This is a genomic window from Bacillota bacterium, from assembly GCA_018333655.1.
Lineage (GTDB): Bacteria > Bacillota > UBA994 > UBA994 > UBA994 > BS524.
In genome coordinates this window covers 56,710-241,376 of record JAGXTJ010000055.1, presented here as the reverse complement: position 1 = coordinate 241,376, position 184,667 = coordinate 56,710, and the positions used below count along the sequence as shown (strand labels likewise).

Annotated in this window: 165 protein-coding genes, 1 CRISPR repeat array and 1 riboswitch (1 of these 167 running past the window's edge); of the genes, 125 read left to right on the top strand and 40 right to left on the bottom strand. The window is 52.7% G+C overall.

Annotated elements, in window-relative coordinates; all coding sequences use genetic code 11:
* Positions 1-4 precede the first annotated feature (4 nt).
* Positions 5-459: a CRISPR direct-repeat array (repeat unit 28 nt; unit sequence GTGCTCCCCGCAGGCGCGGGGGTGATCC).
* Between the two features lie 52 nt (positions 460-511).
* The gene (locus KGZ92_10935) at positions 512-697 is read right to left on the bottom strand and encodes a hypothetical protein (protein ID MBS3889783.1); all 186 of its coding nucleotides are present in this window, start codon (positions 695-697) and stop codon (positions 512-514) included.
* Between the two features lie 122 nt (positions 698-819).
* On the opposite strand from KGZ92_10935, the gene KGZ92_10930 reads away from it, so the two are divergent.
* The 3 genes from KGZ92_10930 (at position 820) to KGZ92_10920 (ending at position 1,747) form a co-directional block, all read left to right on the top strand.
* The gene (locus tag KGZ92_10930) at positions 820-1,068 is read left to right on the top strand and encodes a hypothetical protein (GenBank protein ID MBS3889782.1); all 249 of its coding nucleotides are present in this window, start codon (positions 820-822) and stop codon (positions 1,066-1,068) included.
* A gap of 109 nt (positions 1,069-1,177) precedes the next feature.
* Entirely contained in the window at positions 1,178-1,417 is a 240-nt protein-coding gene (locus KGZ92_10925; protein ID MBS3889781.1) for a hypothetical protein, read from the top strand.
* Between the two features lie 111 nt (positions 1,418-1,528).
* Positions 1,529-1,747 carry a hypothetical protein gene (locus KGZ92_10920; GenBank protein MBS3889780.1) on the top strand — a complete coding sequence of 73 codons (219 nt, stop codon included), beginning with the start codon at positions 1,529-1,531 and terminating at the stop codon, positions 1,745-1,747.
* Positions 1,748-1,918: 171 nt separating this feature from the next.
* Here KGZ92_10920 and KGZ92_10915 read toward each other — a convergent pair whose 3' ends face one another.
* The 3 genes from KGZ92_10915 to KGZ92_10905 all read right to left on the bottom strand — a co-directional run bounded on the left by KGZ92_10915 (position 1,919) and on the right by KGZ92_10905 (position 4,005).
* Positions 1,919-3,055 (bottom strand): metallophosphoesterase, encoded by a 1,137-nt coding sequence (locus KGZ92_10915; GenBank protein ID MBS3889779.1) that lies wholly within the window; start codon positions 3,053-3,055, stop codon positions 1,919-1,921.
* A 70-nt stretch (positions 3,056-3,125) separates the two neighbouring features.
* Positions 3,126-3,626: a hypothetical protein gene (locus tag KGZ92_10910; GenBank protein ID MBS3889778.1), complete on the bottom strand. Its 501-nt coding sequence runs from the start codon at positions 3,624-3,626 to the stop codon at positions 3,126-3,128.
* 16 nt (positions 3,627-3,642) lie between these two features.
* Positions 3,643-4,005, bottom strand: coding sequence for a CoA-binding protein (locus tag KGZ92_10905; GenBank protein MBS3889777.1), 363 nt, complete (start codon positions 4,003-4,005; stop codon positions 3,643-3,645).
* A gap of 143 nt (positions 4,006-4,148) precedes the next feature.
* On the opposite strand from KGZ92_10905, the gene KGZ92_10900 reads away from it, so the two are divergent.
* Positions 4,149-5,306 carry a YcaQ family DNA glycosylase gene (locus tag KGZ92_10900; protein ID MBS3889776.1) on the top strand — a complete coding sequence of 386 codons (1,158 nt, stop codon included), beginning with the start codon at positions 4,149-4,151 and terminating at the stop codon, positions 5,304-5,306.
* On the opposite strand, the gene KGZ92_10895 is transcribed toward KGZ92_10900, so the two are convergent.
* The gene (locus KGZ92_10895) at positions 5,283-6,773 is read right to left on the bottom strand and encodes a leucyl aminopeptidase (GenBank protein MBS3889775.1); all 1,491 of its coding nucleotides are present in this window, start codon (positions 6,771-6,773) and stop codon (positions 5,283-5,285) included. The two genes, KGZ92_10900 and KGZ92_10895, sit on opposite strands and share 24 nt — an antisense overlap.
* Before the next feature lie 180 nt (positions 6,774-6,953).
* On the opposite strand from KGZ92_10895, the gene KGZ92_10890 reads away from it, so the two are divergent.
* The 14 genes from KGZ92_10890 to KGZ92_10825 all read left to right on the top strand — a co-directional run bounded on the left by KGZ92_10890 (position 6,954) and on the right by KGZ92_10825 (position 19,903).
* Positions 6,954-7,613, top strand: a complete 660-nt coding sequence (locus KGZ92_10890; GenBank protein ID MBS3889774.1) for a GntR family transcriptional regulator — start codon at positions 6,954-6,956, stop codon at positions 7,611-7,613.
* Positions 7,614-7,820: 207 nt separating this feature from the next.
* Complete coding sequence (gene citD / locus KGZ92_10885; protein MBS3889773.1) at positions 7,821-8,099, top strand: citrate lyase acyl carrier protein; 279 nt, start codon at positions 7,821-7,823, stop codon at positions 8,097-8,099.
* Entirely contained in the window at positions 8,086-8,985 is a 900-nt protein-coding gene (locus KGZ92_10880; protein ID MBS3889772.1) for an HpcH/HpaI aldolase/citrate lyase family protein, read from the top strand. Before citD ends, KGZ92_10880 begins: the two co-directional genes overlap by 14 nt.
* Positions 8,986-8,987: 2 nt before the next feature.
* The gene (gene citF, locus KGZ92_10875; protein ID MBS3889771.1) at positions 8,988-10,532 is read left to right on the top strand and encodes a citrate lyase subunit alpha; all 1,545 of its coding nucleotides are present in this window, start codon (positions 8,988-8,990) and stop codon (positions 10,530-10,532) included.
* Between the two features lie 24 nt (positions 10,533-10,556).
* Positions 10,557-12,851, top strand: coding sequence for a hydratase (locus tag KGZ92_10870; GenBank protein MBS3889770.1), 2,295 nt, complete (start codon positions 10,557-10,559; stop codon positions 12,849-12,851).
* Positions 12,852-12,946: 95 nt separating this feature from the next.
* A complete protein-coding gene (locus tag KGZ92_10865; GenBank protein MBS3889769.1) occupies positions 12,947-13,939 on the top strand; it encodes a tripartite tricarboxylate transporter substrate binding protein in 993 nt (330 codons plus the stop codon).
* An 86-nt stretch (positions 13,940-14,025) separates the two neighbouring features.
* Positions 14,026-14,529, top strand: coding sequence for a tripartite tricarboxylate transporter TctB family protein (locus KGZ92_10860; GenBank protein MBS3889768.1), 504 nt, complete (start codon positions 14,026-14,028; stop codon positions 14,527-14,529).
* 15 nt (positions 14,530-14,544) lie between these two features.
* Positions 14,545-16,047, top strand: a complete 1,503-nt coding sequence (locus tag KGZ92_10855; GenBank protein ID MBS3889767.1) for a tripartite tricarboxylate transporter permease — start codon at positions 14,545-14,547, stop codon at positions 16,045-16,047.
* Between the two features lie 22 nt (positions 16,048-16,069).
* Positions 16,070-16,606 carry a citrate lyase holo-[acyl-carrier protein] synthase gene (locus KGZ92_10850; protein MBS3889766.1) on the top strand — a complete coding sequence of 179 codons (537 nt, stop codon included), beginning with the start codon at positions 16,070-16,072 and terminating at the stop codon, positions 16,604-16,606.
* Positions 16,590-17,495, top strand: a complete 906-nt coding sequence (locus KGZ92_10845) for a triphosphoribosyl-dephospho-CoA synthase (protein MBS3889765.1) — start codon at positions 16,590-16,592, stop codon at positions 17,493-17,495. Before KGZ92_10850 ends, KGZ92_10845 begins: the two co-directional genes overlap by 17 nt.
* A gap of 8 nt (positions 17,496-17,503) precedes the next feature.
* Positions 17,504-18,544 carry a [citrate (pro-3S)-lyase] ligase gene (gene citC, locus KGZ92_10840; GenBank protein MBS3889764.1) on the top strand — a complete coding sequence of 347 codons (1,041 nt, stop codon included), beginning with the start codon at positions 17,504-17,506 and terminating at the stop codon, positions 18,542-18,544.
* Positions 18,545-18,744: 200 nt separating this feature from the next.
* A complete protein-coding gene (locus tag KGZ92_10835) occupies positions 18,745-18,903 on the top strand; it encodes a hypothetical protein (protein ID MBS3889763.1) in 159 nt (52 codons plus the stop codon).
* 8 nt (positions 18,904-18,911) lie between these two features.
* Complete coding sequence (locus tag KGZ92_10830) at positions 18,912-19,169, top strand: FkbM family methyltransferase (GenBank protein ID MBS3889762.1); 258 nt, start codon at positions 18,912-18,914, stop codon at positions 19,167-19,169.
* Between the two features lie 317 nt (positions 19,170-19,486).
* A complete protein-coding gene (locus tag KGZ92_10825; protein MBS3889761.1) occupies positions 19,487-19,903 on the top strand; it encodes a glyoxalase/bleomycin resistance/extradiol dioxygenase family protein in 417 nt (138 codons plus the stop codon).
* Between the two features lie 78 nt (positions 19,904-19,981).
* Here KGZ92_10825 and KGZ92_10820 read toward each other — a convergent pair whose 3' ends face one another.
* A complete protein-coding gene (locus KGZ92_10820) occupies positions 19,982-20,572 on the bottom strand; it encodes a type IV toxin-antitoxin system AbiEi family antitoxin domain-containing protein (GenBank protein MBS3889760.1) in 591 nt (196 codons plus the stop codon).
* Positions 20,573-20,809: 237 nt separating this feature from the next.
* Here KGZ92_10820 and KGZ92_10815 point away from each other — a divergent pair, with 237 nt between their 5' ends.
* From KGZ92_10815 to KGZ92_10800, 4 genes are all read left to right on the top strand, one after another.
* Positions 20,810-21,028 (top strand): hypothetical protein, encoded by a 219-nt coding sequence (locus KGZ92_10815; GenBank protein MBS3889759.1) that lies wholly within the window; start codon positions 20,810-20,812, stop codon positions 21,026-21,028.
* 73 nt (positions 21,029-21,101) lie between these two features.
* Positions 21,102-21,434, top strand: coding sequence for a hypothetical protein (locus KGZ92_10810; GenBank protein MBS3889758.1), 333 nt, complete (start codon positions 21,102-21,104; stop codon positions 21,432-21,434).
* A gap of 286 nt (positions 21,435-21,720) precedes the next feature.
* The gene (locus tag KGZ92_10805; GenBank protein MBS3889757.1) at positions 21,721-22,470 is read left to right on the top strand and encodes a class I SAM-dependent methyltransferase; all 750 of its coding nucleotides are present in this window, start codon (positions 21,721-21,723) and stop codon (positions 22,468-22,470) included.
* Positions 22,471-22,522: 52 nt separating this feature from the next.
* Positions 22,523-23,506, top strand: a complete 984-nt coding sequence (locus KGZ92_10800) for a gamma-glutamylcyclotransferase (protein MBS3889756.1) — start codon at positions 22,523-22,525, stop codon at positions 23,504-23,506.
* Positions 23,507-24,631: 1,125 nt separating this feature from the next.
* Here KGZ92_10800 and KGZ92_10795 read toward each other — a convergent pair.
* Both KGZ92_10795 and KGZ92_10790 read right to left on the bottom strand, forming a co-directional pair.
* Positions 24,632-25,231, bottom strand: coding sequence for a GNAT family N-acetyltransferase (locus KGZ92_10795; protein ID MBS3889755.1), 600 nt, complete (start codon positions 25,229-25,231; stop codon positions 24,632-24,634).
* Between the two features lie 149 nt (positions 25,232-25,380).
* Positions 25,381-25,743: a hypothetical protein gene (locus KGZ92_10790; GenBank protein ID MBS3889754.1), complete on the bottom strand. Its 363-nt coding sequence runs from the start codon at positions 25,741-25,743 to the stop codon at positions 25,381-25,383.
* A gap of 260 nt (positions 25,744-26,003) precedes the next feature.
* Between KGZ92_10790 and KGZ92_10785 the strand changes: the two genes are divergently transcribed.
* The 11 genes from KGZ92_10785 to KGZ92_10735 all read left to right on the top strand — a co-directional run bounded on the left by KGZ92_10785 (position 26,004) and on the right by KGZ92_10735 (position 34,485).
* Positions 26,004-26,264, top strand: coding sequence for a hypothetical protein (locus KGZ92_10785; GenBank protein ID MBS3889753.1), 261 nt, complete (start codon positions 26,004-26,006; stop codon positions 26,262-26,264).
* Between the two features lie 328 nt (positions 26,265-26,592).
* On the top strand, positions 26,593-26,799 hold the full coding sequence (locus KGZ92_10780) for a hypothetical protein (GenBank protein MBS3889752.1): 207 nt from the start codon (positions 26,593-26,595) through the stop codon (positions 26,797-26,799).
* Between the two features lie 206 nt (positions 26,800-27,005).
* Positions 27,006-27,416: a DUF1801 domain-containing protein gene (locus KGZ92_10775; protein ID MBS3889751.1), complete on the top strand. Its 411-nt coding sequence runs from the start codon at positions 27,006-27,008 to the stop codon at positions 27,414-27,416.
* A 45-nt stretch (positions 27,417-27,461) separates the two neighbouring features.
* Entirely contained in the window at positions 27,462-28,229 is a 768-nt protein-coding gene (locus tag KGZ92_10770) for an EFR1 family ferrodoxin (protein MBS3889750.1), read from the top strand.
* 219 nt (positions 28,230-28,448) lie between these two features.
* On the top strand, positions 28,449-29,027 hold the full coding sequence (locus KGZ92_10765; protein ID MBS3889749.1) for a TetR/AcrR family transcriptional regulator: 579 nt from the start codon (positions 28,449-28,451) through the stop codon (positions 29,025-29,027).
* Between the two features lie 66 nt (positions 29,028-29,093).
* On the top strand, positions 29,094-30,857 hold the full coding sequence (locus KGZ92_10760; protein MBS3889748.1) for an ABC transporter ATP-binding protein: 1,764 nt from the start codon (positions 29,094-29,096) through the stop codon (positions 30,855-30,857).
* A gap of 52 nt (positions 30,858-30,909) precedes the next feature.
* Positions 30,910-32,703 (top strand): ABC transporter ATP-binding protein, encoded by a 1,794-nt coding sequence (locus tag KGZ92_10755; GenBank protein MBS3889747.1) that lies wholly within the window; start codon positions 30,910-30,912, stop codon positions 32,701-32,703.
* Between the two features lie 68 nt (positions 32,704-32,771).
* The gene (locus KGZ92_10750) at positions 32,772-32,945 is read left to right on the top strand and encodes a hypothetical protein (GenBank protein ID MBS3889746.1); all 174 of its coding nucleotides are present in this window, start codon (positions 32,772-32,774) and stop codon (positions 32,943-32,945) included.
* Entirely contained in the window at positions 32,946-33,122 is a 177-nt protein-coding gene (locus KGZ92_10745; GenBank protein MBS3889745.1) for a hypothetical protein, read from the top strand.
* Between the two features lie 51 nt (positions 33,123-33,173).
* Entirely contained in the window at positions 33,174-33,584 is a 411-nt protein-coding gene (locus KGZ92_10740) for an SMI1/KNR4 family protein (protein MBS3889744.1), read from the top strand.
* Between the two features lie 169 nt (positions 33,585-33,753).
* Positions 33,754-34,485 (top strand): hypothetical protein, encoded by a 732-nt coding sequence (locus KGZ92_10735; GenBank protein MBS3889743.1) that lies wholly within the window; start codon positions 33,754-33,756, stop codon positions 34,483-34,485.
* 13 nt (positions 34,486-34,498) lie between these two features.
* On the opposite strand, the gene KGZ92_10730 is transcribed toward KGZ92_10735, so the two are convergent.
* On the bottom strand, positions 34,499-35,695 hold the full coding sequence (locus tag KGZ92_10730; protein MBS3889742.1) for an FAD-dependent oxidoreductase: 1,197 nt from the start codon (positions 35,693-35,695) through the stop codon (positions 34,499-34,501).
* Between the two features lie 11 nt (positions 35,696-35,706).
* The gene (locus tag KGZ92_10725) at positions 35,707-36,702 is read right to left on the bottom strand and encodes a helix-turn-helix domain containing protein (protein MBS3889741.1); all 996 of its coding nucleotides are present in this window, start codon (positions 36,700-36,702) and stop codon (positions 35,707-35,709) included.
* A 264-nt stretch (positions 36,703-36,966) separates the two neighbouring features.
* Between KGZ92_10725 and hypB the strand changes: the two genes are divergently transcribed.
* The 15 genes from hypB to KGZ92_10650 all read left to right on the top strand — a co-directional run bounded on the left by hypB (position 36,967) and on the right by KGZ92_10650 (position 52,618).
* Positions 36,967-37,629: a hydrogenase nickel incorporation protein HypB gene (hypB, locus tag KGZ92_10720; protein MBS3889740.1), complete on the top strand. Its 663-nt coding sequence runs from the start codon at positions 36,967-36,969 to the stop codon at positions 37,627-37,629.
* Between the two features lie 3 nt (positions 37,630-37,632).
* Positions 37,633-40,407 (top strand): FAD-dependent oxidoreductase, encoded by a 2,775-nt coding sequence (locus KGZ92_10715; GenBank protein MBS3889739.1) that lies wholly within the window; start codon positions 37,633-37,635, stop codon positions 40,405-40,407.
* A 29-nt stretch (positions 40,408-40,436) separates the two neighbouring features.
* A complete protein-coding gene (locus tag KGZ92_10710; protein MBS3889738.1) occupies positions 40,437-40,778 on the top strand; it encodes a hydrogenase maturation nickel metallochaperone HypA in 342 nt (113 codons plus the stop codon).
* Between the two features lie 15 nt (positions 40,779-40,793).
* Positions 40,794-41,720: a hypothetical protein gene (locus tag KGZ92_10705; protein MBS3889737.1), complete on the top strand. Its 927-nt coding sequence runs from the start codon at positions 40,794-40,796 to the stop codon at positions 41,718-41,720.
* Between the two features lie 372 nt (positions 41,721-42,092).
* Positions 42,093-42,503 carry an SMI1/KNR4 family protein gene (locus KGZ92_10700; protein ID MBS3889736.1) on the top strand — a complete coding sequence of 137 codons (411 nt, stop codon included), beginning with the start codon at positions 42,093-42,095 and terminating at the stop codon, positions 42,501-42,503.
* Between the two features lie 137 nt (positions 42,504-42,640).
* On the top strand, positions 42,641-42,898 hold the full coding sequence (locus KGZ92_10695) for a hypothetical protein (GenBank protein MBS3889735.1): 258 nt from the start codon (positions 42,641-42,643) through the stop codon (positions 42,896-42,898).
* Positions 42,899-43,050: 152 nt separating this feature from the next.
* Entirely contained in the window at positions 43,051-44,205 is a 1,155-nt protein-coding gene (locus KGZ92_10690; protein ID MBS3889734.1) for an ImmA/IrrE family metallo-endopeptidase, read from the top strand.
* Positions 44,202-44,684, top strand: coding sequence for a DUF4411 family protein (locus tag KGZ92_10685; GenBank protein MBS3889733.1), 483 nt, complete (start codon positions 44,202-44,204; stop codon positions 44,682-44,684). The genes KGZ92_10690 and KGZ92_10685 overlap by 4 nt, the downstream gene beginning before the upstream one ends.
* A gap of 622 nt (positions 44,685-45,306) precedes the next feature.
* Positions 45,307-46,647 carry a sodium-dependent transporter gene (locus KGZ92_10680; GenBank protein ID MBS3889732.1) on the top strand — a complete coding sequence of 447 codons (1,341 nt, stop codon included), beginning with the start codon at positions 45,307-45,309 and terminating at the stop codon, positions 46,645-46,647.
* A 227-nt stretch (positions 46,648-46,874) separates the two neighbouring features.
* Positions 46,875-47,225 (top strand): DUF4269 domain-containing protein, encoded by a 351-nt coding sequence (locus tag KGZ92_10675; GenBank protein ID MBS3889731.1) that lies wholly within the window; start codon positions 46,875-46,877, stop codon positions 47,223-47,225.
* Between the two features lie 103 nt (positions 47,226-47,328).
* Positions 47,329-47,742, top strand: a complete 414-nt coding sequence (locus tag KGZ92_10670; GenBank protein MBS3889730.1) for an SMI1/KNR4 family protein — start codon at positions 47,329-47,331, stop codon at positions 47,740-47,742.
* A 313-nt stretch (positions 47,743-48,055) separates the two neighbouring features.
* Positions 48,056-48,568: a 6-carboxytetrahydropterin synthase gene (locus KGZ92_10665; GenBank protein ID MBS3889729.1), complete on the top strand. Its 513-nt coding sequence runs from the start codon at positions 48,056-48,058 to the stop codon at positions 48,566-48,568.
* A 174-nt stretch (positions 48,569-48,742) separates the two neighbouring features.
* A complete protein-coding gene (locus tag KGZ92_10660) occupies positions 48,743-49,015 on the top strand; it encodes a hypothetical protein (protein MBS3889728.1) in 273 nt (90 codons plus the stop codon).
* Positions 49,016-49,107: 92 nt separating this feature from the next.
* Complete coding sequence (locus KGZ92_10655; protein MBS3889727.1) at positions 49,108-49,800, top strand: hypothetical protein; 693 nt, start codon at positions 49,108-49,110, stop codon at positions 49,798-49,800.
* Positions 49,801-49,840: 40 nt separating this feature from the next.
* A complete protein-coding gene (locus tag KGZ92_10650; protein ID MBS3889726.1) occupies positions 49,841-52,618 on the top strand; it encodes an AAA family ATPase in 2,778 nt (925 codons plus the stop codon).
* Positions 52,619-52,640: 22 nt separating this feature from the next.
* On the opposite strand, the gene KGZ92_10645 is transcribed toward KGZ92_10650, so the two are convergent.
* From KGZ92_10645 to KGZ92_10605, 9 genes are all read right to left on the bottom strand, one after another.
* Positions 52,641-55,235 carry a DEAD/DEAH box helicase gene (locus KGZ92_10645; GenBank protein ID MBS3889725.1) on the bottom strand — a complete coding sequence of 865 codons (2,595 nt, stop codon included), beginning with the start codon at positions 55,233-55,235 and terminating at the stop codon, positions 52,641-52,643.
* A 15-nt stretch (positions 55,236-55,250) separates the two neighbouring features.
* Complete coding sequence (locus KGZ92_10640; GenBank protein ID MBS3889724.1) at positions 55,251-57,827, bottom strand: DEAD/DEAH box helicase; 2,577 nt, start codon at positions 57,825-57,827, stop codon at positions 55,251-55,253.
* Between the two features lie 66 nt (positions 57,828-57,893).
* A complete protein-coding gene (locus KGZ92_10635; protein MBS3889723.1) occupies positions 57,894-60,917 on the bottom strand; it encodes a DEAD/DEAH box helicase family protein in 3,024 nt (1,007 codons plus the stop codon).
* Positions 60,918-60,930: 13 nt separating this feature from the next.
* A complete protein-coding gene (locus KGZ92_10630) occupies positions 60,931-62,895 on the bottom strand; it encodes a site-specific DNA-methyltransferase (GenBank protein ID MBS3889722.1) in 1,965 nt (654 codons plus the stop codon).
* Positions 62,896-63,013: 118 nt separating this feature from the next.
* Positions 63,014-63,625 carry a DUF4391 domain-containing protein gene (locus KGZ92_10625; GenBank protein MBS3889721.1) on the bottom strand — a complete coding sequence of 204 codons (612 nt, stop codon included), beginning with the start codon at positions 63,623-63,625 and terminating at the stop codon, positions 63,014-63,016.
* Between the two features lie 4 nt (positions 63,626-63,629).
* On the bottom strand, positions 63,630-66,863 hold the full coding sequence (locus KGZ92_10620) for a DEAD/DEAH box helicase family protein (protein MBS3889720.1): 3,234 nt from the start codon (positions 66,861-66,863) through the stop codon (positions 63,630-63,632).
* Positions 66,864-67,009: 146 nt separating this feature from the next.
* Entirely contained in the window at positions 67,010-71,854 is a 4,845-nt protein-coding gene (locus KGZ92_10615; GenBank protein MBS3889719.1) for an AAA family ATPase, read from the bottom strand.
* Positions 71,855-71,869: 15 nt separating this feature from the next.
* Positions 71,870-72,088 carry a hypothetical protein gene (locus tag KGZ92_10610; GenBank protein ID MBS3889718.1) on the bottom strand — a complete coding sequence of 73 codons (219 nt, stop codon included), beginning with the start codon at positions 72,086-72,088 and terminating at the stop codon, positions 71,870-71,872.
* Positions 72,089-72,983: 895 nt separating this feature from the next.
* Positions 72,984-74,429, bottom strand: coding sequence for a YdiU family protein (locus KGZ92_10605; protein MBS3889717.1), 1,446 nt, complete (start codon positions 74,427-74,429; stop codon positions 72,984-72,986).
* Positions 74,430-74,818: 389 nt separating this feature from the next.
* Here KGZ92_10605 and KGZ92_10600 point away from each other — a divergent pair, with 389 nt between their 5' ends.
* The gene (locus tag KGZ92_10600) at positions 74,819-76,093 is read left to right on the top strand and encodes a DUF1576 domain-containing protein (GenBank protein ID MBS3889716.1); all 1,275 of its coding nucleotides are present in this window, start codon (positions 74,819-74,821) and stop codon (positions 76,091-76,093) included.
* A gap of 32 nt (positions 76,094-76,125) precedes the next feature.
* Complete coding sequence (locus KGZ92_10595) at positions 76,126-76,890, top strand: class I SAM-dependent methyltransferase (protein ID MBS3889715.1); 765 nt, start codon at positions 76,126-76,128, stop codon at positions 76,888-76,890.
* Between the two features lie 13 nt (positions 76,891-76,903).
* Here KGZ92_10595 and pepF read toward each other — a convergent pair whose 3' ends face one another.
* A complete protein-coding gene (gene pepF, locus KGZ92_10590; protein ID MBS3889714.1) occupies positions 76,904-78,697 on the bottom strand; it encodes an oligoendopeptidase F in 1,794 nt (597 codons plus the stop codon).
* Between the two features lie 148 nt (positions 78,698-78,845).
* Here pepF and KGZ92_10585 point away from each other — a divergent pair, with 148 nt between their 5' ends.
* The 3 genes from KGZ92_10585 (at position 78,846) to KGZ92_10575 (ending at position 83,231) form a co-directional block, all read left to right on the top strand.
* Positions 78,846-80,516, top strand: coding sequence for a hypothetical protein (locus tag KGZ92_10585; GenBank protein ID MBS3889713.1), 1,671 nt, complete (start codon positions 78,846-78,848; stop codon positions 80,514-80,516).
* A gap of 209 nt (positions 80,517-80,725) precedes the next feature.
* Complete coding sequence (locus KGZ92_10580) at positions 80,726-81,949, top strand: MFS transporter (protein MBS3889712.1); 1,224 nt, start codon at positions 80,726-80,728, stop codon at positions 81,947-81,949.
* A 10-nt stretch (positions 81,950-81,959) separates the two neighbouring features.
* On the top strand, positions 81,960-83,231 hold the full coding sequence (locus tag KGZ92_10575; protein MBS3889711.1) for an alkaline phosphatase family protein: 1,272 nt from the start codon (positions 81,960-81,962) through the stop codon (positions 83,229-83,231).
* Positions 83,232-83,293: 62 nt separating this feature from the next.
* Here the strand turns inward: KGZ92_10575 and KGZ92_10570 are convergent, their stop codons facing one another.
* Positions 83,294-84,748 (bottom strand): 4Fe-4S binding protein, encoded by a 1,455-nt coding sequence (locus KGZ92_10570; protein ID MBS3889710.1) that lies wholly within the window; start codon positions 84,746-84,748, stop codon positions 83,294-83,296.
* 98 nt (positions 84,749-84,846) lie between these two features.
* Here KGZ92_10570 and KGZ92_10565 point away from each other — a divergent pair, with 98 nt between their 5' ends.
* Entirely contained in the window at positions 84,847-86,097 is a 1,251-nt protein-coding gene (locus KGZ92_10565; protein MBS3889709.1) for an MFS transporter, read from the top strand.
* 51 nt (positions 86,098-86,148) lie between these two features.
* Here KGZ92_10565 and trxA read toward each other — a convergent pair whose 3' ends face one another.
* Positions 86,149-86,469, bottom strand: a complete 321-nt coding sequence (gene trxA / locus KGZ92_10560) for a thioredoxin (protein ID MBS3889708.1) — start codon at positions 86,467-86,469, stop codon at positions 86,149-86,151.
* Between the two features lie 140 nt (positions 86,470-86,609).
* Here trxA and KGZ92_10555 point away from each other — a divergent pair, with 140 nt between their 5' ends.
* From KGZ92_10555 to KGZ92_10505, 11 genes are all read left to right on the top strand, one after another.
* Positions 86,610-87,002, top strand: a complete 393-nt coding sequence (locus KGZ92_10555) for a (deoxy)nucleoside triphosphate pyrophosphohydrolase (GenBank protein MBS3889707.1) — start codon at positions 86,610-86,612, stop codon at positions 87,000-87,002.
* A 159-nt stretch (positions 87,003-87,161) separates the two neighbouring features.
* Positions 87,162-88,547 (top strand): sensor domain-containing diguanylate cyclase, encoded by a 1,386-nt coding sequence (locus KGZ92_10550; protein MBS3889706.1) that lies wholly within the window; start codon positions 87,162-87,164, stop codon positions 88,545-88,547.
* Between the two features lie 42 nt (positions 88,548-88,589).
* Positions 88,590-89,141: a hypothetical protein gene (locus KGZ92_10545; GenBank protein MBS3889705.1), complete on the top strand. Its 552-nt coding sequence runs from the start codon at positions 88,590-88,592 to the stop codon at positions 89,139-89,141.
* Between the two features lie 87 nt (positions 89,142-89,228).
* A complete protein-coding gene (locus tag KGZ92_10540; protein ID MBS3889704.1) occupies positions 89,229-90,779 on the top strand; it encodes a spore germination protein in 1,551 nt (516 codons plus the stop codon).
* A gap of 4 nt (positions 90,780-90,783) precedes the next feature.
* Entirely contained in the window at positions 90,784-91,878 is a 1,095-nt protein-coding gene (locus KGZ92_10535) for an endospore germination permease (GenBank protein MBS3889703.1), read from the top strand.
* On the top strand, positions 91,875-93,119 hold the full coding sequence (locus KGZ92_10530) for a hypothetical protein (GenBank protein MBS3889702.1): 1,245 nt from the start codon (positions 91,875-91,877) through the stop codon (positions 93,117-93,119). The genes KGZ92_10535 and KGZ92_10530 overlap by 4 nt, the downstream gene beginning before the upstream one ends.
* A gap of 78 nt (positions 93,120-93,197) precedes the next feature.
* Entirely contained in the window at positions 93,198-93,905 is a 708-nt protein-coding gene (gene deoD / locus KGZ92_10525) for a purine-nucleoside phosphorylase (protein ID MBS3889701.1), read from the top strand.
* 18 nt (positions 93,906-93,923) lie between these two features.
* Positions 93,924-94,487 (top strand): GNAT family N-acetyltransferase, encoded by a 564-nt coding sequence (locus tag KGZ92_10520; GenBank protein ID MBS3889700.1) that lies wholly within the window; start codon positions 93,924-93,926, stop codon positions 94,485-94,487.
* Positions 94,488-94,623: 136 nt separating this feature from the next.
* Entirely contained in the window at positions 94,624-96,213 is a 1,590-nt protein-coding gene (locus KGZ92_10515; protein MBS3889699.1) for an ATP-binding cassette domain-containing protein, read from the top strand.
* 138 nt (positions 96,214-96,351) lie between these two features.
* Positions 96,352-97,893: an acyl-CoA synthetase FdrA gene (gene fdrA, locus KGZ92_10510; protein ID MBS3889698.1), complete on the top strand. Its 1,542-nt coding sequence runs from the start codon at positions 96,352-96,354 to the stop codon at positions 97,891-97,893.
* Positions 97,894-99,309 (top strand): DUF1116 domain-containing protein, encoded by a 1,416-nt coding sequence (locus tag KGZ92_10505; protein ID MBS3889697.1) that lies wholly within the window; start codon positions 97,894-97,896, stop codon positions 99,307-99,309. It begins immediately after the preceding gene.
* A 15-nt stretch (positions 99,310-99,324) separates the two neighbouring features.
* On the opposite strand, the gene KGZ92_10500 is transcribed toward KGZ92_10505, so the two are convergent.
* Both KGZ92_10500 and KGZ92_10495 read right to left on the bottom strand, forming a co-directional pair.
* The gene (locus KGZ92_10500) at positions 99,325-100,764 is read right to left on the bottom strand and encodes a pseudouridine-5'-phosphate glycosidase (protein MBS3889696.1); all 1,440 of its coding nucleotides are present in this window, start codon (positions 100,762-100,764) and stop codon (positions 99,325-99,327) included.
* Positions 100,751-101,728, bottom strand: a complete 978-nt coding sequence (locus tag KGZ92_10495) for a carbohydrate kinase family protein (GenBank protein ID MBS3889695.1) — start codon at positions 101,726-101,728, stop codon at positions 100,751-100,753. The genes KGZ92_10500 and KGZ92_10495 overlap by 14 nt, the downstream gene beginning before the upstream one ends.
* A 183-nt stretch (positions 101,729-101,911) precedes the next feature.
* Between KGZ92_10495 and KGZ92_10490 the strand changes: the two genes are divergently transcribed.
* From KGZ92_10490 to KGZ92_10455, 8 genes are all read left to right on the top strand, one after another.
* Complete coding sequence (locus KGZ92_10490) at positions 101,912-102,877, top strand: ABC transporter ATP-binding protein (protein ID MBS3889694.1); 966 nt, start codon at positions 101,912-101,914, stop codon at positions 102,875-102,877.
* The gene (locus tag KGZ92_10485) at positions 102,859-103,638 is read left to right on the top strand and encodes an ABC transporter permease (protein MBS3889693.1); all 780 of its coding nucleotides are present in this window, start codon (positions 102,859-102,861) and stop codon (positions 103,636-103,638) included. The genes KGZ92_10490 and KGZ92_10485 overlap by 19 nt, the downstream gene beginning before the upstream one ends.
* Before the next feature lie 262 nt (positions 103,639-103,900).
* Positions 103,901-105,076 (top strand): GNAT family N-acetyltransferase, encoded by a 1,176-nt coding sequence (locus KGZ92_10480; protein ID MBS3889692.1) that lies wholly within the window; start codon positions 103,901-103,903, stop codon positions 105,074-105,076.
* A 160-nt stretch (positions 105,077-105,236) separates the two neighbouring features.
* A complete protein-coding gene (locus KGZ92_10475) occupies positions 105,237-106,421 on the top strand; it encodes a CoA transferase (GenBank protein MBS3889691.1) in 1,185 nt (394 codons plus the stop codon).
* The gene (locus KGZ92_10470; GenBank protein MBS3889690.1) at positions 106,418-107,278 is read left to right on the top strand and encodes an EF2563 family selenium-dependent molybdenum hydroxylase system protein; all 861 of its coding nucleotides are present in this window, start codon (positions 106,418-106,420) and stop codon (positions 107,276-107,278) included. The genes KGZ92_10475 and KGZ92_10470 overlap by 4 nt, the downstream gene beginning before the upstream one ends.
* On the top strand, positions 107,275-108,366 hold the full coding sequence (locus tag KGZ92_10465; GenBank protein ID MBS3889689.1) for an XdhC family protein: 1,092 nt from the start codon (positions 107,275-107,277) through the stop codon (positions 108,364-108,366). Before KGZ92_10470 ends, KGZ92_10465 begins: the two co-directional genes overlap by 4 nt.
* Positions 108,367-108,387: 21 nt before the next feature.
* Positions 108,388-109,770, top strand: coding sequence for a putative selenium-dependent hydroxylase accessory protein YqeC (gene yqeC, locus KGZ92_10460; protein ID MBS3889688.1), 1,383 nt, complete (start codon positions 108,388-108,390; stop codon positions 109,768-109,770).
* A 27-nt stretch (positions 109,771-109,797) separates the two neighbouring features.
* Positions 109,798-110,817, top strand: a complete 1,020-nt coding sequence (locus KGZ92_10455; GenBank protein ID MBS3889687.1) for a molybdopterin-binding protein — start codon at positions 109,798-109,800, stop codon at positions 110,815-110,817.
* 27 nt (positions 110,818-110,844) lie between these two features.
* Here the strand turns inward: KGZ92_10455 and KGZ92_10450 are convergent, their stop codons facing one another.
* On the bottom strand, positions 110,845-111,633 hold the full coding sequence (locus KGZ92_10450) for a cyclase family protein (GenBank protein MBS3889686.1): 789 nt from the start codon (positions 111,631-111,633) through the stop codon (positions 110,845-110,847).
* Between the two features lie 238 nt (positions 111,634-111,871).
* Between KGZ92_10450 and KGZ92_10445 the strand changes: the two genes are divergently transcribed.
* Genes KGZ92_10445 through KGZ92_10415 form a run of 7 tightly spaced genes read left to right on the top strand, consistent with a single transcriptional unit; the run spans position 111,872 to position 119,242 of the window.
* Positions 111,872-112,750, top strand: coding sequence for a carbon-nitrogen hydrolase family protein (locus KGZ92_10445; GenBank protein ID MBS3889685.1), 879 nt, complete (start codon positions 111,872-111,874; stop codon positions 112,748-112,750).
* Positions 112,751-112,754: 4 nt separating this feature from the next.
* Positions 112,755-113,648: a xanthine dehydrogenase family protein subunit M gene (locus tag KGZ92_10440; GenBank protein MBS3889684.1), complete on the top strand. Its 894-nt coding sequence runs from the start codon at positions 112,755-112,757 to the stop codon at positions 113,646-113,648.
* A 31-nt stretch (positions 113,649-113,679) separates the two neighbouring features.
* The gene (locus tag KGZ92_10435) at positions 113,680-114,099 is read left to right on the top strand and encodes a 2Fe-2S iron-sulfur cluster binding domain-containing protein (protein MBS3889683.1); all 420 of its coding nucleotides are present in this window, start codon (positions 113,680-113,682) and stop codon (positions 114,097-114,099) included.
* A 26-nt stretch (positions 114,100-114,125) separates the two neighbouring features.
* Complete coding sequence (locus KGZ92_10430) at positions 114,126-116,495, top strand: xanthine dehydrogenase family protein molybdopterin-binding subunit (GenBank protein MBS3889682.1); 2,370 nt, start codon at positions 114,126-114,128, stop codon at positions 116,493-116,495.
* 60 nt (positions 116,496-116,555) lie between these two features.
* On the top strand, positions 116,556-117,770 hold the full coding sequence (locus KGZ92_10425) for an NCS2 family nucleobase:cation symporter (GenBank protein MBS3889681.1): 1,215 nt from the start codon (positions 116,556-116,558) through the stop codon (positions 117,768-117,770).
* 43 nt (positions 117,771-117,813) lie between these two features.
* Positions 117,814-118,515 (top strand): ABC transporter permease, encoded by a 702-nt coding sequence (locus KGZ92_10420; GenBank protein ID MBS3889680.1) that lies wholly within the window; start codon positions 117,814-117,816, stop codon positions 118,513-118,515.
* Positions 118,508-119,242, top strand: a complete 735-nt coding sequence (locus tag KGZ92_10415) for an energy-coupling factor ABC transporter ATP-binding protein (protein ID MBS3889679.1) — start codon at positions 118,508-118,510, stop codon at positions 119,240-119,242. The genes KGZ92_10420 and KGZ92_10415 overlap by 8 nt, the downstream gene beginning before the upstream one ends.
* Before the next feature lie 11 nt (positions 119,243-119,253).
* On the opposite strand, the gene KGZ92_10410 is transcribed toward KGZ92_10415, so the two are convergent.
* Positions 119,254-121,278, bottom strand: coding sequence for a S9 family peptidase (locus tag KGZ92_10410; protein MBS3889678.1), 2,025 nt, complete (start codon positions 121,276-121,278; stop codon positions 119,254-119,256).
* Positions 121,279-121,409: 131 nt separating this feature from the next.
* On the opposite strand from KGZ92_10410, the gene KGZ92_10405 reads away from it, so the two are divergent.
* The 6 genes from KGZ92_10405 to KGZ92_10380 all read left to right on the top strand — a co-directional run bounded on the left by KGZ92_10405 (position 121,410) and on the right by KGZ92_10380 (position 128,434).
* On the top strand, positions 121,410-121,994 hold the full coding sequence (locus KGZ92_10405; GenBank protein MBS3889677.1) for a TetR/AcrR family transcriptional regulator: 585 nt from the start codon (positions 121,410-121,412) through the stop codon (positions 121,992-121,994).
* Positions 121,995-125,141 (top strand): efflux RND transporter permease subunit, encoded by a 3,147-nt coding sequence (locus KGZ92_10400; GenBank protein MBS3889676.1) that lies wholly within the window; start codon positions 121,995-121,997, stop codon positions 125,139-125,141.
* A 180-nt stretch (positions 125,142-125,321) separates the two neighbouring features.
* Positions 125,322-126,542, top strand: coding sequence for an MFS transporter (locus tag KGZ92_10395; GenBank protein MBS3889675.1), 1,221 nt, complete (start codon positions 125,322-125,324; stop codon positions 126,540-126,542).
* Complete coding sequence (locus KGZ92_10390) at positions 126,539-126,901, top strand: Smr/MutS family protein (protein ID MBS3889674.1); 363 nt, start codon at positions 126,539-126,541, stop codon at positions 126,899-126,901. Before KGZ92_10395 ends, KGZ92_10390 begins: the two co-directional genes overlap by 4 nt.
* 11 nt (positions 126,902-126,912) lie before the next feature.
* Complete coding sequence (locus KGZ92_10385; GenBank protein MBS3889673.1) at positions 126,913-127,587, top strand: (Fe-S)-binding protein; 675 nt, start codon at positions 126,913-126,915, stop codon at positions 127,585-127,587.
* Positions 127,588-127,603: 16 nt separating this feature from the next.
* Positions 127,604-128,434, top strand: coding sequence for a metallophosphoesterase (locus tag KGZ92_10380; GenBank protein ID MBS3889672.1), 831 nt, complete (start codon positions 127,604-127,606; stop codon positions 128,432-128,434).
* A 23-nt stretch (positions 128,435-128,457) separates the two neighbouring features.
* Here KGZ92_10380 and KGZ92_10375 read toward each other — a convergent pair whose 3' ends face one another.
* From KGZ92_10375 to KGZ92_10355, 5 genes are all read right to left on the bottom strand, one after another.
* Entirely contained in the window at positions 128,458-129,888 is a 1,431-nt protein-coding gene (locus KGZ92_10375; protein ID MBS3889671.1) for a DUF3048 domain-containing protein, read from the bottom strand.
* 18 nt (positions 129,889-129,906) lie between these two features.
* Complete coding sequence (gene ftsX, locus KGZ92_10370) at positions 129,907-130,791, bottom strand: permease-like cell division protein FtsX (protein MBS3889670.1); 885 nt, start codon at positions 130,789-130,791, stop codon at positions 129,907-129,909.
* The gene (ftsE, locus tag KGZ92_10365; protein MBS3889669.1) at positions 130,781-131,470 is read right to left on the bottom strand and encodes a cell division ATP-binding protein FtsE; all 690 of its coding nucleotides are present in this window, start codon (positions 131,468-131,470) and stop codon (positions 130,781-130,783) included. Before ftsE ends, ftsX begins: the two co-directional genes overlap by 11 nt.
* Positions 131,471-131,574: 104 nt before the next feature.
* On the bottom strand, positions 131,575-132,468 hold the full coding sequence (locus tag KGZ92_10360; protein ID MBS3889668.1) for an EamA family transporter: 894 nt from the start codon (positions 132,466-132,468) through the stop codon (positions 131,575-131,577).
* Between the two features lie 58 nt (positions 132,469-132,526).
* Complete coding sequence (locus tag KGZ92_10355) at positions 132,527-133,369, bottom strand: EamA family transporter (protein MBS3889667.1); 843 nt, start codon at positions 133,367-133,369, stop codon at positions 132,527-132,529.
* Positions 133,370-133,855: 486 nt separating this feature from the next.
* Here KGZ92_10355 and KGZ92_10350 point away from each other — a divergent pair, with 486 nt between their 5' ends.
* The 14 genes from KGZ92_10350 (at position 133,856) to KGZ92_10285 (ending at position 147,153) form a co-directional block, all read left to right on the top strand.
* Positions 133,856-134,263: a MaoC family dehydratase gene (locus tag KGZ92_10350; GenBank protein MBS3889666.1), complete on the top strand. Its 408-nt coding sequence runs from the start codon at positions 133,856-133,858 to the stop codon at positions 134,261-134,263.
* A 97-nt stretch (positions 134,264-134,360) separates the two neighbouring features.
* Entirely contained in the window at positions 134,361-135,500 is a 1,140-nt protein-coding gene (locus KGZ92_10345) for an acyl-CoA dehydrogenase (GenBank protein MBS3889665.1), read from the top strand.
* Positions 135,501-135,514: 14 nt separating this feature from the next.
* Positions 135,515-136,303, top strand: a complete 789-nt coding sequence (locus tag KGZ92_10340) for an electron transfer flavoprotein subunit beta/FixA family protein (GenBank protein ID MBS3889664.1) — start codon at positions 135,515-135,517, stop codon at positions 136,301-136,303.
* Between the two features lie 10 nt (positions 136,304-136,313).
* On the top strand, positions 136,314-137,519 hold the full coding sequence (locus KGZ92_10335; protein ID MBS3889663.1) for an electron transfer flavoprotein subunit alpha: 1,206 nt from the start codon (positions 136,314-136,316) through the stop codon (positions 137,517-137,519).
* Between the two features lie 173 nt (positions 137,520-137,692).
* The gene (locus tag KGZ92_10330) at positions 137,693-138,265 is read left to right on the top strand and encodes a TetR/AcrR family transcriptional regulator (protein ID MBS3889662.1); all 573 of its coding nucleotides are present in this window, start codon (positions 137,693-137,695) and stop codon (positions 138,263-138,265) included.
* Positions 138,266-138,399: 134 nt separating this feature from the next.
* The gene (locus KGZ92_10325; protein MBS3889661.1) at positions 138,400-139,623 is read left to right on the top strand and encodes a substrate-binding domain-containing protein; all 1,224 of its coding nucleotides are present in this window, start codon (positions 138,400-138,402) and stop codon (positions 139,621-139,623) included.
* 27 nt (positions 139,624-139,650) lie between these two features.
* On the top strand, positions 139,651-140,424 hold the full coding sequence (locus KGZ92_10320) for an ABC transporter ATP-binding protein (GenBank protein MBS3889660.1): 774 nt from the start codon (positions 139,651-139,653) through the stop codon (positions 140,422-140,424).
* The gene (locus KGZ92_10315) at positions 140,408-141,118 is read left to right on the top strand and encodes an ABC transporter ATP-binding protein (protein ID MBS3889659.1); all 711 of its coding nucleotides are present in this window, start codon (positions 140,408-140,410) and stop codon (positions 141,116-141,118) included. Before KGZ92_10320 ends, KGZ92_10315 begins: the two co-directional genes overlap by 17 nt.
* Before the next feature lie 30 nt (positions 141,119-141,148).
* The gene (locus KGZ92_10310; protein MBS3889658.1) at positions 141,149-142,018 is read left to right on the top strand and encodes a branched-chain amino acid ABC transporter permease; all 870 of its coding nucleotides are present in this window, start codon (positions 141,149-141,151) and stop codon (positions 142,016-142,018) included.
* Positions 142,015-143,034 carry a branched-chain amino acid ABC transporter permease gene (locus tag KGZ92_10305; protein MBS3889657.1) on the top strand — a complete coding sequence of 340 codons (1,020 nt, stop codon included), beginning with the start codon at positions 142,015-142,017 and terminating at the stop codon, positions 143,032-143,034. The genes KGZ92_10310 and KGZ92_10305 overlap by 4 nt, the downstream gene beginning before the upstream one ends.
* Before the next feature lie 32 nt (positions 143,035-143,066).
* Positions 143,067-144,089 carry a 3-oxoacyl-ACP synthase gene (locus tag KGZ92_10300; protein MBS3889656.1) on the top strand — a complete coding sequence of 341 codons (1,023 nt, stop codon included), beginning with the start codon at positions 143,067-143,069 and terminating at the stop codon, positions 144,087-144,089.
* A gap of 2 nt (positions 144,090-144,091) precedes the next feature.
* A complete protein-coding gene (locus KGZ92_10295; protein ID MBS3889655.1) occupies positions 144,092-144,985 on the top strand; it encodes an alpha/beta hydrolase in 894 nt (297 codons plus the stop codon).
* 21 nt (positions 144,986-145,006) lie between these two features.
* On the top strand, positions 145,007-146,326 hold the full coding sequence (locus KGZ92_10290; protein ID MBS3889654.1) for a 4-hydroxybutyrate--acetyl-CoA CoA transferase: 1,320 nt from the start codon (positions 145,007-145,009) through the stop codon (positions 146,324-146,326).
* 5 nt (positions 146,327-146,331) lie between these two features.
* Positions 146,332-147,153: an alpha/beta hydrolase gene (locus KGZ92_10285; protein MBS3889653.1), complete on the top strand. Its 822-nt coding sequence runs from the start codon at positions 146,332-146,334 to the stop codon at positions 147,151-147,153.
* Between the two features lie 64 nt (positions 147,154-147,217).
* Here the strand turns inward: KGZ92_10285 and KGZ92_10280 are convergent, their stop codons facing one another.
* Positions 147,218-149,665, bottom strand: a complete 2,448-nt coding sequence (locus tag KGZ92_10280; GenBank protein MBS3889652.1) for a chemotaxis protein — start codon at positions 149,663-149,665, stop codon at positions 147,218-147,220.
* A gap of 222 nt (positions 149,666-149,887) precedes the next feature.
* On the opposite strand from KGZ92_10280, the gene KGZ92_10275 reads away from it, so the two are divergent.
* Positions 149,888-150,358, top strand: a complete 471-nt coding sequence (locus KGZ92_10275; GenBank protein ID MBS3889651.1) for an NAD(P)H-dependent oxidoreductase — start codon at positions 149,888-149,890, stop codon at positions 150,356-150,358.
* A gap of 7 nt (positions 150,359-150,365) precedes the next feature.
* On the opposite strand, the gene KGZ92_10270 is transcribed toward KGZ92_10275, so the two are convergent.
* Positions 150,366-152,777, bottom strand: coding sequence for a PAS domain S-box protein (locus KGZ92_10270; protein ID MBS3889650.1), 2,412 nt, complete (start codon positions 152,775-152,777; stop codon positions 150,366-150,368).
* A 143-nt stretch (positions 152,778-152,920) separates the two neighbouring features.
* Between KGZ92_10270 and KGZ92_10265 the strand changes: the two genes are divergently transcribed.
* The 3 genes from KGZ92_10265 (at position 152,921) to KGZ92_10255 (ending at position 156,754) form a co-directional block, all read left to right on the top strand.
* Positions 152,921-154,537: an FAD-binding protein gene (locus tag KGZ92_10265; GenBank protein MBS3889649.1), complete on the top strand. Its 1,617-nt coding sequence runs from the start codon at positions 152,921-152,923 to the stop codon at positions 154,535-154,537.
* 61 nt (positions 154,538-154,598) lie between these two features.
* Complete coding sequence (locus KGZ92_10260; GenBank protein ID MBS3889648.1) at positions 154,599-156,209, top strand: transporter substrate-binding domain-containing protein; 1,611 nt, start codon at positions 154,599-154,601, stop codon at positions 156,207-156,209.
* A 20-nt stretch (positions 156,210-156,229) separates the two neighbouring features.
* Positions 156,230-156,754, top strand: coding sequence for a hypothetical protein (locus KGZ92_10255; GenBank protein MBS3889647.1), 525 nt, complete (start codon positions 156,230-156,232; stop codon positions 156,752-156,754).
* A 34-nt stretch (positions 156,755-156,788) separates the two neighbouring features.
* On the opposite strand, the gene KGZ92_10250 is transcribed toward KGZ92_10255, so the two are convergent.
* A complete protein-coding gene (locus KGZ92_10250) occupies positions 156,789-157,256 on the bottom strand; it encodes a C40 family peptidase (protein ID MBS3889646.1) in 468 nt (155 codons plus the stop codon).
* A 163-nt stretch (positions 157,257-157,419) separates the two neighbouring features.
* On the opposite strand from KGZ92_10250, the gene KGZ92_10245 reads away from it, so the two are divergent.
* The 12 genes from KGZ92_10245 (at position 157,420) to KGZ92_10190 (ending at position 170,604) form a co-directional block, all read left to right on the top strand.
* Positions 157,420-157,923 (top strand): GAF domain-containing protein, encoded by a 504-nt coding sequence (locus tag KGZ92_10245; GenBank protein ID MBS3889645.1) that lies wholly within the window; start codon positions 157,420-157,422, stop codon positions 157,921-157,923.
* Between the two features lie 107 nt (positions 157,924-158,030).
* Complete coding sequence (locus KGZ92_10240; GenBank protein MBS3889644.1) at positions 158,031-160,154, top strand: ribonucleoside triphosphate reductase; 2,124 nt, start codon at positions 158,031-158,033, stop codon at positions 160,152-160,154.
* Entirely contained in the window at positions 160,129-160,851 is a 723-nt protein-coding gene (locus KGZ92_10235; protein MBS3889643.1) for an anaerobic ribonucleoside-triphosphate reductase activating protein, read from the top strand. The genes KGZ92_10240 and KGZ92_10235 overlap by 26 nt, the downstream gene beginning before the upstream one ends.
* Before the next feature lie 87 nt (positions 160,852-160,938).
* A complete protein-coding gene (locus KGZ92_10230; GenBank protein MBS3889642.1) occupies positions 160,939-161,898 on the top strand; it encodes a polyprenyl synthetase family protein in 960 nt (319 codons plus the stop codon).
* Between the two features lie 160 nt (positions 161,899-162,058).
* Positions 162,059-163,153: a BMP family ABC transporter substrate-binding protein gene (locus KGZ92_10225; protein ID MBS3889641.1), complete on the top strand. Its 1,095-nt coding sequence runs from the start codon at positions 162,059-162,061 to the stop codon at positions 163,151-163,153.
* A 25-nt stretch (positions 163,154-163,178) separates the two neighbouring features.
* On the top strand, positions 163,179-164,729 hold the full coding sequence (locus KGZ92_10220; GenBank protein ID MBS3889640.1) for an ABC transporter ATP-binding protein: 1,551 nt from the start codon (positions 163,179-163,181) through the stop codon (positions 164,727-164,729).
* The gene (locus tag KGZ92_10215; protein MBS3889639.1) at positions 164,722-165,792 is read left to right on the top strand and encodes an ABC transporter permease; all 1,071 of its coding nucleotides are present in this window, start codon (positions 164,722-164,724) and stop codon (positions 165,790-165,792) included. The genes KGZ92_10220 and KGZ92_10215 overlap by 8 nt, the downstream gene beginning before the upstream one ends.
* A 1-nt stretch (position 165,793) precedes the next feature.
* Positions 165,794-166,666, top strand: coding sequence for an ABC transporter permease (locus KGZ92_10210; protein MBS3889638.1), 873 nt, complete (start codon positions 165,794-165,796; stop codon positions 166,664-166,666).
* A gap of 135 nt (positions 166,667-166,801) precedes the next feature.
* Positions 166,802-167,749, top strand: coding sequence for an undecaprenyl/decaprenyl-phosphate alpha-N-acetylglucosaminyl 1-phosphate transferase (locus KGZ92_10205; GenBank protein ID MBS3889637.1), 948 nt, complete (start codon positions 166,802-166,804; stop codon positions 167,747-167,749).
* On the top strand, positions 167,743-168,369 hold the full coding sequence (gene nth / locus KGZ92_10200) for an endonuclease III (GenBank protein MBS3889636.1): 627 nt from the start codon (positions 167,743-167,745) through the stop codon (positions 168,367-168,369). The genes KGZ92_10205 and nth overlap by 7 nt, the downstream gene beginning before the upstream one ends.
* An 18-nt stretch (positions 168,370-168,387) precedes the next feature.
* The gene (locus KGZ92_10195; GenBank protein MBS3889635.1) at positions 168,388-169,887 is read left to right on the top strand and encodes a YjjI family glycine radical enzyme; all 1,500 of its coding nucleotides are present in this window, start codon (positions 168,388-168,390) and stop codon (positions 169,885-169,887) included.
* Positions 169,888-170,604 carry a radical SAM protein gene (locus KGZ92_10190; GenBank protein MBS3889634.1) on the top strand — a complete coding sequence of 239 codons (717 nt, stop codon included), beginning with the start codon at positions 169,888-169,890 and terminating at the stop codon, positions 170,602-170,604.
* Positions 170,605-170,686: 82 nt separating this feature from the next.
* Here the strand turns inward: KGZ92_10190 and KGZ92_10185 are convergent, their stop codons facing one another.
* Complete coding sequence (locus KGZ92_10185; GenBank protein MBS3889633.1) at positions 170,687-171,280, bottom strand: superoxide dismutase; 594 nt, start codon at positions 171,278-171,280, stop codon at positions 170,687-170,689.
* Between the two features lie 79 nt (positions 171,281-171,359).
* Positions 171,360-171,893 (bottom strand): hypothetical protein, encoded by a 534-nt coding sequence (locus KGZ92_10180; GenBank protein MBS3889632.1) that lies wholly within the window; start codon positions 171,891-171,893, stop codon positions 171,360-171,362.
* Positions 171,894-172,463: 570 nt separating this feature from the next.
* Between KGZ92_10180 and KGZ92_10175 the strand changes: the two genes are divergently transcribed.
* From KGZ92_10175 to KGZ92_10155, 5 genes are all read left to right on the top strand, one after another.
* The gene (locus KGZ92_10175) at positions 172,464-172,808 is read left to right on the top strand and encodes a winged helix-turn-helix transcriptional regulator (GenBank protein MBS3889631.1); all 345 of its coding nucleotides are present in this window, start codon (positions 172,464-172,466) and stop codon (positions 172,806-172,808) included.
* A 1-nt stretch (position 172,809) separates the two neighbouring features.
* Positions 172,810-173,088, top strand: coding sequence for a 4Fe-4S binding protein (locus KGZ92_10170; protein ID MBS3889630.1), 279 nt, complete (start codon positions 172,810-172,812; stop codon positions 173,086-173,088).
* 28 nt (positions 173,089-173,116) lie between these two features.
* Entirely contained in the window at positions 173,117-173,836 is a 720-nt protein-coding gene (locus tag KGZ92_10165) for an aquaporin (GenBank protein ID MBS3889629.1), read from the top strand.
* A gap of 157 nt (positions 173,837-173,993) precedes the next feature.
* A complete protein-coding gene (locus KGZ92_10160) occupies positions 173,994-174,743 on the top strand; it encodes a type II toxin-antitoxin system prevent-host-death family antitoxin (GenBank protein ID MBS3889628.1) in 750 nt (249 codons plus the stop codon).
* Positions 174,744-175,272: 529 nt separating this feature from the next.
* Positions 175,273-175,842 (top strand): peptidylprolyl isomerase, encoded by a 570-nt coding sequence (locus KGZ92_10155; GenBank protein MBS3889627.1) that lies wholly within the window; start codon positions 175,273-175,275, stop codon positions 175,840-175,842.
* An 85-nt stretch (positions 175,843-175,927) separates the two neighbouring features.
* Here KGZ92_10155 and KGZ92_10150 read toward each other — a convergent pair whose 3' ends face one another.
* Complete coding sequence (locus KGZ92_10150) at positions 175,928-176,731, bottom strand: RNA methyltransferase (GenBank protein MBS3889626.1); 804 nt, start codon at positions 176,729-176,731, stop codon at positions 175,928-175,930.
* A 111-nt stretch (positions 176,732-176,842) separates the two neighbouring features.
* Here KGZ92_10150 and KGZ92_10145 point away from each other — a divergent pair, with 111 nt between their 5' ends.
* Positions 176,843-177,973 (top strand): metallophosphoesterase family protein, encoded by a 1,131-nt coding sequence (locus KGZ92_10145; protein MBS3889625.1) that lies wholly within the window; start codon positions 176,843-176,845, stop codon positions 177,971-177,973.
* Positions 177,974-177,976: 3 nt separating this feature from the next.
* Positions 177,977-180,697 carry an AAA family ATPase gene (locus KGZ92_10140; protein ID MBS3889624.1) on the top strand — a complete coding sequence of 907 codons (2,721 nt, stop codon included), beginning with the start codon at positions 177,977-177,979 and terminating at the stop codon, positions 180,695-180,697.
* On the opposite strand, the gene KGZ92_10135 is transcribed toward KGZ92_10140, so the two are convergent.
* Both KGZ92_10135 and KGZ92_10130 read right to left on the bottom strand, forming a co-directional pair.
* Complete coding sequence (locus KGZ92_10135; GenBank protein ID MBS3889623.1) at positions 180,694-181,677, bottom strand: phosphotransferase; 984 nt, start codon at positions 181,675-181,677, stop codon at positions 180,694-180,696. The genes KGZ92_10140 and KGZ92_10135 overlap by 4 nt on opposite strands.
* Positions 181,678-181,717: 40 nt before the next feature.
* Positions 181,718-182,386 carry a TMEM165/GDT1 family protein gene (locus tag KGZ92_10130; GenBank protein MBS3889622.1) on the bottom strand — a complete coding sequence of 223 codons (669 nt, stop codon included), beginning with the start codon at positions 182,384-182,386 and terminating at the stop codon, positions 181,718-181,720.
* Positions 182,387-182,667: 281 nt separating this feature from the next.
* On the opposite strand from KGZ92_10130, the gene KGZ92_10125 reads away from it, so the two are divergent.
* Positions 182,668-183,516, top strand: coding sequence for a YitT family protein (locus tag KGZ92_10125; GenBank protein ID MBS3889621.1), 849 nt, complete (start codon positions 182,668-182,670; stop codon positions 183,514-183,516).
* A gap of 15 nt (positions 183,517-183,531) precedes the next feature.
* Here KGZ92_10125 and KGZ92_10120 read toward each other — a convergent pair whose 3' ends face one another.
* A complete protein-coding gene (locus KGZ92_10120; protein MBS3889620.1) occupies positions 183,532-184,086 on the bottom strand; it encodes an ECF transporter S component in 555 nt (184 codons plus the stop codon).
* 112 nt (positions 184,087-184,198) lie between these two features.
* Positions 184,199-184,322: riboswitch (FMN riboswitch) on the bottom strand.
* A 77-nt stretch (positions 184,323-184,399) separates the two neighbouring features.
* Between KGZ92_10120 and KGZ92_10115 the strand changes: the two genes are divergently transcribed.
* Positions 184,400-184,667: the beginning of a hypothetical protein gene (locus KGZ92_10115; protein MBS3889619.1), read on the top strand. 359 nt of this gene lie beyond the right edge of the window; the window shows 268 of its 627 coding nt (coding positions 1-268); it begins with the start codon at positions 184,400-184,402; the stop codon falls past the right edge of the window.

Genomic DNA, 184,667 nt, shown 5'->3' with positions numbered 1-184,667 from the left:
TGCCGTGCTCCCCGCAGGCGCGGGGGTGATCCTGAAGCTGCCGCGCAGATGGGTATCACCGGCGAGTGCTCCCCGCAGGCGCGGGGGTGATCCTGAAGCTGCCGCGCAGATGGGTATCACCGGCGAGTGCTCCCCGCAGGCGCGGGGGTGATCCCAGTCAACAGCCAACAGTCAACAGCCAATAGTCGTGCTCCCCGCAGGCGCGGGGGTGATCCTAGCTAGTAATGTGGGGGGTACTGGTAACCATTGTGCTCCCCGCAGGCGCGGGGGTGATCCTCAGTCAACAGCCAACAGGCACCTACCCACTACGTGCTCCCCGCAGGCGCGGGGGTGATCCCGTGTTACCGTCTGCTGCTGCAGGAACAAGTACGTGCTCCCCGCAGGCGCGGGGGTGATCCTTGTTCGCTCTGATGCTACAATACACACAAAGGGTGCTCCCCGCAGGCGCGGGGGTGATCAACTGCGAGAGCCGAACTCGTTTCTGCCGACTCAGGTGAAGTTCAAGGACGAGCTAGGAGGCTAGCAGTTCATACCCGCTAATACTGTTATGACCGATGTTCATGTGATTGCTGGGGAGCGCGTTCGTGTGCCCCACCGTATTGCGGCGGACTTGGCCGCGGAGTATGGAGACAGCGCCGCTGAATGGGCGAAGAAGGTCGGAAAGATTGATTCTGCTCGGTACGTTTTTGATGCGCACTGGGTTGAGCATCCTGTTATCGGCCGATTAGGATACAAAAGCTCGGTTAAAGAGAGGGGACGCAGATGACGCAAGTCAGAGTATGGAGCTACGACGCGGGGGCGTATGTCGAGCGGACTCCTATAGGGAGAGTTCGCTACAACGGGAGAACCTTTGGGCCTGCAGGACTTACCGCCGGCGCGATTTATTACGTTTTGTCGGTTGAAGAAGGGATGCTTCGCGTAGTAGATGATGAGGAGATGGGTTACTTGTACGATATGGCCGACCCTGGCCCTTTTGACGACCCATCCCCAACAGGTAAATGGGAGCTGATTGAAGACTATACAGGGGTTTTATCTAGGGTGCTGCAGCAAGTCGCCCGTGAGAATTAGCTGTCAGAACTGTATACCCACTCCCGCAGTCGCCTAGAAACGTGCTCCCCGCATGCGCGGGGGTAATCCTAAAGTCGTTTAATACGCGTGAAAGGAGGAGGCGTAGGCGATGAAAGTACGATATGTGGGCGAAACGTTTTTTGATGGAGACGGCTTAACTGATGGTGCCGTTTATACCTGTTTAGGAGTCGAAGGCCCGTTCTTAAGGATAATCGACGGCTCGGGAGATGACTATCTCTATTACGCTAAACGCCCGGGGCCTACAAACCATTCTGAGGGCCGAGGGGGGAAATTCGAGATTGTAGAGGACGATGAAAAAGGCTCGCTCAAAGCAGCTATAGCAGACTAAATGCTCCCCGCATGTGCGGGGCGATTATGTTTGCGATTGGCCTTTGGCCAGTCTATAGGCAAACCAGCCACCTAGGACAAAAGCCAAGCACAAAAACAAAGGGGGACAACGATGAAACTAAACCTAAATCCGTGGCAAAGGGCATTGTGGCGAGAAATCGCTGTTCCGTTCGACTTTGATGCATTGTATGACGATGGCATGATTGTAGCGCTTGAAGAGTACTTGATCGACTACATGCTTTACCATGAGACCGCCAACGACGCACTGACGCCTAAGGGTAAAGAAATCCACGCCTTGCTTTCGTACATCACGACTGAGGTTGATGTTTGATAGTATGAAGGAGTTCAGAACAGTAAGAGCAAAATATGCTACCACACAAGTACTCCCGACATACGCGACGGTAATCCCGTAAAACTCGTTTGCTCATTCATTTAGCGCTACTGCAGGCTAATTTTTGCATGACAAAAAAGCACCTCCCCATTGAGGGCGGTGCTTTTGTTGTTACTTCGAGAACTTTACGTTTATCTTCACCACCTCACTGTAGCCGCTTGTACGTATGGGCGGGCCCCAGGTGCCGTAGCCGCAGGATACGATGACTTGTAGGGACTCTTTTGTGAAGTGGCCCCAGTCGATTTCAAAAAGCTGGTTGGTGATGAGGTGGTTGGGGAAGAACTGGCCGTTGTGGGTGTGCCCCGAAAGCTGTAGGTCTACCTTGTTGGCGAGGGGCTCGTGCAGCGCTGCAGGCTGATGATCTAAGAGGATGATAGGAAGCGTGTGATCGATGTCTTTCATTATGGCCGAGAGCTCTTTGCGGGGGGCAACGCTTCTTGCCATGTAGCGGCCAGAACGGTCATTGCGGCCAACCACGTAGAACTGCTCATTAACCTTGGTGTATTGGTCGATGAGAACTGTGATGCCTGCCGCGGTCATATGCTTTACGGCGTCAGCTGACTTGCCGCCGATGTGTTCATGGTTGCCGAGTACAGCAAAGGAGCCCAGGCGTGGCGTGAGACGGCGCAAAGTGCGCGGCATCTCTATTTTGGCGAATTCGCTGACGTCGCCATCAATTATATCGCCGGCAAAGAAGATAATATCTGGCCGGAGAGCATTCACGTGCTCTACCATTTCAGCAAGGCGACCATTATTGAAGCTGGTGCCAAGATGAAGATCCGAGACCATGACGGCAGAGAGCCCAGCAAGCCCTTCTACATGCTTGTTAAGGGTGATGTTGTAAGTGGTGTGGCGGGGTGTGCTGGCGTTTAGGGCACCGTAGGAGAGAATAAAAACCAGTACCAGGATAACCCCTACCCCGACCCCTAGGGAGGGAGAAGCGCCAGCTCCGAAAACGAAGCGCAGCATGTCCACCGCTCCCCAGAGCAGCACTGCGTAGTAGAGAATGGCTAGCCAGTAGTCGCTGAAACTGGCTAGGCGGTCGAGGGCCGGGCGCCGGGTATTTCGCTTGACTAGGCGTGAAACAAAAGGGGAGAACGATAGCAGGGCGACTGAGACCCAGTACAGGCCGAGGTGTAGAGACAAGTAGGGGGCAAAGGACTGCAGAAAGCGAAGCCCTATGTAGTAATGCAGGCTACCATAAATTGTAGAGAACAGAAGTATTACAGCTACTATTACTAAGCGCATCTAATTCTCCTTGTCGAGCAAGAGGCCTTTACTGAAGTGCACGGATCTTGCAGGTGGTATTCATCAAGTTTTACTGGTGAGGTGCTGCATTTGAACGTGAGGAAAACTGGTGGTAATGATAAGTCAAGACGGCTAGCAAGGCGGCCAGCAGGGGGCTGGCCCCAGAAACCTTGAGCTCTACAGAATGCCCGATAACCTCGCCACCTAGTCTGCCTGTCAAGGTTTCTAGGGCTGCATCATAGTAGAGCAGGCAACTAAACCCTAGCGATTCACCGCCCACGCGCCCTTCGATCTGGTTATTGGTATGCATAAGCCATATCTCTTTTCCCAAGACACCGCCGCCGATCCGGCCAGCGAAGCTCTCTTTGCCAAACTCACCGGAGAGGCTTTGGCCATGCAACATTCCACCTAGGCGCCCTTCGATCTGGTCTTGGTTGATGTGGAGTTTAATGTCGCCACCGCGAAACACACCACCTATGCGTCCGGAGATACTGGTACCGCCATCTTCAACCGTGACCGAAACATCAAAACCGTCGAATGAACCACCGACACGACCTTCAATACTACCCATAGCGCATCCCCTTCTCTTACTGTAGTTTCACCAAGACGCAGGCCTGCACAATTTCAAGGCCGAGCGCTCGTGAGCGTGATAGTATGGCATCGGTGTCGGCGCCAGGCTGTAGCCACACCCGGGTTATACCCTGTGCCGCGGCTTGCTCAAGATACTGCTCGCCTACCCGCGGGTTGATTACTAGGCACAACACCTCAGGCTTACTAGGCAGTGAGGCTAGATCGGTATAAACACCTTCGCCGCCGTCAGGGTGGACTGGTGCCACGTGGTACCCCCTGCTCTTTAGTTTATGCGCAATTTTGTGGGCGAATTTGTCTGGATTAAGTACGTCACCAGCTACGGCCCAATTTTTTAAGGCGAGAAAGTCATCGCTCTTCATGTTATGCCCCTCCTTACGTCTTGGCACTTTGTGCCTTGCTTTTTGCAAATGTTCGACAGGCGCAGCGAAATTCCTGTCGTGGTATACTTGGGAAGTAAAATGCCTTGCGGGCAACCAGCTCTGCGATAAAAGGAGTGGTCTTAGTGAAAATTACGCGCGAACAGGCCCGTAGCTTTATGGTCGGGCGACAGCGCTACCAGGCGCATGGGGGAAAATGGCAAGGGCAAGAAGGTGTAAGAGAGGCCATTCGCTTTCTTGGCGCGGTACAAATCGACCCTATTAATGTCTACGAGCGCAACCACCACAGTGTCTTGTATAACAGGGTGGCTGGCTACCGCCCCGAGATGCTTGAAACAGAGCTCTATACCACAAAATCTGCTTTTGAGAGCTGGTGCAACGCTCTATGCGCTGTGCCGATGGAGCAGTATCCTTACCTGGCGTACAAGATGCGGCAAAATCGCGCGTCCTACCAGCCCTCGCCCGAGGTGTTAGACGCGGCCCGTAGGGTACTCAGCGCCATTGCCGACCATGGGGCGCAAGCCTCGCGCAATTTCGTAACCAGCACTAAAGTTCATGGTTGGTGGGACGGGGCCGTCAGCAAGACCAAGGCAGAAAAAGCAGCCCTTGATTACTTGCATTACACAGGGCAGGTGCTGATCAGCTCGCGTGATGGGCAGCACAGACGGTACGACCTGCCGGAGAGAATAGTGTCGCCGGCCTTGTTTGCGCAAGAGGTAGACGAAGCCGAGTACCGCCTCTTCATGCTGGAGCGTTTTCTGATCGCTTATGGGCTCAGCCAGACGGGGCTTTTTCGCTTTGGTTGGCTAGAAACGCCTAAGACTAATGCCACACGCTTACTAAAGAGCTTGCTCGATAGCGGGCGGGTGACTGCCCTCGAGGTAGAGGGTGTAAAGCGAAAGTACTACTGCCATGCGTCTCTTCTGCCCGAGCTTATGAGCCCACCAAGTATAAGCGAAGAGGACGCCGTTTTTGTGGCCCCCTTAGACAACCTGCTCTGGGATCGCGACCGCCTAGTGGACTTCTTTGGGTTTCACTACCGCTGGGAGGTCTATGTACCTGCGGCCAAACGAGTCTACGGTTACTACGTGGTACCAGTGCTACTTGGCGAGCGGCTTGTGGGCCGGATTGAGCTTAAGGCAAACCGCGAGCAGGGCTTGCTCGCGGTACAGAACCTCTGGTTAGACTATGATACAACTAAAGTGCGCGATGCAGTAGCTCGGGCGGCAGCAGAACTAGCCGACTATCTCAAGTTGAGATTAATTAGCCCAGAGCAGAGCTAGACTGACCAAAGTGCGTGTGGCGACCCCAGTCGCACCCTTCGGCTGGTAGTGCTTTTCGCTCTCGGTGTAGGCGGTAGGCGCGATATCTAGATGTATCCAAGGTGTTGTGCCGACAAACTCGCCAATAAAGAGGCCGCCCGTCATTACGCCACCCATGCGGCCACCGCTATTTTTAATGTCGGCGACAGGGCTCTTGAACATCTCGCGGTATTCGTCATGGTTTGGCATAGGCCAGTAACGCTCGCCGGAGCGGTCAGCTGCCGTCTTAAATTCTGCGGCCAAAGCGTCGCAGTTAGTGATCATGGCGGAGTAGACATGGGCCAAAGCAATGCCGCAGGCTCCTGTTAGTGTGGCGATGTCGATAATCTTTTTCGCCCCTAGTTTTACGGCGTAAGCCACGGCATCCGCCAAAATCAGGCGACCTTCGGCGTCGGTGCTAATGATCTCGATGGTTTTTCCGGTCATGGCGGTAATTACATCGCCCGGCTTTAAGGCGTTGCCCGCGGGCATATTTTCCGTCGCTGGTACTATGCCTAGTATGTTCACTTTAGGCTTCAGCTGTCCGATCGCCATCATAGCGCCTAGTACTGCCGCACCGCCGGCCATATCGTCCTTCATTAAGTGCATGCCGTCGGCAGGTTTAATGGAAATACCGCCGCTGTCAAAAGTAAGACCTTTACCCACAAAGGCCATAGTCTCGCCGCCAGGGTTGCCCTGGTAGCTTAAGACAATGAGCTTCGGCGCTTCGGTGCTACCCTTAGCCACCCCTAGCAAGGCGCCCATACCGAGGCTCTCCATGTCGGTTCTCTCTAAGATCTCGCAGGACATGCCCGTATCGCTGGCTATTTTTAGGGCCGTTTCGGCCATATGTGTGGGTGTCATGTGGTTGGCCGGGGCATTGACTAAGTCGCGTACTAGGTTGGTGGCCTCTGCTAGGGCTAGCCCGCGCTTTAGGCCCTGTTCTAGCTCAGGGGCTTGACTTGCCTCTGGCGCTACTAGCATTAGTTCTGCCAGGGGTTTATCCTCGCGCTTGCTCTTCATCGCTTCATAAGTATAGAGGCCAAGGAGCGCACCCTCGGCCCAGGCCGCGGCAGCGTCTTCCGCGATTATTCCGGCTAGACCTGCTCCATGCAAGGCCGAGGCAATAGTAGCGATCTTACCCTTGGCGGCTGCCTTGACGCTGTTGGCCGCCACTTGGCGTAAGCCTTCGACAGTGAGCTTTTCTGCACAGCCAAGCCCAACTACGACTACCTTGCGCATCGCCAGGCCCTGTGGGTAGAAGGCAATTACCTCATTTAATTTGCCTTTGAAATCGCCGCTTGCGAGGAGCTGGCTTATCATCCCGCCTGAAGCCCGGTCGACGCTTGCGGCAGGCCCCTCTAGCGACGTAGCCCCCTCTAGCACACTGACAATAACGGCATCGACGGGGGCAGTAGTTAGTTCAACATTACTGACGCTTATTCTCATTTGATTCATCCTTTCTGGCGCTTTTAGTATAGGGTTTATGTTATGACTTTTTCGACATACGCATGCAGTTAACCTTCCTTGATCGTTCGGAGGCTGCATGGTTGACATTCTTAACAACCATAGGTACTCTTTTGCTGAGGGCCATGGGTGTATATTCAAGGCATTAGGGAGCTGTGTAGATTGTCGATGCTAACACCAATCGAGGTAACAGATTTGCGTCCCATGCGGGAAATTGTGCACGAAAAATTAAGGGCGGCAATTATGAAAGGCCACCTTGCCTCCGGCGACCGCCTAATTGAGAGCCAACTGGCGAAGCAACTGGGCGTTAGCCGCACACCAGTGCGCGAGGCTCTGTGTATGCTGGAGCAAGAGTCTTTGGCCGTCGCCATTCCACGGCGAGGGACTATCGTAGTCAGCCTCAAGAAAGAAGAGGCCATGGACATCTATGATATTCGTGGTGTCCTAGAAGGGCTGGCGGCTAGGCTAGCCGCGCACAGAGCAACGTCGAGTGAAGTTGTTGAGCTGCGCGAAAAACTGGAGAGAATGCGACCGTTGCCAGAGAATCTTACCTGCTACATGGTAGTCCACGCCGAGTTCAACTCAATTCTCATTCGGGCTAGCCGTAGCCAGCGCATTGAGACGTTGTTGGCCTCTTTTGCGGGCCAGTTGCGCAGCTTGCGTGGCATTAGTCTTGCTACTCCGGAGCGACAGAGCCAGGCCTGGAAAGAACACAATCTCATTGTCGATGCTATTGAGGAACGCGATGCAGAGTTGGCCGAACTACTGGCCCGCCGGCATGTTGGCAACGCTAAGGCGGCTTATCTCTTGCAGTGGGAATAGATTTCTGACCGCCATCGTTGTTAAATTAATTTTCGCAAAGTTATGGTATTCGGCAGGAGATGCAAAGTAGACGCAGAAAAGTGTATACAGGCATGAAAGAGCTCGGACAATAGGGGTGTTTCTGCGCAAATATGGGTATTTGAGGGCGATTTATTCCCGTATCATAATAAATTGTATACCGGCATGAAGAAAGGAGTGATGTTCCCTATGATACGACGCTATGCACAAGCCGGCAGCCTTGAGTCTGGTGATGCCCTCGTGCATGTGGCCTTGGCGCAAGACGAGGCCTTGACTATCCGGATAAAGAGCAAAGTTGCCCCGCGATTCCTTGCTTCTATGCAGTCTAGTGTGCGCGAAATTGCCACAGAGCTCGGCATTATGTCTGCTACCATTGAAGTGATGGATAGCGGTGCGCTTGATTTTGTGTTACGAGCTAGGGTAACAACAGCGATAAAGCGATCTATGGAGGCAAGTGTTGATGAGTAAGCGTCTGCGCCGTAGCATGCTTTTTGTGCCTGGCAATAATCCTGCCCTTATCATTGACGCTGCTGTATTCTCTCCCGATAGTATTATTCTAGATTTAGAAGATGCCGTGGCGGTTGATCAAAAGGATGCCGCCAGAGAACTGGTCGTCCGCGCCCTGCAGACGCTTGACTTTGGGAATTGCGAGTTATGTGTGCGCATAAACGGGCGGCATACCCCGTTTTTTGCCGATGATATCCGCGCACTCGTACCTGCTAGGCCTCACGTCTTACGCCTGGCTATGGTGGAATCGCCCGAAGACATCATCTATACGGATCAGTTTATCGACCACTGTGAGCGTGAAGCAGGTCTGCCTAGTGGCTCTGTCAAGCTCATGGCTTCCATCGAGACGGCTAGGGGTGTCACTAACGCAGCAAAAATAGCTGTCTCCTCACCGCGGCTCATCGCCATCTCCTTTGGTGCTGAGGATTTCACACATAGTATTCAGTCAGAGCGAACAGCACAAGGGCAAGAGCTTCTCTTTGCTCGTTCGGCGGTGGTTTTAGCGGCACGAGCAGCGGGTATCGACCCCATCGACACCGTTTACAGCAACATTGATGACGAGCCGGGGTTTAGGGCAGATGTTAAAGCGGCCAAGCAGCTTGGCTTCGCAGGCAAGAGCTGCGTGCATCCTCGCCAAGTCGCGATAGTACATGATGTCTATCGACCGACGTCAGATGAAGTATACAAGGCGGAACGGGTGCTAGCCGCCTACGCGGATGCACTGCAGAAGGGAACAGGGGTAATCTCTGTTGACGGTAGAATGGTCGATGGCCCAATTGTGGCTAAGGCCCAGCGCATAGTAGACATAGCCCGTGCGGCGGGGAGCGGGCGGGGGGTGCAGGTATGATAATGACAACTAATGCCATCGGTCGCTCCGTCCCTTTGTTTGTGCAGAACCTAGGCAACTTTAAGCCCTATGCGGGTGTTTTTGCCACCACACCTACGGGTAATCACCATGCGACTCCCATTCGGAGGAGTCCCTCCACTGGCAATAAGCTGCTGCCATCGATAAGAGAGAGCATCCTGGCCAGCGGACTAAAGAGTGGTATGACCATTTCATTCCATCATAGCTTTCGTAATGGCGACATGCTTGTAAACATGGTTGTAAACGAAATCGCTTCCTTAGGTATTAGAGATATAACGCTAGCGCCAAGTTCACTGCAGAGTGTGCACAGTGCTTTGCTTCCTCACATTAGAAGTGGCGTAATCTCGGCCATAACGACCAGTGGTCTCAGGGGAGAGCTGGCTGAAGTGCTGACGCGCGAGTTGCCATTAAAATCTCCCGTGGTTATTCGCTCGCATGGTGGACGCGCTCGCGCTATCGAGTCTGGAGAGCTGAGAATTGATGTGGCCTTTTTGGGGGCCTCGGCCGCTGATGTGTACGGAAACATGAATGGCGTACATGGCAGTACCGCCTTTGGCTCACTAGGATACGCCATGGTAGACGCTCAATACGCGAACTGCGTGGTGGCTGTGACCGACAATTTAGTGCCCTATCCCGCCATTCCGATCAGTATACCGCAAACCCAAGTGGACTACGTAGTTCGGGTTGATAAAATTGGCGACCCAGCGGGCATTATGACCGGCGCGACGCGCCTCACCCGCGATCCGCTAGAGCTGTTTATAGCCGCTCAGGCGACACGGGTAATCGAGGCTTCAGGGTATTTTAATGAAGGATTTTCTTTTCAGGCCGGAACCGGCGGCGCCTCGCTTGCAGTGGCCAAATTCCTCAAAGAGCGCATGGCGGAGACTGGCCTTAGAGGGGGATTTTGCACTGGTGGTAGCACCGGGTATGTTTGCGAAATGCTGCATGAAGGGTATTTCTCAGCCATCCTTGATACGCAATGCTTTGATCTCGCCGCGGTAGAAAGCCTGCGCACGCATCCCCGCCATGTCGAAATGTCGGCATCCTTCTATGCTAATCCTCATTCCAAAGCTTGTACCGCACATATAACAGACATTATGATGCTTGGGGCGACAGAGATTGACACGGCGTACAACGTGAATGTACTCACGGGCTCAGACGGGATAATGATGGGGGCTTCGGGAGGGCATTCAGATACCGCAGCGGGGACAAAACTGCGGTTAGTTACTGCGCCTCTCATCCGCGGACGCTTCCCAATTGTGGTAGACAAGGTGCACACCGTTATTACGCCGGGGGAATGCATCGACGTCCTTGTCACTGAACGCGGCATTGCGGTTAATCCGTTGCAGAAGGCGCTCGCTGAGCGACTTAAGCAGGCTGGCATCGAGACAGTGACCATAGAAGAACTGCAGTGGCGAGCCGAAAAGCTTACAGGGCGACCTGAACCGCTACCTCAAAGCGAGGACATAGTAGCGCTGGTGGAGTACCGGGACGGAACACTTATCGATGTCGTAAGGAGAGTAATCTGATAAGGCACACTGGGAGGATAGGCCGTGATTAAACTCTATGATACGGGTGTCTACCTGATCGACGGCACAGAAGTCATACCCGATAAAGATCAGGCGCAGGAGAGGCTGCTGCAGCGAGTTGGTAGGCAAGTGGCGAAAGACGCTGCCAGGCAGGGTACAATTGCTCACCAAATATTAGAAAGCCATGCTCAATCTTCTGACGGCGATCGGCTCAGCCTCTGCTTCGACGCCTTGGCTTCCCATGATATTACGCATGTCAGCATCATCCAGGCAGCGCGAGCTGTCGGCTTAGAGAAGTTTGCCGTACCTTACATTTTGACCAATTGCCATAACAGTCTCTCTGCTGTAGGCGGCACCATAAACGAGGACGACCATGACTTTGCCCTCTCTGCTGCCAAGAAGTACGGCGGCATCTACGTGCCCCCACATCTAGCTGTCATTCATCAGTACATGCGCGAAGTGGTGGCCGGGGGAGGAATGATGATACTCGGTTCTGACAGCCATACACGCTATGGCGCGCTAGGTACCCTAGGTATCGGCGAAGGCGGGGGAGAGTTAGTCAAGCAGATTATCGGCAAGACATACGACATTGAACGTCCCGAAGTTGTAGCGGTGTATCTTAGTGGCAAGGTCGAACAAGGAGTAGGCCCGCAGGACGTAGCCTTAGCCATCATCGGAGCAGTTTTTAAGAATGGCTACGTAAAAGATAAAATCATGGAGTTTGTGGGCGATGGCATCGCAGGGCTCTCGGTGGAGTTTCGCCACGGCATAGATGTTATGACTACGGAGGCCACCAGTCTATCGTCGGTCTGGTGTACAGATGAAAAGGTTAAGCAATATCTCTTCGCGCATGGCAGAGCGGATGCTCACAAATACCTAGCCCCAGCTAGGATTGCCTACTACGATGGTCTAATCCATGTTGACCTAGCCGCCATTAGGCCGATGATTGCCCTGCCGTTTCACCCTAGCAACACCTTTACCATAGCAGATTTTAAGGCCAACACAGAAGATATTTTGCACAAGCTCGCTCAAGAAGCGACGACGCTCTTTGGCAGTGGCCGAGGGCAACTAGGGTTTTCCCGCCATGTGAGAGAGGGTCGCTTTCATGTAGACCAAGCCATTGTCGCCGGCTGTGCTGGCGGCACATACGAGAATATTTCCGCTGTGGCGGACATCCTAGAGGGTCAGACAACGGGGAGGGGCTCCTTTTCTCTCTGCGTCTACCCCTCTAGTCAGCCCATGTACATCAGCTTGGTGAAGAGTGGCATCGCAGAGAAACTACTTAATGCTGGTGTTGTTCTGCGTACCGCCTTCTGCGGACCCTGCTTTGGTGCGGGCGACGTGCCCGCGAGTCACAGCTTCTCCATTCGTCACACAACGCGAAACTTCATCCATCGTGAAGGGTCCATACCCAGTGAGGGGCAAATTGCCTATGTCGCGCTGATGGATTCTCGGTCCATCGCCGCGACGGCGGTCAATGGCGGCAGTTTGACGGCGGCGACGGAACTTGAGCTCGAGTACAGCCGCCCGGATTACCGCTTTTCGCCCGACGTTTATGAAAAGCGAGTTTATAAAGGCTTCGGTAAGCCCGTGCCTCAAGAGGAACTAAGAATGGCGCCTAGTATCACTGACTGGCCGCCGATACCCGAGTTGACAGAGCACTTGTTGCTAAAAGTCATTACGGTCTTGCCAGACCAAGTTATTACTACAGATGACCTTATTCCCTCGGGTGAAATATCGTCGTTTCGCTCCAATCCCTTGCGTTTGGCAGAGTTTACCCTCTCTCGCAAGGACCCTATGTATGTCGGTCGAGCGAAGGAGGTGCATGCGCTCGAGAGAATCCGGCAGAGTGGGCTCGACCCGTGCGCACATTCTTCGGAGTTAAGCGCCGTGTTCGCTAAGCTGCGTAGCATCGTCGGTATTGGCTCCTGGCATGCTAAGACCGTGGGGCTCGGCAGCACCATCGTCGCCAGAAAAATCGGCGACGGCTCGGCGCGCGAACAGGCGGCCTCGTCACAGCGCGTGCTAGGGGGCTCTGCCAATATTGCCTGCGAGTACGCTACACGTAGGTATCGTGCTAACCTGATTAACTGGGGGATACTGCCTTTTGTTTTAGACGATGCGCCTGCATTAATATGCTCTAGCTATATCTTTGTGCCTAATATCAGGCAGGCCATAGAAACACATCGGAATGAGATGACAGCATATGTTGTCGGGGGGGATGTGCAAGAGATTAGGCTCGCTTTAGGAGAGCTAGCCGCCAATGAGCGGCAGATTCTCCTCGCGGGGAGCCTGATTAATCACTATCGTAGTAAGTAGGACATGTGTCTATGGAGTGTCAGAATTACCTCACCCAGCTCGTCGTGTGAGAAAGTAAAACAGCACTCTGGGATAAAAAGAAGGAGGAATAAGCGATGAACAAAAGGTTAATTAGGCTAGTTACACTCGTTCTCTCTGTAGCACTGGTATCCCTGACGCTTGTCTTAGCAGGCTGTGCCCCTCGGCAAACCCAAGAAGAAGGATTCAAGTTCGCTCGCAGTGTGGAGATTGTTGTGCCCTGGGGTACCGGCGGCGGCGCCGATACCACCGTGCGAGCGTTTGCTCCCGCGCTAGAGAAAGCACTAGGCGTAGCCGTCGTCGTTAACAATGTATCTGGTGGCGGCGGAGTGCTCGGGTTTGAGCATGCCTATCGTCAGCCAGCCGACGGATACACCTTTATGCTGAGCACTCAATCGCACCTTTTGGCGTATTTTCAAGGACATACGACGGTGAATCCCATCGAGGCCTTTGTTCCCGTGGTAAGACTGGTGCACGACACTAATATTCTCGTGGCCTCAGCCAAAGCGCCGTTTAAGAGCTTTGACGAGTTGCTCGCTTATGTTAGAGCTAATCCTGGCGTAGTTAAGGCGGGCGTACTAACGGTTACGGGCCTAGACGCTTTTATGATTAGGCAGACCTTTCAGCAGGCGGGCGTCGATGTTCCCTTAGTGCCTTTTAGCACTGGCGCCGAGCTAAACGCCGCTATTTTAGGCGGGCATGTTCACCTTGCGGTTGTCGGACCGTCTGAGGTAAAGGGTTTGCTAGAGGCGGGCGATATGCAGGCTATTATCGTGGCCGCAGAAAAGCGCATCTCCATGCTCCCCGACGTGCCGGCTACAGGCGAAAAGGGTATAGCATCTTACCTTGGCCCGATGAGAGGTATTTTTGCTAAGAAGGGTACGCCAGAAGCCGCAATTAAGGCATTTGAAGCCGCTGCCGTAACGGCGCATGCTAGTGCTGAATTCCAGGCCTGGATGAAGGCTAACGCACTTGATCAGCGACCGGCTTTTGCCAATTCGGCCGATCTCGGAGTTATATGGGCAGAGCAAAGCACCACTCTCAAAGCCCTATATGAGCAGTCTAAGTAGTGCGCTTATAGATCTCTTAGGGGGCAGCATCGTCTGCCCCCCATTTATCAGACATGGGTGTCCATCAGGGAAGGAGTTGAACTCATTTGGGCTTAGAATTGCTGTTTAACGGGGCTCTCCTAGCCTTCTTTACGTACTGCTACTTTTATATTGGAGCCATTGTTCCAAAAACCACTGCGGTTGGGTGGGGTGCCGAGGTTTGGCCACAGGCCATCTTGGTTGCTCTTATCATCTTACTGGGGGCTAACATGTACAAGATTTACCGCGGGACACCTGTCGCTCTGCGTAGCGATGTAGAGCCGCGACATATTAGCGTGCACTCTATCTTGGCGAACAAACTTGTCCTCAGTATGGTAGCACTCCTTGTTTATGCAATCTGTCTGCAAACGCTCGGCTTCATCCTCAGCACCTTTGTGTTCTTTGCTGGGTATGCGAGAATAGTCGGTCAACGACAGGTGAGGTCACTTGTTTTGAGCTCCCTTGTGGCCACGCTATCAGTTTACTTTGTGTTCTCGCGCGGCTTGGGCGTTATGTTGCCGCGGGGCATCGGCATATTGCGCGATTTTGCCTTGATTCTCGAACGTTTGTAAGGAGGAGCACGCACCATGTTTGACTTATTACTATCTGGTTTTCAGATTGTCTTAGCTCCTGCAACATTCCTGCTCATTCTTGCCGGAACTATTCTTGGCGTCTTGTTCGGTGCCATGCCTGGGGTTAGCGCATCGATGTCTGTCGCTCTCGCTGTGCCCTTTACCTATGCCATGTCGCCTGTAGTGGCAATTGCCTTTCTTGTGGCCGTCTACTGCGCGTCTATCACCGGGGGAGGGATCACTGCGATTCTCTTCAAAATTCCCGGCACCCCCTCTAATGCCCCCACCACATTTGACGGGTACCCCATGGCGCAACAAGGCAAAGCGGGTAAGGCGCTAGGTGTATCCCTAGTCTGTTCCGCAATTGGTGGCATAGTCTCGGCGTTAGCCATGCTCCTACTTGCACCACAACTGGCCAATCTTGGGCTCAGATTTGGCCCTTCCGAGTTGTTTGCTGTCTCGGTGCTAGGGCTTAGTGTGCTCACGGCGCTCGACAGCGACAACGTGATCAAGACGCTTATCTCCGGCCTCATCGGCTCACTTTTAGCCACGGTAGGCATGGACCCCCTGCTGGGCATACCTAGGTTCACCTGGGGCAGTTCCTCGCTCTTGGGTGGAATCGAGATGATTCCGGTCATGATAGGCCTCTTTGCCATTACCGAAGTACTCAAGCAAACCAGCAAGCCAGTAAAGCTTGTGACCGCAGAATCGAAGGGTGGCTCGAGCTTTAAGACCAGCCTGCTTTCGCTATCAGAGGCATGGTCAATTAGGTGGACCGTTGTCCGCGCCTCCATCTTGGGCACTGTGGTCGGCATCTTGCCCGGTGCAGGCGCGACCATTGCTGCGTTTCTCAGCTATACGACCGAGGCGAAGATTTCACCAAACCGTAAGCAATTTGGCCACGGCGCGATTGAAGGCATTGCCGCGTCTGAGACAGCCAACAATGCCGCAGCCGGGGGTTCCATGGTGCCTTTGCTAGCGCTCGGCATACCTGGTGGTACAGCTGCCGCGGTTATGATGTCTGCACTAGTCTTACAGGGTGTGCAGTTAGGACCGCTACTGCACAGAACACAACCACAGTTTCTCTCTTCCGTTTTTGCCTCGATGATCGTTACTAACATCCTGATGGTGATATGTTCTATGGCGATTGCGAAAGTCTTTAACAAGGTGCTTAATGTGCCATATAGCATCCTCGGGCCGCTAATCGTGCTGTTTGCAGCGATGGGTAGCTTCGCGCTCAAGAGTAGTACCGGAGACGTAGTCCTTATGATGATCGCCGGCATTATTGGTGTGGCACTTACTGCCTTTAAGTTCTCTTCGGCCGCCCTTGTACTAGGCCTCGTGCTAGGCAGCCTTACCGAAGCGAATCTTAGACGAGCGATATTGCTTGAAGGCGGGGATCTCTTGGCGGTTCTTTCAAAGCCAATTACGGCATCCCTGCTAATCGTGTGTGCCGTTATCTTGCTCTGGCCGGTTGTTAGCGGGGCAATTAACCGCAAAAAGAAAGTTACGGCGTAAGTTTTTAGTGGAGGCAGTGTAAGTGAAGAGCGAAGATAACGTGGCGAGATGGCATGTTTTAGCTGCCAAAGAGGAGAGGTACGTACAGCAGCAGCTGAAACTCGGGGCAAGCGGAGTGTCTGTTGTGCAGATAACTCTTAATCTCCCGGGAGGCTTCACCCTGTACCCGTGGGAAAAACTGCTTACTGCGGCGCGGGCAGAGGTGCATGCCATGCTGGCAACCTTAGGGGTAGAGCTAGTTAGCGAGTCGCACCTAGTTAATGCCCTCGGCCCATGTCATCTCATGGCGGTCTTAGCCGACGGGCACACTCTGAAACAGCACTGCATAGCTCTAGAGGAAACAGCAACACAGGGGCGTTTGTGGGATATAGACGTTATCACTCGCAGAGGGGCGGTAAATCGCCACAGCTTAGGGCTTAAGGGGCGAATGTGTTGGGTGTGCGAGCAAGAGGAGGCCCACGTCTGCCGCCTTCTCCGCGCACACGCGGCAGATGAAGTTATCGCCATTGCCAAGAAGATAGCGGTCTGGGGGACATGCATAAATGACTGCGCCAGTTGAGCTCTATCGTGTCGGTGCCTGTTTTACGGCAGCGTCTCTGTTTGAGGTCTGTATCTATCCCTCGCCTGGCTTGGTAAACCCACGCGACAATGGCGCCCACACAGACATGAGTCTCTTGACGTTTCTTCTGGGGAGTAGCATTCTTTCCCCTTACTTCGTCGCTTGCGTAGAAGTAGGCTGGCGAGAAACAGGCCAGAGTCTAGGGGAAGTGTTCGGCCAACTCAGAAATATTGGCGTGCAAGCCGAGCGCGAGTTGTTGCGGGCCACATCTGGGGTCAATACGCAGCGTGGGCAGCTCTTTGTGCTCGGCCTTGCTGCCGGGATTACCGGCGTGTGCCTAGCCAAGGGCATCAAGGCTCCTTCGGTAGAGTTTTTTGCTACTATTCGGCAGGCGTGTCAGGGGCTGACCGAGCGTGAGCTCGAAAACCTGACAGCACGCCCCTCTCTCACCGCCGGAGAAAGGCTCTATAGAGAAGGGGGTTACACCGGCATAAGGGGTGAAGCAGAGGCGGGGTTCCCGACCGTAGAGCAGGTGGGGTACCCCGCATTGCAAGACGCGTTAGGACAAGGGGCAAGTTTTAACGATGCCGCCGTCCATGCCCTGATTAATATCATGGCGTGTTTGCCTGATACTACTATTCTTCATCGCGCCGGAGAGGAAGGCTTGGCCCTTGTGCAAAGCACCGCCCGGGCGATACTAGGCGCAGGGAGCGTCTTCTCGGAGCTTGGCCGAGCACTTACTTTGTCAGCCCACAGCACTTTCTGCGCGGCTCGACTCAGCCCTGGCGGGTCGGCTGATCTCCTGGCCTTGTCACTCGCCTTACATCTTCTTGGCGAGGGCTTGCCCACACCAGAGTTATTGCTACGCCCTAGTCAGTTTAAGGGGTGAGAAGAAGTATGTGGACTACCTATGAGGTTGTTAAGAGCCAGGACCTACGAGCGGTCGCGATTTTTCTTGATCAGTTCGGTTTGCGCTATGATAGGGCTAGCGACTTAACCGTAGAGATACGAGTACACCAACAGATCGTGGCGACTGGCTCGCTCGAGGGCAACGTGCTGCAATGCATCGCAGTCGACAGCACCATGCAGGGCGAGGGCTTATCGGCCAAAATTGTTCATTACTTAATGCTTGCTGCGCTTAGGCAAGGGCACACAAGGGTCTTTATCTTTACCATGCCCGAGCAGGCGAGTTTCTTTGCCAGCATGGGTTTCAGAATGCTAGTAAAGACTGAATGGGCGGCACTGCTTGAAAGTGGATTCCCGTGCTTAGAGGATTACCTCGCGCAACTAGAGTCTGTCGCCTCTGCTGTACCAGCGACCAAGGACGGTAAAGTAGGTGGGCTGGTAGTAAACTGCAATCCGTTTACTCTGGGGCATCAACATCTGGTGGCAGTAGCTGCGAAGCAGTGCGACCATGTCTATGTGCTCGTCGTAGAGGAGAACAGGTCAGTTTTCCCATTTGCCGTAAGGTTAGAACTAGTTAAGCAGGGAACGCAGCATCTTAAGAACGTTACCGTACTGCCCTCCGGGCCATACGCTGTCTCCGCGGCCACCTTTCCGAGTTACTTCAGCGAAGAAGAAACAGCCCATGCACGCGCGGGTGCCTCTGTTGACGCTACACTCTATGCTACGCATATAGCGCGCGCACTCAATGTTAGGGTGCGTTATGTCGGTACAGAGCCCTATTCTCCGGTTACAGCTATCTACAATCATTCGTTGCGAGAAATACTTGCGCAGCATGACATTCAGTTGCTTGAGGTGCCACGCTTGGAAAAGGCAGGTATGGCGATTTCGGCTTCACACGTTCGCGGGGTCTTGCGAGCTGGTGATTTTTCCGCACTAGGCCAGCTCGTGCCTGAAACCACTCTCGCTTTCCTGCAGTCAGCGCAGGCCACGGACATTATCAATAAAATACGCCAGACGACTAATCGACACTGAGCTCTTGCTCGAAAATAAGCCCACTCACATTGCCTGTCGGCATGTGAGTGGTTTTTTGTCGTGATTAAACAAAAATCTGCATTTGGGTAGTCTACACATAGAGAGCAAACTGAGGAGGTTACGTATGTCGCTCATTTAAAGCCGTATGGTCAGACTTTTTTTACCTTGGGCACAGGCATCAAAAGGAGCTTTTTAAGTTCTTGGTAGAGCACTACGGCCAGGCAGGCGATGTGCTTGATCTCGGTATTTTCACCCTGCCCATCGTGGAAGAAAGAGATGCCAAAACTCTAACGCAGCTGCCCCTGGCCTGGGCAAGAGGGTACTTACGAAGAATTTGGAGTGCGTGTACTACCGGGTGACATTGTCTGTGATGTGGGCGCAAACATACGATAACTGGGTAAGGACAAACGGAGTGGAGCGGATAGACTTTATTCAGGCGGATATCGAAGGTGCCGAACGAAATCTGCTCAGGGGTGCTGTTGAGGTGCTAAAGGAGCATCGTCCTAGGCTTGCTATCTGCACCTACCACCTCAAAGATGACCCTGTGGTTTTGATCAAGATTATTAAAGACGCCAACCCAAAATACAAGATTCATCTCGGTCACTACAAACTCTATGCGGTCTAGTGCAGGGCCCGTACAACTCATGTGTTTCAACTCCCCCCATAGGGTGAGCAGGAGATCTATCCCGGATCGAGAAATTATAGGCGATAGCATGACGCATCTTTTTGCGAAAGGAGCATGTGGCTTGATTGATGTGATCAGAGAGAAATCGATGCGCTTTATGAATCGCTGCCTACGATTGTGGGAGAGGGGGGGGCATAGAGGGGATATGAGTCGGTCAGGATGGTAGCTGCGGTCACAGCCTCAACATCCTGAAGGAAACGACCTAGATGTGCGACTGCACCCTAGTTCATGACTTAAACATAGAAGGAGTGAAAGACATGGGAATCCACGCCTATCTTACGTTTAATGGCCATTGCCGCCAGGCGTATGAATTTTACGCCGAAGTTTTTAGCGCCGAGAAGGGCGATCTATCTACTTACGGCGACGCGCCTCCTAATCCAGAGTTCTCCTTGCCCGACGAGGCCAAGCAGCTTATCATCCATGGCGAGCTAACCGTTCACGGCACTAAGCTGATGTTCTCCGACACCTTCCCTGGCAGCCCGTTTGTGGTGGGCAATAACATCACTCTGGCCCTGGTGTTGTCCGACGCCGATGCAGTCAAGGCGGCCTTTCAAAAACTACGGGAGGGCGGTCAAGTGCTGATAGATCTACAAGAAACATTCTGGAGCAAGTGCTATGGCAGCGTTGTCGATAAATTTGGCATTACATGGGGGCTTAACTGTATAAACGAGTAATAATGCTGGAGCGCAATAGGCGCCGCTGTTTTGAGCAGGAGAGGTTGCGCACCAATGCCTAAAGTTGAATCGACGTTCTCATAAGAGAACCTCCATGTAACTTCGGATTGGCTTCACGATCCGAAATTCTTCAGCCATCTGCATGAGAACGTCCAGATGCTTGTCCTTTCGCTTCGAGTAGCGTTTCACAGCGTCAGTTACAATGGCGATATCCATTTGGCTTCGGCTTCGAATACAGTCGCAAATTGTCCTCTCTAATCCGTAGGCGAGTACCGCATTCCCAAACATCGTTTCCATCTGGACTGCGCCAAGTTCGTGGAGTTCTCTCTTGACTGCAAACACCGCAAGGCCTGCCTCGCGCAATGTTTTTGTGTTGTAACCGGTGGGCACTGTCACAGTGTAGCTGATTGGGTCACGATCAGTGAGTTCGTGAAGGTACAGTGCCGTTTCATGGGAATAGATGATTTTCCGTCTCCGTTGCTGGGCAATGTACATTCTGTCAACGTGGTCATCGGGCGAGATATAGACCCCGTGGGACACCCGCTCTAAATCGCCTGACCTGACAAGCAATCGCAATCGCTCGTTCGAAATACCGAGGACGTTTGCCTGCGCAGCAGTGAGAATGCCCTTATTTTTTAGAAGCATTTGCAGGTTGGCGGGCAAAGGCATTTGCACCAGCTCCCTTCTCTTGATTTTTATGCTCGTATTATAGTAAAAATGAGCATTAAAATCAATGACCTAGTGCGGGCAATTAGGGTATTGATAAGATCTTCTCCACATGCTGACTTTGGCGGCCGTTCTCACCGGATTTTGACGTAGACCATACAGGATTTAGGCACTCACTGTCGAAAGTCACTGTCGAACGGTATAAATCCCTGCCGTTTGACAGGAAGGGGCTAGCGCGCGGTGAAGTCGATTGTCTTTGTTGACCTCGAAGTTCATGCAACTAAGCATACTGTGCTGGATATTGGCGCGACCAATGACCGGGGCAGTGTTCTGCACTCGCCCTCCATGCGGGACTTAGCCAAGTTTTTGCAGGGTCATGATTACTTGTGCGGGCACAACATCATGGCGCACGACTTGAAATACATGAAGGAAGCCCTATCACAGCCTAGGCAAGGATGAAAAACTGCAGAGCGAGGCGCTAAACAATCCTCACACTGACGCGCTTAAGGCGAAGGAGCTCTTAGAGGACGAAGTGCTGGCCTTTACTAGGCTTGACGAGCGCCTAAAAATTGTCTGTCACGAATTACTTATGGGTCGCAATGAGTTTGCGGCTTTTTTCCGTTACATTGATTACGCCACTAAGACTTGCGATTTAGTACAACTTATTAACGAGTATTATGCAGGCCTTATCTGCCAGAGGGCCAATCTTGCCACGCTAATTTCGACAGAGCCAGTGGCTGTAGCCTACGCCCTAGCAGTCATTAATGTCAGAGACCGCTTTTCGGTGACACCGCCTTGGGTGCTAAAACAATACCCCGTCGTCGACTATGAAAGACCAGGTCGACAACCTAGAGAAAAAAGATAACGACAGTGGGCGCAGCTATGTGCTGGCGGGGCAGGGCAGGTTGAGCTTTGTAGATTCGCTAAGGCCGTCATGGTCATCGACGAAGCTCAGGAAATGGATAAGTCTATTCAGCTTCGCCAGTATAACTCACCTTGCTATCGTCCTGCCTGCGAGCAGACCATGAGCATTGAAACGGGGTTCGCAGCAGGGGCATAGCTTGGCTGCGAGTAGCTGATGTTAGCTTAGTAGCTAGGCGATATGAAGGCTACCTACGGGCAGAATTTCAATTTGTGAAGGGGTGCTTGGCTTGAAATACACGGAGATTAACTCCCAGACTATCGACAAGTGGGTGGACGAGGGCTGGGAATGGGGGGTGCCAATCTCAGAAGCCCAGTTTGCTCTTGCAAAATCAGGTCAGTGGTCAATGTTGTTGACGCCGACCAAGCCGGTGCCCACAGAGTGGTTTCCAAACCTAGTAGGCAAGCAGGTGCTGGGGCTAGCCTCTGGCGGTGGGCAGCAAATGCCGATTTTTGCGGCTTTAGGTGCAAACTGCACGCTCTTAGACTACTCTCTGCGGCAAGTTGAGACTGACTTAGCGGTAGCGGCCCGCGAAGGCTACACCATTAACGCTATTCGCGCCGACATGACACAAGCGCTACCCTTTGCCGATAGCTCATTCGACTTAGTTTTTCACCCCGTGTCGAACTGCTACATTGAGGACGTAATGCATGTATGGCGAGAGTGCTACCGCATACTTAAACCTGGCGGGCGGCTGATGGCTGGCCTGAATAACGGCTTTAACTATCTTTTCGACGAAGCAGACGAGAAGACCATAAAGTACAAACTGCCGTTTAATCCACTAGCGAACCCTGAGCTTCTCGAGGTATTGCGCGCCACAGACAGCGGCATTCAGTTCTCTCACGCACTAGAAGACCAAATCCGTGGGCAGCTCAAAGTCGGCTTCAAGCTGCTCGATCTCTACGAAGATACAGACGGCAGTGGCCTACTCCATGAACACGGCGTGCCCACGTTTTGGGCGACCTTGGTCGAGAAATAAACAAGAATGCCTAGACCTTGGCGACGATGAGTCAGTTTGAGGAGGATTTGCAATGAAATTAAGACGATTAGACAGTGACAAACCCGACTTTGAAGCGTTAGAGGCCATGCTGTTGGCTATGCGCGAGATGTTAGGGGGAAGACAATGTGTGGCGGTTTCTGCAGAGGAGCTAAGTGCATTTCAAGATGATGATGGGTCTTTCAAGCTTTTAGATTCTTATCATTTGCCAGCCGATGCCCGCGTAGATTTCTGCCATGTGCCGACATGCATCGGGGCAGCTATTTTGATGAAGGCATATGTCGCCGGCGAGAGACAGCATGTTAGCGCTCTAGAGAGGGCACTTAAGGCCTGCCTGCGAGGGAACTTGCAGGGGCATGGCTACGAGGCAGAGGCAGGACGAATTATGGCCCTGCGCACCTTAATCAAAGGGGGGCTTCGTCAGTTTTTAGAAACTGAGCGCTTGGTCTGCCCAGAGTTTCATGATTTGGTGCACAACATTCTTCACAGGTACAAGGCGCAGTTGCTCTGTCAAATAACCAAAGGGCCATGGGGAGAAGATTACCGTGCAGATTGGGAAGCAGTCTGCGAAGAACTCAGAATGCGTATACGCCTGTACCTAGCCTACGGTAGTAACATGGATAAGGCTCAGATGAGCGAAAGATGCCCTGATGCTGAGGCGATAACTCCTGTATATCTCGAGGGGTGGGAGCTGACTCTGCCTTCGTTTGCGAACATCGAGCCTTGCCAGGGCAAGACGACGCCGGGGCTCATTTGGGAAATAACAGACACTGACGAAAGAGAGCTAGATCGTTATGAAGGGTATCCCAATAATTATGACAAAGTTAATGTCATCGTCAACATTGCTGGAAGAGCAGTTTCTGTTATGGCCTATGTGATGACTGATTATGGCAAGACGCGCGATAAGATCCCGAGCGACGGATATGTGCCACGCATTCTGCGTGGGTACAGGGAGGCAGGGTTTGCCGAGAAAGAGTTTCAGCCCCGACACCGTGGCGCACAGTGCGGTAATTGTTAGGGCAAACAAAGGGTGTAGCGCTATGACGGCTACAATGACGTAGAGCACGGCGCACCATGTGGCGGCATGCCCCAACTGGCGTTGCAGTTTCTTTGTCGGAATTCTGAATCTGAATAGTGTGCGTCGTCTAGTCCGCATGAATCATGCACCTCAGGTCTAGCATGATCTGTGCCTCTGCTGAGATCGCTTGCGAATTGCGGGGAAGCGCCGGGGCCCTAGTCCTAAACGGCTGTAGACATCGACGCAATATTTCAGCGAGGGAGAGTGGCCATTGCCACATGCGGACTCTAGAAAGCGGCTTTCTATGAGTTCCGTTTCTTATTTTACGGGGCCTAGCATAGCGGTGGTTTCGCGCTCTGCAGTAAAGACCTCGGGGCCTTGGTCTACAACTCGTTGTTTGGATTTAGCGTGTTTGGTAATCGCACTCATGCCCTTATACAATGACGTTTGCGCTGGCGTAAATAATGAATAATCTCGTTTCGCCATCAAGATTAAGAAAACCTGCCTCCAAAATGGAAACAGGCGAATATTGACAACGTTTTGTCGGATTAGGAGGGCATAGAGTACAAGACCAGTGCGACAACCTTGCGCCCTCAAGCAGAAGGGGTATGTTCCTCAGGGGGCGACGGTTAGCTTCGTCGTCTGGTGGCAACGAGACAAGGAGTCTGGCGAAGAAGTAAAGATTGTGCTGCCGGAGATTTATCTTGCAAAGACGAGTTACACAAGTAAACAGAGACCATGATATTGCGCTGGGCGTGTGCTTTAGCATGCCTATACGATATGGTTAGGGTATTCTTGGGGGCGCAAAAAATTAGAACCCCTAGGGACTAAGGGGGGGGATCGCATTTGCAAGTTGAGATGAAGTCGATACCGGAGAAATTTGCTGGTTGTGAAGCCTTGTTCGATCAACTTAGATGTGTCGATCCTGTGATGAAGAAAGTGAGTGTGCACGGAAGCCCATCCATAGGAAAGATAGATGGACATTGTTTTGATCTCCTTAATCGTGATGGGCCCTGCGAAAATTGCATAAAGTCGTGAGCCCGCTTAGTGCAGAGGGCGAGAGTTAGTGCAGTAGGAGTGTAGTAAGGGCAGTGTCACCAATAATTGGGTAGCTTGGGCCTTTCTCTATAGCGAAGCCTGGAGGTGGGCCGCAAAACCTTGCGGGTAGAGCAATTCCCACTCCTCACGTAGCGCACCGTAGGCCACGCTGTCGTAGTAAAGACCATTTACTATGCGGGCCTTACGGAAGCAAGCCTCTTGCTTAAAGCCTAGCTTCTCCGCAAGGCGCATCATGCGGGTGTTGCCTGACCAAGTGGCTAGCCCGATGCGAACGAGCGCAGGATTTGCCTGCAATATGTAGTCAGTCCAAAGCCCAAGGGCCTCATACCCTAGGCCGCTGCCCCAGTAGGATGAATCGAAAATGCTGACGCCAACACATAGCCAGTTAGTTTCCTCCCCCTGCCAATACCATGACACCTGGCCGATGATTTTGTCCGTTTCTTTACAGGTGATGGCCATGTTGTTCCGCGGGGTGGGGAAGGAATTGTCCCTGATATTCGCTTCGCGGCGCGCAATCATTTCCTCTATTTCAGCAGGAGTTGAGTCAGGGTAGTATGGGCCATCGAATTTTTGCCACTCGTGCTCAGGTTGTGACCAATGCCTAAACAGGGGCAGGTCAAGCAGTGCCCAGTCGCGGACATCAATGAATTTGCCAGCGAGTCTCATTATCGTGCCCTCCTAGACGGAGTATTCTATGTGGTTATTGTACCATAGTCTTCGATGCCTTGCCATGTACCCTCAATCACTCATCTATCTATAATCTATCTTAAGTCCGAATCATTAGGCATTGCGTCCCTAGCGCTTTGCCCCGCGCACTAATCTATGGGTTTGGCGTGTTGGTCCAAAGGCAAGTGCAGGACTAAGAAGGGGCGATTGCCCTCGACGATATGTATGGTTGTGCGGTCATCGCGATACTCAATGCGAGCAAGGTCAATCTTGTTGCCCGTCCACGTACTACCAGTCTGGCTAACGGAAGCGCCGTCGTTGATTAGCACATAGACTGCATCGCCGGCGGGACGTAGCCAGAGGCCCCTTGATATTTGCAAAAACGCAACCCAACTCCAAGTCTCTCCGCTAACAAAGTGCCAATAGTACATACGCACCACCGCCAAAATGGTTTCGCTCATCAGCCACACATCTGCCCCCAATGCTGTCAGATTTTCGTAACCGCCTAGCATTAACCGCAAGCCCTCATCTTGCCCTGTGGCAAGGTGAGGGCTCTTTGACGCTTACGAATATTGACAACAGCTTGTAGGGCTAGCAGGATTTCTGGTCTGGCGGGAGTAAGTAAGAGACTGCAGTGTCATGCAGCTTGCCCAGAAAGTCAGAGTGACTGATGCTAGTGAGGCTGTCGAGAACCTCAGGGGACGCTTGGGTGCGCAGCAAAGTGAAGCGTTGGGCTAGGAGAGAAATTTCAATTTGTGAAGGGGTGCTTGGCTTGAAATACACGGAGATTAACTCCCAGACTATCGACAAGTGGGTGGAGGAGGGCTGGGAATGGGGGGTGCCAATCTCAGAAGCCCAGTTTGCTCTGGCAAAGGCAGGTCAGTGGTCAATGTTGTTGACGCCGACCAAGCCGGTGCCCACAGGGTGGTTTCCAAGCCTTGTAGGCAAGCAGGTGCTGGGGCTAGCCTCTGGCAGCGGCCTGCTCCATGAACACGGCGTGCCCACATTTTGGGCGACCTTGGTCGAGAAATAGCAAGTGTTAAGGTAAATTTCCAATAATCTTTAGCAGAGCGGTCAGATGCACCACCGCTGGCGATAGGTGGTGGTGCCTGGCGGCCGATTACTACACTGTGGTCGGCGGTCTATTTTAGAGAAAAAAGTGCGACACCATGGCGCGCCAGCTATAAGTATGGAATAGCAGGGAAGTGACTTGATTGGCAGGCCGCAAAAGGTGAATGTTGACAATTCTACTTAATCCCCGCAGGAGATTGGCTTTAGTTAGCGAAGTCAACTGATTGTAGGGAGAAAGGTGCCTCGCATTCTTCTGGTAACAAGTAAATCACATCCGATGGAGGGATAACATGAAGTTTGGGTTTAGAACGCCAAGCATCAAAAAGAGCCTGAGGGCAAGGACTAGCCTTAAGCGCATGGTGAGGCACAATCTTGGCCTCAAAGCGCCGCGCGGACTAGGCTGGCTAACTAATCCTAAGAAAGCCCTATACAACCGGGTATACAATCGCACCACCGTCAGCGTTTGGGATATCTTAAAGAAGCTCTTTAAGTTTTAAAAGGGGGCTCGTCTCTTAGTAGTTTTGCGCCGATGATTCGGTAGGTTTGCCTACAGGACCGAGTGGTATTGTTGGCCGCCTTGTACGCAAGTCCGTGGTTCTTCAGGGCCCGGCAGGTGAACTGGTATAGGCGTCGAAAGTGTACGCTAGCGCTAGTAACGAGCGGTTTCGCTTCGTTTATAGCAAGGCCTGGAGGTGGAGAAGTTATGTGGCGATGTCCAGAATGCCAAAGAGAATTTGCCAAAGTGCAACAGGCGCACTACTGCGGTGCTGCGCCGGAGACAATTGATGCCTATATCGCGACAAAACCGGAAGAGGTGCGGCCCTACTTAATCGCTGTGCGCGCTGTGCTGCGAAGCGCCTTGCCGCAGGCCAAGGAGCGTATCTCTTGGCGAATGCCAACCTTCTATAAAGGCAAAAACATCATTCATTTTGCGGCCTTTAGTAAGCATATTGGGTTGTATCCAGGGTCGGAGGCCATAGTGCATTTTGCGGAGCAGCTCGCAGGTTACAAGACCAGTAAAGGTGCTGTGCAGTTCCCATATAGCAAGGCTTTGCCGTTGACATTGATAGCGGAAATAGCGAAGTGGTGCGAGGCGACCGGGCACCATCATTGACCCATGGTGATTGCGTAAATCGATAGATTTAAGGGGGAAGTCGTCATGTACAAAGATGTTCAGCTGTACTATTTTTCGGGCACTGGCAACACCAAGGCCTTAGCTGAAGCCGCGGCTCTGTTTATGACACAGTCGGGTTCAAAGGTTGTACTGAGCGACATAGCCGTTGGTAACGGATTCAGCCCAGTTGATCTCATAGGTATTTTCTTGCCCGTTTATTCCCTTGGCGCGCCCCGCATCGTCATCAATTTCGTGCAAGCACTGCCACCAGGGGAGGGCAGGGCGGCCTTTGTTATTGCTAACGCCGCAGGCATGGCGGGCACGGCGCATGCGGCGATCGCCAGAACGCTAATTCTTAAGGGGTACCATGTTAAATTAGCTGAATGGGTGAATATGCCTAGCAACTACATTGTCGGCCGAGAAGCAATTGCGCACGAGGAAGCAAGCAAAATCATCGGTCCTGGCATAGGCAGGGTGATCTCGCTACTTAGTGCTATGGATACTACGCCAAAATCACGGCCTAGCTTTAATCCGTACAGCCCTATAGCACTCGCCCATCGCATGTTTTTGCTCGGGTTAAACTACATGCACCGCTTCTATCGGGTGAATACCAAGTGTACGGGCTGCTGCGCCTGTGTGGCCATGTGCCCCACGCAAAGTATCGCGCTTAACAATGAAGCTCGCCCCCTCTGGAAGGTAGGGTGCGAGCACTGCATGCGCTGTGTCAATTTCTGCCCTGAGGCAGCTATAGAATTCGGCCGCTTCACCAAGGGGAAGAAGCGGTACACTTACTGGCAGGGAGAAATGCGTTGAGACGTAAAGGGCTTTTGTAACCGCCTAACGCGCTGAGTCGTCTATGGCAAGGTGAAAACGTGACACATATTTTGGACGCAGGGCAGTCCCCGGTGGGATGAGCCTGCGTCCGCTTCTTTTAGCGCGTGGCGGAAAAAAAAGAGAATCCTACCTTGACAGAGCCGTGTTCAACTCCTACAATGTAAGTGCTTACTTACTTTAATAGGGGTGGTGTTGGGGTTGGATGAGACGCGAAATCGCATTTTGCGGGCGGCGTTGGGGCTTTTCTCGAGCCAAGGGTATGCTGCTGCGACCACGCGGCAGATAGCCGGACTTGCTCAAGTGACTGAAGTTACTCTGTTCAGGCACTTTCCTACCAAAGAGAAGCTTTTCGAGGAGGTGGTGTGCAAGTCCTTGCCGGGTCCTAGGTTTGCCGAGTTCGTGGCCCAAGCGAAAGAATTAGAGTACGAACAGGCGCTGCTGGCGATCGCAGAGTTTTTCGTGGCGGGTCTGCGGGAAAATGAGGCTTTAATCAAGATATTGCACATGGAGCATCAGCGGCACAGCGAACTTATGGAGCGGATTTACATTGCGCTAGTTGACAACAGTAGCGCACTCTTAGCATCCTACTTAGCAGAGCTGCAGGAGAAAAACATTGTACGCAAGTTTGACGCGCGAGTTGCGGCCAAGATGTTTTTAGGAATTTGGGTGGGGCTCTATGAGGAAGAGCATCTCTTTAGCGTAGATTCTACCCGAGAGTCGTCTAAAGAGGCTTGGCATGATTGTTTAGAGATTTTCGTGCGAGGAACACGGGCCTAGCATTTGAGTTCATGTCAAGCGGCTCAGGGTTGGGGTTCGATTGACGGAATGAATGGGGGAGCACCTTTGCTAAAAATTCTTAAATACCTTAGCAACAAAGAGTGGGGACTTGTCATTACAAGTCTCGTGCTCATTATCTTGCAGGTCTGGTTGGATTTATCACTACCTGAGCGCATGGGGCAGATTACGCGGCTAGTGCAGACGCCTGGCACGGCAATGAGCGAAATTATCAGTGCTGGCAGGGCGATGTTGCTGATAACGCTAGGGAGTGTTGTTATGGCCGTAGTTGTGGCCGGATTGGCAGCACGTATCTCCTCTAGTCTGGCGGCACGGCTGCGAGCGAACATATACAATCGGGTGCAGTCTTTCTCTACGAAAGAAGTCAATGATTTTACGGTTTCTAGCTTGATAACTAGGTCAACCAATGATGTTGCGCAGGTGCAGGGACTGATGATGGTCGGGTTACAGATTCTTGCCCGGTCTCCCATCTTGGCCGTATGGGCAACAATTAAAATTATGGACATGAGTTGGCAATGGTCAGCCGCAACTGGCCTTGCCGTCGCCGCCTTAGTCATAATATCGACACTGTTCATTGGCCTTGCTATTCCTAAATTTAGACTATTGCAGGAGCAAACAGATGACCTTAACCGAGTTTCGCGGGAGCAGTTGACGGGTATTCGCGTTGTACGGGCCTATAATGCCGAGGCCTTTCAAGAGGCCAAATTTGCCAGGTCAAACAGGGCCCTCGCACGAACAAATTTGCACACTAACCGTTTAATGGCCTACCTATGGCCATGCATTGAGCTGCTCATGAACGGCTTGACTTTATCCGCGTTTTGGATTGGTGCCGTCTTAATTGCCGCAACGGTGGGGGCGCAAAGACTCGCTCTGTTTTCCGACATGATGGCATTTTCATTCTATTCCATTCAGCTACTAGTAGCGTTTATGTTGCTAGTGATGATTTTTATGATGCTTCCTCGCGCTAGTGTAGCAGCCAAGCGCATCAATGAGGTTCTGGAAACTGAGCCAACAATTTTAGATGGGAAGTTGATTGGGGCGCACGGCGCGAAAATCGGCGAGGTCGAATTCAGGGATGTGAGCTTTAAATATCCGGATGCGGAGGATTATGTTCTTAAAGATATCAGCTTCAAAGCCCACAAAGGAGAAACCGTGGCCTTTATTGGCGCCACGGGTTGTGGAAAAAGCACGATTGTTAATCTTATTCCTAGGTTTTTTGATGTCACCGCAGGGGCGATCCTAGTAGCGGACGTAAATGTCAAGGATTATATGCAGGCGTCACTGCGTGACAAGATAGGTTATGTAGGCCAAAAGGCAATTCTTCTAAGCGGGACCATCTCCTCTAACGTCGCCTTTGGTGCGAACGGTAACGGTGAAATTAAGCGAGAGGATATTGTCTCGGCAGTGGCCGCTGCACAAGCAACGGAATTTGTGGAGAGCATGGCGAGTGGGTATGACAGCGATGTTGCTCCAGGAGGTAGTACTTTCTCTGGTGGACAAAAACAACGCATTTCGATTGCGCGGGCCATAGCGAAAAAGCCGGAGATACTGATTTTTGACGACAGCTTTTCGGCGTTAGATTATAAAACAGATAGGATGCTACGTAGCGAACTAAAGAAAGCTGCGGTGGGAACAACCATCTTCATTGTTGGTCAGCGCATAGGGACCGTCAAAGAGGCAGATAAAATAATTGTTTTAGAAGAAGGCAGGATTGCCGGCATCGGTACGCACCACGAACTCTTGCAAAATTGCCCCGTGTACCAGGAGATTGCATATTCTCAGCTTTCAAGGGAGGAATTGGCAGGTGACTAACGAAGGTTTCACAGAGCGCGAGACAGACAGTACGTCCTCTGATTCGCTTGGCATGCCTGATTTCACGATGTTTGATGGAGCAGGCAGTTTTGCGAAGGCGAAAGACACCAAGAAAACAGTGAGATTATTGCTCGCCTATACACGCAAATTTCTGCCCCAAATCTCACTAGCTGTCATGGCGGCCATTACCGGAACGATACTTTCGTTAGTTGGCCCAGATAGGCTAGCGGCGCTCACTGACTTGATAACAGCGGGACTGATGACTTCAGTTGATATTGGTCGGGTAACATCAATAGGGTTCAGTTTGGTCGTAATTTACTTTGCTAGCGCCGTTTTGTGGGCCTTGCAAGGGCAGATCATGGCCACGGTAACGCAAAAATTGTCGCAACGGATGCGCCAAGATCTTGCCCAAAAAATTAACCGGCTGCCCATGTGGTTTTTTAGCAAGAACACAACAGGCGACACCTTGTCGCGCATCACCAACGATGTAGACGCGCTAGGGAACAACTTAAATCAAAGCCTGACGACTCTTATCGCGTCATTGACCATGCTCGTGGGTGCTCTTGTCATGATGCTACTGATGAATTGGATAATGACGGTGGCGGCAGTTGCTTCGGTCGCCTTCGGGTTTGGCATCATGATGGCCATCATGAAAGTGTCGCAAAAGCACTTTGACGGCCAGCAAAAGTACCTTGGCATAATAAACGGCCATATCGAAGAAACATTCACAGCCCATACCATCGTCAAGGCATACAATGCCGAGAAGCAGATGTCTCAAGTCTTTGCGGAACAGAATGCCCATTTAGAGCGAAGTGCCTTTAAGGCTCAGTTTCTTTCGGGGCTGATGATGCCGATCATGAGTTTTGTAGAAAATATAGGCTATGTTGCGGTCATCGTAGTGGGTGCAGCCTTAGCCCTAGGTGGCCATACATCCTTAGGGGATATAGTTGCCTTTTTGCTCTACATCCGTTTCTTCACCCAACCTCTAACTCAAATTGCGCAGCTAGCACAGGGTTTGCAGGTCGCAGCAGCGGCAAGTGAGCGGATTTTTGAATTCCTTGGCGCAGAAGAAATGGCAGATCAAGGCGAAACAAGAGATGCCGTTGTGGCGGCTGCTGGCACGGTGGAGTTTAGGAAGGTAAACTTCAGCTACGAGCACACCGGCAAGGTCATCATCAAGGACTTTTCGGCCAAGGCGGTACGCGGGCAGAAGGTGGCCATTGTCGGCCCAACGGGTGCGGGTAAAACAACACTTGTCAATCTGCTCATGCGCTTTAATGAAGTCAATGAGGGTGAAATTTTGATCGATGGCGTACCCACTAGTCGGATGACCAGAGAGCATGTTCGTTCCCTTTTTTGTATGGTGTTGCAGGATACCTGGCTCTTCGATGGAACTATAAAGGAGAATGTCATCTACAACAAACAAAATGTGTCGGATGAGGCAGTGGAGAGGGCGTGCAAAGCTGTCGGGCTGCATCACTTCATTCGCACCTTGCCAAATGGCTACGATACCGCTCTCAGTGATAAAGTAAACCTCTCCATGGGGCAACGGCAACAGATTGCTATCGCCAGGGCCATGATTGACGATGCCCCCATGTTGATTTTGGATGAAGCTACAAGCTCTATTGATACACGAACTGAGCTGCATATTCAGCAGGCTATGGATATGTTGATGCAAGGGCGGACTTCATTTGTTATCGCTCACCGCCTGTCAACGATAAGAAATGCCGACTTGATCTTGGTCCTAAATGACGGAGACATTGTCGAGAGCGGTAAGCACGATGAGCTTATGGACAAGGGCGGATTCTACGCGGAGCTTTACAACAGTCAATTTGCTGTGGCGTGATGTAGCAAGTGGAGCAGGTGCAAGGGTTGCCGACAACCATCTGAAGATTCAACTTTGGCGAATTTCCGGTGGAGATTTTTGGGCAAGCACTCCCCGTCGAACGACAGAACGCATACCTGCACATGACTGAGCCAACATTCGCCAAGCATTTTGGTTTGCTAGGCGACCCGTATCAAGCTCTACTTGAGATGGCCAAGGCCTCTTTGGCCATATACAGACCGGCAATCGAGGAGGAGAAGTAGATGGAGCGTACGCATAGGGTGGATTTCGTGTCCGATGACGAAAAGACAGTAGATAGGGTAGCTATCTTCTACTTCTCTGGAACTGGCAACACGTGGTGGGTGGCCAATGAGCTGACAGATGAACTGCGGACTGGCGGCTGCTTAGTCACGACGCGGAGTTTGACCCTGCTGTCTTAATCGGCGGGTGTAAGCGTTACTAGTTTTAGCTGTAAAGGCAAGGTGATAATCATGTGGAGACAATGTGTGCTAAAGGCCGCGGCTGGTAATCCGAACGTAAAGCTAAACCCGCCAGCGGACAATAGCGACATCCTAGCAGCCGAGAGAGCACTAGGCATTCGTTTTCCGTCCGATTTAGTAGAGATGCTTAGGCAAGTTGATGGCGACAATTACTTCTTGTTATCATGTCGGCAGATCGTTGATGTTAATCTAAGGCTGCGCAGCGTAACCGCCTGGATGCCGCTTGACTGCTTGTTATTTGTGGCTGGTAACGGATGTGGGGATTATTTTGGCTACCCTATCACTGGAGACGGCGTTAAGGAGACAGAGATATTTATGTGGGAGCACGAGTACGACAACCGCATCTTCAAGGCCAATGGGTTGCGCGAAGCAGTAGAAAACTACTACAAAGACACTATCTAGTAGCAGAAAGTGTCAACAGGCAAGCAACAGGCTCCGTCTGTTGCTTAGTCCTGCGAGCCGAGCATCTTGTTGCGCTAGGGACGGAGCCTACTGCTTGGCGAGAGATACTGTCAATCCACCGATACTTTTCGCTTGCCAAACCGCAGGCGGTTTAGATGGAAAGGGAGATATGATGCGTAGCAAACTGAAGGAAAGCGACCTTTCCATACCGATTGTGGAATACTGGCACAAGCTAGGCTATTCCGTGCGTACGGAGGTAAAGAACTGCGACCTTGTGGCCATGCGCGGAGAAGAACTAGTAGCCGTAGAGCTTAAGCTTACCCTGGGGCTCCACGCCTTAGTTCAAGCCACCAGGCGTCAGCAAGTAGCGGACGCGGTGTATGTTGCTGTGTTTAGGCCGCAACGCGGCACGAAGTCTGGTCGCTGGAGGGGAGTGCTGCAGCTCTTGCGTAGACTGGAGCTGGGGTTATTGTTAGTCGATCCTTTTTGCAGTCCTCCGCAAGTAGAGCTGGCACTGTCTCCGCAGCCGTTCACGGGACGGCGTAATTCCAAGGCCCGAAAGGCGATGGGCATAGAAGCGTCTCAACGTAGTCTCGATCTAAACACGGCAGGCACTTCAGGGCAAGAGATTATGACGGCCTACCGTGAGCACGCCTTGCGCTTGGCTCATCTGTTATCGATGCATGGGCCCTTGACGGCAGCGCAGCTACGTAAATTCACCATGAATCCTAAGACTTGGGCGACTCTGTATCGCAACGTCTATGGGTGGTTTAAGCGCATGGGGCGAGGGATATATGCGCTGACTGATATAGGCCATGCAGCACTCGCCAAGTATGGAGAGCTTGTCGCACTGTGGTCAGTGACTCCTGAAGATGGGCGGGTTCCCTACTTTGGCGAGTAGGGGTAACGCGGCGCTAGAATGTCTGCTCGACGAAGCCCTTTACCGACAAGTAGAGGTGGGAGATTGAGGGTTTGGTGATTAGGGAGCCGATGAAGTAGATAGGTCGGCTCTCTTTTTGTTGGGTAATATCTGTGTAGGTAGCTCCGTGCAGGGCCTCCTTTTTTAGGTGGGGGAAGATGCGCCACTGCCTGGCCGCGATGAGATGCTTTACGACTATGCCCGAGGCCTGCAGTTCGTGGTGGATAGCGGTGATAAAGTGTTGGTCTAGGAGGCCGTATGCATAGGCCACGGCAATGGTGCGCTCTTTTTGTTTGTAGGCGTGAAAAAATTGCAGTGCATTTTGCTGGCCCAGATTGTCGAGGTAGTAGGTGGTCACTCGATTCTTGTTGGCGATCTCAAAGGCACAAGACACGTAGTCATTGGTGCTTAGCCTTTGCATGAACGCGCGAGCCGGTTCATCTTGGATGGCAGTAGGGGACACCACCGTAGATATGAGCACCTTGTCGAAGGTGTCTATGCCGTAGGCAGTGCTAACCTGTACTCTGCCGCCCTGCGGCGCGATGCCACTGACCTCGGTGTAGCGGATGTCGGTAATGTGGCAGCTCAATTTCGCAATGATATCTGCAGTTCCCTCATTGATGAAAAGGAGCTTTTCGCCGCGCATAAATTGGTTGATGGTCCTAAGGTCGAAGGCATTAAGCGCGTAGTAAGCTTGTACTTCGTCGATGCTGCCAAAGCCATAGGCCGAGAGGTGCGGAGCTATAACGCGGTGCACGGCTTTAAAATCGTGGCCGGATAAGAACTCACTCAAGGGCACATTTAGGTCCTCGTGTACATAGCCGTAGGTAGTCTCGCCATCAAAGCCACCGTACTTGGTCAACAAGACTTCAAGTCGCGCTAGCTCGGACATGAGGAGAGCGATTTCGTGCTCCGGCAGCAAGGGGACGCGGGCGTAGCTCTTGTCGACAAAGTCTCGGTAACTGTGGCGAGCAGTGTAGCTGACATCGAGCTCTGCGAGCAGCTCCTTAATGTGGTCGTTAAGAAAAAAGGCGGTGCCAAGTTCCACCCGAAAGTTCTTGCTGACCAGGGTTTGGCAGTGGCCGCCAAGGTTATCTTCGCGCTCAAAGACAGTGGTTTTGATACCCTTTTGCTCGAGTAAGTAGGCGGCAAGCAGGCCGCTAAAGCCTCCGCCGATGACAGCTATCCGCATATGTCCACCTCCTAGTAGACTCGGTCGATGTAAGCCCAGAGCGGCAGTATGGGCGCGATGCCCGTGGTCTTAGTCACATATTCAAGGGGAGAGCAAGTGGCGTGCTCATATTCAAGCTGGTCTCTAAAATTGTAGCGGCGTAGAAACTGCTGCACTGCTAAACGCACTTCTGGCAATGAGCGCACCGCGAGCAAGTGTGGTATGAGTGTCGCAGATAGATTTCTGGTGTAGGCCTCGCGTACTGCATCTAGTTCTGGTAGGGGCTTATGCTTGACATGCCGATACAGGGCGACATTCAGGCCGGAGCTGTGTAAAATATCCTGCACATGTGACATTAAGTCCCTGCTGTCACTATCCTTCATCCCACAGGTGTCCATGAAAACGAAGTGCTTGAGCTCGAAATCTAAGCATTGTGCAATAGGAAGTGCCACCGCGCTGAGCAAATTTTCGCTATGTCCGCCCAAGAAAGTACTGTGCACGCGCGAGCAGGCGACGCGGCTTTTGTAGTCAAGAACGGTGTACTCGTACACCTCTCCTATGCCGTCATGGCGACCGAAAGGTGTCGCCCACATAAGCCAGCACTCGCCAACTTGGATTTCTTCTAGAGGGGGTGGCTCTGCGCTTCTTGGTGGGTGAATGCCACGCGAGTACCTGAGGCGTGCCTTTCTACGTGTCAGCTCATGTCGTTTCAAGATATTGTAGACCGCGGACTCACTAAGGTGGCAGCCGATACTCTCTAGGCGATACTTGAGCTCACGCGGCCCTAGGCGGGGGTTCTTCTTGAGCAGGGCGAGTAGATTGTCCACAGTGGCTCGGGCGGTCTTGTTGTGGGGTGGGCAGGCCGCTCGCACAGAATCGAGGCCCTGCAGGCCATGTTCCTGGTACCTTCTTAGCCAACGGTAAAACAAGGTGCGCGAGATGCTGTGTCGGCGGCAAGTGACCGAGATGCCATGCCGCAAGGCCTCTTGAATGATCGTCAATTTTATTTCGCTGCTGAACTTAGACACGTAGCTACCACCTCAGTCTGCGACATTCTCACGTGACTCCCGCGTTGAATTAGCGAAAAGAAAAGAAATTTTACTTTTGCGAAGTGTTAACACAGCGCAGCCTATTTTTTGGGGCAGCACAGCATAAGTTGTGCGGGGAGTCGGTGAGATGGGGGCTGTAAACAGTACGCCAAAGTAATTTGTTCTGTTTGCGACCGCTCTGGGGTAGATTGAATGGCCACTAGGGCCTTGTTATAATCAGGCCAAAACAAGGTGGTGAATAGTATCGAAGGGCCAAAAGTTTTTACGGTGAAGAAAGGTTTGTATGAGGACAATAAGCTAGTGGCAGAAGCAACGCGGGCCAGACTGCGAGCAAAAAATGTCTTTATGATCAACATCATGTCATCGCCAGGGAGCGGCAAGACAGAGGCTATTGTAAGCACTATACAGGCGCTGCGCACGAAGATGCGCATTGGTGTCATTGAGGCCGATGTCGATTCTGATGTAGATGCGCGGGCTGTAGAAGCTGCGGGGGGTAAGGCCGTGCAGATGCACACGGGCGGGCTCTGCCATGTGGACGCGACAATGGTTAAAACGGGGCTAGATGAGCTTGGATGCGAAGACCTAGACCTAATCTTCATTGAAAATATCGGCAATCTCATCTGTCCGGCAGGGTATGACACGGGGGCGATGCGCAATGTCGCGATTCTCAGTATTCCAGAAGGCGATGACAAACCTTTAAAGTATCCAGCCATTTTTACAAAAGTAGATGTGCTGCTGATAAGCAAGGTAGATGTCGCGCCGTTTTTTGATTTCAACTTGTTACTTTTAGAACAAGCTGTGCTAAAACTGAACCCTAAGATTAAGATCATGCCGATATCGGCGAGGACTGGGCAAGGAATGAATGTTTGGCTGGACTGGATAAGATCAGAGATAGGAAGGGGTTAAGCGATGACCAATAAAAGCCAGAAGACTAACTTCAATAAGTCGCAGCGCTTTAATTTTGCATTAACCTGGGCAGATGTTGACGGCCGGCCCTACCGGCAAGAGATCGTGGACTTGGCGAATAAAATTGGGCGCACCAAGCCTGGCAGCGGGCGTGATGCTATACCATATGGTCCTGAGTACTATGCGCTCGACCCCATCCTTGATAGCTACCAAGTCAAGGTGGCCATGCAGTTGCAGTTTCGTAAACCACTTAGTGCCGAGGCGGTGGCGCAGTCCTCCGGGGAACCGCTAGCTAAGGTAAAAGCAGCGCTAGAATATATTGCTTGGGCCGGCGTCGCTTTTGTTAACACCATTAATGGCCAAGATGTGTACTGGCAAGATATCTTCGTACCCGGACATATGGAAATGATCGTAAACAACAAGGAAGTAGTGGCGAAGTACCCACAGGTGGCCGAGGCCTTTTACTACTTTGGCAGCAAGAGGGGGCCTATGGCAGTCGGCATCATGCCTATCGGTGGCGGACCCATGCGGGTGCTGCCTATTGAGCGCGCCATCGATGGTCAATCCCGCAAGGCCAGTTATGAAGAGTTATCCAAGCATTTAAACGACGCAAGCATTTTCTCAGTCTCAGATTGTAGCTGCCGCACCTCGCGGGAGGCCATGGGAGAGGGCTGCGGTCATCTCAAAGAAGAAATGTGCATCCAACTTGGGCATGCCGCTGAGTACTATATACGAACAGGGCGCGGTAGAGCGATAACTCGTGATGAAGCCCTAGCCATAATACGCCGGGCAGAAGAGAATGGACTCATGCACTCTGTACCCAATCTCGATGAGCCTGGACATACTCATGCCATATGCAATTGCTGTGGCTGCGGCTGTTTTGCCCTGCGCCTAGCCAATGAATACCTTAACAATGATATAGTCCGCTCCAACTACCGTGCCGTTGTTGATGAAGGGAAGTGCGTGGCTTGCGGCGAGTGCGTCGAAAGCTGCCCCACTAATGCGGTCCGGCTGGGGCAGAAACTCTGTAGCGTAAAACCCATTGATGCCAGAATTGCTAAAGAAACTCCCCACAACACAGAATGGCTAGAGGACAAGTGGAATAGCGATTACCGCATCAGCAGGAAGAATACCCTTGATTCAGGAACCGCGCCTTGCATTACCAAGTGTCCGGCGCACATCCCAGTTCAAGGATACCTTAAGCTAGCCTCACAGGGCAAGTATACTGAGGCCTTGGAGCTTATTAAAAAGCACAATCCCCTGCCTGCCGTCTGTGGGCGCGTTTGTCCTCGCATCTGTGAGGAAGACTGTACGAGGGCGGACATAGATGAGGCTGTGGCGGTAGATGACATCAAGAAGTTTATTGCCGAACAAGATTTAATCAAGAACACACGTTACAAACCACGTATCCGACACAATTATAGCGACAAAAAGATCGCCATCATTGGCTCTGGGCCTGCCGGCTTAGCCTGTGCTTACGACCTAGCCGTAGATGGTTATGATGTCACCGTGTTCGAAAAAGAAGACAAACTAGGTGGTATGTTGATGCTGGGTATTCCTGCTTATAGGCTGGAGAAAGAAGTATTAGAGGCAGAGATAGATATCATACGCGAGCTAGGGGTTAAATTTGTTACTGGCGTAGAGGTAGGATGCCACACCACCCTGCAAGACTTGCGTAAACAGGGCTTTCACGCTTTCTTCCTAGCTGTCGGCGCTGGCCCCGGGCGTAGATTGGGCCTGCCAGGCGACGAGGCGGAGGGCGTTCTCAGCGGTATCGAGTTCTTGCGGCGCATAAACAGCGGCGAACAAGTGGGTGTCAAGGGCAAAGTTGTGGTAATAGGTGGCGGCAATGTGGCACTAGATGCTGCAAGAAGCGCTGTGAGGCTGCAGGGGGTTACTGAGACAGAGCTTTACTGTCTTGAAACAAGGAGCACAATGCCAGCACACAAAGAAGAGGTAGAGGCAGCAGCTCATGAAGGCGTGGGGATACATAATTCATGGGCACCAGCCCGTATCATAGTTCGGGATGATGCCGTCGTAGGCATGCTGTTTAAGCAGTGTACGGCGACCCACGATGAGGCGGGGCGCTTTAAGCCAAAGTATGATGAAGCTAAGACCCTTATGGTGGAATGCAACCAGGTAGTGGTCTGTATTGGGCAAGCATACAACTATGCCACTCTGCTACAAGGCGAGTCCGTAGCTACGACCGAGTCGCAGGCTATTGCGGTGCACCCCGTTACTTTGCAGTCCACCCGACCTGATATATTTGCCGGTGGCGACGTGGTGAGTGGCCCAAGCTATGCCATTGACGCCATCGCAGCGGGTAAAGAGGCAGCTGTTTCCATCCACAGATTTGTGCACCAGGGGCAATCGCTCGTCTTCGGACGCGATATGTCTGACTACACAAGACTAGACAAAGGTAATGTGGCGGCGATCTCTGACTATGATGGCACAGAGAGGCAGAGGGCACGTGAGGTCGATCACCAGTTAGCAAAGGTGACATTCAAGGACACCAGAGGGCTACTGACTGAAGAACAGATCAAGAAAGAGACCTCGCGCTGCCTCGATTGCGGTGCCAGTAAAGTTGACCACTACTTGTGTGTCGGATGTGGAGCCTGCCATATCAAGTGTAAGTTTGACGCCATTAAACTCGAGAGAGTGCATGATGTCAAGGGTTACAAAATTGAGAAGTTGCCCCGCACCGTACTCAAGAACGCTGTACTCCGCAAGGCCAAGATTGCGCTGCGCAAGGTCTTTGCCCCTAGTGGGCGCCGCTAGGCAAATGCATAGTGCATGTGGGGGTATCTATGCATGAATTAGGGATTGTCTTTGAAGTGCTTAGGGTCGTAGATCGCTTTGTGGTCGAAAACGGCCTGAGTCAGGTCGGAAAAATCGTGCTGGAGATAGGTCAGTTGTCACAGGCCATCCCTCGTTTTATTGAGGAATGTTACCCTGCCGCCGTTGCTGGCACGGCGTACGAAGGGACTGAGCTTGAGATTGTGGTTGTTCCCGCGCTCGGTGTCTGTGGTCAGTGCCAAGTAGAGTACAATGTGGTGGAACGGCGCAAGATTTGCCCATCTTGTGGTGCCGGGCGCTTCACACTACAGTCAGGGCAGGAGTTCATAATCAAAGAAGTAGTTGCTTGCTAATTTAGGAGGTGTGTCATGAATATATTGTACAAGGGCCTAACTTTCGAAAGCTTCTTTGCACTAGTGCTGTTCATTGGCGCAGTACTACTGGTAAATGAAATTTCGCGCAGATCGAAGCTGATGTCAGTCGTCATATATGGGATCTTGCCGGTAGTTTTGGCTGCAGGTGTGTTCTTCGGCGTGCTTGGATCCCCAACCGGAAAGACATGGTTTGCCTGGGTCAAGGTTGTATCCGCATTAGCCGGTGTCTACGGCTTTTTGCTGATTCGGCATACCAAGCTTGGCAGCAGCAAGTTCGCGGCTTACTTTCCAGCTGCAATACTGGCACTAAATATTGCCGAAGCGATATACCGTGAGTTCGAGGTTTATGCTACCTACAGGGCGTTGACTGTTGATGCCGGCGGGGTATTAGTTCAGGGCGGGGTGTGGAACTTACTGAATGGTATTGCGGGGATTTTGACCATTATCACCTTGACAGGTTTTGTGGGCATTCGCGTCTCCAATGACCGCACTCGCGATATGATATGGCCGGATATGACATGGATGTATATAATTGGTTACACTCTGTGGAACTTTACCTATGTGTACAATTGTATATCTACGCGGTCGATGTATGCCGGCTTTGGCATATTGCTGGCGGCTATCATCGCTGAGTATGCCTTTAAGCGTGGGGCTTGGCTGCAGCATCGTGCGCAGATACTAGCTTTCTATGCCATGTTCTCGCTCTCGGTTGATTTTCAGGCGGCTACCTTTTTTCAAATATTGCCGACATATAGTCCGCAAGTGCTCATGGGTCTCAGTGCTTCCTCCCTTGCGGTTAACGCCGGGCTCTTGGCGTACACGCTCTATGCGGTAGCTAAGACTAAGAGAAATCCATTGCGGCAAGAAGTCTTTGTGCATACCGCAGGCTACAAGGCCACCATAGCGGCGAATCATCTTTAGTAAAATAAAGCAAACACACGGGCTTATGTGCTTCTTCTAGCACATAAGCCCGTGTGTTTGTGGGGCAGGAATGCCTTTGGTTTAATCGTAACTATTTGGGCATGGCAGGTAAAATACTTGAGGCGTCGAACTTGCTGGTAAAGTGGCGAAAGCACAATATGCTATGTAAATTGTGCCCGGAGGCAGCCATAGAATTCGGTCGCCCGCCCAAGAGAAATGCAGACGCCAAGCTGCAAAGAGTTATCGGCATGTCGGGCATTGTGACACAAAAGCGCTGGGTCCTTTGTTTGCGTTGCTATTCTTTCTGTGCGACACAGGGCTTTACATATCGTGGCCGAAAACACAACTTCTAGCTGTAAGGGTAAGGTGAAAATGATGTGGAGACAATTTGTGCTAAAGGCCGCGGCTGGTAATCCGAATGTAAAGCTAAACCCGCCAGCGGACAGTAGCGACATCCTAGCAGCCGAGAGAGCACTAGGCATCTGTTTCCCGTCCGATTTAGTAGAGTTGCGGAGGCAAGTTGATGGCGACAATTACTTCTTGTTATCCTGTCAGCAGATCGTTGATGTTAATCTAATGCTGCGCAGCGTAACCGCTTGGATGCCGCTTGACTGTTTGCTATTTGTGGCGGGTAACGGATGTGGGGATTATTTTGGCTACCCTATCACTGGAGACGGCGTGAAGGAGACAGAGATATTTATGTGGGAGCACGAGTACGACAATCGCATCTTTAAGGCTAATGGGTTGAGCGAAGCAATACGTCCCTTTTGCTTTGAAGCCTAGGGGGCATAAGCTTTGGCAAAGTGACAAGGCGCAAGTGTGGTGTGAAACGAAGCGGCTGGTGGTCACTCTATGCGAATAGCAGGCCGAAGCCGCGATACCGGACGAGGTAATTTAGATTAACCTGAAGGAGGCAGACCATGAGAAAACGAGAGGAAGTCGGGCGGCATACCGACTCGCGTATCGCCGTCGTCGAAGAGGTCGGCGACGTCGAAGAGACTGAAAAACCATTTGGAAAACGCTGGCATCACGAGGCAATAGTCCTGCGGGCCGAGCATCTTGCTGCCCTGAGGGAAGGAAAAGCGTTGGCTGTGGATGTCCGCGAGGAATACGTTGTATTTGTGAGGCTGGACGATAAAGTAGCCATGAGGTTGAAGGAATTGGAGTTTGGCGAGTGACTGGGTGGCTCAGATAGTTTGACTGACTGTATAATAGTAACGTGTATCCGTGATCCACACATTCTTGCTGCTTTGCGCGACATGCTGCTACCAAAGCTTGTCTCTGGCGGGTGTCGGGCAAGGGATGCCAAGAAGTTCGGAGGGGAAGCCATATGAAAACTCGTATAGCCGTTAATCCTGCCTTGCTTGCTTGGGCACGCGAGCGCGCCAGGATGGATGCTCTTACCTTGGCGAAGCGCTTTCCTAAGATCGCACAGTGGGAAGACGGTAGTCTTCCGCCTACGCTGCGGCAACTGGAGGAATTCGCCCGTGTGGCTCATGTGCCGATCGGCTACCTGTTCCTAGCTGAGCCGCCGCACGAAACGTTGCCGGTGTCGGATTTTCGTACCTTGGCCAGTCACCACATCATGCGGCCCAGCCCTAATCTCCTAGACACGCTCTACTTGTGTCAACAGCGCCAAGACTGGTTTCGTGACTATGCTAGGATCCACGGCCTACGGAGGCTTGCTTTTGTCGGCAGTGTCCGGCTGCAGGACGATGTTTTGCAGGTTGCTAGGTCCATGCGGCATACGCTGGGGCTCACGGTGGCTGATCGTATCCGGCTTCCTACCTGGACAGACGCGTTGCGGCAGCTTACTGCCAAGGCTGAGGATGCTGGGGTGCTGGTGATGGCAAGTTCCATCGTCGGCAGCAACAGCCACCGCAGGCTCGACATGGAAGAGTTCCGCGGTTTCGCTCTTGCTGACGACCTAGCGCCGCTGGTTTTCATCAATGCGGCCGACAGCAAGGCGGCGCAGATGTTTACCTTGGCCCATGAGCTCGTTCACCTCTGGCTCGGCGAGAGCGGCGTGTCCGACGTTGAGGCTGGACGCGTGCCGCAGCAGCACGTGGAGCGTTGGTGTTGTGCTGTTGCGGCGGAACTGCTGGCGCCGCTAGAGGATTTGCGGAAGGAGTTTCACGCCGATGCTCCTTTGGCGGAGGAGATACAGCGGCTTGCTCGTGTCTTCAAGGTTAGTTCGCTTGTAGCGATTCGAAGGTTATTTGATGCGGGCCATATAGACCAGGCCACGTTGTGGGCCGTATATCGCGAGGAGCTCGCCCGGCTGCGCAGACTTGACCAGGGCGTGAAGGGTGGCGGCGACTTCTATCGCACGCTCGGGGTACGCACTGGAAAGCGCTTCGCACGCGCAGTGCTGATCAGCACATTGGAGGGGCACACGCTATTCCAGGATGCCTTCCGTATGTTGGGCGTGCGCAAGACGGCTACGTTTTATCAAGCGGCACGGGAGATGGGGGTAATGCTGTGACTTACCTGTTGGATGCTAATGTATTCATCCAAGCCAAGAATCTGCACTACGGGTTGGATTTCTGCCCCGCTTTTTGGGCGTGGCTGGTCGTGAACGGAGCAGCAGGGCGTGTGTTCAGTATCGATAAAGTAGCAGAGGAGATTGCCGCCGGAGGCGACGAACTGACCAATTGGATGAAACTTCATGGTGCAGCGCTCGTCCGCCCTACGGATACGCGCGTGGCCGCGCAGTTCGCCAAGGTGAGCGCCTGGGCGACGAGTCAGCGATATGAACCGGCGGCTATCAGTACCTTTCTCCAAGTGGCTGATTTCTACCTAATCGCACACGCACTTGCAGATGGTCACGTGGTGGTTACTCACGAAGTGCCAGCCATCTCCACTAGGCGCATCAAGATCCCGAACGCCTGCATCGGGGTTGGGCTGCGTTACATGACCCCCTATGAGATGCTTCGATCAGAGCGCGCGCGGTTCGTTCTCTAGGGACGGAGCCTGTTGCTTGGCAGGTGGTCTCTCAGTTGCTTAAGCCGCTCTTTAGTATGGGGGCCGTACCTCCGGGGTGCCGTGCGCGTGATGATACAGCTTCGCGCCATAAGCGGGCTCCGGTTTTTTTGCGCGGTGGCTAGGGCCGGGAGATGGGCCTAGATTACCCTTGACCCTAGTCGCGAACGACGCTGCCGCGAGGCAGAAACAATTGCATCGCGGATTCAACGCACTTGCCAAAGGAGCGGTGCTACTCCGGTTCATTCGGTATGGTCAGCATTTGGAGAAACTGCGAGAAGGGCCATGGTACATTCGTGCTGACGTGCTTGATCTTGCCCGTAAAGCTCTGGAAAAGAGGTCCAAGCAGGAATGACCTTCTATTTTTAGCGATGAGAATGCGTAATCTGCGCCATAAAGGCCAAGATGGAGAGATCCCTAGGTAATTTCTTGAGAATTCTGTTGACTTAAGTTCTGCGCTTGAGGTACTATAGCGATTATATACTTAATATTGCGATAAATTGCGGTGGGAGGTGAGTAGCGCAAGCGCAACGCGTAGACCCTAGACTCTGTATCTTTGGCAGGCGGACACGAACGTAAGTAATGCAAGGGGGATCAACCAATTATGAGTGACAAAACACCGGCAACAAGCGAGAAGCGGGAGATGTGGTCAGGAAAGCTCGCCTTTATCCTGGCCAGCGCGGGGTCAGCCATTGGCCTCGGCAATATTTGGATGTTCCCGTGGCGCATGGGGACTTACGGTGGCAGCGCATTTTTGCTAATCTATCTCGTGATTATCGCGGTAATCGGTCTCGTGGCCCTGATGGGTGAATTCGCTTTTGGCAGAGCTAACAAAACCGGCCCCATCAGCGCGGTGGCAGCTGCCTTTGCCGAGCGCAAATGGCGTGGTGGGGCTTGGGTCGGCTTCTTGCCTGTTCTCGCTACGGGCGCCGTAACCGTCTTTTACATGATTGTCGTGGGCTGGGTCTTGTACTATGTCGGATTAGCCTTGCGCGGTTTCGCAGGGCAAGATCTCGCGCTAGCTTTCAATTCTTTTGCCGGTTCCGCCGCGGCGGTGCCATGGCATGTTATCGCTGTGGTGATGACGACAGCTATTGTTTATGCGGGTGTGAAAAAAGGCCTCGAGCCAGTCAATAACATTTTGTTGCCCGCCCTTTTCGTGATTCTTGTAGTACTGGCTGTGCGTGCCTTGACCTTGCCGGGTGCGCAGGAAGGACTGCGGTTTATCTTCACTCCGGATTTTAGTCAACTAGCTAACCCGTTGACTTGGTTTAACGCCTTGGCCCAAGCGCTCTTCTCTTTGAGTCTGCTCGGATGCACGTTGGTTATTTATGGCAGTTACCTCCCCAAAAAAGCGGACATACCGCAGGCTGCAGCCTACACAGCCCTCTTTGACACTGTGGCCGCCATTTTAGCTGCCTTAATCGTGTTCCCTACAGCCTTTGCCTTTGGTGTCGCGCCTAACGCAGGCATTCCGTTGTTGTTTATAACTTTGCCCAGCTTGTTCGCCCAGATGCCCGCAGGCGCATTGTTTGGCACGCTATTCTTCCTGTTGGTTGCCTTCGCGTCTATTACTTCCGCTGTTTCACTTTTTGAATCGGCAGTGGAGCCGATGATGGACGCGCTAAAGTGGAATAGAAAGAAGGCGACTCTCGCTACAGGAGCGCTGTCGCTCATCATCGGTTTGCCGCTCACCGTTAACCAGCCCTTGTTCTCTACGTGGATGCGCTTTACTTCAGCAATTATCATGCCTGTAGGCACCCTCATCATGATGGTGGTAATCTTTTGGGTCTATGGTAGCGCCCGTATCCGCAAAGAGGTCAATGAAGGGGCAGCGACGCCTATGGCCGCCTGGTGGGACTTTTTAGGCAAGTATGTGGCTGTTATTGTGACGATGCTCATACTAGTAGGGGGGACTCTGCGCTATTTTGGTTTGTGGAAGTAGGCGTAGCTATGTCGATGCGGTCGCGAAGGTAGTTGGTAGATATTTGTAGTTCGACCTAGTTCGCAGTTTTGCGCTAGGGACGGAGCCTGCCGCTTGACGAGAGGTCACTAGTCGGATTAAACCGCAGTGTCAGTTCATCTATAGACTTCAGGAGGTCTGTTGCACCGATGATTAGGAAGACACGTCCATAGCTAGCTTCGTCTAACACCGGAGCCAGTGCCTTTGTTATTGCCAATAACAAGTCTGGTGGAAGGCAGGGTTTGCCCACAACCATCTGCAGGTTCACCTTCGACGGATTTCCAGTGGAGATTTTTGGGCAAGCACTTCCCGTCGAACGACAAAACGCATACCTGCACATGGTGGTAGAGTACGAACTGCTCTGTCTGCATCAAGCGGCCCGAGAGGCGATTAGAGCTCTCAAACGTTTGGGATACAAGACTGAGCCGGCGTTCGCCAAGCACTTTGGTTTGCTCGGGGACCCGTATAGGGTCCTGCTAGAGATGGCTAAGGCCTCTTTGACAAGAGAAAAACTGACAACGGAAGAGGATATAGAGACGCAGCGACACCATAGAGGGTAAATTCGTGTCCGCTGACGAAAAATCAGGGGTTAAGGTATGTATGCTCTACAACGCAGTATCTTTCGCCACCCAATGAGGGCGAAATCATAAGGGTAAGGTGAAAATGATGTGGAGACAATTTGTGCAAAAGGTCTCGGCTGGTAATCCGAACGTAAGACTAAACCCGCCGGCGTCCAATCGCGACATCCAAGCAGCCGAGAGAGCACTAGGTGTTCGTTTGCCGTCCGATTTAGTAGAGATGCTTCGGCAATTTGATGGGGACAGTTATTTCGTGTTCTCCTGTCAGCAGATCATCGATACCAACCTCATGCTGCGCAGCGTAACCGCTTGGATGCCGCTTGATTGTTTGCTATTTGTGGCGGGTAACGGATGCGGGGATTATTTTGGTTACCCTATCACTGGAGACGGCGTGAAGGAGACAGATATATTTATGTGGGAGCACGAGTACGACAACCGTGTCTTTAAGGCCAATGGGTTGCGCGAAGCAATAGAAAAATACTACGCAGACGCTCTCTAGTGGCAGAAAATGTTACAACAGGCAAGCAACAGGCTCCGTCCCTGTTGCTTCGTTCCTGTTGCTTGCCTGTTGCTTCGAATCTTTTACCTCACTATTGCTTTTTTCTTCTGTACGTATATACTTAGGTTGTGATAATTACAATCTAGTAATAAATACGGTCTAGTAATTATTGCCTCGCGTCAGGGTGGCAGCTAAAAAGGAAGCAAGCCTCCCTGACCTACGCTCCGGAAGTGAAGACATTTCATGTCGATGACCAAGTGGTATATTTGAAGGCATCTGTCTCGGGTGCCTTTCGAATATAAGTGAAAACAAAATGAAGGAGGTCATTAACTTGCCAAACGACAAGTACACATCAATCGTAAACCTCGATTTCCAGTACGCACATAGGTTTATGAACTGGCCGAGAGAGGCAAAGCACCTGCATGGGCACTCAGGCTTATTGACGATAGAGCTTGAAGACACCGTCGACCCAGTAACTGGCTTTGCTCACTCCTGTAAAGATGGGGTCAAAAAGGCATGGGAAGTTTGCGACCATTTCCACCATGCAACATTGTTTCAAGAAGGCGACCCACTTCTTGAGGCCGTCCTTGCTGTCTACAAAAAGGAAGGCATCACCAATGATCCAGAGCACTGTATCCCGCTGAAAAAGATTGACCACGCTCTTGCCTGGTCATATCCGGAGTACAGAGTCGTTGTGACTAAAAAAGTCTCCACTTGCGAGAATCTATGTGAGCTCTTCTACGAGCTTCTTAAAGACAAGATGCCAATCAAAAAAATTACTTTCCGTTCATCTTCCATGAATGCAGCATCGAAAGAGTTTAAGTAAAAAATAGCTAAGTTAAGTCAAGGGAGCGGACATGTATCATGTGTCTGCTCCCTTGTTAAATTGGCGGCCATCTGCCCTCCATAATCTTAGCAAAGGGATATGGCGCATCCACAGAGAAATATTACGGGGTGTATTTGTGGCGAGGTAAATTCTAGCTGAGAAGGAGGATGAGCGATGCATGAAATTAGCATCTTTGCGGCGCTAGACAAGAGCGGGCCACGTTTGAACAGCATAGCTGAACTAGACCCCGATGCGATCTTTACCGCGGCCATCGCCGCCAAGGCGGGCTATCCATCTATCACTGTGCCGGCAGGTTACACTACCGAGGGCAAGCCCTTAGGGCTTACCTTTACCGCCCGCGCATACGAAGAAACAACACTTATACGCTTGGCCTATAGTTTTGAACAGGGGACAGAGCTACGCAAGCCCCCCAGTCTCTTGCGCTAGGGACGGAGCCTGCTGCTTGACGAGAGACACATTCAGTATGTGAGGTGTGAGTCTGCCTGTTCTTTTACAACTTAGACTGAAAGGGAGATTTGATGCGTAGCAAACTGAAGGAAAGCGACCTCTCCGCACCGATAGTGGAATACTGGCAGAGGCAGGGCTATGTGGTGCGTACAGAGGTAAAGCACTGCGACCTTGTGTGCATGCGCGGAGAAGAACTAGTAGCCGTAGAGCTTAAGCTGACCTTAGGGCTCCATGCCTTAGTTCAAGCCACAAGGCGTCAACAAGTAGCGGACGCGGTCTATGTTGCCGTGTTTAGGCCGCAACGCGGCCTGAGGTCTGGTCGCTGGCGGGGAGTGCTGCAGCTCTTGCGCAGACTGGAGCTAGGGTTATTGTTAGTTGATCCCTTGTGCAGTCCGCCGCATGTAGAGCTGGCACTGTCTCCACAGCCGTTCACGGGGCGGCGCAATGCCAAGGCCCGCAAGGCGATGGGCACAGAAGCGTCCGAGCGTAGTCTCGATCTAAACACGGCAGGCACGACTGGGCAAGAGCTTATGACGGCCTACCGTGAGCACGCCTTGCGCATGGCCTACCTCTTATCCATTCATGGGCCACTGACAGCAGCGCAGCTACGCAAATTCACCACGAATCCCAATACTTGGGCCACTCTCTATCGCAATGTCTACGGGTGGTTTCAGCGCATGGGGCGAGGGGTATATTCGCTGACTGAGTTAGGCCAGGCCGCCCTCGCGAAGTATGGAGAGCTTACCGCGCTGTGGTCAAAGTAGTGCGTAATTACGCGGAGGATACAGGAGAGCGAGGTGCAGAGTGAATCGTCTTATTCTTATAAAGTCGAGCACAACAGATATATATGAGGACAAAAGCGCCCAGGTGCAAAAGATAACATTTGTTGGCGCGCGGGTCCGCGTAGTTTTTTATGGCAGCAGCAAGCCATACGAGTATGCACAGGATCGCGTGCGTGTGCTGAGCAATCCTAAGCCAATCAACCTAGCAGACACAATTGTATGCATCGACGACGTGCCGGCTGAACAACTTGTCAGAGTCGACGACTTTGGCGAATACGTTCGAGTCATTAATTCAAAAGGGACCACCACTTGTCTACCGCGCCATCGGGTAAGCTACCATGAGATATGTGTGGCGGCGTCAAAAGAGGGCACAGTTTTCACATATCTTGCAGGAGTCGCCCAGCAATTAAATGTTACAGAGCAAGGACAATCGCTGTTGGGGGAACAATATCAGAAAATGGGGCGAATAAATCCTAAAAGCGTGCTTGCTACGTATCTTAGTGCTGCCAAAATAAAAAAAGCGGCAGACGTCTCAGAGGTCATTTTCCCATTTGGATTTAACTTGAGTCAAAAGAAGGCGGTTGAGCAGGCCCTAAACAATTCCATCAGTATCATTGAGGGGCCACCTGGAACTGGCAAAACACAGACCATACTCAATATAATTGCCAATGCAGTGTGCCGCGGACAAACTGTCGCAGTGGTCTCTAGCAATAACGCGGCCATAGATAATGTGATGGAGAAACTAAAAAAAGATGGGTATGACTTCATTGCGGCATCTTTGGGCCATCAAGAAAATCAGAAACGCTTTTTTGAGGGCAGTACGGGATGTGCGCTAGATTTGTCTGCCTGGGATCGCACGAAGAAGGACTTAACTACAAGCGCAGATCGACTTCGCAAAACTGTCCCAGAGGTGGCCGCTCTTCTAAAAATACGCAATGAATCGGCGAGTGTGCGAGAGCATCTTGCGAGGTTAGAAACGGAACAGAGCCATTTTTTGAGTGAGCAAGGCGGTGAGCTAATTCCCCTTAAAATGTTCTCGCTACGGAGACATTGGCTAGGGAGAAATATATTGGAGTTTTTAGTCGAATATCGCCAATTAATTGAGCAGGGAAGCTTAATGAGTTGGCCAAATAGAGCTAGGCTATTCTTTTATTATGGAATACACAACTTCGCAATACTGACGAAGGCGCAGCCCGCCATAACGTATTCCTTAAATCATTTGTATTATGAACGGACCATACAGGAGCATAAGCAAAAGATCGCTGCATTAGAAGGACGTTTACGCGCAACGGATTTTGATAGCCTGATGCAGCAATCGATCAATCTTTCTGTAGACGTCTTTCGTGCCGCCCTGTCTACGCGATACAGGGAGCGCGGCAGGCGGGAGTTTTTTCTTAAGGAGTACAAGGCTCAATTTCACGCCTTCGTGGAGCATTATCCTGTAATTTTAAGCACAACGCATTCCATTCGGAACAGCATGGCAGAGAACTTCATCTTCGACTATCTTATAATAGATGAAGCTTCGCAGGTCGATTTAGCCACTGCCGCCTTAGCCATGTCCTGTTGCAAGAAGGCCGTTATTGTCGGGGATTTAAAACAATTGCCGCAAATCGTATCGCAGGATGTGGAGCACAAGAGCAATCAGCTGCGGCAAGTTTTGCAGATAAGTAGCGCTTATGACTTTTCGAAGCACAGTATTCTTTCATCTTTGGTGGCACTGTACGAGCAACGGGTAGCCCGGACGCTGTTGCGAGAGCATTACCGCTGTCAACCCCAGATAATCCGGTATTGCAATGAGAAATTTTACAATAATGAGTTAATAGTCATGACTAATGCGGCTAGCGATGAGAAAGCGCTTCAGGTCTATCGAACAGCACCAGGAAATCATGCACGCAGGATAGGGACTGGTTGGTACAATCTTCGGCAGATCGAAGTTGTACGCGATGAAGTGTTAAGAGATAGCGCTGTGGAGTCATGTGGCGGCAGCGAGGTCGGCCTTATCGCGCCTTATCGTGACCATGTTGCTGAGTTAAGAAAAATGGTAGCTGTTGAGGGGATAGAAGCAGACACAATCCATAAATTTCAAGGACGAGAAAAACAAATCATTGTTTTTTCCACGGTGTCTAATGAGGTCAACGACTTTATTGATCAACCCAACTTGATAAATGTTGCAGTTTCGCGGGCGGTGAAAAAGTTTATAGTCGTCACGTCCGACAACATATCGCGGCAACACGGGACACATCTGGGAGATTTAATACGCTACATGACTTACAATAGTGCGGGTGGACAAGCGGTTGAAAGCACGAAGGCCTCCGTATTCGATATGCTATATAGTGAGTATGCAGAGCTACTGCAGCTGAGGGCTATCAAGACAAAGAAGGTATCGCAATTTCAGTCAGAAAATTTATTTAACGAGCTTGTTGAGGAAGTGCTGGCAAAGCAAGAATTTGCCTCGTTTAAGGTCGCGCTGCATGTTCCGTTGGCCATGATTGTAAAGGACATGGCGGGGCTAAATGAGCGAGAACAAGGATTTGCTGCGCACCCTTGTTCTCATGTGGATTTCCTCATTTATAACAGAATGGATAAAGAGCCCGTTTTGGCAATTGAAGTGGACGGCTTTAGATATCACCAACAAGTTGCCAAGCAATTGGAGCGGGATCAAGTCAAAGATAGGATTTTGGCGCAGATTGATTTACCTCTTTTGCGATTTGCCACTAATGCGAGCGGAGAAAAGGAGCGTTTGGAAAGTCGACTGCTGCAGATAATCACGGCGTCAGCGTGCCATGCGCCATCGGTGTAGCGCAGCTTCTTGCTAAATAGTTCTATCCGACTTCTGCCATGCAGTTTGGACAGTAGCGGGTATCATGGGCACACTCACTTCCGCAGCAACCACATCGCAGGTGGTGATCCCCAGAGACGAGCACGAGACCCATGTCGCGAATACGGATTTGGCGCCCATTTGGCAGCTCAAGCACATAGGTCATTTGGCCGGCCTCGTCGAATGCCTCACATACAGTCCCTTCGAGTCCAGAAGGTAGGCGAACGACGGCGCCGCGATTATAAACGGGGGCTCCGAATTTCTGGGGCATCTCGGCGTTCCCCATGTCAGAAATGGAGGTTAGCCCACCTTGTTCACGATGACGATAAGCAGAGGAGACCATGATATCGGGATTTGCTGCGGACAGTACTTTGCAGAGATTTCGCAGGATCGCAAGCGCCTCGCTCTTATTTAGGTGGTCATTGTCGTCATACCAACGGGGTCCTTGGACGCACGCAGGGCAACCACTATTGAAGCGGTCGGTATCGCAGTGGCCACAGGTGGATAGCCTCTCCTCTACCATAGGCAGTAGCTGTTGAAAGCAGTCGAAGAGGCCTGCTGAGATACCGAGTCCCCCCGAAGTGGTATCAAATACATACATGCAAGAACTGCCATCTGGTTTGCGCATAGAATGAGTGGCTAACTCAGCAGTGTCACACGGCATGTATATGGCATATGCGCTGGAGAGCGCGTGAACAAAGGTGTTGAGACCTGACCGAGTGACCTCGCCAAAGCCCGGTAGCAGTTTGAACCAGACACCTTCAGAGAAAACCCGACGTTGCAGAGGTGCTTGATACTTCTCTTGCACCCATCGCCCGTTAATCTTTTCTCTAAAGCCACTTGTTACTGTTGTTGCAACCATGTTGGTGTGGAGGAGCTCAACCTTGTCTATCCATGTTGCACGCCTATAGACCGTTGCCCCCGCGCCAGTGCGTTCGCGTACAAAAACGTGTCCTACCGGGGAAGTACTATGGTTGCGATTCTCTTTTTTGACCTTGACTACGCAATCGCGGGATAGAATGCGCTCTACTCTGTAGGCTTCGCCCATGTGCCTGTATACAGCTTTAGGATAGGCCTCTCTAAGTATTTGTGACCAAGTTATAGTGCCTAGGCGCTTTTCGCCACCGCTAGTGTATATTTCATACGTGGGGTCGCCGATTCCGCGAATCCCCAACATTGAGTGTGGGTCACTGCTGACTAGGATGTCATCGACGGTATCGAGGTTGTTTACAGTAGACGCCAACTCTACGAAATCTGGCCCAAAAATATTGCTGTCGAGGTCTGGGCTGTCGAAACTTTGACTCTCATATCTGGCGCAAGCGAAATGCGAGAGGATCAACTGACGGTTATCGATGTGTAGAACTAGTTTCTCCAAGGGGCGTGTGTAGATCTTGTCTGGGTGTCGACGATAGTAGTCATCCACAGCATTGTCTGAGGGGAAAATGATAACCTTGCCCTGCTGGCCCGGATTCCTACCGACGCGACCAGTGCGCTGCATAAGGCTAATTGCCGTCGTGGGCAGGCCAATGAGAATGCAATATTCCATCTCCGGCAGATCAACGCCTAGTTCAAGTGCTGATGTCGATATGACGCCTACCAGGCGGTTGTCTCGTATGGAGTCTTCTATGTCTTGTCGATCTGTTGGTTCGTAGCCCGAGCGATATGGCATCACTGTGCCCATAATTGCTGGGTGAGCCGAGGTCAGTTCGTGGTAGAACTGCTCAGTAAGTCGGCGCGACTGACAAAAGACGATAAATTTCTTCTTTTCGGTGGCCAAGGTGGCAATGAGATGATTAACGGAAGAAACCTGAGCTTCATTCACACAATTAGCAAGGATGTATCTTCTGCCTCCGGAGGGAGCGCCGTTCTCCGCTTCGTCGATGATAGTGAACGTTTCCGAGGTGAGTAGTTTGAGGTGGTTGCCCGAGTCTGAGCTGGTGGCGCTGGCGGCGAACCACTGGAGGGGTGAGTTTTTGGACTGACACACCTGCCGTAGACGCCTGAGCACAAAGGCCATGTTGCTACCGAAAGCGCCACTGTAAATGTGGCATTCGTCTAGCACAATGGATCTCAGGTTGGCGAAGAACTCGTGGTAAAGAGTTTCTTTATGGCGTTTAAGCATTGTCGTATGCAATACATCTGGCGTGCACAGGAGTAGCCGGCCACTGGTAAGCGCCCGTTTGCGGTCATCGGTGGAGGTGTCTCCATCGAATCTAAAAACAGTTCCCGGCATTCCTAAAGCTGCCGCAAGCGCTTGCAGGGACTTGAGTTGATCGCCTGCTAGGGCTTTGGTGGGATAAAAGAACATGGCTCTTGACTGCTTGTTTCTAAGCAGCTCGTCAAATACTGGGATGGCAAAGCTCAGGGTCTTACCTGAGGCAGTACCTGTAACTAGGGCGACATTCTGCCCCTTTAGGGCAGCTTGTACTGCTAGGGCCTGGTGCCTGAAGAGCTGGCCCGAATACGTTTTCGCCACATATTCGGCGATAAGATGATGCACTTCAGGGCAAGGCAACATGCGCGATGCCCGGGGGTGTGCCAGATGTTCATGCGCTACTGTAAAGCCCGACCCTCCGATGATTCGGATTACTTCATCCATCGCCATCTTCCTCCCTTAAATCAGCTTTTCTGCACAAATCGGACATACTGCATCTTCCATGGAGATGGAATCGGCACCGCAGTTGACGCACCAGAGTTCAACCATTCCCTGTATCAGCGTTAGCTTGCTGCCTATAAATGATTTAGATTCCCCCATGGCGCCTTGAACTAGATACAACCTCTCCCCAGGACTTATAGTAGACTCCATGGGGGTACTGCTTATCACTACTGCCTCGTGGCCCGCACCAGTGTAAACTACGGATCCGTTAGCTAACACTGTTCGGCCATACTTGTTCCGCTGCGATGGAGACGGAGGTCTACGATCTTGCGGCAAAGTAATCTCCGCTGCCGATTGCGTGACTACCCTGAGAATTTCTTCTAGAAGAAATAAAGTATCTGCCCGGGTGCTGTTCGGGTAGCGCAGCCACATATTGGACTTAACGCATTTTATACAGCCATGGATAGAGGCGGCTTCGTCTAGGCTGCATTCGCAACTGATCACGCCATCAAGTGCAGTCTCGACGAGCTTCTCAAAATGGGCGAGGGCAGATGAGGTGATGCCCAGTCCGCCAGGAGTGGCATCATACAGGTAAATATGTCCTTCGTGCTCTTCCTTGCTCCAGGCATAGCTCCCAATGTCGGCGCGAGCGCAGCGGTAGACAATGGGGTATGAGTTTTCGATAGCATTAGCGAAGCCCACTATAGATCCATGCGTCAGTCTAGAGAGCCCTTTTATTTTTATGACTATGCCAGAAGTGACGAAGTACCGCATCAGAGGCTGCTTATACACCACCTCTCTCTCTTCTGAGGCTGACTTCTCTAGGTATCCCGTGATCTTTTCCGTTATGCTGAGGGTGGATTCTGTTACGTCAATGCTTGGCCATGATCGCACCGCGCCTTTGCGAAGTGTTGTTTTAGGTTTAACCCATGATTCAAGCCTAGGTTTTGTGGAAGCAAAGGGGCAACGCCGGTCGACAAGCACTTCGCGTTTGCCGAAGATGACCTTTTTTACCCGATAGCGGGTTCCTAGGTGCAGGTATATTCCACCAGGGTAGGCCTCGCGCATCAATCTAGAGTAGGTTATTTGCCCTAAGGGTATTTCTATGGTGCTGTGGCCGTAGCCAAGTTTATAGACCGGGTCATCAATCGATCTGATGCTAATCTTAAAGTGCGGCTCCTGGTCATAGAGAATGTCCTGCGCGTAATCAAACTGATGCACTTGTTTGGCTATATTTATAAACTCTCGGCCAAAAATATCGGGGTCCAGACGAGGATTCTCAAAATCTCCCCCTTCAATCCTCGCACAGGCATAGTGTGAAATGAGAAGATTCGGGTTTGACAGATTGACGGTGGTTTGTTCTAGGGCCCGCTTAAAAAGATCAGCGGGCCTTTTGAAGTAATACTCATCAAACGGGGTTTCCTTGCCACAAATGATTACAGCTCCGGGGCGCCGCCTGCCTACGCGACCAGCACGCTGAATGAGGCTGACTTGGCTGTTGGGTAACCCGACCATAACGCAGATATCAAGATTAGGTAGGTCGATGCCCATTTCGAGGGCAGAGGTGGAGAAAACGCCGAGGAGGGTTTTCTGCCGGAGTGCCCGCTCTATCGCAGATCGATCCGAAGACTCGTATCCCGACCGGTAGGGCATGATGCTATCATGCATTTTCGGGGAATCCTGACGTAAACTCAAAGCGTATTGTTCGACTTCCTTGCGCGAGTTGCAGAATACCACAAATTGGGTGACTCGCTTAACAAGCTCCCGGGTGAGCTTCATGATGTATCCGTATGAACTCTCAGTGTTGGCGGGGTTCACCATGAAGTAATCCCGTTCTGCCGTGGGACTGCCGTTCATGTCCTCGGTGATGAGGTCGACTGCATCTGTCCCGATGAGGTTGCTGACGTGTTCATGCGGTTGTCCGATGGTAGCGCTTGCTACGATAAATCGAGGTGAGCTGCCATGGTTCCTGCACACCTGCCTGAGACGCCGAACAACGAGCGCCATATGACTGCCAAAAACCCCATCATAAACATGGCACTCATCCAGAACTACATAGGCAAGGTTTTTAAAGATCCGCGTGTAATGCTCATCAAGGTTGCGTCTGAGGATGGTGGTGTGAAGTATATCAGGAGTGCAGATAAATAATCTTCCGCGTGCTAGGGCCTGATTTCGCTCTTCACCCTTAATATCGCCATCTAGCCGAAAGACTTGGCTTGTTAGCCCAACTCGTTCTGCCCAATGTGTAATCAATTCGAGTTGGTCGCCAGATAGTGCTTTTAGTGGGTACACAAACAGAGCACACGCCTGAGGATCCCTCAACAGGGCGTCGAGGGTGGGCAAAACGAAACAAAGTGACTTTCCCGATGCAGTTGACGTGGCAAGGGCTACGTGTCGACCTGACAGGCTTTGTCTAATGGCCTTAGTCTGATGGGAATAAAGGCCTTGGGGGAACTCATGACGTAGGGGGAGATACAGCTTTCTGTGGATATTTCTAGGTATTTCATCAAGGAGGGCAGATCGAGCAGCTAGCCTGTGTTGGTATACTACCTCTCCAGGCAACTCATTTAACAACTCTCGAATACTATGCGGCATAAAGCCACCTCTCTTGCAGCGTTCTTCCCTGCGCCACAGGGTGCGGGGCTAGCGTAGCCTTGGCGTCTATTTCTGCACCAGATTCCATAACTGCTCATAGCTATCCACAACATCGTATATTACTGTGGCGCCGCTAATGGCGCGAAAATGCGCGCGGGCGCAGTCGGCCTTCGTTTGTTCAATCTCACGCATGTCCACGGGGGACATAGTGCCCTTTGTTTCCGCGACAAAGAAAATGTGCTTCACCGTGCCTTTGTAGAAGGCGATTGCCCAGTCGGGGTTGTACTTGCCGAGGGGAGTGCTAATGTAAAAGCCCCGCGGCAGCTTGACATAGACTTCGACCTCTTGGCTATGGGCCTCTAGTTTGGCGGCAAAGTCGCGCTCGATATTGGAGTCGTAGAGGACGTAGTCGTATAAATGTTTTTTGGCGGCCATGGCGTTTACGCCCAAGGCGCCTTTTTTTAGGCCGGACTCGGTGAAAATAGTGGTGTCGAATGCGGCGGTCAGTTTATCGTAGGTGATATGCTGGATAATTGCCGTGGCCTTTTCCTCGTTGATAATATTGGCGGCACGCAGAATAAACTCTTCGGGGTTGTCGGCGAACTGGTCAAACACGTACTTTTTTAGGCCGATCAAGATTGCGGCTACCGCTTTTCGTGTCAGCCCTGTTTCGTTGACGATTTTGCCAATAAGATCGTAGCGAACGGTGCTATTCGCCTTTAGCGTAGTGCTAGGCGCTGCTTCCTCGCGCACTATTTCTGCGCGAACAAATGCCGCGCCTGCCTGCAGTTGTTCTTTGGACTCGATGGTCCTGGCTTGTTCGCCTCGCTCCACATTGACGTAAACCTTGGGCACTTGCAACCTAGCGTCTAGCCCCGCGATAGCTTTCTCGATCAGTTGGGCTTCGTCAAAATTGACGATGTAGTAGCTTTTGCTGTTGATGCGCGACCAGAGTTCTTGGAAGGCGCGGCTGTTCATTTTGTTTTTGTCTAGGGTTATGTCGACATTGTTATGGCGGGCATTAACTGGTTTGTTAGCGCTTGGGTCATAGACGGAATCAAGCACGGCGCGAACTTCGGTGGCGCGGGCGGCAGCTTCTATTGGCAATTCAAACGCACCGTTCTTACGCGCTTCGTAGTATGCTTCGGTCAATTCACCGCGCTGGACATAGCCATTTTTAATCATGCTTTCGTAAATTACCAAAGCGGTAACCTTGCCAAATTTCTCGGCAAACAGCTGCGCCTCGACTTTGCGCGGGCGGTCAGAGACCGCCTCCGCAAGCTCAGCTTGCAAGGCCTTGGCAAAGCTGTCGTAGCTTTCATTGGCGATAACGGTCAGCACATTGACGTTGTGGATCTCATCGCGCGAGAGAACATTCTCGTCCATACGCACGCCGCTTTGATTGACGGCTAAGCGCAAACCGCGCCCGACTTCCTGCCGTTTGCGTACATCGCTACCGCTTTGCTTCAGGGTGCAAATTTGGAACACATTTGGGTTATCCCAACCCTCGCGCAGGGCAGAGTGGCTAAAGATAAACCGCACAGGCTCGCTGCGGTCAAGCAGGCGCTCCTTGTCCTTCATAATAAGGTCGTAGGCATCGGCATCGTCGGAGGTGCGTTCCCTTCTGTCTCCGAGCTTGCTATCAATGATGCGACCGCTCTGTTTGTCAATAGAGAAATACCCGGCATGTGTTCGCTCCACAGGGATGCCCGCCAGGTATGTTATATAATCTGGGGAATCTTCCAGCCGAAGCTGCATAGAGCCAGTAATCTCGTTATATTCTTCCGCAAAGACCTGGGCGTAAGTACCGCCGGTGGCATGGCCCTGGGCGTCGTACTGTTTGTACTTCGCCACTTCGTCAATGAAGAACAACGACAGCACCTTGATGCCCTTGGCAAACAACTCGCGCTCGCGCTCGATATGCGAGAGGATAGTTTCTCTGATCTGAATGCGGCGCAGCTGCTCCTCGTTGACCGAGCCGATGACGTCGCCCACAAAAAGCTTCTTGCCGTTGGTGAATTCTACAGACGAATCTCTGCCGTCGATCCGCATAACAGTGTAACCGTCCTGGTACTGAGCCATCTCGCCGGAGTTGTCATACAGACGGTAGCCCTCGTCTACATTTTTTACCGCCTTGCGGATGCCGGATTTGCCTTTTACGTCGAACTCTATCGTCGCCTTGGGGTTACCCTTAGAGAGATTGATGCTCTGTAGGTAGACATAGCCCTCGGTAGCCGTGCTGCCAGAAACAGAGATGCCCTTAACGGCAATCTTCTTAACTAGCCTCTTGTTATAGGCTTCGAGCGCGTCAAGGCGGTAAACCATATTATAGACGCTGTCCGGCCGATGGGTCGCCGAATAGCGCAGCGTTATCAGCGGAGTAAACTCTTTAAGTCGCTCCTTGGTAGCCGCGCCCTCTACCGACTGCGGCTCGTCGATGATGAGAATAGGGTTCGTCTTAGCTAAGATGTCAATGGGGCGGCGAGAGCGAAACTCATCTAACTTCATATAAATACGCCGCGCGTCCTTGCCTCTGGCATTAAACGCTTGGCTGTTGATGATCATGACATTAATCGCGCTGTCGGAGGCAAAACGGTCAATCTCGGTTAATCGCGCCGAATTATAGATGGAGTAGCGTATTTTAGTGCCGTAGTCTGCGGCAAAATGATCCTCGGTTATTTGGAACGACTTATATACCCCCTCGCGGATAGCGACGCTCGGCACGACAATGACGAATTTGCTCCAGCCGTACCGCTTGTTGAGCTCATACATGGTCTTGATATAGGTGTAGGTCTTGCCCACGCCAGTCTCCATCTCGATAGTCAGGTTGTAGCGACCTTCAAGTGCCTCGGACGGCTTGATTTGGCCAGCGCGCTGTATGGCGCGTATATTCTCTAGAATCTGAGCGTCGCCTAGGGCGATAGGCGCGTTGTTAAAGCCCGTGAAGGCCTGGTCAGCTTCCATCTTGATTTGCCCTAGGCCGGGGTCTACGAGGTAGGTCGGCGTGTGAAAGGGCTGGCCCGCAAACACATCGCAGACCGCCCTTGCCGCGTCCGCCTGAAAAGCCTGATGCCTAAATTGCAGCTTCATTCATCGTCACCTCCTAGATCACCCTGACAGTCGTATTCGGCGCGAGCAGCTTAAAAATCTCAAACACGTTTATTTTATCCGGCGAGCTGCCGAAGCCTGAGTCTCGGAAAACGACGCGCCGCGGCTGGCGGTCGGCTATTTCACGGCTGGCGATCTCACGGACGGCGTTTTCACTAATACCCGCCTCAAAACAGGCTACTAGGTCCCCGCCTTTGTAGGTATGAACAGTGAAGCCATCAATTTGCTCCTGCGTGTGCGGCAGAGAAAGTAGCAGCCCCCAGTCTAAGAGGCAGGCAAAGAGCAAATCCATATCTGTGCGGTCGGGCTTAATGTTGTTTTCTACTTGAAACAATAACTCTTGAGTGTAGTCGCTGGCGGCATAGTAGATATCGGTCATGTTAGTATCGTCGACTTTTAGGACGCGGAAGCCGATATCTAGGTTTTGGGCGGTCAAGCCAACTTCAGCTTTGATTTTGTCACCCGCCCGGCGTATGCGCTCTTTGCCGATTTCGCAAATATTGGCGTAGCCCGCTTTCGCCGCTTCGCTGTCCGGTGCGCAAAGCTCCGGTAATTGCACCATAATGAATTTGCGCTTGCCGCCGTCCTCGGCGTTCAGTTGCATCACCGCATGGGCAGTGGTGGCGGAGCCGGAATAAAAATCTAACACAATATCACTATCAGCAGTAAAAGACTGTATATGTTCCTTTACTATGCTGACAACCTTTGGGGTGTCGAAAGGAATCTCCAGTTCAGCAAGCAAGTCTGTATCGCTTCCTCCATAATAAAGTAGCGATGGAATATTTTCATACATATTCTCTTTTAATAAATATTTTCTGTTAGGTTGAGTTGTTTCGTCTTTACCAAACAGAATTAAACCTTCACGCAACAATTCATTCATTGTAGCAGAGGGATTGCGCCAACCACGCTCTGGAAGAGGACACGGCTTTTTTGTTATTGGGTGTATTAGGGGAATAAAGTAATCGTCGGGAGCCTTTTTCTTGTTTGGCCATGCCATTGAAACTGGCCTATACACATCTCCGTTTTGGTCGATGCGGTTATATGCTTTCTCGCCACCACTAAAATCATCTTGTGCAGAAACCCACGATGCAAATTCGCGGTTTGCTTCTTCAAGAGTGTATTTAGCTCCTACCTTCTTAAATACTTGATTTGCCTTTGCAATAATTGCCGCGGCATTTTTTTTGGGGCGTTGCATTTTGCATTTTTCCACAAATGACAGCTTATTCTTGGCGTATGCAACAATGTATTCGTGTTGATATGAAATGCCCTTCGCGTCGCCTTTGGGGTTTCTCTTATCCCAAATAATTGTCCCTAAATCGTTAGACTCTCCGAAAACCTCCGCACAGAGTTTTTGGAGATTGATAATTTCATTTTCATCCATATTAATAAGGATTATCCCGTCATCTGATAGGATGTTTCGGGCCAACACCAATACAGGATATATGGATGTACACCAGTCGGAATGATAACGAGGGTTTGTCTTTACATTTTCACGAAAGTTTTTCATGCCTTCTTCGTCATACATTTCAACAGCTTCATCGTATTCATCCGCGTCCATAGTGAATTTATCACGGTATAAAAAGCTGTCCTTCCCTGTGTTATACGGAGGGTCGATATAGCACATTTTGATCTTGCCGAGGTAGCTTTCTTGCAGTAATTTCAATACATCGAGGTTGTCCCCCTCTATGTAAAGATTCTCGGTCGTGTCCCAGTCCTTACTCTCCTCCACGCAGGGGCGGAGGGTTTTGCGAACTGGCCGCCCTGCTTCGGCAATGGCGGCGCGCTTACCCACCCATGTAAACTCGTAGGCTTCGTCGCCGTGCACGTCATCGCCGAGCATGGTGCGTAGCAGATCAATATTAACCTTGCCCTCGGTAACCACCCCGGGAAACAGTGCGGCGATTTTCGCCACGTTCGCGGCGGTAAGGTCTGGTGTTTCGAATTTCATTTTAATAGACATGGGTTTACTCCTCCTTTATGAGGGCAGTCTAGCAACTATAGGCTGCGCTAACTGCCATACCTGCGTGGCTTAGAAGCTGACTTTACGGGCGAGAGTGCTGCTGGTATTCGTTAGGCACTCATCCTAGCCCCGCCAATTCTTTTCGCAGTCGTTTCAGCTCGTCGTTTAGTTCGACTTGTCTGTTGAATTGCTTTTCGCGCAGCGATTTCTTCTGTAAGGCGGCAATGGCGCGTTCGAGTTTTTGCCTTTGTTTGTCACGGGCTACGGCTGCGGCGATGTTGCCGGCTTCGCCGAGCTTACCGCCCGCTACCTGTCGGGCTAAGTTCTCATAGACGGCGTCTAGATTAAGCCCCGTGAACTTCAGCGGCAGACTGTCGACTGCGAGCCATGCGGTGTGGTAAAACGTGCCGGCCACTTCGATCCACGCTTGTGCTTCGTCACCAAAAATGAGCACAAACAGTATCTTGTAGGGTATGGCCTTGGCGATGACCTGCAGGACGCGTTTATCTAACCCACGCTGACGCAGGGTTACCGCAAAAACTTGGAGCTCTTTCACTGTTTCGCCGGTGGCGATGCCAGCGGTATTCTCCGCCAGTTTGTTGCGCCAGACGACAGATTCTACCTGGTCTTTCACTAGGTCGCGCACCTCTGTGGTTAGGGTTGTGTGGGCGTAGAGCTTTTCTTTCGGCACACGGCGGTTCACCTCAGTTGAACGGGGTAGCTCTAACATAGCGTCACCTCACCACTAAGAAGCATATCATCTCAAAGTCGTCTAGTCCGCTGATGGTGGTATGTAAGGCGGACGTGCCGCCGGGGCGAAAGAGGCTGTCGAGGTCGCTTTCGTCTTTTACTTCGATAATTGATTTAATCGCAGCCGTCAGTAGCGAAGAAATGTGCCGCATGTCGCGCCCGTCCTTGGTTTCGGCGTTGAAGGTGCGGCAAACATCCACCACGGGCGTCGACTTGTCTTTGCACAGATCGCGGAATCTATCGAGCAATTTCTTAGGCGAAAGGTGGTCACAGATGACGTCGCCTGCTGTGCCCATATAGACCATGTAAAAGGGGTGCAGGCGATTCTGCATATCGCGGTTTACGCTGTTATTGCGGTTCTTAAGGACGAATATTACGCCCGGAGGGCAGTCTGCTGAGGCAGGCACAACGGCGTGCAGACCTAAGGGCAGGGTGTCCATATTGCCGACGCGTTTAACGTAGGCCAGTAGGTCCAGCCTAAACTCGTTCAGCCCCAAGTCCATAATGGAGATGCCCGATTGTATATCCTCAATGTCCATGACTTTTTCTTGAAGTTGCTGTAGTTGTGCCTTGCGGTATTCAAGGTCACCTTTTTCCTCGGTGTTGATAAGGTCGTCATCGCCGGTGGCGGTCATTACGGAAATTCGCATCCTTGTTTCAACCCGCCCTTTGAGGGCAAGATACTCATCTAAATCCAGGTCAGGCCAGAAATTGACAAGCTGAATAACGGCATTGCGGCTGCCGATACGGTCGATTCGCCCAAACCGCTGAATAATGCGCACGGGGTTCCAGTGAATATCGTAGTTGATGCAGTAATCACAATCCTGCAAATTTTGGCCTTCTGAGATGCAGTCCGTGGCGATTAGCACGGCGATGTCGTCGCGACTGTGTGGCATAAGCAGATGTTTATCTTTTGAAATCGGGGAGAACAAGGTCAGCACCTCGTTAAGCGCTGCCCGCTGCCCCTTAATCGTTGTCTTGCCGTCTACGTTGCCGGTAATCAGGGCCGTGTCGAGCCCGAACTTTGACTTAACGAAGGCGCTGACATTGGCGTAAAGGTACTCCGCCGTGTCGGAGAAGGCCGAAAAGATAAGGATTTTGCGGTTATTCTCATTGAGGGGGTTTGTCAGCTTGCTCTCGATTTGCCCGAGTAGGGTCTGCAGCTTGGTGTCGTGTCGAGGCGTAATATCGTCGATCATCGATTTAAGTAGCTCGAGCGTTTCGGCATCCGCGGCGAGCCTATCGCGCCAAGTTTTGTAGTCCATATCGGCGAGGTTAATTTTGAGGCTGTGCTGGGCAGCGAAGTACTCGGTGTTGCGGTCATCTTCATCAAAGTCGGCCTCGTCGCCAAGCAGTTCCTGGCACTTTACAACCGAGCCGCCCCCACGGGTGAAGGCGTCTATCTCGGCAAGGGTATCGTCAATCAGTTTTTTGACGCGCCCGAGTGTCAAGCGGAAGGACTCTACGGAGCTCTCTAGGCGTTTCAAGAGGTTGATGCTCATTAAACGACGAATGCCCATTTCGCGCCCCGCCCGGTTAATATTTAGCGAGGTGTCGACATACTTCGCGAGTTGGCTCGGAAAAATGAAGTTAGTCGGGATGTACACCGATAAGTTCAAATTCATCAGCTGGTCATAGATTTCGTTGTAATTTATGGCGCTAGGTAAATCACTAAGGCGCGGGCGCAAGGAGAGGGGCTTTAGTCGCTCAGGGAAGGCGCCAATCTCGCTCATATCGTAATGATCTACGATGTGCTTGCGGGAGCGGGCAATGGTCACACTGTCGAGAAGCGTGAAGAAGTCAAAGTCTAGCGCTCGCAACAGCGCGTCAGTGGTGCGATGGCCCTCGTCGAGCTTGCTCCATTGATTGAAGGCCTTTTGGGCATTGCGGAAAATTTCATCTAGGGTTTGTTTTGTCCCCAGCTTTTCATGGATACGACTCGCCTCGCCCTCATAGGCGAGCTCTAGCTGATTGCGCAAGTCGATAAAGCGATTGTTGACTGGGGTCGCCGAAAGCATTAAGACCTTTGTCTTTACGCCTGCGCGGATGACACGGTTCAGCAAGCGCAGGTAACGGTTCTCGCGGCGGTCTTCCCCATAAAAGTCGCCGCCGTTTCTAAAGTTATGTGACTCATCGATGACCACAAGGTCATAGTTGCCCCAGTTAAGCCTGTCTAAATCCAGCCCGTTGGATTTGCCGCGCTCCCGCGAAAGGTCTGTATGGTAAAGAACGTCATACCTCAGGCGGTCGGGGGCGACGGGGTTGTTGACATAGTTGCCCTTAAAGGTGTTCCAGTTGTCCGATAGCTTCTTGGGGCACAGCACGAGGACGGAGCGGTTGCGGTTCTCGTAATATTTGATGACGGCAAGCGCGGTGAATGTTTTGCCGAGGCCGACGCTATCGGCAAGGATGCACCCACTGTAGGACTCGAGCTTGTTGATTATAGCCAGGGCAGCATCCTTTTGAAAGGCATAGAGCTTGTGCCAGATCTTACTGTCTTTGAAGCCGGTAGCCTCGTTTGGCAGCGTATCCTCAGAAACGTCTGCCAAAAATTCGTTGAATATATGGTATATCGCCACGAAGTAGATTAACTCCGGCGCGTTTTCCTTGTAAGCGGCGGTGATGCTGTCGATGACCTGCTCGGTCACGTCACGCAGTAGGTTGGTGTCATTCCATATGTGGTTGAACAGGCTGAGGTAACCATTAGCATGCGACGAATCAAACTTGCTGACGGGGTTAATGATATTGTTGCCCCGCTCGCACCCGATGTCAGCGGTGGTAAACCCGTGGAGGGGCGTATACGTCGTGGTGATCTCTCCGTTCACGCTCATAAAACCACTGATATAGCCGCTTGTCTGGTTAGAGCGGAATTGCACTTTTTTGCGGATCCAAGCTGCGCATTCGCGGGCGATGGCTCTTTGGGTCAGTTCGTTGCGCAGCCTTACTTCGAAGTCTGTACCGTAGAGGGAGCGCTCGCGGTCGCGGCGGGGTATGTAGAACTCGCGCTTTTCTCTAGGCGTTTTCTCTTGCAGAAATGTCGGCGAAGTAAAAATAAACCGCAGCTCATCAATGCCATCAAGCTGTTTCTTGAGGGTTTGATAGGCGTAGATCGAGAAACAGGCCGCCGCTACGGACAGCTTGTCGCCCTTCTTAATTGTAACCAGCAAGTCGTCTCTTACAGTCTTACTCACATTGTCGAAGAACTCCGGCATTCGCATGATGTTTGCTCCTTAGAGTAACTAGTTTACGCGCAACTATACAGCGGAGAAAAGTCATATTGGATCGCCTTTAAATCCAGTTCTGGGCATGCCAAGAACGGCGGAGATCATCTAGGCGTACTACAGATCGGTATTCCGGCGTACCCTTATTTTTTTCGGAAGTCAAAGAGGGGCTTCTTAGTTGTAGGGGTCGAGGGGCTGGCCCCGCTGGGGAGCTTGTCAATGACCGCTCCAGCAAGCGGCTTCCTCGCTGCGGGTTCTGTTGCTGGTGGTATTGAAGTCTGCCTAAAATCGAAGAGGGGTACGGGTCTAGCGATCTTGCTATCTGCCTGACCATCGTTCTTTGTGATGCGCGGTGTGTCTGCTTCTTGAGGTGCTCGCCCGCTCTGTGTTGGCACACTCAGATGAGGCGTATGTGCACTATAGTCTTCTATAGAATCTGACACTTGCTCCTGCTTCGCTTTCGTCTGTGTGTCTTTTACTGCCGCCTTAGTGGTCGGTTTTGCGGTGTGCTGGGGGGAGGGTTCGAGAGCTTCAGAGGAATCTACGATGCGTAGGGGGTGCCATCCCCGACGGATTTCTGCAGACATGCGCTTAATCGTACTCAGAACGCTGCTCTCGTTATTCTCGCTAGGGCAATTGTGCGAAGTGTTGGGTTGAGAGTAGTCGGGCATGATAGACAGCCGGTTTAGCTCCTCAAATATCTGTTTCATGGCGTCGTCAGGATTTCTGTAGAAGGCACTCCCCCTGACTCGAATGAAGCGCCACCCTAGTCGTTCCAGAATCGCCTGGCGTTTGATGTCGTCTGGGAGGTTATCGATGGTGTGCCACTTGTCGCCATCGCACTCAATAGCAACTTTTTGGGTGCCACAAGTTATCACCATGTCAATGCGATACGCACCTACACGCCACTGTGGGCTCACTTTGTAGCCAGCTGTGCGCAAATGGGTCATGACCTGCCGTTCAAAGTCTGATTCTGCGACAGTTAAATCACCAGCAGTATTTGCCGCGGGATTTCGAGCATGACTGATTAAGCGTAGCCGAATATCATGTGGCTTGAGATCGATATCAGGATTAAGGGAATGAACCACCCAGAGCTGATCCCTCGCCCGACTCGCGGCAACGTTGTAGCGCTTCCGGTTCATGTCATTGTTGCCTTCTTCTGCTATGAGCCTTAAGGGCCCATCAGTTTCTCTTGGTGAATCTACTATGGACAAAAAGATAATGTCACGTTCGTCCCCCTGAAACTGTGCCGAACTGCCGCACTGGATGCGACGGGACTCGTATTCAGCAGGGTCCAGATACTTGTGTAGCAGTTTTTCGATAACATAGGCTTGCTCTTGCCCTAGGAGGGAAATAACTCCAATGGTCTTTTCCTTGTAGGCGGGATCCGTGGCCATAGCACAAATGAGCGAGGCGATATGTTCTGCCTCTAACACATTAGTTTTATTTTTCCCCTTCATTCCATAAGGAACCCGATACTCAACCACAGCAGGGGTTACTGTGACCCCTGAGGCATCCCTGAGTGGCTTGATCCTTAGGCCGTAAGACAATTCATTGCTGAACTTGATTATTTCTGGCAGGCACCGGAAGTGCTCGGTGAGCATGATGGGCGCAAAGCCACATTGCTTAGCTAGGTCGTATATTGAGGTACGGGGGTTATACAAATGGTTAAGGGGGATGCTGGGGATGTACTGGCTAATGAGGGCTTCAACGTCCTCACTCTTGATGCCGAAGGCCTCTGGGCTTACTTGCTCTTCATCACCAACAATGATAATTTTCTTCCCAAGATAGAGTGCCGCTAGTGCCAATATGTTGGCCTGGCTAGCTTCATCAATAATCAGTACGTCGAATTTGTTGGCGCGGGGGTCAAAGCTTTCGGCGACCCGATTTAGAGACATAATCCAGACGGGGATAGCAGTTTGGCATGTGGGCATAAGGCCCTTGGCTTGTTGAAGAAATTTGCCTGCATTTTTTCCAGTTCCTTTGCCATATTGTCTCATGGTCTGACGCCACCCCTCAAGTGCCTGTGCCTGGTGTGGTGTAATGTTGCCGACCACTTGGTCCCATGCTTTTGCGCAGGCTAACTCGCGGGTATTGGTAAGCAGGGTGCGATACAAGTCATGACTCTCTATTTGCAGGGCAAGAGGGTTTTGGCTGTGCAAAAGCAAGAGCTGGTTATTTAGCTGTTGCCATTTCCAGGCGGACTCGACGCCTTCAGGCACTTCAACATGCCCGTGGATGCCACGTCTAGCGCGTATTGCATCGGCCCAAGAGGGGGCTATGTCATCTAGTTTCTTTAGGAGGTCCTGCCGCAGAAAATGAATATCACGTTTGTCGTAGACGGCAGAGAGATGTTCAAGAGCCGCTTTATATCGATCTGGATCCTTGCTTTCAATCGCCAAAGACAGCAGTTTGAAGGCCGAGCCGTGGCGCTCAAGGGGGCGTGTCATGCGTGACTGATCTGCCCACAACTGATCCATGGCCTTTAAGCGATTTGTGCATATGGCCGCACTAAGGTTAGGGACTATAGTATTGTTGAGGGTGGACAACACCTCATCATAGGTCCAAGGATCGTCCTTTGGGGACAGAGAGGGAGTGCGAATGTTATTGAGCGCGATTGTGAAGGGGCGCAGGATCTCACAAGAGTAATTGAGCATGGGAACTACTTTTTGTGATATCTGTCTGCAATAAGATTCGCTTAAAATAGTGTTCAGCTCTCCGTGTGCGCTAATCTCGCCTAACAGCTTCCCAATGCGTGATGCAAGCAGGCTCCTTTGAACCTCGTAGGCGACAAGCGCTCTGACCTTACTAAAATCTTGCGCAGACTGAAGAGAGCGTCCGTGATTCTTTATTCCTACAGAAATCCTCTTCCATCTGGGCTTGATAAGGCCGGTGAGGAGATTTATTGGCTGTTGTGCGCCAGAAGCAATAATTTCATCAAGGATACTAACTGTCTCCGTGGATAACAACTCAAGCGGGATAGTAAACTCGTTCTCGAATTTAATAACTCTGCAAATGTCATAGCGAGCCAACCATTCGTCCATTTCTCGGAGAACTGGTTGCCACAGCTCTGTAAATATGGGGTCCTCCGCGATGCGGTTGGCTAAACTCACTTGAAGAGGGTCAAACCTCTTAAGGATTTGCTGCATTCTCAGTGTGGACTGGGACAACTCGCACAAGATGGACTCCTCGAGCTCAAGCAGTTGTGGGGTAGTTAGCGGATTGCCTGCTAGGACCAGCTTGATGCTTGAGTATTCCTTGGTCGCCTCACGGAACTTCTCTGCGGTCCATAGGCTATCTAGTTCTGGTAGGTGACTAGACAACATAGCCTCCTCTTCGGCGGTCAGTTCACCATTGGTTTGGTACAGCGAGGCCAAGTCATGCTTCGATAAAGGCAATCCTATTGTGTTATCAAAAGCCTTGCCCGGTATGAAGTCTAAACTGCCTTCTCCGTTTCTAACAAATTTAGCAGCCTTCCCGGGGGAGATTGTGTGGTTATCGTAAATAAGATCCAGATACTCGGACCTACGCAACTGCATTAATTGTTGTGCGACAGCTTGGGCCGTTACTATTAGTTTCTCTCGTTGGTGCTCAAGCTGGCTAATCCGCATCTTTGCCGCTACACGGTCATGGCAGGATATTTTCTCGGTCATGGTGTTAATCGTTCTATCCATTTCAGTTTTCTGGGATTTAGAGCTTAATAGGCTAACGCAAAGGCTCTGCAAATCTAGGTCAGGGTTATTTTGGTCTTTAAATATCTTGTCTTTCAAGACGGTGAGGGCCTTTTCAGTATGGCTGGTGACTAAGACACTCTGCCCTTGGCTCAGGAGGTGTCCAATGAGATTGGCAATGGTATGCGTTTTGCCAGTGCCTGGTGGCCCCTGGACCAGCACGGCGCCGCTTCTAACAAGGTGTCTGACGATGTTAAGCTGTTCGTTGTTGGCTGGCAGCGTCAAGAGTGTATCAGCGTCTATTCCGTTGAAGTTCCAGTTCTCATCTAGAGGCTCCAGAGATGCTTCGTCATCGTGCGCGCCGACTAGGCCGGACATGAATGAGGGTGGTGTGGCGGCGTTGGCGTTAAGGTCCTCTAAGACGCGCTCAATGAAGGCCGTGAATCCAAGAGTGCGTTTCCGGAGGAACAGCACTGGGTTAGCCCTGATGTATGGCGTGGTGGGGGCGCTGTAGTCTCCGTCAACAATTATGCCCTGCGGGTGCAGAACTGCAATTAGTCGTGACATTATAGGTTTCCAATTGTCGATGTCTGCAATGTGATAGCCGGCTTCCTCAATCTCAGTTATGAATGCATTAAGCGTAGTCTGCTCCACTCCCGGAAGACAGCGCAATAGCGCGGTGTACAGCTCAGTGCCTGATTCGCCAAGAGTGACTATAAACTCTGGTGTGCTCGGGTCAAACTCAAGTACTACCCCTCTTAACAAGAGTGGATGTGAGGTATACGTCCCGCCTCTGCTCCACTCGAGCATCCAATTGCCAAGCACGAGCTCGACTGCTTCCCCTTCGCGCTTGATTTCTGAGTACAAGCTATAGAGTGAGTTGTAAAAGTCCATGACGGGCCTCTTTTGTAGCTCGAGGTGAACCCACTCGCTCCTTTTTTTATGCCATGATCTAAATAGTTCTGGTCTGTTGGGATCGTCACCAAACCGTTCCTCCCGCGACTCTTCATCGGCTCTGCCTCTGGCAATTGCTTCGCTGAATTGCGCACTGATAACATCTGCTTGCCGCCAATCCCCAGTAAGCCACTCAAGGAGGGAATTGTCCGGCTGAGGACATGGGCTAGTGATGGGGCGCCTGACTTTGAGAATCTCTGCGCTCTCCAGGCTGTCCGATGTAAAAATGTCCCATATATCTGGGTGTGAAGGTAATGAGGAAAAGACCTGGCTCCATTTCTGGTCAGCCAGATCTGTGATGACAGGGTTATGCAGCTTGTTGTATTCCTTGAGGAACTGAAAAACACTATGGATGCGGCTCACCGCACAACCTCCGCTCTAGATGTTTAGGGCGTTTAGTACTTGCCTTAGGTTAGAGAGCTCCTCTATTGTCAGGGTTGTGCCCTTTCGCATCTTGCCTTCGGAGTGGTTCCAATCTCGCAGGTCGTACTTTTCGGGATGATTGTTCCATTTGACCTTGTTGAGCTCTTTGGTCCATTTCCCTTTCTCTGAGAGGATAGCGATCTGCTCGACAATCTCATACTTGAATTCGTCCACTAAACAACCTCCTTCTGTATCATAGGCATAGCGAACATGGACACTGTTCCTATCAAGTTATTCTATCGCATCAGTGTGGTCACACTCAAGCGATTTCTAGTAAAATTTAGGCAATGCGGACAGTCTCTGCGTGAAAATAGGCGAATATTGACAATAGAGCCTAGATTCAGCAGGAGATTTGTCTTGGTGGTAGGTCTTAGAGACTACAACACTCCTAGTCAGCTGAGATGATTCTGTCGATACCAACGGAGCACTCAAGGCTGCTTGATGCTAATTCAATAGCAGTTTTTGGCTGCAATGAAGACCGTTGTTCCGAGGTGAAGTATGAAGGTGAAATGCATTCGCAAAGACTTCTCTGCACGCCTAATAATCGGAAAGGAACATAAAGTAGTGTGCGTTGCGCAAGGCGCCTACCATCGTATTAAGGAGTCGAAACGAACAAGTAGGGCGCCCTTTAAGTAGAGGTAGAAAGATTTCAGGAGACTGACCCGGAATATAGAGGGATAGAAGCCTGAACGTGGAATACTCGGGCGAGATAGAATGGTAGTAGAGGTCACGTTCTCACCACAAGTGAAAGGGGGGCTCTGCAATATGAAGTTTGGATTTCGTACCCCGAGTCTTAAGAAGAGCTTATCCGCAAGGACGAGCCTAAAACGCATCGCTAGGCATAACTTCGGGATTAAGGCTCCGCGGGGATGGGGGTGGCTCACTAATCCCAAAAAGGCGGCATATAACCGGGTGTATAGCAGAGTGACATTTAGTATATGGGACGTTTTGAAGAAGCTCTTTAAGTAATGAAGCGGCGAATATGTTTAGGCGCAGGCTATTCCCTAAGTGGGGTTTAGTCTGCGCCTTCAGTACGACCATAATAGATGATGCGAGCCGTTCCAAGCAGCTATGTGCCGCAAAAGGTGCGATAAGGCAAGCCTGAGGGCTCGCGGTAGAAAGATTGCTCTGCCGAGTGCGTGTAGGGCTTGGCGAGTGCAGCTAAGAGCCGTTCTACAAGGCCTAAGTCGCCTTGCTCTGCCGCTTGCAGGGCCTCTTCTACGCGGTGGTTGCGCGGTATGAGGGCAGGGTTAGCTGTGAGCATCAGTTCGTGTGCCGACAGGTCTTTTTTCTCTTGCTGCTTCTGCCTCACCTGCCAGCGTTCACGCCACTGTGCAAATTCAGCGCTGGCGAACATGGCGGAATTGGCGAAGTCATTATAGGTTAGGGCGAGAAAAGTATTCGTATAGTCGGCCCGGTAGCTATGCATGAGTTTAAGCAGGTCTGCGAAAAGCCGCGCGTCATCCGCTTGCTCGCCGTGCAGACCAAGCTTAGCGCGCATCCCCTCCGTCCAGGCCTTTTCATGCACGGGCGCGAATAGGGAGAGTTCTGCTTCGGCCAAGGCAGATGCTTGTTGGCCTGTATTAGGTAGCAAAGGCAAGAGAGCTTCGGCCAGGCGAGCTAGGTTCCAGGCGGCGATGCGCGGCTGGTTGCCGTAGGCGTAACGGCCATAGGTATCAATAGAGCTAAACACCGTAGCCGGATCGTAAGCATCCATAAAGGCGCAGGGACCGTAGTCGATGGTTTCGCCGCAAAGAGACATGTTGTCTGTATTCATTACGCCATGGACAAATCCCACGAGCTGCCACTTGGCTACGAGGGCCGCTTGGCGTTTCACAACTTCCTTAAGGAGGAGCAAGTAGCGTCCTGCCTCCCCTAGTAGCTCAGGGAAGTGTCGCTTGATGGCGTAGTCTGCTAGGGCGCGCAGGTCGTCTCCTTCTCCCCACTGAGCGGCGTACTGCACAGTGCCGACGCGAAGATGGCTTCGCGCTATGCGCGTAAGAATTGCGCCGGGCAGCGCAGTTTCGCGCCTTACCACTTCGCCAGTGCGCACAACTGCTAGGCTGCGTGTGGTGGGTATGCCAAGAGCATGCATGGCCTCGCTAATCACGTATTCGCGCAGCATGGGGGCAAGATGAGCTCGTCCATCTCCACCGCGTGAAAATGCGGTGCGACCAGAACCTTTAAGCCCGATATCAAAGCGCTCGCCGCTTGGGGCAATTTGCTCGCCCAGTAGGAGCGCGCGCCCGTCTCCTAACATAGTGAAATGCCCATACTGATGCCCTGCATAGGCCTGTGCCAGCGTTAGGGCGCCCTCTGGCATCTTATTGCCAGCAAGCTCCAAGGTGCCCTCTTTACTGCGCAAAGCTTCTGGGCAGAGCCCTAGCTCCGCGGCTAGTTCTGCGTTAATTAGCACTAATTCCGGAGTGCGCACAGGTGTGGGGGACCTTAACTCATAGAACTTTGGCGGAAGAAGGGCATAAGTGTGGTCAAAGTTCCATCCGGTAGTATTCATTTCGTCCTCCTTCTTGGCTGTACCATGTAGGGAGCCACAGGTGCCGTTGCTGTACTATTAAGTATCATGCCCCTCGCGGCGGAAAAAGCCGTCGCGGGTGAGGGCGGTGAGTTGTGCCTCGCGCGGGTTGACCGGATTCATGTACATGTTCGATTGACAAGAGGACTTCACATTCCTCTTGTTCACCCGCACTATCTAGGTGGAGGCACCCATCAACGCAAATTGCAAAATTTACTTTACAAAGAGGGGACAGAATCTACTTGTATGCAGCTAGGCAAACAAGTAGAATTGATGTGTTTGCTGTTACTCCGAGGTCTACGTAGGAGTGTTCAAGGAAGATATATGTGCGGCTGACGAGGCATCTAGAATGGTATAAGGGGAGATAAAAAATGTCTCATGTGGGTTTAGCGGCCGTTCAGGAAGCGAAAATGATTGGCGATCAAGTGAAATTTCGCATTCTCGCGGCATACGCTACGGCGTTAGTACTTCTCGGTCTATTTATGGTTGATTCTGCGGAAGTGTATAGTGGGATATTGGCTATTTTGCAATCCCCCGGCATTCTCCTTACCGATTACATGGTTGTCGGTGGCGTGGGAGCGGCCCTAGTAAATAGCGGCTTGGTCGCTTTGATCGGCCTAGCTGTAGTCGCTGTCTCTAAGGCAACTATCTCTGGCGCAGTAATTGCCGCCATCTTCACCATGGCTGGCTTTGCCTTGTTTGGTAAAAATATAGTGAACGTATGGCCCATCTTCTTGGGGGTATATCTCTTTGCCGTGATAAAAAAAGAGCCCTTTAAGAAGTTCATCGCGCCAGCCCTCTTTGGCACTACCCTAGCGCCGATGGTGAGCCAGCTCGCCGTGGGCTTTGATTTCAGCCCGGCCGTGGGGGTCGCGCTAGGCGTTCTCTTTGGCACCATTGCCGGGTTCATACTGCCGCCATTGGCAGCGCACTGCCTGACATTCCACAAGGGCTACAATATATACAATATTGGGGTTACCGGCGGAATTGCAGGCACCGTTTTTATGGCCCTGTTTCGCGGCTATGGCTTGCAGAATAAGGCGACGCTTATCTGGGGTGAGGGCTACAACGCTACTCTTGTGCCAATTTTCGTGGCCTACTTTGTGTCATTGGTCTTGCTTGGCCTGTGGCTTGATGCGAACTCATTCAAGTTACTGGGTAAATTAGTAGGTAGTACGGGCGTCGTGCCCTCAGACTTTACGAGTCTGAATGGCACCGGGGCTACATTTGTCAATATGGGTCTGGTTGGTTTAATCGGCATAGCCTACCTCTTGCTCTGTGGTGCAGAACTAAATGGCCCCACGCTAGGTGGCGTGCTGACCATGGTTGGTTTTGGTGCCTTTGGTAAGCACATCAAGAATATTGTTCCGATTATGCTCGGTGTCTACATGGGAACAATGGTGCAAACATGGGCTCCTTCTGACCCCGGAGCCGTCTTAGCAGCCCTTTTCGGCACTACTTTGGCGCCTATAGCTGGTAAATTCGGAATTATCGCTGGTGTAATTGCGGGGTTTATCCACCTATCAGTCGTTATGAATGTTGGTTTCCTGCATGGCGGTATGAATCTTTACAACAACGGCTTTGCGGGCGGCATCGTGGCAGCGGTAATGGTGAGCGTGCTAGCCGCCTTTGTAAAAGTTGACTAGGCGATTTGAACGATGATGTTAGGAGTGATAGTTTGAAACAGTGGTACGAAGAGCTCTTCGCCAATTACGGACAGAAGTATGACCAAGAAAGCTTCGCACAAGGGACGCTTGGTGAGTGCGACTTCATAGAGCAAGAAGTGCAGCATAACAAAGCAACTCGCATCCTAGACATTGGCTGCGGGACGGGCAGGCACTCAATTGAACTGGCGCGGCGCGGCTACAGCGTGGTAGGCGTCGACTTGTCACTATCTCAGCTTAAGCGCGCCCGAGAAAAGGCTGCGGCTCTTGGCGTAGAGGTCGACTTTCGCCAAGGAGATGCCAGGCAGCTCGCCTTCTGCCAAGAGTTTGATCTCGCTATTATGCTGTGCGAGGGCGCCTTTCCTTTAATGGAGACAGATGAGATGAACTATGAAATCCTCAGCAAGGCCGCCAAAGCCCTTGCCCCCGGCGGCAAGTTTATTTTGACGACCTTGAATGGTCTGTTCCCTCTCTTTAATTCGATGCAACAATTCTTTTCTGCCGACTCTAAGAGTACTGACGCGCAGTATGCGGACCATAGCTTCGATCTTATGACTTTTCGCGACCACAATGTGACCACTTTCGAAGACGACGCAGGCCTCAAAAGAGAACTAGAGTGTAACGAAAGATACTATGTGCCCTCCGAGATGACTTGGCTACTAAAATCCCTCGGTTTTCACAGCATCGAAATCTTCGGGGCTAAACTCGGCGCTTTCAGCCGTAACGACAAGCTTACGACTAAGGACTTTGAGATGCTTGTCATTGCGACTAAGGGTTAGAACGTAGTCGTCTTCAACACGAAAAACTCTTCTCCACCTCGTCAACCAGCCATCCCACATAGGCCACGGCCTGCTGGATGGCTTTTTTGTTGGTCATGTCGACGCCGGCCATTTTGGCTAGGGCGAGGGGCTTGAGAGTGCCGCCAGCCTTAAGCACATTAACCCAGCGCTCGGCTGCCGCGGCGCCTTCGCTTTGGATAGCCTGGGCTACTGCCGTGCCGATGGTGAGCCCTGCGGCATAGCTGTAGGGGTAGAGCCCGCGGTAGTAGTGAGCTTGTCGCATCCATACCATCTCTGCTCCTTCGTCAAGTGTGACTTCGTCGCCCCAGAACTCGGCCAGTATCTCGCCTTGCACTTTGTTAAGGACGGTGGCGGTGATGGGCTGCCCTGCCTCTGCTAGGCCGTAAGTGCGGCGCTGCAACTCGCCTTCAATGAGGTGGCGCACAAAGTTATGGTAGTAGGTCATGAGTAGCTGCATCATAAGCCAGCGGCGCATCTCATTGCTCGTGCTTAAAGCCAAAATACGATCCGCGACGAGCAGTTCATTAATGGTTGATGGTGCCTCGATAAAGAACATGGTGGGCCTGGTGTTGGCTAGCCTTTGGTAGCGCTGCGCCAGTACGCCTTGCCCCGCATGGCCTAGCTCATGCGCTAGTGTTAAGGCATTGCGCATGCGGTTGCCCCAGCTCATGCTGATGTAGGGGTGCACGCCATAAACAGAATTGCAGAAGGCTCCTGTTCGCTTGCCGATGTTGTCGGCCCTGTCTATCCAGCGGTTTTGCAGCCCGTCTGCCATGATTTGTGCGTACTCGGGGCCAAGTACACGGAGGCCTTCGAGCACGAGTTGGCAGGCTTCTTCATAGGTGGTCTCGGGGTTGTAGCTAGGGTCGAGCGGCGCCTCGATGTCGCAGTAGAGCAGTTGCTCAAGTTTGAGCACGCGCTTACGTAGACTAGCATAGCGGCGCATATGGGGGGCTAACTCAGTGAGAATGACATCATGAATGTTGTTGTAGATATCGATGTTCACTTCTTGCTGATCAAGAAGCATGTGCACGGCAGAGTCATAGCCTCGCAGTTTAGCGGCTACTACATTCTTTTTTACTTCGGTGCCCCAAGCGGTGCCGTAGGTGTGTAGGTATCTTTTAAGCCCCTTGGTTTGCTCCGCGTAGGCATTTCTACGCAGGAATGTGTCTGCAGCGGTTTCATGCCTGCCTAGTGACATGGGGTAGAGCTTGCCAGTGCTGTCTGCCACCGCATCAAAGGCGAGGTCTGCCGTGCGCGAGGTCTCATACACCTCGGCGGGAGCGTTAAGAACCTGCCCGAAGGCCGCGAGTGCCATCTCCGTCTCGGGGCTAAGCATGTGGGGTCTTTTTTCTAGCCACTTTTCTATGGTAATACGAAAAGGGTCTAGGGCGGGTTCGTCTTCTAGATATTGCTCGAGTCGTCCCGCAGGAAGTGACAGGGCTTCAGAGAGCACGAAAGAGGTTTGCGCCTGAAGATGTGCCATGGCGGCTCCGGCTTTACTGGCCATCACCTGGAACGAGGGGTTGGTGCCGTCGCTAGAAATACTTAGAGAGGCGTAAGCAAAGACTTTGGTAGCACGTTTCTGCAAGGCCTCGTGAGCCAGAAGACAGTCGAGAAGTGTCAGTGCGCCTCTATCTAGGAGGCCTTTGTACTGTGTGACAGCAGAAATGAGGGGCGGCAAAGCGGCCATTTCGGCCTCCCACTCCTCTACAGAAGAAAAAATGTCGTTTAAGTTCCAGGTTTCCTGCTCCCGTATCTCGGCTCGTGTCAGTTGTTTAGACAAAGTAGCTCCCCCTTACCTGTACTTGGTGGTGACTTCTAAATCAGAGTATTTCGCCACGCGAATAACTTAGTCCTGCAAGAATTGTGGAGCTGAAACTATGGGCAGAACGCTGCGTAGTAGGTTTGTAACCATACAAGGGGGGATTAGCGTGTTTAATGTGTTCCTAATCATGCTGCTTGGCCTGATTAATCTGCGGTTTGACTTGTTGCTTGGTAATATGAAGCGCTACCTGCATGGGCAGGTCTGGCGCTTAGTTGTTGGTGCGCCGCTTTGTCTGTTGTGGGTGTACTTAACTTTGCCCGCCCTTGTGCCGAACGTGGGCTACACTGTGGTGCTACTGCCACTGGCCCTCAATATTACTGCCACCATGCTTGAAGTATGGACGGGGAAAAAGAAGCCAGCAAAGAGGGTTGGCTGGCTACTGTCGCTGCTCTTTGTTGGTACCCTAGGAGTGTCATTCTATCTCAATGTACTGGTGGTGCCGTTTCACGCTACCGAGCTTAGAGACACACCGGTGGTCAGGCTAGCCACAGAGCCCTTGCCCGTCATGCACCTTGAGCATATCAGGCTGGTGCCTATTGAGAACGCCAGATGGCGCGCGGACAAAATCCTAGGCGGCATGGGCGCAGGCTTTGAAATAGGGCACTTAAATATACAGATGGTAGATGGGGAGCTCTACTGGGTCGCGCCGCTAGACTTTCGCGGCCTGATGCGCTGGTGGAGCTTTCGCGAGGCGCCGGGCTTTGTCATGGTAGACGCTGAGGATGCGGGTGCGCCAGCCGAGTTTGTGCCCGCACCACTAAAGTACACCCGTGGGGCCTTCTTTGCCAGCGACCTCTTCCGTCACGTCTATGGGCAGTATGGAGACGTGCTGCTACTTGGCCCTAGTTTTGAGTTGGACGACGAACGCAATCCTAGGTGGGTCATGAGCATTGGGCGTCCTACAGTTGGTAAGACGGGCACAGTGGTGACAGGCGTAGTAATTGTTGACCCCGCCACGGGAGAAATGCGTGAGTATGCTCTGGCTGAGGTGCCCACTTGGGTTGACCAAGTAATCCCCGAACAAGTTGCCGAAGCGCACAATTCTTGGTTTGGCCGATTTGTACATGGTTACTGGAACTCTGTCATTGGTCAGCGCGATGTGCATCTGCCGACCGCGTGGGAGGGCGAGGTAGATGTCTTTGGTGTGGTGGGCCCAGACGGGCGGTTTTACTGGTTTACCGGGCATACTTCACCGGGTGAAGACGACTCGCTCATGGGTTACACCATGATGGATGGTCGCACAGGTGAAATTGTTTACTACAAAGATGCCGTGGGCATATTTAATGAGGCCGCAGCGGTAGCCTCGGTCAATGCAGCAGTGGCAGACTTCGTGGGGTGGAGGGGGGCGCAGCCTCTGCTCTACAACCTCTACGGCGCGGAGTCCTACGTAGTGCCTGTCTTGTCAGAAACAAATATCTTAAAGGCAGTAGGTATCGTCAACGCCCGTACTGGGCGCACCATCGTGGAACCGACCATGTTGCAAGCAGTGATGGCCTACAAGCAGTACCTAGGGCAGGGCATTGGCGGCATCGTACCGACTGGCATAGCCGCGCTACAGACCCATGAGGGCGTGGTGTCGCGGATTGGCTCTGCAACTTCCGACGGACAAACGGTGTTCTTCCTGCGGGTCACAGGTTCGGAGCGCATATTTACCGCTACGGCCTCGCTTAGCGCAGAAATTGCGGTGACTGCGGTGGGCGACCGCGTATCGCTTTCTTATCTGGACACAGATGAAGCAGTGGTGCCTTTAGCAGCCTTCGATAATCTCGGTTTCTAGTAGTAAAAGTGCGGTGGGGGCGAAGGCAGTGCTTGCGCCAGACAGTAGTTCTAGTGAAGTGAAGCGCGGAGAACCGTCCCTAGCGCTTCGTCCAATTAACACTTGTCAAACTACTGTGTTATCGCTTATCGTGTAAGCTGTAGTTAAGCTGAACGCGAAAGAGGGTGCGAGTTTTGCTCAAGGGTTTCTCGCTCGAAGAACGCAGTTGGATGATGTATGACTGGGCCAATTCCGTATACTCAGCGGTGGTGACGGCCGCGATTTTGCCGCTGTTTTTTACTTCGCTGACTGGCGCCGCTGGGATTTCTTCTACTACGTCAAGTGTCTACTGGGGATATGCTACCGCAGCCGCCTCTCTGATTATTGCAATGATGGCGCCTTTACTCGGGGCTCTCGGGGACTACAAGGGCATGAAGATGCGTCTTTTCAAAGTATTCTTGGCCATTGGGGTGCTCTCGACTGCTGCTCTCGCTTTGTCCACGCAGTGGCAAATTGTTTTAGGCATTTCGATTGTCACTGCCATTGGGTTCGCCGGTGCTTCCATCTTCTATGATGCGTCTCTCGTGGATGTCACTACTTCTGAGCGTATGGATAAGGTCTCGAGCTACGGTTTTGCCCTAGGTTACATTGGGGGCAGCACGATTCCCTTTGTTGGCTCTATTGCCTTGATTATGTTTGGCGAGCGCATAGGTGTGCCACGCCTCTTAGCTACCCAGATTTCTTTTATAATTACGGCTCTCTGGTGGGCAGTGTTTTCTCTGCCACTCTTACGCAACGTCAAGCAAGTGCATTTTCTTGAACCAGTGGCTGACCCCATCGCTGCCAGCTTTCGCCGTATAAAGGCCACCCTAAGTAACGCCAAGGAGCATCGGCGGGTGTTCTTGTTCCTTGCGGCGTACTTCTTCTATATTGACGGCGTCGGTACGATTATCCGCATGGCCACTATTTACGGCGCGAGCGTGGGCATCGGCACGGAGACCATGCTAGCTGCGTTAGTAGTCATTCAAATAGTAGCCTTTCCCTGCGCTATTATCTTTGGGCGTCTAGCCGAAAAACTCGGCAGTGCGACTATGATTTTAGCAGGTATCGGCATCTACATGGTCATCAGCATCCTCGGTTTTCGCATGACGACAGCGGCGGATTTTTGGGGCATCGCCCTGCTCGTGGCCACCGCACAGGGAGGCATCCAGGCCATCTCTCGCTCGCATTTTGGCAAAATGATCCCTAAGAATCGCTCTAATGAGTTTTTTGGTATGTACGATATTTTCGCTCGATTCTCCGCAATTCTTGGTCCCGCGATGTTCGCCATGCTTACTCAGGCTACGGGCAACCCACGCTTTGGGGTGCTGAGCGTCATGTTTCAGTTTACTGTGGGGGCCATCCTTTTCTGGTGGTCGGAGAGAGGTACAGCTGCCGTAAAAGTAGCTATGTAGAGGAGGGCATATGTCTAAACGCTTAGTCGTCATATCTGTAGATGCTCTGTCAGTCGACAACTGGGAGCAAGTGAATAGCCTCCCCACTTTTCGTGCCCTGCTGGAACAAGGTGCTTTTAGCCGAGAGCTGCGCAGTGTCTTTCCTACGCTTACTTATGCGGTACACACGACCATGGTCACAGGGGTGCACCCCGCGACACACGGTATTTTGCACAACAATCCCCTGCAGCCTTTAGTGCCAGAGAAAGAAAAGGCCTGGTATTGGTATAGCCGCGTTATAAGGGCACAGACCATCTACGAGGTAGCCTCTGTGCATGGCTTACGTACTGCAGCGCTACTGTGGCCGGTCACGGGCGGTGCTAACATCAATTACAATTTGCCAGAAATTGCGGCACTACCAGGAGAAAACCAAGCGCTCAAAGTAATGCGCCATGGGAGCCCCTTGTTTTGCCTTGAGCTAGAGCTACGTTTTGGACGTTTGCGCTCGGGGGCAAGTCAGCCTGCGCTCGACAACTTTGTCACCGCAAGCGCTGTGCATACCCTAAGGACTAAGCGGCCGGACCTGATGCTCATACACTTAATCGATCTTGACGACAAAAAGCACTACTTCGGAACAGACAGCCTTGAAGCCAGGCAGGCCTTAGAGCGCATGGATAGCCGCTTGGCCGCCATTATCGGGGCGACAAAGGCGGCCGGTACTTTTGCGGAGACCGCTTTCTTGGTCATTGGCGACCACGGCCAACTAAATGTCGACTACCGAGTGCGACCCAACAATTTGCTGCGTGAGCAGGGCCTAATTAATCTTGATGGCGGGAAGAGCGAATGGCGCGCCTATGTGCAATGTTCGGGTGGCAGTGCCTACCTCTATGTGCGTGAGGGTGACTTGGCAGCGCATGAAAAAGCTATGGCGATACTCTTAGAAGCTGCGGGCGAAGACAAGTATGGTATAGAGGCAGTGCACGGTCCGGCAGCTTTTCCCGACCTGTGTGGGGCACATGGTATTGCGGCAGTGATAGAAGCGCGCCAAGGTTACTACTTCGACGAAGCCATCGCCGAACCAACTGTGCACTACATTACTGCGCCCGGCAAGCAGTATGCCACCCATGGGTACTCGCCACACAAACCGGACTATACTTGTCTCTTTATAGCTGCGGGCAATGGCGTGTTAAGGCGTGGCGATTTAGGCGCTTTAGAGATGGTGGATATCGCACCCACCATGGCCAACTTGCTAGGGCTGCCTTTTTCCCGTAGGGATGGGCGACCGATTGCCGGGCTGGGCTAAGTTTATGATAAATCCCCCTGGCTAAAGGCCAGGGGGATTTGGTGGTTTTGTCGGTCAAAGTATTAGGCGCTTTCCGCGGAAATGTGCTCTTCCTTTATGCCGCGAGTCATAAGAGCTTTCGTAGTCGCTGTGACCATGCCTTTTGAGCCGCACATGTAGATCCTGTGATCAGTTAAGTCTAGCTCGGCCAGTAGATCGGTGACTAGACCTTTGCGTTCGGTGTAATTGGGAGTAGGAGAAGCCACAACCTTCAGGTAGCGCAAGTTGCCCGATTTCTGTGCCGCGCTGGCTAGAATCTCATCGTAGATGAACTCGTCAGGGGTGTTCACGCCGTAAATAAGTGTGACCTGCTTGTTTGCTGCCAAGAGTTGATCGACTATGGGGATGAAGGGTGTAATGCCGATACCGCCGGCCACTAAGAGGAATTTCTTCGCCGTAAGGTCAACGAGTAACGCATTCCCCATAGGACCCTCGAGTTGGTGCGATTGACCCACCTTAAATTCGTCAAATATTTTGCTCGTGCCGTACCCGCCAGGCATGTACTTAATGCTGAGGCGCACACTCTGGTTGTTTTCTCCGCTGGCGGCAGAGTAGGCGCGATAGACCTCAGGCCTATCCTCTACTTTGACTACGAAGTACTGGCCAGGCAGGTAGGCGACAGTGGGCGGCTCTACGAAAGAGAAGGTAAACTCGCGCACATCCTTAGACAATTGTTCGATGCGTGTAATCGTCGCCGTGATTTTCAGACGTCCTTTGTAGCCCGTAGTGTTGCTCTGTCCCACCACAAGGCGTGCTTCATCTGTCGTAGAGAGCGTGAGCGCTTTCGCAGGGCAGTTCTCTACACATGTCAGGCAGCGGATGCAGTTTTCGTCGTTAAACTGTCCCTCTGCCGAAAAGGCTGTGTGCGGCATGAGCTGCATGGGGCAGACGCGTCCACACTTAGCGCACTTGTGGCACTTGACCGCGGCTTCGAGCGTAATTTTGCGGTCGTTCCTCTTAGTCCAGCCCAAAATCTTGCCAAGTTTGTACATGAGCACTTGCATGGTGCCCATGGGGCAGAACTGACACCAACTGCGTGGCGCAAATAAAAGGCCCAGCGTGCCGCCCACAATGGTCACCATGAGGTAGCTCATGACAAAAACAAACCCTAGGCGATCCCAAAAGTGTAGCTCGCCCCAGAGACCGGCCACGCGCACAAAACGCGAGCCTAGGTTGTACATAAACCAAGTCATGACGGCCGCTTGTACGTACACTGATTTAAGCGCATTAGGTATCTTACGATTTCGACTGAGTGGCAGCAAAATATGGTCAAAAAGACTGCCGTGGGCACAGTAGTTGCCGCACCAGTAGCGGCCCTTAAACAGCGACATAACCGCTAACGAAAATATTACACCGAAAACCAAGAGGCCAAGTCGGGGGTACCATAGGCCGCCAAAAGCCACGGTCAGCGTGAATAACCACCCATACTGGCGAAGAGCAGAAAACGTGCGCTTTGTTTTGATATTGAATGTACGCATAGCAGCCTCCTTTATTGCTTTTTTGGACATACCTGTGCAAAGAGGTTATCGCTCCTCGGTGGCGAAGTGAGGAGGGAGAAGATTAAGGGGGATGTTACTTGACTAAAACAACGCAGGCAACGCAGAAATTGGCAGGGCAAGGCAAGATGTGGGTGGTAGTAGGGGCGGCAGCGGCCATCTTTTTCCCAGGGTCACTGGTGTTCGGGCTGCCAGGGCTGATGTCCACCGTGTGGGGTAGTAGCCTAGGGGTAAGTGCAGGTGCTCTGAGTTATGTGATGTTCTTTCTCTTAGCCGCACTTGGCATTTTCATGTTTGTCGTCGGTAAGTGGACGAACAGGCTAGGCGCTAAGTCCTTGATTATGCTCGGTACAGTGCTCGCCGCGTTGGCTGCAGCCATGACGGCGGTGGTTACAAATGTCTGGATGATTTACGGCTGGGCGTTTCTTATCGGGACGGCAACCTGCTTCATCTACTCTCCGGGTATCGGCATTGTGCAGCGGTGTTATCCTCATATTAAAGGAACGGTCTCAGGCATCGTCAATCTGACCTTTGGCATATCTTCGGCCCTACTAGTGCCTCTATATCGTCTGTGGCTCGATACTTATGGGCACGCTACTCTTGGTCTTGCTATTAGCGCCTTCACCTTGGTCATCGGTCTACTGGCCGCGCAGCTTATTTCGGAGCCCGCATCGAGCGAGGGCCGTAGCCCGTCTAGTGCAGCAGCGAGCCAAGCCGAGGCCATTAACCTAACTTTGACCCCGGCGCAAGCCGTACGCACGAAGGATTTTTGGCTACTATGGCTGGTGTGGTCGTTTATGGGTGCCGCTGGCATTACCATGGTCACGCAATCGGTGCGCTATGGACTCTACCTCGGGCTTGGCCTCGCGGGTGCGTCTAGTATTTTGGCCGCCTTCAATCTAACGAATGGACTGAGTCGCTTAGTTTCGGGGGCACTCTCTGATGTTTTGGGGCGGAAGTTAACTTTAGCGCTTAGTTTTGTGCTAGCTGGTGTGGCCTACTTGATGCTAGCCTCCGTTAGTTCTCTAAGCCTGATATTGTTTCTCGCCGCAGCCATTGGCTTTGGCTACGGCACACTGTTTGCCTGTTCTGCGCCGCTTATCGCCGAATGTTTCGGCCTCAAGCACTTCGGCGTCATCTTTGGCTTAGTTTTTACGTCTTTCGGCTTTGTTTCTGGCCTGCTAGGTCCCGTAGCAACTGGGCTTATTTTGCAAACGACAAATAATAATTACGCAGCTGCTTTCGTCTTTCTCGGGCTGCTCTGCTTTGTTTCCGCAGGGCTCATGTTCTTCGTGTCACAGCCTGATAAAGCTAAACAGGGTACCGTCTAGGACAGAGGGCTGGTTCGCAGGTTACTATGACACAGTGCTAGACAATGGGTCTTAACTGGAGAGTGTCTTATCAAGCAATTGTTTCAGTGCGGCTTCTGGCATGACACCAGGGATACGGTGCATTTCTTGGCCATTTTTGAAAATTAGCACGGTCGGAATGGCCATAATATTGTACTTGCCCGCAGTGACTTGGTTCTCATCGACATTGACTTTTGTTACTTTGGCTTTGCCGGTATAGGACTCGGCCAGACGATCAATGATGGGGCCGAGCATGCGACAGGGCATGCACCATGGCGCCCAAAAATCCACCACAGTCACGCCTTGAGCGGCGAGTACTTCTTCGGTAAAATTTTTGTCAGTTACATGCAACATGGAAAACTCCTCCTTCAGATACCCCCTAGGGTATGCTACTAACTAGTTTAGGTGATGTACCGTCTCTTGTCAATACTGGCGCGCCGGCCTTGAAATAGCCTCGGTAGCGGCAGTACCTTAAGAAAAAAGAAGGTGTGAAAATGCAGGATGTTACGGCGGCGATTGTGTTGAATGAGGCGGGAGAGGTGCTGCTGGCGCGCCGCGCCCCTAGTGAAAAGCATGCCGGTAGCTGGGAATTCCCCGGTGGAAAAGTGGAGGCCCGTGAGACGCCCGAAGAGTGTTTGGTGAGAGAAATGATGGAAGAATGTGGCGTTCGTGTTGGCATTAAGTCTTTTGTAGCCGAAAGTGTTTACCTGACCGCTGGTGGCGCTATTCGCCTACTGGCCTATAGGTGCGAGATTATAGCCGGCCATCTCACTATGTCTGTGCACGACGCCTATAGATGGGTAAGGCCGAGCGAGCTGCTTACGTACAGCCTGCTTCCGGCCGATGTTCCTATCGCCAAGCGCTGCCAGCAAGGTTTTGGCGAGTAAGTCACGCCGTTGGCCTGGGAGTAGGTCCTGCAAGTAGAAGAGGCGTAAGTAGGCTCCCTCATGTGAAAAAAGCATAAAATATGTTAGTATGAGCATAGGTAATGAGTGCTAGGACACAGGGCTTGGACACTAGGAAGAGGACCTAGGGCGGGGGGTATTGTGTTGCAGTCGCCTCGTATTGCCGCTCCGGTGAATAGGAGTGATCTCTGCTGGGCTATTGGGCTACTGCCGGTGGCCACTTTGCTCTTTGACGGCAGCAAAGTTGTCGCGCTGAATGAAAAGTGCCGGCAGCTACTAAGCATGGACAAAACCATAGCCGATTGCGCGGAAAATGCAGCAGAAGCAAACGATGCTCTACGGGAGCTGCCACTTGATGTTCTCTGGTCGGGGGCGCTAGAGGAGGGTGAGTCTTTCGCCGAGGGCAGGCTTTGGCGTGACGGCACACAGGAGTTGTGGTTAGAGTGCCGGTGTAGGAGTGTATCTTCAGAGGGGATAACCCTGGCACTAATTCATTTGTTCGATGTAACAGCGAAAAAATCCACCGAACGAAAACTGAGGCGTTTCTCTCGGCTACGCGAACTGATGCTCGAGGTTACGCAGACGGTGCTCGAGGTGGAAGACTTTAAGAAGCTGTGCCAGGTTATTTTGACTAAAGCGCTACAGGCGATTCCGAGGGCTGCCATTGGCTCGGTGCTGCTCAAGGAAGGCGAATACTTTGTTTTTGGAGCCGGGGCCGGCTTTGCGGACGATTTGAGATCCTTTAAAGTGCCGATTAAGGAGTCTTTTCTTTACCGCGCCACACGCGGCAAGATGGACCGCGTCGTCAATGTGCCTGATCTGCGTCTGATTGACACCTTTTACTTTGTCAACACGGAAGACAAAGGCGGGCGGTGCATCTGTTCTACCGTCATCGCGCCTATATATGTTCAAGGAGAACTTATCGGCTGTGTAAGTGTGGACTCGGTTGAATTGGCCGCTTTTGATGATGATGATTTACAGTCCATGATCTTTATTCGCGACAATATAGAGATCGCGGTCACCAACCACTTTCTCTATCAAGAGAAAGCCTACCTCGCTAGGCACGACCAGCTGACCGGACTCAATAATAGGTGGTACTTTGATGGGCAAGCGGGGGCCCTGCTCGAGCGGGCGCGGAGGTATAAAGAGAGTTTTCATATCGTGCTTTTCGACGTAGATAGGCTTAAGTATGTTAATGACGCCTATGGACACTTAGTGGGTGACCAAGTGCTAAGAAAAATTGCCGCGGCCCTGTTTGCCGAAACTCGCAAGAGCGATGTCTTGGCTAGATTGGGCGGTGATGAGTTTATCGGTATATTCTTCAACGCTTCCGCGGAGGCCTTGTGCGAAAAATTCAGGCAAAGTCTTGTCGCCTTGCTAACCGACCCCCTTTTAGAGGGGGGCAGCGTGGTCCCCTGCACCTATAGTTACGGTGTAGCTAGTTTTCCTGACGATGGAGAGACAATCGAAACGCTCATCGCCGTCGCCGATAGCCGCATGTTTAGTGATAAGGGTAGATCTAGCTAAGAAGACGAACCTAGGCCTACCTCTTCTGCAGGGAGGTGCACCGTGAGTGAAGATAGATCATTAGAGTCCGTGCTGCGCTGGCATGTTGCGCGCTACCCTTTAATGCAGGCCTGTGACGCCGTCAAACTTCTTTACCAAAACGAATTTGGCAGCGGGCACTTAGTGAAAGACCCGCAGAGTTCGTTGCAGTTTTTGTGCCAAGAATATGCCGCAATTGCGAAGGGTGCAGGGGCTGAACTATATGAAGACATAGGCAATGGGTATGTGCGGCTATACTTAGCCGCCCTTGACAACGCTTGTTACACGCTCGAGGAAGTAAATAACATGTTTGTTGCTACAGCCGCCGCGAGAACGGGCAGCACAAGCAATTTCTTGGTGAAGTTAGAGTTACTTAAAACGCTGACGCACGAAGCGATTTTCTCCTTTACCGAACAAGAGCTCGGGCGATATCTTGTGGGGTATAGGGAGCAGGGCTACCCGGCCGCACGCCACAGCGCAGAGTATCGGCAGGCATATTCGCCTGCTTACAGGGTGATTTTGCAGAGCCTACTAGGAGGGGGAGCTTCTCGTACAGGCATAAGTCCGCAGCACTAGTACGCGGGGCTGAAAGTGCTGCGCCTTGAAACAAAAAGAACCTTCCCCTTTGTCGCTGTCGCTGCTCTCTGCATTAAATGGTATTTATTGCAGAGAATAAAAGCGGTGGTGATTAAAGTGGCAGAGTGGTGGGACAAAATCAGGGCCTGGCTTACCGGTGGGGACAAGCTAGTGTCAGAGACAAGCCGTATTCCCCTGCAAGGTTATGAGCATGACGTACTGTACCTACAGGAGCAGCTAGGGCATGCCCCTGATTTCGCGGCGCGCGAGTTTCGTCTCGGAGTTAACGGTAGTAGAGTTGCGGCCCTCTATCTGCGGAGTTTGGCGGATGAAAAGAGCATCGCGAACTCTATTATTATGCCGCTTTCCAGCATAGCGGCCTTAGTAGACATTGCCACGCGTAACACCAGTGTAGACGCGGTCCGCAACCTCTTATCGTCAGCTTCAGTCGCCGACTTGTCTGACCTAGGCGTAGCCATGGAGCGCATACTGCTTGGCGAAACGGTACTACTTGCAGAAGGACTTAAGGTAGCCTTAGTGGTCGGCACACGCGCCAGTATTGGCCGCACTACTTCCACTCCCGAAATAGAGACGACGGTGTTTGGCCCAAAAGTGGCTTTTGTGGAGTCTCTAGAGACCAATCTCGCCTTAATTCGGCAACAGGTGCCAGCACCCACTCTGCGTATTGAGACTTTTGACCTCGGCCGCAGGAACCCTAGGCGAGTGATGATGTTCTACCTTACCGATCTAGCGACGCGCGAGACGGTCGCCGAGTTGCGCCAGAAAATCAAGGACATAGATGTCGGCAGCCTGCTAGAGACAGAGTACTTGCATACGCTCATTGGCAAAAGCCCTTGGTCGCCCTTTCCGCAAGCCATTCACACCGAGCGCCCCGACCGCGTTTCAGGCAACCTCCTGGAGGGTCGTATCGCTCTCCTGCTCGATGGCTCACCAGAGGCCATGATCCTGCCTACGGGGTTTAGCGACCTTTTCCAAAGCCCGGGAGACTACTATGAGCATCACCTCGTGACCACGCTAATGCGGGCGCTGCGCATGGTGGCCTTTCTTTTATCTACCACTCTTCCCGCCTTCTATGTGGCTATCACCACTTTTAACTACGAAGTGCTGCCAACCGATCTCCTTTTTGCCGTGGCTTCCGCTAGGGCGGGCATTCCCTTCCCGCCTGTCATTGAGACTGTGCTGATGTTGGTGCTAGTCGATATCCTGCAAGAGGGCGCTTTGCGGATACCGGCCAAGATTGGTCAGACTGTCGGTGTGGTAGGGGGCTTTGTGTTGGGGCAAGCTGTTATTCTCGCTCGACTCGTGAGCCCGCTCTTAGTTATTGTGGTGTCGGTCTCCGTCATTAGCTCTTTTGCGACACCCGACTACCGTGTCGTTGGCCTAGCGAGGCTCTTGCGCTACACCTTGCTAGCGGCGGCGGGAGCCCTTTCGGGGATAGGCATTGCAGCCGTATGGGTAGGGGTGGTTATCCACATGGCCTCACTAGAAATTTTGGGCGAACCCTACTTGCGCCCTCTGGCCCCGCTACGCCTTAGCAGTCTTTCTGACTTTGTCTTTCGTAAGCCCTACCGCAGTGCTGACCCCCGCCAAGCTAAGCGCCTGCGAGAGGAGTCATGAACTCATGCGGGTGAGAAATCGGCTCACATCGTTCCAGCATGGCGTACTCATTATCGGTGCCTTAATTGCCAATGGCATTTTTTCCTTGCCGCGCGTGGCGGCACAAGATGCGGGACGCTCCGCTTGGGTGGTCGTGGCCTTTGCCGGGCTGGTGCTCCTCATAGTGGCGCTCCTTTCTAACCGACTAGCCAGTTACTTTCCGGAGGAAGACCCAGCAGGCTGGGGGCTAAGGCTTATGGGGCCCATCGTGGGGCGCGTGTGGCTGCTGCTCTACTTTCTAAAATGCTGCTTCTTTATAGTGTTAACAATGCGTATTTTTGCCGCCATTATTACTAACCGCATGCTCATGCATACGCCAAGCAGCGTCTTGGCGGGCATAGTGCTGCTCTTGTCAGTGCTGGCCGCTGTAATAGGCATAAGCGGCCTAGCTCGCTTTGCAGAAATTAGCTTTATGGTGTGGTTGCCCTTCATGCTGCTGGTTGTAGCCACCCTTTTGCGGGGGCATCTCTTTCATCTTCAACCAGTAATTGGGGACACAGATCTTAGCGCCCTCCTCGCCGGCGCCAAGTCGGCTTCCTTTAGCTTCGCAGGTTTTGACATACTGCTGTTTAGCTACCCGCATCTCGAAAAACCCCAGAATTCTGCCCGCGCAGTGTTTTGGGCCATGGTCTTTGTCACCGCTATTTACACCCTGACTACCGTGGCGGCACTCGCGTTTTTTGGCGTAGAACATCTGACTCGCCTTCTAGTGCCGACGCTAGTGATGCTAAGTATCGCCGAGACCTCGGTCATAGAGCGGTTTGATAGCTTGGCCCTCTTTATGTGGCTCGGCATGGTCGTGGTAACGTCGGGAACCCAGCTCTACATGGGCACGCGGCTCATTCAGGGGTTAATCCCCAAGGCGAACTTTGAGAAAACAGCAGTGTTTCTGGGCGCCTTTCTTCTCGTATCCACTTGGGGAGAGACACCACTAAGGAGGCTAATCACCTTCGCCGATTATTTTGGCACCTTCGACATTTTGTTTGTCACACTAAGCGCGGTGCTTTTGCTGCCCCTCGCCTACTTCGTCAACAAGAGAGAGCGCAGGCTCGGGCGATGATTACGGCTAGGCGGCTGCTGGTGCTGACTTTAACAATTTGCTCCCTGCTCATGACCGGTTGCTGGGATGCCCTGCCCGTAGAAAAGCGAATTTTTGCCACTGCTATAGGGCTAGACTGGGTGCCCGAACAACCACACCTTACAGTGACTGTAATACACCCGTTAATGGAAGAAAAGCGCGCCCGAGAGAATCGCGTGCTGACCTTTCGCGCTCATAGTTTTGGTGAAGCTCTGGCCATGTTGCACCACAGCAGTGGGCAGCAGTTGTCTCTCGGCGTCCTTTCGGTCATCGTCATAGGTCGGCAAGCGGCCGAGCAGCCTCTCTCCTCGTTTGTGAACGACCTCATGGCTCACCCCGACCTGCGTCTTGGTGCCTATGTCCTCGTGGCCAGTGGCACAGCGCAGGAATTACTAGCTGTTACTCCGCCCGATCATCAGCGCATCGCTGTGCACCTGAGAGATATTCTGCACAGAGCTGTGCGGCGGAGCGACGCACCAGCCACGACTCTGTACGACTTTGTCACACATGTCATGACGCCAGGCGCAGATGCCATCACCGCTCTCCTTAGTCCCATAGGCACTCTCGAGCATCGTCCTCCGCCGGGGCAAGGCGCAGAGGGCGCGGGGGGCGGTGGCCAGCAGGCCGAGGGCGGTGGCAAAAATGCCTTGCCAAGTCCCCCTCCTGAAGATGTTCAGGTGGTGGGGGCAGCCCTGTGGCAAGGCGATACCATGGTAGGGGAACTGACCTTGCCCATGGCACAGCATGTCTTCGTAGCAATGGGGATTGCTGACGCCATGCTCATGAAGGTCTTGTTTGCCCCAGACGAGAGATTTTTCCCCGGGGGCAGCGTCATGACCCTTAGTATAGAGGGCGCTCGCGCCGATTGGAGTCTCGACCTAGCCGAGGGACGGCCACATTACACTTTACGACTAGATGTGAGGCTCAGTCTGCACAACTATGCCGGCACTGTAGACCTGAGTAAGCAGGAGAATAGCGAGCTTTTTGAAAAGATCATCGCGAGCACGTTTGAGCAAAACATGCTGGAGGCCCTGCAAAGACTGGTTTCTACCGGCAGCGACGCCTTAAGTCTAGGCCAATTGGTGCGCCTAAAATACCCCGCAGAGTGGGACAGCAAGGGGTGGCGCGACCAGCTTAAGACGGCGACCTTTGGCGTGCAGACAAAGGTAGAGATCCGCAACATGGGTCTGCAGCTGCTGAGACTCGAACCTGTAGACAAGTGAGACCCTAGTACAGGCTATGCTTGGCGCGTGTGTGAGGTTATAATAGGGCAGAAGAAAGTTTAAAGGAGTGTGTTCCACATGATTCCGACGCCACATATCGGGGTGCGCGAAAAGGGCATTATTGCCGAGACGGTGCTCTTGCCCGGCGACCCATTGCGCGCAAAGTTTATTGCCGATAATTTCCTTGCGGATGCGGTGCAATTTAATACGGTGCGTAATATGTTCGGGTATACAGGCACTTACCAGGGTAAGAAGATTTCCGTTATGGGAAGCGGCATGGGCATGCCTTCCATAGGTATTTACTCCTATGAGTTGATTCACTTTTATGGGGTCAAGAACTTAATTAGAGTGGGGTCATGCGGTTCATTTCTCGAAGACGTCAAGGTGCGCGACATTGTCATCGCCATGGCGGCGTCGACTAACTCTAACTACGCTAGTCAGTATGCCTTGCCCGGTACTTATGCGCCAACCGCATCTTGGGCTTTGCTGAAAAAGGCAGTCGCTACAGCGGAGCAGAAGGGCATTGCCGTCAAGGTGGGCAATGTGTTCTCCTCAGATATTTTCTACGACGACAACCCAACTTCATGGCAGAAGTGGGCAAAAATGGGCGTAATGGCTGTGGAGATGGAAGCGGCCGCGCTCTACATGAATGCGGCAAGGGCCGGTGTGCAAGCGCTGTGTATTTTAACGGTCTCAGACTCCCTGGTCACGCACGAGGCGCTTTCGGCCGAGGAGCGGCAGAACACCTTTACGCAGATGATGGAGATTGCTCTCGAACTGGCGTAACTAAGGAGTGATGGGGAAATGACCGTGAAAATAGTGGATTTACGCGACGTTTATACGGAAAACCGTGCCGAGCAGTTAGCTACTCTCATCCACATGGCTTTTCCGGGTGCAGATGGGTATCCGACGATGGAGTCCGCCCGCACCGAGGTGGTCGAGGCCTGCGAAGAGGGCAGAATTAACTTTGTGGCTTTAAATGAACTGGGCGATATTGTGGGTTGGATTGGCGGTATAGAGACATATAATGGCAATGTCTACGAGCTGCATCCGCTAGTCATCAGGGAGGATAGCCGCGGGCACAATTTAGGCACCCTGCTTGTCGAGAAGCTTGAACAGCGAGTGCGCGAGCTTGGCGCCCTGACCATTTATCTTGGCACCGACGATGTCAGTAACGGGACTAATATTTTTGGCCTTGACGTTTATCCCGACCCCCTGCTGCATGCTCAGAACCTCGAGAGTATCAACAATCACCCCCTGGCCTTCTACCGTAAACTTGGCTACGTGGTGGTCGGCATAATGCCCGACGCCAACGGCTTTGGCCAGCCGGACATCATCATGGCCAAGAGGATTGGGCGCGTGGTGTAAGTTGTAGGTAAATTGGCCTAGCATGCGCTAGGCCTTTCTTTTCGTTAGAGAAAGTATTGTTGCTAAAGCGAGCAACAGGCTTGACTTTGTGCTATTATTAAAAGGTATGTCTAAAACATGTAAGGGGCGGTAGACCATTCTTAACGTGAGCAATGTTAGCCTGCATTTTGGCGGGCAGAAGTTATTTGCCGATGTCAATCTTAAGTTCACGCCAGGCAACTGCTATGGCGTTATTGGGGCGAACGGTGCGGGTAAGAGCACTTTCTTGCGCATTCTCTCGGGCGATCTCGAGCCTAGTACAGGCGAGGTTAGCGTGGGTCGTGGCGTGCGCATGTCGGTACTCAAGCAAGACCAGTACCAGTATGACAACAAAGCAGTGCTGGAGACGGTGATCATGGGTAACCCCAGAATTTTTGAGAACATTACGGCTAGGAACGACCTCTATGCCAAGCCTGATTTTACCGATGCAGATGGTATAAAGGCGGCCGAGCTAGAGTGCGAATTTGCCGAAATGAACGGTTGGGAAGCCGAGTCAGACGCGGCGTCGCTCTTGCAGGGCCTAGGCATAGGCGTGGACCTGCATCAGGCTTTGATGAAAGAACTCCAAGGCGCTGATAAGGTGAAAGTGCTCTTGGCGCAAGCGCTTTTTGGCAACCCGGGAATTCTTGTTCTAGATGAGCCTACTAACAACCTTGACGCGCGGTCAATACGGTGGTTAGAGAACTTTTTTGCCGACTACGAGGGCACGATTATTGTCGTCTCCCATGATAGGCACTTTTTGAATGAAGTCTGTACGCATATGGCAGATGTGGATCACGGCAAAATTAAGCTGTATGTTGGTAATTACGATTTCTGGTACGAGTCTAGCCAACTTGCCCTACGCATGATGAAGGACGAAAACAAGAAAAAAGAAGAGCACATCAAGCATCTGCAGGAGTTTATAGCGCGTTTTAGCGCTAATGCTTCTAAGTCTAAACAGGCCACTTCACGTAAGCGCCTGCTCGAGAAGATTACCCTTGATGACATCACTCCCTCCACCCGCCGCTATCCATACCTAGGCTTTAAGCCCGAGAGAGAGCCCGGCAAGGACATACTCACTGTTAAGGGACTCACCAAGACGGTAGATGGAGTCAAGGTGCTCGACAATATTAGCTTCACCATGACCAAGGGAGACAAGATTGCGCTTGTCGGTATGAACGAAGCGGCTAACTCCACCTTGCTTAAGATTCTTTCCGGAGAGATGGAGGCCGACTCTGGTTATTACAAGTGGGGTATTACCATCTCTAAGGCCTACTTTCCCAAGGACAATTCAGCTCTGTTTGAAGGTGTCACCACTAATTTGGTGGACTGGCTGCGTGAGTATTCGCCTATTAAGACCGACAATCATGTGCGTAGCTTCCTCGGTAGGGTGTTGTTTTCTGGCGAGGACGGCGAGAAGCAGGTTAAGGTGCTGTCGGGGGGCGAGAAGGTGCGCCTGATGCTGGCTAAGATGATGATAATTAATCCGAACTTGCTGCTGTTTGACCACCCGACCAATCACCTTGATCTAGAAGCCATCACGGCCTTAAATAATGGCTTGACAGATTATAACGGCAACATTCTTATGACTTCGCATGATCATCAGCTCTTGCAAACCATTGCCAATCGCATTCTAGAGATTACACCGCAAGGCCTTTTGGATTTACGCGGTACCTACGATGAGTACCTACAAAAAGTTACTGCCTAAAGAACTAGAGCAACATCCTCCCTACGGGAGGATGTTGCTTTTTTAATGAGGCGAAGGATTTTGCCCCCCTAGTCTAGAACTAGTTGGTCGTCTGAATATTGCGCAAGGGCGCCAAGCACAAGAGTGGGAGGTCGCTACATGCCTGTATATCTAAAAGTGTTGCGAAATGAGTATTTCGATTCAGTGACCCTGATGTCTGTCGCTGCCAAAGTAAAAGAGGAGACTGGGGCCGAACTGGTAGTCATGCTCATGGCCACAGCGATGAATAAAACCATGCTAGTGGAGAGGGGTTTTGACTCGACTGAGCTTCGTGCCGCCTCAGCTAACGACTGCGTTATCGGTGTTACCACCAAGGTGCCTAGCCCGTCTATTGTGGCGCAGCTTGAGAATGCACTTAAGGGTGGCGGCAAGCAAGAGAGAAAGGGGCAGGGTATCAGCCCGGCGACCATTAGTAGTGCACTGCGACAATTTGACGCTAACCTCGTTGTTATCTCCACCCCAGGGGAGTATGCGGCCCGGGAAGCAGAGTTGGCCTTGCGACAAGGCTTAAATGTCATGATCTTTAGCGATAATGTTTCCGTGCCAGAAGAGGTGCGGCTCAAGGCGCTAGCGAAAGAGAAAGGTTTGCTGCTCATGGGGCCGGACTGCGGCACAGCGATTATTAATGGTGTGGGGCTGGGCTTTGCCAACCGTGTGCGGGCGGGAAACATTGGCTTGGTGGCGGCCTCGGGGACAGGCCTGCAGGAGGTAAGCGTGCTCATTCATCGCCTAGGCGGCGGCATTTCGCAAGCTATAGGAGTGGGTGGACGCGATTTGAGCGGTGACGTGGGCGGGCTGATGATGCTCGCAGGCATTAGGGCGTTAGCGGAGGATGCCGCGACTCTGGTCGTAGTGCTCCTTTCTAAGCCGCCAGCGCGCGAGGTGCAGGGGGCTATTCTAGAGGCTCTCGTTGGCGTAGAGAAGCCGGTAGTAGTTTGTTTCTTGGATGGCGAACCTGTAGATAATCCTGAAGCGAGGTGGCATTTTGTCGCGACTCTCGAGGGAGCAGCGAAAGTAGCGCTAGGCTTGGCCGGGGCGCGGGCTCAGGGCGAGGGCGTTGATAACAGTCTCTTTGCTGCGCTCGCCAGGGAAGAAGGTCGCAAGTTAATGCCCACGCAGCGCTTTATACGCGGCCTTTACTGTGGGGGGACGCTCTGTGCGGAGGCGCTTATGCTCTCTCGTGCTCGCGTGCAGCCTGTGTTTAGTAATGTGGCTAAGCGTGACAATGAAAAACTGTTGAATCCCCTGGTGAGCAGTGGGCATTGTTTTATAGACCTAGGCGATGACATCTTCACGCAGGGTAGACCCCACCCCATGATTGACCCTAGCATCAGGTTAGAGCGCATCTTGCAAGAGGCCAGTGACCCCGAAGTAGCCGTGCTCATCCTAGATTTTGTGCTAGGGTACGGCTCGCATGCAGACCCAGTGGGCGTGACGTTGCCCACGCTTCATATTGCCCGGGAAATAGCCGCGCAAAGTGGCAGGCATCTGGCTGTAGTCGGCTATGTTTGCGGCACCGACCTCGACAAGCAGGGTTATGACGCACAGTGCAAGAAGCTAGAGTCGGCTGGGGTGCTAACGGCTACGAGTACTGCTCAGGCTGCCGAACTGGCCTGTAAAATAGTGGCGGGGGGAGTTTAGATGGGGCAGCAAAGTTTACTGGGACAAACACTCAAAGTCATCAATGTTGGTACTCCCGCCTTTAACGCAGATTTGCGGCTACAGGGGGTTCCCCATGTGCACTTGGACTGGCGACCACCCGCCGAGGGCGATGTCGAACTGTTGGCGGTATTATCACGCCTGGCGCAGCATAGAGCGGAGATCGAGAGCGCCAACGACGAGGTGCTGCGCCATGTTAAGGCTGCGACAGGACGGTTAGTGGGGGTCAAGCGTGCTCGCGATGTGGTCGTGGGTATGGGCGAGCGGACTATCTTGCATGCTGGACCACCTGTTGACTGGGAAAACATGGTGGGTCCTATGCGGGGAGCTATCATGGGAGCCTTAGTTTACGAGGGCTGGGCTAAAGATAAAGACGAGGCGGCTAATCTCGCCAAAAGTGGCGAGGTGCGCTTTGCCCCCTGCCATGAGCACGGGGCGGTAGGGCCGATGGCGGGCATTGTATCGCCCTCCATGCCCGTGCATATCTTGCATGACCCAGTGCATGGCAATTATGCCTACTGCACTATAAACGAAGGGCTAGGCAAGGTGCTGCGCTATGGGGCTTACAGCGAAGAGGTCTTGGCGAGACTTGGGTGGATTGAAAAAGAGTTCGCACCAGTACTAGACCAAGCCCTAACTCTTGCGGGCGGCATCGACGTGGGGGGGATTGTCGCGCAGGCACTGCACATGGGCGATGAGTGCCACAACCGCAATAAAGCTTCTACCGGCTTGTTTCTGCGTGAAATTATGGGCTGGGTGCTAAAAACCACTTTCTCTTTGCCGCAAAAACAAGCCGTCCTCGAGTTTATCAAGGCCAATGACCATTACTTTCTTAACTTGTCCATGCCCTACTGCAAAGTGACCTTGCAAGCAGGTCACGGCGTGCCAAAAGCGAGTATCATCACCATTATGGCGCGCAACGGCTTTGAGTTTGGTATAAAAATAAGCAGCTCCGATCAGTGGTTTACTGGGCCTGCCAACTATATTTCCGGCTTGCTCTTTCCCGGGTTCAGCAAAGAAGACGCTGCGCCAGATATCGGCGACAGCGCCATTACCGAGACCCTAGGGATCGGTGGCTTTGCGATGGGTGGCGCACCGGCGATCGTAAAATTTGTGGGTGGTAGCGTGCAAGATGCCCATAACTATTCACTCAAGATGCACGAAATCTGCCATGGTGAAAACAGCGCCTTCACCCTACCTGCGCTTGATTTCAAGCCCACTCCCCTCGGCATAGATATCATCAAGGTTGTCGAAACCGGGGTCTTGCCCATCATTAACACGGGCATGGCGCATAAGGAGCCGGGCGTAGGACAAGTGGGGGCAGGGCTTGTGTCGCCACCCTTTAAGTGCTTTCGCGACGCCCTCGTGGACTTTGCTGCGACCCTTGACAAGGGATGATTCTTTTTGTCGCAATTAGCGCCGTGCGGCAAATTCCAGATATCCGGCGCGGGCTCGCTCAATCTCGGCTATGGCATGCTCACGGTCAGCCCAGCCATGCACGGTGACGGCCTTGCCCTCTAGTTGTTTGTACTGTGAGAAAAAGTGCTCAAACTCTTTTTTAAGATGAGAACCCATGTGAGAAATATCGGTCATTTCGGTGAATCGGGGATCATTGACGGGGACGCTTATTACTTTTACATCGGTACCCTTATCGTCCTCCATGAGAAACATGCCGATAACGCGTGCTCTGATTACACAGCCCGGGAAAGTAGAGTTCATCATCAGCACCATGATATCCATAGGGTCCCCATCGTCAGCCAATGTTTCAGGGATGAAGCCGTACTCTGCGGGATAATGCATGGGCGAGAATAGTGCTCGGTCGAGGAAGAACATATTGCGCTCGGTAGAGAATTCATACTTGTTGGTGCTACCCTTGGGTATCTCGATAAAGGCCTCAACATCCGACAAAAGGGACGGTTCTTTTTGTCGCGGAAAGCGCAGTGCGGCCAGTTCGGCGGCAATTTGGGCACCGACCGCGGCATTGTTGTAGATTAACTCCATATTTGCGTTAAGGCTCTGGCCACCCGTGACTTCAGTGACTTGGGAGAGTAAGAAGGGGGTGGCTTCTTTGCCCCTTATGCCACGCACCTCTGCTTCGCGTAGCGCGCTGTCGATAGCCCGCGCTATTTCCGCCTCGTCCATGGCAAATTCTGCGGGAATGGGGTTGGCCACGACAATACCGCCTTGTAGCCCTAGCTCCCATTTCGCTTGCGCCGTCTTGGCAACTGCTAGAGCGCTTTCGGCCATGTAATCAACGGCAAAGCCGCTCTTCCTGGTGTAAAAGGCAGGGAAGTCGGGTGTTTGGTAGCCGAGTACAGGCACCCCCTGTGTCTCTAAGTATTCTAGGGTCAGCCCGATGTCTAAAATTGATTTGCAGCCGGCGCAGACAACAACTACATTTGTCTGTGCTAATTCTGCCAAGTCTGCCGAAATATCAAAAGTCTCCGTCGCACCGCGGTGTACGCCCCCAATGCCGCCGGTAACAAAAACCTGTATACCAGCGAGGGCAGCGATAATCATCGTCGAGGCCACAGTCGTAGCCCCGTCTAGGCCCTCCGCGATGAGGTAGGGTAGGTCGCGCCGTGAGGCTTTGATCACAGAATTAGATTGAGCGAGATGCAGCATTTCTTCTTCCGTCAGGCCGGCCTTCAGTCGGCCCTTGACAACAGCGCAGGTTGCGGGGACAGCGCCGCCAGAGCGCACTATGTCCTCCACGCGCCGGGCAGTTTCTACATTGTGCGGGAAAGGCATGCCGTGAGAAATTATCGTACTCTCTAAAGCGACCACAGGCCTGCCTGCCGCTAGGGCAGCTTGCACTTCCGGGCTGAGATCTAAGTGTTTATGCATGAGCATTAGTATTACTCCTCTCTTCTCCTAGGGGATTTTCGCTTGGTAGCATACTCTGCACGCGTGTTAATGACATCTCGGGGTGTACGGTTCTAGGTGAGCGCGCTGTCAAGGCGGCCATGGCCTGTGCGAACAGGGCGGTGGCCTCAAGTGTGTAATTGTGCAGGTATCCGTATACTAGTCCGGCCATAAAGGCGTCTCCGGCGCCAGTGGAGTTTACCATTTTGAGAGGGGCAGGGCTAATTTGGGCGTAGGTCAGCTCGTCGCCATACACTACACCGCCTGGCCCTAGACTGATGAATACCCGTTTGACACCCTGCGTGATAAACCAATTCTTTACGGCTAAGAGGTCGTCTGCAGTATGGATGCCTTGGCCGGAAAGAAACTCCGCCTCGTACCTGTTTGGTTTTATGGTGTGAAAGGCCCCCAGCACAGGCTTTAGTTTCGCGGCTTTACTTGAAGAAACAGTGTCCACGAATAGTGGGCAGTCGCCATACTCCTCGGCAATCATTGTCAGTACGGGCTGGCTGAGATTAGCGTCTACGACAATGGCCGCCGCACTGCGTAGCAGACTGTCGTGCCCGCGCACATAGTCGGGGGTAATGTGCTCGAAGATATCCATGCTGGCGATAGCCGCCTTCATATCTCCCTCTTCGTCCACAATGGCTAGGTAGGTAGCCGTGCACTCGTCTTTAGGCATAAGTGCGTGAGTAAGGTCTATGCCGATTCTTTCGCTCTCTTCACGTAGGCGGTGACCAAGGTCATCATCACCTAGAGCAGTTAACATTTTAACAGGGATGCCGAGGCGAGCGAGGTTCTCCGCGATGTTGCGGCCCACGCCTCCCGACGCCGTACTTATGCGCCCGGGGTTTGAGTCGCCGAGGTGAAAAGGCCCCCGCGGGAAGCCGGTAATATCGATGGCTGCACCGCCGATAACCACTACATAAGGGTCTGGTCGCGACATGGGCATGCTAGGCTACCTCCTTTCTTGGCAAGTGACTTGTCTAGATTAGCTTATGATGGATTGTATGTCTGCTCTCGTAAGCTTGTCAAGGTGAGCAAGCCAGGAAACTTGTTCTGTCAGCGCACGTACAAAGATGTTAGGGCTTCGCGGTCTGGCAGTAGGGCCGTGGACTATGGGGAGGATGAAGATTTGCTAGCAGTCAGCCATTTGAGCAAAGTTTTTGTCAGTGGCAAGAAAGAGGTCAAGGCAGTTGACGACATTACCTTTTCAGTTAGCACTGGGGAGGTGGTTGGACTGCTTGGTCCAAACGGGGCCGGTAAGACTACGACCATTAAGTCTGTGCTGGGTATTATGCTGCCCACTGCCGGAAAGATCTCCGTCGGGGGTTACGACCCTTTCACCCATCCGGGCGCGGCCCTTTCGCGGGTGGCAGCGGTGCTTGAGGGCAGCCGTAACATTTACTGGCGCATGACGACATGGGAAAACATAGTCTTTTTCGCGGGCATACATGGAGTCTCTGTGCAGCGGGAGAAGGACTACTTTGCCCACTTAGTAGACCAGTTTAGGTTGTCCGATAAGCGCCACACCGAGGTGCGACAACTCTCTCAGGGTATGAAACAGAAGGTAGCCATCTGCGCTGTTCTCGCCAAGAAAACACCACTCGTGTTCCTCGACGAACCTACCGTAGGGCTAGACATTGAGACCTCTTATGAACTGCGTGAGACCCTTAAGCGCTTAGCCGCTGACGAAGGGCGTACGCTAGTCGTTAGTAGCCATGACATGGCCGTAATTCAAGACATTTGTCAGCGTGTCATCATTATGTCGGGTGGGCGCATCATCGCCGACGATAAGATTGCCGATCTTTTGGCCGTCTTGCGCAGCCGTACCTACAGGTTGGTGCTAGACGGTATTCTGGCCGAAGAAGCCGAACAGGCACTGCGGCATTCTTTTGGCAATGTTGACCTTAAAGTTGAAGATAGGCAGTCAACCCTCTTCGTAAATCTCCCACAGGCCAAGATGTTGTATGACTTAATGGATTTCCTGCGGGCACAGCAGTTAGCCGTAGAAACAATAAATCAGCAGGAAGTAGATCTAGAACGGGCCTTTTTATCCTTAGTGAGAAAGGAGCGCGAGAAATGCAACGGCACCTCGTAGCCTTTAGAGTGATTCTCTACCGCAATATTATTGAGCTTAAGCGCTATGCCTTTAACACGCTCTCGATGATCGTGTCCATGTATGCCATGTTCATGATCCTGTTTTTTGGAGCGCAGCACTTAGGCGGCGCAGCACTAGCCGCAGGGAACACTCTAGAGGGCATGCTCGTCGGCTACCTTTTGTGGACGCTGTCGATCATGGCCTACAGTGAGCTTTCCTGGGACTTAAATGCCCAAGCGCAAGTAGGAACGCTAGAGCAACTATATATTTCTCCCTTTGGTTTTAGTCTGCTTAATGCCTACAGCCTGCTCTGCAACTTGGTACTACAGTTTGGCTACGCAGCGATTATGTTGGGGCTGCTCTTAGTTAGCACGGGAAAAGAGCTCCACATCGATTTAGTTAGCATTGTGCCTATCTTTGCCCTCGCATTGATGTCGGCCTACGGCGTCGGTTTTGCCGTGGGGGGCTTAGCCCTCGTTTACAAGCGCATACAAGCCTTTTTCTCCATTTTTCAATTCGTTTTCTTGGCCTTTCTCACTGTGCCGTGGGCACAGTTCCCCTGGGCTCGCTTCTTGCCCCTTTCTATGGCCAACTTCCTGCTGCGCGAGGTTATGATTCATGGCAAGCGCCTGTGGGAATTAGAGTCCGTCCACCTCGTGACCTTGGTCGGTGTGGGAGTATTTTACTTAGGGCTAGGCGTGCTGCTTTTCGGCGTCAGTGAACGCATAGCCCGTAGCAAGGGGTTGCTAGGGCACTACTAGCTTAGGCAGGTGCCCTTCTATAGCGGAGACGTTGCGACAGCGGGGATGGTTCTTTTTGTCGGCATTTTGCGACAAAAAGAACCATCCCCGCTGTCGCAATAGGCGTTACTTCTTCTCTCTTGCGTCTTCTCTCTTGCCTCTTGCTTCTTGCTCAGGTCGTGCAATATCATTCACCTGCGGCTACTGCTCATGTTAATATGAAGATGATAGAATTGAGTTGGGATTTAGAAAAGTATGATTTGAGAGCGAGCGTGGAGAAGCGGTGTATGAAGTAAGAAGCATCGGTCAGAGCGAATTTGATGATGCCATTAAATTATCAGAATACTCGTTTAAGTATGTTCTGGAGGGCGAGAAGCGGCAAGCGCGGGCGCGTTTCATGGAGGATCATCGTATTTTGGGGGCCTACTTCCAGGGGGAGATGGTAGCTAAGCTCCACGTCATTCCCTTGGCAGTACGCCTAGAGGGGCAGGATTACCGCATGGGTGGTGTGGCTAGCATTTCCACCTATCCCGAACACAGGAGGCGGGGCTTAGTCCATCGGCTGATAGGCGAGGCAGAGCTGGCCATGCGTGAGAGCGGACAGGTGCTTAGCTACCTCCATCCCTTTGACATTAGTTTCTATCGTCGCTATGGCTATGAAATCATCAACGACGTGAGGAAGGCTGTCGTGGCAAGACAAGATCTCTTTCACTATCAAGGTATTCCGGGGCAGGTGGAGAGGATAAGTTCGGAGGAAAATATTAGCATTCTAAATTTGATCTATCATAAATTCGCCGAGAAATACAGTGGCATGCTGGTGCGCTCCGAAAAATGGTGGCATTACACTAAGTTCAACAATACAACTTTCGCCATCTACTTTAACGAAGCCCGCGAACCAAGGGGCTACTTGCAGTATCAAATTAGCGGCGAGATGCTGCAGGTTGACGAGTATGTCTATCTTGACGAAGAGAGCCGGCGGGGTCTGTGGAACTTCATCGCTAATCATGATTCGATGGTCACCAGGGTAGAAATCACTCTCGCTGGCCCTGAATCAATGCCATTTCTCTGGCGCAATCCGGCAGCTAAAATGGAGATTATGCCGGATTTTATGGGCAAGGTGGTCATGGTGAAAGAGTTTTTGGAGCAGTACCTAGCACAAAAGCACGTGAACTTGACTTTGGGCGTGCGTGATACGAGTGTCCACTGTAACAACGCACTCTTTACGATTTCGCCGCAAGGGGTCACGTACTCGGCACAAGAAGCGGCAACGCTTGAGACCGCCTGTCAGCATGCTGATGGTCTGTCTATGGACATCAACGCCTTTACCGCTGCCTTTTTGGGCAGTCAGCGGCCGGAATTTCTGCATGAAAGCGGCTTGATTCGCGGTAGCAAGCGAGCCTTAGAAACCCTGCAGACCCTAGTGCCCAAGAAACCCTGTGCCTTTTTGGATTACTTTTAGCAAGGCCTGGAGATGCCCCTTGTGTCGTGCAGGCGGCGATACAAGTAGCGGCAAGGCGCCTAAGTTTTGATAACAATTGACAGTAGGCAGCGGGCAAGATAAATTGTTAGAATAGTTCAGCATTAGAATTTGAGGGGAGGCGGAACGCCTGATGTGCGCTATGACATTAGAGGGGATTAAGGTTCTCGACTTATCGCGGGTGCTGGCAGGGCCATATTGCACCATGCTTTTGGCTGATTTAGGTGCCGAGGTGGTCAAAGTAGAGATGCCTGACGTTGGCGACGACGCGCGAGCATTTGGGCCATTTTTGGGCACGGAAAGCGCCTACTTTATGAGCATTAATCGCAATAAGCAGAGCATAACTCTAAACCTCAAATTGCCTGAAGCACAAGACATATTCAGACAAATGATCGGGCAGTACGATATCTTGGTCGAGAACTTTCGCCCGGGGACGATGGAGAAGCTAGGGCTAGGTTACGATGTCTTGCGACAGATAAACCCGCGGCTGATCTATGCCGCCATTTCGGGCTTTGGTCATTCGGGGCCTTACATGCATAAAGCGGCTTACGACGTAGTGGTGCAGGGCATGGGTGGCATCATGAGTATCACCGGTACGCCCGAGGGTCCTCCCACGCGGGTGGGTGCGTCTATCGGCGACATAAACGCGGCGCTATTTGCCGCGATCGGTATTTTGGCAGCACTCAGTCATCGCCATGTTACGGGGCTAGGCCAAATGGTCGATGTCGCCATGCTAGATTCACAGGTGGCTGTTCTAGAGAACGCCATTACGCGGTACGAAGTGAGCGGTGTGGTGCCTAGTCGCATTGGCAACAGGCATCCCTCTATCGCGCCTTTCACCACCGTGCAGGGCGCGGACGAGCCTTTCGTCATAGCCATCGGTAATGATAATTTGTGGGCGCAGTTTTGTCGCCTAGTAGGTAGGCAGGAGCTAATTGCTGATGCACGCTTTAGCACGAACGCGGGGCGGTGTCAAAACTGGGGGGTACTCGAAACGCTACTCGGGGACATTTTCGCCCTACGCCCGGCAAAAGAGTGGCTCGCCCTGCTTGACGGGGCGGGAATACCCTGTGGTCCCATCAACGCTATTGACAAAGTGCTGCTTGACCCGCAGGTGGCGGCGCGTGAGATGATTGAAGAAGTAGTTCACCCCCTTGCCGGCAAGCTGAAAATGGCAGCCTGTCCGATTAAACTTTCGGGCACCCCTGTGGGCAAGGTGCGCAGGCCCTCGCCCTTGCTTGGGCAGCACACGGCCGAGGTACTGGAACGCGATTTAGGGCTGAGCGAGGCCGAGATTAGGCGGCTTAAGGATGTTGGCGCCATTTGAAAAAGCCACTTGTCGTCATACGCGGTGCAGGTGACCTCGCCACAGGTGTTGCCCAGAGGCTGTGGCGGGCAGGTTTTGGGCTCCTCCTGCTAGAGCAAGAATTGCCTACGGTAGTTAGGCGGACGGTATCTTTGGCTTCTGCTTGCTACTGTGGGCAGGTGCAGGTGGAAGACCTTTGTGGCGTACTAGTTAAAGACAGATTGCCTACCGATTCTAAGGACGCGTGGGCTTTTTTGCATAGCTATTGGTCCGCAGGGCAGATTCCCCTGATTATTGATGCTACCACACACACTATAGAAGCGTTAAAGCCACAGGTGGTCGTAGATGCCATAATGGCCAAGCAGGCCACCGGTACGCACCGTGGGTTAGCGCCAAGAGTGGTGGCACTAGGCCCGGGTTTTACCGCTGGGGTCGATGTGCATGCCGTAGTAGAGACTAACCGTGGGCATCACTTAGGGCGCGTTCTATTAGCGGGTAGTGCAGAGGCGAACACCGGTTGCCCGGCTCCCGTGGCGGGTGCAAGTTGGCAAAGGCTCTTGCGCGCACCGCGCGACGGGGAGTGGTGGCCAGAGAAGAGCATCGGCGACCTAGTCGCTTGTGGAGAGAGGGTAGGCCTAGTGTGTCGTGATGGTGTGCACCAAGAGGTGCTCGCCGCATGGGCAGGCAGAATTAGGGGCTTGCTCTTCCCCCGTCTATGGGTCGCGGCGGGCCAGAAGATAGGTGATATAGACCCCTCTGCCTCTTATGAAGACTGTTTTACTATCTCGGACAAGGCTCGCGCCATTGGTGGAGGAGTGCTGGAGGCCGTAATGTGGTTAGAGCAACTAGAAGAGCGAGAGGAGAGTAGTCGTTCATGACTGACAGGGAGATTTACGGAGCCTTGTGGGAGCAGCTTAGGCAGGGGAAATCTGCCGTGCTGGTCAGTTCGGCGCGGCAGAGAGCACTTTATTCTCTATCCGGTAGCGCCAAGGAAGTCACCTTAGAGCTGCTCGGCACTACTTTCGGGGACGCTGTGCTGCCCCCCTTAGAGACTAAGACGCGCAGTGCGCTCTTGTCGCAGGCACGCGCTCCACAGCTTGTGGTGCAGTTTCAACTTGCTCCTGGCGATACCGACACCTATGTGGCCATAGTGTATTCACCACCAGCGCGGCTCATTGTCTGTGGGGGCGGTCATATTTCGCAGCCTCTCGTTAAGATGGCAGCCTTGCTCGACTTTGTAGTCACGGTCATTGATGACCGCCCTTTCTTTGCTAACGCTGCGCGTTTCCCCGAGGCGGCAGAGGTGATTTGCGGGCCGTTTGACCAAGCACTCGCCTCCCTCATCTTGACTCGCCAAACTTACGCCGTGGTCGTCACGCGCGGGCATCGCCATGATGCCATGTGCGTGCGTCAACTTATCCTGGCAAACATTGCTTACCTTGGCATGATCGGTAGTCGCCGCAGGGTGCGTGAAATGCGCGAAGTGTTCCTCGCTGAGGGCTTCGCTAACGAAAGAGTGGCTGCTCTCTACGCCCCTATTGGGTTAGAAATCAATGCTGAGACACCTGCCGAAATCGCCGTTAGTATTCTGGCTGAGATTACTAGCCTCAAGAATCGTCCCTCGCGGTCGATAGCCCCGTGGGCAGGGGGATGTGCCGCTGATCTGGCGGTGGTACAAGCAGTTACGAAGGAAGACCAAGCCACGCCTCTCGCAGTAGCCACCATCGTCAGTACATGGGGGTCTGCACCGCGTAAGGCAGGGGCGCAGATGCTCATCTATCCTGACGGTAGGACAGTGGGTACGATTGGCGGGGGCTGTGTAGAGGCCGACGTGCGCCGTAAGGCTCTAACAGTCATAGCAGATGGCTGCCCGGAGTGGTATGCCATCGATATGACAGGCCCGGTGATGGAAGACGAAGGTTTAGCCTGCGGTGGTAAGATGCTGGTCTTAATAGAGCGGGTGTAAGGGCCTAAAGGCGGTGCCAAGGTGAATATTAGGCAAAGTATGCGAGTAGAGCAGGGCGACATTGTCGCCTTTATAGGTGCCGGCGGCAAGACCACCCTGATGTTTCGACTGGCTAGTGAGCTAGCCAGCCAGGGCCCGGTCCTTGTAACCACTACGACTAAAATGTATCATCCTGACCGCACCTTTCCGGAGGGCACTTTTGCCGACGCCACTATCTTGGCGACTACCATAGAGGATGCTGTCGCAGGGCTACAAGCGAAGTGGCTAGACAAGAATATCGTGGTCCTCGGGGCAGGGCAGGACCATGAGCAGAAGCTCTTTGGCATCCCCAGTGCTTGGGTTGCTCGGCTACAGAGTGCTTTTCCGCAGTGCGTGATACTGGTTGAAGCAGACGGCGCCGCAGGCAGGCTTCTTAAGGGGCACCTTCCTCACGAACCTGTCGTACCGCCAAGCGCCACTCTAGTTGTCACGGTGGCCTCCCTTCTGGCTCTGCGAAAACCGCTCGACGCCGCTGTGGTGCACCGCCCTGAAGTCGTGGCAGAACTAATTGGTGCAGCGCTAGGCGAGCGGCTAACACCCCTAGTGCTGGCCCAGGTAGTTGAGCGAGCTGTCTCTTTGGCTAAAGGGCAAGCCCCCTCGGCACGACATCTTGTTTGGCTTAACACGGGTGCCATGCAGACAGAGGCAGCCAATGATTTGCTGAAAGATGGTCGGCTGGTGGCGCGCTACCTGGCTCCGTTATCTGTCGCCATTGGTGAGGCGCGTGCTCCTCGCCCCGTAGAGGAAGTGTGGCCCCCGGAGACTGCGGTGGTAGGTGTGGTCTTGGCCGCTGGTTTATCGAGTCGCTTAAACGGAGAAAAGCTACTCTTGCCCTGGCAAGGCAAGCCCTTAGTGCGGCATAGTGTGGAAGCGCTGCTCTGGTCTTCTTTGGGCAGGGTGCTAGTGGTGGTGGGCCATCGCGGTGAGGAAGTGCGCAATGCGCTACTTGGTCTACCCGTGGAGGTAGTCGACAATAGGGAGTACCGCTCTGGCCTAGGTCTCTCGGTGCGTGCCGCGCTAGCCCACATAGAAAGCGACATCACTAGTCCTCGTTGCGGGGTCTTATTTGCACTAGGTGATCAGCCCGGCCTGAGATGGAGCACGGTGGATACCTTGCTAAGCGAATATTGGTCGCAGGAGAGGGCTATTGTCTACCCTCTCTTTGACGGAAGGCGTGGCAACCCCGTCATCTTTCCCCCCGATCTCTATGGCGAGCTGCGCCTTCTGCAGGGCGATACAGGCGGTAAAGAAGTGATGAGCCGCCATAGTGAGCGCCTGTTTGGGGTGGCGGTGGACGATAAGGCTGTGATAGAGGACGTTGATTGCCGAGAGGACTACGTGAAATTAGTCGAGAATGGGCTATAGGTGCTGTGAGCTAGGGAGGCGGCAAGCATGCAAAAGATTAGAGTGCAGGACGCGGTGGGGGCTATCCTCGCCCATGACATTACGAGAATAGTGCCCGGCGAATTTAAGGGGGTGGCTTTTAAGAAGGGCCATCAAGTGAGGGCTGAAGACATACCCCTGCTGCAGGATCTGGGCAAAGAGCATATTTTTGTCTGGCGCGAGGAAGTAGGGCTGTTGCATGAGAATGAAGCGGCGCGGCGCATTGCCATGGCTTGTGCAGGGGAAGGGATAACCTTGACGGGCGCCTCCGAAGGAAAGATTAACTTCTTAGCGCGCGAGCGCTCCTTACTAAAAGTCAATGTGCCCGCCTTGCACAGTGTTAACTCCGTGCCCGAGGTCATTGTCGCTACACGCCATAGTAACCAAGTAGTTCAGGCGGGGACGGTGCTAGCGGGAACGCGCGTCATACCCTTGGTTATTCCCCTAGCGCGCATTGCCCAAGTCGAAGAGCTGTGCTCTCGCCAGGGCCCAGTGCTATGGACTAAGCCCTTGCTGCGAAAAACAGTAGGTCTTATTACCACCGGCAATGAAGTCTACCATGGGCGCATTGCCGACAAGTTCGGTCCAGTTATGGCGGCCAAGATGGCGGCCTTCGATTGCCCCATGCTGCCCCAAATCATTGTGCCAGATGATAGCGAGATAATAGCGAAAAAAATACTATCCCTGCTCCACGAGGGGGCAGAGATAGTAGCGGTGAGTGGAGGCATGTCGGTAGACCCCGACGATGTCACGCCGAGAGGAATCTCTCTAGCAGGGGCAGAGCTTGTCTCCTACGGTGCGCCGGTCTTGCCTGGCTCCATGTTTCTTTTGGCCTACCTAGGCGATGTGCCCATTGTTGGTCTGCCGGGCTGCGTTATGTACTGTGCCACGACCATACTTGACCTGGTTCTACCGCGCCTCTTAGCCGGCGAGCGAGTGAGCCGCGACGATTTCGTCGCCCTAGGGCATGGGGGACTGTGCCTTGCTTGCGAAGTATGTCGCTACCCTGTCTGCCCTTTCGGCAAGTAGGCTTCCTCTAAAGTGAATCAAAGGCTACTACTCGGGGGCATCAAAGGCGACGATGCGGCAGATAGAAGACTCACCGCCCACGAGACGCCAGGGGAAGCAGCCAATAATAAGGCGACGATTTAATATTTTGCTTAGCTCACCGCCGACGTTCTCGGCGTGGATAATGTCGTCCGGGAAGAGGTCAAGGTGCATGAGCTGGTAGTCTTCCCCGGGGAAAGTTTCTTCGAGCGAGCGTCCGTACTTGCGTCTTAAGTAAAGGTCGGCTTCTTTGGCCTCGCGGGGAGCCCATTCGCGAATCTTGGTGTTCATGGGGTGGTCGGCGCTGCCGCAGTCAACACCGATCCACTTCAGTTTCATTTTGCGGCACCAAGCGGCGAATTCGCGCGTTGGCCCAGGGTGCTTTACCATGTACCGCACTTCATCTGCTCCTGGCTGGTCCCAGGAGTATTTTATATAGCCCGTATGTATAAGTAAGATGTCGCCTTCTTTGACCTCCACGCGGTCAGTAATGTCCTTCGACGTATAGAGACCATAGTCTTCGGCCATGTCGCTTAAATCGACGACCACGCCGGGGCCGATTAAATCGGTCAGGGGAATAGAGGCGATGTCACGACCGTTCGTACAAAAATGCAGGGAGCCGTCTAGGTGTGTGCCGACATGGTTGCTCGTGGTAATGATTTGGCCGTTAGCGCCGTTTGGGCAGAGGCGCTTAAAGAATTTAATCTGCAGTGGCTCGTAGGTGGGCCAGGCTGGAGTGAGGTGACTGAGCGGCTGCGTGAGGTCGTACATTTTGACTTGGTTCCAATTGTTTAGCATGGCAAATCCCCTCCCCTTAAAGTCTTTTTCAAGAGTATTGTGACACTAGCCACCAGATTGCGCAAGAGATAAGTTTGGCCGAGCAAAGTTGCGCGAATTAAGAATTTTTGGTCTCCATCACAGAGGATTGCAAGCCTGTGGGGCGAATTAATTATTAATAATTGACATAGATTAGGGGAGCATTCTGTGCTGGCCTGTGGGTGCACCCATAGTCTGGCATCTGAGGGGGAGATGTTTGGTGCGTAGGGTGAAAGTCGCAGGGGTGCAAATAGCCCCCCTGCCTAATGACATACCGGGTAGCCTAAACAAGGTTGTGGCGTGGATGGATAAAGCAGTGGCTAAGACGGGGGCAGAGCTAATCGTCTTCCCCGAGTCTGTCACCACCGGTTTTATGCCGGCGATGTCTGCCGAAGACTTGTGGGATAGAGTAGATTTCATCCCCGGTCGACTTACCGACCCCATATGTAGCGCTGCCAAGCGCCTAGGGGTCTATGTAGTCTTTCCTACTTATGAGCGTGGGCAGGAGCGCGGGGTGGTCTATAATTCGGCAGCGCTTATCGACCCACAAGGCGCAGTAGTGGGTGTCTACCGCAAAACGCATCCTTTCCCCGGCGAGCAGGTGGAGCGCGGTGGGTGGACGACAGCAGGCACCGAAGCTAAGGTCTATGACACTCTCTTCGGCAAAGTGGGCATGATTATCTGCTACGATGGCGACTTTCCGGAGTTATCGCGAGTGTTGGCCATGCAGGGCGCCGAAATTATTGTCAGACCCTCTGCCTTTTTGCGCAGCTTCGACATCTGGAATTTAACCACGACCGCACGCGCCTACGACAACCATGTCTATGTCATCGCCGTCAATGCGGTGGGAACAGATGCCGGAAATGTACATTACTTTGGCAATAGCATGATAGTCAGCCCCATAGCCGAGCGCTTAGCACAGGCGCGAACACAAGAAGAATTGCTCTACGCGGAGCTTGACCCGGACCCTCTGCAGTATGCGAGCTATGGCATAGACTCCCCCATGCTCTTTAATCATCTGGAGGACCGAAATATCCTGAGTTACCAGGGCATTTTAGTTAAGGCCCCAAGCCCCTTTAAGCCCGTGCGTAAGGAGTGAGCGCATGTGGAATGAATTTGAGTACCTGGTGCCGAACTCATGGGCTGAAGCTTGTAATTTTCTCGCCTCTAACCCGTACACAGCGAAGGTTTATGCCGGAGGAACAGATATCTTAGTCCGCTGTCGCGAGGGGCATCTTAAGCCGGAATACCTCGTTGACATCAAGCATCTACCTGGGTCACGAGCAATAGGCGCGAATAGCGACGGGGGAATCAGTATTGGTGCCGCTACCCCCCTTAATGAGATTGAGCGATTTCTGCCAGATAGACTAGGGTTTCAGGCTTTGCGACAGGCCGTTCATTCTGTAGGCAGCTACCAAATCAGAAATCGGGCCAGTCTAGGGGGTAATATATGTAATGCCTCCCCTGCGGCTGACACTGTGCCCGCCTTGCTCATCTTGGGAGCAGCTTTGTCCATAGTAGGCGCTATTGGAGAGCGGAGTGTGCCCCTGTGTGACTTCTTCCTTGGACCGGGCAAAACTGTTCTTAAGCAGGGTGAAATCGTTAAGAGCATTGAACTGCCTTTCTTAGATGAGAGAGCGGTCAGTGTATATATTAAGACAGCGCGCACTAAGGCCGTCGACCTAGCCCAAGTAGGGGTCGCCATGCTACTACTGCCAGGCAGGAGGATCAGCGTCGCCCTAGGCGCTGTTGCGCCAAAACCTTTGCGCGTGCTGGCGGTGGAAGAGATAAGGCCACAGGCCGTCTGGACGAAGGAAGACCTAGAAATAGTCGTGTCCCAAGTAGTGGCCGCGGCATCGCCGATAACTGATTTACGTGCCACGGCAGAATACCGTCGCCACTTAGTGGCCGTGCAAACGGGGCGCGCACTTAGGGAGCTTTTGTCGCTTTGTTCACCGCGAGAAAACGGAGGCATGTCGAGTGAAGAGACAACTTAGTTTCACGCTGAATGGGCGAGCTGTAGGGCTTATGGTCGAGCCTTTTGCCCGACTCTTGGATGTGCTGCGGGATGACCTTGATCTCACCGGCACCAAAGAAGGGTGCGGGGGTGGGGAGTGCGGGGCTTGCACCGTACTTCTTGATGGCGAGAGCGTGAACTCGTGTCTTGTCCTGGCGCTTGAGGTTATGGGAAAAAGCGTGGTGACGGTTGAGGGGCTCTCGAATCACTTGGAGCTAGATAGACTGCAGCAAGCGTTTATCGATGAAGGCGCCATACAGTGCGGTTTCTGTACGCCCGGCATGTTACTTTCGGCTAAAGCTTTGCTCGCGCGTCAGAAAGCACCTACGGTGCAAGAAATAAGAGACGGCTTAAGTGGCAATCTCTGTCGCTGTACAGGCTACGAACGCATTGTGGTGGCAGTGAGTAAAGCCTGCGCCAAAGATAATTAACCACACAACAGAGCGGAGGGGTCAGCATGGAGAGGTCCTATGTCGGTAAGAGTCATCCCCGTATTGATGGCCCGGCCAAGGCTTTAGGTGCCGCGAAATACATCGCCGACCTTAAGTTGCCTAATATGCTATATGTGAAAGTGCTTAGGAGCCCACACCCACATGCGCGCCTAGTTAAGATTGATCTCAGCCAGGCAGAGAGTCTGCCAGGCGTGCAGGCCGTGCTTTCTGGGCGGGAGTGCCCGCAAAAATTAGGTCTGTACCTCGTGGATCGCCCTATTTTTGCAGTGGACAAAGTGCGTTTTGTGGGCGAGCCTGTGGCGGCAGTAGCGGCGACAAGCCTGCGCCTAGCCGAGCAGGCCGTAAAGCTTATCCTAGTCGAGTATGAGCTGCTACCCCCTGTACTCGACCTACAAACAGCGCTAGCTAGTAACGCCCCCCTGGTGCATGAAAACTTGCACGAGTACTCCTACATCCCCAATGTCTTCTTTCCGGTCGCTCATACGAATATCGCCAACCATGCCAAGGTGAGAAAAGGCAGTGTTGAAGATGGTTTTCGTTTGAGCGATTTTGTTTTTGAGCACAGCTATCATGTGCCGCAGATGCAGCATGTGCCCATTGAGCCGCACGGCTCGGTGGCACAGATGGATATGACAGGCAAGATTACCGTTTGGAGCAGCTGCCAGTCGCCTAATGCTGTGCGCAAGTTGGCGGCGGTCGCTTTTGGCCTGCCAGAAGGACGTATACGCGTGATCACCCCAGAGGTGGGGGGAGGTTTCGGCGGTAAAGCGGGCATTGGCCTTGAAGGGATAGTTATTGCTTTGGCCATTCGTGCGGCGCCGTACCCTGTCCGGTTGATCTTGGACAGGGAAGAAGTGTTTTTTGGCACCTCTGTCAGGCAGGGCCTTAAAGCCAGAATAAAGACGGGCTACTCCAAGGCCGGGCGCCTACTGGCGCAAGAGGCAGAACTTCTTTGGGACGGTGGCGCCTACACGGAGTACGGCGTCAACATAGTCCGGGCGGCGGCTTATTCGTCGGCTGGCCCCTACGACATCACCCATGTAAAAACAGATTCGTACTGCATCTACACTAATTCGCCTGTGGGTGGCCCTTTTCGCGGTTTTGGCATGGGAGAATTGCATTGGGCCTTAGAGCAGCAGATTGACATGATTGCCAACAAGCTTGGCATGGACCCCGTGGCCATTAGGGAGCTCAATGCGGCTCGCGATGGCACGACCAATGCTACAGGTGAAGTGCTCAGAGACATCGGTCTAGATAAATGCATTGCCGAAACGGCCCGCCTTATTGGAATGGATACGCCGCCCATAGAAAAACATCGTGGCAAGGGTATTGCCTGCATGGTCAAAGGGCCCTCAACACCGGGGACAGCCGCCTCAGCCGCGTTTCTGAAAGTTAACGAGGACGGCAGTGTCAACTTATCGCTTAGTGCGACCGAAATAGGCCAAGGCATGCAGACGGTGATGGCGCAAATTGTGGCTGAAGAGCTGGGCATTACTCCGGACATGGTGCATGTAAATGCGCCCGATACAGATTACTGTCCCTATGAATGGCAGACTGTGGCCAGCAGGATTACCTACTCCACGGGGAATGCCGTGCGCCGTGCCGCAGCAGAGGCTAGGCATAAGCTCCTGGCGTTGGCGGCAGAGAAGCTCGGTGCACTGCCTGAGGAGCTGACGATAGCCAAGGGTGCTATCGCACGTCGAAGCGGCGAGGGCGCGAAGACTAGTGTTAAGGAATTGTCTTTAGGGTTATCTTTGCCAAGTGGTGCAGGCCTAGGCGGCCCCATTATGGGGACGGGCTACTTTATACCCGATGGCATACATGGCATGGACCCCGCCACAGGGCAGACGCCTAAGGTTACGTCACACTGGACTTTTGGCGCACAAGCGGCAGAAGTAGCGGTAGATGTAGAGACAGGCAAGGTGGATGTTCTGCGCGTGGCCGCCGTTTACGACACCGGCTTTGTGCTAAACCCCTTGCTGGCGCTCGGGCAGGTGGAGGGCGGTATCATGCAGGGGATTAGTGTCGCGCTCTATGAAGAACTAAGAATGCATGGGGGGCGCGTACAGAACCCATCTTTTGTGGATTACAAGATCGTCACCGCAGCGGAAGTACCAGAGATGCTCGTAAGTTTTGTGGAAACACCGCTTGAGGATGGCCCTTACGGGGCGCGTGGTTTTGGCGAGCACACCATGGTGCCTACCGCACCCGCTATCGCCAATGCCGTTTATGCCGCCGTTGGGGTGCGCATTACAGACTTGCCGATCACACCAGAGAAAATTCTCGCGGCTCTTAAAGAACTAGAGAAATTAAGACCAGTACATGATACTATGTTAGTCGGCATAGAGCCACTGGACCATGAGGTGGGGGGATAGGGTGAGAGATTAGCTGCCTGGCGCGAACGGAGATATACCAAGAGAAAGGGTGAATTACTGATGTCAGACCTACAGAGAGAACCCGCCATACGTGCGGGAGACGAGATTTCTTTAAACAAACAACTCGTTTTTGGCTTGCAGCATCTCTTTACCATGTTCGGCGCCACCGTGCTCGTGCCTATACTCACCGGTCTCAATATCTCAGTCGCCCTCTTTACCGCTGGGGTGGGGACGCTCTTCTTTCATTGGGTTACGAAGGGCAAAGTGCCGGTCTTTCTCGGTAGTTCTTTTGCCTTCATCGCAGCGCTGCAGTTAGTCATTAAGGAGCATGGGCTGGGAGCGGCACAAGGTGGTATTATAGCGGCAGGGCTTGTCTACTTGGGCGTGGCCGCGCTCGTCTACTTTGTGGGCCCAGGTATTCTTCATCGTCTCTTTCCACCTATAGTTATCGGCCCGGTCATCGCCGTTATCGGTCTTAGTCTAGCACCCGTGGCCATTAAAATGTCGACAGGGAACTGGGGTCTTGCTATTTTCTCTCTTTCTATAGTCGTCTCTGTGTCGATGTTTTTTAAGGGTTTCTTCAAAATGGTACCTGTCCTCTTTGGCTTGGCGGGAGGGTATCTCGCGGCTCTTGTCTTTGGTCTAGTCGACTTTACACCCATACAAGAGGCAGCCTGGTTGGCCGTACCCCCTTTCACTTGGCCGACCTTTAACCTAGCTGCCATTGCCATTATGGCACCCATTGCGATTGCCACTGCGGTAGAGCATTTTGGGGACATTATGGCTGTGGGCACGACAGTCGAAAATGACTTTGTTAAAGACCCAGGGCTCCATCGCACCCTTATCGGTGACGGCATAGCCACAGCCATTGCGGGCTTTTTTGGCGGGCCAGCGAATACGACCTACTCTGAGAACACTGGAGTCTTGGCCTTGACCCGTGTCTGGCATCCTGTCATTATGCGCTGGGCTGCCGTACTAGCTATCGGCATCGCCTTTGTACAAAAAATAGGCGGCTTTATATCCACAATACCTACGGCGGTTGTGGGGGGCATCGCCATCATATTATTCGGCATGATTGCGGCTATCGGCGTAAGAACCGTCGTCGAAAACAAAGTTGATATGTCTAAGTCCCGCAATCTTATCGTCAGTTCGGTAATCTTTGTCCTAGGGATAGGGGGCGCGGCCTTTAACTTGGGGGGCGGCGTAAAATTCGAAGGCATTGGCCTCGCGGCGATTGTGGGGATCTTACTAAATCAGTTGCTGCCACAAGAGTAGGCGCTTTGCTTTTCCCCAGGGCATTGAGATGAGGTGAGCGGCAATGGGGCTAATTTGGCAGGGGATCGTACAAGCTTTTGAAATGATGATCTATGGTGACCGTGAGCTCTATCAAATTGCCTGGCTCACGGTACAAGTCACCGGCACGGCGACCTTAGTCAGCATTTTTTTAGGCATTCCCTTGGGTACACTTCTGGGGCTATCCGCCTTCCCCGGACGAAAGGTGGTGCAGAGCCTTCTGAATTCTACCTTAGGCCTGCCGCCCGTAGTGGTGGGCCTATGGGTTAGTTTGCTCCTCTGGCGCAGCGGGCCGCTCGGCTTTCTCGGTCTCATGTACACGCCCACTGCTCTGGTAATAGCACAGGTGGTTATCGCCATGCCGCGGGTGGCGGCTCTCACCATGGCAGGGGTGATGCAGGTAGATGATGCTGTTTCGGCGCAACTATCCGGGATGGGGGCGAATCGTTGGCAGCTACTATGGCTCGTAATTCGCGAATCGCACCTTAGCATTATCGCGGCCTGTCTGGCTGGTTTTGGGGCTGTGGTTGCTGAAGTTGGCGCGGCCATGGCCGTGGGGGGAAATATCCGCGGGCAAACGCGCATTTTGAGCACAGCCATTGTGCTCGAAGTAAATCGCGGCAACTTCGACCTAGCCCTCGCCTTGAGCTTTATACTCATGACCTTTTCTTATGTGGTGGCCATGGTGCTCACTTTTATGCAGCAAAGGAGATACCGGGGTGCTTGAAGTGCGTGATATTAATATGGTACGCCACGAACGTAAGATTCTCGGCATTGAGAGAATTTGTTTGAGCGAGGGGCCATTTGTGGCCATTATTGGGCGAAATGGCGCGGGCAAGTCTTCCCTCGTTAAGGCCTTAGGCCTGTTGGCCGCCTTTTCTTGTTCTGCTTACGTGCTGCATGGGCAAGTGAAAAACCTACAGCATGAACGTCTGGCAATTATGCGTCAGTATGCCCATGGTTTCCAAAGCCCTGCCTTCTTGCGGGGAGATGTGCTCTACAATGTCGCCCTTCCTTTGCTCCTTAGGGGTATGGGGCGCGGTGAGGCTGAAATTGCCGCGCGCAAGTGGCTCTCCCTCGTGCAGGCAGAAAACCTGGCCGCACGTCTCCCACAGACGCTGAGCGGCGGCGAAGGAGCAAGGGTGAGTTTGGCGCGCGCACTAATCACTAGCCCACAAATACTATTTCTTGACGAACCATTTTCTGGCCTCGACGTGGAGTCGCAAGCCTACATCCTGCGTCATTTGCGTGGTTGGCTGACAGAAAGCAGGACGACCGGCGTGTTGGTGACTCACTCTTACAGTGAGGTCGCTCATCTCGCCGATCGCCTGTTGGTCATGAATGATGGCCGTATCATAGCTGACGGCCCACCGAGTGTGGTGCTGGCGAACCCTCGGCCAGGTTTTCTGCGCGATTTTGTCTCTGTGGGGTCGCGCACCGAGACTCTCGCCTAAGTGACTGTACTTTAGCAGATGGTAGCGGTTAGAAAGGCATAGATATCGGCATCTTCATCAATAATTTTTGCGGTAGGCTTGCCAGCTCCATGGCCGGCCTTTATTTCTATGCGTAAAAGCAGAGGGTTCTGGCCTTGGTAGTGCTCTTCTAGGGTGGCCATGAACTTAAAAGCATGGGCTGGCACCACGCGGTCGTCGGTGTCGGCGGTCATAATGAGGGTGGGCGGGTAGTCCACGCCAGACTTTACATTGTGCAGTGGCGAGTAGGCATGCATGAATTTAAAGTGCTCCTCGCTTGCTTCGGCGTTGCCGTACTCGCCTACCCAGTAGCGACCGACGGTAAATTTATGGTAGCGTAACATATCTATGACCGGCACCTGGCAGATAACTGCGCCATATAGCTCGGGCCGCTGCAGCATGCAGGCAGCTACCAGCAGGCCGCCATTGCTACCCCCCATAATGGCGAGGTGGCGAGGCGAGGTATACCCAGCGCTTACAAGGTGCCTTGCCGCGGCATGAAAATCGTCAAAGACATTCTGCTTCTTAGCCAACATGCCAGCACGGTGCCAGTTTTCGCCGTACTCGCCTCCGCCGCGGAGAACAGCTAGGGCATAGACCCCGCCGCGCTCCATCCAGACGAGGTTGTCGACGGAAAAGAAGGGGGTCATGTTGACATTGAAGCCGCCATAGCCGTAGAGAAGGGTGGGTGTCTGATGAGAACGCGCCAGCCCCTTCTTGTGAGTGATAAAGAGCGGAATACGCGTGCCGTCCGGCGAGATACAAAACTCTTGCTTGGTTTCATAGTCCGTGGGGTCGAATTTTACGTTTCCCGCCCACAGGGGGGAGAGAGTATGGTCGGTAAAATCATAGCGATAGACAGTGGTGGGAAACAGAAAAGAAGTAAAACTAAGGAACATTTCGCTATCCTTCATCTGCCCTGTAGTGCTGATGAGCGAGCCTAGGGTGGGGAGTTCGATGCCCCTTTCGCGCCGGCCGCTTTGGCTATATATTGCAACTTGGTGATGCGCGTGAGTGAGGTAGGTCACGACAAATTTGCGGTTGTAGAACTTGGCGTCGGCGATGGTGTCGCCTGTCGCGGCAATGATTTCTTTCCAGTTGGCTCGTTCAGGGCGCAAAATATCTATGGCAATGACCCTGCCATGTGGGGCCTCAAGGTTGGTCAAAAAGTAAAACATATGGCCATCATTGCCTAGTACTTCGTAGCTGGCATCGGCGTCATCGAGGAGGCGGACAGTTTCGCCCCGTGGGGCGAGGCTCTGGTAGTAGAATCTGTTTTCGGGGTCCGTGCCATGCCACACATAGATGTATAGGTAAGCACCGTCTTCAGACACCTGTGCCGCGAAGCCTAGTTCCTTGGCGTCAGGACGTTCGTAAATCAGCTCATCGCAGAGCTGATCCGTACCTACTCGATGAAAGTATATTTTGCTGTGGTAGCTTTGCTCCTCTGGCGGTACGGTTGCAGGGTCAGGAAAACGGCTGTAAAAGAAGCCGCTACTATCAGGCAGCCACGATAGACTGGTATATTTGACGTGGTGCAGTACATCAGCGTAGGTCTGGCCACTTTCTAAATCCTTGACGCGCACTTCTTGCCAGTCGCTGCCGCTGGACGAGCAGGCATACGCCAGAAGCTTGCCGTCACGAGAGACGGAAGTGGTCGCGAGGGCAACAGTGCCATCGCTGCTTAAAGTGTTGGGGTCGAGGATTATTTCTGGTGTGCCACCTAAGGTGTCTAGCCGGTAGAATACGGCTTGGTTTTGCAGACCATCGTTCTTCAGATAGTAATACTTGTCTGCCACTTTTCTTGGCGCACCGTGCTTGGGGTAGTCCCATAGCTCGGTGAGCCTTTTTTTGATTTCCTCCCGGCTAGGAAGGGCCGACAAAAAGTCCGCGGCACGAGCCGCATGTTCGGCAATAAAGCTTAGAGTGGCGGGGTCTTTTTCGTCCTCCAGATAACGATAGGGGTCTCTTACCTTCGTACCATGAAAATCATCGACAACTACATCTTGTCTTCGCATAAGCCACCTCCCGTATTTAAGAAACTATGGTTAGATTCGCCGCTAGGTCAGATATTCCTCTCGTAAATTGACTTTCGTTTTGACTCCGCTTAGAATAGTTATGACTGACCAGTCAGTCATAAGGAGGGCGCATGGGCAAGCAAGAGCTTATTCTCCAGGCGGCACTAGAAGTGGTCACAGAAAAAGGTTGTCACGAAGCTTCTATTGAAGAAATTGCCGAGAGGGCAGGTGTGGCCAAGGGTACGGTGTATCTTTACTTTCGCAGTAAAGATAGCCTCCTAGCTGCTCTTTTTCGCCGAGGCATTGAGGGAATGGGGGCAGCCATCAAAGAGAAAGTGGATAGTGAGGTATCCCCGGTAAAACAAATTGAAGCTCTTATCAAAGAGCATGCCACACAGACATATCGACATATCGGTTTTGCTAAAGTGCTGATGAGCCAGTCCGACTTGGTGACTCTCCCCAAGGAGTTTAGCCAGGAGCTGATGGCTAGTTATCAGCAGTACTTCACTTTTGTCCACGGTATACTTGAGCGCGGGCAAGCGTTAGGTGTGTTGGCAGAGTTTGACGCTGCGATCATGGCGCGAGCCATTGCCGGCAGCATCAATCATTCTATTTTTGCCTTTGACAAGGCGGATCCGGTTGCCGATCTCGACTCGGTAATCGCTACACTGACCAAGTTAGTAACCAGCGGCATTGTTAAGTCAGGAGGAATATAATTGTCTATCCCCGCTTTTGCCACCAAAAAACGCATTACCGTGTTGATGATGGTCTTAGTTACTCTCGTCCTTGGGGTGATGTCTTACACGCGCACCCCCGTCGACCTGCTCCCCAACATGGAGTTTCCCATGGCCGCGGTTGTGGTCACCTTCCCTGGGGCCGCTCCGCAAGAAATTGAAGCCCTGGTCACGCGGCCCCTAGAGGCCACTCTCGCCACGGTGAGCAATATGCGCGAGGTAGAGTCGACATCCTCCGAAGGGCAAGCGGTCATCACCATTTCTTTTAACTGGGGAACTAATATGGATTTTGCCACGCTAGAGATGCGTGAAAAAGTCGATTTAGCCAAGCGATTCTTCCCCGCCGAAGTCGGCACGCCCACCGTCCTTAAGTTTGACCCCGCGATGATGCCCATCATGGTGACGGACATCGGTTCGGACAAACTAACTTCGGCCGAATTACGCGACTTGGCCGACCGCACTCTAGCCGCTCGTATCGAAAGGCTGCCTGGCGTGGCCTCAGTGACGGTGGTCGGGGGCCAGCAGTCGGTCATCGAAGTCAGTGTCGACCCCGCGAGGAGCGAGGCCCTAGGTATAACTCTCGCCCAGATTACCGGCAGCTTGCGCACCGCGAGCATGAGTATGCCTGGCGGTGTCCTTAACATCGAGGGCGAAGAAGTGTTAATTAGGAGTGTCGGGCAACTAGTTTCTTTGACCGAAGTAGAGAATTTAGTCGTGGGTATGCGAACTATACGCACGCCAGCCCCCGTGGCTGTGCGCCTGCCTTTGCCGGCGGGTGTAAATCTACCCCCTGCCTTAATGGAGCCGCAGTTTACAACCAGCCTCGAGCCGGTGCTCTTAAAGCAGGTCGCTACAGTGGCTCTGGCTAACCCCTTTGCTCAGTCAGTTATGCGCTTAAATTCTTTGCCAGCGGTGTCGCTGCGCATGCAAAAAGAGTCTGGCGCTAATACAGTCCTAGTAGCGAACCTAGTCAAAGCTGAGCTAGATATGATGCGGACTGATTATCCGGACTTGGCTATAGTTGCGACCCAGGATCAGTCGCGCTTTATCGAGCAGGCCATTGGCTCAGTCGGCACAAATGCCCTGTACGGTGGCATCATTGCCGTGCTGGTGTTATTCGTCTTCTTAAAGAGCATTACCACTACTCTTATTATCGCCTTGGCAGTACCAATATCGGTGGTGGCGACCTTTGTGCTTATCTACTTTGGCAACCTGACACTCAACCTCATGACTCTTATGGGGCTAGCGCTAGGCATAGGGATGCTCGTTGATAACTCTATCGTCGTGCTCGAGAACATCTTTCGTCTGCAAGAGGAGGGCGTCGACAGTTTGCTCGCGGCGCGGCGGGGGGCTGAAGAGGTGGCCATGGCCATATCTGCGTCTACGCTGACGACAGTGGCCGTCTTCTTGCCCGTAGCCTTTGTCGGGGGCATTACGGGGCTGATGTTTAGAGAGCTCGCTTTGACCGTTAGTTTCTCGCTAATAGCCAGTTTGGCGGTAGCGCTCTTAGTGGTGCCCATGCTGGCAGCCACCTTGCTTCGAGCCCGTCCCAAAATTAGTACGGAACGCCAAGCGCGTTATTCCCCTTACCAGCGCAGCCTAAGGTGGGCGTTACAGAGGAAGCCGCTGGTCATGTTGGTCACTCTCGTTCTCTTGGGAGGTAGCTTGCTGACTTTTCCTCACCTTGGAGGTGAGTTTATCCCCCCTATGGATCAAGGGGAACTACGCGTAACCGTGACCCTGCCAAGTGGCAGTGCGTTCGCGGAGACAGACAGGGTGGCTCGAGAAATTGAAGCAGAGCTTATAGCCCGGGGCGAAGTTTTGTCAGTGGCCACGTCTATCGGGGTGACGGGAACTCGTGGCCCCATCATGGGTGGCGGTAGCGCAAGGCGTAATAGGGCCACCATGACTGTGGTGCTGCACCCCGGGCAAAGCGGGGCAGACTTAGCCGCAGACCTTAATGAGCAGTATGCCACTTTTGCCGGGGCCACAGTGGTTGCCGATAGCGTGGCCGGCATGGGTGGGGGCATGTTTGGCACGGGTTCGCCAGTGCAAGTCAATCTTTCTGGCCCGAGTCTTGAGGGTCTGCGCCTACATGCGGACGAGATTAAGAACGCCTTAGCCGAAGTGGAGGGCATCACCGAAGTGACGGACAATATGGGGGTGGGTGCCTCTGAATTCGTCATTCGGGTCAAGAGGACAGAAGCGGCCGAGCTAGGTGTCTCGCCCATGGCTGTAGCTAGTGCGGTGCGCACTGCTTTCCAAGGAGAGACGGTGGCCCGTGTTTCGCGTGAGGGGCGAGAGATTGATGTCACCGTTAGGCTAACCGAAGCGGCTCGCCAAAATCTAAGTGCCCTCGAAAATCTTATGGTGGCAGCTCCACAGGGCCGTATTGTCAGACTCAAAGACGTCGCCAGTGTAGAGCCCGGCGTTGGCCCGGCGGCTATTAGACGTCTGAACAACCAAAGAGTAGTGTCAATTTCTGCTAGCATTGCCGAGCGCGACCTACAAAGCGTGTCGCGCGATGTAGAGCAAAAACTGCAGACACTCTCGCTGCCTGATGACTACAGTTACGAAATTGCCGGCGAAATGTCTGAAATGAGAGAGGCCTTTGATGGCTTGACTCTAGCGTTGGTGCTGGCCATAGTATTGGTGTACATGGTCATGGCCGCACAATTTGAGTCCTTGCTGTACCCACTTATCGTGATGTTCAGCCTGCCCTTAGCGATCATTGGGGTGCTACTTGCCTTGTTCTTTACTGGAACTACGCTCAGCGTGCCCTCAGTTATGGGCATTATCGTCCTGGCCGGCATCGTGGTCAATAATGCCATCGTGCTTGTTGACTACATCAATCAGTTGCGTGAGCGGGGTAAGGGAGTGGAAGAGGCTATTGTAGAGGCGGCCGGTGTGCGTCTAAGGCCGATTCTTATGACAACCGCCACAACGGTACTGGCGCTGGTGCCCCTAGCCGTTATGCCTGGTTCTGGTGCCGAAATGCAGCAGCCCCTGGGTATTGCGGTCATTGGGGGGCTCACAGTCTCCACCATCTTGACGCTCTACATCATTCCCATCGCCTACGACTTGGTTACTTTGCGCAGGCGAAATGGTCACGAGCCCGAAGAGGCTTAGACAAAGAAAAGTAGGCCGCGCTGTAGCCAGATGCTACTGTCGCGGTCTACTTGTTTCTGTTATAATTTCGTATATAGAAGAAGTGCGGAGCACTTTGACACGAAAGCGCTGTCTTGTAATTCAGCCGCAACAGGGCAACCAATAGCTGAAGACAGCAGAGAGCAGGGAGGCGTAGGGTGCGTGGAGCAGTGGCGCAAAAATCTATTCGTCTTGTGGGTGGGTACCTTTGTGGCGGGCATGAGTTTTTCCATCGTCAGTCCATTTATGCCGAACATTTTGCGTGAAGTTGGTGTCGGGCACAATCTTAAACTATGGACAGGCATCGCCATTTCGGCGAGTTTCTTAATGAGTAGTTTTATGGCTCCGGTGTGGGGGGCCTTAGCCGATAAACATGGCCGCAAGGTTATGATTGTGCGCGCTGGCCTGGGCATGGCCGTCATTTACGTAGTTATGGCCTATGCCACTTCATTGTGGCAGGTAATCGTCTTGCGATTATTGAATGGACTGGTGAGCGGTTTTATTCCGGCCTCCACAGCCTTAGTGGCTTGCAACACTCCAGACGAAAAGCTAGGCTCAGCCCTCGGCTTTCTCCAGACGGGAGGAGCCCTAGGGGCCATAATGGGGCCCTTGATTGGTGGGGTCACCAGTCACTTTTTGGGCATCAAGTACACTTTGCTCTGGGCGGGCGTGATGCTCTTGGCGGCCTCAGCCATAGTTGTATGGGGTGTGCGTGAGACGGTGGTTGGCAAGGCACAAATGAAGACAGATTTGTGGCGCGACCTTAAGTTCACTTTTTCGCACCGCTTTTTGCTCAGCATGCTGCTGGTTGTCTTGTTGTTCCAAGCCGCAGCCTCGTTCTTGCAGCCGGTGCTACCCCTCTTTGTGCAGGAAGTTGGTGGGGGCGGAAGCGGCGAACTCGCTACCGGGGCCATCTTCTCTCTCGTGGGAATTGCGACAGTTATTGCTGCGCCCCGCTGGGGAAGTGTAGGCGAAAAACGCGGTTTTCGTTTTGTCCTTACGGCAGGGCTTGTGGGTGGCGGCATACTGGCACTGCTGCACATCTTCGCCCGTGATCTCTGGTCTCTCGGGCTATATAGGTTTGCCTACGGTCTCTTTATAGCCGCACTAATGCCAGCCTGCCATTCTTTGATCGCTAAGTCCGTGACGGCAGATTTTCGCGGTCGCGCCTTTGGCTTTAGCTCGAGTTTCGCCCAGTTTGGCTTTTTCCTAGGCCCGATGGTGGGAGGAGCCATTGGCGAGGCCTTCTCAATTCAGGGCGTATTTATTTTTACCGGTGTACTATTGTTTGTAACTGCGCTGTGGGTGCGCGGTCTGCAGTTTGAGGGCCGTGTAGCTATGTCCGAGACAGCGTTGCAGAAGGGTGTCTTGATGGAGAAGTGAGAAGTAATGGACTACCAAAAGGAAAAGTTATCGAGCTAAACTTAGAGGCAGGGCAGCCGCTAGTGGCAGAGGCCATCAGAACGCTGATCAATGCCTTGCTTACTTACAAGCGCATGGGATACCGAGCCGTGATTGTTATCCATGGCTATGGTTCATCGGGCACGGGTGGTGCCATCAAGAGTGCCGTCAAGAAAAGTCTGCGCGAGACTAGTCTGTGCGGCGTCGTGCGCGACTTTGTGGGTGGCGACGAGTGGTCGCTTAAGAAGCGGGAATTTGTCGGCATCTGTAGCGATCTGGCCAGCTGCGAAGCCAGCATAGCTGGCAATGCCGGCGTTACGGTGGTATTACTGAGAAGATAGCGGAGGTTACTATGAAAAAAGTTTATGCTCCTGGTTGCGCCCTCATGGTCTACAAGCCTGCCTTAGCTAAGAAGGTACACACCTTTTTGCAGAGGGGAGGGGACGACATACCTCTATATACCGCGTGTTGCCGGCATGCTCCCCCCTTACCCGAGGGGTCGCAGCTAGTAAATACTTGTGCTGGCTGCGACCGCCGCTTTCGCGCGCAGTACGCAGGTTTAACTACCATTTCGCTGTGGGAGGTGCTGGCAGAGGACGACACTTTCCCCTTTCCTGACTATGGCGGTCAGATGATGACTGTGCAAGATGCCTGTCCCACACGCACCGAGGATCGCGTTCATATCGCCATACGGCGTCTCCTAGAACGCATGAATATATCTGTCAGGGAAACCGATTCATCGCGTGCTACCGCAGTGTGCTGCGGCGATAGCTTCTATGGCGTCTTGCCGGTCGATGAGGTGAAAGAACGCATGCGTAGGCGTGCCGAGGCCATGCCAGTGCCAGAAGTAGTCGTCTACTGCGTCTCTTGCATAAAGTCGATGCACATTGGGGGCAAGACTCCGCGCTACATTGTAGACCTTTTGTTTGGGGAAAGTACAGAAATAGGCACCTCTGAGCCGGATGCCTGGCATGCCGAGCTCAACCACTACATAGAAAATGAAGGGAACCCCGAAAAAGTGCGATGAAGGAGGAGTAAGTCGCGTGCAATTGACAGCGCTCTTAGTTGGCGTCTTACTTGTTCTCGGTTTGTGGTGGTACTCGCTCTCCCTACAGGTGAAAAAGTTGACTATACCCGTGGAGGGTTTGCCGCACGAGTTTGCAGGGCTAAAGATAGCCCATATCTCTGATTTGCACGGACGAGCGCTATCTCCAGATGGTACGCTAGCGCGCGCAATTCGCGAGGCCCAAGTTGATTTCGTCACTATTTCGGGCGACTTTGTCACGCATAGGGTTCAAGAAATAAAGGCTTTCTTGCCCTTCTTGGGGGCCTTGTCGACAGAGATGCCTATTTATGCGGTCAGCGGCAATCATGACCATGATGCGGGTTGGGACGAGGTCGCCGCGGAACTTAAGGGCGTGGGTGTCACTGTGCTAGATGATGCGCATGTTGTTTTGCAGCGGCAGGCGGCGCGTGTGTATGTCGTCGGCGTGCGCGACCCCTTTAGCGGCCGCGGCAACTTAGCACAGGCCATGCCGCCGGAGTCACCTAACGAGGTGTGCTTGCTCTTGGCGCACTCGCCTTCCTACTTTGAGGCTTTCGCCAAGGCAGGGCGCTTTCGCGAGGAGCGCGCCATACTACGACGGGTGGCGCTCACCCTATGTGGGCACACGCATGGTGGGCAAGTAAAATTGCCGTTAGTGGGCGCTATCACTAACGGCTCGCGTCGCCTCTTCCCGCGCGACTATATAGAGGGTTTGTCGTGGGAAGGCACGGGGTGGCTATACATTTCTCGGGGTATAGGGTGGGTAATCTTACCTCTGCGCTTTCTGGCACGACCTGAGGTGGCCATTATTACACTCGAGCCTCGCTAGCTTGCACCAGGCTCTAAACAAAGCTACCTCGTGCGCACAATTTGCACCCAAGTCTGGCCATAAATACGCTCGATTTCTCGACCGTCTGCGAAGTAGAAGCGGGTTGGGGAAGCGGCGTTTTCTTTTTTCCAGGTGCCTGTAAAATGCTGCCCCAGGGCGTAAAAGTCCATGGTGCCCTCGCCTACTAGGTTGGGGGTGGGTCTGCCCAGGAGATCGGTGCTATGCGGAACACGCTGGACGATAATGTTTCGCGCCATAATTACAGTGCCAGCGGCGTCGCGATGAACTGCACCATTGATATATCGCCGAAAGGCGCCTGAGGCAGGCACGTACACATACGTTATGCGATGGGTGGGGGTGTATTCAATAGTCACTTCGGTAGTAGCCGTGCCCTGCGCGGAGAGATAGGCTGGCCTTATACTTACCTCGCTAGACTGTTCGACAAGCCCTAGCGTCGCTAGGTTAACAAATAAGTTGTGTGGAGCGCGGCGTGTATTATCGCGAGAAAAGGCGGGGTTGTTAGTGCGTAAAGCGTCTGTACCGCGTACATTTAAGCCGCGTAGCAAGTCTAGTACATCGACACCGCCACTAGAGTAGATGAAATGCGCACCATTTTCTAGGGCGAGCATGGCACTATGAGACCGTGCGCTGCGAATAGGGCCCACGCGTGTGGGAAAAGTGGCGAAGAGAGCCAAGTAGCGGGTTATTCTCCCCTCGACTTCGTACTCGTAAATAGTAGTTGCTTGGGCCAAGCCGTGCTGTGGTCTTGCTTGCGCGATGTTATCAATGACAACCGCATACACGGGGCGGCGTTCTGCACGAGGCGTAATAAGTGCCAGATCTGCGGCGAGACGTGTTCTGGCCGCCGCAAGCACCCGCGTCTGTTCGCGGCGCTGGTCAAGCAAGTTGCGGTACTCGGCATCGCGCTGGTCGATGAGCCCGCGCAAGCGACTTTGCTCCGCACTAAGCGTTTCCGCCATGGCGCGAACTTGCCGCTGCTCTTCTTGCACCGAGCGAATAAGCTCAGTGTCACGAGTCAGTATGCGGCGCAGGTAGGCAAGGCGCACAATGAGGTCGCCAAAACTGTCGGCATTAAGTAAGGCTTCGAGGTAGGACGCACCCCCGGTCATGTAGGCGCTACGCACCCGCAGAGCGAAAGACTGCGTAATAGTCTGCATACGCCTTTGCGAGACTGCTAGGGTGCGGGTCACATCTCTTAACCGTGCTTCTGTTTCTTTCAAGTCTTTTTCGATAGCGGTCATACGCTCCGTGCGCGCGTTGATAGAAGTCTCAAGTGCCTTAAGAACCTTTTCGAGCTCGCGAACTTCTTTTTCCGTCTGTTCTACTCTCTGGCGCGGAGAGCTGGGGCTTCCCAAGGCGCGAGGGGCGTATTCTGCGGTCAGAGTTAGAAAGACAAGCGCTACTAGGGTCAAAGCCGTAAGCAATCGTCGCATGCTAATTCACTCTCCCTGTCATGCCCGCAAGAACTTACGCACAGACAATATACTCCCCACTCCACCAATTAAAAAACCGATAACGAGCAGAGCAAAGAAGATGGGCCACAGTTCCTCGCGCGCCGTTATGGGCTGCAGGAGAAAAGTCAGTGCGCCATTTTGCAGACTGGCGGCTAAGCGATTGTAGGCGAAGGCAAGGCCTAAGGTAGCCGTGAGCGCGCCTACCGCACCCATAGACGCCCCTTCGAGAATAAAAGGTAGGCGGATAAAGCTATCGCTCGCACCGAGAAACTTCATGACGCCTATTTCTTCTTGGCGCGCCATGACCGATAGTTTGATGATAGTCACGATGAGGAGAACTGCCCCTAGCCCTAAGAACAAGCTAACGACCAAGAACATTGAGTTCAGCCAACTAGTGACGCTGAGCAGTTGGGCCACCATGTCTTCGCCGTAGTCGACTACATCTACCCCCGGGATTCCCTGCATGGAGGCAGCCAGGTTAGGTACTAAGACGGCCTGCTCTGCCCTTACGCGAAACATATTCGGTAATGGATTGTGCTCGCCCTCAAGCACAGCAAAAAGACCTTGGTCCCCAAAGGATTGGCCAAATTCCGCGAGGCCTTGCTCCCGCGAGACAAAGGAGAGGCTCTTTACGCCCTCTAGATTTGTCAGTGCAGACTCTACTTTGGCCCGGTCGGCCTTATCCGTTAAGAAAACAGCGATCTCCACATTGGCGTCGACATTGCGCATGATTTGTCCCACATTGAGCGAGAGCAAGAGAAAGCCGCCTAGTATGGCTAAAGAAACGGCAATCATGCTTGACGTAACCAGGGCGAGCCAGATGTTGCGGCGCAGAGAAACAAGGCCCTGGCGCAGGCAGTAGGTTAAAGCATTAAGATTCATAGGTGTATGCCCCCCGCTTCGCGTCCCTCACCAAGCACCCATTTTCGAGGGCGATAACTCGCTTGCGCATGCGGTCGACAATCTCTGAGGCATGCGTAGCAATCAGCACCGTGGTGCCGGTACGGCTGATTTGCGAAAATAGCTCCATGAGCTGCCAGGCATTATCGGGGTCGACATTGCCGGTCGGTTCATCAGCGATAATAAGTGTCGGCTTTCTTACCAGGGCGCGGGCAATGCCTACGCGCTGCTGCTCCCCGCCGGAAAGCTCGCCGGGGAACTTGCCGCCCTTGTCGGCTAAACCGACCTCAGCTAGCGCCGCGGGCACCGCTTGGCGAATCTCTTGGGCTCCGCGTCCGACTACCTCCAAGGCGAAAGCCACATTCTCATACACCGTCTTCTGTTTTAGCAGGCGGAAGTCTTGAAAAACCATGCCGATGCGGCGACGATAGCGGAGCAGCTCCCTAGGCGTGAACTTGGCGGTATCGCGGCCGAGAAAACCTACCTGTCCCGAGGTAGGAGCATATTCGCGGAAGAGGAGACGCAGCATGGTGCTCTTGCCCGCGCCGCTTGGCCCCACCAAAAAAACAAATTCGCCGCGCTCTATCTGGAACGAAACATTTTGTAGTGCTGGCGTCTTGCTGCTGCTATAAATTTTAGTGACGTCTCTAAATTCTATCAAGAATCTGTCCTCCCTAGTTGCTGATAACAAGCATATTCGACATCTTTCGCGTTAAACCTGCTGCGGCGGCCGCTTCCGCCAAAGCATAGTTCCGGTGGGAAAGGCTAGCGTTTGATATGGCTGACCAAGTAGCGCATAGTTACCGAAGTAATCACTACTAGCGCGCCTAGGAGCGACCAGGTTCCCGGGGTTTCGCCAAGCATGAGAAAGACCCAGAGGGGATTAAGGAGCGGCTCAAGCACGGGAACCAAGATGGCGTCAAGGGCGCCGACATGTTTAATGGCGTGTGAATAGAGGATGTAGGGAATGCCGAGTTGCACCACACCTAGAATGATTAGGGGAAGGTAGTCGGCGGCAATGGGTGGCGCGCCCACAAGGAACGGCAGGCCGATCAGCGCGCTGAGTATATTGCCTAGTAGCACGGACTCTAAGGGTGAGCCGTCCTTTTGCAGGCGCATGAGTACGGTAAAGACGGCAAAGCTGATGCCGCTCTGCACCGCGAACACATTGCCGAGCAAGCCGGAGGGACCGAGATACTCAAGAAAGAACAGAGCCATGCCACCTAAGGTCGCGAGAATAACTAGCCAGTCAAAGCACGTCGTTCTTTCCTTGAGAAAGTGATGCGCGAGGAAGGCTACATAAATAGGCGCGGTAAATTGCAGCATGATGGCATTAGTAGCTGTAGTTAGGCGGTTCGCGGCGACAAAGAGCATGACTGTCGCGGCATAGGCTAGGGCTGTAGCCAGTTGAGTTTTAGACCATGTGAACTTGGGTCTTCGTAAATACAGCCATATCACTACTGCGGCGATGGCACTCCTCGTGCCGGAAATCGCAAGGGGGTGCATATCGACCGATTTAATAAGCAAACCACCCAGGCTCCACATAATAGCCGTAGCGGCTAACATGATGAGAGCGAGGGTGCGTTTTTCACGGGGTCTACTTACTACTGTTTTCACTAGGATACCATCTCCCCTGCGTCTAATACCACATTGTAACATGCGCTCAGTCAGGAAAGCTGAATTGTAAGCTCGCGGCGCAGCCTAAGCTTGTGTCTCTTTAGCGTCGCAGTTTGGCGCTACTCACACTGCTTAGAGGGGAGGAGGTGCGCTCAAAAATTGTGCGCCCTTTAAGAAGGGGTCCTAGGTAGCGGAAAGTTGCGGAAACGAGGATAACCATGGCACCTACGGCAGCCCAGCTGCCAGGCGTTTCCCCTAGCATTAAGAATACCCACATTGGGCTCAGCAGAGGCTCCAGTACGGGAACCAGTATGGCGTCTAGGGCGCTGACATGCTTGATGGCGCGCGAGTAGAGAACATAGGGCAGACCAAGCTGCACTACCCCGAGAAGCAAGAGGGGAGGCCAGTCTGGTGCGCTAGGCATCCTACCCACGAGGAAAGGAATGCCAATAAGTGCCGTGATGACATTACCCAGCAGTACGGACTCGAGAGGGGAGCCATCTTTCTGTAAGCGCATGAGGATGGTAAAGCCGGCGAAAGCGATGCCACCGAGCATGGCCAGTACATTGCCGAAAACGCCAGAGGGCCCGAGGTAGTCAAGAAAGAACAAGGTCATGCCGCCGAGCGTGGTGCAAATCACCACCAAGTCGGTGGAGGTAGTTTTCTCTTTTAGAAAACGTTGCGAGAGCAAGGCGACATATATAGGCGCGGTAAACATCAACATAATGGCATTAGTAGCAGTAGTAAAGCGATTAGCTGCGACAAAGAATATGGCCGTGGCTGCGTAGGCAACTGCCGCGCCTACCTGCCTCTTAGACCATGTGAACTTGGGTCTGGGCACGAAGGCCAGGATCACCAGGGCGGCAATAGCGCTACGCACACCGGTGACAGCGAGAGGATTAAGGTCAATGGACTTGATGAGTAGTCCCCCGAGGCTCCACATGACAGCCGTAACAGCCAGCAGCAACAGTGCTTGGGAGCGTGGAGTGGCGGTAGATTTCTCTGATGTGGGCAATGTATGTCAACTCCGTCCTTGCCACGATAGCTACAATATTGTAGCATACTGTTAAGCGCACCAAGCCGTTTTAGAATTGGGTGAATGATGCGAAAACAGTAACAAGCCTAGAGGCGACTTGTGAAAATAGACACAATAGCGCGTTCCGCACGGCTACTTGTCTGTCTTGACCTACAGCAACAGGCCGTCTAGTGACAGCTTTGTTTGCCGATGCGGACAGTCTGACAATTGGTTCATGGGGCAGGTGCAATGCTAGAGGAGAAATTCCTGCTTGTTATTTTTTGCACTAACCTCTAGATTTAGAGTGTAGACTTTTTAGTAGGCATTTCGGAAGGAGGGGCAGGTAGTCAAGGCAGTGTGGTATACTAGGGCTGTGTTAGCAGGCGTCACAAGAAACATGGGGGAGGGTTTGCAGTGGTAGAGTTTTCGGTCGGTTCAGTCGCACGTAAGGAGAGGCTCATCACAGAGCAAGATATCGCGTTCTTTGCAGAGCTCAGTGGTGACTTTAGTCCCATTCATATGGACGAAGAATATGCCAAGAACACTCGTTTTAAGGGGCGAATTGCGCATGGCATGATGACTGCTGGCTTTATATCCGCCGTACTAGGAACACAACTCCCAGGGGAAGGGACAATCTACCTCAGTCAGTCGCTCAAATTCTTAGCGCCCGTTCGTATTGGCGAGACCGTAGTAGTCGAAGTGGAAGTACTAGAAATAGATACAGAGAAGCGTCGCGCTCGCTTAAAGACAACCGGACGCACTGAGCAAGCTGGAATGGTGGTTGAGGGCGAGGCCCTCGTGATGTATCCTAAGCGCGGCTAGTACATTCCTTTTTTCAGAAACAATAGTGAAAATATTAACATCGTAAGTGAAATGTCGCACAAATACTGCGAGAATAGCTACATGGAGTGATGAAGACATGGATTTTGCCCTAAGCAAGAAGCATGAAATGTTCAGGACGCTCTTTCAGGATTTTGCCATGCAAGAAGTGGCCCCACTTGCTGCAGAAATAGATGAGAGCGGCGAGTTTCCCTGGCTAACGGTAAAGAAAATGGCTGCCCTTGGTTTCTTGGGGCTCCCTTTCCCGCGTGAAGTCGGTGGTGCTGGCGCAGACAACTTGGCCTACACGATGGCCGTGGAAGAGGTTTCGCGGGCTTGTGCCGCAACGGGAGTGATACTGTCGGCCCACGTTTCGCTTGGTGCGCACCCTATCTACCAATTCGGCACGCCCGAGCAAAAGACGCGCTTTCTCGTGCCGCAAGCTAAGGGCGAGAAGTTAGGCGCCTTTGCTCTGACAGAACCGAATGCCGGCACAGATGCGGCCGGGCAACAGACCACTGCCCTTTTGGATGGTGGGGAGTACATCTTAAATGGTTCAAAAATCTTTATTACCAATGGCGAAGTAGCCGACATCTACATCGTATTCGCCATGACCGACAGGAGCAAGGGCCTGAAGGGCATTAGTGCCTTCGTGGTGGAAAAGGGCACCCCCGGATTTACCTTTGGCCCGCAGGAGAACAAGCTCGGTATTCGCGCTTCTAGCACGACCGAGCTCATCTTTGAGGATTGTCGCATCCCCGCTACCAACTTGCTCGGCAAGGAGGGCGATGGTTTCAAGATAGCTATGCAGACCCTAGATGGCGGAAGAATTGGCATCGCGGCACAGGCCTTAGGTATAGCTCAGGCTGCCCTAGATGAGAGTCTGCGCTATGCTAAGGAGCGTCAGCAGTTCGCTAAACCCATTGGCACTTTCCAGGCGATACAGTGGATGATTGCCGATATGGGAACAGAGATAGAAGCAGCGCGCCTGCTGGTTTACCGCGCAGCCTGGCTGAAGGATATGCGCAAGCCCTTTAGCAAGGAAGCGGCGATGGCCAAACTATACGCCTCCGAGACTGCTATGAAGCATACAGTCAAGGCCATCCAAATACATGGTGGCTATGGCTACATGAAGGATTACAAAGTGGAGCGCTTAATGCGCGATGCCAAAATCACTGAAATATACGAAGGGACTTCTGAAGTGCAACGCATGGTTATTTCAGCAAGTCTCCTGAAGTAGGCGGAGGACAAGGTATGAAAATTGTTGTCTGCATTAAGCAAGTGCCAAACACTACCGAGGTAAAATTCGACCCAAAAACCGGCACACTCATTCGTGAGGGGCTGCCGACCATCATTAACCCCGAAGACAAGAATGCATTAGAAGAGGCAGTATCCATTGCCTCTAGGGTTGGCGGTCAGGTCACGGCTCTTTCGATGGGGCCGGCACAAGCCGATTACGCCCTGCGTGAAACCTTGGCCATGGGGGCAACAGAGGCCATCCTCCTTAGTGACCGCGCCTTTGCGGGCGCCGACACCTGGGCTACTTCTTATGCCTTGGCCAAAGCCGTAGAAAAGATAGGGGAGTATTCTCTCATTTTTTGCGGGCGTCAAGCTATCGATGGTGATACGGCGCAAGTGGGACCAGAGCTCGCCGAGCATCTTGATATTCCCCATGTCACCTATGTGCGGCGCATAGTATCGCTTGACGACAAGTGTGTGGTGGTTGAGCGAGCGCTAGAAGATGGGTATGAAGTTGTCGAATGCCAGCTGCCCGCACTCCTAACCACCCTTAAGGAGCTCAATGTGCCACGTTTTCCTTCAGCCTCTGGTATCGTCACTGCCTTTGACGAGAAGAAGGTACAGGTGTGGACGGCAGAAGCCGTAGGTGCTGACCCCGCCAAAATAGGTCTAAAAGGCTCACCTACGCAAGTCAAACGCACCTTCACCCCTCCTGTGAAAGGGACCGGCAAAATTCTAACTGGTACTCACAAAGATGCTGTGCAGCAGCTCGTGCAAGAACTTGCTGCCAAGCAGTTGCTGTAGGAGGAAGACAATGGCTGTTATTATTGACAAGAATAAATGCGTCGGGTGTACCCTATGTGTGCCTGCCTGTCCCTTTGCTGCCATTGACATGGTCAAGGGGATTGCGGTCATTAACGATCAGTGCACTCTCTGTGGAGCATGTCTAGAGATTTGCCCCGTCACGGCCATCTATCGCGAGGAAGAGCAGGCTTGTGAGGAATGCACTCCCCAGTCCTACCAGGGAGTGTGGGTTTTTGCCGAGCAACGCCAAGGACAAATGCTAAACATCGCCTACGAATTGCTCGGCGAAGGCAAAAAACTGGCCGGCGCTCTCGGTGTAGAACTTTCAGCAGTACTCATTGGGGCCGACGTTTCTAACTTGGCGCCAGACCTTTTCGCTTATGGCGCGGACAAAGTCTACCTCGTAGAAGATAAAGAGCTTGAGCTTTATCGCACCGAGACTTACACAGCCGCCTTCGTCAGCTTGGTGAAGAAGCATCTGCCAGAGATTATTCTCATGGGTGCCACCAATATTGGTCGCGACCTCGCCCCGCGTGTGGCCGGACGCCTTGTTACCGGGCTTACCGCGGATTGCACAGAGCTAAGTGTTGACTTAGAAGAGCGCATTTTACTACAGACGCGCCCTGCCTTTGGCGGAAATTTGATGGCTACCATTCTTTGCCCAGCCCACCGCCCACAAATGGCAACCGTGCGCCCTGGCGTCATGAAGAAGATCACGCCTGACTACCAAAAGAGCGGTCAGTTAGTGCGCGAGAGCTACCACAGCCAGGAAGTCACCGTGCGTACCATCGTCAGGGAGATTGTCAAAGAAGCGGGCAAAGTGGTCAATCTCGAGGATGCCAAAATAGTCGTCTCTGGTGGACGCGGCATGGGGAGCGCGGAAGGTCGTGCTCTGCTCGAAAAGCTCGCGGCCAAACTCGGCGGCGTGGTTGGTGCCTCGCGTGGGGCAGTCGATGCCGGGTTGCTCCCGTCAGCGCATCAAGTTGGCCAAACCGGAAAAACTGTCCACCCCAAGCTCTACATTGCCTGCGGCATTTCGGGTGCTATCCAGCATGTTGCGGGTATGCAAGGCTCCCAGGTGATCGTGGCCATCAACAAGAACCCAGCCGCGCCCATCTTCAAAGTTGCCGACTATGGCATAGTGGGGGACGTGCATCAGGTGGTGCCGCTACTTATCGCCGCCATAGACGAGCAAAATGCCAAAAAACAGCCATAGTCAGCGTTAATTCACAAAAGCTCCCCTTGTAGGGGGGCTTTTTTAATAGACTCTCTAGTTGACTTTTCGCGCAATTAGTAATAGAATAATATTATCAAATATGAGAGGTGAGTCATGTGTCACAAACGCTCACCAAGGGAGATTTAACCCGCCAAAAATTGCTTGAGGCGGCCATGGAGTTGTTTGGTACTAAGGGGTATCATGCTACTTCCGTGGCTGAGATTACCATGCGGGCAGGGGTGGCCCAAGGGACGTTCTACATTTACTTTGCCAGCAAGCTAGAGATATATCGTGCTCTAGTTGATAAGCTAACGCGCGAAGTACGTCGGGCTATTCGAGCTAAAGTTGCCGATTTAGACAATCGGCTAGATATTGAGCGCGAAGGGTTTAGGGCCTACTTTGCCTATGCTAAACAGAACCGCAATCTGTATCGCATCATCCGCGAAGCGGAATTCGTGGACAATGAGCTCTACCAGCGACACTACCGTTCTATTGCCGAGGGCTATATTGCCGGGTTACAGGCAGCGATAGAGACCGGACAAATTCGCGCCATAGACCCCTCTACGGTCGCCTACTGCCTGATGGGTATGGGTGAGTTTATGGGGCTGCGCTGGATTCTGTGGGAGAAAAAAGAGGTTAGTAATGAGGATCTCGATGCTTTGATGGATTTTGTCTATCACGGCATCGCGCCTAAGGCAGGAGTGCGCGCCGACAGCGACAACGGGGACAGTTCTTTTTGTCGGTAATTTGCGACAAAAAGAACTGTCCCCGTTGTCGCCATTTTGTCGGTTCCTTCTGTCGGTGTAATGGAGAGGGAGGTGTACTAGGAACAGGTGTAGTTTCTCGAGGTGTAAGCGACAAACAAATTAAGGAGGGGAATTTGTTGAGGAGAAAACTGCTTGGTGTAGTAGTAGTTGGGCTCGTTTTGGCATTAACACTAGTAGGCTGTGCCCCGCGTGAGGTAGCCACACCCGCGCAACCACCCATTAAGATCGGCGCACTAGCCTCGCTTAGTGGTGCACTACAGGATTACGGCCAGCAAATGCGCCGTGGTTTTGAGCTTGGGCTTAAGTATGCCACTGACGGCACGATGGAAGTAGGGGGCCGTAAGATCGAAGTAATTTGGGAAGACACGACCACAGTTCCCGATGTGGCTCGCGAAAGAGCGCTCAAACTGCTCGAGCAAGATAAGGTCGACCTCTTAGTCGGCCCAACTTCTTCTGCCGACGCCTTGGCCGTCTTACCGCTGGCGCAAGAGTTTAAAAGAGTCATTGTCGTTGAACCTGCCGCAGCGGATGTTATCACAGGTCTATTCTGGAACAGATATGTGTTTCGTAGCGGACGCAACACGGCGCAAGATGCTGCCGCCATGGCCGACATTGTATCGCGTCCCGGAGTGCGCATAGCCACCTTTGCGCCAGACACCGCCTTTGGGCGTGCCGCCGTAACACCCTTTGTGCCCCAAGCTATGGCGCGCGGCGCGAGTGTTGTGCTGCAAGAATTTGCCCCGGCGACGGCCACCGATTTTACTTCGTTTATTTTGCGCATTAAAGAGGCCAAGCCAGATTATCTTTTCGTGGTGTGGGCCGGCGCCAATAACCCATGGCGGCAGCTTATGGAGCTTGATGTACAAGGTGCTGGCACCAAAATCGTCACGGGAGCCCCCGAAATAGCAGCCCTACGCTTGATGAACGACATGGTGGGGATGCGCGGCTTCACAGTTTACTACCACAGCGTACCCCCAACGAACCCCATGAATGACTGGCTGATAGCTGAACATAAGAAGCACCACAATAACCAACCTCCGGACATCTTTGTCTCGGGCGGTATGGCCGCCGCCTCCGCTATAGTCACGGCCTTGAAGAAGACGAACGGGGTGACTGATGCCGACACGCTAATAAATGCGATGCGGGGCATGGAATTCCAGACACCTACGGGGCTCAGGTGGTTTAGAAGCGAGGACCACCAGGCGATGCAGCCACTCTTTGAAATTGAACTCACGCGAGTAGAAGGAGTAGATCACCCTGTGCCTGTCCTGGTGCGCGTAATTGAAGCCGGGCGCATAGCACCACCGGTTACTGTGCCAGCAGGAGCCGTACGATAACATAACTGTCAAGAGGGAGGAGTTGCCGTGTCAAACCCGGTACTGTGGACAAAAGATCTGACACTTGCTTTTGGGGGTCATAAGGCGGTTGACAAAGTCAGCCTAGAGATTCTGCAGGGAGAATTCACCACCGTCATTGGTCCGAACGGGGCAGGCAAAACCTCCCTCTTTAATCTGATTAGCGGCTTGCTGCGACCGAGTAGTGGGCAGATTTTCCTTAAGGGCATCGATATTTCTCATCTATCGCCTGTGGCACGTGTTCGCATGGGCTTGGGCAGGTCGTTTCAATTGACAAATCTCTTTCCGGCACTGACTGTGCAGGAGAATATTCGCTTGGCGATACAGTCGCGTTTTCGCGTGGGAATCAAGTTGTTTAGGCCTTTTCACAGTTATGCGGTCGTTAATGATGCACTCGAACGCATGCTGGCTGATGTGCGCCTCATGGAAAAAAGGGCGCACTTGGCGGCCCACTTGACACATAGCGAGCAGCGAAAACTCGAGCTGGCGATGGTCATGGCACTAGAGCCAGAGGTGTTGTTGCTTGACGAGCCAACTGCGGGTATGGCGCTCGAGGATGTGCCGGCCATGTACGAGCTTTTGTCCAATATCAAACGCAAGGAGGGCATGACCACGGTACTGATAGAGCACAAAATGGAACTGGTGAGCAGTCTTTCTGACCGCGTGATCGTGCTGGCCAGTGGGTCTATCATTGCCAGCGGTAAGCCGGAGCAGGTAGCGCAAGACGCTGCTGTACGCGCCTCTTACCTAGGAGGGGGGAAGTATGTTGAGGCCGGTGCTTAACCTAGAGGAAGTATCATCTTTTATAGGGCCTTTTCATATCGTGCAGGGCGTTTCACTGGCGGTATATGCGGGTGAGGCAGTGGTGATACTTGGGCGCAATGGGGCAGGCAAGACAACCACCTTGCGCACCATTATGGGTCTATTGCCACTAAAGGGGGGCAAGATTGAACTGGGCGGAACGTCGCTGGCGGGTCTGCCAACGCACCGCATTGCACGCTATGGTCTTGGCTATGTGCCTGAGGACTGTGTTGTTTTTAATATGTTGACAGTGGAAGAAAACCTGCAGCTGGCCATGCATGTACGAGATAGTGAAACTAGGGGTCGCCTGGCCTATGCATTAGATCTGTTTCCGGATCTCAAGGTCGCTTATCGCCGCTTTGCCGCTAACTTGAGTGGTGGTCAAAGACAAATGTTAGCAATCGCCAGAACGCTCATCAATGATAACAAGATTATACTCATTGATGAGCCCAGCAAGGGCTTGGCGCCCATCATCGTCGATAGAGTAGCGGAGGCTCTTATAGAAGTAAAAAAGCGCAGCACGCTCATCCTCGTCGAGCAGAATTTTGCCCTAGCCTGTGCCGTAGGGGATCGCTACTACATACTAGATAGCGGCAAATCGGTGAAAAGTGGTATCGTTCGCGAGTTAGAGTTAGATGAGGAGATGCAGAACAAGTATTTGAGCGTCGGAGCGTAACGACGACCTTCGTGGGGGAGAGGTAGAGCGATGGACACTTTTTTCATCTTGCTCATTAATGGCCTGGCTGATTCCGCCCTCATTTTTCTGATGGCGGCGGGTCTCTCAATTATTTTAGGGATGATGGGGATCCTAAATTTTGCCCACGGGACCATGTTTCTGTGGGGTGGTTACACGAGCGTGTGGGTGTTTGCGCAAACGGGCAGTTTTTGGTTGGGACTGCTCGCCGCGGTGGCCGTTGGAGGGCTGATGGGTCTTATATTTGAAAGGCTCTTTATCCGGCCAGTATATGGACGGGTGACGGCACAGATTCTCATTACTCTCGGGCTTATGATTGTGTTCACAGATCTCGCGCGCCTCTTGTGGGGCGCTACCGCTTTACCGGCACTGAGGCCGTCCCTGCTTGATGGGATGGTGGTTATTCTCGGTATACGGATAGTTGAATATCGTCTTTTTCTTATTGGCGTCGGCTTGGCGGTGGCCGTAGGGATCCACCTGCTCATCAACCGCACGCGCATTGGTATGGTGATGCGGGCCGGGGTGCAATCACCAGAAATGGTGCGCGCCCTAGGAATTGACATCGCCAAATATTTCTCTTTTGTTTTCGCCGGTGGGGCAGCTCTCGCAGCCCTAGGTGGTGCACTCTATGTGCCTCTGGTAGGAAGTGTTTGGTCTGGCATGGGTATGGATAATCAAGTGCTGGCCTTTATCGTAGTTGTTATCGGTGGCATGGGCAGTTTCGTGGGCACAGCGATGGGGAGCCTGTTCATAGGGCTTACGGGGGCTCTAGTGGCTTGGTTTTTCCCTCCGGCGGCCGTTGTGGTAAATGTGCTACTGATGGCGTTAGTTTTGGTATTTAAGCCGACAGGGCTCTTTGGTTGGGAGGGCAAGTCGCGATGAACAGTCCGCTGTTTAAGCTCCCTAATTACAAGGCGTTGGCTTCAGGTAAACTTGATTTATTACTACCGCTAGCGCTCACTCTGTTGGCAGCAGTGCTTCTCGTCATGCCACAGCTTGTGGGCCTAGTCATTGTCACTCTGTTGACGCGAATATTTGTTTTGTCCGTATTTGGCATGAGTTACGACCTCTTGCGAGGTTATTCGGGCATCATCAATTTGGGGCATGCTCTGTTTTTTGGCGGGGGCACCTATATCGCGGGCATTGTCTTTGCCAATTTCGGTGTCAGCCCAGCCATGCTGCTCCTAGCCTTTGTGGGGGCCGTACTATACTCCATGGCCGCAGCCTTCCTGATGGGAAAAATAGCTTTTCGCGGCGGCAGTGTAGTTGCTTGCGCCATGATAACACTGGCCTTAGGAGAGATAGTGAGACACCTAGCAGAAACATGGCGCAGCGTTACCCATGGGGCGGACGGCCTTACATTTCCTATTCCTATTTTTCTGCGCGACCGCGTGACCTTCTACTACTATGCCCTGGTGTTTATGGTGGTCATGATGCTACTGCTACGGCAATTTATCTTGTCACCGACGGGCCGGGTGTTGATGGCTATTCGCGAAAACGAACAGCGCGCTATCTTCCTTGGGTACAACACCGCAGCATACAAGTTGGTGGCGCTACAGGTTGCCGGCATCGCCTGCGGCCTCTCGGGGGTGATGTTTGCCCTCTCTAGTCGTTTTGCTAATACCGATTTATTGACCGTGCAGCAGACACTCAATGCCCTTTTGGTGACTATTGTGGGTGGTACGGGGACTCTTTACGGGGCCATCGTTGGCACCGCCTTTGTGCAACTAGCACAATTCTACCTCCTAGGTTTGCGTGCGCTACACCCCATTTTTGAGCGTTGGTTGCTCTTCTTTGGCGCCATATATGTGTTTGTAGTGCTCTTCATGCCTACAGGCATAGTCGGTCTCTACTTTCGTTTGCGGGACACCTGGGCACGGCGGGCTGGCCGGAATTGATAATTGATGGAATCATCAGGAGGGGAACTGCTTTGAGTATCGAAGGGACAAACCATGTCGGCATCGCCAGCTTGGGCTTTTACTTGCCCACCGCAATTGAGACGAGCGCCGATATAGCCGCAAAGAGCGGACTTTCCGTCTCTACAGTTGAACAAAAGCTAGGGGTCCACAAAAAGCACATCGCCGGAGTGCATGAGCATGTGTCCGACATGGCCATAGAGGCCGCTCGACGTGCTTTAGCAGGCTTTGACCCCCTGCAGCTTGACGCCATCATCTATTTTGGCAGTGCCTATAAAGATTACCCAGTCTGGTCCTGTGCGGCCAAGATTCAAGCAGAGCTCGGGGCCAGAAATGCCTTCGCCACAGAGATCATGTCCCTCTGTACTAGTTTTACGATGGCACTAAAGGTCGCTAAAGCCATGATGTTGACCGACAGTGCGATTAACCATGTGCTACTCGTAGGGGGCAGTAAAGAATCGCATCTCATTGATTATGGGAATCCGAGAGTGCGGTTTATGTACGATTTTGGCGATGGGGCAGGGGCAGCCTTGCTACAAAAGGGTTTGCGCAAGAATGTTTTGCTGGCCGAGAAGCATCTAACGGACGGCAGGTTTCATCGTCATATCAAGATCCAGGCGGGGGGCTCTGTAGAGCCGTCCTACTATGGCTGTGCCGCTGCCGACGACTACAAAATTGACTTGGTCGAGGGGGCGGAGATGAAAGAGTATCTCGACCCTGTCAGCATAGACAATTTCGAAGGTGTAGTTCTGGGGGCGCTTGCTAGCGCCGGCCTGCGGCTCTCCGACCTTGATTTTCTAGTACCAATTCATGTTAAACCTTCAGTGCACCAACAGATTCTGCAGCGCCTTGGTCTTTCTCCATCGCAGAGCTACTATCTCTCGGACTATGGGCATGTGCAGGCCTCTGACCTTGTCCTTGGCTTAATGGAAGCCGAGAAAGTAGGGGCTTTACGAAGCGGCAACATAGTGGCCCTGCTTGGCGCGGGCACGGGTTTTACTTGGGGCGCGGCTATTGTGCGCTGGGGTGAGCAGTGAAGATGAACAATGATGCTGTCGGTCACATTGCGCTGGCAAACGGAGAGGTACTGACATACCGCACGGCAGGACAGGGTCGCAAAGCTGTCGTGCTACTACATGGCAATATGAGCTCGTCGCTACATTTTGACCTGCTCCTCGAAAGTCTTGCCGACGACTACAAGCTGTATGCCTTCGATTTAAGAGGTTTTGGCGACTCCACCTACCACAGAGCGATAACTTCCTTGCAGGATTTAGCAACAGACATCGCGGAGGCGGCGCGGCTACTAGGGCTAGACGCCTATGCAGTTGTCGGTTGGTCAACTGGGGGCGGTGTAGCGCTTGAATTGGCTGCTGCCTACCCACAGGCAGTCGAAAAGGTTGTCCTGATCGATTCGGTGGGCGTAAAGGGCTACCCCATGTATCGCAAGGATGCTTTCGGGCAGGCCATTTTAAGCGAACAATTGAAAACTAGAGCTGAAATAGCCAATGACGCAGTACAGGTCTTACCAATTTTGCAGGCCTATGCGGCAGAAAATAGGGCCTTCTTGCGTTTTGTTTGGGATTCACTCATTTACACGAGAAATAAACCGAGCTACGAGAGATATGAGCGCTACCTAGATGGCATGCTGAAGCAACGGAACCTAGTGGACATAGATTATGCTTTGGTCACTTTCAACATGACCGACCAAGATAATGGAGTCTGTATGGGTAGCAATCGCCTGCGGCAAATTATATCCCCCGTACTGCTCTTGCATGGGGAGAATGACTTAGTGGTGCCGGCGGCAGAAAGCATGGCGACAGCGTCCTTGCTGGGGCAGTTGGCTACCCTGCTGATCATACCCGAATGCGGACACTCACCACTGACGGACAATCTACCTGCGCTACTGCAAGCCATGCAGACCTTCTTGGGTTAGAGAAAAGGAGGAGGGCCTCACATGTATAGTTATTCCTCTAAAGTGGTTACCGTTTCGCAGGCATTAGGCTTAGTTAAATCAGGCGATGTAATTGTGACGGGCCTAGCTGCGGCAGAGGCCAGGGCCTTTTTGGCCGAGTTGCACACCATTGCCTCGCGGGTCAGCCAGGTCAATGTGACGACTTGCCTGCCGATGCTAAGTGCCGAGTATTTTATGAACCCTGCCTACACAGACACCTTTCGTATGGCGGGCTGGTTCTTTACAGGGGCGATGCGTAAGATGCATGCGCACGGCCATATATCATTTATACCCAATCACCTCCATTTGGCCAGCAGCAAGCGCCTGGCACACGTAGGCCCGCAAATATTTGTAGGCACGGGCACTAGGCCCGATAAACACGGGTACATTTCTCTCTCCTTGAGCAATGTCTACGAAAAGGCCATGCTCGCCGCAGCCGATCTTGTCATTATCGAGGTCAACCCCAAGCTGCCCCGCACTTTTGGCGACTGCGAGGTGCATGTAGATGACGTTGATTACTTCATCGAGGTTGATTACGACATTCCGGAACTGCCAGAAACGCCTCCTAGTGACAAAGATTTAGCGATAGGGCAGTATATTGCGGCCATGGTCAACGACGGCGATTGTTTGCAACTGGGCATTGGGGGCATACCCAATGCCGTGGCTGCCTCGCTGCTAGCAAAGAAACATCTGGGCATTCATACTGAAATGCTGACCACAGGGTTAATGAGGCTTATTAAGGCCGGGGTGGTCACCAATAAACGCAAAACTCTCCATCCTGGCAAGTCGGTTTGCTGCTTTGCCCTCGGCACAAGGGAGCTATATGACTTTGTTGATGATAACCCTTCTGTTATCGTTTTAGATGGTGGCTATGTTAATGACCCAGCAGTAATCGGTCTGAACGATAATCAGGTCTCCATCAACACCACGCTAGAGGTCGACCTTACGGGACAGTGCTGCTCCGAATCGATCGGGCCTGTGCAGTACAGTGGCACAGGCGGACAAACAGATACGGCCGTAGGAGCCCAGCGCGCCAAAAACGGGCGGTCATTTATTGCCCTCTATTCGACCGCACAAGTAAACAACAAACAAACGGGGGAGAGCGAAGAGATATCAAAGATAGTGTCGACTCTAAAGCCCGGGGCCATAGTCTCGCTCTCGCGCAATGACGTCGATTATGTCGTTACCGAATACGGCATCGCGGCTCTGCGCGGGACTGATGTGCGTGAGCGGGTGCGGCGGCTAATTGCCATAGCCCACCCAAATTTTCGTGAACGGCTGGTGAGTGAGGCCAAGAGCTTGGGATATCTAGCTAGGAGGTAATTGTCGTGCCATACTTCCTTTTTGCGGGCCAACAAGTCTTCTATGAGGACCACGGCGAAGGCAGCCCTTTACTCATACTCAATGGGGTTTTTATGAGCACAGCTAGTTGGGAGCCCTTTATACCCGTTTTTGCGCGGCACAATCGCTTGTTGCTCCTAGATTTTCTTGACCAGGGTAAATCAAGCAGAATGAAACAGGCCTATGGGCAAGAGTTGCAGGCTGAGGTGGCGCTATCGCTCCTAGATCACCTCGGGCTAGCTAGTGCACATGTAGTAGGCATCTCTTATGGCGGGCAAGTGGCACTGCGCCTGGCGCTGACACATAGCCAGCGGGTAACAAAGCTGGTGCTGGCCAACACCACGGCCCGCGTAGATGCGTGGCTTAGCGATGTGGGGGCTGGGTGGGCGCAGGCGCTAGACGCAGGCGGTGTGGCGGCATTCTTTCGGGCGGCGATGCCGCGCATCTATTCGCGCCCATTTTATAATCAGCAGCTAGCCTGGCTACGGAGGCGTGAGCTGGGTTTTGCCCAGAATTTCTCTCCGGCTGTGGCGCAGGCTACTTTACGGCTACTGGCTAGTGCCGAAAACGTAAACTTGGTTAGTAGTCTGCCTGAAGTAGTAGTAGATACCCTGCTCATTTCAGCCGAATACGATGAAGTTACGCCTATAGAGATGCAAGCGGAAATGCTTTCCCGCCTGCCACGGGCGCTGCATGTCACCATCCCCGCCTGTGGACATGCCTCCATGTATGAAAAACCGCGGGAGTTTTCTCTCGTCGTACTCGGGTTTGTTAACAACAATTTAGATCTCAATATTGTTCGGCAGTAGCATGACAAAGGGGACAGCCATATTGGCCGTCCCCTTGTATTTCACTAGATGCAATTCAGTTCTGCTAGTCGATGAGCAAGATGTCTTCGCACTTCAAGATACCCTTAGGGCTTATGGCCACGTTTTTCAGCTTGTCGCCAAAGGTAGCCCCAATCGATTGATGGTAGAGGAAGATAGCGGGGACATCGTTGTACACCAGCTGTTGTACTTCGCCAAATATTTCAAAGCGCCGCTTGGGGTTAATAGTGCCTTTGACTAAGTCTAGCTTGCGGTCAACTTCAGAGTTGTGGTAGCTGAAGTAGTTGAGCGAGTTCTTAGAATGAAAGAAGGGGGTGACGAGGTTGTCGGGGTCGGGTGTATCTGCTACCCAGCGCAGCAGGAAAACATCCGTTTTTTGCAGCGTTTCTGTCTTGCTGTACTCGGGGCGAGTGACAGACTCCGTAGTAAAGTCAATGCCAATGGCCCGCAGGTCTTCCATGAAGTATTCGGCGATGGGGTTGAAGATAGCGCCGCTAGCGTCAGAGCGCATCAGCATGCGTAGCTTAAGATTGCGGATGCCATGGCGCTCTATTATTTCGCGTGCAAGTTTGGGGTTGTAGTCAAGCCCGCTAAGGCCATGGTTGGGAATGAGGTTAGGCGGTATGGGGCCCTTAGCCACAGAGGCCATGCCACCTAGTAGGGTGGTCACCATGCGTTCCTTGTTTATGGCCATGGAGAGCGCGCGGCGACATTCTTTGTTTTGTACCAGGGGGTGATCTGATTTTAGATTGAAACCAATGTAGTAGTAGCCCATGATGCTTTCAGTGATGGACACGGTTCTCGGTTGCCCTTTTAGTTCGTTCGGCACGGTGGCAGTTTCGTGCCACAAGAGATCATAATCGCCGCGTTTAAAGCCCTCAGCTAGGCCCTTGTCTCCGTACTTAAAGATAAGCTGCTTAATAAATGGCTCGCCCTTGCTATAATCGGCAAAGGCCTCAAGTACACAACGTTCATTAGACTGTTCGACAATCTTGTAGGGCCCGCAGCCCACGATTTTACCTTGAGCGAGCTCCTCTTTGGCGACAACCCCGGCAAAGAATTGCCCGAGGTCTGTTAAAAAGCCACCATAAGGCGTATGTAGCTTAATGGCCACCGTGTAGCGGTCTATGATTTTTATGCCGGAAACATCGCGAGCCTGGCCTTTTCTAAACTCTTGTACGCCGAGAACGCAGTCTAGCGCCCAGCCTACGGGGGAGTCAAGCTTAGGGTCCGCTAAGCGTTCGAGCGAAAACTTGACGTCCTCAGCCGTTATCTCTCTGCCATTAGTAAACTTAGCGCCTTTGCGCAGGTAAAAAGTCCAGGTCAGTTTCTCTTGCTCAAAATGCCACTTGCTGGCCAGTCCAGGGGTGATGCGCTCCTGTGAGTCGCTTCCTAGCAGGCCAAGATGAACATTAGACAGGAGCTGTGCCCCGTAAAACTCAGAAGTTAGGTGGGGGTCAAAAGTCGAGGGCGCGTAGGGCAGGTTAATGGTCAGCGAGCTATTCGCTTCCGCTTGGTTGACTTCGGCCATGAGCTTAGTGGAGATATCAACTAGCTCAGACGAAGTATTTTCCATGGCCACCACGGTGTTTTTAGTGAAATGGGCGTAAACAGAAGTGGTCTCCACTATCGCCATGAGCTTGTCAAAGGTGTGACTCATTTCTTCGGTAGAAGTAACGATTTTCTCTAGGCTGGCCGTCTGCGTGGACACAGCCCCGCTAATTTCGGCAAAAGCCCTATTGCTGCTCTGCACGGATTCCAGCACGGCCTGAAAGGCCTTGGTGGTGTCGGTAGCGGCTGAGGTCCCCATGCCCACTCTGTCCAATATGACAGAGAGGGCCTTCTGTGTCTTGTCGACGCTCTGCGTGATCTGTTGAATGGTCTTGTAGATGTCGTTCACTGAGTCAACGCTCCGCTCAGAGAGGCGCTTGACTTCTTTGGCCACGACGGCAAAGCCACGCCCAGCATCACCCGCACGTGCCGCCTCAATGGCGGCATTAAGAGAGAGCAGGCGGGTAGTGTCGGCGATGTCTTTGATTACCTCAAGCATACTATTGATGGCGGCCGCTCTATCAGCAAGCACAGCAGCGACTTCTCGCGCCTCGGCCACCGCAAACTCAATGTCGCGCATGGCTTGGAGAGATTTATCCACCGTTTTGTGGCCTTCATCCACTACGCCCATGGTCTGGCGCGAAAGCTGCATGGAGCTTTCGGTGTTGGCTAAAACTTCTTCCGTGTAAGCCGAGTAACTGGTTATCTCGTCGACAACTTTGCCAATTGAGGACATTTGGATTTGCGTATAATTACCAATGGTATCCGTCATCTCGAGCAGATTATCTGTAACGTCTACAATGCCCGCCATGTTCTTTACTATTTTGTTAGAGATACAACGCTGATTGCGTTTTAGAAGGCCCACACTGCGGCTTGCGGTGACCCTACTGGCTGTAGCGCTGTGTGCGGCGGGACTCTGTGCCCCTTTGCGAAATCCAAACATCGATTTGTGCCTCCGTTTCCTAGTCCCTGCTGCGATGCTAATGAAAATTACTTTGGCAATAATATCTATGGCACATCTATTACACACCGGCCACTGATTTTCCTGCCTGGTGTGTAGTTCTGCGCAACTTTCGTAGCTAAAGTAAGAACGCGCTATTCAGAACTGGCGCATCTTTGGTAGACTAGTTATGTAGACGTGAGATGGGAGAGGGGTATGATAGGCGTGGCGAAATTAGTGGTTTGTTTTTCACTGACGGGCAACACTCGCCTTGTAGCGAAGGCTATCGCTAAAGAAATGGGGGCTGACTTTACGGAGTTGGTGCCAGTCAGGCAGTACCCTCTGCGCGGCGCTTGGCTTTATCTTAAAGGCGGCAAGGAAGCAGTGTTTAAGTCCGAGCCGGAGCTAGAGCGAGGATTAGTAGACTATGATGATTATGATGTAGTGGTAGTGGGTACCCCGGTCTGGGCAGGCACAATGGCCCCACCCATTCGCACCTTTCTTAAGTCCGCCGCGGTACAGGGCAAGCAAGTCCATATTTTTTGCACCTATGGCGGCGGCCCCGGTACTTCTCTGCAAGATATGCGCTCCATCTCTCTAGGCAGTGTAGGGCAAGAACTAGGGGTGCGCATGGGGGCCAAGTTTGTCACGGAGAGCGTCAACCAAGCCAAGGTCTTCGCAGCACAACTTGGATGAGGCGAGCTTACTGGGGAACAAGATGCGTCCCCATACTTTGTTCGAGTAAGGCCGTAAAGAGGGGGACAAGGTGGGGGTCAAACTGCTCGCCCGCAGAACGCCAAAGCTCCTTAACGGCTGCTTCGTGCGACATGGCGCGCCGGTAGGGCCTGTTATTGGTCATAGCATCATAGGCGTCGGCGATACTTAGGATGCGGCATTCGATGGGTATTTCTTCGCCCCGCAGGCCAAGTGGGTAGCCTGCGCCATTCCACCACTCGTGGTGTCTAAGAATCCAATCGGCGATAGGTGCAAGGTCAGGCGAGGCTTCGGCAATGCGAGCCCCGATTTCTGAGTGGAGACGCATCTCTTTCATTTCGTCTGGCGTTAGTTTGTCCGGCTTAAAAAGTATCCTGTCGGGCACGCCGATTTTGCCAATATCGTGAAACTGCGCTAGTAGCCTTAGTTCCGTTATGGTTGACGCGCATAAAGAGAGACCCTTGGCCAAGGCGGTGACTAGGTCCTGCAGTCTGTCGGCATGGCCTTCGGTGATGTAGTCGCGCGACTCAAGGGCCTTCATCATCGTCTGCACGAGCGAGCTGCGAGTGCTATGGCGGTGGGTGAGTTTTTTGCGGTTCATTACCGTGTCGGCGCGCTCGAAGAGTGCCTTGAGGGGAGTAACCGTTTCGCTGAGAGCATAGCCTTGGGAGACACTTAGAGGCAGTGCTGGGAACTGCAAATTGTAGGCGGTGACACGGGTTTCAATAGCTGTGCAAACTTCCTCTACCTCTGCTGCGGATGAGTTCGGGAGAATAATAGCTAGCTCGTCGCCCCCGACACGCGCCAGAAAATGCTCGGGAGCAAGGCATTTGCCGACCACACTGACCATGGCTTGTAGCAGCATGTCGCCGCAGTGATGGCCGCGGGTTGTATTGACGGCTTTAAGGCCATCGAGATCTAAGACAATGATGGCCAGCGGAAAATTCGCTGCGTCACAATAGCTCTCTAGCTGTTCCTCGAAGTAACTGCGGTTGTAACTGCCGGTCAAGGTGTCGCGGCGCCTTAGGAACTCTAGGCGTTCTTCATAAGCCTTGCGCTCAGTTACATCGCGGAGGACGTAGACAGCCCCCGTTACTTCGCCGGCGCCGTCGCGTATCACGCTGCCTTGTCCGTCAAGCGAGCGATAAATGCCTTGAACATTGCGGGCACGAAACTCTACGCGCTGACTCCCTTGGGAGTCAGCGGAATAGAGATCTATACCTATTTGTTTAAGCGTGGGGGCGTCGTCGGGATGTATACTTTTTGTGTAATGATGGCCGATTACTTCGGAGGGGGATATCCCGGCGGCCTCAAGAAATGAAGGGCTGACGTATTCGACAATGCCGGTGCTCGATACTTTACACAGTAAATCGCTCATATGGTTAGTAACTTCGCGCAGTAGCTGCTCGCTCGCACGTAGTTCAGCGTCTTTTTCGCGCATTAAAGTGAGGTCATGGATGGACTCAATGGCGCCCACCATGTTGCCCGCTGCATCGAGTAGCGGCGCAGCCATGACAGCCACATAGGCATCTCTACCGCCGTAGACATTCGGCTGTACACCTTCAGTATATAAAACGCCATTCTCTGTTTCGCGAAAGAACTCGCCGTAGTAGGCGCGCACTTCCTCTTCGGGGTGCCCGACAAAGTCAATCAACAGAGGGCGCGGCGACTGGTAGATGGCGGCAGCATAGTTCTTTGTGCCCAGCACTTGCTCCTTGGGCACACCTGAGTAATGCTCCATGGCCCTGTTCCAGGCAATGACCTTTTTATCGGCATCTATAACAAAGGAAGCATCAGGCGCGTGCTCTATCACCGCTACCATTTGGCTGTGCGCAGTTTCAAGCTGGGCCGTAGTGCGTTTTAGCTCATTATACTGCTGGCGAAGACTTGCTTCAGTGACTAGCAGTTGCTCGTTAGTCGCCGACAGCTCGATGGTAGTGGCGGTCATTTCCTCGGTGAGTGCTTGCAAGGCGTGTTGTTGCCGACGGCTTTCGGAGATGTCGATCATAACTTGGGTTGCGCCGATTACGACACCCGCGTCGTCAACAAGCAAGGAAGCCCGGGCCCAGAGATGTGCCCCAGCACCATTATTCACTTGTGGGGCAAACTGCTCGGCGATTATGCTCGCTGCCTCACGCCGCGACCAGAGGTAGGCCCCTCCTGGGGGGTCTTCCTGGCGAAGCAAGTAGTTTAGTAAGAGAGGCCGTGCTGTGGTGTAAAAACCCAAGGAGAAGACTTCATAACCTTGGCCTAGCACCTCCTCAGGCGATAGCCCTGTGAGCTTTACTGTAGCCGGGTTCCACAAGGTAATTTTTCCGGCAGTGTTGATGGCCATAACGGCATCTGGTACATGCTTTATGGCCTCAACAAGAGTTGTGAAGCAGTTCTTTGGGTTTTCCACACCAGACCTCCTCTGAGCTACAGTGCAACATATTTCGACAATGTTAAGCAAAATCCTTTAACTAGTGCGCTACATGGTTAAAAGAATTCGGCACAAGGCTGGGGAGACACCCCTTCGACCTGAGCTGGTAGGGAGGTTTTGGGATGATAAGGATTTCTAATATAAAATTGCCGCTAGAACAAAGGGGGGCGGTGCAAAATGCCGCTCTAAAGAAGCTTGGCCTAACAACGGCGGCTATCCGTACTTTGAGGATCCATAAGGAGTCGGTCGACGCGCGCGATAAACGCCGGATACAATTTGTCTATGTGGTCGATGTGGAGCTAGATGACGAGGCTAGGTACCTCGGCCGTCACCACCATGCCGACGTGGCGCTGACGCCTAGTGAAGAGTACGCGCCCGTTGCTGCGGGCCCAAGTCTCCTCTCCGACCAGCCCGTCATTATCGGTGCCGGCCCGGCAGGGATGTTTGCGGCGCTATTATTGGCGGAGCGGGGGTACAGGCCCCTGCTCCTAGAGAGAGGGCAAGATGTCGATAGCCGCACGATAAAAGTAGCGGAGTTTTGGCGCCGAGGGGTACTTGACACAGGCAGCAATGTGCAATTTGGTGAGGGAGGGGCAGGCACTTTTTCGGACGGCAAGTTGACGACCACCATTCGTGACCCCCGTTGTCGCAAAGTTTTGGGGGATTTAGTTGCCGCTGGTGCGCCACCAGAAATCATGTATGTACACAAGCCCCATGTCGGTACAGATATTCTCCGGGGCGTGGTGAAACAAATCAGAAGGCGAATTGAGGAAGCCGGTGGGAAAGTGCGCTTTGGAGCACAAGTTACCGACCTGCTGGTAGACCGCGGCGCGGTAAGGGGGGTGGTCATTAATAGTCGTGACACTGTTCCTGCTTCTGTGGTGGTGCTCGCAGTGGGCCACAGTGCCCGCGACACCTTTGCCATGCTCCTTGAGCGAGGTGTAGATATTGTACCTAAGGCTTTTGCCATCGGAGCGAGAATAGAGCATGCTCAGAAGCTTATCGACGAGGCGCAGTATGGTGGTTTTGCTGGTCACCCAAACTTAGGCCCCGCAGAGTACAAGCTTGCCCACACAGCCAACAGTCATCGCGCAGCGTACACCTTCTGTATGTGTCCCGGCGGGGCAGTGGTGGCGGCGGCCTCAGAAGAAGGGGGCGTGGTCACTAATGGCATGAGTGAGCAAGCTCGTGATCGCTCTAATGCTAACAGTGCGCTTCTAGTTGCTGTGGGGCCGGAAGATTTCTTTACTAAGCACCCTCTCGCCGGTGTCGAATTTCAAAGGCACTGGGAAGCAAAAGCCTTTGCCGAGGGTGGCCGGGATTATCGCGCCCCGCTCCAAACGGTGGGAGACTTTTTGTCGGGACGTAAGACCGGGCAGTGGGGTCAGGTAGAACCGTCCTACCTCCCTGGGGTGCAGGGGGCAGATTTAGCCAGCTGCTTGCCGGCCTTTGTGGTCGAGACCATGCGAGAAGCGCTCCTTAATTTCGACCGCAAAATAAAGGGATTTGCCCATCCCGCTGCTTTACTGACGGGGGTGGAAACGCGCAGCTCTTCACCAGTGCGCATTCCCCGCGACGCTGGGTTTGAGGGTAGCGTCACTGGGCTCTATCCTAGTGGTGAGGGGGCTGGCTACGCTGGGGGTATTATGTCGGCGGCAGTAGATGGCATACGAGTGGGGGAGGCCATTATTAGCAAGTACAGTCCCGCTAGAGGAAACTCGAACAATAATGGAGAATAGTTTGTAGAATGGTGTCGAAAGCGCGGAGCTAAGACAATGGCCATTAAGGAGGCCACCTAGAATGCGCATAATTAGGATGTACATGGCTCTGTATGCATTATTACTTTTGCTCTTGGCCTTTGTGGGGGCGCCCTTGGTCTTTCCGAGCCTAGAGTACACCCTGACGCCTGATGAGAGGGCGTACTTGGCAGAGCTTGGTACCTTGCACGCCGTAGGGGACGAAAACTTTCCGCCATTTTCTTACAAGAGAGAAGGCTCCGCCGCCGGTTTTGAGAGGGACTTAGTGTTAGAGTTAGCGCAAGCGCTCGGCGTAGGTATTGTGCACACCCAGGGCCCCTGGGCCGAGATGCGGGCCAAGCTCGAGCGCGGTGAGGCCGATTTTATAACCGGCATGCGTGTTCTGCCCGAGCGCGCAGCTCTGTACAACTTCACGGTGCCTTACCACGAGACTTTTCATGCCCTAGTTGTGCCTCGCGATAGTCATTTGGGGGGCTATTCTGATTTGGTGGGGTTGCGCGTTGCCGCGCAGACGAGTTCCGCAACCTACGAAGCCTTGCAGGCGCATGGCATAATAGCGGTGGGCGTACCTAGCCCAGAAGCCGGGCTACAGCTTCTTGCGCAAGGTGGGGTCGCCGCCTGGGTAGAGCAGTACTGGGTGGCGAGGTTCTTCGTCGGCTTTCGCGGTATGTACAGGTGGACTGTGCACCCCCTAGAAGAGACCACGGCAGATTATGCGATGGCAGTTTCACGCCATCGTGATCAAAAACTGGTGTCGATATTAAACAAGGGCCTCTTAAAGCTACACGCCTCCGGTGTGCTGAATGACCTGCATGCCAACTGGTTTGGTCCAACACTCGAAGTCGGGCGTGAGTCGCCGCTTGTCCCCATTCTCATGGGGGCTGTGGGGCTGGCTACACTCGGGCTGGGGCTACTAGTACTAGGAATTTACTTAGAGCGGCAAGTGGCGCGTAAAACAGCAGAGCTCACAGAGGCTAACAAGCTACTGTCGTATGAGCAGCAGAAGCTCGCTAAAATGCTCCTTAATGCCGCGCGGGCACTAGGTGTAACCATTGAGATTAAGGATTTTAATACGGGCAATCACAGTCAAAGGGTGGCGCGAGTAGCCTATGTATTAGGCAAGAAGATGGGGTTGCGCGAAAAAGAACTCTTTACCCTTTACTTGGGCGCATTGATGCACGATATTGGCAAAGTGGGTGTATCAGACGCTATACTGGCTAAAGCGGAGGTGCTGTCTGCGGAAGAATACCGGCAGATGCGCTTTCATCCCGAAATTGGGGATAGTATCTTGCGCAATGTCGAGGGATATGATGAAGTGAGGGAGATTGTGCTCTACCACCATGAACGTTGGGATGGCGAAAGCCATCTGCGTTACCCGGCCTATCCTGGTTGGCGCTGTGGGTCCGCCATTCCCCTCGGGGCACGCATTGTCGCGGTGGCCGATACCTTCGACGCCATAACTTCAGACCGCCCCTACCGTGCGGCACAGACCGTGAGCGAAGCGCTAGCCATTATTAAAGCTTGCCGAGGCACACAATTTGATCCTGCGGTCGTAGACGCGGCTGTGCTATCTGCTGATGATTTGCGTCAGGCTCTTGTCAACCCTGACGACAGCGATTATTATAAAAATATGGAAAAGAATATTGGGCTATAGACAGAGCAGGAGGCCTCTGCATGGATGTGAAACGACGCGCTCGACAGACAAAGACTGTCATCCGAATTAGTGAAATGTTGGATGAGGCCAATGTGCGGGCGTGGCTTGGGGGAGGGTGGGCCCTTACAGCGCACGATTCCTCTCTCCAAAGTGAACCGGGAGATATCGGCTTCTATATTTTTGCCGCCGATGCAGCACAGGTGCGCATACTTCTCACCGAGGCGGGCTTTGGCATTGTCGATTGTACGGCCAACTCTTTCGCCGCGGTGCGCGGGCGCCTCTACATCGCTTGGGAGCTGCTGTGGGTGGACGAGAACGACAATGTCGTCACTTACGAGGGTCGCCTGGAGAGGGAATATCTTTGGCCGCGAGACGCCTTCCCTCATGACAAGTCCGTGCTGCTAGGTGGGGTAGCTGTCCGTGCGGTAGCTGCCTCCGCTTTGCGGCAGTACTTGAGTGACGGCGAAAAAAATAATGATGGTAAGCGGCAGAAGTTGAGCAAGGATTTGTCGCGCTTTAAATCATTAGTTCACGATCGTATGTAAAAAAAGAGCAGTCCTAGGACTGCTCTTGCTGCTACTAGCGGAGAACGGTGCGGCTACTGTGGTATTTGGCAACAAAGTAGCTTTGACTGAGGCGGTCGATTCTTACTCCGCCGCGCGTCCAGGCATGCACCATTCTGCCGTCCCCTAGGGCGATACCAACGTGGGAAACGCCGGGCTTGTAGGTGTTTTGGAAGAATACCAAGTCACCAGGCTGGAGGTTGGTGCGAGCAATCGCCCGCCCTACCCTTGACTGTGATGCCGCGGTGCGCGGCAATCTGATACCTACCGCCCTGTTCATAACAAAGCGGGTGAAACCGCTACAGTCGAACGCACCTGGTCCGGTGGCCCCGAAAATGTAGGGACGACCAAGGTAGCTTAGAGCCGTGCGGACGACTCTTTCGCCCCGTGCGCCATTAGCTCTGGCGAGCCCAGGCAAGGGAACAAGAGCTACAGTCAGTGCAAGTGCAAGTATTGCCGTTGTTTTCTGCCAGTTGAGCTTCAATATTACCTCTCCTCTCGATTTTTGCTGCTGTCGTCGCCAAGAACAGCCTAAATGCATTGTAAATGATATATTAGTCATATAAAACAATAAATATTTTCCAAACAACAAAAAACCCTGCTAGAAACAGGGCATGGTAATTTGAACCAAGGAGAGGTGTTGTGATATGTACCGCGCAGAAAAATTGCCGATTGATGATCTTAAGCAGTACTATCAGTCCGTTAACAAAGAGTTGCTTCATCTAATCGAGTACGAAGATGAGTGGCTTCCTGCTTTAAGTAATGCTGCTGCTTTGCTTGGGCATCAACTGCGGGACATTAACTGGGTGGGCTTTTATCTCTTTAAGGAGGGACTGCTCATGCTCGGGCCCTTTCAAGGCAAGCCTGCTTGTAGCATGATCACACTCGGCAACGGCGTGTGCGGCACTGCGGCTTATCAGCGGGAGACGATAGTTGTGCCCGATGTGCACCTCTTCCCAGGGCATATCGCCTGCGACAGCGCTTCGCAGTCGGAGATAGTCATTCCCCTGCTGAAAGAGGGCCATCTCTATGGCGTGCTAGATATCGACAGCCCCATCAAGGGGCGTTTTACGGAGGCCGATCAGCTAGGTTTAGAAGCCTTTGTGGGCCACTTGATGAGGTGCGTGCCTTGGGAAAAAGTAGTCTTCTAACAACAAATGGCTCAAATATTAAATCTGCCAAGGCACCTATCACTATATATAGTATGTAGTATAATAGACATACTCTATAGGTAGTAGTGCAAGGAGGCCCGACAAATATGTTCAGACAGATACGAAAGAGAGACGGCTCACTGGTCGAGTTTAGGCAAGAGAAGATTACGCTGGCCATACACAAAGCGCTTATCGCTAGTTACCCAGATAGAGCCAAGGACGAGCTGCGAAAACTCGCTGAAGTTATAGCGGACAGGACCATGTATGCTTTGCAGAAAAAGCAGCCTCAGAATAGCTTCCTCTCTGTAGAAGAGGTGCAAGATACCGTTGAAGAGACTCTGATGGAAGTAGGCGAGAGGCAGACGGCCAAGCGCTACATTCGCTACCGTCTGCAGCACGAAGACATCCGTCACAATAAGAAGTCCTTTGTAGACGCTCAGAAATTAGTCTTAGACTACGTCACCCGGGAGGACTGGCGGGTCAATGAAAACTCCAACATGGATTTTTCTTTGCAGGGGCTTAACAACCATGTCATCGCCGAAGTGACCAAGGGCTTTTGGCTGCACCAGCTCTACCCGCCTGAAGTTCGTGAGGCGCATACAGGGGGAGATTTTCACCTGCATGATCTCGGCTTACTAGCACCCTACTGCTGTGGTTGGAGTTTTGAGGACTTACTTAGGCTAGGTTTTAGAGGTGTGCCAGGTAAAGTGGCCTCTGCGCCGCCGCGCCATTTTCGTACAGCCATTGGGCAGCTCGTTAACTTCTTCTACACGCTGCAAGGCGAAGCCGCAGGGGCCCAGGCGGTAAGTTCTTTTGACACTTACTTGGCGCCCTTTGTACGACATGATAAGTTGACCTACAAAGAAGTGCGCCAAGGCATCCAAGAGTTTGTCTATAACTTGAACGTGCCTACACGCGTAGGTTTTCAGACGCCTTTTGTCAATTTAACGATGGATATTATCTGTCCAACTACTTTGGCCGAACAGTCCGTTATCATTGGCGGCGAGCCACAGGCGGCCGTTTACGGAGAGTTTCAAGCCGAGATGGATATGATAAACCTCGCTTTTTGCGATGTCATGATGAAGGGCGATGCCAGCGGACGCATTTTCACTTTCCCCATACCCACCTACAATATTTCCAAGGAGTTTCAGTGGGACAGCCCTGTGGTTGACTCCATTATGGAGATGACTGCTCGCTATGGCATCCCCTACTTCGCTAATTTCGTCAACAGCGATATGTCTCCCGAAGATGCACGAAGCATGTGTTGCCGTTTGCGCCTCGATAATCGTGAGTTGCGCAAGCGCGGGGGCGGTCTCTTTGGTGCCAACCCCCTCACCGGTTCTATTGGCGTAGTGACAATTAATATGGCTCGCCTTGGCTTTTTGGCGCGCACTGAGGAAGAGTTTTTCGTTCGTTTGCAGCGACTGATGGATCTCGCCAAATCTTCGCTTGACATTAAGCGTAAGGTTCTTGAAAAAAATACCGATTTAGGATTATATCCCTATAGCCGTTTTTACTTGCAGGTAGTCAAAGAGCGTTTCGGCGAATACTGGAAGAATCACTTCAATACCATCGGTATTAATGGCATGAATGAAGCGATTATTAATCTCTTAGGCGAGGGCGAGAACATAGCCACACCGCGAGGACAAGCCTTTGCCATTAGAGTGTTAGAGCATATGCGCGGCGCGCTCGTCGATTACCAGCAGGAGACGGGTGATTTGTTTAATCTGGAGGCCACTCCTGCGGAGGGCACGGCCTATCGCTTGGCCAAACTTGACCGCGAAGCCTATGCCACGATGGTTATTCCGGGCAAGAAAGAGCCCTACTATACTAACTCCACCCAACTAGCAGTTGATCATACCGACGACATGTTTGACGCCCTAGACCTGCAGGACGAACTTCAGATTCGCTACACAGGAGGAACAGTTTTCCATGGTTTCTTAGGCGAATCGATTGAAGATGTGGCTGCCTGCAAGCAGTTAGTGCGTAAAGTTATGGAGAACTATCGTATCCCATACTTCACGGTTTCGCCTACTTTTTCCGTTTGCCCAGAGCACGGCTATCAAAGGGGCGAGCACGCTGCTTGTCCCATTTGCGGTGGCAAGGCAGAGATTTGGACTAGGGTGGTGGGCTTCCATCGACCTGTACAGAATTGGAATCTGGGCAAAAAAGAGGAATTTAGAGACCGCCTAGAGTATGTATTGTTTGAGCCATGCGCGGCCAATGACTGAGGGGGAGAAACTCTTTCGAGGGATACAAAAAACTAGCGTTATAGATTTTCCTAAAATACTGGCAGCGGTATTGTTCGTCGGGGGGTGTAACTTTCGTTGTCCCTTTTGTTACAATGCCTCGCTAGTAGAGAAAAAGTCTCCTGTCGTGCCGATGGAGGAAGTCTTTGACTTCCTCCATCGGCGAAGAAGGATACTTGATGGTGTGTGTATCAGTGGCGGGGAACCTACTCTCGCCCCATTTTTAACTGATTTTCTCCGTCAGGTCAAGGCCATGGGCTACCTAGTTAAGCTTGACACCAATGGTTATCGGCCCGAGGTCTTGGAGGGTCTTTTTCGTGCCGGGCTAGTTGACTACATCGCGATGGATGTTAAAAACAGCCCCCAAAAATATACGGCGACCTGTGGTGTATCCCACCTAGACTTGCGTCGTATTAAGGACTCGATTGAGCTTGTCAAATCCGCAGGGGTTCCCTACGAGTTTCGCACCACCTTGTCAACAGAGCTTGTGGACATGGCTGATATTGAGGGCATCGCCGCCTTTGTGGGTAAGGGCCGGGTCTATGCACTGCAGGCGGTGAACCCCGCACAAGTTACTTTAAGCGGCAGGGTGTTTACGCCGCCTCCGCTCCAGAGTATTAAGGAAATGAGTCAAGCCCTCGCTGCTACCTTCCAAGAAGTCGTGATACGTGCGAGGTGACTGGCAAGCCGTTTGGAGCAGCTGCATAAGGTGGGTTATCTTAGGCAAAAACTAGCAAGAAATTTCCACGGAGAGGGGCTAGTGATTGTGCCTAATTCAGACCTCGCTGCCGAACTCGCGTCAGTACAAGAAAACATGTCTAGAGTGCTTGTCTCTGGGCCGCTAAAGTTTACCCGGCGGGGCGGAGCAGAGACGTCCTTATCGAGTGGAAAAATGCTGCGCCCAAAGGTGATCCTGTACACGGGTCTCGCGCTGGGCGGTAGTAGAGAGAAGCTTGTAGACGGTGCAACCGCGGTAGAACTGCTGCACTATGCTTCGATTATTCACGATGACATTATCGATAACGCCACCATGCGGCGTGGGCAAGTGACCCCAAGTGGCGAGTTTGGCCCGCAGAAGGCTGTCCTCTGGGGAGATTATTTCTTCGCTCACGCTCTTCGTTACGCAGGCAAACTCGGCGATCAAGCGGTGCAAGACGTTGGCGAAGCAGTCGAACAAATGGTGCGAGGAGAACTTAAGCAGCTAGAATCTCGGGGAGATCTAACCCTTAGCGCCAAGGATTGCTTGGAACAATGTAAAGGCAAGACAGGGGCGCTCTTGTCGCTAGCCGCCAAGCTTGGCGCAACGGTCGCTAAATCGCCCTACACTATACGTGCCCTAGCGGGAGAATTTGGCGAACGATTTGGCATCGTCTTTCAGTGGCGTGACGACTATCTAGACTACTTCGGTGACAGTAGCACCCTCGGGAAAACAGTGGGGCGCGATATGTGTGAAGGTGTGGTGACCTTGCCGCTCCTTCTCGCTGCACACCTGTCCCCGCAGGAGCAGTTGATACGCGCGTTTGCGGAGCGGTCTCTCGCCGCGGAGAACTTGCCTGAAGTGCGCCGCTGGATTGTAGAGTCTGGTGCTGAACAACGATTTTTGCAGATGATGCGTGAGCAAGAGCACTTAGCTCTAGCCGCCTTGAAGTGCTTGCCGCCAAGCTTTTACAGGGATGCTCTCGCGAGCATTGTGCAAAACGGCACTGTTACCACGGGGCATGGCTAAAAATACTTTGACAGAGGTCTCGAGTTCATTTATTATCGTAGTGATAGGGACAGTGATATATAGTCCCGTACATCGACATGGATGCTCGGATCATTATTTTTGGGCAGACCATTGTCATCAATTTGCGGGACATATAGATATAACATAAGGAGGAATAAAAGTGCAAAAAGGAAACACCAAGTTGCTCGTAGCCGCCGTAGTTGCCCTCGTCCTCATCGTCGCCTTGGCCTTTATTTTGCCAGGAATGCTGCGCGAACCCGAACCTGAACCCGTGGCCTTTAGAGTGGGGGTAGTTCTTTCGACCGGTGGTAGGGGTGACAATTCATTTAATGACGCCGCTATCGTTGGTTTGGAGAAAGCCGTTGCTGAGCTTGGTATCGAGTTCAGTTACCAAGAGCCAGCAGAAGTACCGCAAATGGAAGAGTTCCATCGTCTATTTGCCCAAGAGAAGATGGACTTAATTATCGGTGTAGGCTTCTTGCAAGCCGACGCGATTACTAAGGTCGCCCAGGAGTTCCCGGAGCAAAAGTGGGCCGTAGTTGATACAGTTATCGACCTGCCCAATGTAAAATCCTTAGTCTTTAGAGAGCACGAAGGCTCTTTCTTGGCTGGCGCCTTGGCTAACATGATGACCGAAACTAACAACGTTGGTTTCGTCGGCGGCATGCAAATTCCACTTATTACTAGGTTCAAACTAGGCTACATGCATGGCGTTGAGCACGTCAATGCACTGCGGGGCAGAAATGTAACCGTGCAATCTGCCTACATTGGCACTACCGGTGCGGCCTTTAGAGATCCCGGTCGTGGCAAGGAATTGGCCTTAGCGCAAATCGCTCAAGGCGCTGACATCATCTACCATGCCGCTGGTGGTAGCGGACAAGGCGTTTTCGAAGCCGCCGCTGAAAAGGGCGTAAAAGCTATCGGCGTTGACTCTAACCAAAACTGGGTTAAGCCTGGCTCGATTCTCGCCAGCATGATGAAGCGTGTGGATGTAGCCGTGTTTGATGCCATTAAGGCGACCAAGGAGGGCACATTTGCAGCAGGCGCGACTTCCTTTGGCGTAAAAGAAGGCGGCATCGGCCTCACGGATCTCGCCGCTGTCACCGACGTAGAAAAAGCGGCCCTGAACAATGACGCTGCACAAATCGCCCTTATTCAAGCGATGAAGGATGCAATTCCAGCTGATGTTCGTCAACTTATCGCCGATCTATCGGCACAGATTGCCGACGGCAGGATTGTAGTTCGTTCCGAGTAAATTTGACGCGGGAGAGGAATTTACCATGCAACCCATTTTAGAAATGCGACAGATAACGAAGAGATTCCCAGGTGTGCTAGCGAGTGACAATGTCAACATTAGCCTCTACCCTGGGGAAATTCTCGCCATCATCGGGGAAAATGGTGCTGGCAAGTCTACTTTGATGAACATTCTCTTTGGCTTGTACCAGCCTGACGAAGGACAAATTTTCATCAAGGGCGAGCCGGTTAAAATTCTGAACCCAAATCAAGCTATCGCACAAGGTATAGGAATGGTTCACCAGCATTTTATGCTGGTGAACCCTTTTACCGTTGCCGAAAACATCGTTCTGGGCGCAGAGCCGCGCCAGGGGGTCTTCTTAGACATCGACAAGGCGCGCAAAGCCGTCTCCGAGGTGTCGCATCGCTACGGTCTCCGTGTTAAGCCCGACGCCACCATTGAGGAGCTGCCTGTCGGCATACAGCAGAGGGTAGAGATTCTTAAGATTCTCTATCGTGGTGCGGAGATTATCGTGCTTGATGAGCCTACCGCTGTGCTTAACCCCCAAGAGATTAGAGAACTCTACGCCATCATGCAAAACCTTACTTCGCAGGGAAAAAGCATTATTTTCATCTCCCACAAGCTCAATGAGGTTATGGCGACCAGTCAGCGTGTGACCGTCATGCGTAGAGGTAAAGTAATGGGTACGGTAGCGACCAAGGATACCTCGCCTGCTGAGTTAGCCAACCTTATGGTAGGGCGACATGTGTTCCTGCAGGTGGATAAGAAGCCTACCCAGGTCGGGAGAACTATTCTCGCGGTGGAGGACTTGGTGGCTAAGGATGTATCTGGCGAAAAACTGCTCGACCGTGTAAGTTTTGAGATTAGGGCGGGAGAGATCCTGGGAGTAGCGGGCGTCGAAGGCAATGGGCAGACTGAATTGGTGGAAGTTCTTACGGGCTTACGCCGCGCGTCAAGCGGTACCGTGCGCCTTAACGGCCAAGACATCACGCAGTTTACCGCTCGCCAAATTAAGGAGAGTAAAGTGGGGCACATTCCCGAAGACAGACAAAAGAGAGGGCTAGAGCTCGACTTCTCGGTTAAGGAGAACCTTATTTTCGGTTTTCATTACAAACCACCCTTTGCTGAACATGGCTTCTTGAATCTACCGGCCATGGCTAGCCATGCCGACAAGATGATCGAAGAATTTGACATTAGAACACCCCATGCGGAAACAATGGTCCGCTCTCTTTCGGGCGGCAATCAGCAAAAAGTCATCATTGCGCGTGAGATGCACCAGAATCCGGATTTACTGATTGCCTCGCAGCCCTCGCGCGGGGTAGACATTGGTGCCATTGAATTTATTCACCGCCGCATTGTTCTGCATCGCGATGCCGGTAAAGCGGTCCTCCTCATTTCACCCGAGTTGTCGGAGGTGCTGTCGCTAAGTGATAGAGTAGCTGTTATTTATGAGGGCCAGATCATGGGTATCTTGAATAGTAACGAGGTCACTGAGGAGCAACTCGGCCTCATGATGGCTGGTATCAGGCCCGAAGAACAGCAGCACCTTGAGGAGAGGAGACCCACCAATGGCTAGTAAAGAAAGCAAACAATCCGGCCTGCAGGAGATCTTGGTTCCGCTGGGGGCCATTATACTCGGTCTTTTGGTAGGCGCGGTTATTATACTCACTATGGGGGAGAACCCCTTTCGTGCTTACGCCGCCCTGTTCTACGGCGCTTTTGGCAGCCTGAATAGGATTCTGGGTACTCTAACGCGGGCTACGCCCATCATTATTACTGGGCTTGCCGTCGCTTTGCCTTTTAAGGCAGGTCTCTTTAACATCGGAGTAGAGGGACAGATGCTTATGGGGGCACTTGCGGCCGCCATTGTGGGTAGCAACTTAAGAGGTCTGCCATTAGCAGTGCACTTGCCGCTGACCATTGTAGCTGCTGCACTTGGCGGAGGCCTGTGGGCGTTAATCCCTGCTTGGCTCAAGGCCAAGCGCGGCATTCACGAAGTAATTAATACCATTATGATGAATTTTATCGCCAACGCGGTGTTGGCTTACATGGTAGTTGAAGTTTTGCGTGCCCCTGGGGAAATGATTCCCAAGACACCACCTATATTAAGCACGGCTTTGCTCGCCCGCTTTAGCGACTTTATTCCGGGCATTACTGCGCGTCTAAATATGGGCTTCATCTTGGCGCTTCTCGCGGCTGTAGCCCTGTACTACTTTCTCTGGAGAACTACCACTGGGTACGAAATTAGGGCAGTAGGACTTAACTCCAAGGCGGCAGAATATGCCGGCATTAATGTTCCTAACCGCATTGTAATGGCCATGGTGCTTTCTGGCGTGCTAGCTGGTCTGGCAGGTGCGGAGCGCATTCTCGGCTTTGATAGAACCTTGGCACTCGGGTTTTCGCCTGGTTTTGGCTTTGAGGGCATCGCCGTTGCCTTGTTGGGACGCAATCATCCTGTGGGGGTAATTCTGGCCGCGATCCTCTTTGGGGCTTTGTCGAGTGGCGGCGTGTGGCTAAGCTTTGCCACCGATGTGCCGTCCGACATTGTTGTGGTATTACAGGCGACCATTATCTTTTTTGTGGCCGCCGATCAGATTGTACGCGCCATAATCCTGCCGAAAAAGAAGGGAGCAGCCTAGAATGGGTACTGTTTTTGACATCACTCTCTTGATGGCCACTTTACGGTCAGCTGCTCCGCTAGTTTTGGCCGCGCTCGGGGGTATATATGCGGAGAGGTCGGGCGTAGTAAATATTGCTCTGGAAGGCAAGATGCTAACCGGCGCCTTTGCCGCCGTTGTCGTCGCTTACTACACTGGGAATCCTTGGCTAGGAGTGTTGGCGGCCATACTTACAGGTGGCGTCATGGCCTATATCTTTGCGGTAGTGAGCATTAAGTACCGGGCCAACCAAGTAGTAAGCGGGGTAGCAATTAACATGCTGGCAGCCGGTCTTACGGTTTTTATGATGCGAGTATTCTTTGGGACCGCTGGCACGAGCCCAGCCGTGACCAGGTTGCCTGCCATTGGTCCTTTCACGCCGTTGGTCTATCTGGCGCCACTTTTGGTGGCGGTAACTTTCGTTGTCTTGTATCGTACGCCTTGGGGCTTGTGGATTCGGGCGGTGGGAGAGCATCCTAAAGCCGCTGCCACTGTAGGTATAAATGTTATCGGTGTCCGGTATGCCTGTGTAGTATTAAGTGGTATGCTGGCCGGAGTTGCCGGTGCTCATCTCTCTATTGGTACTCTGAGTGTGTTCGTGCGCGATATGACGGCTGGGCGGGGTTTCATCGCTTTGGCAGCCATGATTTTTGGCAAGTGGCATCCTCTGGGAGCACTCGCTGCCTCCTTGCTATTTGGCTTTTCCGAGGCACTGCAAATGCGCCTGCAGGGTGGCGGCATACCCAGTCAGCTCATTCAGGCCGTCCCCTATGTGTTTACCATGATTGTGCTGGCTGGCTTCGTGGGGCGAGCCACGGCCCCAGCAGCCTTAGGCGAGCCTTTCCGTAAAGAATAAGCGACCATGATAGTGCTGTCTGTGACTTTTGTACCCACAAAGACAGCTTTCCCAAAATTAAACTGCACTTTTGGTATAGACAGATAGGACAGGCCGATTTATGATAGTCATAGTATGGCAAAGAGGTGAAGTAATTTGTTGTATGTGTTAGCTCTTTGCGGAGCTTTTGCCGTAGTGACAGCCATGATGCCTCGGCTTTATGGTTTTTCTGTTAAACACGGCATTGTAGATCAACCCTCTGCCCGCAAAGTTCATGAGATCCCTATGCCTTTTGTGGGGGCAGCTTTGTGGATGGGCCTTTCGCTTTTGATATGGGCTCTCCCTATCGATAGAGGCTTCGCGCTAGGATTGTCGCTCGGCGGTACCATAGCCTTCGCCGTGGGCTTTGTCGACGACCTAGTCAAGAGCAGGGGCGGCGATATGCCCGCTGCACCAAAATTTTTGGGACAAGTTTTAGCAGCTACCGCGCTTTACTGGGCCGGTGTGCAAGTTGAGTTTCTCTCTAATCCCTTCTCGGGCGGTCTTATCTTCTTAGCTCCAGGACTGAGCTGGCTAGTGACGGTGGTCTGGGTGGTCGCTGTCACCAACATCATTAACTTCATGGATGGCCTGGATGGCTTAGCCTGCGGTATAGTGAACATCGCCGCTTTGACCATGGGCATTATTGCGTACTTTATGGGGCAGCCCACAACACTCCTAGTTTCCTTGGTGCTGGTAGGTGGAACACTAGCTTTTCTACGCTACAACTTTAATCCCGCCAAAGTGTTTCTCGGTGATGGCGGGGCCTACTTCCTCGGTTTCGTCTTAGCTGCCGTTTCAGTTGAAGGAGCCTTTAAGTCGGCGACTCTAGTAGGCCTCTTGGTCCCCTTACTGGTCCTGGGGCTACCCATTTTTGACACAGTGTACAATATTGTGCGCCGTTTGCTAAGTGGGAAACCCATCTATGTGGCCGACCGCGGGCATACGCATCACCGCCTGCTGCAGGCAGGGCTCAGCCAGAAACAGACTGTCCTCGTCATGTACTTGGTCAGCATTTGTTTTTCACTTACGGCACTCGTCGTCATGTTCGCCAGCAGATGGTAGTGACCCCTAAAAGCTCTGAAATACTGCGACTACTGAGGGAGCTCTACCCGCATGCGAGGTGCGAGCTCAACTTCAGTAGTCCTTTTGAACTTCTCATCGCCACCATTTTATCGGCGCAGTGCACTGACCAGCGCGTCAATCTCATTACCGCCCGCCTTTTTGCCAAGTATCAGCACCCTCTAGACTATGTCCACGTTGCCTTAGAGGAGTTAGAAGGTGACATTCGCTCCTCTGGACTTTACCGCAGTAAAGCACGGAACATTGCCGCCTGTTGCCGTGATCTATGTGCGAAGTATAATTGCCAAGTACCCGCGACACTTTTAGAATTAAATGCCTTGCCGGGGGTGGGGCGCAAAACAGCCAATGTTGTTGCCGCTACCGCCTTTAATGTCCCGGCACTCGCCGTCGACACACATGTTTTTCGCGTGGCTCGCCGCCTAGGGCTAGCTTTCGGCAGAACGCCCGAGAAAGTAGAACAGGAACTATGTGCTAAGTTTCCACCCGAGGACTGGATCTCTCTGCATCACTTGCTCATTTGGCATGGACGCCGCACCTGCCACGCGAGAAAGCCGCAATGCCACCTCTGCCGACTCAGCGACTGGTGCGACTATCAACAATAACAAAGAGGAGGCTTCGCCATGAGTAATGTCTTAACTATCATCGGAGACCCCCTGCTCACTTACGGACAAAAGTTAGTAGCCTTGGCTCGGGTGGCCGAAAACAGTGTTGACGTGCTAACGATTTCTCAGGCGGCGCAGGAGCTACGTCAAGCGGGGGTAATTTGTGACTTAGGTGAGGGGAATGCGCCCTACCGCCCGCGCTACACCGTGCCCGATTACGACCTATTTATGCGGCAGGGGAGTATATTCTTGGAGTTGTCCCCTCCAGAGAGTCTTGAGGACGCAATCCATAACTTGCTTATTCTCTACAAGCAGGTGCCGTCTATTACCACTTTTCCGGTCTACTTGGGCAATATAGACATTCTCCTTAATCCCTTTGTAGAAGAGGATGAAGTGTCCTACAGAGCGATTAAGCGATTTTTACTCCACATCGATCGTACTCTGACAGATTCTTTTTGCCACGCTAACTTGGGGCCACAAGAGACTGTAGCGGGTCGGATGATACTCAGGGTACAGCGCGAGCTGCAAGCGGCAGTGCCTAACCTTACTCTCAAGTACGATGACAGCACTAGCCAAGAAATGGCTCTCGATGCTGTGCAAACCGCCCTGCTAACTGCCAAGCCTAGTTTCGCTAACAATGCCATCTTTCGTCACGACTTTGGTGGCGACTATGCCATCGCGTCTTGCTACAATGGCTTAGCCATAGGTGGCGGAAGTTACACCTTGGTGCGGCTTAATCTTAGCCGGCTGGCTAAGCTAGCGCAGGACTACAAAATGTTTAAAGACACATTACTGCCCTTTGCCGTTCGTCACATGCTCTCCTACATGGATGAGAGGGTGCGCTTCTTAGTGGAGGAGTCATCGTTCTTCGCTAGCAACTTCCTTGTTACAGAAGGGCTTCTTCGCCGTGACAAATTTACCGCGATGTTTGGCGTAGTAGGACTAGCGGAGTGCATCAACGCACTGCGCGGCAATCCAGCAGGCCTAGGCGATAGATTTGGTCATAACGCAGAGGCCACCGCCCTTGGTGTAGAGGTAGTAGCCGAGATTGAGCGGCTTGTGGGCGAGCATACTAACCCGTATCTAGAAGCCACACATGGCAAGTACCTACTCCATGCGCAGGTGGGCATAGACACGGATTTCGACTGTTCCCCAGGTTGCCGCATCCCTATCGGCGAGGAGCCGACTTTATACGCGCATATCATGCAGTCAGCGCCCTTCCATAAGTTCTTTCCCTCCGGCATCGGCGATGTCTTTAGTTTCGACGCCACTGTAAAAAGCAACCCTGAGTTCGTCCTTGACATAGTGCGAGGGGCCATGAAGAACGGCCTGCGGTACTTCTCGGCATATTCCTCCGATTCAGACGTGGTACGTATAACGGGTTACCTAGTCAAAAAATCGGAGATGGAGGCGCTAGCTCGCGGGAAGCAGGTGCGAAATAGTGCCGTAACGCTCGGCAAGGGGGCCGCCGAAAACCAAGGAGTACTGCACCGCAAGCTACGAGCGCAGGAGGAATAAATGCAGGGCTACTGCCGTAAAATTATCCCCTTTAGCAGTGTAGATGGGCCGGGTAATCGCACAGTCATTTTTCTGCAAGGCTGTAATTTTCATTGCTTTTACTGCCACAACCCAGAGACGCAGCCCCTAGGTGGTAGCGGCCAGCCAGATGCCGATGTTGTCAGCAGGGACCACATGGAGTTAGTGGCGGAAGTTCTGTTGTATCGGGATTTTATACGGGGGGTCACCCTGTCTGGTGGGGAGTGCACAGTCCAGCTGCCCTTTCTTATGGCACTTTGCCAGGAGCTACAGAATAACAAGATTGAGGTCTTCATAGACACCAACGGTCACCTTGCCCACGCGGATTTTCGTCGCCTCTGCCAGTACGTGGATGCTTGTATGTTCGATATTAAAGCCATGGACGAGGCTGTTCACCTACAGCTGACCGGGCAGAGCAATAACTTAGTGCTGCAAAACTTGCGCTATGCCATCGAACTTCAGAAAATCTATGAAATCCGTACCGTTATTGTGCCAGACCTACTGCCAAACTGTCACACCGTTATAGAAGCAAGTCGGTTAATCAGCAGAGACCCTCGCATTCGCTACAAACTTATTAAGTTTCGCCCCCGCGGCGTACAAGCTTTGCTCCCCACCATGCACATGCCGAGCGATGACTACATGGTGGAGCTTTGTACCTTGGCCAGAAGTTGTGGCGTGGCAATTTGCCTCACGGTTTAATTTGCGTGACTTTAGGCGGCCCCGAGGGAGCAGAGATAGAAAAGAGAGCTGGCCAGTAGGGCCAGCTCTCTTGCCAAAAGGTCTAGTGCTCAATCAAGTGGTTGACATGCTCCCAGTTCACGATATTCCACCAAGCGGCAATCCATTCGGCGCGGCGATTCTGGTACTTGAGGTAGTAAGCATGTTCCCAAACATCCACCGTGAGAAGTGGCATGCCATCTACTAAAGTCACGTCCTGGTGCTTCTCGATGGTAGTTATGTAGAGATTGCGGAGCGTAGCGGAGTAAACGAGCAGCGCCCAACCAGAGCCCTCTACCGCTGCAGCAGCAGCGGAAAACTGTTTCTTAAACGCTTCAAAGCTACCAAAACTCTCGTTAATATGCTTTAGGATGTGGCCCGTTGGTTCTCCGCCTCCCGTTGGCGACATGGTGGCCCAGAAGAGTTTGTGCATAATGTGGCCACTGCCATGAAAGGCGAGCTCACGTTGCCAGTGCTTGATTAAGGCATAGTCACCGCTGACGCGTGCCTCTTCAAGCTTGTCCTCGGCTTTGTTTAGCCCATCGACGTAGGCCTGGTGATGCTTGGTGTGGTGTAACTTCACAGTGGCCTCGTCGTAGTGCGGCTCCAGAGCATTGTAAGCATAGGGCAGTTCGGGTAGGACATGTTTTTTTGTCATAAGGGACCACCTTTCCTTAAATTTCACCCCTACTAGTATTCGCCTTTGTCAGGGATCTACCTGCGGGGAGAAGATTGCATTACTCGCGTTCCCATCGTTGCCGCGCCAAGAAGAGGCGTGGTAGAAGAATTTGTTCTGCCACCAAGGCGCCAAGCGTACCTAAGAGCTGCGTCAAAACGACGAGCACGATTAAGACCGGCCAGGCGAGAGCAAAGAGTCGGTTACCAGTGACATAGTGCGAGAGAGTAGCAGCCACCAGTAAGGCCAGGGTGGGATAGCTGGCTGCGACGGAGCGCATGGAGCGCGTACTGCTGGCCCGTCGCGCCAGGCACCAGGCCGCCGCTTCGGTCAATACACCGGCAATAACGATAGCCGCGCTCATAAAGAGGCTCACTAGTCCCATCACTGTCGCCAAGACTAAGGACGTAGCCAGAATGGTGCCTCTCTTTCCGGCGATCATAACTGGCAAGGCCATCATCAGGCTGAGAAGCGGTGACAATAGCGCGAACTTTAACCCCGGAATTGGCACAGCGAGGTACAAGAGATAGCCGCTGGCCGCAGCTGTCGTCCCAACTAGCGCCATCGTAGTCATCTGCCGCGGCGAGAATTGCACAAGCTCACCCCCACTCTGTATTCTTTCGCCAGATGCACTTCATATTCCTTCTGCGGCACTACTTTAGAGGCAGGAAGCAGGAAACTTGCCCTATACCCCCTTTGTGAGTAATGCCCTCGCGGCATTCAACGAGACAGATGGCGCAAAGCTTTGTTTGAGCCATCCGTATGGAGGTCCTCCTACTCATCAGTAGGGGGATTCAGTTTTTCGCGCATCCAATACGGCGTCATGATGTGCCAACCCTTGGACGCAGGGTGGTTTTACCCTTGGCAATGCCCTTTGTTGGCAATCGCCACCTTTTTATTCCAAGCGGTTGTCTTCTATAGAGTACGCCACGAGAGTACGCGATGTAGTCTGAAATTTCCTGCTATTATGCCTCGTGCAGAGGATGTTATTTTCGTCGTCCCCTTTGTCGTTAGCTATGTTCGTTTCCTGCCAGGCGTTCTGATATTTAGCGTGCGGCGGCTCGGTGTCGTGCAATAATCCTCTAGATTTACCCCTTCACATTGACACTTTTCGATTTTAGGCGTAGAATCGTCATATCGAAACTATTTAATATGAGAGGTTAATGTGGAAATACTCTTGCAGCACACCAAAGCCTTTAAGGCGCTAGGCGACCCCAAAAGGGCCATGATCATGGACATGCTCTCTTGCGGCGAGCTTTGCGCTTGCATGATTTTAGAGCGGTTCAAAATATCGCAGTCTACGTTGTCCCACCACATGAAGTTGTTGTGTGAATCTGGCCTTGTCCGGAGCAGAAGAGAAGGCAAGTGGACGTATTATTCTCTGGATGTAGACACAATCAACCAAGCCAAGGAATATTTCTGCGCCCTCACTTCTGGCAAGGGACATTGTATTTGCGAGGGGAATGTGGACGACTGCAAGGAGTGTGACAATGGTGAGGAAGCAACATAGTATGTATAATGTCTCAACGCTCCTTTTGACCGACGAAAAATGCTGCGGGTGCGGAAGATGCGTTGAAGTCTGCCCGCATAGAGTGTACAGTGTGATAGACAGTAAGGCCCGGATAGATGACAAAGACGGATGCATGGAGTGCGGCGCATGTGCAAGAAACTGTCCGACAAGTGCCATATCCGTTGCTGCGGTAGTTGGCTGTACTTACGCCGTTATTATGGGCTGGCTTACAGGTACTAAGCCGAGCTGTGATTGTTCAGGCGGCAGCGAATGTTGCTAAGTATAGAGAAGGTGGGACAAGCGTGAGGATTGCGGGAAGCAATACGGGGCGTCCAAGTGCGTGGGCGAAGGCCCGAGCAGAATTTATAGGAACATATTGCTTGTTGTTTGCCGGTACCGGGGCGATAATTATTAACGACCTAAGCGGCGGTCTTATTGCGCACGTCGGTATTGCTTTCACTTTTGGGCTGATAGTCTTCGCCATGATTACAGCGTTTGGCGATGTATCAGGAGCCCATCTAAATCCCGCTGTTACACTCGGTTTGTTTTTCGCAGGCCGTTTCCCCGGGTCTGCGGTAGTCGCCTATGTTGCCAGCCAAGTAAGTGGCGCTGTCGTCGCCAGTGCGACGCTTGGCATCTTGTTCCCAGAGCATGCCACCCTAGGCGGGACGATGCCCGCTACTTCAGCTGCTCATTCGCTCTTGGTAGAAATACTTATGACCGCACTACTGATGCTTGTGATTCTCATCGTTCCGACTGCCGACAAGAAAAAGAAAGTCATGGCTGCCGTATCCATAGGTGCCACTATTGCTTTAGCCGCTCTCCTTGCTGGCCCCATCTCGGGCGCATCGCTCAACCCTGCTAGGTCACTTGGCCCAGCCCTTATTACAGGCGAGTTGCGTGAGCTATGGGTCTACTTAGCCGGGCCGATCTTAGGCGCAACCCTAGGGGTCGTGCTCTGTCGCTGCAGTCATGGTGGAGCTACTATTGTGCATAGATTGGGATGTCGGCGACCCTTTCTGCAATAAGCTCCTGTACTGCCTTGCTGTAGTAGCATGAGAAAGTTTCTTTGTGAAAGATCTCATAGCTGACTGACTTGGACGGGCCATGTGCAGATCGTGCGATATTCTCCATCTTGTCATATTTCGCACTATGATGTATAGTTGTCGTGCGAGGTGATAGGGAATGAGCGACACTACCAAGGTCATTACCGCTACTGAGTTTAAGATTAACCTTGGGCTGTATCTAGACTATGTATCGGCCGACCACGAAGTTGTCATTACCAAGAATGGCAAGAAGTCTGTCAGGATTACGCCTTACATCACAGACATTGAGCGCTACTTCACGGTTAAGGAGCGAGCTCTCGACTACAGCTACGGCGGCAAAAAGGTCTCCTATGCGGAGTTCATGGAGATTTACGAAAAAAGTGAACTCAGAATGGAGTATATCAACGGCGAAATTGTGCTCCTATCTTCCCCGAGCACCTTCCATCAGGAGGTTTCGGGCAACCTGCACATGCTATTGCGGTCATACCTAAAGGATGGTAAGTGCAAAGTGTTTTACGCGCCGTTTGACGTGCACTTCCACAAGCAGGGCTTTCAAACGCCGGATGTGATGCAACCCGATTTGCTAGTGAGCTGCGACGTAGAGGCAGCGGTTAACGAAAAGGGCCGGTACATGGGCACACCGACCCTGTGTGTGGAGATCCTTTCTCGGAGCACCCGCTCTAAAGACTTGGTAGACAAACTCAACACATACATGTTGTCCGGGGTCAGGGAGTTTTGGGCGGTTGATCCCGATAAGCAAACAGTGATGGTCTATGGGTTTAACGACTTCGCGGTTGATGAGCACGCCTCTTACAAACAGGGAGACACCCTAACATCGTATTTTTTTGCCGGGCTGGAAATTGGCTTAGCGGACATCTTTCAGCGCTAAGCGAAACTGCACCTAGCTATCTCCGACAAGTAGGGAGAGTAGAACGCTTGCGTTCTACTCTCCCTACTAACTATTGCCAGGCGCGCGGAGGCCAAGGGTTTATGGCGCGCGGCTTATCGAGTATTTCAGCTGCGGGCGCCCTCAAGTGCTAGGGGCGGCAGACTGTGTGGAAAGCCCCCCCTCTTGCGCGAAATCATCTCCAATCATCGATGCGAAGAAGAAACGTTTGTTAACCACAGAGGACGCAGAGTACAAAAGAGAGAAACAAGGAATTATACCGAATAATCGCACTCGTTCCATCTTCCTCTCTTTTCCACGCCTCTGTGTACTCTGTGGTTGAAATCGTGAATTCTAGGGGCGGCTCCTTTTGCTTCGGAGGTGGGCGGGGGTGTTGCTGCGACGAAGGAGCAGGAAAATGGCCTGGCGTGTCTAATTACTACAGAGGGGAGATGTTAAACGCAAGACCATTAATTAGGAGGCATAGTGAGTGAAAAAGCTAATCGCACTGTTATTTGTGGTGGCCCTGTCTATGGTGACCTTGACTGCTTGCCAAAGAGAGGAGCCTAAGGTAAAACCAGTGGCCACAATTGAGATGGAAGATGGCGGTATCATCAAAATAGAGCTAGACCCAGCGGTTGCGCCGGAGAGCGTAAATAACTTTATCTACCTTGCGCAGAAGGGCTTTTATGATGGGCTGGTCTTTCATCGCCTTATACCGGGCTTTATGATTCAAGGCGGTTGCCCAGACGGCAATGGCACGGGTGGCCCAGGCTACAGCATAAAGGGCGAGTTCGCGCAGAATGGCGTGCGCAATGCTCTAAAGCATGAACGAGGCGTTATTTCCATGGCGCGCTCGCAGTTGTATGATTCGGCCGGATCCCAGTTCTTTATTATGCATGCGCCAAGCCCACACCTTGATGGTGCCTACGCGGCCTTTGGGCGTGTCACTAGCGGCATGGAGGTAGTCGACCGCATTGTCGCTGGCCCTAGCGACCAAGCTGCCAATGGGTTGGCTCTCGAACCGCGGGCTAGGATGAAGAAGGTGACTGTAGATACCATGGGTGTTACCTTTAACCCGCCGCGTAAACTTCCCCGGTAATTGACTTTCTCCCCAGAACATTTAAAGAAAGCAGAAAGGCTGTCCAAACGCATGGTTGGACAGCCTTCAACAACTCGTTCGTGACTTACTGACAGGTCTGTTGTTTTTTCACTTCGTAAAGGATAATACCTGTCGCCACAGCTAGATTGAGAGATGAAGCCTGCCCATACATGGGAATGCGCACTGACCACCGTCCGGCAGATAGTACGTCTTCCGGCAGTCCGGGCCCCTCACTGCCCATGAGCACAGCGCAGGGGTATGAGAATGCGGCCCCTGCTAAGTCTACCTTCGCTTGGGCGGAGGTGGTAATGAGCGCTACTTGCCGACTATGGCACCAGGTCAGAAAATCATCCGCACTGGCCACTTTGATGATGGGCACGTTGAACACCGTACCCACACTGGCCTTGATGCAGAGTGGGTCGTAGGGGTCGGCGGTCTGTCCCACTAGGACAACACCCGCGCCACCGATGGAATCCACCGTGCGCACGATGGTGCCAAGGTTGCCAGGGCTCTTGACGTTAAAGAGAGCAGTCAATATAGAGTCTCGTCGTAGCTCGACTTGCGATAGAGCAGTCGGCCTCATTTTCGCCACAAGAGCGATGCCCATGGGGTTATCGCGCAGAGAAAGCGAAGCAAAGGCATCCTTGCTCACTCTTAGTATACTTGTATTGCGTTTCTCTAGGTCACTTACCATGGCGAGCGCTGCCTCGCTCCGCAGTATTTCTGGGGAGTAGATAAAGAGTTCCACGTCGTGGCCGTTCTCAATGGCGCGCAGGCATGGCTGTATGCCTTCTACCAAGCAGAGGCCAGTCTCATCTCGATAAGATTTCTGGGCCAATTTGCGTATCTCTTTAAGGCGGGTATTCTTGGCACTCGTAACTAGTTCCACTCGGTGTGACCTCCCATAGGCGTCTATGCCGCGCCGAGGCGGGCTGTTGTTCACTGTCATTAGTATAGCATCTTGTTAAGGGGCGTCATAGCTAGATTTTGGGGGGAAGGAGTGAGGTCTGTAGTCACTTTAATGCATTTGTCGGATCTTCACTTGGGTTGGCAGGGAGCATTTTTGGGGGACAAATCTGCTAGTCGGGCCGAGGAGCGTGATGCAGTCTTAAGGAAGGCCGTTGATCTTGCCCTATCGCCGCTGGAAAGTGTTGATGGCGTCATCATAGCAGGCGACCTCTTTGAGCACCATCGTCCCCCTGCCGCCTTGGTAGAGGGGGCGCTGCGTCAGCTGTCGCGCCTTACACAAGGGGGTAAGTTTCTGCTAACCGTTCCAGGCAATCACGATGAAATTAGCTACCACGATTCTGTCTACCGCCAGTATGCGGAGCGTTGGCCGGGGGTACTGGTGACGAATCCCCAACCTGCGCATGTGGGGAGCTACGCCATCCGCGGCGAGGCGGTGCACTTTTACAGCGTGGCCTACACCGGTGGCACCACGCGTTGCGACGCCCCGTTAGCCGATTTGCCACGGCAAGACCTGCCCGGCCTACATATCGGCGTGTTTCACGGGTCACTAGATTGCCCTGCTACGTGGCGAAGTCTGCCTCTGTCAAGTAAGGAACTCTCCAGAGCAGCATATGATTATGTGGCCCTGGGGCACTTTCATCAAGCGCGAAGTCATCAGCTCGGACAAATGGTGATATCATACTGTGGCGCCATAGAAGGCAAAGGTCTTGACGATTGCGGTACCGGCCGGGTACAGTTGGTAGAACTAGGCAGTGGTCGAACCACGCTACGTAGCGTCGCGCTCGCGGTGCGCCCACAGCGGGTTCTCACACTTAACCTAGATGAAGTGCCCGATGAGGCTTACTTGCGATCCTGGCTTGACGAGCGCCTAGATAAAGAAGCCCTGGTACGCATCGTGCTACAAGGCACCGAGAATTTTGCGCTGGCCGGTGAAAAAGTATCAGCCTACGCCAGGGGTTTGTGCTACCACTGCGAAGTAGTTGACCAGGCCATGGGGCTCTCTCCGCTCTATCTGTCACAGATTGCCGAGGAAGTCACTGTGCGTGGCTACTTTGCTCGTCAACTCTTGGCCAAAGCCGAAGCTGCGCCTAGTGTCGAAGAAAAACAAGAGTGCCTGCAGGCCCTTCGCTTGGGCCTGGCGGCGCTTGGCAAGGAGCATTAGGCGGTGGGAATGGTATTGTTTAAGCGACTGATTCTGCGCGGCTTGGGGCTCTACGGCGGCGAAGCCGTCTTTGATTTTTCGCCGGGCAGCAATATCTTGCTAGGCGCCAATGAGAGTGGTAAATCCACTATGGCCGAGGGCCTGTGTGGCGTACTTTTCGGTCTGAAAGCGCCTGCACTGCAGTATCGACACTGGGGAGGGAGCAGCTCTTTTGAGGGTGAGCTGTGGCTCTCGTGCCAAGGAGTAGAGTTATGCATAAGGCGTTCATTTGCCACGAACACCATTGAGGTCAGACGCGTCGACCCCGCCGGTAAGTGGCATCACTCTGCTACCGGGGTGCATAAACCAGAGGCGCATAAGCCAAACAAGGCCTATCTAGATTTCTTGCGAGAGACCTTTGGGGTCACTAGCAGCGAAGCCTTTCGTAGCACCTACTATGTGGCGCAACCCTTGCCTCTGGGACAGGCGCTAGATGCCAAGGTGCAGGAGCTTATCTCGGGTGGAGGCACCCATCACCTGGCGGCTCGTGAGTTCTTGCAGGATAGTTTGAAGAATGTGACGCGAAACTGGAGGGCCTATGCGCCTAGCCTGGGCAGCGGCACTAAAGAACGCGCCCTCGAGAAGGTACAGGACGAGAGACGGGAGCTAGAGCTTCGTCTAGCCGAACAAAGGGGAGCTACAGAGGAGCTACGGCAGGTTGAAAGCAAGCTAGACGCTCTGTTGGGAGAATTAAGAGCCAAGAAGGCGAACATTTTGGCCCAAGCTGGCATCCAAGTGGCCTGGCAACAGTGGAGTGTGATGCGAGACAAGTATGTGGCCAGCCGCGATAAGGCGCAAAAAATCGACGCCGATAGTACTAGCGCCAGCAACCTATCACAAGCGATAGAGAAAAGCACCTTGGAGCTGGCGGCGCGGGAGCTGCCCCGACTGCGAGAATTACAGTCCGAAAAGGCCGCGGCACAGACTCGGCACGCAGCTCTTAGGCTCATGGCCCTCTTAGGGGAACATGCGGTGGAGCATGTACATGCTGTGCGCCGCTTTGTTACGGAGCTCAGTGCACAACTTGAAGAACGCGAGCAAGACCTCGCACAAGCTCTAGAGAGTGAACGACAGGTCGCCTTGAGCGAAGCTCTGCTCCTTAACTGGGCGAATGACTATGAGAAGAAGTATGGGCTAGCCCCGCGGGCGCTATCTCTACAGGATTTTGATAATTTTAGTACACGACAGTCGTTACTTGAGAAAAAGTCGCGGCAAGAGGCCAGGCTACGAGAGGCGCTTTCTCGCCCTCGCCGCACAGCCTGGCCGGCAGTAGCAGGGCTACTAGCTGGAGCATTGGCCGTCATGGCTATTGGAGGGCAGATGGGGGTGGGGGCAGGGGTCTTGCTCCTTGCTCTTGGCCTCGCCGTCTCTCTATTTTGGCGCGGAAAGAACCCGGCGACTCGTATCCTTCAGGGGGAGCTACGCGAGACAGAGGGGTCTCTCGCCTCATATGACTTGTCTTCTGCCTTTCTGGATGTAGGCTCGAGCGAGTTACTGGTCGCAGCGAGGCAAGACTTTTTGTTGTACAAGGAGAGGGAAGGGACCGTCAGGGAAGGCCAACGAGTGGCCGCAGAGCGCGTGCGATACATGAAAGGTCGCAGTACTGAGTTAAGGCAGAAAATCGACGCCCTGTTGTCTAGCGGAAGCTCTGACGGTGTCAGGGGTCTGCCGCGTTACTTCGCCGAAGTCTCTGCGCTTTCCTCTTGCTCTCTAGAGGGGCGAAGATTGAGTGATGCCTTGGCCGATCTCCGTAAAGCATCTTGGGACGATTTTGAACGGCAAGCCAAAGAATATGTGGGGCTAAGCAAGCAGCTGATGCAGATTGACGTTGACCTTGCCCTGGCCGAAAAAGAGGCGCAACAAGATATTAGTACTAGGCAAGGCCAGCTAGCCTACCTGCTAGCGAACTACAATGCAGTTGACATAGCGGCCTTGGCACGTCGCAAAATAGATGCTACTACCGATATGTTGTTAGCGCGCCAAGAGTGGCTAGCGCATGTGGATAAGTATCCTGGGCTGCCGTCACCTGAGCAGGCCGACGATGTGCTCGGTGTGGACCAAGCCAAGAAAGCGCTCGAGAGACAATTGGAACTTGCACGGGCACAAGTTGAAAGCCTCGAGCAGGAAATATTTAGCTTGCGCAATCGGCAAGGCTACCTCGTTGGGCAGAGCACAGAAAGCCTAGCGCTCGGAGAAGAAGCGCTAGCAGAAGTGTTAGAGCGCGAAAGGCAGCACACCCGCGAGGCGCGGGTGCTCGGAATCGCCATCACCGAGCTAAAGAGCGCGGCCGAGGAGTTTCACACAGCGGCTAGAGGGCACATGGAAGACCGAACTACGCACTACTTTGCGGCGATAACGGGAACAGGCCGCCATGTTAGGCTTGACGAAGGATTTCACGTCTTTGTGGTGGCCGAACGGGGCAACAAAGTAACCCCGGCTGAGTTAAGCCAGGGGACTAGGGACCAGTTGTACTTAGCACTCCGTCTGGCCATGGCTGATCTTGTAAGCGCAGAGAGCACCATACCACTTCTATTTGACGATCCCTTTCTTAACACAGACAGAGAACGCCTAGCAAAAATGCGGCAGGCCGTGCTCTCCCTTGGTAGACAGAGTATTTTGCTCAGCCATAGCGATATTTTCTGCGACTGGGGCCAGCCTGTTACCGTCACACGCCAAGAACGTTAAAGATGAACCGCAATATTGGCCATGTTCGTTGCATAGGCATCGCGCATCCAGGGAATCCAAGGCTCGTTAAGATCATTGGCGCGATGCATGGCGCGCACAAAGCGTGGCAAGAAATCGAGCGCCAGCAAGAGCTCAGCGTAGGTATACTGCTCGCGTAAAGCCCTGAGAGTGATTTTGGGGCCGCCTTCTCGTGCCAAAGCCTCAAGGTAGCCAAGTAGCACGGCATCTTTATCTACTTCTTTAAAACACGGGCTTGCGCTGAGGAGGCCAATGTTGGCGAGATCAAGTTGTAAGGGGCCACGCCCGATAAGTTGCCAGTCCAGCAAGACTGCGGGTTGTGTGCAGTCTAGGGGCAAAGCGACATTTGTCGCATAGAAGTCGTTGTGGAGAATGGTCGAAGGCAAGTGGGCTAGGCGCGCTGCCACCTCGCGCAAGAGAGAGGGCAGGCGGGGCGAGTAAAGGGGCACAGCTGCCAGAGCATTAGTCCACTCGTTTCTTGCTAGCTCTTGCAGGTGTCGCAAAACGAGGTGTGCGGCAAGAGTAGTGCGCGGGTCTTGGTGCAGCCATGAGTAGGCCTTATCGGCGGCAGCTATCCTCTGTCCCCTACCGTGTAGGCGAGCATAGGTAGCGATGATGGACAAGAGCTCTAGAGTTGTGTAGTGGTGCCCTAGAGGCAGCAGACGATGGCTTTTCGCGACATCTTCTAGCACCAAGAATACCCCGCCCTGCGGCAAATGCCCGTGCCCGAGTAGAGAGGGCGCGGGTAGGTCGAGCTTAGGTTGAAGCTCCGTGTAGAACAGATACTCTGCCATGTCGACTGAGGGGTAGTTAGCCGTAAGGTAGTCAGGCATGTCTTCGCGGCGGGTAGTTTTAATGATCTTGGTTTCGCCACTCCCTTCTGTGAGGCGCGAAACCTTGCTGCCGCTCTGACCGCCTAGAAGTGGGGTAGAGCAAGTAACACTGCTATCGAGATGGCTCATGGTGCTGCTGGCGACCTCCTCTCCTTCTAGCTGCAACAGGTTAGTCGCACATACGTTTCTTCTGCACCATTAGATAAGAAGTTAGGCCCAAGAGGGCTACATAAGTCATCAAGATCATAGGGGTTTTTGCGCTGTCTGGAGCGCTTTGGTAGAGAGTTGCGCTGCCAAATGCTAAAAACATGATGGCCGCACTGGCCTGTAAAATACGCGGTGGCACGCGTTTGCTGAGCCAGCCGCTCATGCTGATGCCGACTAGTTGCGCCGCTACCAAGCCTAAACTTGCCCCTGCCCACATGAGGAGCGGGGCGTCGAATTTGGCAGTAAGTCCTAGCGTGACCAGCTGAGTCTTATCGCCAAATTCTGCGACAAAAAAAGAGAAGAAAACCGTCCAAAAAGGATGTTTCTTGGTAGCGGTTTGCGAGGGACACATATCCTCGCGCTCGCCCTGCCGCATGGTCCAGAAGCCAAACACTAGGAAGCCCATGCCCGCGAAGAGCTGCAGGGTGGAGAGCGGAATAATCCTAGTCAGGCCCTCGCCCATCAGCACGGCTAGCGCTGTATTAAGTACAGCTGCCGCAGCTGCCCCCGCAAACACCCGTCGCATGCCGTACTTGGCCACAAAGGCCATGCACATTAGTTGGGTTTTGTCGCCTAGCTCGGCCAGAAAGACAACAAAGGCAGCAGTAACGAGGGAGACTAACAATTTCATTCCTCCTCGGTTTCGGTTCTGGTCTCTAGAAACAAAAGACTCTCGGCGCTGTGCGCCGAAAGTCTCACCAGCCAATTAAATTGGCCTCGGCAGCCAGGGCTCATCACCCAGTATGTTGACGCCGAGTTAAGGTTACTCCCCTTCATGCGAAATAATTATAGCACAGTGGCCACTGCGTAGCACGTTCTTTTAAGACGGACCGAACAACGCAAGTTGCCTTAACACTACGATAGTAGTTGCGTGTTATACTCAAGGGGAACGCTCGCGAGGAGGTAATCGAGATGAAAATCATAAAGGGTTATGTGTGGCCGATTATAGTCATCCTTATTGGTGCGCTGTGTTCGGCAGCGTCATTTAACATGATGCTCTTGCCCCACCGCATGCTGGCGGGTGGAGTCTCTGGCATGAGCATTATTATTGGTACACTGACGGGGTGGCCCATTGGCATACTTGTCTTGATCTTCAACCTGCCCATTTTATACCTTGGTTACAGATATATCGGCGGTAAGTTTATTATGCTAACTTCTTTTGCCGTATTGATGTTTTCTACGTTTTTGGATTGGGTACCAGTAAGCCCCGCCGTAGATGACATTATACTCGCGTCAGTCTTTGGCGGGGCTATGAACGGTTTGGGGCTCGGCTTGGTGTTTAAAGCAGGGGCCTCTACCGGCGGTACGGATGTCTTGGGGGTTATCTTGAACCGCAAGTTTTCGCTATCCATCGGCGAAGTGCTCATGGCCTTCAATGCCATCATCGTGGGCCTGGGCGCCGTGCTCTTTGATTTGACCTCGGCCCTTTACACCTTGCTGGCCATGTTTGTCACGGCCCGCATCGTTGATTCGATGCAGTCCTCGCGTGACAAGAAAAATGTGCTGATCGTTTCCACAAAACCCGAAGAAGTGGCCAAGGCTCTAAATGCAAAGCTGCTGCGTGGGGTTACCTTTCTCCACGGCGAGGGGGCGTACGAACAACAACCGCGTAAAGTGATTGTCTGCGTGCTCACTCGCTTTGAACTAGTCCAACTTAAAGAAACGGTCTTCGCTATTGACCCGACGGCCTTTATGACCATATCTGATGTCGAAGAAGTAGTGGGACGCTTTGCCGCCTACAACCCGTTTCGCAAACACTAAATGAATAATCTACTTCTAGTTGATACCTATCCAGCCAAGCCGCTTGAGGATGGGCATAACACCTAGGAACATGGGGAAAGTAATGAGAGTACTAACTGTCATACGTGCGAGGTTAAAGGGTAGGATGGCGGTCAAAAGCATAGCGGAGCGCCCCGCTTCTGGCACACCCCAAGCGGCTAGGGCCCATGTGGCGTTAGATACATGCATGACGGCCGTCATAGCGAGCCCACCCGCGATCATACTAATGAAGGCGCCGAGCTTAGTCGGCATTTTCTTGTAGACTAGCCCAGCCACCAAGGCGAAAGACGCCGACGCCAGAAAGTTTTGTATAGATCCAACCGGGCCGCTTGTACCCTTGGTCAGTAGGAATAGTGTGGCCTTAATAAACGAGATTACGACTCCGGCGAGAGGGCCGAAGATAAACGCGCCGATAAGGGCAGGTACATCACTAGGATCATATTTGAGAAAAGGCGCGGAGGGGATCAGGGGAACCTGCAGGACAAACATGAGGATGTAGCTCATGCCTGCTAGCATCGAGATGATGACTAAGTTGCGTGTTTGCTTGTTCATAGGTAAACCTCCCTTATTGTGCTGGCTTTGCCTGGTGCGAGTGTGGCCATCACCGTCAACAAAACAAAGCCCCGACAACGATCGGGGCGCAAAGATAGCACAAGAAATAATGCCATACCTTCTTTCATCCAGACTTTACTGTCGGCCCTAGAATCACACTAGGTCTGCCAAATGGCTCGTGGGCTAGCTTGCGCATTACCACCGGTAGGGAATTACACCCGACCCCGAAGGTTATTATTCAGTTACTGCTACCATACTATCGAAGGTCATGGTCCATGTCAAGGGGCGTAATTCTGCAGATTGGAGGTGACACATGAAGAAAGGCGCATACTTGGTAGTACTTATGCTCGCCGTGGTAGTTGTAGGGGCTACGGGTTGTGGTCTCTTCGTCAACCGTTACGATCGAGAACTAAAGCGATTTCTGCCTAATGTGAGCGGGTTCACATGGAAGTACTCTGGTTTTTCGGGATACGATCACGAGATGTCTCTTCGCTCTATTGAGGCGCGCCGTGGCCTGACGAAGTATCATATCGCAGGGACAGTTGGTGACCCTTCGGGGGGAGAGGCCGTGCGCGATCGTT

Coding starts and splice junctions, on each gene's coding strand:
- KGZ92_10255 (MBS3889647.1), top strand. CDS start 156,230: ATGGATGTGAAACGACGCGCTCGACAGACAAAGACTGTCATCCGAATT.
- KGZ92_10605 (MBS3889717.1), bottom strand. CDS start 74,429: ATGAATACTACCGGATGGAACTTTGACCACACTTATGCCCTTCTTCCG.
- KGZ92_10780 (MBS3889752.1), top strand. CDS start 26,593: ATGAAGTTTGGGTTTAGAACGCCAAGCATCAAAAAGAGCCTGAGGGCA.
- KGZ92_10335 (MBS3889663.1), top strand. CDS start 136,314: ATGGCTGTTATTATTGACAAGAATAAATGCGTCGGGTGTACCCTATGT.
- KGZ92_10825 (MBS3889761.1), top strand. CDS start 19,487: ATGGGAATCCACGCCTATCTTACGTTTAATGGCCATTGCCGCCAGGCG.
- KGZ92_10745 (MBS3889745.1), top strand. CDS start 32,946: ATGGAGCGTACGCATAGGGTGGATTTCGTGTCCGATGACGAAAAGACA.
- KGZ92_10280 (MBS3889652.1), bottom strand. CDS start 149,665: ATGTTTGGATTTCGCAAAGGGGCACAGAGTCCCGCCGCACACAGCGCT.
- fdrA (MBS3889698.1), top strand. CDS start 96,352: ATGCCTGTATATCTAAAAGTGTTGCGAAATGAGTATTTCGATTCAGTG.
- KGZ92_10265 (MBS3889649.1), top strand. CDS start 152,921: ATGATAAGGATTTCTAATATAAAATTGCCGCTAGAACAAAGGGGGGCG.
- KGZ92_10520 (MBS3889700.1), top strand. CDS start 93,924: ATGACCGTGAAAATAGTGGATTTACGCGACGTTTATACGGAAAACCGT.
- KGZ92_10340 (MBS3889664.1), top strand. CDS start 135,515: ATGAAAATTGTTGTCTGCATTAAGCAAGTGCCAAACACTACCGAGGTA.
- KGZ92_10170 (MBS3889630.1), top strand. CDS start 172,810: ATGTATAATGTCTCAACGCTCCTTTTGACCGACGAAAAATGCTGCGGG.
- KGZ92_10555 (MBS3889707.1), top strand. CDS start 86,610: ATGCAGGATGTTACGGCGGCGATTGTGTTGAATGAGGCGGGAGAGGTG.
- citF (MBS3889771.1), top strand. CDS start 8,988: ATGACAACTAATGCCATCGGTCGCTCCGTCCCTTTGTTTGTGCAGAAC.
- KGZ92_10410 (MBS3889678.1), bottom strand. CDS start 121,278: ATGCGAAGACAAGATGTAGTTGTCGATGATTTTCATGGTACGAAGGTA.
- KGZ92_10500 (MBS3889696.1), bottom strand. CDS start 100,764: ATGCTCATGCATAAACACTTAGATCTCAGCCCGGAAGTGCAAGCTGCC.
- KGZ92_10710 (MBS3889738.1), top strand. CDS start 40,437: ATGCATGAATTAGGGATTGTCTTTGAAGTGCTTAGGGTCGTAGATCGC.
- KGZ92_10740 (MBS3889744.1), top strand. CDS start 33,174: ATGTGGAGACAATGTGTGCTAAAGGCCGCGGCTGGTAATCCGAACGTA.
- KGZ92_10910 (MBS3889778.1), bottom strand. CDS start 3,626: ATGGGTAGTATTGAAGGTCGTGTCGGTGGTTCATTCGACGGTTTTGAT.
- KGZ92_10795 (MBS3889755.1), bottom strand. CDS start 25,231: ATGAGACTCGCTGGCAAATTCATTGATGTCCGCGACTGGGCACTGCTT.
- KGZ92_10640 (MBS3889724.1), bottom strand. CDS start 57,827: ATGCCGCATAGTATTCGAGAGTTGTTAAATGAGTTGCCTGGAGAGGTA.
- KGZ92_10305 (MBS3889657.1), top strand. CDS start 142,015: ATGAACAGTCCGCTGTTTAAGCTCCCTAATTACAAGGCGTTGGCTTCA.
- KGZ92_10425 (MBS3889681.1), top strand. CDS start 116,556: ATGTCAGACCTACAGAGAGAACCCGCCATACGTGCGGGAGACGAGATT.
- trxA (MBS3889708.1), bottom strand. CDS start 86,469: ATGTTGCATGTAACTGACAAAAATTTTACCGAAGAAGTACTCGCCGCT.
- KGZ92_10155 (MBS3889627.1), top strand. CDS start 175,273: ATGGTGACCTTGACTGCTTGCCAAAGAGAGGAGCCTAAGGTAAAACCA.
- citD (MBS3889773.1), top strand. CDS start 7,821: ATGATACGACGCTATGCACAAGCCGGCAGCCTTGAGTCTGGTGATGCC.
- KGZ92_10845 (MBS3889765.1), top strand. CDS start 16,590: ATGACTGCGCCAGTTGAGCTCTATCGTGTCGGTGCCTGTTTTACGGCA.
- KGZ92_10310 (MBS3889658.1), top strand. CDS start 141,149: ATGGACACTTTTTTCATCTTGCTCATTAATGGCCTGGCTGATTCCGCC.
- KGZ92_10120 (MBS3889620.1), bottom strand. CDS start 184,086: ATGAACAAGCAAACACGCAACTTAGTCATCATCTCGATGCTAGCAGGC.
- KGZ92_10775 (MBS3889751.1), top strand. CDS start 27,006: ATGTGGCGATGTCCAGAATGCCAAAGAGAATTTGCCAAAGTGCAACAG.
- KGZ92_10485 (MBS3889693.1), top strand. CDS start 102,859: ATGCAACGGCACCTCGTAGCCTTTAGAGTGATTCTCTACCGCAATATT.
- KGZ92_10455 (MBS3889687.1), top strand. CDS start 109,798: ATGCAAAAGATTAGAGTGCAGGACGCGGTGGGGGCTATCCTCGCCCAT.
- KGZ92_10695 (MBS3889735.1), top strand. CDS start 42,641: ATGAGAAAACGAGAGGAAGTCGGGCGGCATACCGACTCGCGTATCGCC.
- KGZ92_10630 (MBS3889722.1), bottom strand. CDS start 62,895: ATGTCTATTAAAATGAAATTCGAAACACCAGACCTTACCGCCGCGAAC.
- KGZ92_10405 (MBS3889677.1), top strand. CDS start 121,410: ATGGGCAAGCAAGAGCTTATTCTCCAGGCGGCACTAGAAGTGGTCACA.
- ftsX (MBS3889670.1), bottom strand. CDS start 130,791: ATGAATCTTAATGCTTTAACCTACTGCCTGCGCCAGGGCCTTGTTTCT.
- KGZ92_10220 (MBS3889640.1), top strand. CDS start 163,179: ATGCAACCCATTTTAGAAATGCGACAGATAACGAAGAGATTCCCAGGT.
- KGZ92_10820 (MBS3889760.1), bottom strand. CDS start 20,572: ATGCCTTTGCCCGCCAACCTGCAAATGCTTCTAAAAAATAAGGGCATT.
- KGZ92_10715 (MBS3889739.1), top strand. CDS start 37,633: ATGACCAATAAAAGCCAGAAGACTAACTTCAATAAGTCGCAGCGCTTT.
- KGZ92_10190 (MBS3889634.1), top strand. CDS start 169,888: ATGCAGGGCTACTGCCGTAAAATTATCCCCTTTAGCAGTGTAGATGGG.
- KGZ92_10800 (MBS3889756.1), top strand. CDS start 22,523: ATGAAATTAAGACGATTAGACAGTGACAAACCCGACTTTGAAGCGTTA.
- KGZ92_10770 (MBS3889750.1), top strand. CDS start 27,462: ATGTACAAAGATGTTCAGCTGTACTATTTTTCGGGCACTGGCAACACC.
- KGZ92_10495 (MBS3889695.1), bottom strand. CDS start 101,728: ATGCCCATGTCGCGACCAGACCCTTATGTAGTGGTTATCGGCGGTGCA.
- KGZ92_10755 (MBS3889747.1), top strand. CDS start 30,910: ATGCCTGATTTCACGATGTTTGATGGAGCAGGCAGTTTTGCGAAGGCG.
- KGZ92_10570 (MBS3889710.1), bottom strand. CDS start 84,748: ATGCGTACATTCAATATCAAAACAAAGCGCACGTTTTCTGCTCTTCGC.
- KGZ92_10435 (MBS3889683.1), top strand. CDS start 113,680: ATGGTCGAGCCTTTTGCCCGACTCTTGGATGTGCTGCGGGATGACCTT.
- KGZ92_10290 (MBS3889654.1), top strand. CDS start 145,007: ATGTATAGTTATTCCTCTAAAGTGGTTACCGTTTCGCAGGCATTAGGC.
- KGZ92_10905 (MBS3889777.1), bottom strand. CDS start 4,005: ATGAAGAGCGATGACTTTCTCGCCTTAAAAAATTGGGCCGTAGCTGGT.
- KGZ92_10705 (MBS3889737.1), top strand. CDS start 40,794: ATGAATATATTGTACAAGGGCCTAACTTTCGAAAGCTTCTTTGCACTA.
- KGZ92_10355 (MBS3889667.1), bottom strand. CDS start 133,369: ATGTGGAGCCTCGGGGGACTACTCATCAAGTCCATTGACCTTAATCCT.
- KGZ92_10865 (MBS3889769.1), top strand. CDS start 12,947: ATGAACAAAAGGTTAATTAGGCTAGTTACACTCGTTCTCTCTGTAGCA.
- KGZ92_10125 (MBS3889621.1), top strand. CDS start 182,668: ATGAAAATCATAAAGGGTTATGTGTGGCCGATTATAGTCATCCTTATT.
- KGZ92_10345 (MBS3889665.1), top strand. CDS start 134,361: ATGGATTTTGCCCTAAGCAAGAAGCATGAAATGTTCAGGACGCTCTTT.
- KGZ92_10530 (MBS3889702.1), top strand. CDS start 91,875: ATGATTACGGCTAGGCGGCTGCTGGTGCTGACTTTAACAATTTGCTCC.
- citC (MBS3889764.1), top strand. CDS start 17,504: ATGTGGACTACCTATGAGGTTGTTAAGAGCCAGGACCTACGAGCGGTC.
- KGZ92_10635 (MBS3889723.1), bottom strand. CDS start 60,917: ATGAAGCTGCAATTTAGGCATCAGGCTTTTCAGGCGGACGCGGCAAGG.
- KGZ92_10600 (MBS3889716.1), top strand. CDS start 74,819: ATGTCTCATGTGGGTTTAGCGGCCGTTCAGGAAGCGAAAATGATTGGC.
- KGZ92_10920 (MBS3889780.1), top strand. CDS start 1,529: ATGAAACTAAACCTAAATCCGTGGCAAAGGGCATTGTGGCGAGAAATC.
- KGZ92_10330 (MBS3889662.1), top strand. CDS start 137,693: ATGGAGTTGTTTGGTACTAAGGGGTATCATGCTACTTCCGTGGCTGAG.
- KGZ92_10620 (MBS3889720.1), bottom strand. CDS start 66,863: ATGCGAATGCCGGAGTTCTTCGACAATGTGAGTAAGACTGTAAGAGAC.
- deoD (MBS3889701.1), top strand. CDS start 93,198: ATGATTCCGACGCCACATATCGGGGTGCGCGAAAAGGGCATTATTGCC.
- KGZ92_10895 (MBS3889775.1), bottom strand. CDS start 6,773: ATGAGAATAAGCGTCAGTAATGTTGAACTAACTACTGCCCCCGTCGAT.
- KGZ92_10465 (MBS3889689.1), top strand. CDS start 107,275: ATGACTGACAGGGAGATTTACGGAGCCTTGTGGGAGCAGCTTAGGCAG.
- KGZ92_10440 (MBS3889684.1), top strand. CDS start 112,755: ATGTGGAATGAATTTGAGTACCTGGTGCCGAACTCATGGGCTGAAGCT.
- KGZ92_10665 (MBS3889729.1), top strand. CDS start 48,056: ATGAAGGAGGTCATTAACTTGCCAAACGACAAGTACACATCAATCGTA.
- KGZ92_10625 (MBS3889721.1), bottom strand. CDS start 63,625: ATGTTAGAGCTACCCCGTTCAACTGAGGTGAACCGCCGTGTGCCGAAA.
- KGZ92_10475 (MBS3889691.1), top strand. CDS start 105,237: ATGACATTAGAGGGGATTAAGGTTCTCGACTTATCGCGGGTGCTGGCA.
- KGZ92_10655 (MBS3889727.1), top strand. CDS start 49,108: ATGCGTAGCAAACTGAAGGAAAGCGACCTCTCCGCACCGATAGTGGAA.
- KGZ92_10535 (MBS3889703.1), top strand. CDS start 90,784: ATGCGGGTGAGAAATCGGCTCACATCGTTCCAGCATGGCGTACTCATT.
- KGZ92_10730 (MBS3889742.1), bottom strand. CDS start 35,695: ATGCGGATAGCTGTCATCGGCGGAGGCTTTAGCGGCCTGCTTGCCGCC.
- KGZ92_10790 (MBS3889754.1), bottom strand. CDS start 25,743: ATGCTAGGCGGTTACGAAAATCTGACAGCATTGGGGGCAGATGTGTGG.
- KGZ92_10700 (MBS3889736.1), top strand. CDS start 42,093: ATGATGTGGAGACAATTTGTGCTAAAGGCCGCGGCTGGTAATCCGAAT.
- KGZ92_10670 (MBS3889730.1), top strand. CDS start 47,329: ATGATGTGGAGACAATTTGTGCAAAAGGTCTCGGCTGGTAATCCGAAC.
- KGZ92_10295 (MBS3889655.1), top strand. CDS start 144,092: ATGAACAATGATGCTGTCGGTCACATTGCGCTGGCAAACGGAGAGGTA.
- KGZ92_10505 (MBS3889697.1), top strand. CDS start 97,894: ATGGGGCAGCAAAGTTTACTGGGACAAACACTCAAAGTCATCAATGTT.
- nth (MBS3889636.1), top strand. CDS start 167,743: ATGGTAGTGACCCCTAAAAGCTCTGAAATACTGCGACTACTGAGGGAG.
- KGZ92_10690 (MBS3889734.1), top strand. CDS start 43,051: ATGAAAACTCGTATAGCCGTTAATCCTGCCTTGCTTGCTTGGGCACGC.
- KGZ92_10855 (MBS3889767.1), top strand. CDS start 14,545: ATGTTTGACTTATTACTATCTGGTTTTCAGATTGTCTTAGCTCCTGCA.
- KGZ92_10575 (MBS3889711.1), top strand. CDS start 81,960: ATGTCTAAACGCTTAGTCGTCATATCTGTAGATGCTCTGTCAGTCGAC.
- KGZ92_10215 (MBS3889639.1), top strand. CDS start 164,722: ATGGCTAGTAAAGAAAGCAAACAATCCGGCCTGCAGGAGATCTTGGTT.
- KGZ92_10240 (MBS3889644.1), top strand. CDS start 158,031: ATGTTCAGACAGATACGAAAGAGAGACGGCTCACTGGTCGAGTTTAGG.
- KGZ92_10580 (MBS3889712.1), top strand. CDS start 80,726: ATGATGTATGACTGGGCCAATTCCGTATACTCAGCGGTGGTGACGGCC.
- KGZ92_10160 (MBS3889628.1), top strand. CDS start 173,994: ATGAGCGACACTACCAAGGTCATTACCGCTACTGAGTTTAAGATTAAC.
- KGZ92_10735 (MBS3889743.1), top strand. CDS start 33,754: ATGATGCGTAGCAAACTGAAGGAAAGCGACCTTTCCATACCGATTGTG.
- KGZ92_10375 (MBS3889671.1), bottom strand. CDS start 129,888: ATGCGACGATTGCTTACGGCTTTGACCCTAGTAGCGCTTGTCTTTCTA.
- KGZ92_10210 (MBS3889638.1), top strand. CDS start 165,794: ATGGGTACTGTTTTTGACATCACTCTCTTGATGGCCACTTTACGGTCA.
- KGZ92_10430 (MBS3889682.1), top strand. CDS start 114,126: ATGGAGAGGTCCTATGTCGGTAAGAGTCATCCCCGTATTGATGGCCCG.
- KGZ92_10680 (MBS3889732.1), top strand. CDS start 45,307: ATGAGTGACAAAACACCGGCAACAAGCGAGAAGCGGGAGATGTGGTCA.
- KGZ92_10260 (MBS3889648.1), top strand. CDS start 154,599: ATGCGCATAATTAGGATGTACATGGCTCTGTATGCATTATTACTTTTG.
- KGZ92_10420 (MBS3889680.1), top strand. CDS start 117,814: ATGGGGCTAATTTGGCAGGGGATCGTACAAGCTTTTGAAATGATGATC.
- KGZ92_10195 (MBS3889635.1), top strand. CDS start 168,388: ATGAGTAATGTCTTAACTATCATCGGAGACCCCCTGCTCACTTACGGA.
- KGZ92_10360 (MBS3889668.1), bottom strand. CDS start 132,468: ATGTTACAATGTGGTATTAGACGCAGGGGAGATGGTATCCTAGTGAAA.
- KGZ92_10385 (MBS3889673.1), top strand. CDS start 126,913: ATGAAAAAAGTTTATGCTCCTGGTTGCGCCCTCATGGTCTACAAGCCT.
- KGZ92_10245 (MBS3889645.1), top strand. CDS start 157,420: ATGTACCGCGCAGAAAAATTGCCGATTGATGATCTTAAGCAGTACTAT.
- KGZ92_10130 (MBS3889622.1), bottom strand. CDS start 182,386: ATGAAATTGTTAGTCTCCCTCGTTACTGCTGCCTTTGTTGTCTTTCTG.
- KGZ92_10645 (MBS3889725.1), bottom strand. CDS start 55,235: ATGGATGAAGTAATCCGAATCATCGGAGGGTCGGGCTTTACAGTAGCG.
- KGZ92_10185 (MBS3889633.1), bottom strand. CDS start 171,280: ATGACAAAAAAACATGTCCTACCCGAACTGCCCTATGCTTACAATGCT.
- KGZ92_10135 (MBS3889623.1), bottom strand. CDS start 181,677: ATGAGCCATCTCGATAGCAGTGTTACTTGCTCTACCCCACTTCTAGGC.
- KGZ92_10925 (MBS3889781.1), top strand. CDS start 1,178: ATGAAAGTACGATATGTGGGCGAAACGTTTTTTGATGGAGACGGCTTA.
- KGZ92_10915 (MBS3889779.1), bottom strand. CDS start 3,055: ATGCGCTTAGTAATAGTAGCTGTAATACTTCTGTTCTCTACAATTTAT.
- KGZ92_10660 (MBS3889728.1), top strand. CDS start 48,743: ATGCATGAAATTAGCATCTTTGCGGCGCTAGACAAGAGCGGGCCACGT.
- KGZ92_10450 (MBS3889686.1), bottom strand. CDS start 111,633: ATGCTAAACAATTGGAACCAAGTCAAAATGTACGACCTCACGCAGCCG.